The organism is Paenibacillus sp. FSL P2-0121 (genome assembly GCF_037975345.1).
GTDB lineage: Bacteria > Bacillota > Bacilli > Paenibacillales > Paenibacillaceae > Paenibacillus_AQ > Paenibacillus_AQ odorifer.
On sequence record NZ_CP150245.1, the window covers coordinates 3457837 to 3688522 of the forward strand.

At 43.5% G+C, this 230686-nt stretch carries 187 protein-coding genes and 1 other annotated feature (1 of these 188 cut by a window edge); of the genes, 147 read left to right on the forward strand and 40 right to left on the reverse strand.

All coding sequences use genetic code 11. The features are described 5' to 3' along the window. The 8 genes from MKY54_RS15365 to MKY54_RS15400 all read left to right on the forward strand — a co-directional run. A protein-coding gene (locus MKY54_RS15365; RefSeq protein WP_339191072.1) for a BglG family transcription antiterminator crosses the window boundary here: on the forward strand, positions 1-53 show its final stretch. The gene continues 1870 nt to the left of window position 1, outside the view; 53 of the gene's 1923 nt are visible here — the last part of the coding sequence; its start codon lies off the left edge, out of view; it ends in the stop codon at positions 51-53. A gap of 143 nt (positions 54-196) precedes the next feature. Further along, complete coding sequence (locus MKY54_RS15370) at positions 197-514, forward strand: PTS sugar transporter subunit IIB (RefSeq protein ID WP_036677859.1); 318 nt, start codon at positions 197-199, stop codon at positions 512-514. Positions 515-537: 23 nt separating this feature from the next. Next, the gene (locus MKY54_RS15375; RefSeq protein ID WP_051490993.1) at positions 538-861 is read left to right on the forward strand and encodes a PTS lactose/cellobiose transporter subunit IIA; all 324 of its coding nucleotides are present in this window, start codon (positions 538-540) and stop codon (positions 859-861) included. Positions 862-920: 59 nt separating this feature from the next. Continuing rightward, entirely contained in the window at positions 921-2219 is a 1299-nt protein-coding gene (celB, locus tag MKY54_RS15380) for a PTS cellobiose transporter subunit IIC (protein ID WP_038571015.1), read from the forward strand. A 42-nt stretch (positions 2220-2261) separates the two neighbouring features. After that, positions 2262-3734, forward strand: a complete 1473-nt coding sequence (gene ascB, locus MKY54_RS15385) for a 6-phospho-beta-glucosidase (RefSeq protein ID WP_076278465.1) — start codon at positions 2262-2264, stop codon at positions 3732-3734. A 216-nt stretch (positions 3735-3950) separates the two neighbouring features. Next, positions 3951-4271: a metalloregulator ArsR/SmtB family transcription factor gene (locus tag MKY54_RS15390; protein WP_339191074.1), complete on the forward strand. Its 321-nt coding sequence runs from the start codon at positions 3951-3953 to the stop codon at positions 4269-4271. A gap of 2 nt (positions 4272-4273) precedes the next feature. Then, positions 4274-4690, forward strand: a complete 417-nt coding sequence (locus MKY54_RS15395) for an SRPBCC domain-containing protein (protein ID WP_076125634.1) — start codon at positions 4274-4276, stop codon at positions 4688-4690. Between the two features lie 103 nt (positions 4691-4793). Then, on the forward strand, positions 4794-7958 hold the full coding sequence (locus MKY54_RS15400) for an ATP-binding cassette domain-containing protein (RefSeq protein ID WP_076280640.1): 3165 nt from the start codon (positions 4794-4796) through the stop codon (positions 7956-7958). A gap of 68 nt (positions 7959-8026) precedes the next feature. Here MKY54_RS15400 and MKY54_RS15405 read toward each other — a convergent pair whose 3' ends face one another. After that, a complete protein-coding gene (locus MKY54_RS15405) occupies positions 8027-8422 on the reverse strand; it encodes a cupin domain-containing protein (protein WP_076217591.1) in 396 nt (131 codons plus the stop codon). An 18-nt stretch (positions 8423-8440) separates the two neighbouring features. Continuing rightward, positions 8441-8761 (reverse strand): carboxymuconolactone decarboxylase family protein, encoded by a 321-nt coding sequence (locus MKY54_RS15410; protein WP_076276521.1) that lies wholly within the window; start codon positions 8759-8761, stop codon positions 8441-8443. A 169-nt stretch (positions 8762-8930) separates the two neighbouring features. Here MKY54_RS15410 and MKY54_RS15415 point away from each other — a divergent pair, with 169 nt between their 5' ends. The 3 genes from MKY54_RS15415 (at position 8931) to MKY54_RS15425 (ending at position 12608) form a co-directional block, all read left to right on the forward strand. Further along, positions 8931-9356 carry a MerR family transcriptional regulator gene (locus tag MKY54_RS15415; RefSeq protein ID WP_076276522.1) on the forward strand — a complete coding sequence of 142 codons (426 nt, stop codon included), beginning with the start codon at positions 8931-8933 and terminating at the stop codon, positions 9354-9356. A gap of 208 nt (positions 9357-9564) precedes the next feature. Then, a complete protein-coding gene (locus tag MKY54_RS15420; protein ID WP_076280639.1) occupies positions 9565-11523 on the forward strand; it encodes an RICIN domain-containing protein in 1959 nt (652 codons plus the stop codon). Positions 11524-11681: 158 nt separating this feature from the next. Next, positions 11682-12608, forward strand: a complete 927-nt coding sequence (locus MKY54_RS15425) for a VanZ family protein (protein ID WP_076280638.1) — start codon at positions 11682-11684, stop codon at positions 12606-12608. 24 nt (positions 12609-12632) lie between these two features. Here the strand turns inward: MKY54_RS15425 and MKY54_RS15430 are convergent, their stop codons facing one another. Beyond that, positions 12633-13691 carry a PocR ligand-binding domain-containing protein gene (locus MKY54_RS15430; protein ID WP_076217596.1) on the reverse strand — a complete coding sequence of 353 codons (1059 nt, stop codon included), beginning with the start codon at positions 13689-13691 and terminating at the stop codon, positions 12633-12635. A 203-nt stretch (positions 13692-13894) separates the two neighbouring features. Here MKY54_RS15430 and MKY54_RS15435 point away from each other — a divergent pair, with 203 nt between their 5' ends. Continuing rightward, positions 13895-15031, forward strand: a complete 1137-nt coding sequence (locus tag MKY54_RS15435; RefSeq protein WP_076280637.1) for a glycerol dehydrogenase — start codon at positions 13895-13897, stop codon at positions 15029-15031. Position 15032: 1 nt separating this feature from the next. Continuing rightward, a complete protein-coding gene (dhaK, locus tag MKY54_RS15440; protein WP_339191078.1) occupies positions 15033-16793 on the forward strand; it encodes a dihydroxyacetone kinase subunit DhaK in 1761 nt (586 codons plus the stop codon). A gap of 70 nt (positions 16794-16863) precedes the next feature. On the opposite strand, the gene MKY54_RS15445 is transcribed toward dhaK, so the two are convergent. Beyond that, positions 16864-17643, reverse strand: a complete 780-nt coding sequence (locus MKY54_RS15445) for a GNAT family N-acetyltransferase (RefSeq protein ID WP_076303799.1) — start codon at positions 17641-17643, stop codon at positions 16864-16866. A gap of 149 nt (positions 17644-17792) precedes the next feature. On the opposite strand from MKY54_RS15445, the gene MKY54_RS15450 reads away from it, so the two are divergent. From MKY54_RS15450 to MKY54_RS15480, 7 genes are all read left to right on the forward strand, one after another. Then, positions 17793-18494: a hypothetical protein gene (locus MKY54_RS15450; RefSeq protein WP_076280635.1), complete on the forward strand. Its 702-nt coding sequence runs from the start codon at positions 17793-17795 to the stop codon at positions 18492-18494. 173 nt (positions 18495-18667) lie between these two features. Beyond that, positions 18668-19225, forward strand: coding sequence for a sigma-70 family RNA polymerase sigma factor (locus tag MKY54_RS15455; protein WP_076125863.1), 558 nt, complete (start codon positions 18668-18670; stop codon positions 19223-19225). Beyond that, complete coding sequence (locus MKY54_RS15460; protein ID WP_248548270.1) at positions 19222-20127, forward strand: hypothetical protein; 906 nt, start codon at positions 19222-19224, stop codon at positions 20125-20127. The genes MKY54_RS15455 and MKY54_RS15460 overlap by 4 nt, the downstream gene beginning before the upstream one ends. A 176-nt stretch (positions 20128-20303) precedes the next feature. After that, positions 20304-21278 carry an AraC family transcriptional regulator gene (locus MKY54_RS15465; protein ID WP_339191082.1) on the forward strand — a complete coding sequence of 325 codons (975 nt, stop codon included), beginning with the start codon at positions 20304-20306 and terminating at the stop codon, positions 21276-21278. 130 nt (positions 21279-21408) lie between these two features. Beyond that, positions 21409-22398 carry an ABC transporter substrate-binding protein gene (locus tag MKY54_RS15470; protein WP_339191085.1) on the forward strand — a complete coding sequence of 330 codons (990 nt, stop codon included), beginning with the start codon at positions 21409-21411 and terminating at the stop codon, positions 22396-22398. A 68-nt stretch (positions 22399-22466) separates the two neighbouring features. After that, positions 22467-23060: an AAA family ATPase gene (locus MKY54_RS15475; protein ID WP_339191200.1), complete on the forward strand. Its 594-nt coding sequence runs from the start codon at positions 22467-22469 to the stop codon at positions 23058-23060. Between the two features lie 109 nt (positions 23061-23169). Beyond that, the gene (locus MKY54_RS15480; protein WP_076280633.1) at positions 23170-24180 is read left to right on the forward strand and encodes an AraC family transcriptional regulator; all 1011 of its coding nucleotides are present in this window, start codon (positions 23170-23172) and stop codon (positions 24178-24180) included. Positions 24181-24279: 99 nt separating this feature from the next. Here the strand turns inward: MKY54_RS15480 and MKY54_RS15485 are convergent, their stop codons facing one another. Beyond that, positions 24280-25362, reverse strand: coding sequence for a GntR family transcriptional regulator (locus MKY54_RS15485; RefSeq protein WP_312148512.1), 1083 nt, complete (start codon positions 25360-25362; stop codon positions 24280-24282). Positions 25363-25670: 308 nt separating this feature from the next. Here MKY54_RS15485 and MKY54_RS15490 point away from each other — a divergent pair, with 308 nt between their 5' ends. The 3 genes from MKY54_RS15490 to araA are packed head-to-tail and all read left to right on the forward strand — an operon-like array spanning position 25671 to position 29447. After that, a complete protein-coding gene (locus MKY54_RS15490; protein ID WP_339191091.1) occupies positions 25671-27278 on the forward strand; it encodes an FGGY-family carbohydrate kinase in 1608 nt (535 codons plus the stop codon). Positions 27279-27294: 16 nt separating this feature from the next. Next, positions 27295-27990, forward strand: coding sequence for an L-ribulose-5-phosphate 4-epimerase (locus tag MKY54_RS15495; RefSeq protein ID WP_036677359.1), 696 nt, complete (start codon positions 27295-27297; stop codon positions 27988-27990). A gap of 32 nt (positions 27991-28022) precedes the next feature. Beyond that, positions 28023-29447, forward strand: a complete 1425-nt coding sequence (araA, locus tag MKY54_RS15500) for an L-arabinose isomerase (protein WP_038571054.1) — start codon at positions 28023-28025, stop codon at positions 29445-29447. A gap of 82 nt (positions 29448-29529) precedes the next feature. On the opposite strand, the gene MKY54_RS15505 is transcribed toward araA, so the two are convergent. Then, positions 29530-30672 (reverse strand): glycosyl hydrolase family 8, encoded by a 1143-nt coding sequence (locus MKY54_RS15505; RefSeq protein ID WP_076190363.1) that lies wholly within the window; start codon positions 30670-30672, stop codon positions 29530-29532. 48 nt (positions 30673-30720) lie between these two features. Further along, positions 30721-31695, reverse strand: a complete 975-nt coding sequence (locus tag MKY54_RS15510; RefSeq protein ID WP_076306458.1) for a glycoside hydrolase family 43 protein — start codon at positions 31693-31695, stop codon at positions 30721-30723. Positions 31696-32022: 327 nt separating this feature from the next. Here MKY54_RS15510 and MKY54_RS15515 point away from each other — a divergent pair, with 327 nt between their 5' ends. Next, positions 32023-32922, forward strand: coding sequence for a glycerophosphodiester phosphodiesterase (locus MKY54_RS15515; RefSeq protein ID WP_052097044.1), 900 nt, complete (start codon positions 32023-32025; stop codon positions 32920-32922). A gap of 123 nt (positions 32923-33045) precedes the next feature. Here the strand turns inward: MKY54_RS15515 and MKY54_RS15520 are convergent, their stop codons facing one another. Beyond that, complete coding sequence (locus tag MKY54_RS15520; protein ID WP_076125601.1) at positions 33046-33531, reverse strand: nucleoside deaminase; 486 nt, start codon at positions 33529-33531, stop codon at positions 33046-33048. A gap of 151 nt (positions 33532-33682) precedes the next feature. Between MKY54_RS15520 and MKY54_RS15525 the strand changes: the two genes are divergently transcribed. The 5 genes from MKY54_RS15525 (at position 33683) to MKY54_RS15545 (ending at position 37465) form a co-directional block, all read left to right on the forward strand. After that, positions 33683-34132 carry an OsmC family protein gene (locus MKY54_RS15525; protein ID WP_339186983.1) on the forward strand — a complete coding sequence of 150 codons (450 nt, stop codon included), beginning with the start codon at positions 33683-33685 and terminating at the stop codon, positions 34130-34132. A 37-nt stretch (positions 34133-34169) separates the two neighbouring features. Then, the gene (locus MKY54_RS15530; protein ID WP_076303749.1) at positions 34170-34532 is read left to right on the forward strand and encodes a hypothetical protein; all 363 of its coding nucleotides are present in this window, start codon (positions 34170-34172) and stop codon (positions 34530-34532) included. After that, a complete protein-coding gene (locus tag MKY54_RS15535; protein WP_076303748.1) occupies positions 34513-35460 on the forward strand; it encodes an LLM class flavin-dependent oxidoreductase in 948 nt (315 codons plus the stop codon). Before MKY54_RS15530 ends, MKY54_RS15535 begins: the two co-directional genes overlap by 20 nt. An 18-nt stretch (positions 35461-35478) precedes the next feature. Beyond that, positions 35479-36504 (forward strand): helix-turn-helix domain-containing protein, encoded by a 1026-nt coding sequence (locus tag MKY54_RS15540; protein ID WP_339186985.1) that lies wholly within the window; start codon positions 35479-35481, stop codon positions 36502-36504. Positions 36505-36670: 166 nt separating this feature from the next. Next, positions 36671-37465 carry an SDR family NAD(P)-dependent oxidoreductase gene (locus MKY54_RS15545; RefSeq protein WP_076125594.1) on the forward strand — a complete coding sequence of 265 codons (795 nt, stop codon included), beginning with the start codon at positions 36671-36673 and terminating at the stop codon, positions 37463-37465. A 45-nt stretch (positions 37466-37510) separates the two neighbouring features. On the opposite strand, the gene MKY54_RS15550 is transcribed toward MKY54_RS15545, so the two are convergent. Then, complete coding sequence (locus MKY54_RS15550) at positions 37511-40573, reverse strand: ATP-binding protein (RefSeq protein ID WP_339186987.1); 3063 nt, start codon at positions 40571-40573, stop codon at positions 37511-37513. A gap of 764 nt (positions 40574-41337) precedes the next feature. On the opposite strand from MKY54_RS15550, the gene MKY54_RS15555 reads away from it, so the two are divergent. The 5 genes from MKY54_RS15555 to MKY54_RS15575 all read left to right on the forward strand — a co-directional run bounded on the left by MKY54_RS15555 (position 41338) and on the right by MKY54_RS15575 (position 45477). Then, a complete protein-coding gene (locus MKY54_RS15555; RefSeq protein WP_076125591.1) occupies positions 41338-41685 on the forward strand; it encodes a VOC family protein in 348 nt (115 codons plus the stop codon). 299 nt (positions 41686-41984) lie between these two features. After that, complete coding sequence (locus MKY54_RS15560; RefSeq protein ID WP_179089403.1) at positions 41985-42596, forward strand: hypothetical protein; 612 nt, start codon at positions 41985-41987, stop codon at positions 42594-42596. Between the two features lie 98 nt (positions 42597-42694). After that, on the forward strand, positions 42695-43576 hold the full coding sequence (locus tag MKY54_RS15565; RefSeq protein WP_339186990.1) for a phosphotransferase: 882 nt from the start codon (positions 42695-42697) through the stop codon (positions 43574-43576). Between the two features lie 250 nt (positions 43577-43826). Further along, on the forward strand, positions 43827-44276 hold the full coding sequence (locus tag MKY54_RS15570; RefSeq protein ID WP_076125859.1) for a DUF1569 domain-containing protein: 450 nt from the start codon (positions 43827-43829) through the stop codon (positions 44274-44276). Positions 44277-44379: 103 nt separating this feature from the next. Further along, positions 44380-44620, forward strand: a binding site (T-box leader). Between the two features lie 47 nt (positions 44621-44667). After that, on the forward strand, positions 44668-45477 hold the full coding sequence (locus tag MKY54_RS15575; RefSeq protein WP_339186991.1) for a GNAT family N-acetyltransferase: 810 nt from the start codon (positions 44668-44670) through the stop codon (positions 45475-45477). Positions 45478-45524: 47 nt separating this feature from the next. Here MKY54_RS15575 and MKY54_RS15580 read toward each other — a convergent pair whose 3' ends face one another. Beyond that, complete coding sequence (locus MKY54_RS15580; RefSeq protein WP_076125585.1) at positions 45525-46238, reverse strand: MerR family DNA-binding transcriptional regulator; 714 nt, start codon at positions 46236-46238, stop codon at positions 45525-45527. A 157-nt stretch (positions 46239-46395) separates the two neighbouring features. On the opposite strand from MKY54_RS15580, the gene MKY54_RS15585 reads away from it, so the two are divergent. From MKY54_RS15585 to MKY54_RS15595, 3 genes are all read left to right on the forward strand, one after another. Further along, complete coding sequence (locus tag MKY54_RS15585; RefSeq protein ID WP_339186993.1) at positions 46396-47277, forward strand: alpha/beta hydrolase; 882 nt, start codon at positions 46396-46398, stop codon at positions 47275-47277. Between the two features lie 251 nt (positions 47278-47528). Then, positions 47529-48164: a glycoside hydrolase family 11 protein gene (locus MKY54_RS15590; protein ID WP_076190353.1), complete on the forward strand. Its 636-nt coding sequence runs from the start codon at positions 47529-47531 to the stop codon at positions 48162-48164. Positions 48165-48327: 163 nt separating this feature from the next. Continuing rightward, positions 48328-49155: an SUMF1/EgtB/PvdO family nonheme iron enzyme gene (locus MKY54_RS15595; protein WP_076280618.1), complete on the forward strand. Its 828-nt coding sequence runs from the start codon at positions 48328-48330 to the stop codon at positions 49153-49155. Between the two features lie 104 nt (positions 49156-49259). Here MKY54_RS15595 and MKY54_RS15600 read toward each other — a convergent pair whose 3' ends face one another. After that, positions 49260-50114 carry a LysR family transcriptional regulator gene (locus MKY54_RS15600; RefSeq protein WP_339191202.1) on the reverse strand — a complete coding sequence of 285 codons (855 nt, stop codon included), beginning with the start codon at positions 50112-50114 and terminating at the stop codon, positions 49260-49262. Between the two features lie 131 nt (positions 50115-50245). Between MKY54_RS15600 and MKY54_RS15605 the strand changes: the two genes are divergently transcribed. Next, positions 50246-51235, forward strand: coding sequence for a zinc-binding dehydrogenase (locus MKY54_RS15605; RefSeq protein ID WP_339191205.1), 990 nt, complete (start codon positions 50246-50248; stop codon positions 51233-51235). A 23-nt stretch (positions 51236-51258) separates the two neighbouring features. On the opposite strand, the gene MKY54_RS15610 is transcribed toward MKY54_RS15605, so the two are convergent. From MKY54_RS15610 to MKY54_RS15625, 4 genes are all read right to left on the reverse strand, one after another. After that, complete coding sequence (locus tag MKY54_RS15610; protein WP_076280617.1) at positions 51259-51828, reverse strand: hypothetical protein; 570 nt, start codon at positions 51826-51828, stop codon at positions 51259-51261. Between the two features lie 142 nt (positions 51829-51970). Further along, positions 51971-53218 (reverse strand): ATP-binding protein, encoded by a 1248-nt coding sequence (locus MKY54_RS15615; RefSeq protein ID WP_076280616.1) that lies wholly within the window; start codon positions 53216-53218, stop codon positions 51971-51973. Continuing rightward, positions 53215-53907 carry a response regulator transcription factor gene (locus MKY54_RS15620; RefSeq protein ID WP_076184620.1) on the reverse strand — a complete coding sequence of 231 codons (693 nt, stop codon included), beginning with the start codon at positions 53905-53907 and terminating at the stop codon, positions 53215-53217. Before MKY54_RS15620 ends, MKY54_RS15615 begins: the two co-directional genes overlap by 4 nt. Positions 53908-54072: 165 nt before the next feature. Beyond that, positions 54073-56157: a subtype B tannase gene (locus tag MKY54_RS15625; RefSeq protein ID WP_339186997.1), complete on the reverse strand. Its 2085-nt coding sequence runs from the start codon at positions 56155-56157 to the stop codon at positions 54073-54075. Between the two features lie 252 nt (positions 56158-56409). On the opposite strand from MKY54_RS15625, the gene MKY54_RS15630 reads away from it, so the two are divergent. Beyond that, the gene (locus tag MKY54_RS15630) at positions 56410-56913 is read left to right on the forward strand and encodes a DUF1572 family protein (protein WP_036677310.1); all 504 of its coding nucleotides are present in this window, start codon (positions 56410-56412) and stop codon (positions 56911-56913) included. Between the two features lie 70 nt (positions 56914-56983). Here the strand turns inward: MKY54_RS15630 and MKY54_RS15635 are convergent, their stop codons facing one another. Next, entirely contained in the window at positions 56984-57853 is an 870-nt protein-coding gene (locus tag MKY54_RS15635; protein WP_076125575.1) for an AraC family transcriptional regulator, read from the reverse strand. Between the two features lie 123 nt (positions 57854-57976). On the opposite strand from MKY54_RS15635, the gene MKY54_RS15640 reads away from it, so the two are divergent. From MKY54_RS15640 to MKY54_RS15675, 8 genes are all read left to right on the forward strand, one after another. Then, entirely contained in the window at positions 57977-59035 is a 1059-nt protein-coding gene (locus MKY54_RS15640; RefSeq protein WP_076125574.1) for a Gfo/Idh/MocA family oxidoreductase, read from the forward strand. Beyond that, a complete protein-coding gene (locus tag MKY54_RS15645) occupies positions 59032-59889 on the forward strand; it encodes a sugar phosphate isomerase/epimerase family protein (RefSeq protein ID WP_076125572.1) in 858 nt (285 codons plus the stop codon). Before MKY54_RS15640 ends, MKY54_RS15645 begins: the two co-directional genes overlap by 4 nt. A 24-nt stretch (positions 59890-59913) precedes the next feature. Further along, entirely contained in the window at positions 59914-60807 is an 894-nt protein-coding gene (locus MKY54_RS15650) for a sugar phosphate isomerase/epimerase family protein (RefSeq protein ID WP_076317047.1), read from the forward strand. A gap of 144 nt (positions 60808-60951) precedes the next feature. Next, positions 60952-62085: an amidohydrolase/deacetylase family metallohydrolase gene (locus MKY54_RS15655; RefSeq protein WP_076317046.1), complete on the forward strand. Its 1134-nt coding sequence runs from the start codon at positions 60952-60954 to the stop codon at positions 62083-62085. Continuing rightward, positions 62039-63151, forward strand: coding sequence for a DgaE family pyridoxal phosphate-dependent ammonia lyase (locus MKY54_RS15660; protein WP_076125569.1), 1113 nt, complete (start codon positions 62039-62041; stop codon positions 63149-63151). The genes MKY54_RS15655 and MKY54_RS15660 overlap by 47 nt, the downstream gene beginning before the upstream one ends. Continuing rightward, positions 63144-63899, forward strand: a complete 756-nt coding sequence (locus tag MKY54_RS15665) for a KDGP aldolase family protein (protein ID WP_076184626.1) — start codon at positions 63144-63146, stop codon at positions 63897-63899. The genes MKY54_RS15660 and MKY54_RS15665 overlap by 8 nt, the downstream gene beginning before the upstream one ends. Next, a complete protein-coding gene (locus MKY54_RS15670; RefSeq protein WP_076125565.1) occupies positions 63892-64908 on the forward strand; it encodes a sugar kinase in 1017 nt (338 codons plus the stop codon). Before MKY54_RS15665 ends, MKY54_RS15670 begins: the two co-directional genes overlap by 8 nt. A 213-nt stretch (positions 64909-65121) precedes the next feature. Continuing rightward, on the forward strand, positions 65122-67059 hold the full coding sequence (locus tag MKY54_RS15675; protein WP_076125564.1) for a hypothetical protein: 1938 nt from the start codon (positions 65122-65124) through the stop codon (positions 67057-67059). 104 nt (positions 67060-67163) lie between these two features. On the opposite strand, the gene MKY54_RS15680 is transcribed toward MKY54_RS15675, so the two are convergent. Further along, the gene (locus MKY54_RS15680) at positions 67164-67703 is read right to left on the reverse strand and encodes a GNAT family N-acetyltransferase (protein WP_076306470.1); all 540 of its coding nucleotides are present in this window, start codon (positions 67701-67703) and stop codon (positions 67164-67166) included. A 294-nt stretch (positions 67704-67997) separates the two neighbouring features. Between MKY54_RS15680 and MKY54_RS15685 the strand changes: the two genes are divergently transcribed. From MKY54_RS15685 to MKY54_RS15800, 24 genes are all read left to right on the forward strand, one after another. Next, a complete protein-coding gene (locus tag MKY54_RS15685; protein WP_076278492.1) occupies positions 67998-68891 on the forward strand; it encodes a LysR family transcriptional regulator in 894 nt (297 codons plus the stop codon). A gap of 119 nt (positions 68892-69010) precedes the next feature. Then, positions 69011-69517, forward strand: coding sequence for a GNAT family N-acetyltransferase (locus tag MKY54_RS15690; protein WP_076133225.1), 507 nt, complete (start codon positions 69011-69013; stop codon positions 69515-69517). Positions 69518-69530: 13 nt separating this feature from the next. Continuing rightward, positions 69531-70388 carry a transporter substrate-binding domain-containing protein gene (locus MKY54_RS15695; RefSeq protein WP_339186998.1) on the forward strand — a complete coding sequence of 286 codons (858 nt, stop codon included), beginning with the start codon at positions 69531-69533 and terminating at the stop codon, positions 70386-70388. A 34-nt stretch (positions 70389-70422) separates the two neighbouring features. Then, positions 70423-71208: an amino acid ABC transporter permease gene (locus MKY54_RS15700; protein ID WP_076280611.1), complete on the forward strand. Its 786-nt coding sequence runs from the start codon at positions 70423-70425 to the stop codon at positions 71206-71208. Beyond that, on the forward strand, positions 71205-71915 hold the full coding sequence (locus MKY54_RS15705) for an amino acid ABC transporter permease (protein WP_076125553.1): 711 nt from the start codon (positions 71205-71207) through the stop codon (positions 71913-71915). Before MKY54_RS15700 ends, MKY54_RS15705 begins: the two co-directional genes overlap by 4 nt. Then, on the forward strand, positions 71912-72664 hold the full coding sequence (locus MKY54_RS15710) for an amino acid ABC transporter ATP-binding protein (RefSeq protein WP_076125552.1): 753 nt from the start codon (positions 71912-71914) through the stop codon (positions 72662-72664). Before MKY54_RS15705 ends, MKY54_RS15710 begins: the two co-directional genes overlap by 4 nt. An 11-nt stretch (positions 72665-72675) precedes the next feature. Further along, positions 72676-73692, forward strand: coding sequence for an LLM class flavin-dependent oxidoreductase (locus MKY54_RS15715; protein ID WP_076125550.1), 1017 nt, complete (start codon positions 72676-72678; stop codon positions 73690-73692). 53 nt (positions 73693-73745) lie between these two features. Beyond that, on the forward strand, positions 73746-74927 hold the full coding sequence (locus MKY54_RS15720; protein ID WP_076190342.1) for an amidohydrolase: 1182 nt from the start codon (positions 73746-73748) through the stop codon (positions 74925-74927). Next, positions 74924-76096: an N-methyl-L-tryptophan oxidase gene (gene solA / locus MKY54_RS15725; protein WP_076190341.1), complete on the forward strand. Its 1173-nt coding sequence runs from the start codon at positions 74924-74926 to the stop codon at positions 76094-76096. Before MKY54_RS15720 ends, solA begins: the two co-directional genes overlap by 4 nt. Then, positions 76096-76575, forward strand: a complete 480-nt coding sequence (locus tag MKY54_RS15730) for a DinB family protein (RefSeq protein WP_076190340.1) — start codon at positions 76096-76098, stop codon at positions 76573-76575. The genes solA and MKY54_RS15730 overlap by 1 nt, the downstream gene beginning before the upstream one ends. 75 nt (positions 76576-76650) lie before the next feature. Next, positions 76651-77997, forward strand: a complete 1347-nt coding sequence (locus MKY54_RS15735; protein WP_339187000.1) for an LLM class flavin-dependent oxidoreductase — start codon at positions 76651-76653, stop codon at positions 77995-77997. A gap of 207 nt (positions 77998-78204) precedes the next feature. Continuing rightward, positions 78205-79098, forward strand: coding sequence for an ABC transporter permease subunit (locus MKY54_RS15740; protein WP_081383282.1), 894 nt, complete (start codon positions 78205-78207; stop codon positions 79096-79098). A 6-nt stretch (positions 79099-79104) separates the two neighbouring features. Then, positions 79105-80001 carry a carbohydrate ABC transporter permease gene (locus MKY54_RS15745; RefSeq protein ID WP_036677267.1) on the forward strand — a complete coding sequence of 299 codons (897 nt, stop codon included), beginning with the start codon at positions 79105-79107 and terminating at the stop codon, positions 79999-80001. A gap of 30 nt (positions 80002-80031) precedes the next feature. Beyond that, the gene (locus MKY54_RS15750) at positions 80032-81717 is read left to right on the forward strand and encodes a hypothetical protein (RefSeq protein ID WP_076276554.1); all 1686 of its coding nucleotides are present in this window, start codon (positions 80032-80034) and stop codon (positions 81715-81717) included. Positions 81718-81819: 102 nt separating this feature from the next. After that, positions 81820-83610, forward strand: coding sequence for a sensor histidine kinase (locus MKY54_RS15755; RefSeq protein ID WP_076184638.1), 1791 nt, complete (start codon positions 81820-81822; stop codon positions 83608-83610). After that, positions 83610-85214 carry a helix-turn-helix domain-containing protein gene (locus MKY54_RS15760; RefSeq protein ID WP_076280605.1) on the forward strand — a complete coding sequence of 535 codons (1605 nt, stop codon included), beginning with the start codon at positions 83610-83612 and terminating at the stop codon, positions 85212-85214. Before MKY54_RS15755 ends, MKY54_RS15760 begins: the two co-directional genes overlap by 1 nt. A gap of 10 nt (positions 85215-85224) precedes the next feature. After that, positions 85225-88032: a glycoside hydrolase family 2 TIM barrel-domain containing protein gene (locus MKY54_RS15765; protein WP_339187001.1), complete on the forward strand. Its 2808-nt coding sequence runs from the start codon at positions 85225-85227 to the stop codon at positions 88030-88032. A gap of 839 nt (positions 88033-88871) precedes the next feature. After that, positions 88872-91520 carry a glycoside hydrolase family 2 TIM barrel-domain containing protein gene (locus tag MKY54_RS15770; RefSeq protein ID WP_076280603.1) on the forward strand — a complete coding sequence of 883 codons (2649 nt, stop codon included), beginning with the start codon at positions 88872-88874 and terminating at the stop codon, positions 91518-91520. Continuing rightward, on the forward strand, positions 91513-93618 hold the full coding sequence (locus MKY54_RS15775) for a hypothetical protein (protein ID WP_339187003.1): 2106 nt from the start codon (positions 91513-91515) through the stop codon (positions 93616-93618). Before MKY54_RS15770 ends, MKY54_RS15775 begins: the two co-directional genes overlap by 8 nt. A gap of 211 nt (positions 93619-93829) precedes the next feature. Beyond that, positions 93830-94762 (forward strand): sugar ABC transporter permease, encoded by a 933-nt coding sequence (locus MKY54_RS15780; protein WP_197740348.1) that lies wholly within the window; start codon positions 93830-93832, stop codon positions 94760-94762. A 5-nt stretch (positions 94763-94767) separates the two neighbouring features. Next, positions 94768-95652, forward strand: coding sequence for a carbohydrate ABC transporter permease (locus MKY54_RS15785; RefSeq protein ID WP_051490964.1), 885 nt, complete (start codon positions 94768-94770; stop codon positions 95650-95652). A 142-nt stretch (positions 95653-95794) separates the two neighbouring features. Then, positions 95795-97225 (forward strand): extracellular solute-binding protein, encoded by a 1431-nt coding sequence (locus MKY54_RS15790; protein WP_081383668.1) that lies wholly within the window; start codon positions 95795-95797, stop codon positions 97223-97225. A gap of 101 nt (positions 97226-97326) precedes the next feature. Beyond that, a complete protein-coding gene (locus MKY54_RS15795; protein WP_076280601.1) occupies positions 97327-99789 on the forward strand; it encodes a family 78 glycoside hydrolase catalytic domain in 2463 nt (820 codons plus the stop codon). Between the two features lie 60 nt (positions 99790-99849). Then, entirely contained in the window at positions 99850-100890 is a 1041-nt protein-coding gene (locus tag MKY54_RS15800) for a hypothetical protein (RefSeq protein ID WP_076144076.1), read from the forward strand. 355 nt (positions 100891-101245) lie between these two features. Here MKY54_RS15800 and MKY54_RS15805 read toward each other — a convergent pair whose 3' ends face one another. The 3 genes from MKY54_RS15805 to MKY54_RS15815 are packed head-to-tail and all read right to left on the reverse strand — an operon-like array spanning position 101246 to position 104449. Continuing rightward, complete coding sequence (locus tag MKY54_RS15805) at positions 101246-103024, reverse strand: sensor histidine kinase (protein ID WP_081392434.1); 1779 nt, start codon at positions 103022-103024, stop codon at positions 101246-101248. Then, positions 103005-104288 (reverse strand): response regulator, encoded by a 1284-nt coding sequence (locus MKY54_RS15810; RefSeq protein ID WP_076218693.1) that lies wholly within the window; start codon positions 104286-104288, stop codon positions 103005-103007. Before MKY54_RS15810 ends, MKY54_RS15805 begins: the two co-directional genes overlap by 20 nt. Positions 104289-104305: 17 nt before the next feature. Then, positions 104306-104449 (reverse strand): hypothetical protein, encoded by a 144-nt coding sequence (locus MKY54_RS15815; RefSeq protein WP_179088436.1) that lies wholly within the window; start codon positions 104447-104449, stop codon positions 104306-104308. Positions 104450-104558: 109 nt separating this feature from the next. Between MKY54_RS15815 and MKY54_RS15820 the strand changes: the two genes are divergently transcribed. The 5 genes from MKY54_RS15820 (at position 104559) to MKY54_RS15840 (ending at position 115594) form a co-directional block, all read left to right on the forward strand. Next, complete coding sequence (locus MKY54_RS15820; RefSeq protein ID WP_076280599.1) at positions 104559-106733, forward strand: alpha-amylase family protein; 2175 nt, start codon at positions 104559-104561, stop codon at positions 106731-106733. Between the two features lie 63 nt (positions 106734-106796). Then, entirely contained in the window at positions 106797-108962 is a 2166-nt protein-coding gene (locus MKY54_RS15825; protein WP_076306481.1) for a GH92 family glycosyl hydrolase, read from the forward strand. Positions 108963-109374: 412 nt separating this feature from the next. Continuing rightward, positions 109375-110472: a hypothetical protein gene (locus MKY54_RS15830; RefSeq protein ID WP_339187008.1), complete on the forward strand. Its 1098-nt coding sequence runs from the start codon at positions 109375-109377 to the stop codon at positions 110470-110472. Positions 110473-110497: 25 nt separating this feature from the next. Then, complete coding sequence (locus MKY54_RS15835; protein ID WP_339187010.1) at positions 110498-115423, forward strand: S-layer homology domain-containing protein; 4926 nt, start codon at positions 110498-110500, stop codon at positions 115421-115423. Between the two features lie 30 nt (positions 115424-115453). Then, positions 115454-115594: a hypothetical protein gene (locus MKY54_RS15840; RefSeq protein WP_339187011.1), complete on the forward strand. Its 141-nt coding sequence runs from the start codon at positions 115454-115456 to the stop codon at positions 115592-115594. A 117-nt stretch (positions 115595-115711) separates the two neighbouring features. Here MKY54_RS15840 and MKY54_RS15845 read toward each other — a convergent pair whose 3' ends face one another. Beyond that, positions 115712-118453 carry a hypothetical protein gene (locus MKY54_RS15845; RefSeq protein ID WP_339187012.1) on the reverse strand — a complete coding sequence of 914 codons (2742 nt, stop codon included), beginning with the start codon at positions 118451-118453 and terminating at the stop codon, positions 115712-115714. A 68-nt stretch (positions 118454-118521) separates the two neighbouring features. After that, positions 118522-119418: a 2-dehydropantoate 2-reductase N-terminal domain-containing protein gene (locus MKY54_RS15850; RefSeq protein ID WP_339187013.1), complete on the reverse strand. Its 897-nt coding sequence runs from the start codon at positions 119416-119418 to the stop codon at positions 118522-118524. Between the two features lie 161 nt (positions 119419-119579). On the opposite strand from MKY54_RS15850, the gene MKY54_RS15855 reads away from it, so the two are divergent. The 11 genes from MKY54_RS15855 (at position 119580) to MKY54_RS15905 (ending at position 136147) form a co-directional block, all read left to right on the forward strand. Continuing rightward, entirely contained in the window at positions 119580-120158 is a 579-nt protein-coding gene (locus tag MKY54_RS15855; protein WP_076278503.1) for a TetR/AcrR family transcriptional regulator, read from the forward strand. A 476-nt stretch (positions 120159-120634) separates the two neighbouring features. Further along, positions 120635-121198, forward strand: a complete 564-nt coding sequence (locus MKY54_RS15860) for a TetR/AcrR family transcriptional regulator (RefSeq protein WP_076130598.1) — start codon at positions 120635-120637, stop codon at positions 121196-121198. A 73-nt stretch (positions 121199-121271) separates the two neighbouring features. After that, positions 121272-122459: an MFS transporter gene (locus MKY54_RS15865; protein WP_254848961.1), complete on the forward strand. Its 1188-nt coding sequence runs from the start codon at positions 121272-121274 to the stop codon at positions 122457-122459. A gap of 5 nt (positions 122460-122464) precedes the next feature. Further along, the gene (locus tag MKY54_RS15870) at positions 122465-123670 is read left to right on the forward strand and encodes an FAD-dependent monooxygenase (protein WP_076307833.1); all 1206 of its coding nucleotides are present in this window, start codon (positions 122465-122467) and stop codon (positions 123668-123670) included. A 142-nt stretch (positions 123671-123812) separates the two neighbouring features. Further along, positions 123813-125555, forward strand: a complete 1743-nt coding sequence (locus MKY54_RS15875) for a histidine kinase (protein WP_076278505.1) — start codon at positions 123813-123815, stop codon at positions 125553-125555. Continuing rightward, the gene (locus MKY54_RS15880) at positions 125552-127147 is read left to right on the forward strand and encodes a response regulator (RefSeq protein WP_076278506.1); all 1596 of its coding nucleotides are present in this window, start codon (positions 125552-125554) and stop codon (positions 127145-127147) included. Before MKY54_RS15875 ends, MKY54_RS15880 begins: the two co-directional genes overlap by 4 nt. Further along, a complete protein-coding gene (locus tag MKY54_RS15885; RefSeq protein ID WP_339187017.1) occupies positions 127144-128886 on the forward strand; it encodes a hypothetical protein in 1743 nt (580 codons plus the stop codon). The genes MKY54_RS15880 and MKY54_RS15885 overlap by 4 nt, the downstream gene beginning before the upstream one ends. Before the next feature lie 227 nt (positions 128887-129113). Then, the gene (locus MKY54_RS15890) at positions 129114-132464 is read left to right on the forward strand and encodes a glycoside hydrolase family 9 protein (RefSeq protein ID WP_339187018.1); all 3351 of its coding nucleotides are present in this window, start codon (positions 129114-129116) and stop codon (positions 132462-132464) included. Between the two features lie 175 nt (positions 132465-132639). Beyond that, a complete protein-coding gene (locus MKY54_RS15895) occupies positions 132640-133545 on the forward strand; it encodes an ABC transporter permease subunit (protein WP_305953568.1) in 906 nt (301 codons plus the stop codon). A 13-nt stretch (positions 133546-133558) separates the two neighbouring features. Further along, complete coding sequence (locus MKY54_RS15900) at positions 133559-134494, forward strand: carbohydrate ABC transporter permease (RefSeq protein WP_081383287.1); 936 nt, start codon at positions 133559-133561, stop codon at positions 134492-134494. 90 nt (positions 134495-134584) lie between these two features. Next, positions 134585-136147, forward strand: a complete 1563-nt coding sequence (locus tag MKY54_RS15905) for an ABC transporter substrate-binding protein (protein ID WP_076130604.1) — start codon at positions 134585-134587, stop codon at positions 136145-136147. 102 nt (positions 136148-136249) lie between these two features. Here the strand turns inward: MKY54_RS15905 and MKY54_RS15910 are convergent, their stop codons facing one another. From MKY54_RS15910 to MKY54_RS15925, 4 genes are all read right to left on the reverse strand, one after another. Next, positions 136250-138010, reverse strand: a complete 1761-nt coding sequence (locus MKY54_RS15910) for an ABC transporter ATP-binding protein (RefSeq protein ID WP_036677200.1) — start codon at positions 138008-138010, stop codon at positions 136250-136252. After that, positions 138010-139761 carry an ABC transporter ATP-binding protein gene (locus MKY54_RS15915; RefSeq protein ID WP_339187020.1) on the reverse strand — a complete coding sequence of 584 codons (1752 nt, stop codon included), beginning with the start codon at positions 139759-139761 and terminating at the stop codon, positions 138010-138012. The genes MKY54_RS15910 and MKY54_RS15915 overlap by 1 nt, the downstream gene beginning before the upstream one ends. 119 nt (positions 139762-139880) lie before the next feature. Then, positions 139881-140936, reverse strand: coding sequence for a HAMP domain-containing sensor histidine kinase (locus MKY54_RS15920; protein ID WP_081383288.1), 1056 nt, complete (start codon positions 140934-140936; stop codon positions 139881-139883). Then, on the reverse strand, positions 140933-141607 hold the full coding sequence (locus tag MKY54_RS15925) for a response regulator transcription factor (RefSeq protein ID WP_076278084.1): 675 nt from the start codon (positions 141605-141607) through the stop codon (positions 140933-140935). Before MKY54_RS15925 ends, MKY54_RS15920 begins: the two co-directional genes overlap by 4 nt. A 325-nt stretch (positions 141608-141932) precedes the next feature. On the opposite strand from MKY54_RS15925, the gene MKY54_RS15930 reads away from it, so the two are divergent. Further along, the gene (locus tag MKY54_RS15930) at positions 141933-142898 is read left to right on the forward strand and encodes an aldo/keto reductase (protein WP_076307838.1); all 966 of its coding nucleotides are present in this window, start codon (positions 141933-141935) and stop codon (positions 142896-142898) included. Between the two features lie 36 nt (positions 142899-142934). Continuing rightward, a complete protein-coding gene (locus MKY54_RS15935; RefSeq protein WP_312149071.1) occupies positions 142935-143786 on the forward strand; it encodes an aldo/keto reductase in 852 nt (283 codons plus the stop codon). Between the two features lie 118 nt (positions 143787-143904). Here MKY54_RS15935 and MKY54_RS15940 read toward each other — a convergent pair whose 3' ends face one another. Continuing rightward, complete coding sequence (locus MKY54_RS15940) at positions 143905-145401, reverse strand: glycoside hydrolase family 43 protein (protein WP_339187024.1); 1497 nt, start codon at positions 145399-145401, stop codon at positions 143905-143907. 174 nt (positions 145402-145575) lie between these two features. Here MKY54_RS15940 and MKY54_RS15945 point away from each other — a divergent pair, with 174 nt between their 5' ends. The 7 genes from MKY54_RS15945 (at position 145576) to MKY54_RS15975 (ending at position 156639) form a co-directional block, all read left to right on the forward strand. Next, positions 145576-146490 carry an ArsR family transcriptional regulator gene (locus tag MKY54_RS15945; RefSeq protein ID WP_339187026.1) on the forward strand — a complete coding sequence of 305 codons (915 nt, stop codon included), beginning with the start codon at positions 145576-145578 and terminating at the stop codon, positions 146488-146490. A 154-nt stretch (positions 146491-146644) separates the two neighbouring features. Further along, on the forward strand, positions 146645-147664 hold the full coding sequence (locus tag MKY54_RS15950; protein ID WP_339187027.1) for a phosphotransferase: 1020 nt from the start codon (positions 146645-146647) through the stop codon (positions 147662-147664). A gap of 70 nt (positions 147665-147734) precedes the next feature. After that, on the forward strand, positions 147735-148658 hold the full coding sequence (locus MKY54_RS15955; RefSeq protein WP_076184961.1) for an aminoglycoside phosphotransferase family protein: 924 nt from the start codon (positions 147735-147737) through the stop codon (positions 148656-148658). Between the two features lie 226 nt (positions 148659-148884). Continuing rightward, a complete protein-coding gene (locus MKY54_RS15960; RefSeq protein WP_339187029.1) occupies positions 148885-151536 on the forward strand; it encodes a discoidin domain-containing protein in 2652 nt (883 codons plus the stop codon). A gap of 285 nt (positions 151537-151821) precedes the next feature. Beyond that, on the forward strand, positions 151822-154437 hold the full coding sequence (gene ppsA / locus MKY54_RS15965) for a phosphoenolpyruvate synthase (RefSeq protein ID WP_339187030.1): 2616 nt from the start codon (positions 151822-151824) through the stop codon (positions 154435-154437). Between the two features lie 92 nt (positions 154438-154529). After that, on the forward strand, positions 154530-155138 hold the full coding sequence (locus MKY54_RS15970) for a TetR/AcrR family transcriptional regulator (protein WP_339187032.1): 609 nt from the start codon (positions 154530-154532) through the stop codon (positions 155136-155138). A gap of 172 nt (positions 155139-155310) precedes the next feature. Beyond that, positions 155311-156639 (forward strand): amidohydrolase family protein, encoded by a 1329-nt coding sequence (locus MKY54_RS15975; protein ID WP_339187034.1) that lies wholly within the window; start codon positions 155311-155313, stop codon positions 156637-156639. On the opposite strand, the gene MKY54_RS15980 is transcribed toward MKY54_RS15975, so the two are convergent. The 3 genes from MKY54_RS15980 to MKY54_RS15990 all read right to left on the reverse strand — a co-directional run bounded on the left by MKY54_RS15980 (position 156557) and on the right by MKY54_RS15990 (position 159391). Beyond that, entirely contained in the window at positions 156557-157222 is a 666-nt protein-coding gene (locus MKY54_RS15980; RefSeq protein ID WP_339191207.1) for a LysE family transporter, read from the reverse strand. The genes MKY54_RS15975 and MKY54_RS15980 overlap by 83 nt on opposite strands. A gap of 119 nt (positions 157223-157341) precedes the next feature. Continuing rightward, positions 157342-157863, reverse strand: a complete 522-nt coding sequence (locus MKY54_RS15985) for a DUF3231 family protein (RefSeq protein WP_036677170.1) — start codon at positions 157861-157863, stop codon at positions 157342-157344. Between the two features lie 979 nt (positions 157864-158842). After that, the gene (locus MKY54_RS15990; RefSeq protein WP_076316426.1) at positions 158843-159391 is read right to left on the reverse strand and encodes a TetR/AcrR family transcriptional regulator; all 549 of its coding nucleotides are present in this window, start codon (positions 159389-159391) and stop codon (positions 158843-158845) included. Between the two features lie 182 nt (positions 159392-159573). Here MKY54_RS15990 and MKY54_RS15995 point away from each other — a divergent pair, with 182 nt between their 5' ends. From MKY54_RS15995 to MKY54_RS16005, 3 genes are all read left to right on the forward strand, one after another. After that, positions 159574-160575 (forward strand): NADP-dependent oxidoreductase, encoded by a 1002-nt coding sequence (locus MKY54_RS15995; RefSeq protein ID WP_339187037.1) that lies wholly within the window; start codon positions 159574-159576, stop codon positions 160573-160575. 232 nt (positions 160576-160807) lie between these two features. Next, positions 160808-161560, forward strand: coding sequence for an SDR family NAD(P)-dependent oxidoreductase (locus MKY54_RS16000; RefSeq protein ID WP_339187038.1), 753 nt, complete (start codon positions 160808-160810; stop codon positions 161558-161560). Positions 161561-161844: 284 nt separating this feature from the next. After that, a complete protein-coding gene (locus MKY54_RS16005) occupies positions 161845-162417 on the forward strand; it encodes a TetR/AcrR family transcriptional regulator (protein ID WP_076277331.1) in 573 nt (190 codons plus the stop codon). 201 nt (positions 162418-162618) lie between these two features. On the opposite strand, the gene MKY54_RS16010 is transcribed toward MKY54_RS16005, so the two are convergent. After that, the gene (locus tag MKY54_RS16010; RefSeq protein WP_076190308.1) at positions 162619-164328 is read right to left on the reverse strand and encodes a glycoside hydrolase family 2 TIM barrel-domain containing protein; all 1710 of its coding nucleotides are present in this window, start codon (positions 164326-164328) and stop codon (positions 162619-162621) included. A gap of 149 nt (positions 164329-164477) precedes the next feature. On the opposite strand from MKY54_RS16010, the gene MKY54_RS16015 reads away from it, so the two are divergent. From MKY54_RS16015 to MKY54_RS16030, 4 genes are all read left to right on the forward strand, one after another. Further along, positions 164478-165320 carry an AraC family transcriptional regulator gene (locus tag MKY54_RS16015; protein ID WP_076278521.1) on the forward strand — a complete coding sequence of 281 codons (843 nt, stop codon included), beginning with the start codon at positions 164478-164480 and terminating at the stop codon, positions 165318-165320. Positions 165321-165433: 113 nt separating this feature from the next. Beyond that, entirely contained in the window at positions 165434-166216 is a 783-nt protein-coding gene (locus MKY54_RS16020; RefSeq protein ID WP_339187041.1) for an ABC transporter ATP-binding protein, read from the forward strand. 296 nt (positions 166217-166512) lie between these two features. Beyond that, positions 166513-167196 carry a MarR family transcriptional regulator gene (locus tag MKY54_RS16025; RefSeq protein WP_339167864.1) on the forward strand — a complete coding sequence of 228 codons (684 nt, stop codon included), beginning with the start codon at positions 166513-166515 and terminating at the stop codon, positions 167194-167196. 234 nt (positions 167197-167430) lie between these two features. Continuing rightward, positions 167431-168783 carry an MATE family efflux transporter gene (locus tag MKY54_RS16030; RefSeq protein ID WP_076130493.1) on the forward strand — a complete coding sequence of 451 codons (1353 nt, stop codon included), beginning with the start codon at positions 167431-167433 and terminating at the stop codon, positions 168781-168783. A gap of 129 nt (positions 168784-168912) precedes the next feature. Here the strand turns inward: MKY54_RS16030 and MKY54_RS16035 are convergent, their stop codons facing one another. Next, on the reverse strand, positions 168913-169890 hold the full coding sequence (locus MKY54_RS16035; RefSeq protein WP_076130494.1) for a biotin--[acetyl-CoA-carboxylase] ligase: 978 nt from the start codon (positions 169888-169890) through the stop codon (positions 168913-168915). Positions 169891-170136: 246 nt separating this feature from the next. Between MKY54_RS16035 and MKY54_RS16040 the strand changes: the two genes are divergently transcribed. From MKY54_RS16040 to MKY54_RS16105, 14 genes are all read left to right on the forward strand, one after another. Continuing rightward, positions 170137-170688 (forward strand): biotin transporter BioY, encoded by a 552-nt coding sequence (locus MKY54_RS16040; protein WP_036677150.1) that lies wholly within the window; start codon positions 170137-170139, stop codon positions 170686-170688. Between the two features lie 119 nt (positions 170689-170807). Continuing rightward, positions 170808-172241, forward strand: coding sequence for a helix-turn-helix domain-containing protein (locus MKY54_RS16045; RefSeq protein ID WP_076130496.1), 1434 nt, complete (start codon positions 170808-170810; stop codon positions 172239-172241). 161 nt (positions 172242-172402) lie between these two features. Further along, complete coding sequence (deoD, locus tag MKY54_RS16050) at positions 172403-173110, forward strand: purine-nucleoside phosphorylase (RefSeq protein ID WP_076130497.1); 708 nt, start codon at positions 172403-172405, stop codon at positions 173108-173110. Between the two features lie 47 nt (positions 173111-173157). Then, positions 173158-174462: a purine/pyrimidine permease gene (locus MKY54_RS16055; RefSeq protein WP_076302118.1), complete on the forward strand. Its 1305-nt coding sequence runs from the start codon at positions 173158-173160 to the stop codon at positions 174460-174462. Between the two features lie 15 nt (positions 174463-174477). After that, positions 174478-175659, forward strand: a complete 1182-nt coding sequence (locus MKY54_RS16060) for a NupC/NupG family nucleoside CNT transporter (RefSeq protein ID WP_036677141.1) — start codon at positions 174478-174480, stop codon at positions 175657-175659. A 20-nt stretch (positions 175660-175679) separates the two neighbouring features. Beyond that, positions 175680-176867, forward strand: coding sequence for a phosphopentomutase (gene deoB / locus MKY54_RS16065; protein ID WP_339187045.1), 1188 nt, complete (start codon positions 175680-175682; stop codon positions 176865-176867). A 347-nt stretch (positions 176868-177214) separates the two neighbouring features. Next, entirely contained in the window at positions 177215-178957 is a 1743-nt protein-coding gene (treC, locus tag MKY54_RS16070; protein ID WP_339191210.1) for an alpha,alpha-phosphotrehalase, read from the forward strand. Positions 178958-179007: 50 nt separating this feature from the next. Beyond that, positions 179008-180978 (forward strand): PTS system trehalose-specific EIIBC component, encoded by a 1971-nt coding sequence (treP, locus tag MKY54_RS16075; RefSeq protein WP_076130501.1) that lies wholly within the window; start codon positions 179008-179010, stop codon positions 180976-180978. 164 nt (positions 180979-181142) lie between these two features. Beyond that, on the forward strand, positions 181143-181862 hold the full coding sequence (gene treR, locus MKY54_RS16080; RefSeq protein WP_036677129.1) for a trehalose operon repressor: 720 nt from the start codon (positions 181143-181145) through the stop codon (positions 181860-181862). A gap of 23 nt (positions 181863-181885) precedes the next feature. After that, positions 181886-182191 carry a hypothetical protein gene (locus MKY54_RS16085; RefSeq protein WP_303047866.1) on the forward strand — a complete coding sequence of 102 codons (306 nt, stop codon included), beginning with the start codon at positions 181886-181888 and terminating at the stop codon, positions 182189-182191. Positions 182192-182352: 161 nt separating this feature from the next. Further along, positions 182353-183363 (forward strand): phosphotransferase, encoded by a 1011-nt coding sequence (locus tag MKY54_RS16090; RefSeq protein WP_339187047.1) that lies wholly within the window; start codon positions 182353-182355, stop codon positions 183361-183363. A gap of 137 nt (positions 183364-183500) precedes the next feature. Continuing rightward, entirely contained in the window at positions 183501-184088 is a 588-nt protein-coding gene (locus MKY54_RS16095; protein WP_076184931.1) for a DUF1349 domain-containing protein, read from the forward strand. A gap of 155 nt (positions 184089-184243) precedes the next feature. Next, positions 184244-184507 (forward strand): hypothetical protein, encoded by a 264-nt coding sequence (locus MKY54_RS16100; RefSeq protein WP_081388227.1) that lies wholly within the window; start codon positions 184244-184246, stop codon positions 184505-184507. A gap of 128 nt (positions 184508-184635) precedes the next feature. Next, a complete protein-coding gene (locus tag MKY54_RS16105; RefSeq protein ID WP_076130505.1) occupies positions 184636-184827 on the forward strand; it encodes a hypothetical protein in 192 nt (63 codons plus the stop codon). Between the two features lie 92 nt (positions 184828-184919). Here the strand turns inward: MKY54_RS16105 and MKY54_RS16110 are convergent, their stop codons facing one another. After that, positions 184920-185732: a class I SAM-dependent methyltransferase gene (locus MKY54_RS16110; protein ID WP_076130506.1), complete on the reverse strand. Its 813-nt coding sequence runs from the start codon at positions 185730-185732 to the stop codon at positions 184920-184922. Between the two features lie 444 nt (positions 185733-186176). Here MKY54_RS16110 and MKY54_RS16115 point away from each other — a divergent pair, with 444 nt between their 5' ends. Together MKY54_RS16115 and MKY54_RS16120 are read left to right on the forward strand one after the other, a co-directional pair. After that, entirely contained in the window at positions 186177-187442 is a 1266-nt protein-coding gene (locus tag MKY54_RS16115; protein ID WP_076302944.1) for a YncE family protein, read from the forward strand. Between the two features lie 71 nt (positions 187443-187513). Continuing rightward, entirely contained in the window at positions 187514-187708 is a 195-nt protein-coding gene (locus MKY54_RS16120; protein WP_339187050.1) for a hypothetical protein, read from the forward strand. Positions 187709-188040: 332 nt separating this feature from the next. Here the strand turns inward: MKY54_RS16120 and MKY54_RS16125 are convergent, their stop codons facing one another. Next, positions 188041-188202: a hypothetical protein gene (locus tag MKY54_RS16125; protein ID WP_239498742.1), complete on the reverse strand. Its 162-nt coding sequence runs from the start codon at positions 188200-188202 to the stop codon at positions 188041-188043. A gap of 729 nt (positions 188203-188931) precedes the next feature. Between MKY54_RS16125 and MKY54_RS16130 the strand changes: the two genes are divergently transcribed. From MKY54_RS16130 to MKY54_RS16145, 4 genes are all read left to right on the forward strand, one after another. Beyond that, a complete protein-coding gene (locus tag MKY54_RS16130; protein ID WP_076184924.1) occupies positions 188932-189567 on the forward strand; it encodes a TetR/AcrR family transcriptional regulator in 636 nt (211 codons plus the stop codon). Between the two features lie 207 nt (positions 189568-189774). After that, on the forward strand, positions 189775-189951 hold the full coding sequence (locus MKY54_RS16135; protein ID WP_339187052.1) for a hypothetical protein: 177 nt from the start codon (positions 189775-189777) through the stop codon (positions 189949-189951). 205 nt (positions 189952-190156) lie between these two features. Then, a complete protein-coding gene (locus tag MKY54_RS16140) occupies positions 190157-191167 on the forward strand; it encodes an LLM class flavin-dependent oxidoreductase (protein ID WP_076130511.1) in 1011 nt (336 codons plus the stop codon). Between the two features lie 65 nt (positions 191168-191232). Continuing rightward, the gene (locus tag MKY54_RS16145; protein ID WP_339187054.1) at positions 191233-191748 is read left to right on the forward strand and encodes a nuclear transport factor 2 family protein; all 516 of its coding nucleotides are present in this window, start codon (positions 191233-191235) and stop codon (positions 191746-191748) included. A gap of 194 nt (positions 191749-191942) precedes the next feature. On the opposite strand, the gene MKY54_RS16150 is transcribed toward MKY54_RS16145, so the two are convergent. Beyond that, complete coding sequence (locus tag MKY54_RS16150; RefSeq protein ID WP_339187056.1) at positions 191943-192593, reverse strand: metalloregulator ArsR/SmtB family transcription factor; 651 nt, start codon at positions 192591-192593, stop codon at positions 191943-191945. Positions 192594-192759: 166 nt separating this feature from the next. Here MKY54_RS16150 and MKY54_RS16155 point away from each other — a divergent pair, with 166 nt between their 5' ends. From MKY54_RS16155 to MKY54_RS16190, 8 genes are all read left to right on the forward strand, one after another. Then, a complete protein-coding gene (locus tag MKY54_RS16155; protein WP_339187058.1) occupies positions 192760-194163 on the forward strand; it encodes an MFS transporter in 1404 nt (467 codons plus the stop codon). Between the two features lie 21 nt (positions 194164-194184). Beyond that, on the forward strand, positions 194185-194541 hold the full coding sequence (locus tag MKY54_RS16160) for an iron-sulfur cluster assembly accessory protein (RefSeq protein ID WP_076130520.1): 357 nt from the start codon (positions 194185-194187) through the stop codon (positions 194539-194541). Between the two features lie 23 nt (positions 194542-194564). Next, positions 194565-194849, forward strand: coding sequence for a hypothetical protein (locus tag MKY54_RS16165; RefSeq protein WP_076217679.1), 285 nt, complete (start codon positions 194565-194567; stop codon positions 194847-194849). Between the two features lie 155 nt (positions 194850-195004). After that, the gene (locus MKY54_RS16170) at positions 195005-195802 is read left to right on the forward strand and encodes an AraC family transcriptional regulator (protein ID WP_254848963.1); all 798 of its coding nucleotides are present in this window, start codon (positions 195005-195007) and stop codon (positions 195800-195802) included. A gap of 208 nt (positions 195803-196010) precedes the next feature. After that, positions 196011-197321 (forward strand): NtaA/DmoA family FMN-dependent monooxygenase, encoded by a 1311-nt coding sequence (locus MKY54_RS16175; protein ID WP_339187060.1) that lies wholly within the window; start codon positions 196011-196013, stop codon positions 197319-197321. 25 nt (positions 197322-197346) lie between these two features. After that, positions 197347-198396 (forward strand): NAD(P)/FAD-dependent oxidoreductase, encoded by a 1050-nt coding sequence (locus MKY54_RS16180; protein ID WP_076277347.1) that lies wholly within the window; start codon positions 197347-197349, stop codon positions 198394-198396. A gap of 25 nt (positions 198397-198421) precedes the next feature. Continuing rightward, positions 198422-199369, forward strand: a complete 948-nt coding sequence (locus MKY54_RS16185; RefSeq protein WP_339187062.1) for an ABC transporter substrate-binding protein — start codon at positions 198422-198424, stop codon at positions 199367-199369. A 133-nt stretch (positions 199370-199502) separates the two neighbouring features. Further along, entirely contained in the window at positions 199503-201425 is a 1923-nt protein-coding gene (locus MKY54_RS16190; RefSeq protein ID WP_339187064.1) for an AraC family transcriptional regulator, read from the forward strand. Positions 201426-201439: 14 nt separating this feature from the next. Here MKY54_RS16190 and MKY54_RS16195 read toward each other — a convergent pair whose 3' ends face one another. Continuing rightward, positions 201440-201610, reverse strand: coding sequence for a hypothetical protein (locus tag MKY54_RS16195; protein WP_339187066.1), 171 nt, complete (start codon positions 201608-201610; stop codon positions 201440-201442). A 167-nt stretch (positions 201611-201777) separates the two neighbouring features. Between MKY54_RS16195 and MKY54_RS16200 the strand changes: the two genes are divergently transcribed. Beyond that, a complete protein-coding gene (locus MKY54_RS16200) occupies positions 201778-205074 on the forward strand; it encodes a chitinase N-terminal domain-containing protein (protein ID WP_339187068.1) in 3297 nt (1098 codons plus the stop codon). 136 nt (positions 205075-205210) lie between these two features. On the opposite strand, the gene MKY54_RS16205 is transcribed toward MKY54_RS16200, so the two are convergent. After that, complete coding sequence (locus tag MKY54_RS16205) at positions 205211-205906, reverse strand: hypothetical protein (RefSeq protein WP_076307858.1); 696 nt, start codon at positions 205904-205906, stop codon at positions 205211-205213. 260 nt (positions 205907-206166) lie between these two features. On the opposite strand from MKY54_RS16205, the gene nikB reads away from it, so the two are divergent. The 8 genes from nikB (at position 206167) to MKY54_RS16245 (ending at position 214066) form a co-directional block, all read left to right on the forward strand. Continuing rightward, complete coding sequence (nikB, locus tag MKY54_RS16210) at positions 206167-207084, forward strand: nickel ABC transporter permease (protein ID WP_248548636.1); 918 nt, start codon at positions 206167-206169, stop codon at positions 207082-207084. A gap of 32 nt (positions 207085-207116) precedes the next feature. Continuing rightward, positions 207117-207953 (forward strand): nickel transporter permease, encoded by an 837-nt coding sequence (gene nikC / locus MKY54_RS16215; RefSeq protein ID WP_339191213.1) that lies wholly within the window; start codon positions 207117-207119, stop codon positions 207951-207953. Further along, positions 207950-208735 carry an ABC transporter ATP-binding protein gene (locus MKY54_RS16220; protein ID WP_339187072.1) on the forward strand — a complete coding sequence of 262 codons (786 nt, stop codon included), beginning with the start codon at positions 207950-207952 and terminating at the stop codon, positions 208733-208735. The genes nikC and MKY54_RS16220 overlap by 4 nt, the downstream gene beginning before the upstream one ends. Positions 208736-208772: 37 nt before the next feature. After that, positions 208773-209621, forward strand: coding sequence for an ATP-binding cassette domain-containing protein (locus tag MKY54_RS16225; RefSeq protein WP_339187075.1), 849 nt, complete (start codon positions 208773-208775; stop codon positions 209619-209621). Between the two features lie 69 nt (positions 209622-209690). After that, complete coding sequence (locus MKY54_RS16230; protein WP_339187078.1) at positions 209691-211313, forward strand: nickel ABC transporter substrate-binding protein; 1623 nt, start codon at positions 209691-209693, stop codon at positions 211311-211313. After that, positions 211313-212065, forward strand: a complete 753-nt coding sequence (locus MKY54_RS16235; protein WP_076184908.1) for a class I SAM-dependent methyltransferase — start codon at positions 211313-211315, stop codon at positions 212063-212065. Before MKY54_RS16230 ends, MKY54_RS16235 begins: the two co-directional genes overlap by 1 nt. Before the next feature lie 7 nt (positions 212066-212072). Continuing rightward, positions 212073-212822 carry a class I SAM-dependent methyltransferase gene (locus tag MKY54_RS16240; RefSeq protein WP_339187082.1) on the forward strand — a complete coding sequence of 250 codons (750 nt, stop codon included), beginning with the start codon at positions 212073-212075 and terminating at the stop codon, positions 212820-212822. Between the two features lie 254 nt (positions 212823-213076). After that, complete coding sequence (locus MKY54_RS16245) at positions 213077-214066, forward strand: alpha/beta hydrolase (protein WP_076184906.1); 990 nt, start codon at positions 213077-213079, stop codon at positions 214064-214066. Between the two features lie 82 nt (positions 214067-214148). Here the strand turns inward: MKY54_RS16245 and MKY54_RS16250 are convergent, their stop codons facing one another. After that, positions 214149-214784, reverse strand: a complete 636-nt coding sequence (locus MKY54_RS16250) for a TetR/AcrR family transcriptional regulator (protein WP_217696907.1) — start codon at positions 214782-214784, stop codon at positions 214149-214151. An 80-nt stretch (positions 214785-214864) separates the two neighbouring features. Here MKY54_RS16250 and MKY54_RS16255 point away from each other — a divergent pair, with 80 nt between their 5' ends. The 5 genes from MKY54_RS16255 (at position 214865) to cydC (ending at position 223276) form a co-directional block, all read left to right on the forward strand. Beyond that, the gene (locus MKY54_RS16255) at positions 214865-216712 is read left to right on the forward strand and encodes a hypothetical protein (protein ID WP_339187084.1); all 1848 of its coding nucleotides are present in this window, start codon (positions 214865-214867) and stop codon (positions 216710-216712) included. Between the two features lie 549 nt (positions 216713-217261). Continuing rightward, positions 217262-218626 (forward strand): cytochrome ubiquinol oxidase subunit I, encoded by a 1365-nt coding sequence (locus MKY54_RS16260; RefSeq protein WP_076126520.1) that lies wholly within the window; start codon positions 217262-217264, stop codon positions 218624-218626. Further along, positions 218623-219639, forward strand: a complete 1017-nt coding sequence (locus MKY54_RS16265; RefSeq protein WP_076126522.1) for a cytochrome d ubiquinol oxidase subunit II — start codon at positions 218623-218625, stop codon at positions 219637-219639. Before MKY54_RS16260 ends, MKY54_RS16265 begins: the two co-directional genes overlap by 4 nt. Positions 219640-219707: 68 nt before the next feature. After that, entirely contained in the window at positions 219708-221552 is a 1845-nt protein-coding gene (cydD, locus tag MKY54_RS16270) for a thiol reductant ABC exporter subunit CydD (protein ID WP_339187086.1), read from the forward strand. Then, complete coding sequence (gene cydC / locus MKY54_RS16275; RefSeq protein WP_076184901.1) at positions 221549-223276, forward strand: thiol reductant ABC exporter subunit CydC; 1728 nt, start codon at positions 221549-221551, stop codon at positions 223274-223276. The genes cydD and cydC overlap by 4 nt, the downstream gene beginning before the upstream one ends. A gap of 445 nt (positions 223277-223721) precedes the next feature. On the opposite strand, the gene MKY54_RS16280 is transcribed toward cydC, so the two are convergent. Continuing rightward, a complete protein-coding gene (locus tag MKY54_RS16280; RefSeq protein WP_339187089.1) occupies positions 223722-226169 on the reverse strand; it encodes a glycoside hydrolase in 2448 nt (815 codons plus the stop codon). A gap of 57 nt (positions 226170-226226) precedes the next feature. Then, positions 226227-228344 (reverse strand): DUF5054 domain-containing protein, encoded by a 2118-nt coding sequence (locus MKY54_RS16285; protein WP_339187092.1) that lies wholly within the window; start codon positions 228342-228344, stop codon positions 226227-226229. Between the two features lie 117 nt (positions 228345-228461). On the opposite strand from MKY54_RS16285, the gene MKY54_RS16290 reads away from it, so the two are divergent. Beyond that, the gene (locus tag MKY54_RS16290) at positions 228462-229343 is read left to right on the forward strand and encodes an AraC family transcriptional regulator (RefSeq protein WP_339187094.1); all 882 of its coding nucleotides are present in this window, start codon (positions 228462-228464) and stop codon (positions 229341-229343) included. Positions 229344-229740: 397 nt separating this feature from the next. Continuing rightward, positions 229741-230616 (forward strand): stalk domain-containing protein, encoded by an 876-nt coding sequence (locus tag MKY54_RS16295; protein WP_076190280.1) that lies wholly within the window; start codon positions 229741-229743, stop codon positions 230614-230616. Positions 230617-230686 lie beyond the last annotated feature (70 nt).

The following is a 230686-nucleotide window of genomic DNA, read 5'->3' on the forward strand; positions in this document are numbered from 1 at the left end:
TGCAGATCCTTGCTAAGGACTCTGTGGAAGAAATTATACAATTACTAAACTAGAGTGAGTGAGAAATTAGGTACTGCCTTACTATTTGCAATGTAACCGTTTCCTGTTGATTTGGAAAAAGGTTAGCTTAAAAAGAAAGCGATTTAAGTTTACACTAAAGGTGTTCAATAAATGATAATTTTAGGGGGAAGTCAATATGAATACAATTATGTTAGTGTGTTCAGCAGGAATGAGTACAAGCCTTTTAGTAACAAAAATGCAGAAGGTTGTTGAAGAAAAAGGGTTGGATGTCGATGTTTTTGCTAAATCAGCATCTGAAATTGATATTACTTTGCAAGAGAAAAAGGTTGATGTCTTATTGTTAGGACCTCAGGTGAAATATATGAAAAAGCAATTAGAAACAAGATTAGCAGATAAAAACATTCCTATAGAAGCTATTGATATGTTGAATTACGGAATGATGAACGGTGAAAAAGTACTTGAACAAGCCTTGCAATTAATTGAAAGTAAATAGAGATAAGAGAGGAGTAGAGAGAAATGGTAGATGAAGTGAAAGAGGAATACTATACTGTGGCTTTTAACATTATCAGTAATGTAGGCGCAGCTAAAAGCTTAGTAATGGAGGCGCTTTACGCAGCCAAAGAGGGAGAATTTAAAGAGGCACAAGAAAAATTAGAAGAATCAAAGCAATTTTTTAGAGAAGGTCATAAAATGCATAAATCATTAATCAAAAGAGAAGCAAATGGCGAACAGCTTCAATTCTCACTGATCCTTATGCATGCGGAAGACCAACTAATGAGTGTAGAGACCATTTCTTTACTTGTTACGGAAATCATTGAACTTTATAAGCTTTCAAAATAGGATCAAAAAGAAGTGGCATCGCAATAAGAAAATACTTCTTCGGGAGCGTGCAAGAAACTATGGATAAAATAACGAAATTTTTAGAAGATAAGGTAATGCCAGTTGCAGGTAAAATCTCTGGTCAGCGGCATTTACAAGCGCTTCGCGATGCAATGGTTTTAACTATCCCGTTTATTATTATCGGTTCCATTTTTTTAATCTTAGCAAACCTGCCAATTCCAGCCTATTTAGATTTCTTGGTCGCCCATCCAAATATCAAAACAGCCTTACTATATCCGTACAATGGTACATTTAACCTTGTCGCATTAGTTGCAACATTTGCCGTGGGATACAGACTAGCAGAGAGCTATAAAGTGGATCCGCTTTCTTCAGGGGCTGTGGCATTATGTTCATATTTTGTAGTCACTCCATCAACTTCTTTCACAGTAGATGATGTTGTCACAAAAGCAATGAACGTGAATTATTTTTCGAGTCAAGGTTTATTTGTAGGATTGTTAACCGCAATCTTCGCAACAGAAATATATCGCAGAATCGTACAAAAAAATATAGTTATTAAAATGCCGGATGGTGTGCCGCCAACAGTTGCTAAATCCTTTACAGCGATTATTCCTGGTTTCTTTGTTATCGTGAGTGTCTGGGGAGTTCGCCTACTTGTTGAGAACTTTACTGGTTTTGATAACGTGCATACCATTGTTGCCAAGCTTCTTCAACAACCATTAACCACTGTTGGAACAAGCTTAGCGGGAACAATTGTTGTGTTCTTGTTAATCAACCTATTATGGGCAATCGGATTACATGGTTCCACCATTGTAGGTTCTGTCATGTTGCCTATCTGGTTGCAATTGACCTCAGAAAATGCTGCAGCCTACGCAGCGGGTTCACCCGTCCATAATATTGTTACAGCAGAATTCAGATATCTTATCTTTATCGGTGGATCTGGTGCAACTCTAGGACTAACGATTGCTATGTTATTCTTTGCGAAGAGCAAACAGCTGAAACAAATGGGTCGATTGACGATTGGACCAGGACTATTTAATATCAATGAGCCGTTAATCTTTGGGATGCCTATCGTATTAAACCCAATGATGTTAATCCCATTTCTTATAACACCGATTGTTACTGTTTTGATAACCTATCTCTCCATGGATTTTGGATTAGTAGCGTTGCCAATAGGTGTACTGCCTCCGGGAACAATGCCATTAATTATCGGCGGATATTTGATGACAGGTAGTATCTCGGGAATGATCTTACAAATTGTACTGTTTGCAGTAGCGTTTATTATTTACTATCCGTTCTTTAGAATAATGGATAATCAAAAATATAAAGAAGAACAAGATGCCCTTATCCAACAGGTTTAATCCATAGCATATGTTTTATTTAACAACAAGGAGGGTTTACACATGTTTGAATTGAAAACGACATTTCCAGAAAACTTTTTATGGGGAGGAGCAGCAGCTGCCAATCAACTAGAAGGAGCAAGTAATGTTGGCGGTAAAGGGCTTTCTCTAGCAGATGTATATATTTTTGACGAAAACACCCCTAAAAAAAACTGGTCTGACCAGTGGCACCTCATGACTCATAAACAAATAGAAGAAGCACAAGATCCCGCAAGTGAAAAGTATTATCCCAAAAGACATGGGGTGGATTTTTATCACCACTATAAAGAAGATATTGCTTTATTGGCCGAAATGGGTTTTAAAGCCTTCCGTATGTCCATTGCTTGGACTCGTATTTTTCCAAATGGGGATGAATTAATCCCTAATGAAGAAGGTCTTGCATTTTATGATCGTGTGTTTGATGAATTGAACAAATATGGAATTGAGCCTATTGTTACTTTATCCCATTATGAAATGCCACTTCATCTAACAACTAAGTATGGAGGTTGGGTGAACCGGAAAGTTATAGATTTCTTTGTTCGCTATGCAACCACTGTAGCTGAAAGATACAAGCATAAAGTGAAATATTGGATGACTTTTAATGAAATTAACTGTGTAGTACACCACCAATATGTAAGTCTAGGGGTTATCGAAGAAAATCATCCGAATATTGAACAAGCAATGTTTCAAGGAGCGCATCATCAATTTGTCGCAAGTGCACTTGCAACCAAAGCCTGTAAAGAAAGTAATCCTCAAGCAATGGTTGGATGTATGGTTAGTTATCAACTTCTTGTTCCTTATAGCTGTGATCCTGACGACGTTCAAGCCACAGTTGATAAACAACGTACCTCTTTATTCTTTACTGATGTACAAGCGAGAGGTTACTATCCGGCTTATACCGCTCGAATGTTTGCAGAAAAAAATATAGTTCTGAAAACAGAGCCCGAGGATGAACAAATCATGAAAGACTATCCAGTGGATTATGTATCGTTTAGCTACTATATGTCTGGTGCAGTCAGTGCACATCCAGAAAAGATAGAAGGCGCAGAAGGGAATTTGCTTACAGGCGGAGTGAAAAATCCTTATTTACCATCGAGTGATTGGGGTTGGCAGATTGATCCTAAGGGTTTACGAACTGCAATAAACCAATTGTATGACCTCTATCAAAAGCCGGTACTTGTTGCAGAGAATGGCCTAGGTGCCTTAGACGTATTACAAGAAGGCGATGTTATAGAGGATGATTACCGAATTGATTATTTAAAAGAACATATTAAGCAAATAAAAGAAGCCATTGCAGATGGTGTAGATGTAATGGGCTACACAAGCTGGGGTTGCATAGATATGGTGAGTGCAGGAACAAATCAAATGTCCAAACGTTATGGTTACATTTATGTGGACCAAGATGATATGGGCAGAGGTACAAAACGTCGTATAAAGAAAAAATCATTTTATTGGTACAAAAATGTTATCGCTACTAATGGAGAACAATTAGATTAATTATTAAAGCGTACAACGAAATGATTTATCTGGAGGCATTATCAAAAGCAGTCCTATGCTGGACTCGCTTTTGGTAATGCTTTTTTTACTGAATTGTTGACATGTGACCATTTGGTGTCTTATAATCAATCAGACACCAAATGGTGTCCTATTAATTAATAATGATGGATACTAGGTGACATTACAGGAAATATTACGGAAAAGGTGGGGGTGGTTGTGAGCGAAAATAGTCAAGTGAGAGATGTTTATGACGCTGTTGCGGATCCAACAAGACGAAAACTTCTTCAAATTCTGGCTGATGTTGATGAATTACCTCTGTATGAGATAACGATTCATTTTGAAATGGGTCGTACAGCCGTTTCGAAGCATTTAAATATACTTAAAGATGCTGGTCTCGTAATTGCTCGAAAGGTTGGCAGAGAGACGAGGTATCGGTTGAATGCCAATCCTTTGAAAGAAATTCAAGATTGGGTATCTTTTTATGAAGGATTCTGGAAACAAAGAATTGATAAATTAAAACTTATATTGGAGGAATAACTATGAAACCAGATGTATCATTAGATTTTCAATTTACAAGTTCGATCGAGAAGGTATGGAATGCTTTAACGGATTCGGATACGCTTGCGAAATGGATCTGGAGTAATGATTTTAAACCCGTCGTTGGTCATAAATTTCAATTCCGTGCTGAGCCAAATGAATGGTGGGATGGAATTGTAGATAGCGAAGTACTCGTCGTGGATGAGCCGCATACGTTATCTTATACTTGGAATAGTGCGGGAGAAAGTACAACTGTTACTTGGACTTTGAGTCAAGATTCAGAGGGGAAGGTTAATCTCCATTTAGATCAATCAGGATTTAGTGAAGAGACGAAAGCCCGCCAAGGAGCCATCGAAGGTGCTAAATATGCTTGGACAAATATGGGTGGTCAGCTCGAAAAGGTATTAGCAGAATTATAATTTCAAGAATAGGGCGCTTTTCTGGAACAAGGAAAGTGCCCTTTTTAATGGAATAAATCATGGCAATACTAGATGAAGAGAATGGAGATGAGATGAGCTTACTATGAAAATAAATCAATTAATTGCGAACAATATTAACAGATTAGAAACGGTACTGCCAGTTGATGAGTCGTTAGGAATTGCTGGTTTGTCTGGATCTGGTAAAACAACTTTTTGTCAAACGATTGGGGAAGAATCAAAAAAACGTCTCGTTTCCTTACTGCCAAAAGCTGAATACCAGTATTTATTCCCCAATATTATGGAGACTAATTTCAGTGCGATCAAAATGGAAGCAATGCCACTTGTTCTTTTTCTTGGTAGATCATCCATATCTTCAAATCCTCGGTCAACCATTGGCACACATACAGGTGTGTTTACTGAAATCCGTGTCACTCTTGCTGAGCAATATAATCTCTCTCCAGAGGTTTTTTCATTTAATAATGAATTGGGTTGGTGTCCTGATTGTAAGGGTCGTGGAACTACAAAAAATGTCGAGTGTAAAAAGTGTCAGGGGAAACGCTATAATCAAGCAGCTGAACAATATAAAATTGAATTATTGGATCAAGCAAAGAGTATTTCTGATCTAAACGACTTAAGTATAGAGACCATTTTATCACAGGCAGATATTCTAAAAATAAGTGAAGGTAAACAACAAATTCTGAAAAATATAATCAATATGAATATTGGTTATTTAACATTAAATCGTATTATGGGTACATTATCAGGCGGAGAATTAACACGACTTTACTTGGCAGAATTCATGGCAACAAGTGAAAATACCGTGATTATCATTGATGAAATCTCCGTGGGTCTCGATCACCAAACCCTATTGAAGATTTTAGCGGAGATTAAACAGTTGGGATATAAAAATCAAATTTGGCTCATTGACCATTCTGACACCGTGCTGGACACAGCGGATAAACACTTGTTCTTTGGACCTGGCAGTGGCAAATATGGCGGGAAAATTGTTGAAGAATCACCACGTCCTGAGCCCATCAATAGAGAACTAAATCAGGCAGCACCTGCAGAATATTATCAATTTCATGATCTTTATTGTCGTAATATTCAAATGGCCCAAATTCAGATTCCTCAAAATAGACTGGTAACTTTTACAGGTGAGTCCGGATGTGGTAAATCTACACTGGTTAATGAATGTATGGTCAAAGATTTTCTAAAGCGTTATTCCAAAGATAAGCTGGTGATCGTAGGGCAAGATCGAAATCAGTCGATTACCAGTCGCTCGACCGTTGCCACTTTTCTTGATATTAAAAGGAAACTCACAAAGTACAGTGAGGATATTGATGATATTTTTGAGCGCTCGATTGAAGATATTATTGTTGAACTGCCAAATGAGGACATTGCTCATAAAAGACTAAGCTTATTGATCAAGCTTGGACTTGGTTATTTGACGTTGGAGCGAAAAACACAGTCCTTATCCACGGGTGAATTTCAATGTGTCCATTTAGTTTCTGAGCTGTTTGCGGGCTCAAGAAATCCACATACACTTTTTATTTTTGACGAGCCTTCCAAAGGTTTATCACAAAATATTTTAAATCAATTCATTGACAGCATTAGGGACATTCTGCAGGATGAATCTGTCTCCATAATCATGATTGAACATAATTCTTATATGTTAGAGAACTCTGATTTTATCGTTGATTTTGGCAAAAGACAGCTTGCACCTGTGGAGCATCTTGATGTTCTCAGTCATGATGATTATTATCGTCAACAAAATCCTGCTGATAGTTTGGCACCTGCGCACATTTCTTCAACACTCCAGCTACAAAATGGAATTGACTATTTAAAAGAAAGTCAGATCCCCTATTTTAAAAATGCAGAGAACATCTATAAAGGTGGCATCTTAAAAAGCTTATCCTCCATGGCTCGCCTGATTTATGGTGAATATGAATCGGATACGATTGCGCCTGTCATCGCCATTGATCTGGAACGACACTTGTATAGTCAGTTTACTTTCCTTTATGAAATGGGTGGCTTGATCAACCATATTGTGGCAGCGCATCCCACTAATAAAGATACAAAAAGCTTTGATTTCTATCAATCAGACAATCATTGTCCAAGCTGTAAGGGCCGCCGTGTGATTGAAGAATTTGACTTTGATATTGTTCTTCAGGACAAGAACGTACCCTTTTGGGACGGTTCATTACATCCAGATGCGATGGAGATTCTGAAATTCTATCAATTACCAAAAATAAAATTCATCTTTGATGAGTTAAAGAATGAGCTCGGACAGGATATTAGCAAAAGTTATAATGAGATGACAGAAGCTGAAAAACACACCTTTTTATACGGGTATTGGGAAAAGTCCTTCTATGATAAAGCAGCTAAAGCCTCGAGAACTTGGGATGGCTTTAATACCATTATCGGGAACTATATGGTTATCTCGAAATCGATTATTAAAGAGCATATTAAAGCATCCAAAAAAATGATTACCTGTCCAATTTGTCAAGGAACGGTATTAAATCATCATAAAAAGCTTAAATACGGCGACACTGATATTCGTGAGATTATTGGGATGCCCCTTGATCAAGTTATTAGTACTGTTGGCGAATTACAGGTACTAGAAAAAATGAAAGCCATCGTGGGCGGCGATATGGTTTTGACAGAAGAGGTCTCTCTATTACCTAGGGAAACACAAGTCGCTCTAAAAATGCTTGAACTAGAGTTAGGAAGTTTTGCGCAATATGAAATGGTGTTACAAAATGCCCTGCCATTCTGGGACAGCATTAGCGGCAGTATCGAAACCATCAGCATGAAAAACCGGATTACGATCTGTGATTTTGCCAATATCCACGAAACAAGAGAAAATATCATAGATAAGTATTTCACTAATGGAAAATATAAAAAGCTGACTTATGTCTATGAAGCGTTTGGTTACAAAAAAATCGTCACCTTAATTAATAAGGTTAAAGCAAGCCATCCCTGTCCATTCTGTAAAGGAAAAAAAGTTATCTCGGAAGATGGACTTCATGATGGTGTATATAAATTAACTATTCCCTGTGTGAGTTGTTATGCGAGTGGAATCAATGATGAAGGACGTAAGGAAGTCGTTGAAGGTATAGATGTTCAAACTTGGCTAACGGGTAAAGTAAGTGACGTTATTTCTGAAAGCTTAAATATTGAAGCTGTTGCTGATATTCCAATTTTCAATCGTATTCGTGAGTTGAATAAACAAGAGATGATGGCAGTTTACCAATTTCTTGAGCAATAAAGTTTAGTTTTCTTAAAAAGACGATATAGAAAAGAAACGCATCGAGTCTATAGACTCGATGCGTTTTTTTATAATTGATTATAAAGCTCACCATCAACAGGTTCTAACCATTCTGTTTCTCCGGGTGAAATGGCTAAGTGGACAAACCAACTGTCTTTTGTAGCACCATGCCAATGTTTTACGTTCGCTGGAATATTCACAACATCCCCGCTTTGGAGGAATTGAGCGGGTTTGCCTTCTTCTTGATACCAACCCTCACCACCGGTAACTAATAATACTTGTCCGATTTTATGGAAGTGCCAGTTATTGCGAGCTCCCGGGGCAAAGGTTACGTTCCCAATAGGCGCATTCAAAGGTGTCGCATCAGTATAAATCATCTGCAAGTATGCATCACCTATAAAATTAGCTTCAACCTTTTGTCCGAGTGGAAAGATAGTACTGTTGCTTAGTTGCTCATTAGCCATAATAAAAACCTCTTTCGTTTAATTTTTATAAATTTCTTTAGCAATATTAAATGCCGACCATGCTTTAGGCCACCCTACATAAAACGAAAGGTGCGTGATGATTTCCGCTACTTCATCTTTTGTGACTCCGTTTGCCTTTGCTTTATGCAGATGTGGAGTTAATTGTTCAAAGTTTCCTCCTGATATTAATGCTGAAACTGTAATCATGCTGCGGTCACGTGCAGATAATTCTTTCTCTCTTGACCACACTTCACCGAATAAGATATCATCGTTCAGTTCAGCAAATTTCGGAGCGAATTCTCCTAACAAGTCTCGTCCTGCTGTTTGTTTTTCAGCCATATAAGAACATCCCTTTCATCGATGATTAACTGCTTCAAAATGAAGTATAGACCTTAAAGTACACTTTAAGGCAAGCCATAAAAATGGATTCATACTCCGACATTTGGTTTTTTATTAATTTAAGTATATCCTTTGAATAGAAACAAAATTAGAAATGGAGGTGGGGATCATGCCTTATTCCATTGGAGAATTTGCAGAAATCGTCGGTGTTAACAAGAGCACACTCAGATATTATGAATTGGAAGGCTTACTTACTCCACATCGAAGTGACAATAATTTACGTGAATATACAGATCAGGATATAGGTTGGGTTCAATTTTTGCTTCATTTAAAAGATTCAGGAATGACGATGGCAGAATTGAAGCAATATACCGAGTGGCGGGCTATGGGGGACGAGACAATTCCTGAACGGAAAAATTTACTTGAACAGCGTAAGCAACAAGTGGAACAAGAAATTAAGGCATTGCAACAAAACTTGGATATACTGAACCGTAAAATTGTATTTTATAATGATCAACTAACGGGGAATAAATACGAATTCGTCCTTTATCACAATGAAAAGATACCACATCAAGAAGAAAAAGTAGATTCCTAACAAGTTAAGAGGCAGATGAACAACTTTTGATTATCAAAGGTTGTTCATCTGCCTCTTCTAATTTCAAAACTTGAAATCGAAGATGAGAGTCTATTTGTGTAATCATATTGCATGATCCGGTCGAGATATTACATTCTCATTTATCCGTTTATTAATTATATTGAAGCTGTATTCGTTTAAAAAAACCAGAGTAAAGGAGAAATTACTTTTGAGAAGAGAACTGAGGAAGGTTTTGTCTTTTTTGTTGGTTTTAGTGACAGTGGTTGGCACAGGGATTAGCTTTGACGGCAATATTGTAAACGCTTTCGGTCCTAATGTCTTATATGTACCACCAGCAGATTCACCATCCTATGGGGCTTTATCACCTAGGGCAATCCAGCTTAAATATAGTGGCATCAACAATAATAAAATGTATGCTACATTTGAACAAACCTCTAATACCACCCCTGTTTTCCCTATTTATGAAAGCGTTGACAATGGTGTCACTTGGAATCAGGTTGGAGAAGTGGAGGATACTCAAAACGGTTGGGGAATGTTAAATTGCCCTGAATTGTTTGAACTCCCCCAATCTATAGGTAACATGCCTGCAGGTACTATGCTTCTTGCAGGAAATTCTGTGCCAAGCAACAAAGCAGCTACCAAGTTGGAATTATATAAAAGCAATGATTTAGGTAGAATATGGACATATGTAAGCACCATTGCTGAAGGTGGACGAAACGATATTGGTTACGATCCCATTTGGGAGCCTTTCTTTTTGGTTCACAACAACAAACTCATTGTTTATTATTCAGATGAACGTGATCCTGCCCATGCCCAGAAGTTAGTTCATCAGACTACGTTGGAGGGTACGAACTGGGGACCTGTGGTAGTTGATGTGGCATTTGCAGACAGTAAATTACGTCCAGGAATGCCTACAATCGCTAAGCTGGGCAATGGTAATTACGCAATGACCTATGAGATGGTCGGATACCCGGGCGTGCCCAATTATTTGAAAATTTCAGCAGATCCTGAGAGCTGGAATCTAACTGAAGTAGGATCTCTTGTAGGGTACGGAGGAAGTCCCTATATTTCTGCTTTGGGAGATGGGAGACTCGTATTAAACGTTGCAGGAAAAAAAGAAGTGCTGATCAACTCTTCTAGAGTGGATGCATCCGGAAGCTGGGTTCCATATAATCCGCCCGTAGATGCAGGGTATAACCGCCAACTACTGCCGCTTAGCAATGGCCGCTTATTTATCCCTCAAGCCGGATTTTTTAGTGGGAAAAACACGGTGAAATATGGCGATATGTCCGTAGGTTACTACAAATTAATTAATGTGAAGAGTGGGAAGGCTTTAGGTGTATTGGAAGGTGGAACTGCGAATGGCAATCCGCTCGTCCAATGGAGCAGCGGGACTAATTCTTTGGATCAATATTGGCTCATTTCCACAGCGGAAAGTGGTTATGCTCCTAACGGTTACAAATCCATTGTGAATGCAAAGAGTGGAAAGGTCGCCGGAATATTAGAAGGATCAACAACAGAAGGAGCTAAAGCCGTATTATGGACTGAAAACCATTCCGATGACCAGCAGTGGACTTTACAAGCCTCTGGTAACTACTACAAGATTGTTAACCGTAACAGTGGTCAGACGTTAGGTATAGCGCAGGGTTCTACTGAAGAGGGTACCCAAGTTATACAGCAGACTGATGCAGGCAGCACTGATCAGCTGTGGGAGTTAGTTCCAGATGAAGGACATATTATGGTGGACAGTTATCGATTAGTTAATGAGAACAGTGGTAAAGTGTTGGGTATCTATCAAGGTTCGATGGCGGATGGAGGGAAGGCGGTTCAGTGGACCAGCGGAATTTCTTCCCATGACCAAAATTGGTTTGTAGTCAGCACAGCTGATGGCTATACGAAGCTGGTCAATACTAATAGTCGTAAAAACCTGGGCATTTTAGGAGGTTCATTAGCTAACGGTGCTCAAAGTGTACAATGGAATGATAACGGATCGAATGACCAGCAGTGGACTTTGGAGTCCTCAGGTGATTTTTACAATATTATTAATCGTAATAGTGGAAAAGCTCTGGCAGTAGATCAGGGTTCGACGACAGAGGGAGCAAATATTATTCAAACAAATAATACAGGTTCTGCTGGCCAGCACTGGAAACTAGTCTCGAATAGATAATTTATGTAACCAAAAGTCATCGACCTTAAATTAAGGGGGATGACTTTTTGTCGATATAAGCTTTGAATGACTAAATCGTCACCTTCAGTGTCACGGGAATGTCACTTTGGAGAGATATACTATTTCCATCGACATATGGAGGGAATTGTGAAGTTATTATGGGAGTGAAATTACGAAAGATTCTTATTATAGGAACTATTTTGTATACACTGTTGATCTTATATTTTTTGTTTTTTGCTTTCAATAGAGTAGAGCATGCAACAAGCCAGTATGAATATACGTTTATGTTGATTCCAGAAAGTGTTCCGCTTCTTTTTCCTGATCTCTTTGACCTATCCTTTTCTTGGGTTTATGACTTTGGGAACATCGCTGCTTTTATTCCTTTTGGCGTATTATTCCCTTTGCTGTATCGTACACATTTTAAGAAGTTTATTTGTTTGTTTATCTTAACAATTTTTATGCTGGAAAGTCTTCAAGCTTTAACTTTTTTGGGTTCCTTTGATGTAGCCGATGTCATCTCCAATACGTTAGGGGCAATGATCGGATTTTGTGCATATAAGATTGGATTTTCCCCGGAAATCACCAGGAGATCACTTTTTACTTCGGCATTATCTGTTGTTGTGCTATTGGTTGGAATCATGGGAATCTCTGAGATCATTGATTTAACTCTGAAGAAAAGTGAAAGACCTGTGCAGGGATTACAAACGTTGGAAAAGCTTACGGGAAGCATGCCTATCACGCATAATCTTCCCAGTTTCACTATCGCAGGTGAAAATATAATACCAAAAATGAATTTGTACAGCAGTGAAGGTGAAGAAATTAAAAAATACACCTATACTTTGGGTGATAAAAAAGAGGTATGGTTATATTTCAGCTTTGGATTCCCGCAAAATGAAAATTCTAGCAGTGAACTAATGATTATAGCTGATGGTAACATGATCCTTCAATCCAGTGAACAATATAGTTCCCAAGCTGAACTCAACAATACGGCATTAGTTACCGTAAAAGAAATAACCTTTATCCTTAAAGGGAATGTGAAGTTATGGGATGTAGGATTTAGTGAAATGAAGCATTGGTGGGAATGAGAAACTAACCCTTCGTTAATTTTATTAACGGAGGGTTTCTTTTGCTGATCGCCTCATATACATATTCCGATATACAGCCGGGGTGAGGTTCTCGTATTTTTTGAAGGTTTTAATGAAATAGCCCGTGTCGCAAAAGCCCAAATCATCACTGACTTGATTGATCGGGGAATCCGTGGATTCCAGCAGTTGCTTAGCCCATTCAATCTTGAGTCTGGCAATGAAGATGGAGAAATTCTCTCCAGTTTCTTTAGTGAAAATACGGCTGAAATAACTGGGGCTGATATGACAAAGCTTAGCCATCTCTTTGAGGCTGAAATTCTCATTTTTGTGAGCATAAATGTAATTAAAAGCAGGCTGAAGCACAGAATTTACTGAGACGAACTTTTGTACACCATTCTTTAATTTGGTCTCGATCAAGGCCCCGGATAACTCCTGCTGTATGGATTGGATTTTTCGATACGTACGGTCTGACTCGTCCATTGCTTCAGCAGAAGCGGGTTCTTCTATATTGGTGGTCAGAACCTTTTTGTACAAATCCACAGTAGTATGCTTTTGAATGGCTTCCTCCACGATATAGGTACTTAACTGCAGCAGCAGCTCAACACACTTTGTTACTTCATCGTAGGATAAAACAGGCAGTGCCTGGTAATCCTCTTTGAGTGCTTTAAATTTCATGTTCGTCTCCACATTCGGAGGGCGAGAGACAATTTGCTCCAGTTGTGGCACGTCAGGTTCACGAAGCTTGAGCTGTCCGGCCATAATTGCACCTAGATATTGATTATCTATAATGATCGGAATCGCGATATCTATAATATTGAAATGACATAAATAAATAAACGGTTTGTTCTGGCGAACCGCTTCAATCCCAGCGCGGGCATCACATTTTTGACAATATTGAGAGAGATGGGAGTCCTGGCGCACACCTTGACAGAATGGCTGGCAATAGCTGTGCTTGGTCACGGGAACACCCTTGTAATCAACAGTAAGAATAGCCATTTTGGTTACAAGAGATAAGGAATCCTGGAGCTTTTCCCATTTCTTCAAATCAATAATTTCTTCTAGATTGAACCGGGATTTTGACATCACAAAATTCTCCTATGTAAGTTATAGAATCTTAATGAACATTATACAGAATAATTCAACACAATGACATGAAAGTTCGATTTTTCACGATTATGACAAAAAAATACGATAAGAAAACGCTTTAATAAGCTTTTATTGTTTCATGTTTCTTAAATTAGAGCAATCTATAATGATAACTATAAACAACTGAGGAGGAACGAAAAATGAGAAGAGCATTTATCAGTCCGACGAAATATGTACAAGGTGAGAATGAATTATTGAACTTAGGTTACTTCGTAAAAACATTTGGTGATTCTGCTTTGTTAATTGCCCATCCAGATGATGTAACACGTGTGAAAGACAAACTGGAGTCAACTAAACAGAAATTTAATATAACTCTTGTTGAAAGCGGCTTCCACGGGGAATGCTCAAGACAAGAAGTCGCCAGATTACAAGCGCTAGCCAAAGAACATCAATGTTCATGTACGATTGGCTTGGGTGGAGGTAAGGCGATTGATACGGCAAAATGTGTAGCTGAAGGAGAAGCGCTGATTATCGTTCCAACGATAGCAGCAACTGATGCTCCGACAAGCCACTCAGCGGTGCTCTATACACCGGAAGGTGAATTCGATGATTATGCTTATTTCAAGCAAAGCCCGAGTGTAGTCATGATTGATACAACAGTTATTGCCAATGCACCTACAAGATTTCTTGTGGCAGGTATGGGAGATGCACTTTCAACCTATTTTGAAGCAAGAGCTACTGCAAATTCTTACTCCAATGTGAATGCAGGTTTACCTTGCGGAGTTCGAGAAGGGGTTTGCGGTGAAGCTAAAGGAACAGTAACAGCGTTGGGACTTGCGAAGCTCTGCTATGAGACATTGCTTGAGAATGGATTCAAGGCGAAGCAAGCTTGCGATCTGAATATCGTAACCCCAGCTTTGGAGAATATAATTGAGACGAATATTCTTTTATCGGGTCTTGGGTTTGAAAGTGGTGGTTTGGCAGCGATTCATGCGATTCATAATGGGTTAACTGCTTTGGAAGGAACTCATCATTATTATCATGGTGAAAAGGTTGCCTTCAGCACGATTGCTCAATTGGTTCTTGAAAATGCAGACCGGACTGAATTAAAAGAAGTGTTGGACTTCTGTCTTTCGATTGGCCTCCCAGTATGCTTAGCGGATATTGGTGTTGAGCATGTAACCTATGAGGAACTGCTTGAGGTTGCTAAAAAAGCTTGCATTGCTGAGGAATCTATCCATTCGATGCCGTTCCCAATTACGGAGGATGCGGTTGCATCAGCAATTATGGCAGCCGATCAATTAGGCCGTCAATATAAATCAAGTAAGGAGCTTTAAGATGAAAAAAATAATAAACAAGCCGGAGACTCTGGTTAGGGAAATGTGTAACGGGCTTGTCTTGGCGCATCCCGAGCTGGATTTCGATCCTAAATTCAAAGTGATTTCTAAGAAAGAGATCAATCAAGATAAAGTTACCCTGATCAGTGGTGGCGGAAGCGGGCATGAGCCGGCTCATGCCGGGTTTGTAGGAACCGGGATGCTGGATGCAGCTGTATGCGGTGATGTGTTTGCTTCTCCATCCCAAATACAGGTTTATCAAGCGATTCGCCGCACTGCCAGCACCAAAGGTTCGCTGCTTATTATCAAGAATTATAGCGGTGACATCATGAACTTTAAAAATGCGGCCCATCTAGCAACTGAAGACGGCATCGAAGTGGATTATGTCAAAGTAGACGACGACATTGCCGTTGAAGACAGCCTTTATACAGTAGGGAGAAGAGGCGTAGCCGGAACAGTGCTTGTTCATAAGGTAGCCGGAGCAGCAGCAGAAGCTGGATTATCCTTAGCGGAGGTGAAAGAAGCGGCGCAACATGCAATTGATCATGTGCGCAGCATAGGCTTCGCCTATACCTCTTGTACCGTGCCTGCCAAAGGTACTCCGACATTTCATATTGAAGAGAACGAGATGGAATACGGGGTTGGCATCCATGGAGAACCTGGAATACGCAGGGAGAAAATTGTACCCGCAGATGAATTAGCACAGCGAATGGTTACCTCTTTGCTAGACAACTTCCAAATGAATGATCAGAAGCAGGAGGAAGTAGCCGTATTAATTAATGGTTTTGGCGGCACCCCGCTGCAAGAGTTATATTTGCTGAACAATTCTGTCATCCGCGAATTAACCGCTAAGAATAAGCAAGTGTTTAAAGTGTTTGTTGGTAACTACATGACCAGCATTGACATGGCAGGTGCATCGGTGACGATAATGAAGCTGGATGAGACACTGAAGAAATGGTTATCTGCGCCTTGTGATACACCAGCCTTGTCGATTAAAGGCCCTTTTGAGCCTGTGAACTATACTGAAGTAATCCAAGAAGAGAAAGCAGACAGCAATGTATCCTTTAAGAATAATACGGATGCTGCTGCAGCGGTGATTAAGAACAATCGGTTTACTTTGCAAAATATCGTCTATCTGCTCGATCAAATGAGCCAGGTTATTATCGAGAATGAAGTTCCGTTCTGTGAGCTTGACTCCCACGCTGGAGACGGCGATTTCGGGATGAGTGTAGCTAAGGGCTTTAAACAGCTGAAAGTCGAGTGGGAAGATATTTTAGCTCATCATTTCACTAATATCGGTGAGTTCCTTGACGCCTGCTCCATGGTCATTATGGAATATTGCGGTGGAGCATCCGGACCGATCTGGGGATCAGGCTTCCGCGCAGCGAGTAAAAATGTTCAGCAGAAGGAAGAGCTGACCATTCAGGAGTTTGCTGATATGATGCAGGCTGTTGTCAAAGGGATTCAAGATACGGGTGAAAGATCTTTTGGCAGAGGGGCTGTCGTCGGAGACAAGACATTGATTGATGCGCTTGTACCGTTCGCAGATGCCTGGACCCAAAGTGCAGAACAAGGCGACGATATCAAAGTGGCGGCAAATAAAGCAGCGGAAGCAGCTGTCCAAGGTTCTAAAAATACTATAGAAATCGTTGCCCGTATGGGAAGAGCCGGCACAGTGGGGGAACGCAGCATCGGTTATCCAGATGCGGGTGCTCATGCGCTTGGGGTTATTTTCACAGAGCTGGCAAAAGCAATGAAATAAACAAGATTAACTGGCGTATCACCTAAAATTTAGAAAAAACGTACTGCATTAGCTGCAGTACGTTTTTAATTTAAATCATAAATTCAACGATGTATTGTTGGCAAATGAGTTCATATCCCAGCGATTGATATAGAGAAATGGCTCCTACATTCTCCTCAAAAACATTCAAATATACGTTAGCTGAAATGGCATGTCCTTGGCGTGTTAGCTCTGCACAGACTTTTTTACCATAACCATTTCTTCTCCAGGCCACATCTGTTCCGATATTTCCTAGTTCAACGTAATCCTCACTATATATATGGTATCCTCCTACAGCAATCAGCTCGTCTTGTGCCATCACACCATAGAACGGATTCTGTAATTCTTCTTTTGAAAAAGCCATGGTTTGCAGCTCGTTCATCTTTGCTTCAATTCGCTGGAAATGAGCAGGTCCTAAGTGCATAACATGCTTGTCCGCTGTTGGTAGAACATCTTCATGAATATGTTTCATAAGAAGCAATTTTTTGGGAGGGCTGTAGAACTCAAGCTGAGAAGCAAAGACCTGCAGCTCTTGTTCGTTAATAATAAAGCTACCTACCGCATGGTTATGTAGATGTAATTCATCTTTCATGAACGCCAACATTGAGCTGAGACAAAAGGATTGCTGAACTGGATATACAGAAAAAGCATTAAACGGAAGGCCACTTAAAAAGGCTAATACTCCAAGCAACTCGCCCTGGTCAGAATACTGACCGTAATGCACTGTGTTTTGTCTGCGAAAAGTAAGGTATGAATAATATAAAAAATGCTGTTCCTTATTAATCGAGCTTAATATAAAATCTAACTCTGCTGCTGTTAATTTTCTATACATATACGACCTGCCTCCATTAACAATTGCTGTTGCTATTTCCTCTTGCCGAATTTGCACAACCTTTTCTAATATATCATAAATCAGAACTTTAATTGCTTTATTGCTGGGTTGAGTCAAGTATGATACTATTGTCCCCTTAGAAACATAAAATGAGATATGAAGGTTTTCTTGAAAGGATGATATATATTAAGGCAATCTTAGTTCGGTACTTCGGAAATCCGCAAGATCGAACCGCCATGTTCAACGCTGCTTCCTTAGTCATCGATGCTTTTATTGGTATAGGCAAGTTAATTCTTGGGTTATATCTATTGTCCGGATGGTTCATCACAAATGCACTTTATTATCTGATCCTTTGTATAGCCAAAGGACAGGTGCTTCATAAATATACATTAGCTAAAAAAGTCAGTTCAGCACAGCAAAGGTATTCCATGGAGCTTTATGTTTATAAGCGTGGCGGTGTTTTTCTTTGTCTTCTAGGGGTTTCATATCTGTTGGTCTGCCTGCGGATTTATCTAGTCGGAGACGCTTTGGTTTATGAAGGTTACATTGTATATCTGGTAGCACTGATCGCTTTTACAAAACTTGGTTTTGCCATTCATGGAAATATTGTTAACCGTCATCTCAAAAATCCCATTATATCAACATTAAAAATGATTAGCTTTACTGATGCCTTAGTCTCCATTGTTGTCACTCAAATGGCTGTGCTTACAATGAAAGGCTCACCTCAGGCATTAAACGCCAGCGCGTTGTTTGGCATGGGATGTAGTGTTTTATTTTGTCTGGGGGGGATCTGGATGATGCTCCGTAAGACAAAGGCTCCAATGAAGGAAGTAGAATTAATTAATAATTAGATGATATCATAACTTCCCCTTATCCCTTAGGATGAGGGGTTATTTGTATTTTTATGTCATATTATCAGCGTTGAATGCCGAAGCTTATAGAAAATTAAATTTTTATGCAACCTAAACACTTCTTTTCCTACTTTATAAGTGAATGCTTAATCAAATCGAACGGAAGTGATGGAGTGGAAGATAGTGAAATCATACAATTGTATTTTGCACGTAATGAAAGGGCAGTAGAAGAAACATCGAAAAAATATAGAAATTATTGTACTCGGATCGCTCATAACATTTTGTCTAATGCTGAAGATTCGGAAGAATGTGTTAACGATACCTTTCTTGGTGCATGGGAAGCAATACCGCCGAAGTCTCCTGCAAAGCTGTCCTCTTTTCTGGGGAGAATCACACGAAATATTGCTTTGAACAAATACGATTATTACATGGCTAAAAAACGGAATAAAAAATTCGATACGATTCTTAATGAATTAAACGATTGTTTATCCTCTTCAGACAACGTTGAAACCCAATACGAGGAAGCACAAATAGCCGAATCTATAAGCAAATTTCTACACAACATTAAGGAAGATCAGCGGAATGTTTTTTTGAGGCGTTACTGGTATTCTGATTCTTTGGCCGATATTGCCGCACGCTTCTCAATCAGTGAAAGTAAAACCAAATCAATTCTTTTCAGAACACGCAAAAAACTCCAAATATATCTTCAGAAAGAGGGTTATTTCCTTTGAATAATAAAGAGCTCTTCAAAACAATCGGTTACATAGACGAAAATCTGATAGAAAAAGCCAACTCCGCGAGACGCACTAATAAAAAAGCTTATGTAAAGTGGGGCTCACTCGCAGCTTGTGCTGCATTGGTGTTAGGTGTGGCCGTTTATAAATTTCCGCAGACTCCGTTGCCTAATTCACCACAAATATCACAGCAGACACCAGTCTCGTCTCCCACAGGGGTTCGCAAAATTCTGAATTACAATGGATACCGTTATGCATTCGTAGCAGATGGCGCTCAGTTTAAGTTCACAGGTATGGAGCCTGACAAATCGCTTGGTGCATTAGAGTTTGATCTCAACCAAGAGCCCGGAAAGAATGACGGGGATAAGAATGCGGAAAAAGATTATGCCGCTACGTTCGCTATGGGTGGAAAGCTGTATGAAATCCCAACATACCCATCCCATTTTCGTATTGCAGTTAAGGATGAGCAATATTATTATCTAGCTGAAATTGTGGCGAAGGTAGACGATTCTGCAATGAGCGCGAAGGAGTATCTAGATCTGGCTAATCTGAAGGAGCATGCAAAAGATATCTATATTCTGAATCATGTGGGGAATGACGTGCAAAAGACTATCACTGATCATCCTATTGTTGAGTCCATTATCGAAGGTTTGTACAGCGCAAAAAAAACAGAGCTAAGCATTAAGGAATATGAAGCTCTTGCAGCGGCGCAATCCCAAGGAAAATCATATCAATTACAGTTCAACCTCAAAGACGGGACTTATATCGCCATGTATATCATTCCCGAATTAAAGGTGGTGTCTATGGGTGATGCTTATTATTATTTGCCTGATACCTTTTTTGATCAAACCAGCGACCTCTTTTCAGGGCTGACACAAGAAGTGCTACCGCTTTACTGAGAAGGCGGAGATAAGAGATCCTTAAAAACTGTACATTGCAGGTTATCCAATATCTCGCATATAATGATCTAAATGATAAACGTTATCATTTAATAGAAGAGAAAAGGTGATCTGCTCATGATAAAACATAATATTGGGATTACGGAGTGCAGCTTACCTGCTGAGTGTATAACAGAATGACAAGTTCATCTATTCATAACATCTATAACGGGTATTTCGATGCTTTGTTTGAGGCTCCGTCTATGAGGGGCACTACAGAGAGGAAACATTTTGCACAATCCAGTACCCAAGGATACGTCGATAGAGTGATCACACCCTCCGGGATCGAAATTGTTGATAGTGATTACCGTTTTGCTGATGATCGCCTAGTTCGGGTTCAATCCGAAGCGGCGATGATTGAGTTAAGCTTTTGTCTGCAGGGAAGCGGGGAAGTTCATGTAACAGATACCAGCCATGAGTTAATGCCCGATAGTTGTTCATTGCAGTTCATGCAGGATTTCCAAGCGGAATTTCACTATCGCAGTGCTGAACCTATCCGTTTATTGTCCATAGGTGTACCGGTTACACTATTCGATTCATGGATGGCGGATCAAGGCTCTTCACATGCTCGCAGCTTATCCGGGCTGTTAGATTCACGTGCTTTTCGAATGTTCCGTATGCCTATTCTTCCAGAAACCACCCGATTATTGGTGCAATTGAGAGACTGTCCATATCATACCTCCATGCGCCGGTTGTACGTAGAGGGGAAGGCATTAGAACTCCTATCTGTATATTTTGACGCATTTCTTTTTGAGCAGAAACATACTAAACGGAGTTTGCATTTATCACGTAGTGACCGAGAAAACATTCGGAAATCCAGGGATATCATCCTTGACCACATGGCAAACCCACCTTCGCTAATCGAATTGTCCAAGCTGGCAGGCATTAACGAATACAAATTAAAAGTTGGATTTAAGGAAGAGTACGGAACAACTGTATTTGCATATTTACGGAACAAACGTTTAGAAAAAGCATGGGAAATCATAAGTACCGGGGAAATTAGTGTCAGCCAAACGGCGACGATGGTAGGTTACAACAACTTTAGTCATTTTGCCGAAGTTTTTCGGAAGCAGTATGGAATTAATCCTTCAGAAGTAATTAAAAAACGATAAAAATTAAATAAATATCCGCCAAACCGTTATTCAATCCCTCTGCCGGTAGTTCTATCCTATTAGCAGAGTGTATGATCGGACTTGCTAGAAGTGAGAATGATTATCAATAGATTGGAGAGGGTTGGAAAAAATGTTCAGTTTAAAACGAATCTCTTTTGTCGGAATCGCCTTAATCATGATGGTGATGCTGTACGGGTGTGGGAATTCAGGTCAGGAGGCTAAGGTAGAAAATTCTCAACCTGCGGTAAATTCAGAACCCGTCGCTACTAATTCGACCGAAACACGTACCCTCAAGGATGCTAAAGGAGATGTTGTAATACCGGTGAATCCGGTTAGAATTGCCGATGTATCCGGCTCAACGGAAGAACTTCTGGTGCTTGGATATAACCCTGTTATTACTGGGAATACGGATATGGCTAATTCATTAGAAATCACTCCTATTCTCAAAAAAGAACTGCCTGATGTAACTCCCGCTGGATGGTTTCAGACGGAAGTCAACTTAGAAGCGATCATTGCAGCAAGCCCTGATTTGATACTGGCAGGACCTACCCAAGAAAAAATCTATGATCAACTAAATATGATTGCTCCAACAGTGAGGGTGCCTTATGGCTTTAACGCTTTTAGAGAGCGATTTGCATTTGTTGCGGAGGTACTTGATAAGAAAGCGGAAATGGAAACGTGGTTGAAGGTCTATGATCAACGTGCTCTACTACTACATGATCAAATCACTGAGATAACCAAGGAAGAGACGTTTGCGGTAATCGAAGCTACAGAGAAAGAAATACGCATCTATTCCCGCACAGGTATTGCGGATATGATTTTTAATGATCTAGGATTACCCATCGCGCCAGGTACACCGGAGCCAGATCCATGGGGAGGGAAAGTGACAAGTCTAGAAGCACTGTCCACCTTTAATCCAGACCATATCATTTTATTATCCGATAATGACCAGAATGTTCTTGACCAAAGCAAGGTCTGGAGCAATCTGAAAGCTGTAAAATCGAATAATATATATCGTATAACAAGCAGACAAAATTATAATGAGGCTTTCTTTGCTTTAGGAAAAGAAGCATTGTTGGAGCAAATAGCCGAACAAATCAAGGAACATATCAAACAGTAAAGGATAATTTAATTTTTTCTCGAATATTCTCTGAGTTGCAATGATTATTATTTGAAGGGATGATTAAATTGAAGCAAGGGATATTAGTTTTTCTAAATGGAACTTCAAGTTCCGGAAAGACCTCCATATCGACTGAACTGATAAAACAGAAAGAGATTCCTTTTTATCATTTATCAATTGATGATTTTTTTAATAATTACAATGATTTTATTAATAATAAATTTCCAGATGAACCTCCAAGAGAAATAGATCATCAAGTCGTTTCCCAAATATTAGATGATTCCATATTCTCAGTGTACCGCTCGACAATTAAATTGTTAATAGAAATGGGTTTTAATGTAATAGTAGATACCGTAATCGACAATGATAAGAGGTTTAATGTGTTTCTTGATCAATTTTTCGATCAGCCTACGTTATTTATAGGTGTAATATGCTCGAAAGAAGAACTCATAAGAAGAGAGCAAACAAGAAGAGATAGAAAGATTGGACTAGCAGCTTCACAGTTTAGCAAAGTATATTGCTTTGATGAATATGACCTCGAAGTAAATACGGAAGAGATGAATTCAATAGAATGTGCCGCAAAGATATTAAGTTTTATAGAGTCCAATAAGGAATACTCGGTATTTAAGAAATTAAGTAAAAGAAATGTTAGTGTTTCCTAGATGGCGTATCCAGATAACACCATATTCAAGCGGGTCAAAAAAGAGAGGATCCTTTATAATAATGAGAATTATTCTCAATATTATAAAACTTGAACGGAGAGCGGTAGCAATGACTGGAATAGATTATCATCACAATTTCAATCTTTTTTTCGATGGGCTTGAGCTGCCGCGGCAGAATAGAGATCGTACAGAGCACATGGCACTACATTCGCAAAGGGGAGAAGGGTTCGTTCGTCGATTCGTCCCACGCTTTGATATCAATGTGGTGGTATCCGATTTTACCTTTCGCCAGGATTACAGCATGCCTTTGGTAACCAAAACAGCAATGGTTGAACTTAATTATTGTTTACAAGGGAAAAGAGAAGTCTCTGTAGATGGTGTCCAGTATGAGTTTGTTCCGGGAAGCTGTACGCTACAACTCATGAATGAAGTTGGCTCTCAATTTGAGTTTCAGGGGAATGAATCTTATCTTATGTTAGGCATAGGTATTCCTGTTTCGACTTTTCATCACTTCATGGAAGAAGGCGGGGGTGGGAGATCCGCTGATTTTGACCGCATTCTTGGCCAAGCGTCTTTTCGTGTATTCCAGGAAACGATGCAGCCGTCTACTGCTATCGTGCTTGAGCGAATGCTGGCAGCTCTTCAAAACCGCAGCACCAAAAATCTGGAGATCGAATGTAGTACATTAGAGCTTTTGTCGTTGGGCTTTCAATCGATTCTAACAGAGGGTACTTCTGGGACAACAAAGCTATCGAAAAGCGACATGACAAAAATTAGTGAAGCCCGGGACATCATGTTGCAACGGATGATAGATCCGCCAAGCCTGTTGGAGCTCTCCCGATTGATTGGAATGAATGATAACAAATTAAAATCAGGCTTTAAAGAAATGTTCGGAACAACTGTATTTGGCTATTTGCGGGATATAAGGTTGGAGAAGGCTCTACACCTATTGCAGCAAGGTAATTTGAACGTTAATGAGACATCCTGTGCTGTAGGTTATTCCAACTCAAGTCACTTCTCAGAGGTGTTTCGGGAGAAATACGGGATCAATCCCGGCAAGCTTGTGAAACAGTTTGCTTCTTCTGTACTGTTGACTTCAAAACACGAATCGAACCTTTAAAGAATACGGAGATGACAGTTGCAAATAACCCACCAGTCACGACTGGTGGGTTATTACATTTACATATGAAGAGAAACGCAAAATCCCTCAGAATTTATTCTATCTCTCGACTACTGTTTCTCCTTCAATTAACACAGGTTGATAATAAGTATTGTTGGGAAGATCCTTTTTTCCTTGTAATTTTTTAATGACCCAATCCGCTGCATCACGGCCCATAGTTTCTTGGGGATGTGTTAAAGTGGTCAGTTTGATGTTTGCATTTTGGGCAATATAGGAGTTGTCCTGGCCAATAATTGATAATTCCTCTGGTATAGAAATGCCTAGCTGTCTGCAAGCATTGACCACTTCCAGACCAACCTCGTCGTTGTAGCAGACAATCGCAGAGAGGGTATCTCTATTTTTATTTAGGAAATCCTTCAAGTTCGTAGCTAAGGTTTGTTTGGTCTCGGTGTTGAACGAAAATATTTGCTCTGGATAAAACCGCAATTTAGCTTCTTCGAGAGCTTTGATATAACCCTTCATTCGATATTTGCCTTGTAAATCATCCATTTTTGCGATAAGTCCAATTTGAGAGTGGCCTTTGGAGATCAATTCTTTCGTTGCCAGATAACTGGACTGCACATCGTCAAGACAAAGGAAGGGGAGCTCTATTTCCTCATAAAAAGCATTAATCATAATGAGTGGAATATCTTGCTCCTTAAACGACAGATAATACGCAATATTGGGATTATACAGATTACTTTTCGTAGGTTCAATAATTAAACCATCTACGCCGTAGGACAACATCATTTCGAGAGCTTTTTTTTCTTGCGCAACATCGTTATTGGTACTAGCCAATAGTAGTGAATAGTTATCCTCATTCATTCGGCTTTCAATCCCCCGGATAATAGAAGGGAAGATGTAGTCAGAGATATAGGTCGTAATTACACCGATCGTCTTCTTATGGGAACTCCCGCCGGTCTTTGTGCGATATTGGTTGCTGACATACGTGCCAGAACCTTTTTCGCTGCGGAGGAATCCTTCGTTGGATAGCTCTAAAATGGCTTTTCTAACAGTCTGTCTGCTAACCTCGTACAAGGACTGCAAGGCAGACTCCGTAGGAATTTGTTCGCCTACATTGTAATCTCCTGAAAGGATCTTGCTTTTTATATCCTCTATAATCACTTGATACTTTGGTTTCATGTAATTCCTCTTTCCATACTTGTTCGCTTTATAATTCGTAAATTTCGTTAAGTTGTATGTACAAATTATAGCATGACTACGAATTAAATATAAAGGGGCTCTTTTTTTATGAAAAAATGTAAATATTTCGTACCTTTAGATCATCATAAACAAACTAAGTCCGGAGTTAAATTATTATCTTCTCCATATTTGTATGTATATATAACTATTTTATTGACAAATGTACGTACAAAAATTTATACTAAAGCTGTCAATTAAGAAAGCGAATTCTTTTATATTAAAAAAGCGCTGTCAGAGAGGTGACCAACGTGATATCGAATCGATTAAGCATCGAAGAAGCAATCAATAAGGGAGAAACTTCGCTAGGGATTGAATTTGGATCCACGCGTATTAAAGCAGTACTTATTGATCATAGTTTTCAAACGATCGCTTCTGGAAGTTATGAATGGGAAAATCAGTTGAAAGACGGCTTTTGGACGTACAGCCTAGAAGATATTATCAAAGGTCTACAAGATGCTTATCGTGAGATGAAGCAAGAAGTTCAACAAAATTACGGAATCACCCTCCAAACCGTTGGTTCAATCGGGTTTTCTGCAATGATGCATGGATATATGGCTTTTGACGACCAGGATCAATTGCTCGTTCCGTTCCGGACTTGGCGTAATGCAACAACGGGTAAGGCAGCCAAAGAACTGACAGATGTATTTAAATTCAATATTCCTGAACGTTGGAGTATTGCTCATCTTTATCAGGCGATCTTAAACAAAGAAGAACATGTGCCGCAGATTCGGTTTGTTACAACGTTAGCAGGATACATTCATTGGTTATTGACCGGCAACAAAGCACTTGGTGTTGGAGATGCTTCAGGTATGTTCCCGATTGATGAATCCATAGGAAATTATAATGAATCTATGATACAACAGTTTGATGAGCTTATTGCTGGCAAAGGTTATTCGCTGAAGACCAGCAACCTTCTTCCTAAGGTGTGTGTTGCCGGTGAGCAAGCGGGTCTATTAACCGAAGCAGGAGCCAAAATTCTGGATCCATCATTGCAATTACAAGCTGGGATTCCGCTTAGTCCTCCAGAAGGGGATGCAGGAACCGGTATGGTTGCTACCAATAGTGTAAGAAAACGTACCGGGAATGTCTCCGTAGGAACCTCTGTTTTTGCCATGATCGTATTGGAAAAAGAGCTTTCCAAGGTTTATCCGGAAATCGATATGGTGACTACGCCAGACGGAAGTCCAGTAGGTATGGTTCATGCTAATAACTGTTCAAGTGACCTTAATGCCTGGCTCGGATTATTCCGTGAATTCTATGAAGCGATGGGGCAAAAGGTCGAAGCTGACAAATTGTACAGCGTACTGCTGAATAAAGCTTTGGAAGCAGACCCAGATGCCGGTGGATTGCTCAGTTACGGTTATTTCTCGGGTGAGAACATTACGGGGTTAGAAGAAGGTCGTCCGTTATTTGTACGTTCGCCTGAGAGCAAATTTAATCTGGCTAACTTTATGCGTACACATTTGTTCAGCGCCTTTGGTGCTTTGAAAATTGGAATGGACATTTTGACGAAAGAAGAGAATGTAGCCATAGATAGTATTTTAGGACACGGCGGTATATTTAAGACTCCGGTTGTTGGCCAAAGAATGATGGCAGCTTCACTGAATGTTCCTGTTTCCGTAATGTCGACAGCTGGAGAAGGCGGCGCATGGGGAATGGCTATTCTTGCCTCCTACATGATGAACAAAAATCAGGAAGAAAGCTTGGAAGACTTCCTCGATCAAAAAGTGTTCAAAGATGTAAAGGGAGAAGAAATTCATCCCGATGCAACCGACATTAAAGGCTTTGAAACCTTTATCGAACGTTATAAAAAAGGTCTGGCAATTGAGCAATCCGCTGTTGATAATTTAGTCTGAAAATGGAGGGACCAAGATGTTAGAACAACTTAAAGAAGAGGTTTTTCAAGCCAATCTGGAATTGCCGAAACATGGACTAATCAAGTATACATGGGGAAATGTGAGTGCAATTGATCGCGAAAGTGGATTATTCGTAATCAAACCTAGTGGTGTAGATTATGAAACAATGAAAGCCAGCGATATGGTAGTTGTTGATCTGGATGGCAATGTGGTTGAAGGGGAGATGAGACCTTCCTCCGATACCCCTACTCACGCAGTACTTTATAAACATTACTCCGAAATTGGCGGAATCGTGCATACACATTCCACTTGGGCGACTATCTGGGCACAAGCAGGACTTGACGTTCCTGTAATGGGAACTACGCACGCTGATACATTCTATGGCTCCATTCCTTGTGCGCGTTTCTTGACGCAAGAGGAAATCGATCGGGGTTACGAAGCGGAAACAGGTAATGTAATCATCGAAACCTTTGAACAACGCGGGATAGATATTATGGCGGTTCCCGGTGTTTTGCTTAAAGGCCACGGACCCTTTACTTGGGGGAAAAATGCAAAATCCGCTGTAATGAACAGCGTAGTGTTGGATGAAGTATCGAAAATGAATTTATTTGCTAGAGAGTTGAACCATTTTGCGGAAGAATTGCCACAACGTATTCTAGATAAACATTACTTGCGCAAACATGGGAAAGACGCTTATTACGGTCAAAAATAATCAAACTACAAAATGATGAAAAGAGGATGAATATGTCAACAGCAGTAGCAAAAGAATTTTGGTTTGTCGTAGGTTCGCAACATCTTTATGGGGAAGAAGCATTGGCTGAAGTTAAAGCGCACGCACAAACGATGACAGATGCTTTGAATAAAAGCGGAGTTTTGCCTTACCCACTAGTATTGCAGGATTTGGCTGTCAGCGCAGATAAAATCACCAACATTATGAAAGAAGTTAACTACCGTGACGAAGTTGCCGGTGTCATCACTTGGATGCATACTTTCTCACCTGCAAAAATGTGGATCCGCGGAACAAAAATGCTGCAAAAACCTTTGCTTCATCTAGCTACGCAATATAATGAAAGTATTCCATGGGCAACAATTGATATGGACTTCATGAACTTGAACCAAGCAGCTCATGGTGACCGTGAATATGGTTTTATTAACGCCCGTTTGAACAAACAAAACAAAGTGGTTGTAGGCTATTGGGAACGCCCTGAAGTTCAAAAGCAAATTGCAGAATGGATGGACGTAGCCGTTGCTTATAACGAAAGCTTCAATATCAAAGTTGCTCGTTTTGGTGACAACATGCGTAACGTTGGTGTAACTGAAGGAGATAAAGTTGAAGCCCAAATTCAATTTGGCTGGACGGTTGACTACTTTGGTATTGGTGACCTGGTTCAAGTCATTAATGAAGTTAAAGAAGAGGAAATCGATGGTTTGTTTGCTGAATATGCAGAGCTGTATGAATTCGACTATGGCACTAACAGCAAAGAAGCTTGGGAAGCTAGCGTAAGAGTTCAAGCAAGCTATGAAATTGCTATCAAACGTTTCCTTGATCAAGGTGGCTACAATGCCTTCACCTCAAACTTCGAAGATTTACATGGAATGAAACAACTTCCAGGACTTGCTGTTCAACGTTTGATGGCACAAGGATATGGTTTTGCTGGAGAAGGAGACTGGAAGACTGCAGCTCTAGACCGCTTGCTTAAAGTGATGAGCCATAACCAATCGACTGGCTTTATGGAAGATTACACTTATGAATTGACAGTTGGACAAGAATCTATTCTTCAATCCCATATGCTTGAAGTAGATCCAACTTTGGCAAGCAACAAACCAAAAATCATCGTGTCTCCACTAGGTATTGGTGGTAAAGACGATCCAGCCCGTTTAGTATTTGACGGCAAAGCAGGAGACGGTGTAGTGGTTTCCATGGCTGACTTCGGTACGCATTACAAACTTTTGATCAATGAAGTGACTGCTTTTGAACCAACTGTTCCAGCTCCAAACCTTCCAGTAGCTCGTGTGCTTTGGAATGTTAAACCAAACTTCCAAGACGGAGTTAAAGCTTGGATCGAAAATGGTGGCGGTCACCACACCGTTGTTTCATTAACTCTTACAACAGACCAAATTATTGCTTACGCAAAACTTGTGAACTTGGAATATGTAGTTATTAAATAATAGCAAAGCTTTATTACGATTAATAGGACTCCATTCCTCGGCTTTTTGAGGAAAGGAGTCCTATTGTTTTGTTCGATTTACTTCAATAAATGCGATAGTTTCCACTTAGGGCCAGTAAACTAAAGAAGTACAGACAGTTATCATAATAACGACGTTGTCCAGTTCGCAAAGGTGTATCCCAAAACAAACGGACAAAATGCTCTGCCTCCGGGCCATCAGAAGCAAGCGAAGCCATAGCGTTGGTCGCCAAAAGGCCTACCGGATGCAGCGCCGGTTCGTCGAATGCCTGTCCCTCAATGGTATACCTCCGGTAATTGGAAACTTCGATATTCCTAAAAAAAGCTTGAATCCGGTTACATTGATCGACCTGCCAGCTGTCCTTTTGGAACCATGCCCAGTCCAGACCGATATTAGCCGCAACCCGGTAAGCATCACTGAAAAAATGACTGAAATCACCATGAGGCTGGGGTTCTGCCGGGGTGCCGTTAAAATTAGCATATTCGGGAGCGAGACCAGTTATAGGATTACATGTAGTGTGTAGATATGAGCGGCTGGCTTCCGCCGCTTCTCTCCAAAACATGTGGTCACCTGCATCAGCCCACAAAGCGAACAAATCATAGAAATGGGGGAGATGGTAAGATGGATCACTGAAGGTGGATTCCGGTACGAATTTAATCAGTTTCGTTTCCGCGTCCCACATTGAGTCACCAGCGCCTGTTTCAGTTTTATGTACACAAGCACGCAATATTATTCGAGCCTGCTCGGAATAATTATAAGGTGCCGGACCGTTCCCCCAACGTTTTGAGGCAAAAAACAAAGCCATGGCGAAAAACTCTTCCCCGTCCGGTGCGGGTCCTTGAGAAATTCTTGTACCGTCAGGCTTGCAGTGCCAAGCAAAGTAATCGGCATAACGGCCTTCTTTGTGCTGCATAAACGTCTTAGAGAAGTTCCATAAACGATCAAACTCATCTTTTTTATTCATTTGAACAGCCATCATCATCCCGTAGGACATTCCTTCAGACCTAACATCCAGATTACCTGTATCCAGAATATAGCTTTTATCCTCGTCCAGCGGATAGTAGATTCGTACGTTCGGATCTCCGTAAAACAAATCACTCCAAGTTTCTTCGAGTTTAGCGTTGATTTCATCTTCAGAAAAGCCGAGCTCTTTAAATAAATTGCGATATTTCCCCGTATAAAAAGCACCTTGTTGTGTTATTGGCATGATATTTCCCCTCCTGTGCACTACGCATGCACTCCATTTCAATAAAAACTAAGGATGGATGGTTTGAATGGTGCCATCATCGTTGTATTTCAGCTCCGTATATTTTACAGAACGCTTGTTGTCAGCACCACCAGATAAAGAACTATCATGATAAAATAAATACCATTTCTCTTTAAACTGAACAATAGAATGGTGTGTTGTCCAGCCCAGGACGGGTGTAAGTATTTTTCCTTGATATACAAAAGGCCCAAGCGGATCTTTACTGATAGCGTATACAATATTATGGGTAGTACCCGTGGAATAAGAAAGATAATAATAACCGTTATATTTATGAACCCATGGACCTTCAAAATATCTTCTCTCTTCATCTCCAGCAAGAATCGGATTTCCGTTCGTATCGACGATGGATATTTCTCTAGGCGCACCTTCAAAGCTCAGCATGTCCTCGCTCAGCTCCGCTACGATAGGTCCTAGAGCAGGTGCCGTTTTAGCCGGTCCCTCTGCATCCGCAACAAATGAGCCGGTTTGCCATTTTTCAAGTTGACCGCCCCAAAGACCCCCAAAGTATATATATGATTTGCCATCATCATCAACGAAAACAGCGGGATCAATGCTATAACTGCCGGGAATGTAGTTCGGTTCAGGTGTAAAGGGTCCGGAAGGTGACGCTGAGGTTGCAACCCCAATTCGGAAAATATCGTCATGGTCTCGGGCTGGGAAAAACAAATAGTAGGTATTGTTTTTGTATGCTGCATCCGGAGCCCACATTTGCTGTTTAGCCCATGGGACATCCTTCACATGAAGCACTTCACCGTGGTCGATACAAGGGGAGCCATCTCCATCAATAGACAGAACATGGTAATCCTCCATATTATATTGGTCACCGTTGTCATTAGAGATCATATCGTGATCCAGGTCATGAGAGGGATAAATATAAATCTTGCCTTCAAATACATGAGCAGAAGGGTCCGCAGTATAAATATGAGTTACGAGAGGTTCATTGGGTTGCACTGGCTTTGTCAAGTCATTTCCTCCTATAAAGTTAATCGCTTACAAAGTTAATGGTATAAGAACTTTAGGACTCTGTATATATAGCAACTATAGTTTATACCCCACAAAGTTTAGATGTTGCTTTCTTGACCTTGCAGACCCTTTCCCATTTATGCTGCCTCACAATATTTTCTCTAGATAATCTGGTACAATAGAAATCTCCAAACTTTGACCTTACAAATACGATGAGGTGAGATTAACATAAGGGAATATAAATCATAATTTTACACAAGAATGAATGTTAGAGCGAAAGACACCAAGTATTCTACATTATATTTTTAAAAAGATGAGGTCAGCTTAATGCAAAAAATTCAAAATTCCAGAATCTACTTTATAGGTATACATGTCCTTTTATTAATCTTATTGTTCACCTCTTTGTATGCTTATTCCCCCTGGATTCGCATTAAAGTAAAGGAAATTATCATGCCTGCGGATAAAGTATATACCATCGCTCACCGTGGTGCTTCAGGATATGCTCCTGAGAATACAATACCTGCATTCGAGCTAGCCATTGATATGAAGACCGATTATATCGAGTTAGACATTCAGTTAACAAAAGATCATGTTCCTGTTGTTATTCACGATGGGACCGTAAATCGTACCACGAATGCTAAAGGGTATGTAAAGGATTTTACTTTAGAGCAGATCTCAAAATTAGACGCGGGTTCATGGTTTAATGAACAATATCCCATGTTCGCTAGAGATAAATATGTAGATTTACGTATTCCGACACTAAAAGAGGTATTTGAAAGGTTCGGAAAAGAAGTGGACTATATGATTGAGATTAAAGATCCCACGTCGAATTCGAACATCGAGGCATTGTTAAACGAAGAAATTTTAAATTATGATCTGTCGGCTCATGTTGCTATTCATTCATTTAGTGAAGCGAGTTTACGTAGATTCCATTCCATAAATCCAGCAGTCCCTCTTTATCAAATTGTATGGTATGATTTCCCTGTTTATAAAATATCAGAATCCTATGTGAATAGATTAAAAACTTATGCGGTAGGCATAAGTCCTAACTTTCAAAAAATAAATGCGGCATATGTCGCGCAGGCAAAAAATTCAGGGCTAAAGGTGTTTCCATATACTGTGAATTATCAAGTGAATATGGATAAAGCCGTAATTTGGGGTGTAGATGGTGTACATACAAATTTCCCTGACCGCTTTAGCGAAGTAATTAAGAATAATAAAAGGTAAAGGGATGTGAAATCACCCTTTTCTGGACATAAATAAAGCTGTCGAGACTTTCTCGACAGCCTAAGAACCTTTATCCAAAGGTTCTTTTTTTACGGAAAAATCATTTATTTTTGTTTCGTCATACTAATGAAGTCTTTTCTCGTGAAATTGTAGATGAAGCTCCCGTACTTGTTCTGCAAGATCGGGTACAGGGCCATCTACGAACGTTTCGTAAATAACCTCCTGAATACTTAAATTACGGACGGGTGATGCTGCAATTCCCATATCATTTAACCACGCCGATAATTGCTTCGAGGAACTGGCATATACAATTCGTCCTAAATGAACCCACCCGTGTGCCGCTGCACACATAGGGCAATGTTCTCCGGAGGTATACACTGTTGCCTGCTTACGTTCTTCCAGTGTCATATTCTGAGCTGCCCAGCGGGCTAAAGCGAATTCGGGATGCTGAGTATGGTCACCGCTACCTACATGGTTGCGGTCTTCCGCCAGCACTTCGCCACTTGCTGATACAAGGACGGAACCAAAGGGTTCGTCCCCAGCTTCTAGTGCAATTTGGGCAAGTTCAATACAACGCTTAAGATGTTTGATATCCGTGTCGTTTATCATGATGGTAGAACCTCCTGAATTTTAATTTATAGATAAGTTTCATGAATAGTAGGCCTGAGCCTGTTTGTTCACCACATTCTTCTATGTTAGCATGTAAAGTATTCGATGAAAAATATAGCATGCAATATCAAGCTAGGGAGGATATATAAAAATGAAGCACCCATTTATATTGAACGCCGTATGGAACGGTGGCCGTAACAGTGACGGAACTATTGAAGCTGGACAGCTTAAGACTCAAATTTCCATTCCGAAGGAAATGGGAGGACCCGGAGTAGGAACGAATCCGGATGAGATGCTTTTGGGAGCAGCAGCAACCTGTTATCTCATTACACTTGCAGCAATGCTGGAGCGGGCAGGGCTTACGACTTTAGAGCTGACGTTAACCTCAGAGGCGACGGTCGATGTAACGAATAACATTTTTACATATGAAGCCATCAAACATTCACCCCTAATCACCCTTACCAAAGTTGCGTCACAGGACGATATCGATAAAACCATCCGAATTGCCCATAAAGCAGAAGGCTCCTGCATGATCTCCAGAGCCGTTGCAGGAAATGTAGAAATCACGACAGAGCCAACGGTGCTGACTGCAAGCCTATAAAATTGAGTCCTAGGTAATCAGAGAGGAGATGTTAACTTTGAACGTTGAGTTATATAAGGATTTGATCAAGGATGAGCGCGGAAATTATTACGTGGCTGTACAAAAAGAGGGCAACGAGCTGACTTTGGTAAACGCAATGCTAGAGCGGTCTTACCAAGAGGTGTGGGAATTTAATGAAGCTTTCAAAAAGAAGTACGCGGAATACGAGCATCAGTTCATCGGCAAAATGATTATGGACAAGCTGCGGCACGATGTTGTTTTTGCCTCCAAAGAAGACGGCCATGGCCGAATGTATGATCTGGCTGCGGTGACAGTTGATTACAAGCTTATTTTTATCGATATGATCGAATTTTACCGAAACCCTCGAGTAGGACTTAATCATGACAAGAACATCCATTAAGCTTAGTGTATTAGATCTTGTACCTGTTTTTAATACGGTGGATGCTAGTATCGCATTGGGACAAGCAGTGAAGCTGGCTCAGACAGCAGAAAGACTGGGATATACTCGTTATTGGGTTGCTGAACATCATGATATGCCAGGATTAGCATGTACCTCTACGGAGGTGCTTTTATCGCATATTGGAGCGAAAACAGCACACATTCGCCTTGGCTCAGGCGCTTTATTGCTGCCACATTATAAGCCGCTAAAGGTGGTGGAAGCATTTCATTTGTTGGCCAGTTTGTACCCGGGACGCATCGACCTTGGATTAGGCAGAGCTCCCGGCGGTACTGCTGAAGTAAGTTTAGCACTAAGTGGCAATTTTCTCGAAAATGTTTGGAAAATGCCAGAACTCCTTAAAGGCGTCACTGAATTATTGCAGGGTAACTATTCCTATGAAGGACGTTCAATAACCGCCCGTCCGGTCCCTCCCGTATCTCCAGAGCTATGGCTGCTGGGTACAAACAAGAAAAGCGCGGCATATGCTGCCGAGTTTGGAGCAGGTTATGTGTTTGGCCAGTTCATGAGCGATGTAGCAGGGGAGGAGGTTTTGCAGGCTTACCGTGAAACCTTTACTCCTTCTTCACTTTCTCCTGAACCGCAGGCCATGGTTGCTGTTGGCGTCATTTGCGCCGAGACTGAGGAAGAGGCAGAGCGATTGGCCTCATCTGGTACGACATTATTCCAACAAGAAGGTTCTGCCGAAGCGAAGTCTGAGCCCTTGGAACGTAAGCTGCTGGTAGGTACTCCGGAAAGTGTTAAAGGTAAGTTGGAACGGTTATCTCTTTTGTATGGAGTTAATGAATTCATTATCGTTACCATGATTCCAGATTATGAGAAACGATTGCATTCGTTCGAACTGCTTGCCCAAGTGTGCTGGAGTTCTTAATAAAGGAGGTCCATATGTATGAAGTTTCATACCTCTGATCAAATTAAAATCCCACCAGGATTTTGGGCTGGATTAAGTCAATTAGGAATAACTGCACAAGATGTAGCCAGCAAAGCAAATCTTCCACTTAGCCAGATCACAGAGTCAGAAGTCACCACCGCCCAATATTTCGCAGTCTGGCAGGCATATTCCGATCTCATTGGGGATACAGCCGAAGGAATCATTAAGCTTGCAACCGTCTTTGAAACTACACAATATCCGCCTACGGTCTTAGCAACATACCATGCTAAGGACTATCGCGATGCTCTTAACCGAATGGTACGATACAAACAAATGTGCCCTCCTGAAAGCTTGCGTTTTACCGAAGAAGGCGAGCTATGTACAATCGAATTGGAATGGCAGCATCCCGGGCATTTTGGTCCACCGCTGCTACTAGGCCTCACTTTGGCATTTCTTCTAGAGCTTGGGCGGCGAGGCACAGGTCTACCTTTGACAGCACAGCTTGTCGAGTTTTCACAGCCTATAGGAAATGTAAAGATTCTTGAAGATTATTTCGGCTGCCGAATTCAGATAGGTGCTCAATATAATCGTTTGACGTTGCTTCGAAATGATTTGGATCGGCCTTTTATCTCGTACAACGAAGAGCTGCTGGAGATTCTGACTCCCGTTTTGGACCGGACGCTTGCTGAACAGAAGGGCACTCGCTCTATAACCGAGAGGGTCAAATGGATCATGAAACGCAGCTTCAGCGGAGGACGCCCTGACATTCATGCTGTTGCGAAGGCATTAAGTATGAGTGACCGTACGTTGCAACGCAGGCTTACTGAAGAAAACACAAGCTTCAAGCAATTGCTGACACAAGCTAGACATGAGCAAGCACGAGAGTATCTGGCAGATCCATCGTTTGATATTAAAGAAGTGGCTTTCTTGATTGGATATGAAGACCAGAACTCGTTCTACCGTGCCTTCCGTCTTTGGGAAGGTGATACTCCTTCAAATTGGCGTACTGAACATTTAGGTTTAAACTCGGTACCCTCTTCATAAAGACAGTATTTTCAGAGATTTATCATTGGCGTGTTAAACAAGAACTTTGGCGCAATCCGCTAGTTACTGAACAACCCCGGTACGATAATATAATCCTAGCCGGCACACAGGACTGTTCTTAAAATGACAACTACTCAGCACGCCGTGATAAAAGGAGAAATGTAATATGGATATGGGATTAAATAATAAAACAGCTTTAATTACAGGATCAACAAAAGGTATTGGCAAAGCAATCGCCTTTGAACTTGCTAAAGAAGGAGTTAATGTACTAATTAATGGACGGAATTATGATCAGGTAGAACAAACTGTAAATGAAATAAAGTCAAATTTCCCGGCTACCTCTCCACAAAATGCTACAGCGGATATTGTGAATATTGAACAAAGAGAAGCCTTATTCGAAAAATACCCTAATATAGATATTTTAGTTAATAATATGGGTATCTATGAAATTATGAAATATGAGGACGTTGACGACGAAATATTCGAAAAATACTTCCGTACTAATGTCCTTGCTGCGAATGGATTAACAAAATTCTATTTACCTAAAATGTTACAAAAAGATTATGGCCGCATTCTCTTTATTGCTAGTGAAGAAGCCATTATGCCTTCAGGCCAAATGCCTCAATATGCAATGACCAAATCAATGTTATTATCATTGTCAAAAAGCTTATCTAAGTTAACGATAGGAACTGAAGTTACAGTCAATACAATCATGCCAGGACCAACACTTTCTGAAAATGTGCATCAAATTATTGATGGGATATACTCCAATGAAGATATGACTTTTTCAGAAAAAGAAAGAAAATTCATGACTACAAATCTTCCTCAATCTGAAATACAACGATTTATTAAACCTTTTGAAATAGGCAGACTAGCAGCATTTGTATGCAGTCCTTATGCCTCTGCATTTAAAGGTTCTCCAATTCGCATGGATGGGGGAATGGTGCCGACTATTTTTTAAGCTTACTCTAAAAGGATATAGATAACGATACAAAAAAGCCACTCCTTATGGAGCGGCTTTTTTGCTTGAAAAGTTATCACTGTCCTCTGGTACAACAAAGGATACCAAGGTGCCTTCTCCAGGCTTACTCTGGATCGAGAGACCTTGACCATATAATTGACTTAACCTCCTATGGGTGTTGGCCAGCCCGATGCCACCTTTGCCTTCCATCAATGGCTTCAGCAGTAAAGAGAGGGTCCCGGAATCCATGCCTTGCCCATCATCCTCCACTTCAATCTTTACAGCCTTGTGCAGACGGATAATACGTATTTGAACAGTTCCACCCTGTTGGCGCTTAAGTATACCGTGCTTAACAGCATTTTCTACCAACGGTTGGATGGATAGAGGAGGAATTAGGATGTCAATATTCGGATCTACCTTCCAGACAACAGATATCCTTTCTGCAAATCGAGTCTGTTCAATATACAGATAAGATTCTACCAATTCCAGTTCATGGGAGAGGTTCACGAGCTCTCCGATATTTAAAAAGTCAAAACTGATTCTTAAGAAAGAAGTAAACGCGCCAATGAGCTCCTGCATTTTTTTAGTATCCAAATCACTGAGTGCGGCAATAGAGTTCAACGTATTGAATAAAAAATGCGGTTGTATCTGTGCTTGTAGATAGGCTGCTTCTATCCGCACCCGTTCATTGAAGGATAGCTTCATCGCAGTTAAAGCCCGAATACGGTATTTAAGCTCCACTGCATCTACAGGTTTTGTGACATAATCATTGGCACCGGACAAAAATCCAGTATAAATATCCTCAGGCTGACTACGGGCAGTAAGCAGTAGAATCGGAAGCTCATATAAGGAGTAACGAGTACGAACCTTCTGTGTTAATTCGTATCCCGACATCTGTGGCATCATAACATCGCCAATAAGTAAGTCCCAGTTCCTTTTATCCAACAATTCCAATGCTTCATGGGCTGAGTTCACGGTAGTTATGATATAAGGTTCGGTTTCAAGAATACCCTTTAGTACATTCAGATTGACAGGATCATCATCTACCACCAGAATATTTACCTTAAACTCTGTAAAAAGCGGCGGAATCCTTTCAGAGTGATTACTTGGCTGATGTTCGGAAATTCCCCACTCAGTCATCTGTCTATGAATCTCATCTGCCATATACGAAACTGTAGGTTCCGTCTGTTTTATTATCTGTTCGCTGTAAGAATCGGCAAGAGAGAGTGTGAAACTAAAAGTTGAACCTTTACCAAGCTCTGATTGAATGCTTAGGCTGCTTCCGTGCAGTTCTACCAGCTGCCGGCATATGCTTAATCCCAGCCCAATTCCACGCCCGTCATTTATTCCGTGAGGGCCTTGCTCATAGGGTAGAAATATCCGTGCCATAGTCTCTTCAGTCATGCCTACTCCGGTATCTGTCACATAGATAAGAACCTGTCCGTTCTGTTCCTCAGCCTTAACAGTTACAAGTCCTGCTTCGGTGTATTTGAGCGCGTTGTGCACCAGATTTAATAAAACCTGCACCAGTCTTTTCTCGTCCGCACGAACTGGCGGCATAGCTTCCGGGATATCCATAGATAGCTGTACTGGCTTACCTTCAATCATATATTGAAGCATACTAATCACACCGGGAACTACCGATTGAACCGAAATAGGTTCCTGTTGTAAAATAACACGATGCTCCTGAAGACGGACCACATCCAGTAGATCACCAAGCATATGAGACATACGGCGGCTGATTGTAATCAGCAGTTCCATATCTTGACGGCTACTTTCGTAAAGTCTGTCCTTTTCTTTTGTGACAATATTTTGCGCGATATTCATGATTCCGTGAAGTGGTGTACGCAGCTCATGTGAGGTATTAGCGAGAAACTGGTCCTTAAGTTTGTCTGCTTTTTTCAGCTGCTCATTTAGTTCCATGTTCTCTTTAGCATTTTGAAAATACTTTTTAAACCAATAAGCTGAGAAGCCCACGATGGCTGCGATAATATCCAAAGGATAATAGACAATTGAATAGTGTCCGTTACTATCCCACAAATTCCATAACAAATTAGAAACGATCGCCGCACCTGATAACAGCAGAAAAACAACATCTTTATCATCTTGCTTTTTGAACAATAAGCGCCCTAAGCTATAGAGCAACCAAATGAAGGGAATATACTGGAACACTTGAATGATTCCCAAATGAATGGATGTGCTGACTAAATAAGCAGGGACAATAAATATAAACAAGGTATAAAGGAAAAGACACCATGTGTAAGCACGTAACCACTTGTTGACTTTGGTACCTGAGGTGAATTTCCTGAAAACAAGCAGAATAAAAAGGTTTTGCCATAAGAAGGCGATCAAACGGATTTTTAAGGACCAAGTATAATTAATCGGCAGTAATGAAAGCACTAAGTTGTCATTTCGAGCTAAAAGGATTACAGCTACAGATAAGGTCATTAATCCTACTAGAAACAGAGCACGTTCTTTAGGATTAAATAAGTACAGAATACAGGCATAAAGCCCATGCAGTAGTAAGATAATTGCTGTAAGCATTTGAAATCCGACAGTGTAAAAGTATGTCCGGTCAATGAGTTCCTGAGAGCCAAAGAAAATAGGGCCTTTTATACCGCCCTTATAGGGGTGATCAAAGTTAGCTACGTGAATAAATACATCTATCACTGTGGTGTTTTTTGAAAAATAAGCTGCTGTATATGAGGTGGTTTTGGGTACATATGTATCGGCATCAAGAGCTATTACCCCATTATTGAGAATAGGAGTGCCGTTAATCTCCACACTGGAAGCGGAATAAATTTGTTTGATCCAGAAAGAGACAGGTTGCTGAAGCGGGTCTACCAAAATTCGCAGACGATACGTACCATAACCGTACGAAGAAGGGTCATTCGTTCCTATCGCGTGGCTCCAGTCTCCGGGAACTTGAAGCGGGAGGGAAGGTTCTGGTAAAGTTGAAATATCCTTGGACGTTACGAATTGCGAAGGATAGAAGCTCCATTCACCATCCAGCCTGAATAAGTTAGCCTGCTCCAGATCCTGGCCGCGTAAATCCAGTACACCATTGTTAATCACAGGTACAGTGTTGGAAACCTTAAATATACTCAACCAAATGCAGCGTAGGCCAAAGAGAATGCTTATAAAAAGTAGAATGATAGCTAATTTGTTTAGAATAGTTTTATTTTTCATGAGAACATTATAGCAAATAATTCTAATCTAGAATCTAAAATGAAGATTATTTACATAAGAAGGAGAAGTAATGAGCAACGGACACCGCGTTGGGCTAGGAGGAATGATCTCCACATGGAAGAAGCATGATGTAACTCCTTGAACATTTGCGTACTCGAACACATGGATACTTAAATACTTGATTAGTGCTTTGCAGTTGGGCGTCTGTATTACCGAATGTGTGACTATGCTGCTTGTTTGGCGTCTGTGATACCGGATGTGCGACTATGCTGCTTGTTGTGCGTATTGTATTCCCACACGCTCTCTTCACCATGAGCGATCGGACTCAGATGCAGCTATTCGGCTGAATTTTGACTTTTTAGAAGTGTTTCGGACCCCAGAGGCGTTATTTGTTCCAAACATGCGCGATATGAGGGCTTTTCGAGCCAATAGCGACTATAGAGTCCGATAGGTTCTCAAATGAGCCGGATTATGGTTAATAGCGACTATAGGGTCCGATAGACTTCACTCCTGCTTCTAATGCCATTTGTTATATGCTTGGCTTCTCGTTTATTGTTGAATGTGATATTGATTACCCGTTGGCACTACCATTCGATGTATTGAAAGGAGGTTAACGGTGGATTCTCCTTAATTCTAAAGGGTATATTATTAGAAAATTCAATGCAGACAGGAATGTAGATACGATGATTAAAGGTTTCGGAGGAATATTCTGGAGGACTAAGAATCTTGAAGCTACAAAAAAATGGTACAGTGAGGTGTTGAAGCTTGACATTGAGAATTGGAATGGGACTGTGATAAAACCTCAAGTGGGAAATGAGACTATTTTTTCTTTCTTTACCGAGGATGACAGTTATTTTCCAATAGAACAACAAGTGATGTTGAATTTCCAAGTGCATGATCTAAACGAGACGATTAAGCATTTTGAACAGATTGGTGTACCTCTTGCAAAGAAAATAGAGATTAGTGAATTTGGAAAGTTTATTTGGATTGAAGATCCAGAAGGTCGACTGATCGAGCTTTGGGAGAAGTAAGGAGTTGCAGATTATTGCTATTGAGCTAACAGGTGCGTTTTTTTATAAAAGCTCAGTTCAATATCTAATTGTAAATGAATTAGGGAATAAAGTTGAATCAAATCCGTGGGGAATATTTCTTCAAAGCTTTCAGCTCCCAGGAAGAACTTTAACTTCTATCATCTGAGGTACGGCGCTTGCGCTTCATCCACGGCCAACGAAATACTATTGTCAACCCAAATAGGGAGCATACCGTCGAGGTGTACTCCCTATTTCATTGAAGGAGTTGGAAAATTAGTGCAACATTTCACCTATAACTTATGTCAATAAAGAAGTTATGTAATAAAATCATAAGAGTAGGTGGTAAATTGAAACTTCGTTTAATCACGTTAATATGTTTATTCACATTCGCATTCTTTATTGCAAATGGACAAGATGCTAAAGCTTTATCCTGTGTCGAGTTAGGAAGTCCCCAAGAAGCCCTAGAGGTCTACGGTGGAGCAATTTACGGTGAAGTAAAACAAATAAAGGTCGATTTGAAACAAGAAGGATTTACGGGGCCAAAAGAGAAAATCAGATATATATTAGTGGATGTTGAACGAAGTTGGAAAACTGAAGTTGACTCTCAAATTATTGTGGGAACAGACTACACTTGGGGTTTTGATTTTAAGGAAGGTAATAAATACTTAATATACATTAGTGAAGTGGATGGCGAATCAAGCAGTAGTCCATGCAGTTCAACAATTGAGATGAATAACCTTAACCAAGCAACAGAACTATTCGGTGAAGGACTTCGACCCAAACAGCAAGTACACCTAGAATACAAGATGTGGTTAATGTTTGAGCAGGATATTGATTTGTATTTTGTAATTGCAATAGGACTAGTAGTGATTTCGGTCATTTACCTGAGAGCAAGAAGGAAAAAGGGCTAAGTGTAATTTTATTACACTAATGGTTAGGATAGTTCAATAAAATTAAGAATAAGATAGCTGAACTAATTACTATTCATTCATAACATGTGAGGTGCGAGTTGAACTTAGTAGAAACAATCATAAAAAGATTTAACCTTAATGTATTAAGTATAGATAATGTTCCTGAGTCCTTTAGTTCACAAGTATACAAGCTGAATCTTACTAATGGAGAAACGCTGTATGCGAAGATCCCTTATAACAGGGATAAACTATATCGCGAATATCGTATGCTTGAACTGTTGAGGGAGGTATTACCGGTTCCAAAGGTGTTAGACTTCTGGAGTGGGGATGACTTAATTTCTGGTGCATTACTTTTATCTGAGATTAAAGGTATACCATGTACAGGTGCTATTGACGATGAATTAGCATTTCAAATTGGAGTACTTCACGCAAAGCTGCATGAAGTTAAAATGCCGGGATATGGTGTGGAAGGATTAGACGGTTTTCAATTTTTTAATCAGAACAATTGGAGACTTTATATAAGAAATAGCTTTGAAAAATTTATAGAACCTTGCAAGGAAGTCCTTGAGAGAGGACTTTTCGAAAAATGTATTAATTACTTTGAGGGTGCTTTCTCAGTTTTACCTCCTCCTGATGGCCCGTGTGTTGTTCATATGGATTTTCGACAAGGTAATATACTAACAAATAATAATATGGTTGTTGGAATTATTGATTTTGAGAGTGCACGGGGTGGATCCTCGGAAATTGATTTCACAAAAATTAACCGATATGTTTGGGAAGTGAATCCTCAAAGTAGAATTTCGTATAAAGAGGGATATTCAACAATTCGTCCTCTAATGGGTTTGGAAACAATACTACCCTTTTATGATTTTTACGATGCTTTTGGTGCTGTTGTCTGGTGTAAAAATAGAGGGATTGAAAAGAATAGGGCGTTCCTAAAGGAAAGTATTTCTGTATTGCAGAAATCCGTAGGTTGTTGAACTGACGGGAAACGATATTTAAAGACAGTTTAAGACGAGGAGCTACCTCCATGATGGATAGCTTTATTACGTTAAAGGACATGATAGTGAATAAAGGATAGAATAATGGAAATGGCGAATATTAGATCGGCAGTATACTGTAAAATTATTATGATGCAATCATGAATACAATAGCTTATCGTGATATATGGATCACCAGAACTAATAATGAAAAAATCGAAAACCCAAAAAACGTAATGGAAGTGTGTTTATGGAAAATATATATAACAAATTACATACAGCGGAAATACTGAGCCGTATCGAGAATTTAAGTCCTAATTCAAACCCACAGTGGGGAAAAATGAATGTTTCTCAAATGTTGGCTCACTGTTCAGCATTTCAAGACATCGCAAATGGAAACTCCTTTCCTCCTAGAAGTTGGCTAGGAATATTAATAGGAGGGTTTGTGAAATCTATTTTTTACAATGACAAGCCAGTACCACATAATATGTCAACAATTCCGACCATACTTATTTTAGATGATAGAGATTTTGGAAAAGAAAAAGAAATACTGAAACAAAAAATTATAACTTTTCAAAGTAACGGTCCGGAGAATTGTTCATCCCATCCACATCCTTTTTTCGGAAAATTCACTCCGGAGCAATGGGGTAAAGGGATTTATAAACATCTAGACCATCATTTAAGACAATTTGGTGTTTAGTATTTTTCCGCAGTGAATAATAATTGTTTAACGTCGCCAACTTACATATTTTTTATTGACATAAAATCCCTATTACTTTATATTGTATCTAATTACATTGCAATCAAATGCGACGAAGAGGACAAGTAAATCCGGATATGTCGATCAGAGAACTGCCGGTTGGTGCGAGGCAGAGGACACCCGAATCGAACAATCGCCTCAGAGCTGGCTCCCGAAATCATAGTAGGCGGGCCCGGGATTCTGCCGTTACAAAGAAGCATCGTTGTTGGACGATGGCAGCAGAGAGGGTGTATTCATAAATACACCAATCAGGGTGGTAACGCGGAATCTACTCCGTCCCTAATGGGACGGAGTTTTTTGCGTTCTTATAAATAAATAAGGAGGAGTAACAATGTTTCAAAAAATCAATGTCTCCGATCGAATACTTAGCCAGGATATGTTTATTGCTGATGAGGTTCAATACAACCTGATTCACCTTATTTGCGAGTCGAAGAGTTCTACTTGCTTAAAAGATTCTGATGAAACAATGATTTATGCCCAGTCAACGGGACATAACGCATGGCTTTGGAGTTCTAAGGATATTGTCGAGGATAAGAAGGCCGTTCTCTACGAAGAACTTATAGAATTTCTTAAAGAGACTACATTACCGGGAGTATCTGGAGAACCAAAAACAACAGAACGTTTTGCACAGCTGTATTCTCAGGCAAATCATCTTCAATATGAGTCCACGATGACTATAGAATCTTATTTCTGTACAGATCCAAAGAAACCTTTGAACGTAAAAGGCATAATGCAACAAGGAACGAGAAAAAATGTGGCCATTGTAGCAGAGTTTTTGGCGGGTTTCTCAGAGGGGGCTTATGGGGTTAGGGTGAACCCAGAAGCTAAAATTCTAGATGCCAAGAGGATGATTGAGACAGGGGACTTGTATATATGGTTTGTAGACGATAAACCTGTATCGATGGCGTACATTGCACATAGGTCGGCAAGATATTCCAGATTAAATGCGGTATACACACCACCGTCTTGCCGGAAAAAAGGTTATGCAAGTGCACTAGTAGCAGAGTTATGTTCCGTTCTTTTATCGGAGGATTTAGTGCCCATGCTTTATGCTGATTTAAAGAATCCTGACTCGAATAAGGTTTATCGAAATATTGGTTTTGTGGAAAGCGGGAAGATTGTTGACATCAAGTTCAAATAGGCACAAAAGGGCTACCGCAAGGTAGTCCTTTTTCTATGATCATTATGTTACTCGGCATTACTTTTATACAATTTCACATAGTTTGTAAGTTCAGCTATCGCGAAAAATTGCTTCATTAATTGAGAATTCAATTTTTGTAAGGCAAGCTGAAAGGATATCTCCACTTTTTTGTAGTTATGTGTTTCTATTTCATTCAAAAGCTGTTTCATATTCTCGATATAATAAACAGTTTTCCTTAAACTGCTGATAAGAATAATTTTTCTTAATTCCGTTAAAGTGAAGACTCTGTAGCCATTATCTTTGTTCCTATTCGAAGAGATTAGCCCTTCTTGTTCCCAATGCCGAATAGCTGATGGATTAACTCCTGCCATTTGTGCAACTTCACCAATCGTCATTGAATCTGATACAGTTAAATCTTTGTATTTAGATAAATCAACATCCCGAAACATGCGTAAGACTTCCTCTAACCTTTCTTTTTCCACTTGGGTATTATGTTGCTCTTGATTGATTGCCCAAAGAGCAGACTCCATCTGCTGGCCTTTAATCTTCCTCATCACATCGTACACAACCGGAATTTCATATCCCTGCAATAATGCCCGAATGGTAATAAAAGCTTGCACATGGATGGAAGTGTAACATCTGCGGTTGCTGGCGGTCCTTGGTACATCCGGAATTAAACCTTGATCTTCGTATCTCCTTAAAGTAGTGGTACTCACATTTAATTGCTTAGCTATCAGTGTAGGTGTATATATCTCTTCCATAAACATCATCACCCCAAAACATTAAAGTTGAACATTCAAGTGCTACAACAATATTAAATCGAATTTAGGTAGATATATCAAGGGAGGTAGAGGGATAAACCGAAAGATTGCATGAATGTTATATGATATTTTTATATAACACAAAGGAGTGAGTTCATTGAAAAAGATAATACAATTAGCAAATCAATCAGAAATAGAAGTAGGTATGGCAGGACTTCCAGATTGTCCAACCCTCATGTTACCCATCGCTAAAAAATCTGTGTACAATCAGGAAGCAGAAAACTTAAAGCTGTGGGGAGTAGATCCCGAATTAGGCAAACATTTTGTTGAAGGACTTGCGGATACGTTTCAAGTGCTTTATTTCGATTATGAAGGTCATCTATTTCAATATCCAGAGGAAAATCTAACAGCAGATCATATTGTGAAGGATCTTCTCCACATTGCGGATGAAATGAATGTTACAAGCTTTAGTTACTTCGGTTATTCCTGGCTTGCGTTGATTGGATTGCAAATGGCTATAAGAACAGATCGCTTGGAGAGTTTGGTAATGGGAGGTTTTCCACCCTATAATGGCCCCTATCAAGAAATGAGGGTTGTGACCCATAAAACACATACACAAGCTTTGAGTAACCAAAATGAATCTGTAGAAAGCCCAACAGGATCGGAGAATCCAAACGAAATGGATTGGGACAATATAAAGGTTACCATAGATACCCGTGTTACAGCACAATTTGTCTCTCTATACCAGAGCCTCACAGCCTTTGATGATCGCAGTATTCAACATTTGCTTAGTCTCCCTAAACTAGCTTTTGCAGGTGGAAATGATACGATTGTTTACGGTGAAAATTTCGGGAGCGTTACCGTTGACATCGTCGGGTTGTTAAAAAGAAATAAGGAGACGCTGGCTGATTTAGGTTGGGATGTTGAAATCCTTACGGGAGCCCAGATGGACCATACAAAAGCTATGCAACCAGCAGTAGTCTTACCACTGATTAAGCCTTGGTTTATGAACGTGTTACTAAAAAATACTGGATTGTAATTGTGGCAGATACAAAAATCCAGTGAATAAGGTATCCCAAAAGAACAATACTTTTTAGGGTAAAATCTTTAATTTGAAGAGATTAAATAGTAAACGATCTATGATAAGATTCCATATGTAATCGCTTACATTAATATATATGGAAGGAAGTGGTGTTGCGAATCTGCCCCACAAGGAATTGCTTCGACTACTAGAAATACAGACAAGCAGTATGTAGGTATGTAGTGACAAAAAATTTCAGGAGGTAGATTATGTTTAAATTTAACAAGAAAATCGTGACTGTAATTATGGCAGCTACAATGAGTTTCAGCTTGTTTGCAGCAACCTCAAGTGCAGCGACAGACTATTGGCAAAATTGGACCGATGGTGGCGGAACAGTAAATGCTACTAATGGATCTGGTGGGAATTACAGCGTTACATGGTCAAATACTGGTAACTTTGTTGTTGGTAAAGGTTGGAATACTGGATCCCCATCTAGAACAATAAACTACAATGCAGGCGTCTGGGCACCATCCGGCAATGGGTATTTAACTCTGTATGGGTGGACGAGAAACTCCCTCATAGAATATTACGTCGTTGATAGCTGGGGCACTTATAGACCTACTGGAACTTATAAAGGTACCGTGACCAGTGATGGAGGCACATATGATATATATACGACTACGAGAACGAACGCCCCTTCTATTGATGGTACGGCAACCTTCACACAGTTTTGGAGTGTAAGACAATCCAAGCGAGCAACGGGAAGCAATGTTGCGATCACTTTTGCCAACCACGTTAATGCTTGGAAAAGTTACGGAATGAATCTGGGCAGCAGTTGGTCTTATCAGGTGTTAGCGACAGAAGGATATCAAAGTAGCGGGAGCTCAAACGTAACAGTATGGTAACTTGAGCATCGGACCAGCTCAGGCATCTCCAGATGATTAAAATAACTATTAATCACTGTCATTGCTAAGGTTGTCGGTCCACAGCCGGCAGCCTTAGATCATTCTAGATCATTCAACAAATGATACTTAACTACATACCAGTGGTTGGAAAGGAGATATATCCATGAGAAAACTATTAATTTCTCTTTTAATAGTAGTTGTTATCAGCGCTTGTTCGCAAGAAAAGCCTGAACAGAAGGATACTTATGTATTAGTCAAAGGCGGGGCTTTCATTAACACAAATTCCAACTACAAAAGTACAACTATATCAAATTTTTATATCGGGCAATATGAAGTTACTCAGAAAGAGTGGGTTGAAATAATGGGAAGCAACCCTTCAGCATTCAAAGGCGACAACTTGCCAGTAGAAATGGTTAACTGGTATGACGTAATAGATTACTGTAATAAAAGAAGTATAAAAGAGGGGTTCAAACCCTATTACAATATAGATAAAAATAAAAAAGATCCGAATAATAAGAGTGATAATGATAATTTAAAATGGACAGTAACGCTCAATGCAGGAGCTAATGGTTACCGATTGCCTACTGAAGCAGAGTGGGAATATGCTGCAAGTGGAGGACAGTTAAGCAAAAGTTACACCTACAGTGGAAGCAATAAAGCAGATGAAGTAGCATGGTATTGGCAAAACGCTGGAGACAAATACTTATCAGGAGATTGGAACTGGCCGATCATAGAAAACAACCATAACAAAACAAAATCTATTGGTGGCAAAAAACCTAATGAGCTAGGTCTTTACGATATGTCAGGGAATGTTAGGGAATGGTGTTGGAACTGGTACGGAGATATAGATAGTAAGAGCGGTTCTTTTCGGGTTGTAAAGGGTGGCGGGTGGATCGGCGGCATTAGCAACAACGAGATTTCATTTCGGGGAAAGTTCGAAGCGAATGGTATGGGTCCTGATCAAGGTTTTCGAGTGATTCGTGGTGAGTAAATGGGAACAAGACATACCAAGTATAATCGTAAAAAGCTGAAAAGGGTTTGATTAATAAACAAGCTTTGCGCTCGAATATAATCAATCCCCAATATGTATGTTTGCTATATTTCTTCGATCATTTGGATTAATTTTGACAACGCACTAGAAAAAACCGCGTTCCGGCGATACACAAACAATACCTGCAAATCTCGATATCCTTCAGGCAGACGGTGGGAAGTAATTACTCGCGCCTCTTCGGCCTTGGAAATCGAAGATTGGGGCAGCATTGACACGCCGAGTCCAGCTGAAACCCCACTTAGAATTACATCTAACGTTCCGTATTCCATAATCTTATAAGAGCTCATCCCGCTTTCATTTAGGAAACTCTCAGCTTTGGCACGATGTGTACATCCGACGTCGAAAAACAACATTGGCTTTGTAAGCAATTCGCGCATTTCGCTCTTACCTGGTTGTGAGATAAGCACCAGCTCCTCTTCGAAAGCAACAACATGTTCTATATCAGGCTGGTCAATGGGTCCATAAACAAAGGCTCCATCTAGTTGGTAATCAAGCACCTTTTGTAAGAGGTTATGCGTTTCTCCCGTTATAAGCGATAGATTAACCTCGGGATATCGTAAGTGATATTCGGTTAGCAGAGGTGTCAGATGAGTAGCCGCTGTTGTTTCGATGGAACCTAAACGGAGCGGACCAGCAGGGTGCTCAGAGTATTGTGTGGTTATCACAGCCTCGTCCATTAGTAATAATATTTTGTCTGTATATACCAGTAAGTTCTCACCTGCCGGCGTTAACGTCATCCCTCGATTGGATCGACGAAATAGGGGGATTTTCAGCTGAGCTTCTAGATACTGAATCCGGTTCGTCACATTTGACTGGACATAATTCAAGACTTGAGCAGCCTTCGTTATGCTACCCTCGCGAGCAACCGCTTGAAATATTCTCAAATCTCCACTTTCCATTTCCTTTGCACCTTCTTGGTATGATGATTTATGATAGTCACCTTCAGTTTTGATCATTTTACTGGATTACACCCACTATGTAAAATTTATTATAGATTCATTAATAACAACTTGAGGAAGGGGCTTGGATGATGAAAGCCATTGTACATGCTGGAGAAGGTGGCCTGAAGGGCTTGAACTATAAAGAGATTATGGATAAAAAACCGGGGATTGGAGAAGTGAAGGTTAGGTTAATGGCTGCAGGGCTGAACCACAGGGACTTGTTTATCATGGATGACCGAACAAAACAGGATGTTCCTTTGATTATCGGCTCTGATGGCGCGGGGAGAATTGAAGCAATAGGTGAAGGTATGCTGGATCATAATGTAGGTGAAGATGTCATCATTAATCCGTGCATCGGATGGGAATATAGCGACAATATTCCAAACGTTCCAGCCATTGTAGGGGGACCTTCAGAAGGCACATTCGCTGAGTCAATCATCATTCCTGCGCAAAATGCCATCAGCAAGCCAGCTTACCTGTCATGGGAAGAAGCCGGCGTGCTGCCCTTATCTGCCTTAACAGCCTATCGGGCGCTATTCACTAGAGGCCGCTTAAAGAAAGGTGAACATGTTCTTATACCTGGCATTGGTGGTGGGGTTGCGACTTATGCCATGATGATGGCTTCAGCGGTGGGTGCACGTATCAGTGTCACTTCACGCAGTGAAACGAAAAGACAAGCTGCACTCGCTCATGGAGCTGATCATGCGTTTGACAGTCATAGCAACTGGAAGGAAAGAATGAAAGGAGACACCGTTCATCTCATCCTCGACAGCATTGGGCCTGCGACGTTCCCACATTACTTTGATATTATTAAACCCAATGGACGTATTGTTACGTTTGGTGCAAGCTCAGGAGATCGAATCGAAATCCCGACGCGAGCCATATTTTTCCCGCAAATTAGTATCATAGGTAGCTCAATGGGAAGTAGTGAAGAGTTTGCGGATATGCTTCAGTTTATGGAACACCATTCGATTCGACCTATCATTGATCGAGTGTATCCTTTACAAGACACAGTTCAAGCCTTTCACCGAATGCAGCAGGGAGAACAATTTGGTAATATCGCGATAAGAATAGAATGAGCGGAGTCCCTTATAACTGGAATTCAAATGCCAAATATATCAATTTCGGAGACAGGAAACCACTTTTTCGAAGCCACATCTTTAAAAAATACTTGAATAGTGTAGGTGCCCTTTGTAGTAAAGGAATATGTATACTCATTGGTTTTGAACCAAAAGTTTTCTTCGCTGTTCTTAATTTGTTGAGCATCAATGGTTTCTGTTTTATCCGCAGGATCGGTGATCACAACCTTAATATCTGAAATTTCTGTTTTTAAATGATCCACCTGTAATAGAGTCGAAAATGCAAAACGTGACGGGCTTTTTACTTTACCAAAAATCTCTCCGTTATTATCGAGCATAACCATGTTTATATTAGGCTTGTAGATTCGAACGGTTTTACCTGATTCATCCAAGGCGAATAGTGCAAATAAATCTTTAGACAACTGTTCAGTCGTCAAGGAAATCGAACCTTCGGAAAATATTGCGGGCTGTTTTTGAAGCACATTATTCAAATATAATGAAACTTCAGATGAGCCAGCTGCAGCATAAATCACGGTTCCCGGTAAAATCATGATGCAAAATCCTAAAAGAATCAGCTTCCTAATTTTTCTCAATGATTTTCCCTCCTATAGAGCTTTATGTTAATTATACCCATAAGATGGAAGATAGTTTCTTTTACACAATTAATAAAATATAAGAAGGTCAGTAGAGGGAAATACCCTTACCTGACCTTCTTGGTGTTAAATGAGAGAGTTATTATTTGAACCGTCTAATGGTAAATTGAAAAGCCGTTCCTTTTCCCGGTTTGCTTGTAACCAATATTTTTTCTCCCAGACCATTTACAATTTCCTCGGCGATAGCAAGCCCAAGACCACTTCCTTTTTCATTATGGGACTGTTCACTTTTGTAAAATCTTTCAAAGATATAAGGGAGGTGCTCTTTTGCAATGCCGGGTCCATTGTCTGATATCTGCACAGTTACAACCCTCGAATGCACAATAGCATCAAAAGTTATTTTCCCATCCTCCTGAACGTATTTCATGGCGTTATCCATCAAAATATTGACTAATTGCAACACTTTATCTTTATTAGAAAAAACATCTGGAAGGTTTCTGGCGTTATCTGTAATCTCAAATACAATGCCCATTTCATCGGACAAGAAAGAGTATTTAGACTCAATAAGCATGACTAATTCCTGAGTATCTATTTTTTCTTTATTCCAAGTTTCTTTTTTATTTTGCATTCTTGATAATTCCAGTACATCATAAATCAATCGTTGCAAGCGCGCACATTCGGATAAAATAATTCCATAGTATTTATTTGTTTTTTCTTCATCTTGAATCATTCCATCTGCCAGCGTCTCCGTTAAAGCTCTGATAGAGGCAATGGGAGATTTCAGCTCATGGCTAATATTCGCTATATAATCCCGACGAGTCTTTTCAAGCTGCTTCATCTCCTTTAGATAGGAGGATATAAAGAAGCTGATTATTAGTGTGCCTAACAGAAGGGTACCTGTAAAAACGTAATAGAAGCCATTCAATACCGCCTGAAATTCACTACCAGGTTCTAATAAAAAGACGACTCCGACCGCTTGTTTATCCTGAATAATAGGTGCACCTACGACAATGGATTTACTCGGAAACCCATTAATATTTTTAATCGCAGCGAATTTATTGTACTTAATTACTTCGGGAATATAATCTATAAGGGCATCCTTGAATTCTTCCGATGTAACATTGAAAAAAAGATGCTTATTTTCGTCACCAGGTGAAAGGTCATTCCCCTCTAAATCATACACCTTCATAAGATACGGTTTAAAACCTCGAATGCTCATCTCATTTTGTGCCATTTCAGCAGCTATAGCAGAGGCCTGAGGCAGCATATCTTTTAATTTATAATTCAAAAAAAGCTGTTTAATAATCAAGGTTCCTCCAAGTTGTCCTAAAATGAAACAAAAGAGGATGGCCAGATAAATCACTTTTTTGTTGGAAGTTACTTTTTTCATGTGGAAGTCTCCATTTTGTAGCCCATCCCATAAACAGACTTGATTTCAAATCCCAAATTCTTTTCAGGCAGTTTTTTCCTCATTCTTTTTATGAGATTATCAACGGCTCTAGTATCACCGAAATAATCATAACCCCAGACCTTATTTAAGATTTGTTCTCTTGAAAGCACCTTGTTTTTATTAATTGTAAAATAGATAAGCAATTCGATCTCTTTAGGTGTAAATTCCATTCGTGATCCATTAATTTTGATATTAAAAGCATTTCGGTCAATCTTCATTTCTCCCAGCGTCAGGATGGCGTCTTCACTTGGAAAGGTGTAATGAGTGCGTTTTAAAATGGTTTTTACTCTTGTGACGACCTCCCGGGGGGAGAACGGTTTTGTAATATAATCATCTGCACCAATTTCCAAGCCTAATATGCGGTCAGTTTCCTCACCTTTTGCGCTCAGCATTATAATCGGGACGTTACTAGTCAAGCGAATCTTACGACAAACCTCTGTCCCAAAAAGTCCTGGCAGCATAATATCTAGAATTATGAGATCAAAATGCTGATCTTCCAATTTGTAAAGAACTTCCTCACCATTGTATACGGATTCATATTCCATATTTTCCGCCTGTAAATAAGCAGATATGCTCTCATGTACAGCTATATTGTCATCACAAATTAGTATGTTCACTTTACCCTGCATAGCTACCACCTTTATTCCGATATCTTGGACCTTATTGTATGTAAATTGTCTAAAAGGAGCAAGGAAGACTGCATGTTCGTGAGGGAAATAATCGCATTCTAAATGGAATGGAAAGAGACCGATTGAAGGATCGGCCTCTTGTAACCAGAATAAGTTACTGTTCTATTATTTATTACTGTCCTTATAGATGTTAGAAGTATCTATACTTATGGTGTGCGTTCCAGCATCCCATTCCAAATTAAAATCAAGTGATTTTGCAATATCCCTCAGCTTAAAATACTCACTACCGCCGATATTATAGCCCGTTACTGAAATCTCTTGTCCGTTCAAAGTTATCTTAGTGGCTGTCATAACACCGGTCTTTGAACTAGTATTTACAGATGCTGAAAGTTCAATGCCCGTCGGAGTGTACGTTTTGTCAGATGTAATGTTTAAAGTATTCGTATTTTCATCCGATGTCACTTCAAACTGTTGTGTAGTGTTGTTTACAGCCATAGCAATGTCCCGTAATTTAAAATAGTTGCTGCCGTCGATATTGTACGCGTTAACAGATATCTTGTTACCATTCACCAACAATGATGATTTGGAAGGAATGGCAGCTGCGGATGCTTTTGGTGAAGTAGCACTAACCTTGTCCGCCCAAGCAAAAAGCTCATCCAGATCGTAATCTCCGCTGTGTGGAATATCCCAAGCCATTGCAAAGTCAACGTTTGAACCTTTGTTCTCAAGCTCTGTTGCCAATATAGTAGAAACAGCGAGGGAAGTATCACTATCCTTGGTTCCCATCCGAATCCGCCAATTATTTGTAGTGGTTGTTCCCTCAGTGCTGATATAGTTCATTGGATTCATCATTTTCACTAGATTCTGGTCAGCAAGTGTTCCCCCCGCTGTATCATGCTCCAAACCGAACTGAGTAAAATGCTGTGCAGCGACATTCGCTGTGCCGAATAGATCGTTTTCACCATTGCTCAGGTCTAAACCGTCAAAGGCTCCAGGCAGTTTCATTCTGCCCAAGTATGCAAGATATTGATCATAGTCGATATCCGTAACAGTGCCATTTTCAATGGTGATCCAGGTTTTGTCGGACAGATCTGTACCCGATTTTAACGCTTTTTGCGCTGAAGCGATCACAAAAGCTTTGATGTAATCTTTAAAGGTGCCATTGCCGTCCGCATCCATCTTCAAAGCTGTTCCGTCAGTATTCGTAAGTCCTAGACTATTGACGTATTCAGGGAACATAGCTTCCAGTTCGTTAGATACCTGAATCTGATCCTCCGTCAATGTTCCTTCTACCAACTTTCTTTCCATGTTAAAATCCGTATTTCCGGAGAAATCAAGTTTTTCATAAGTGTTAATTCCGTTGAATTGCCACTCATAAGCTGCATCTGCGTTATCTAGATTCGTAATCGGCGTGTAGGCCGAAACGGCAAAAACGTCATCACGCTCATCAGCTGCTCCGATCGCTTCCAAATAAGGCTCATATTCCGCATTGTTGCCGGTAGCACCCAGTAATGCGGAGAGCGCGCCGCCAGCACTTGTGCCGTTAGAGATGATCTTCTCGGCGTCACCAGGCATAATGTCGTCGTTAAAGCGAAGGTAGCGGACAGCCGCCTTCAGATCTACGATAGCTGCGGGTGCCTTACCAGTGTAAACACCTTTTTCGTCCTTTGTAGTTCTACCGCGAGCGCCTGGAGATGCGACCACATAACCTTTGGACAGGGCAACTGCGATAGCACTGGGAGATTCAGATGAAGGTGTTCCTGCGTTTTCGTCTTTACCCGCAGCGGGTTTATTCAATTCCGTTCCTGTATCGGCGCCTGGGGCTGCTGCGGATTCCTTGTCTGTTTTCGGAGCGCCGTTCTGTGGACCTGCCCCCATACCCATTCCTTTACCTGTTTCAGTACTACCTGGCTGAGCAGGCATATACCCGCCAACCTGGTTTGGGAAGAAGATAGGTGCGGTATCGGCGGTGTAACTACCGATCGACTTACCCTGGAAGTATTCCTCAGGGACATAGACGTTCATAGTTTCATAATTAATATCTACAGGGTTCTTTACATAAACGATATTCTCATATGCCCGATAAGTGACGGATTGACCATCCACCGTTATGGTCTTTGTAGTATAGTTAGTCGCATTGAATTTCAAGCTATACTCGCTGTTAGTTGCTGCACTTGCAGATCCTGTAGCGAAAGAGAGGCTCATCAGAGAACATGTGAGGATAGGGGCAATCCATTTTTTAAGTTTCATTTCGTATCTCCTTTTTCTAAAAATAGTAGATAATCTCATCAGTCTCTTTTGTACTAATCTGAATGATCCAGTGTCATATACCAACTCCTTCTTTTAAGGCCAACAAACGTTATCAATTAACTCTACTCAGGAGCTCGGATAAGAATGTAACAAAACATTGTGGCATAAAAATAGCATTGGTACTGGATTTCATTTGACAGTAGAGATGAGTTTGGTAAAATTTACATAGGTTATATCAATAGGAGGTTAGCAATGGATATCGCCATTGAGTTAATTGAAAGTATGTTGGTTAAATTTAGATCGGAAAAGAAATGGACGCTCCAAGCAATCGAGCAATGTACCCAAGAGGATATTACATGGTCCCCAACCGTGGAAAGTAACAGTATTGCAAATTTAGTTGCTCATATTAGCGGGGCAGTACACTCACGAATTGAAACCATTCTTTTAGATATTCCTGATACAAGAGATAGAGAGAGGGAGTTTGAAAGAGGTCTAGAAATGACAAAAGAACAAGCTATAACCATGACCAGGGATGCTTTTGATATTATTATCCAATACCTTGAACGGCTCCAATCTAACCCGGAGTTATTGATGTCACAACCCTTTCTTAATTTGCCACCACTTACATATAGCCAAGTAAATAACGAGACCACTGCTCTTAATCTCATGATAGCGATGGTGAGAGAAGTCCATTATCATACAGGCCAAATCATCTATGCAGCAAAAATAAGAAAGGGACAGCTTGTATGGCAATAATAGTTTAACTAGAGGAACGCTGTATACACTAACAAAGGACTGCCAAGAGGCAGTCCTTTGTTCACTCTAACTAGAATCCCCTCACACTGCTAGGGGTTACTTTTTTATGCTTTTTGAAGGTGCGGCTGAAATAGTAGATATCGCTGAAGCCAGTAGTGGTAGCGATTTCAGAAATCGTTAGCTGGGTATGGCGGAGCAAATAATCTGCACGGTCTAAACGGACAGCATTTACATATTCAGATATCGTATGCCCAGTTAGTTCCTTAAAGAGACGGCTGAAATGGAAGCGGCTTAGCCCCGTTAGCGCCGCAAGTTCGTCAACTTGAATCGGTTCTTGGTAATGGGTATCGATATATCGCAAAACAGGTGCGAAGCGTTCAACGGTCTGAATACGCCTCTCTTGCTCAGCTTGTGAGAGTACGGTGACGATATGTCTGCGCAACAACAGCGTTAACAGGCGGTATAGCTCGGACTTGACGGCCAGCTCGTAACCAAATTCGCGACGTTCCAGTTCCCGAATAATCGCCAAAGCACAGTCAGTAATATGCTGATCCCCCCGGATATGGTTACGTAACAGCAGCTGGTTCCGCTGAATCGGGGCGATGAACTTGGTTTCGGCAGCGTCGCTTACCGCACTATGCAGCAAAGAAGTATCTGCAATAATCGCATAATACAATAAATCAGAAGAAGCGCTTACCCCATAATGCAGCTCGTTGCTGTTCACAGCAACTAAATCGCCAGCCCGAACGTTGATCGGTGTTCGTCCGCACTCAAAAACAGCCTCACCACTTTCAATAAATATAAACTCAAGATGCTCATGCCAATGATGTGGGAACAACATAACTCCTTCTTGGTGGAAACGCTGGGTATGTACTTTAATCGGAAACTCGGGATCCGGCATGTCCATGGGTTCCTGTAGATGTTTATCATAGTCCAACATTTATAGACTGCACCTCCTATAGCACAATTGTACAAATGAAACCGCAAGGCTCTGCATGGTGTTTAGGGTTGAAATCATTATAATACGAATCATAACCTATGCAAAATAAAGGAGAGAGTGTTAATGGATAAGATCAAAATTGGCGTAATAGGTACGGGCTCTATCTCCGGCATGCACTTAAGTGCTTATCGGAATAATCCGCAGACAACCATATATGCGGTATGTGATCTGAATGAAGAGCGTGCACGCGAAGTTGCTACAGAATATAACGTCGAGAAGGTATACACGGATTATCGTGAATTACTGGCCAATTCTGAAATAGATGCAGTCAGCATCTGCACATGGAACAACTCTCATGCCGAGATCAGTATCGCGGCGCTTGAGGCAGGCAAGCATGTGCTTGTGGAAAAGCCGCTTTGCCGTACGGTTGAAGAAGCGCTTCAGGTACAGCAAGCAGTGGAAAAGAGCGGCAAGATTTTGCAAGTAGGCTTTGTACGACGTTATGACTCCAATGCCCAGCTCCTTCAGACGTTGGTGGAACAAGGAGAATTCGGCGAAATCTATTATGCAAAAGCAACGACGTTCCGGAGACTAGGCAATCCCGGCGGCTGGTTCAGTGATATTGAACGCTCCGGCGGCGGACCGCTGATCGATATTGGTGTCCATGTGATTGATCTATGCTGGTATTTGATGGGCCGTCCGAATCCAGTATCGGTAAGTGCTAATACCTACCGGAAGCTCGGCAATCGTTCTAATATTAAGAATCTCTCATTCTATAAAGCCGCCGATTACGACGCAGCGAACAATACGGTGGAAGATTTAGCGAATGCACTGATTCGCTTTGAGAATGGAGCTTCGCTAATGGTCGATGTCAGCTTTACACTGCATGCCAAAGAAGACGAGCGTTCGGTACGCCTGTATGGTGACAAGGGTGGTTTTGAAATTGATCCTGAGATAGTCATTGTTAAAGAACAGGCGGATACGATCGTCAATACCTATCCGCAGACCGATAATAAGGGGTTTGAGTTCAACAGTGCATTCCAGAATGAAATTAATCATTTTGCTAGCAACATCAGTACCGGCTCTACACCAATTAGTCCTGTGCAAGACGGCGTTACAATCATGAAGATACTCGGCGCGATCTATGAATCCGCAGCCAAAGGTGAAGAGGTGAAACTATGAAGTTAGGAATTAGCACTTACAGTCTGCATTCGGCTTTTTCAACGGGTGAGCTCACGCTTGAAGGAGTCATTGAGACGATCGCCGATCTGGGCGCAGAACATGCGGAGATTGTACCTTTGGGTATCAATTTGGTTGAAAATCCTGAGCTAATTGATCAGATTGTACGAACAGCAGCGGGTCGTGGACTAGAGTTATCCAATTATGCTATCGGGGCGAACTTTGCCGGGCTGGAGACAGCGGAAATGCAGCGGGAAGTCGAGCGGGTAAAGCGGGAAGTAGACGTGTGCGCGGCATTAGGCATTCAGCGGATGCGGCATGATGTAGCCTCCTCAAACGATCTATCCATCACGCATTTTTTGGAAGAGCTTCCACGTTTGGCTGAAGCCTGCCGAGAAATTGCTGATTATGCCGCAGGTTTAGGCATTACGACCAGTGTGGAGAATCATGGATACTTTATTCAGCACAGCGATCGTGTACAGGCGCTGGTTCATGCGGTGGGTAGAGACAACTTCCGTACAACACTCGACATTGGGAACTTCCTGTGCGCAGATGAGAACCCGCTAATAGCTGTACCTAACAACATCAAGCTTGCTTCAATGGTGCATTTCAAAGATTTCTATATTCGTCCGCAAGACCGCCAGCCTGGCGAAGGTTGGTTCCAATCCTCCGGTGGGAACTGGTTGAGAGGTGCCATCGTTGGTCAAGGAGACATCGATATGCCGAGTGTAATTCGAATCGTTAAGGAAAGCGGTTACGATGGATATATCTCTGTAGAATTTGAGGGAATGGAAGAGTGCCGTAAGGGAACAAGACTGGGGCTGGAATACATCAAGCGGGTTTGGAACCAAATCTAATTCATTATACTGGAGGATTATGCCATGGTTAAACCAATTATCACTAATAAAATCGGTGTTATCGTAGACAGCTTTCAGGTGGGAGTGAAAGAGGGATTGCGCAAGGCAAAAGAAGCTGGGGCAGATGGAGTTCAGATTTATGCGGTACAAGGCGAATTTGATCCCGCTACTCTCTCTCAGTCAGCACGCCGTGAATGGAAGGATTACATTGCTTCGCTAGGTTTAGAAATCTCTGCCATCGTTGGAGATTTAGGCGGACATGGCTTTCAGGACCCTGCCCAGAACCGTGCCAAAATTGAAAAGTCCAAGCGCATTATGGAGCTGGCCAAGGAGCTAGGTACAGATATCGTAACTACACATATCGGTATTGTTCCTTCTAACCCTGCCAGTAAAATCTATGAAACCATGCACATTGCCTGTGAGGAACTTAGCAGATATGCACATGAGATGAATTCTTATTTTGCGATTGAGACTGGGCCAGAACCCGCTGCACGTCTGAAGACGTTCCTCGACGGTCTGGGTTCCAGAGGGGTTTCCGTTAATTTTGATCCGGCCAATATGGTCATGGTGACTGGTGATGATCCGGTGCAAGGTGTTCATACTCTAAAAGACTACATTGTACACACCCATGCTAAAGATGGTCTCAAGCTTGCCGATATCGATCCACGCGATGTTTACGGTCAATATGGTTATGAAGCACCAGCATTAGACCATGAGAAAATCGCTGAAATGGCCGAGACCGGCTCGGCATTCCGTGAAGTTCCGCTCGGAGCGGGTTCTGTTGATTGGAACAACTATCTGCAAGCACTGAACGACATCGGTTATACAGGATTCCTGACCATAGAACGGGAAGTTGGCACTAATCCGGAGGAAGATATCCGCCAGGCTGTGAATTTTTTAAAGGGTTTTCGGGTCTGAACACGGTAGTGATAAAGAATAAATAGTTCATCCAAACAGTCCCTGTGAAAAAAGATCCTACATCCATTGGGACTGTTTGTGTTATAGATTGTGCGGGAAAGACCTAGGACGGTAATGTTCTGAATTTGGAAAGAAGGTGTGACGATGACAGCAGAACGTTTGCTCCTCCGCCGGGCGAAAGTCCTGAATGGAGCGGAAGTGGACATTGTCATAGCTGATGGCAACGTAGTCCAGATTGTTCCCCGAGGCACCGCCGAAGACCATGGTTTCAAGGTCGTGGAAGCCAATGGGGCGTATGTCTCTAGCGGCTGGATCGACTTGCATGTACATGCGTTTGCAGAATTGAATCCGTATGGAGACGAGATCGATGAAATCGGAATCAAATGTGGCGTGACTACGCTCGTGGACGCAGGTAGCTGCGGAGCGGAGCGTATTGGTGAGCTGGCAGAGGCGGGGAAAAAGTCGGCAACGCAACTGCTTGCTTTTCTTAACATTTCAAAGATTGGCCTGATGCGAATTGACGAGTTGTCCCAACTAGAGTGGATTGATCATGAAAAGGTGCTTCAGGCGGTAGTTGCTTATCCTGAATTTATCGTAGGCTTGAAGGCCAGAATCAGCAAAAGCGTAGTGGGTGACAATGGCATTCAACCGCTTCAACATGCACTGGAGCTTTCGGAAAAGACCGGGCTGCCGCTGATGGTACATATAGGCTCCGCACCGCCGGATATCCGTGAGGTTTTACCGCTACTTCAACGCAACGACGTGATAACCCATTATCTAAATGGTAAAAGCAACAATTTGTTCGATAAGGAGAATCGACCGCTCCAAGTGCTGAGAGATGCTATTGAGCGTGGAGTTCACTTGGATGTGGGACATGGTACGGCTAGCTTCTCGTTCGCTGTGGCCGAGGCGGCCAAACAAAACGGTATTGATCCGGATACGATCAGCACAGACATATACAGAGGCAACCGTATCAATGGTCCCGTCTACTCCATGGCGAATCTGTTGAACAAATTCCTTGCACTGGGATATTCCCTTGAAGATACAATTGCACGGGTGACAAGCAGAGCAGCCCAGTGGCTGGGACGCCCGGAACTTGGGGAGATTCGGATCAATAACAAGGCGAATCTGACCCTTTTTCGTGTGACGGATAAGAAGATTGAACTGGTAGATTCTGAGGGGGAACGCCGGGTAGCACAGCAAACCATTCAAGCAATAGGAGTGATCATAGGTGACAAATACATGGAATGCGAAATACGGCCTGAAAAGAGTTATTAATGCAAGCGGCCGGATGAGCATCCTCGGGGTATCGGCACCGACCGATACGGTGATGGAAGCTATGCGTCAAGGCGGACAGAGTTATGTGGAAATCGCCGATTTGGTGGATAAAGCGGGGGATTATGTTGCACGTCATACAGGTTCTGAAGCAGCGGTGATCGTGAACTCGGCTTCCAGTGGAATTGCTTTATCCGTGGCGGCGCTGGTAACCCGCGGTAATATTCGTACAAGTCTACGGCTCCATCAGGATAGCATTTTTAGAAATGAAATTGTGATGTTAAAAGGTCATAACGTACAATACGGTGCACCAGTGGAAACCATGGTTTATCTCGGCGGCGGTAAAGTGGTGGAAGCAGGTTATGCCAATGAAGGACGGGCGGAGCATTTGGCTGCTGCGATCTCGGATCAGACTGCGGCTATCTTGTATGTCAAATCTCATCATGCCGTTCAGAAGAATATGATCTCTGTAGAGGAAGCTTGGGCTGTGGCTCAAACTCATAACGTCCCGCTTATTGTAGATGCTGCAGCGGAAGAGGATCTGCAGAAATACGTGCAAATATCCGATCTGGTCATTTATAGTGGCTCCAAAGCCATAGAAGGTCCAACATCCGGACTTGTGGCGGGAAAACGTCTTTATATTGAATGGCTAAAAGTGCAGCTTCACGGCATTGGACGCAGCATGAAGGTTGGTAAGGAAACATCCTTCGGCCTGATGCAAGCGTTGGATGAATATGCTCACAAACAGGATACAAGCGAAAAGGAAAAAGCTACGCTCCAATTGCTGATGCCGCTCGATGGGCTTCCCGGAATTCGGGTAACTATCGTGCAGGATGAAGCAGGCCGGGCGATTTACCGTGGACGCATCCATGTGGACCCGAATCAGTGCGCAATAACAGCACTTGAGCTGTCCCAGCAGCTTCAACAAGGTGAAGTGGCTATTTACACTAGAGACTATGGGGTAAGGCAAGGTTATTTTGATATTGACCCGCGTCCGCTAATGGGTGATGACATAGAAATGATTACAGCGAGGATAAGGGAATTGACAGGAGGGGCAAGCAATGTCTGAAATTAACAAGCGGTTCTATAAAGGTCGGGTGGCCTTAAACGTATTGGCTAAGGATATAGAAAATGCCAAAGAGGTGTTTGCTGCTGCCGAAGGTTATGTACTGGTCGGTGTATTGTCCAAAGACTATGCAACGGTAGAAGAAGCCGTGCAGGCGATGGAGGCATATGGGCGGGAAATTGACGGTGCGGTATCAATAGGACTAGGTGCGGGTGATAATCGGCAAGCTGCTGTTGTTGCAGAGATTGTCAAATCCTATGCTGGCAGCCACATTAATCAGGTATTCCCAGCAGTTGGTGCGACCCGTGCTAACCTTGGAGCGAAAGATAGTTGGATTAACAGCATGATCGCACCAACGGGACAACCTGGTTTTGTGAATATCTCCACCGGCCCGGCCAGTGCGGCACAATCTGTACCCGCTGTAATTCCCGTAAATGCGGCGATTGCATTGGTTCGGGATATGGGCGGAAATGCTTTAAAGTATTTTCCGATGCAGGGGCTGAGCCGTAAAGCGGAGCTAATCGCTGTGGCCAAAGCCTGTGCGGAAGAGGGTTTTGCGCTGGAGCCGACCGGCGGTATCGATCTGGACAACTTTGAAGAGATCTTGTCTATTATATTGGAAGCGGGAGTGCCGCAGGTGATTCCCCATGTCTATACATCGATCATCGATCCGCAGAGCGGAAGAACGAGAGTGGCGGACATACAACAGCTGTATCGGACGATGAAAAAGCTGGCAGATCAATATGCCTAAACATATCGCCGCTTTTGGTGAAATAATGATGCGGCTACAGGTACCGGGCTTTGAACTGTTATCTCAGGGTAACCTGCTGAAGTATTCGTTCTCCGGCACCGGAGTCAATGTACTGTCCGCATTGTCCCGATACGGACATCGGGGGACTTTGGTGTCCAGACTGCCTGCGAATCCTATTGGTGACGCAGCAACAGCCTATCTTCGGCGACTGGGCATCCAGCCGGAGCATATCCAACGCGGGGGCTCAAGTATAGGGATGTACTTTCTTGAAAACGGATTCGGGGCTCGCCCCTCCCGAGTGACTTATTCCGGTCGCCCGGAGAGCAGCTTCAATACTGCTCCTCCGGGTACTTATCCATTCGCAGAGCTGGCAGACCTCGCGGATGCTGTTCATTTCTGCGGGATAACACTGGCAATGAACGATGATGTGCGAAAAGCGATGAAAACTTATGCAAAAACGGTTAAGCAACACGGTGGTCTAGTCGTTTTTGACTGCAATTACCGCCCATCGCTCTGGGGGGAGAGAGGCTATGAGCTGGCGCGCTCCCATTACGAAGACATGCTGCATTTGGCCGACATCGTGCTGATGAATGAAAAAGACGCAATGCTAATCCTTGGTATGAAGCCCGAAGGAACTTCAAGAGAAGAACAACTTCAGGAGCTGATTCCCACAGTAGCTTCACGCTACAGTCTAAGTACGGTAGCAGGAACGCATCGGTCCATCCATGATGATAACCGCCATTCATTGCGCGGTTATATCTTCAAATCCGGTCGCTTCGCATATTCCGAGACCTTAAGCTTTCCGGTGCTTGATAGAGTCGGGGCTGGAGATGCTTATGCCAGTGGTATAATTCATGGTGAGCTGGAAGGTTTTGATCCTCAGCATACTGTAGCCTTTGCGGCCGCGGCCGGAATGCTAGCCCACACAGTAGAAGGAGACTCTCCGCTGGCCTCCGAGCAAGAAGTTATTGGTGTACTGACGGGTGCTGTAAAAGATATATTGAGATAAAGAAGAAGCTGCCTTACAGGAGAACAGGCCTGTGCGGTGGCTTTTTTTATCGCTACAAACACTGTACTTTTGTTCAGGCCAAGAATCAGATCCAATGGCTACAGGCTAGATTTGGCTTAATTAGATCTTTTTAAATAGGTGTAAAATCTCATTTTTTGCAACTTTATCCTCTATCCGGCGTCAAAGAAGAGAGAATAAGAAGGGGGAGCCTATATGAAAAATTTAAATCTACTAGCCCTTTTAGCAGTTATTTCAATAATCTTTGTTGGATGTGCCAATACAGGGAGTAAAGATAAAGCGAATAAAAAGCTAATCGATCTGAGTTCTGTGGACTCCATTACAATCCATAATGATAGCGGTGGATTAATAACCATAACGGACCAAAAGCTAATAGAACGTTTCAATAAAGCTATACATACTGCTGAGTATGACAACGCGAAGCTTGATATTGCAGCACCTGATTATGAGGTTACTGTTGAATTGAAGAGTAAAGAAAACGAAAAATTCTCATTCTGGATTATGGGTAATAATAATGGTCTTTTCACCAAATCAGGAGTAAATGGGCATTACAAGTTATCTGAAACGGATAAGGCTGCTTTGCTTACCTTATTTCAATCAACTGAACAACAAGTAGAATCAGATAATCTAAAATTAGATGAGACCATCAAGCGAATCACATTAGCAAACGCTCTAGCACATGGTTCAGTGAATGCTAACATAAAGGATGAATACACAGATCATGAAACCATAGATACTTTCGTCCGAGCCATCCGTACTGCTGAACAAATACCAGGGAATTTAAATACCGCAACGCCTAACTACGATATCGTTCTAATTTCAGATAATAATAAATATGCCTTTCATTTATGGATTAACGAGACAAGCGAGCAAGGCATGTTAATGAATGTGAACAAAACGGATACAGGCTACACACTTACTAAGGAATCAACTGCCGAGTTAAAGAAGATTCTGTTCTCGGAAGCAAAATTTAATGGTTTGGAGTTTAATACAGAACGGAACTCTATTGGAGATCTGGTGGCCAAACCGGTTGGCCTATCCGAAAATAACTATCTGTTAAACGGTGGAGCAGTAGTTGAACTGCAAGGGATCTCTTATCATACCATTCATCTTTTCTATGGCGACCATAATGCTGTCAACGCTTTATTAGCCCATGATCCTGCTACGGATGAGGTAAAGGTGAAATGGAGTGACGAGCTCAACGATTCCAATAATCTATGGAATAATGCTTTTATGAGCAACTATAATATGCTAATCCCGCTGGATGAGGATCATCTATTATTTCTGGAATCGGATGTGACGAAAAAAGCAGGGCAATATCATTTGTCCTCATATAATGTTCTTACAGGAAAGATTGAACGACTTCGGGAAAACTTCTGGCCGCTTTCTGATGATTATGATTACATTTATAAATTTCAATGGAAAGCTGATGAGCAAAAATTGTTTATGCAGAGTTATCTCGGCAATGTATGGATCTTTGATCTGAAAACGGGAAAGGACGATGTGCATCTTCTGAAATATCGCGTAATCCCACATTCGACGACCGGGGCGCCATCCCTGTTCCTCTCACCAACTTTTAAAAGATTTGTACATGATGATGAGAGCGGCGAATTAACCTTTTACGATAATAAAGGAGTTTCTCTTCGTACTGTTCCGTTACCACAAGAGCAATATGTACCTTCTGAGAAAATAAAGTGGAACCCCGCGGGCACGATTGCCTGGATGGATTCAGCAGAGATCAACGAAAACCGAATTCTTGACATCGATATCGATTATCTGAAAATAGCTGCACAAAAAATTAATTTTTATAATCAGGATGGTCATTCCATCGGCTCCATTAAGACTGAAGGCAACCATGAAGATACAGCTATTGAAGTTGTGGGGTGGATGGACGCTAATGTAGCCGTGATAAAATCCTATACTGTAGAACTTATACACAAGGATAATGTAGGGCTTAATGTTAAGGATGTTTCTTATTATCTCTATGATGTAAATAAGAAGCAGAAGGGGGCAAGCTTTTCGTCCATCCCTTCCCGTGCTATCGTTACTACAGATCTTCGAATGGGCGATGCCGATAATACGGGGGAAATCACTGTGAGTTTTAAAGAAATCACTTATAAAAAAGAAAAATAAAGAAGCCTCGGGAGTTTACCGTAACGATCACACAAGATCATTGGGGAAGCTTTCCGAGGCTTCTTTTTATATTTAAAAGACAAATATTTAAGAATTCTCGAATTCTATATTTGTCCCGCTGTAGAACGGACGGAGGACAGCAGGTCTAGCCGGAAGCCTTGTACTAGAGTGTCACCGTTCATAAGATCGGTCTCATACGCACGATTAAAGCCTAAGCGCTGGTACAGTTTGATGGCTGAAGACATCATTTCCGAGGTGTGCAGGTTCAAGGTGGTGGCACCCAACTGTAGTGATCTCCGTGCAGCATCGCGAATCAGAAGGGTTGCAACGCCAAGACCACGAGCGGATGGAGATACGGCTAGCAGACGTAGGATCGGGGAGTGAATCCCGAGCTCCGGTTTCCCGTAAGCCGTTTCCGAGGAGCTGAACAAGAGTGCGCTACCAACGATTTTCTTGTCGATTTCAGCGATGATCCGTACGAGCGGAGTATCACCATGAACGGAATCAAGAAGCGATTTTCGATACTCCAGCCACAACGGCTCAGGCATGATCTCCGAATATTGATGGTATGCATCTAACAGCACTTCGGCGATAGCATTACAATCTTTATTCTCAGCTTCACGGATAATGATCTTTTGTGACATGTTTTCGCTATCCCCTTTCAGACAAATGTAATGTTCATTCGAATGAAATTATTATATATGATAATTCCCAGTGGAATAAGAGGGGTTTTATAATTCTGATATAGGAATAGAAAAGTTCTATATGAAATAAACATAACGTTTGATTCAAAATCCGATTGATTTACACGGAATTAATTGTTGACAAAAAATAGGGCGATGACTAAGATATAAACAAAATCTATAGGAAAGCATCACTATAATTCATTGTTTTTTCATCGGAATAGTAAAATTAATAAAAGCATAGGGGGATTAGGGATGAACATTGAAAATATTGAGGCCTTTGTCTACATCAATCATTATGGAAGCTTCAATAAGGCGGCCGAAGTCCTATATATCTCACAGCCGACAGTAACGGCCCGGATCCAATCGCTAGAAAGGGAACTGGATTGCAAAGTGTTTGATCGGTTGGGGAAGCAGATTAACCTGACGGATAAAGGTAAACAGTTTCTACCCTATGCCCAGCAGATTCTCCAGATTTATCAGAACGGAAAATATCAGGTTCAGGCTAAGGGGCACATTCCAAATGAACTGAGAATCGGCAGTACGGTCTCGGTTTCCAATTATTTAATGCCCCATCTGATGCTTCATTTAAAGCGCAGATATCCTCATATCACAATCAAGCTGATGACAGCTTCTACGGAAGTATTGACTGAAAAGTTAAAATCGAAGGAGCTTGATTTGGCTTTTATCCGTAAGGTCGTTAATCCGGCAATTCAAACCTTTCCTTTCTGCGAGGACCCCATCTCACTGTATGTACATGAGGGACACCGCTTTGCTAAAGCACAGCGGGCTTCACTGGAGGATATCCGCCAGGAAACGTTGGTTTTTTTTGAATGCGGATCTTTGGATTGGATGCGGCTGCATCGTGTATTTGAGAGTATGGAACAACCACCGAAGATTGAATATCAGGTAGATAACCTGGAGACAGCCAAAAAGCTGGTATTGAAAAAAGCAGGCATCTGTTTCCTTCCCGCCCTCAGTGTGCAGGAGGAAGTGGCGGTTGGGTCACTGATCCGGGTGGATATTGCGGAGACGGAAGGTATCTCCTTGCGAACCAGCCTGATTTCGCTAAATGGAGAGAACGCAGAATTCATCGAAACCCTGCTTGAACTCGGGATTGGAAAAGTGGGAGATCGACTAATTGTATAGATGTATTAAAAAACTCTATTAGCGCATGGACACATGCAGTGATAAAGTTAATTGCATATAATCACGACTATTTCGATAGGGATTATAAAGTTACTTTTCGAAAGGCTGGAGGGCATGTGATGAGTGAGGTATACAGGCTGGCAGAACTGAAGGATGCGGAGCAATTGCTAGATGTTACATATCGTGCCTATCAGCTGATTCGTGAACTCGGGCTGCATTGGCCGGCGGCCACAGCCGACTTGGCGCTTATTGAAGACAATATAGCTACGAATGAGTGTTATGTGCTTGAAGTTGACGGAACGATAGTTGCGACCATAACCCTTTCAAAGGAAGAAGAGATTAAGAAGATTAGCCCATTGCCTTTTATCAAATGGTTTGCTGCCCATCCAGATTATAGTAACAGAGGTTATGGTGGAAAACTTTTGGATTGGGTGGAAGAGAACATTATTGCTGGTCAGTTAGGTTCGGCTGCAGTCACGCTGGCAACGGCGAAGAAACATCCGTGGTTGGTTCAAATGTATGAACGCCGGGGGTACGAACGTTTTTTAGAACTGGATCAGCAGAACGGTGACGGCATTATGTATCTGATGAAAAAAACACTTACAGACAAACCACAGTTCATTTAAAGGGGATAAAACAATGAAAAAGTCCATTTCACTAGTATTTGCATCGGTATTGACACTGGCGATTGCTGGCTGCGGAAACAACAGTAACAGCGCTAGCAGCAATCAGAATGGAAATGCAGCAGAAGCTGCGGCACCGGCAAAGGATTCGGCAAAGGTAACTAAGATCATTGTGGGCACGGGTACTGCTTTTCCGAAAGTCTGCTTCATAGATGAGAATGGTAAACTCACCGGATTTGATGTGGAACTGCTCAAAGAAATCGATAAGCAGCTGCCAGAATATGAATTCGAATTTCAAACCATGGATTTCAGCAATCTGCTGCTGAGCCTGGAAACCAAAAAAATCGATTTGGTCGCCCATGTCATGGAGAAAAATCCGGAACGGGAGCTGAAATACTCTTTTAACAAAGAAGCCTATGCCCACTGGAGAAACCGCATTGTAGTGGCAAAGGATAATAATTCAATCCAATCGCTTGATGATCTCAAAGGGAAAAAGGTGCTTGTAGGTGCAACGAGTGCACAAGCACAAATACTCGAGAACTACAATAAAGAGAATGACAATACGATTGATATCGTGTATCAGAATGGTGCAGCGAATGATACCGTCGCACAGATTAGTACTGGGCGTGTGGACGCTACGCTGGCTGCAGATTTTGTCCTGCCGATCATTGATCCGCAGAGTCAGCTAAAAGCTACGGGCGACGAGCTATCCTCCGCGGACATTCTCTATGTTTTCCGTAAGGATGATGCCGATTCACAAAAGCTGTCAGATGCGATTGACAGTGCGATTAAAGAGCTGAAGACAGACGGCACACTAGGCAAGCTTAGTACGGAATGGTTGGGTGCGGATGTTACAGCGGATTCGGTGAAATGATTGAGCCGGTGAGCACGGGAAGGGGGGGGGATATATGGGCGCACAGTTTGATATCAGCTTTGTATTTTCGTTTTTGCCTAAGTTACTAGGGACTTTAAGCACCACGCTTCTGATTGTCGCCTGTTCTCTACTGACAGGAATTCTTGTCGGCTTTCTCGTAGCTCTGCCAAGACTTTATAAAGTGCCTGTGTTAAAAACCATCTCCGAAATCTATATTTCTTTTTTTCGGGGAACTCCGATTCTTATCCAGCTCTTCTTGTTTTATTATGGTCTGCCCGAAATTATGAAGCTGGTTCATGTCGATATGACCCGGACTCCGGTGCTTGTTTTTGTGATTCTAACTTACGGGCTGCATACGGGGGCATACATGTCCGAAATGATCCGGGCTTCTGTAATGGCGGTGGATAAGGGGCAGGTAGAGGCTGCTTATGCTACAGGGATGACGGGGTTTCAAGCCTTTACGCGAATCGTGCTGCCGCAGGCGCTCGGAATCGCAGTTCCGGTATTCTCCAATCTGGTGATTGCTCTACTGAAAGATACGTCATTGGCCTTTACTCTTGGGGTGATGGAAATGTCAGGTAAAGCACAGACGCTAGGCAGCTTAACTCAGCACTTTATTGAAACGTATATCGCGCTTGCGCTAATCTATCTGGTCATTAGCTTTACAATCGAGAAACTGCTGCTTATAGCAGAACGCCGGCTGCTGCGGCATGAGAAACGGAATACACCGGAGAAACAAACGTTCAAAATCAACAAAAGCTGGTCCTACCGCCGCATCATTGCTGAACTTGGACCGGGTAAAGGAGGTAGCGGATTATGAAGCTGGACCCATCTTTTATCTGGACTGCTCTGGTGCAAATTTTAAGTGCAATTCCTGTGACCTTATCTATTACTGCTGTCTCAGTACTCATTGGATTTGTGATTGGTGTGGCTGTAGCGTTGATCCGGATATACAGAATTCCGCTGCTGTATCCGCTGGCTGTCGGTTATGTTACGTTCATCCGCGGGACACCCATGCTGACGCATCTTTTGCTTATCTATTTTGGACTTCCCGTGTTAATCGATGGTCTGGCAGTGCAGTTCGGCTGGAGCTTCAGGTCGGTAGCCATTCCGATGATCGGTTTTGCCTATATTTCGTTCTCGATTACAGCGGGAGCCTATATGTCCGAGGTTGTCCGTTCCGGTCTGCTTGCTGTGGATCGCGGTCAGCTGGAAGCGGCCCATTCTATCGGAATGACCACGCCCCAGGCACTGCGGCGGATTGTTTTTCCTCAGGCGCTGGCGGCGAGTCTGCCTAATCTGTCAAATTCGGTAATTGGTATGCTGCATGGATCTACCCTTGCTTTTACCGTTTCGGTGGTGGATATCAATGCTAAGGCGCAAATTGTAGCTTCAACGAACTGGAAGTTTTTTGAGGCTTATCTGGCGGCAGCACTGATTTTCTGGGGACTTACGTTCCTAATCGAACGCGTGACGTCGCTGATTGAAAAAAGAATTAATCTGTACAATCGAGGTGGAGTAGCATGATCAAGCTTGCGCAAATTTCGAAGTCATTTGGTCGGAATCAGGTGCTCAATAATATAGATTTAACGGTGACGAAGGGTGAAGTTGTCGTCATTCTCGGTCCCAGCGGCTCAGGAAAAACGACACTTTTACGCTGTGTAAATTATCTGGAGAAGCCAAGCAGCGGAGAGATCGCCATCGGCGATTTCAAAGTGAACTGCAAACATCCCCGCAAAAAGGAGATTCATCTGCTCCGGCAAAAAACGGCAATGGTGTTCCAGCAGTACAATTTATTCCGCCATAAAACCGCGCTGGAAAACGTGATGGAGGGACTGCTGATTGTCAAAAAGCTTCCGAAGGACGAAGCGAAAAATCGGAGTATTGCCCTGCTTGAAAAGGTTGGTCTTGGCAGCAAGCTGGACGCCTATCCAAGTCAGCTGTCCGGAGGCCAGCAGCAGCGGGTTGGCATTGCCCGTGCCTTGGCGCTCGAGCCGGAGGTTATATTGTTCGACGAACCCACATCGGCGTTGGACCCAGAGTTAGTGGGTGAGGTGCTGGCCGTCATCCGTAAAATTGCCAAGGAAGGCATCACAATGATTGTGGTGACTCATGAAATGGGCTTTGCTCGCGATGTGGCGAATCATGTGGTTTTTATGGACGGAGGCGTCATTGTTGAAGAAGGAACTCCGGCAGAGCTGTTTAACCATCCGCGCGAAGAAAGAACGAAGCAGTTCCTGAAGCGGATCACACCTGAATTTAACTATTCCATATAGGAGGAAAAATAATGGCTATTACAATCAGCGTACTTGATCAAAGTCCGATCTATCCGGGAGAAACGCCGGAGGAAGCATTCCAGCATACGATCAAGCTGGCACAATTGTCCGAAGAGCTTGGATTCCACCGGTTCTGGGTTTCGGAGCATCATGACTCCGAGCAGGTAGCCGGCTCTTCCCCGGAAGTACTTATCTCACATCTTCTGGCTAAAACAGAGCGAATCCGCATTGGCTCCGGTGGCATCATGCTCCAGCATTACAGCCCATATAAGGTAGCGGAGAACTTCAATGTGCTGTCCACACTGGCTCCTGGACGAGTGGATCTCGGTGTGGGACGTGCTCCCGGTGGACTCCCACGTAGCACACAGGCACTACAGCAGGGAAAAGCTGAAACCCCAGACCTGACGGATAAAATCATCGAGCTGGAAAAATATGTACATAACCGCCTCGAAGAAAACCATCCGCTGGCAGGGTTGAAGGCAGGTCCCCTTCCTGGTATTCCTCCTGAGTTGTATGTCCTTGGCGCGAGTGTAAGCAGCGCGGAAATTGCCGCTGAACTGGGGTTACCGTACGTATTCTCCCTGTTTATTAACAGCGATAAGGCGGTAGCGCTGGATGCCATTCGTGCTTACCGCAGCGGTTTCGCTTCTTCACAGGGCAGACAACCGCAAGCGATTATCGCTTTAGCGTTAGTGGTGGCTGAGACTGAGGAGGGAGCGAAAGAACTGGCAGGTGCGCATAAGCTGATCCGGATTCAACTGGCGAGCGGGAAGAAGCTGACAGTAGGGACCTTGGAACAGGCGGAGGAATTTGCCCGCCAGAGCAATGAAGCCTACACGATTGAAGAGCTGGAACCGGAGATTACCAAGGGAACAAAATCATCTGTCCGTGAACAGTTGTTGGAACTTTCAGAGGCGTCCGGTGTCGAGGAGTTCATCATAACGACGAATGTACAGCCCTTTGACAAACGGCTCCGATCCTTTGAGCTACTGAGCGAAGCAATCGCTGAAGTGGCTGCAGAGGCATAAAGCGGGCGGGCTCGGTATCACACAGGAAATCGTGTAAAGGAGGGTGACTGTATATGACAAGTAAAGCTAAAGAGTTGAGTGCGGAAGCGCTTGAAGAAGAATTAATCGGGATACGCCGTCATCTGCACCGGCACCCGGAACTGTCCAATGAAGAATATGGCACAACAGAATATATTATTTCCTTGCTGGAGCGGGCAGGAGTCAGGATCGTAGAATACGGTCTGTCTACCGGCGTGATCGCAGAGATTGGCGGCAAAAAGCCCGGTTCGGTCATCGGACTGCGCGCAGATATTGATGCCTTGCCAATCCAGGAGGAAAGCGGAGTATCCTTCGCTTCATTATATCCCGGCAAAATGCATGCCTGCGGGCATGATTTCCATACGGCTGCCTTGATTGGTGCCGCCTATCAATTGAAACAGCGAGAGCAGCAATTACAGGGAACGGTGCGCCTGTTATTCCAACCAGCGGAGGAGAAGGCGCAGGGTGCACAGCGAATCATTGCTAGCGGGGCACTAGAAGACGTCCGGGCAGTGATCGGGCTGCATAACAAGCCAGACCTGCCAGTCGGAACCATCGGTATTAAGGGTGGTCCTTTAATGGCAGCAGCTGACGGGTTTGTGATTGAAGTGCAGGGTGGTAGTTCTCATGCTGCCGTTCCGGAAGCTGGCATAGACCCGATTGTAGCGGCTTCGCATATTGTGACGGCATTCCAGTCCATTGTAAGTCGCAATGTCAGTCCGCTGCAGAGTGCGGTGGTCAGTGTGACGCAGATTCACAGCGGCAATTCATGGAACATTATCCCCGAAAAAGCGGTGCTTGAAGGGACGATCCGCACCTTTGATGAAACGGTGCGCAGCAAAGTGCTGGAGCGGTTTCAAGAAGTGGCGGTCGGTGTAGCAGCGGCTCTTGGAGCAGAAGCTACCGTTCGCTGGATAGAAGGGCCACCTCCGGTTATCAACGATCCCTCCCTAGCAGCGCTTGGAGTTGAATCGGTCGAAGCTCTTGGCTACCGAGCGATTCAGCCAGAGCTTTCTCTGGCTGGAGAGGATTTCGCCTTCTATCAGCGCGTGGTACCCGGACTGTTCGTTTTTGTAGGTACTGAAGGAAGCCAGGAATGGCATCATCCGGCCTTCAATCTGGATGAACGTGCACTCCCTGTGGCAGCACGTTTCCTTGCGGATGTAGCTGTACGATCCCTAGTGCAGTACAGTCCCGAAGGAGGTGCAGAATTATAGCTGAACATAACAGTTACGATGTAATTATCGTCGGCGCAGGCTCGATGGGCATGAGTGCCGGTTACTATCTTGCGAAGCGCGGAGTGAAGACGCTGCTAATTGATGCCTTTGATCCTCCACATACACAGGGAAGCCATCACGGGGAAACGCGGCTGATCCGGCATGCTTACAGTGGTGATCCCGCCTACATTAATTTGGCTCTGCGGGCAGATCATTTATGGCAAGAAGCCGAGCAGTTGAGCGGAATAGAACTGCTTGTCCGCTCGGGCGTTTTGAATCTCGCAGATAGTGCAGTGTATTCCTTCAGCGGTCGTCTCGCGGAAGCAAAGAAACGGAAGGTGCAGGTCCAGCATCTGGATGCCGGAGAGATCCGGCGGCGCTGGCCGGGATTGAACATTCCGGAAACATTCGCAGCAATGTATGAACCAGATGCCGGGTATTTGTACAGCGAGCGCTGTATCTCCGCCTACCGCCAGCTTGCCCTTGGACAGGGTGCGGAACTGTTGACGAACACTTCGGTAGTAAACATCACCGCCCGCGAAAGCAGTGTAACAGTTCATACAACAAACGGCGATTATCACGGAGCGTCAGCTATCCTTAGTGCCGGAGCCTGGTTTGGTGCGTTAGCGCCTTTTGTGCATTTGCCAATCAAGGCGATCCGCAAAGTTGTGGGCTGGTTTGAGAGCTCACCTGCTTTTGCAGCCGGTAACTTCCCTGGCTTCACGCTAGGAGCTGAGGAAGGTGGCTATTATGGCTTTCCCAGCATTGCTGGAGCCGGTCTGAAGATCGGCCGGCACGATACGGGGCTGGAATGGAAACCAGGCACACTACTTGCTCCCTTTGGCAGTGAAACCAGCGATGAGCAAGACCTCCGAAGAGTACTGGAGACTTACATGCCGGGTGCAGCTGGCCGATTACTTAAAGGATCTGTATGCAAATATGAGCATACACCTGATGAAGATTTCATTATTGACCGCCATCCGCTCCACTCCAATGTGCTGGTAGCCGGAGGGTTCTCAGGGCATGGTTTTAAATTTTCTAGTGTTGTAGGTGAAATACTTGCTGATTTGGCGACAAGTGGAGCTACCAACCACAACATTCAACCTTTTGCGTTATCACGTTTTACACCTGATCATTCGCAAGCAGGCCTAATTTTGGAGGGGATTTAATGAGCAAAGTTCAAATTAGCAATTTTTTAAGTACGCACAACCAACTGGTGCATGCAACCGCAGGGTTATCAGAGGAACAGCTGAAATGGAAGGCAGCACCAACGAGTTGGAGTATTACTGAGGTGTTAGCCCATCTAGCTGATCACAGCATTGTGGTTTCGTTCCGTATCCGTGATATTCTCGCTGCTACAACTGCGCAGCTGCCAGTCTTCAATCAGGACACTTGGGTCAGCGGCCAGTACGCCAATAGTGGTAGTGCTTCCGATAGTCTGGAGTTGTTCCGCAGCCTGCTTTATTATAACAGTCTATTGTTTGAACGACTCAGCGCAGAGGATTGGGAGAAAAGCGGGGTTAACTTCAAGGGGGAAAACGTTAAAATTTCCGATATCGTCCATAGCTTCACCGCACATGTAGAGAGACATCTTGGCCAGATTGAGCGAATCAAGCAGGGCGCAGCCAATGCATCGTTCGTGCAATGAATACTTTCATAGTTAGTTTTGCATGAAGTAAAACCTGGGAATCGTATGCTCACAAAACTTTTAGGAGGAATGAACATGACCAAACCAAAACAACTGAAGCTAGGCGCACTGCTGCATGGAGTAGGAGGCAGTACGTCGATGTGGCGCCATCCTGATGCTAAGCCGGATGCAAGTGTAAACTTTGAATTATACAAAGCGTGGGTACAGAAGGCAGAAGAAGGCAAGCTGGATCTGATCTTCATCGCAGACGGTTTGTACATTAATGAAAAGTCCATTCCGCATTTCCTTAACCGGTTTGAACCGCTGACCATTCTTAGCGCACTCGCCGCCGTCAGCACCAACATCGGTCTGGTTGGTACCCTTTCCACCTCCTACAGTGAACCGTTTACCGTCGCGCGTCAATTCGGCTCACTGGATGTAATCAGCGGTGGCCGGGCCGGCTGGAATGTGGTGACTTCACCGCTGGAAGGCTCTGCCTCGAATTACAGCAAAACAGAGCATCCTGACCATGGCAAGCGTTACCGTATTGCTACCGAATATTTGCAGGTGACACGCGGATTATGGGATTCCTGGGAGGATGATGCGTTTGTTCGAGATAAAGAAACAGGTGTATTCTTTGATCCGCAAAAAATGCATACCCTGGACCATCAAGGAGAGTTCTTCTCCGTGAAAGGACCGCTCAATATTGCTCGTTCGAAGCAGGGGCAGCCAGTCGTGTTTCAGGCAGGTTCCTCAGAAGTTGGTAAAAATTACGCCTCAAAGGAAGCGGATGCTATCTTCACTGGCCACGAAACGCTAGAAGATGCCCAGGCATTCTATAGCGATGTTAAGACACGGGTAGCTTCATTTGGCCGGGATCCGAATGAGGTGCTGATCTTTCCTGGTATTGCACCAATCATTGGCGACACATCAGAGGAAGCAGAGCGTAAATATCAGGAGGTTGCTGGTCTCGTGACGATTGAGAATGCACTGAACTATTTGGGCAGATTCTTCGAGCATCATGATTTCTCGCAATATCCGCTGGATGAACCGTTCCCTGAGCTTGGCGAGTTGGGGCGTAATAGTTTTCAGAGCGGCACGGATAAAATCAAAAAGGACGCGAAGGAGAGAGGCTTAACACTAAGACAGGTCGCCTTACAATCCGCTACCCCGCGCAGCAGCTTTATTGGCACACCTGAGCAAGTGGCTGATCAGATTCAAACCTGGTTTGAGGGTGGAGGAGCAGACGGATTTATGATCGCAGCTGCTGTTCCTAATGGACTGGAGGAATTCGTCGATCGGGTAGTGCCGATTCTGCAAGAGCGGGGCCTGTTCCGCACTGAATACAAAAGTAGCACCCTGCGTGGAAATCTCGGTATTCCATTGCCAGAGAACCGCTATTCCAAGGCTTCACAACCGGTAGGGCAAAAAGCCGTACATTAACAATAATAATTTGAATCGAATAATTAGCTTTCGTCATAAAAAATGTAACGCAGCCGTTTAAGGCTGCGTTTATTTGCGTGCGAGCGGAGCTTGTCTAACAACGTAAGCGCTTTAAAGAACCAATCAGAGCAATAGATAACCAATCACTGTTATATAGGCAGGGTTCCCGCTGCACCTTATGATAGAAATATCAAGGAGGGATGTAAATTGTACGCTAAGTTCTACAAGTACCGATGGCAATATTTAATGATTCTTCCGGGAGTGCTGTTGCTATTTTTGTTCAGCTATATTCCGATGGCAGGGATTCAGGTCGCCTTCCGCGACTTTCAGATTGGCACCTCGATCTGGAACAGCACATGGGTGGGATTAGACAACTTTTCTTTCCTGCAAGATCCCCAGTTTTTAACTGTCGTCAAAAATACGTTATATATATCTGTGCTTAAGTTCATCTTCGGATTCCCGGCACCGATTCTACTGGCACTGGTGATTAACGAGGTAACCCGGCCTGTATTTAAGCGATTCGTGCAATCGGTCAGCTATTTGCCTCATTTTTTCTCATGGATTGTAGTCGCTTACATCCTGCAGTCTTTTCTGACTTTGGATGGTGGGCTGGTCAATCAGTTCATCGAGAAAGCAGGCGGTGATCCTGTATTTTTTCTAGGTTCCACGGAGTGGTTCCGGCCCATGGTTATATTAAGCGGCTTGTGGAAAGAGACCGGATGGAACACGATTCTCTATTTGGCTGCGATCACAACGATTGATCCGCAATTGTATGAATCCGCCAAAGTAGAGGGTGCAGGAAAGCTAGCCCAGATTCGGCATATCACCTTCCCGGGTATTCTACCGACAATATCGATTGTGCTAATTCTGAGTATCCCAAGCCTGATTTCAGTAGGGATGGATCAGATTTATCCGCTGATGAATTCTGCTAATCAAGGGGTCGCGGATGTACTGGATACGTATATCATCCGCAACGGATTGCAGCAGGGATATTTTGGAATGGCGACCGCAGTGGGGTTGTTATCCTCAGTGATCAGCTTGATATTGGTTGTTTCGACTAATCAGTTATCTAGAAAAATAAATGGTGAAGGATTATGGTGATGGCATATGAAGCTCAGCAGAGGTGAAAAAATAGCTCAATACGTCATCGTCATAGTACTGGCAGGTCTGTGCTTGTCTGTACTATATCCATTCCTATACATGCTGGCCATCTCACTGAATGACGGTGCAAGTGCGGCCAAAGGTGGCGTGTATCTATGGCCCAAAAATTTCACATTAATTAATTATGAGATTGTATTAGGAAATGAGATTATCCGCCAGTCTTATCTAATTACAATCGCTAGGACAGTCATTGGCACATTCGCAGGACTTATCGTCACACTTCTGGTGGCCTTTGGCTTGTCCTACCGCGGCCTTCCATTAAGAAGCACGATTCTAGGCTATATTCTTTTAACCATGCTATTCAGTGGAGGACTGGTTCCTTTCTATATTCAGCTTAATAATCTTGGGCTTATCAACACGTTCTGGGTGTATATTTTTCCCGGGCTGTTCTCGGTCTGGAACATGTTTGTCATGCTGAAGTTTATACAGGGAATCCCTGAAGCTCTGGTAGAATCCGCTGAACTAGATGGAGCCGGTCCTGTTCGTACTCTGATTCAGATTATTATTCCACTCTCTCAACCTATGCTTGCCGCACTTGGATTGTTTACCGCAGTGGGACACTGGAATGACTGGTTCGCCGGTGCTTTCTTCGTCACGAAGCAGAACCTGATTCCGGTGCAGACCTTCCTGCAGCAATTGCTCGCTGCTCAGGATTTATCCGCTGTCCTTGGCTCGAATACCAACCAGGAAGCTTTGGCGAGAAGCTCACAAATGCAGAATATTACACTGATGTCGATTAAGATGGCAGTCGTTATGGTGAGTGCAATCCCCATCCTGTGCGTGTATCCGTTCCTGCAGAAATATTTTGTGAAAGGAGTTCTTGTAGGGTCAGTAAAAGGCTGATTTTCAATAATAGAACAGGGGGAAAAATCAATGATATTCAAAAAAACGGGTCTAGCCGCTTTGGCTGCAGCAACCTTACTGATGTCTATTGCCGGATGCTCCGGATCAGGTGAGAATACTGCGAACAAGCCTGGAAGCGACAATGAAACGTCAAGTAACCTGCCCGCCAGTGGCTCGACTTCCTTTAATCTCTGGCTTGGATGGACGGCAACCATCAATAATGATAGTTTGGTCCAGAAATATTGGCGTGAACAGGAGCCTGGAGTAAATGTGAAGCTGGAAACCACTCAAGGCGACGCAATGACTGCACTTAATTTGAAGATAAACACAGGCGGCTTTGAAGATGCAGCTATCTTCAGCCGAAACGAAACGGTCAAAAGCGCGATGAACCGGTCGAAACAGCTTATGCCGCTAGAGCAGTATTTCGACATGCCTGACAAATATCCAGGACTGGCGTCTATTCCAAAGCAGTATCTGGAACTTATGAAGGATAATGAGGGTCATATCTGGTCCATTCCTACCTGGTTTGACCAAAACCCGGAAGATCCGTGGCCAGGCTGGGCATCTCAAGCCTGGATTGTCAGAAGTGATGTGCTGGAGAAAACAGGTATGACCAAAGAGGACTTAGCAACGTTAGAAGGAGTTGAGACCTTCCTTCGGAAAGCTGCAGAAGAGAAGGATGCTTCCGGCAAATCGCTTATTCCTCTATCATTCCTAATGGACACTAGTGATAATCTGGGCTGGAGCGATGAAAACGCGATTTTGACCGCATTCGGGGTGACTACAGCAGGTAATGGCGTTGACAAACGCGGCGATGATTTTGTATTCGCTTACGACGATCCCAATTATAAAGCAGCGTATCAATGGATGAACAAGATGTACCAGGAGAAGTTGATCGATCCAGAGGTCGTCACCAGCAAAAAAGAACAGTATACAGAAAAGAACAAATCAGGTCGTATTGCCTTCAATGTCGGCAGCTTCTGGAACATTCCTGCCTCAGCCTGGGAGACATTGGACGGTCCAACAGAGCCAGGGTGGTTTTACGAAGCGATCCCTTTTCCTAAAGTGGATGGTGTAGAGAAAGTCGGAATTAATCAGGTTACCAATCCGAATCCAGGCTATGATGTCTATGTTAGTGAAAAAACTAAAAATCTGGAAGCTATTCTGAAATTCTTCGATTATACCTTGCAACCAAAACCCGAGCAGCAGCAGGTCATTAATGAAGGACCGGCGGGATTATACTGGGATTGGATTGATCAACCGTTGGGCAAATGGAAATTCACAGACGAAACCTACAAGACGAGCCGCAATTCCGGAGACACCGCACAAAAAGCTAAAGTCACCCCTGAGCTTTACATGACTGCCTCTTACAGCAATGAATGGTACCCATGGTGGAACACAGAGGATGCAGGAAAAGCCGGAGCTGCTAAGACCATTAAGTTCACTGAGGCTATCGGCAAAATGGGAACGATCCGCGTGGCAGAGCCTTATGATCTATTCCAGATGAAACAGGGCGGCGCATGGGAGAAATATTCACCGGAGATCGAAAATATCCGCAAGGAATATCGAGCCAAGCTTTTAATGGCCAAAGACGAGGGGCAATTCGAAAAGAATTGGAGCGATTTCCAAGCAGCACTAGAGAAGCGTGGGCACTGGAGTGAAGTCAAGCAGGAGTGGCTGGATACGTACAAGGAGGAAGTAACAGCCTTGCAATAGACAACCGTGATGCTCTTTCAGTCGCGGATCGTAAACGATAAAAAATTAATGGAGCACCTCTCACTTGGAGGGGGCTCCCTTTGCACTTCATGGGGGGAATCTATGATTAAACAACAAATAGAGAAATGGATCATCCGTATGACCCGTTCCATGAACCTGAGGAGTAAAATTGTATTATTCTACGGACTCATTGTATTTCTCCCCACCGTACTGCTGGCTGCAGGTGCAGGGTACATGATGCTTCATACGGTGCGGGCCAATTATATGCTTACGATCAGGGAAGCCGTTCGGCAAAGTGCGCAGAGTATTGAATTCAGGAAGCAAAGCTATGATCTGCTGGCTACCCGGACGGCTACGGATGGTGAGCTGATCTCTAGATTAGCCAGGGACTATGCGGATATCGATGAACAATTGGGTACGGTCAATTATGTGGACCGATCCTTTCTGCTCACCAGCAAATACTTGCCAGGGATTGAGAATTTCCGAATCTATCATACCAACGATACACTAGTGCAAGATGGAGGGCTTCTGTGGAAGCCGGAAGAACGGAGCCTTTCGGGAATTCGAGAGCGGGATTGGTATACGAAAATGCTTCGCACAACAGACAATCTGGTATGGACTAATGCAGCTGACGACAGGACTAAGCTAGTGGTATCCCATAAAATTCTGAACGCGTATGGAGATGTTTACGGGATTGTGTACCTGTTACTGAACTATAACGGTGTCTTCATGGAATCGTTCGAACATCCTTTTGAAGGGGCCGGAGAATTGTATATCGTTGACGACAACGAACGCATTATTGCATCCTCGGAGCCCTCTGAAATTGGCAGCCGGTTATCCTCATCCTCCTTAGGTCAGTACTGGAACAACTCGTTGGAAACCTCAGCAACAAAAAGCGGGATGATGCTGATCACTCAGGAGATTAAGTCTGGCTGGACGGTTGCCGCACTTGTGCATCTTGACCGACTGGAGGAGCAGTCTACGCGGATTATGTACTATATCGGAGCAGGTATTGCATTTTTCCTGCTGCTGTCCATCTTTCTAATCATGATTGTACTTAAAAATGTGATTTGGCGGATCCGCAAGCTGGGCACCAGGATGACAGATATCTCACAGGGCTATTTCGAAGTTACAGTGAGAAACCGTGACAACGATGAGCTGGGGGAGCTTGAGGTATTGTTCAATTCCATGTCTGGCCGTTTGAGAAAACTGGTCGAAGAACATACAGAGGCCATGCTCAAAGAGCGGGAGCAATCATTCAGGGCGTTGCAGGCACAGATTAACCCTCATTTTATTTATAATTCGTTAAGCCTGATCCGTTGGCGGGCATTAGATCAGCAGGACGAATTGCAAATCCGAACCATAGATGCGCTGACGACATTCTATCGGCTGGCACTCAATAACCGGGTTAATGTGACGCTGATCCGTGACGAAATTGAGCATCTGAAAGCGTATATCGAAATTCAGCAGCTGCGTTATCCCGGTCAGGTATCCGTAGAGTGGCTGGTAGAGCCGGACGTTCTTGACCTGTACAGCATTAAGCTGATCCTACAGCCAACGGTCGAGAACTGTTATCTGCACGGGGGCATCACAACTAGAACTCATGCTTTTATACAAATTACGATCAAACGAGTGGAGAATACGGTGCAGTTTCAGATTTTTGATAATGGAAAAGGGATTGGCAGTGAGAAGCTGGAACAGATCCGTGCCGGCAGCTACACGGGTACGCAAAACGGATTCGGGATGAACAATATCCGTGAACGTCTTGCATTGTATTTTGGCACAGAGGGCCGCTTTGAGATTGAAAGTGTAGAAGACGAATGGACTTGTGTAACCATTGATATCCCTGTTTGCAAGGAAAGTCCTGAGATAAAAAAGGGGGATGGAGCTTAATGCGGGCATTAATTGTCGACGACGAGCCTATGCAGATTCAAGGGCTTCTTCGTCATATTGGCTGGAAAGCTCTGGGGTATGAGGAACCGTTAACTGCATTATCTGGTGAAGAAGCACTAACGATTCTAGGAGAAACTCCTGTGGATGTGCTGATCGCTGACGTCTCGATGCCCGGTATGACAGGGATCGAACTGCTCGCCAGATGCAGAGCGGATTATCCGACACTCCAGTCTTTACAGACTGTGATGATCAGTGGATATGACGAGTTTGAATTTGTGCAGGAGGCTATACATCTGGGAGCTAAGGCTTACGTTCTGAAGCCCATCAAGACGGAAGAACTCGAAATGAAACTGGCTGCGTTCAGAGAAGTAGTTGAGAAGAAAAAACAGATTGAACAGGAAACCACTGTACTTAGGGAGAAAGTTACAGAGAGCTATGAGGTGCTGCAGGAACGTTTCGTCAAAGATATGGTTGAAGGCTGGATCCACAGTGAAGAGCTGCTCGAATCCTGGCGGCGCCTGCTGGATCTGCCTAATGGGGAATGGCAGGCAACATTATTCCTGTTCGGATATGACCGCAGGTTCCTAGATAATCCGCATGATGCCAAGGATCGGATCCTGCTTAGCGAAGGGCTATTGAACTGCGTTAAGACTGGTCTATCTGGTTTCTCCGGTACCTATATAGGGAAGACAGGAGCGGATGAACTGGCCGTCATTGTGCTGAACGCAACGCCATTGGTGCGGGCAAGACTTGAGAAGCAGCTTGCGTTTATCCAAGATATCCTAAGAGAGCAGTATAAAGCCTCCGTCTCGGTCGGAATCAGCAGAGAGTGTTTGTTCTGGACGGAAATACCGTTGCTGTATAAGGAAGTAAGGCATATGATGAGCGGTGCCAGGCTGGCCGGCTACGGACAAATCCTCTATTTCGACCGGAACTTGATGAATGAATATCATGATTTCAGGTTGCGTGAAGAATACATTCCGGAAATCGTTAAGCTACTGGACAGAGGAGAGAGCGATAAAGCTTCCGCTTATTTCAATCATGCTTTCGAAGTGTTACTTGCACGAGAGCCTGTATCCTTTTCCTATGTGCAGGCTTTCGGAATGGGTTTGCTTAGCGAGCTAGCCAGAAAACTGAAGCGTGTACATGAGAAGGAAACAGAGATGAACATCCTCATGTGGCAGCGGCTGATCGACTGTACAGGCGTAGATGAAGTCAGGAAGGTCGTACTGGAATATTTGGCGCAATATGCTAAGCTTAATCAAAGAGAGCAGGTCGCTCAGCAGCATAACCTTATCCAGCGGGTCGCCCGCCAACTGGAGGAGCATCTGCATGAGAACATGACTGTTAAGCAGCTTGCTGAGCAGTTCCACTTGAATCACAGCTATTTAAGTGTTCTCTTCAAGAAAGAAATGGGCCGGACGATTTCCGACTTCGTGCAGGAAGCGCGTATGAACAAAGCCAAGGAACTGCTTCGTGACCCCAATATTAAGGTTTACGAGGTTGCCGAGCAGGTGGGCTTTCAGACCGCGGCTTATTTTGCCTTCCTTTTTAAGAAAACAACCGGCACTACACCTCAGGAGTTCAGAGATTATCATTATTAGGAGTGATATTTTGCAGACAAAGATCAGCCTGGAAGGCGAATGGAAGTTGCAATTGGATGAGGGAAAACAAGGACTGCTGGCATTGCCTTTTACAGATGTTATCACACTGCCCGGAACAACGTCCTACGCACGCAAAGGTCCGAAGAACGAGGATGTTTTAGTAAGCGCATTAACGGATGAGTATTTGTTTGAAGGGCAAGTCTGGTATTCAAAAGAGGTCGTCATTCCGGAAGAACTAGCCGGCAAAGTCTGCTTCCTATTTTTGGAACGCACGAGACTGACGACTCTATGGCTGGACAATCAGGAAATAGGCAGCCGTAACAGTCTAAATACCCCACATATATATGAGTTGCCGCAGCTTCAACCTGGGAATCATACGCTCACCATCCGCGTGGACAATACTGGTTACCCAACCAAAGGTGGACATTTAACGTCGCAGGATACCCAGACCAACTGGAACGGGATTACCGGACGTATGGAGCTTCAGTTCTATGGTGAGTCACGGCTCAGCGGTATCCGGCTCGATCCGGATCTCTCAGCCCGCTCAGTCCGAATCACGGCAACCTTGGACAGCAGGAATGAATCTATACTTACAGTGTCTGCTCAGAGCTTCAACAGCGACAATACACATGCTGTGGACGAGCGGGAGTACCCAGTCTCACCGGGTAGTTTTTCCTTCAACTATGAGCTAGGTCAAGACGCGCTGCTCTGGAGTGAAGGCGCTCCCAATCTTTATAACATAAACCTTGTTTTGAAAGACAGCGATGGATATATAACGGACCGACAGGAGCTCGTTTTTGGATTGAAGGAATTCCGGGCAGAGGGCGATAAGTTTACAATCAACGGAGAAAAAACCTTCCTCCGCGGCAAACATGACGGCCTGATCTTCCCGCTTACCGGTTATGCCCCGACTGACGTCGAGGAATGGGTAAGAATCCTGGGCATCTCCAAGTCTTACGGCATCAATCATTATCGCTTTCATACCTGCTGTCCGCCGGAAGCTGCTTTCACCGCAGCGGATATGCTCGGTATCTACATGCAACCAGAGCTTCCCTTCTGGGGAACAATCACAGAAGAAACCGATGAGGGCCATAATCAGGCGGAGCAGGACTATCTGATTAGCGAAGGCTATGCCATTCTCCAGGCTTTTGGCAATCACCCCTCCTTCGTGATGATGTCGCTTGGCAACGAGCTATGGGGCAGCAAAGCTAAGATTGATTCCTTCCTAAAGGACTATAAAGCATTTGATAACCGGATTCTCTATACACAGGGGTCCAATAACCACCAATGGGTGCCAGAAATTCTGGGACATGACGATTTCTTCAGCGGCGTGCGCTTCTCCAGAGATCGGCTGTTCAGAGGCTCCTATGCGATGTGTGATGCTCCATTAGGTCATGTCCAGATCGATCTGCCAGGCACGATGAAAGACTATGACGATCAGATCGTCCCTCAGGATCTCTTCAACGGAGAGGGGATGGAAGCTGCCGCTGGCGGAGAGATCCAGATCCAGTATGGTACGGAAGCCAAGACGGTGAAGGCTGGAGACGCTTCCGCAGAATGGATACCGCACATTCCGGTAATCTCGCATGAGATCGGACAGTATGCTACCTATCCTAATTATGAGGAAATCGATAAATACAACGGTCCGCTCAAAGCTGAGAATTTCATAATTTTCCGTGAACGACTGGAAAGTAAAGGGCTGGGTCATTTAGCTGCCAAATATTTCGAATGCTCAGGGCAACTGGCAGTAGCTTGCTACAAAGAGGAACTCGAGGCGGCATTCCGCTCCCGGCGGCTTGCGGGCTTCCAATTGCTTGATTTGCAGGATTTCAGTGGCCAGGGAACAGCGCTGGTGGGTGTCCTCGACGCCTTTATGGATTCCAAAGGAATGATAAGTGCTGAGGACTGGCGAACTTTTTGTAATGACGCCGTTCTGCTGGCAAGATTCCCCAAGTATAACTATGTCTCTGGTGAAACGTTCGATGCCCATGTCGAACTGAGCTGTTTCCGCAGTGGTATGCCGAGTATATTTGAACTGCATTGGGAGCTTACCGCGGATAACGGTATACTCGCCTCAGGTTCAACCGAGGTGGACGTACCTGCAGGAACGAATTATATCGATATCTTCGATCTGGCAATAAAACTACCTGTAGTTGACCGGATGAGTACTATCGTATTGTCCCTCTCCATACAGGGAACAGATATCCGTAAGAGCTATGACCTGTGGATTTATCCAGTGAAGAGTGGCAACATGCTGGAGGGTGTCCATGTCTTCGACAAGCTATCTGATGATGCACTTGCATTGCTGGAGCAAGGTGAGAATGTGCTGCTTATGCCGAAACCGGAATCTCTCAAAAATGCTGTTGAAGGTTATTACTGCACAGATTTCTGGTGTTATCCAATGTTCCGCTCGATCTCAGAGAGCATGAACCGGCCAGTACCCATTGGTACTATGGGGCTGTTGATTGATAACAACCACCCGGCGCTGCGTGAGTTCCCGAGCGAGGAATATTCTACTTATCCTTGGTGGAGTATTGTTGAGAATTCGAAATCGCTCATCATGGATGCAGCTGACCGCAACTGGAATCCCGTAGTGCAGACTATCGATAATTTTGAACGCAATCATAAGCTGAGTTTCCTAGTGGAATGCAGTGTAAGAGCAGGCAACCTGCTGATATGCGCATTGGATGCTGTTAAGGTTAGCGATACGCCGGAAGGCAGACAGTTCTTATCCAGCCTTGCGGGTTATATGAAATCAGACGATTTCAAACCACAGTACAAGGCCAATGTTGCGGAGCTACTAGAGCTGATCCAATAGGCAGAGGCAGGCGATTACTGAGCTGCTTTTCAAGTTTCATAGAGATGCACAGTTCAATGGCGCTATACTAAAAACTACTTTTTTATTGAATAAGACAGAAGGTTTCATCGTAAAAAACTCTAGAGCAGCGTTTCTCATAATAAAGAGAGATTCGCTGCTCTTAGTTTTTTGCTGCTTTTAGTTTATTGGTAGCCGCCAGCTTCAACAGTGTATCGTTATCTGAGTCTCTGAGGGTTTCGGACCCAGATGACACTATTTGCTAATTTTCAGCCTTTTGAACAACATTTCGGACTCCAGTGACGCTATTGCTTAAAAAGAGGTCCATATGAGTTGTATTTCATACAGATAGTGGCTATGGGGACCGTTAGCCCACCAAAAGTACAATAATACTGCTTTTAGCGTCATCTATGTCCGATAGGTGGTGCTACATTGTTGCAATAGTTCTTAAAACTTCTATCGAACAAAAAGTAAAGGAGTTCACCAAGCAGCCTTTCGCGGCTGAAGGGAACTCCTTTTTTCGCGTTCGACGTATTACACGTATTGGTAAAGCACGGGAGTCAGAGGCTCCGAAACAAAACAAGCCTTAAAAAGTCACCTCTATAGATGATTGCTGATAACCCTCACTCCAGCCTAGAGGGGTTGTTTGTGTTTATCAGCAACTGAGCAGTTTTACAAACGATTTCACAGGGTTGGAGACCTTTGAAAACATTAACCCGATGCTATCATTGGTAATGAAGCTACACACCTAAAGTTGTAAGCGCATTAACGAATGGCGCCAGAGCCGCTCATCGTCAGGAACAGCGCCAAATTTAGCAGGGTTTGGGGGAACGGGAGAAGACATGAATGAAATTCTATTGAACGATTTGAAGTGGGAAGTCAAAGGGTATTGGCCCTGGGTTCCGCTAAAGGGCACCAGTATGGAGCTGGGACAGGAATTGATGGGGGTTACGGACTGGATGCCTGCCACTGTGCCGGGTGGAGTTCACTATGATCTCTTCAGACAGGGCTGGATTACCAACCCTTATCAAGAGTTAAATAGCCTGAGTTGTGAATGGGTGGAGAACCGCTGGTGGGTTTACCGTACGACCTTGAAACAGCCTGAGCTGAGAGCAGCCAGAGTTGAACTGGTCTTTCAGGGACTGGACTATGAAGCCTCGGTATACGCTGATCATTTACTGCTGGGTGAACATAAAGGTATGTTCGAGCCGGCTGTATTTGATGTTACAGACCTGCTCTCCGGGCGGGAAAGCCTTGAAATTTCAGTGCTGTTGAAGCAGGCGCCAGATGAAATGGGGCAAATCGGCAAAACCTCGGCTACCTTCACGCAGAAGAGCCGTTTTAATTATAAATGGGATTTCTCTACCCGGTTGGTCAATGTCGGAATCTGGGATGATGTGGTATTGAGGGTACATCAACAGTGCTCTTGGGATGATGTGTCGATCACTACAGATGCGGAGTTTGGCGAGAACGATAGAAATCAGATCTCGTCTGGTCGAATCACCATTCAAGCAGGAATCAAGCGAATGGCTGGCTCTGAAGATGATGGGACACTGACAGCGAGCATCACCTGTACTGATCCGGAGGGGAATCTGCTGCTGGTTCAATCGCGACCAGTTCGAGCTGGAGAGCTTCTGAACGCGGAGCTGGAAATACCCGAACCTGAGCTATGGTACCCAAACGGTTATGGAAAGCAGCCACTGTACAATCTTGAACTAAAGCTACTGGATGAAGCTGGAACGGAATTGGATACCCAGAGCTTTCAAACGGGCATTCGCAAGCTCGATTATATCCACAATGTAGATAGTCCAGACAACGCCCTACCATATACAGTGGTGATTAACGGAAGCAAGATCTATATGAAAGGGGTAAATATGACCCCTCTGGACCATCTCTACGGGAATGTAACGGTTGAACAATATCAACTGATGATTCGTCTGATGAAAGCAGCTCATATTAATCTCGTTCGGGTATGGGGCGGTGGAATCATTGAGAAAAAGGCTTTTTACGACTTATGTGATGTAAACGGCATTATGGTCTGGCAGGAGTTCATTCAGTCCAGTTCAGGTATTGACAATATCCCTTCGAAGCAGCCGGAGTTTTTGGAGCTGCTTCACAAGACTGCCTGCACAGCGCTCTGTGACAAACGCAATCATGTATCGCTAACGGTATGGAGCGGCGGCAATGAATTAATGAGTGAGCCAAATAAGCCTTCCGACAGCAGCGATTCCAATCTGGCGATGTTGAAAGAACTGGTAGAACAGTATGATCCGCAGCGACTCTTCCTACCGACCTCAGCTTCCGGCCCGGTAGAATATATTACGGATGCAAAAGGTCAGGGGCATGATGTGCACGGTTACTGGAAGTATATGGGAAACCCTTATCACTACGAGTTATATGGCAGCAACGATAATCTGCTGCACAGCGAATTTGGGGTGGACGGTCTGAGTTCTCTCAAAAGTCTGGAGAAATTTCTGAGTGAGACCAACCGGCGACCGGTTTCTATGGAGAACAACGCGATATGGAGACATCACGGGGAGTGGTGGGATACGCTGAGCCGTGAAGAAGAAATGTTCGGCAGCATGACAGATTTGGAGCAGTTCTCTGCCTGCAGCCAGTGGATACAGGCGGAAGGAATCCGGTTCGTGCTGGAGGCTAACCGCCGCCGTAAGTTCCGAAACAGCGGCAGCATTGTCTGGCAATTCAACGAGCCGTGGCCGAATGTGTCCTGCACTAACCTTGTCGATTATTACGGTGAAACGAAGATGGCCTACCATTGGGTGAAATCTGCCTTCCGTCCGCTACATGTTTCGCTGGACTACCGCAGTCTACTGCTTACACCAAGCACCGGATTTCAGGGAGATGTATACGTGCATGGAGGAAATGGACACAGGGTAGAAGTCGACGCGGAAGTCTTCGATGCAGTCGGACGGTGCATCTATCAGCAATCATTTGAGGCAGAGGGAAACAAAGATCAGGCTGTCGGCGCTGGGGTGCTGAATTTCAACGTGCCAGAGCATGACGATGCTTTATATTTCGTCAGATTGTCCTACCAGGACGGCGATGAAGCACCACAGCAGAATTTATATGTATTCTCTACCAATAAAAAGCATCCATATGCTCCCGCGCTTGCACTTATAGGAGGCAATCTTGAGGTGCGTCAGGAGAGTTTATGGCAGCCGACGGGTCCTCAGGAGAAGAGCCAGCAGGCCCGTTTTACAGTCCGAAATACCGGTGGTGAAGTTTTGCTGCATGTACATGCAGAGGAAAGGGGAGACCGCTACTGGATGGAAGCGGATGAGCAGTTCCATACCCTCTTTCCGGGTGAGACCAAAACAGTAACGGTTACTTGCACTCCTAAACTCTCAGGAGGATTCCTGTCTGGGGAAAATTATAGGATCACAGATGGCTTGCCAGAAATTAGATTCATGTCGTTCCTAACAGCACAGAGCAGAATGATACAGGTTGGAGGAGAAAAAAATCGTGAGTAAAACATTGTGTTTTGTACCGGAGGCATATGTTCCGCTAAGTCGGTTTATTCAAGCCGAGGGATCTACACCTGTAGCTATACCTGTTAGCAGAGCAGTGGCTGATTACTTAAGGCTGCACAACGCTCCACTGCTGCTTGCTTGCTTGCGAGGCGGCGAAGTAGCTTATCAGAAAGCGAATTGGTCAACCCTCCATGAAGACATTGTTGAAGCTGAAGCAGCAGAAGAGATCTCCGAGAAAGAGGAGGGGGTATTTGTATTAGTCAGTCCTTTGCTGACCAATATGCTTCCTGTAGTGTCTCACTGGGATAATAGCGTTGCTGAGGGAAAAGGAGGCTTCCGTTATGGCGGAACAGATGGCATAGGGACATTGCGGATGGACGAAGCTGGGGAAAAGGTTGTTTCCGAGCATGCGCGGCTCTACAATAGCGACCCAGATAGCCCTTATGTATACAATACGGAAGATCATCAGCTTTTCGGAGGCAACGAGGGGAATAAGAATCTTAAAACTCCGCAATTCGAGCATTATATCGGTGACCGCTACAGTCTCTATGCTGTAGATGATCTAGTTGCAGTTTCCCTGAGCGACCGCATCCTTAAGACCTTCGGATTTCCGGTGGTTTTCCGCAATGCATCCACAGACAATGCTGCACTTTTAAGCAATGCGCCTGTATTTCAGCTCATCAGCGGCAGTCTGCTAGTTATAGAGAATGACCAGCATAGCCTTGCTTCCTATATTCTGCCGCCCTTCTGGAGTGCGGCAAATGTTAAGGGATATCCACTGTTGTTCAATGGTTATTATGATGCCAATGAGAATACCTTCAGCACGGTAGGTCCCTCATTTCTGGAAATCATCGGCAAGACTCTGGCCAGCACCGGCAAAGGCGTTGTCGGCATTCTGTGGAACGGAGGAGGATATATCGGCAGCCGTTCCTTGCAAGGCTCCATCTATGCTGGCATTGGGGCGGCAATTACCAGAGGTCAAGAAAGTTATGGCGGTGATGCAGAGCAGGTAGTGGCTGTAGGTGGTTCGCGCGGCGGCTTAACTGCGCTGCTGGCTGGAGGCAATCCGCTTTGCTTACCCTATCGGGTGCGCTACACACTGTGTTATGCACCGCCGTTGATTCTGAACGGGCTCACCCGTGAGTTTGCCGAAGGAGCGTGCCCACTGATCTGGCATGTGGCGGAAGTAGACACCGGTTACCGGGAAATCTGGAAGAAAGATTGGCAGCATCCACAGAACGGCAGCACGGGAATCGAGACTCTGCTACAGACTCTGACGGGAACTATTGACTCTGCAAGTCTAAAGGAAACGACCGGACTGGAATCCGAATTTTTTCTGGAGGGTCTTAAAGCGAGTGGCACAAAGCTGCTGATTAACCATGGCACGCATGATGCCTTTACCCTTAGCCGCTTCAGCTTTTCCTTCGCGGCTTTGGTTCGGAGTCGCGGGATACCGCTTCGCCATGAGATCGGATACCGCTTCGGCCATAACAACTGCACGGATCTTTACGAGCAAGCTACTCTATGTCTAATAGCTCTGCTACAGGAACAGGAGCTCGAATTCACGGGCACGGTGCATTATCGCAGACGCAGTCCGGCTGCGGGAGAGTGGGAGCAGACCGAACGTTTTGTCCCAACTCATCAACCCGTTTTTCTGGAAGCACCTAAGTTCGTAGCGGTGGGTAGCCCTGTGGCTTGGACTCTTTATGGAGAGCCGGGAATGGAATACCGCCTGGATCTGGGAATCCTAGATCAGCAGGCTTGGGAACAGAAGCAGCAGGTAGTTCGAAATGAGCGCATCACACTGGCGTCCGGTGTATTGCCGGACAAACAGCATCCGCTTGAACTCTGCTCGTGGCAGTATGGCGTAAGCCAGTTCACTGACGGACAACATGCGGGCTTTTATCTTTATGAGCTGTCATACAGGCTCAAGGGTGAGCAGAAGTGGAGCGTAGTTTCTCCCTCCCGTGTGCCACAGCCCGGCGTAGAGCCTCAGTCGGTGCTTCGTATTTTGGAGGAGCAGCCCAATCCGGCGAGCGAAGCGTTTCGGGCGGAAGCGGCCGTCCTCTGCATCAGCGCAGGGTTAAGTGAGGCCTAAACGATTCACCATAACATGAACATAAGCGGTGTGCGGCCATTCCGGTGCGTGCACTGCTTTTTTTTTGCCAACAAATAAGTAGCTTTACAAACGCTTTCGCAGGGTTACCGGATTTCGGCGCTCAGTAGGAAGCGCTATCATTTAGGTATAACAACTATACAACGCCTGACCGGATTAAAGCTTGATTCCGGGAGGAAGGAAGGACAGGAGCATGATTGGAAAAACCAGTGAACTAAATCCTTTAATGACAGAGAAAAAGAAAGGTTATCCTGTACGGCGTTTATTCAAAGATTGGTCATCCTGGATATTAATTGTACCCACACTGTTTGCCTTTTTCTTTTTTTCCTGGCAGCCGCTCGTGAAGGGCATTGTGCTCTCTTTTTTCAATACTGAGGGTTATAATGCCGTAAGCTTCGCCGGACTGCAGAATTACAAGGACGTTATACAGAACTCGGCGTTTCAACAGACATTGACCAACTCTTTTGTGTATGTGTTCTGGTCACTACTGATCGGTTTTGCCGTACCCATTATTGTCGCTGTCGTGATTAATGAATTGAGACATGGGAAGTCATTTTTTCGCTTTTCGGTCTTTTTTCCGAGTATGGTTCCCGGCATTGCCGCTTCGATGTTATGGATGTTTTTGTTTGAGCCCGGAAAGGGTGGCGTGCTGAATATTATGCTGAGTGCCATGGGATTTCCGGTGCAGCAATGGCTTCAGGATCCGCAAATGACGATAATGCTGATTATCTTCACGATTACCTGGCGAAATTTCGGGGGAACAGTGCTGCTTTATCTGGCAAGTCTACAGAGTATTAATCATGATCTGTACGAAGCAGCCTCGATTGACGGTGCGAATGTATGGCGGAGATTCAAAAGTATCACCATTCCGCAAATCTCTAGCATGATCGGACTGATGATGATTTTGCAGATCAGCGGTGTATTCCAGATCTTCAATGAACCCCTAGTAATGACTGAGGGTGGACCGAACAATGCCTCAATGACCTTGATGCTGCAAAGCTATTATTATGCGTTCCGGAGTTTTGAAGCAGGCCATTCAATGGCGCTCGGGGTTATTACTTTTCTAGTCCTGATGGTGCTTACCATTATTTATTTCCGGCTGGATAAGAAATTGAACAGGGAGTAGAAGCTATGAAAACTAAAGAAGCATATGGCATTATCGGCAATATAGAATACAGATCACCTTGGGTGCGCCTGCTGTATTGGTGCATGTTCATTCTGATGATTGTGCTGGCCGCTGTCTGTATTTTGCCTCCGGTCTGGATTATGGTCTCAAGTCTGAAGGACATCAAAGAGTTTTATGCAATCCCGCCCACCCTGATCCCCCGCTCGTTCAATGTTGGCAAGCTATGGGAGACCTGGCAGGAGTTTAACTTCCTCAGTTATTATCTGAATACGGCTTATCTGGCCGCAGGTTCTGTACTGTTCTGCCTTACTTTTAACGGACTGGCCGGATATTTCTTCTCCAAGCTAAAGCCGCGGGGCAGTGCCCTGCTGTTTGCACTGATCGTGTGGACCATGATGGTGCCGAATACAGTGGGCATGGTGCCGCTGTTTAAGAATCTGATTGATTTTCCGCTGTTGCACTTGAACCTGACCAATACTTACTGGCCGATGTGGTTTATGGCTGCTGTGAATCCGGTGGTAATTCTGATCTTCAAAAACTTTTTCGATACCATCCCACAAGCGCTGCTGGAAGCCGCCAAAATTGACGGAGCGAGCACAATCGGTATTTTTATTCGAGTCATTCTCCCGCTCAGCGGACCAGTTATGGCTACAATTACAATCCTTACGATGAACAGTGTCTGGCAGGACTTCTTCTGGCCCTTTATGGTGCTGAAGGATAAATCGACCTGGTCGGTCATTGTGGCTATTTACAATCTGAAGGCGACATTGCCGCAGGACATACAGTTTATTGCGTTGACTTTTGCGATTCTGCCGCCGATTATCCTGTTTATTTTTTTCCAAAAGTACATTATGAACGGGCAATCCTTCGGCGGCAGTATTAAAGGGTAACATCACCCGATCACAAACCATTTCACAGTTTTGCCCCGTAGGGTGCTGCAGAAGGTGCATGTTAAGATGATTTCAGATTCAAAAAGAAAGCGCTTTACATGTTGCGAAGAATGCTTTAACAATAAGACTAGGGGGAATTACATTGAAAAAAGGACACACCAAGAACCTGACAGCTACACTGGCACTTACGCTGCTTTTTTCTGCCGGACTGGCTGGCTGTGGAGGCGGCTCCAATGAGAAGAATGCCGGAGGAAAGACGGAGACAGCGGGCAATCAACAGGTGACGATCAAGGTCAGTAACTGGCCAAAGCCGAATGAGGAAGCCAAAATCGCCCAGTATGAGCAGGTCATGGCGAAGATGAAAGCCAATTATCCGGAAATTATTGTGGACAAAGATGAATGGGGTTATGATGTCAGCTCATTCCTGCCAAAAGCGGCCAGCGGCCAGCTTCCGACGGTATACGAAACCTTTTTTACAGAAACAAGCAAAATCATCAAGGCAAATTACGCGGCTGACATAACGGATACGATGAAAAAATATGGCTACGACAAGGCGATCAATCCAGATCTGCTGAAAATGGTTACCAAGGACGACAAGTATTATGGGATTCCGAAGGACGGATACGTCATCGGTATGCTCTACAATATGAATCTTTTCAAGGAGGCTGGACTGCTGGACGACAAGGGGATTCCTAAATTTCCTAAAACATATGAAGAGCTAGCAGAAACTGCGCAGATTATTAAACAAAAGACCGGTAAAGCCGGAATGTTCTTGCCTACAAAAAGTGGTCAAGGCGGTTGGATGTTCATGAACATTGCCTGGGCATACGGAGCAGAATTTGAAAAACAAGTGGACGGGAAATGGCAGGCGGTGTTCAATTCGCCGGAAGCAGCAGCGGCCCTGCAATATGTGAAGGACTTAAAATGGAAATATGATGTACTGCCCGACAACAATCTGGTCGATGTTACGAACGATATGTTCCGCTTGTTCGGAACCGATCAGGTCGCTATGAGCTTCGGCACGAATGACTGGTCACCGGTCATCCAGCAACAGACTAAGATGTCCAAGGACAATGTGGCAATGTCCGCGCTTCCAGTAGGACCAATCGGGAAACCTGTAACCCTGCTCGGTGGCGGCCTATATATGTTCTCGCCTAATGTAACACCTGAGCAGATTGATGCCGGATTCAAATGGCTAAAAACCTACGGATTTACACCAGAGTCCTCTGAAGAGGCACTGACCGGTTGGGATATTGAGAAGAAGACACTGAGCGATCAAGGGCTGATCGTAGGGCCTTACGGGCTGCGGATTTGGACTGATGAGAAACGGATTGGAGAAGAACAAAAGATTCTCGACAAATACAACAACGTCAATCTGGATTTGTTCCGTGATTATATGGACAATGGCAGCAAAGGCATGCGGGCGGAAGAACCAGTCAACGCACAGGAATTGTACCAAAAGCTGGATATCGTACTGCAAACCGTACTGACGGACAAGAACGCAGATCCGCAACAGATCTTGGATAGGGCTGCCGAAGAATTCCAACGTGATTATCTCGATAAGGTTAAATAAAACGCAGACCAACGGCGACGTCGTCCTTCTGAAGGGCGGCGATGCCGTTTCTGCGTAGATTGCCTTAACTACTTAAATGAGATAAAGGAGATATGCATAACATGGCAGCAAAAGAATGGGGAGACTGGGGAGCACGCTGGATCTGGCCGCAGGAGGAGCAAGGATCAGCGGATAGGGAACAGCAGCACGAGCGTGCGTACTTTCGCAGAGTGTTCGAACTGCCAGCTGGTATCGGAAAGACCTGCACCCTGGATTTGGCCATTACCGCAGACAGCCGCTACAGGCTGTTCGTCAATGGGCAGCGTTTATGGGCCGGTCCTTGTAAAGGACATGGTCATATACAGTATTATGAAGAATTCAGTCTGGACAATGTTCTACAACCAGGTTTAAATGTGCTTGCTGTTATGGTCGTTCATTATGCAGGGACTACGCCCTTTGAACTGGGCGAAGACGGACCTTTGTCCGTCTGGCGCTCGCAAAAAGGCGGGCTGCTTGTGGAAGCGGCAGTTACACAAGGAGGGCAGCTAGTACAGGAGCTAAATACGGATAGCTCATGGAAAAGTATTAAGGATCGCAGCTATAAGTTCCAGCAGTTTCCGATCATACGCTGGATGGGTGGACTGGAAGAAGTGGAGGGTGACGCAGCGCTGCTGGATTGGACACTGCCCGAATATGATGACAGTGCCTGGCTTGCTAGCGGAATTGTGCAACCGGTGCGGGATGAATATGGCCAATTAACCCCTTGGCAGCTGGCCCGGCGTCCGATTCCGCTGTTGTATGAGCGGGAGCAATTTTTTCTGAAGCTGATGCGTAGCAGTAGCGGGGAAGGGCATGCCTTTTTTGAGGAAGGGCATAGTCTGGAGCTGCGAAATGGAGATGGCGGCGCTTCACCCAACGCAGTACTGCCTTCCGCTGGAATAACAATAGAAGCAGGGCAACATTTTTGGTTGGAGTTGGATGCTGGCGAGCTAACCACAGGGTATTTGCAGCTTAGACTTCTTGGAGGCAAAGGTAGCCGGATTACCCTACTATGCGCTGAGTGTTATGAAGAAGAAACGGGGGATGATGAGATTCGCCGCAAAGCTGTCCGCGATAATACGAAGGAACATGTATTAAGAGGCGGTTACGACAGCTATCACCCGGCAGGTTACGGCATCTCTGCGCGGATGGAAATCTACGAACCGTTCTGGTTCCGTACCTTCCGCTATGTACGGCTGGAAGTGCAGGCTGGTGTCGAGCCTCTAACGATTTCCAGCTTTAGCTATAGGGAGACCGGATATCCACTGCAGCCGGAAGGAAACTTTCACTGCTCCGATGAACAATATAACCAACTATGGGAGCTCAGTGTACGAACACTTCAGCGCTGCATGCATGAGACCTACGAGGATACTCCGTATTATGAACAGCTGCAGTATACCATGGATACCAAACTGATGATGGAGTTTACGTACCTATTATCAGGGGACGACCGGTTAGCGCGGAGAGCTATGGAAGATTATAAGGCCTCTCAGCTACCAAACGGGATGCTGCAAAGTCGCTATCCCTCAGTGCTGCCGCAGGTCATTCCTTCCTTCTCCCTATATTGGATCGGAATGATTCATGACCACTACAGATCCTTCGGGGATATGGCCTTGGTGAATCAGTACCGGTTAGCGCTGTTATCTGTGCTGGACTGGTTCGATCAACATCTGACTCCGGAGGGTCTGGTGGACAGAACGCCCCGCCAATATTGGAATTACTTCGATTGGGTGGAGGAATGGCCGCTCGGCGCACCGGATTGTACGGATGATGCACCCGCAACCGTACTGAGCCTGATGTATGCGGCCGCGCTGGAGCAAGCGGCTGAATTGCTTGCAGCCAGCGGTTGGACACAGATTGCTGGTGAACTGCGTCAACGCAAAGCGGCGGTCAACGCTGCGGTAATGGATTGCTGCCGGCTAACGAACAGTCTGCTGTTCCGCGACAGTCCGGAGGCAACTGCGGGAACGCAGCATAGCCAGCACACGCAGGTCTGGGCGGTTTTAGCGGGCACAGTGGATGTTGTAGAAGGGGCGGCACTGCTGGAGTCAACGTTAACAGACACATCACTGGCTAAGCTTTCGTTGCCGATGAGCTACTATCTATTCCGCGCGCTAGAGAAATGCGGAATGTATGACCGCTCGTTCGGACTATGGACACGGTGGTTGAAGCAGTTGGAGCTTAATCTCACTACACTTCCAGAAATAGATTCAACCGGCACCAGAAGTGACTGCCACGCATGGAGCGCACTGCCGATCACTGAGTTCACCAGAGGGATATTGGGTGTCCAACAAGGAATAGAGGGAATAACTATAAAGCCCCACTATGGAGAACTGCGGCAGGCCAGCGGAACCGTAAATACAAGTATCGGCCCAATAAACATCAAATGGGAGATCCGTTCAGTAACAGGACAGGAGATCTTCCACATGAAAGCTTCCTGGCAAACTGGATCGGCAATTACAATAATTCTGCCTAATCATGAAGTGCATGAGACAGATGAGGGTTCCTTTTACAAGGAGATCGACATTAGTCACCTTAGCTGTTAGTCTGATTTCAGTTGATTTTGTTTTCATGATTCATACACCGGAGGGGGATGGGGAAGTCATATGTTCAGATCGTTCGGCCGCAATATCCGCCTAGTCCTGGTGTTGTTCATTACTGTCTATATTGTCGCTTCGAGCTTCATTCTGTACCGTACTATGGAGCATAGAAGCCTTGACATGCTGCGGCAGCTATCCGTTCAGTACACTGGCCAGCAGCATAAGAACACACTTCTGTTCATGAACTGGCTGGAGGAGACCTCGAAGCTTATATCCAACAACCAGGTGGTGCAGAATGCGCTGAAAAAACCAACATATGACGGGGCAATCTCTCCGATACTTGAGGGCATACGTTCTTCCAGTAGTGACATTCTCGGCATTTACATTTGGGGAGAAGCAGGGGGAACTTACTCCTCGAGCAATGTTTCCGGGTTGCTGCCCTTTGCAGAGATCAAAAAAGAACCAGGGATGGAACAATTTCTAAATAACCGAGAGCAGGCTTTGCGCTGGACGGTGCTGAACCGGGAGCATCTAATGAATGCACCTTCGGATCTGCGCGACCGTCTGTTGCTTGAAGTAAAAATTAAGGGTTCGATGGGAGACGTCCTCGGTCTGCTCTCGCTCGAAGTGGAGATTGACAAGCTTTACAGCTTCTACCTATCTGGCGAGAATACAATCTACGGGGAAAATGAAGTTTACCTACTGACCGGAAACGGGAAGCTATTGAGTGCTGCCGATGTCCCGAAGGAGCGACTGCAGGAGATCAAAGCAGCACTAGTTACTTCGGAAAAAGCTACCTTGGCTGAGCCAGTGACACAGGGTATCGATCAAAATAGTACAGGCAGAGGTGATGCAGATCTGCTGGAGCGGGAAACGGCTGACGGCCTGATTTTGCTCTATCCACTACCGGAATCGGCAGAGCGGATTGTCACCTATATCTCAGCAGATGGCATGAATGCAGAGCTGCGAACGTTTAAGTATTTAATGCTCGCCCTGAACATCGTAGTGTTCATAGTGTTCTGGCTGCTGATCTCAGTGCTTAGCGGCAGTATAGTTAATCCACTGAAGCAGTTGTACCTGAAGATTAATTCAACAATGAAAGACTAAGATAAGATGGAGTCTGAATCATGAAAATCGCTAACCGAAGTGTATTTCATACATCTAGCGTGGGCAATAAACGGATGAAGTAAGATATAGTTGTATTCAGTACACTTATAATTCGGAAAGTTAGTTGCTGCCAACAGAATTGGAACGTATAGATGTACCAAATACACTTAAACTTCTGCTCGCTGCAAAAAAGGGTGCTTTAGCTGTATTAAATACAACTAAAGCACCTATAATTCTCGAAAGTATCTTTAATTTTCCACTACTCAATCGTCTTTTTAAGCAAAGTAGAAGTCCCGCCTACCCACTCAAAAAGGATCGATTTCTTTGTTATGTCCGCATTTATAAACTAAATTCGCTAATTGGGCAGTTCCTTCTTCAAGTTGATCGTAACTGTGGTGCCTTGCCCCGGTGTGCTGGAGATACTTAAACCATATTGAGGACCATATTCCAGTTTAATTCGTTCGTCCACATTTCTTAGTCCATACCCGCTCTGAAACAACACATCTTCCTTGGCTTGGCTAAGCGTCGCACCGTTGGAAAATCCCACCCCGTCATCAGTCACTGTGAAGCGAATCTCATCTGCCACTAATTCGCCTTTAATCCAGATTCGGCCCATCCCGCGTTTCTCGCTGATGCCGTGTTTGATCGCATTCTCTGCAATAGGCTGAAGAATCAGCTTCAGAATGCGAACCTTGCGCAGCGATTCCTCAATCTCGTATTCAATCTCGAACTTATCCGGAAACCTCATTTGCTCAACTGTCACAAAACTCTGCACCAAGCGGATTTCTTCGTCCACGGTCACGAACTTGTCGCCTTTATGCAGGCTGATTCGAAAAAAGGTAGCTAATGAAGAAATCAGTCGTTCTATATCGGGCTGCTTCTTCAGTCGGGCAATCCAGGCAATTGCATCCAGTGTGTTGTAGAGAAAATGGGGATTGATCTGTGATTGAAGTGCGGTCAGCTCAGCTTTCCGTTGCTTTTCTTTCTCCTCATCTTTCTCCAGCATTAATTGGCTGATCCGCTCCACCATCTGATAGTAGCTGTTCTCAAGCTGAAAAATCTCATCAACCTGACCGCGCTGTTCATAAACAGCGGCCAGATCTTTTTTGCCAAACAGGCTCAGCTTCTTCTTCAAGTTCAGCAGTGGACGGGTGATTTTGGCTGCCAGAAAGAAGGAAAAAATCAGTAGCACAATAAAGGTAACGCTGGCGAACAGAAGCGCATTTTGATTGCCTTTGGCGATTCCCGAGAGCAGTTTGTGATTGGAAATCACACTGGTGAATTCCCAGCTGACCCCAAGTGTCTCCAACCGGGGATTCAAAGGATAAGTAGCAATGATGTAGGAATTTTCGTTATCTGACCAGGTACGATAGCCTTCTTTTTTACCTGGGCGAAGAGGGGCGTTTTCCTCCAAAAAATTGCCCAAGAGCCGTTTGTCGGGGTGAGAAATAATCCGATTGTCGGAAGTCAGGAAGGAGTAGCCGATGCCAGTGAAGCTGGAGGAATACAGGTCCGCCAAAGCAGCCTCCCTGACATAAATGATCACGACCCCGATATTTTGTCCAGTATTGAAATTGCGGAACTGCTGGCCGAATGGAATATACGCATTGCCTTCTCCATCCCGTTTGATCTCACCGACAACAGGCATGCTGCTCTCCTGAATTCGTTTGATGAACAGGGCTTCAGGCACCTCCAACATCTGCTCCTTAGACTGGTAAGAATAAAGCATATTATCGTTGGTGCTGATAATCACGTTACCCACCAGGTCGTTTTGGGCCAGCATACCGTCGATAATAGCTCCGATTCGCGATTCCTTATCAGCTGACGGCAGGGAATCATTATTGATGATTTGGTAGATATCACTGTTCACCAGAAACCGCAGAAACAACATTTGAATGTCATCGACCATGAGCTCCACGCTAAGCCCAATTTGGCGCTGAGTCTGAACGACATGGCGGTACAGATCCTTTTGCAGGTAGGTATAGGAATAAAAATTGAAAATAACGAGCATCAGCACCAGATGCAGAGACAGTCCTGCTAACAGAACAACAACAATCCGGCTTTTGATCTTGAACCGCCTCATCCAGGAATCCATCCGGTTGGCTAGTCTCCGCTTACCCATAGGTTTTTGCATATTCGCTCGGCGGGATGCCCGTCATTTTTTTGAAGATCTGGCTAAAGTATTTGGAGTCAGTGAAGCCGACCTGATTGCCAACCTCGTACACCCGATACTTCGGATTGCGCAGCATACGTTTGGCCTCCTCGATACGGTATTCCGTCAGACATTCGTAAAAGGTTTTGTTCAGATCTTTACGGAATAGATGCATCAAATGGGTTGGACTGACGAAGACCGCCGCAGCAACCATCTCAACGGTAATGTTTCCGGCATAGTGCTCCCGGATAAAAGCGAGTGCGTCCCTGATTTCACGCCGGCACCGAGCCCCAGCCTCTTCTTCAGCATACAGCACACGTTCAATGCCAGAAAGGGCACGCTGCGCAGCAAGTACAGCCTGCCGGTATGAATCTACGATCCCGTTCCATTCTCCCGCAGGTTTACCTATGCCGACGCTTAAGGCCTGGCCGAAGTGCTGTTGGCTCCATTCAGATAGTTGTTTGCCCAATTTTCGTGCAGAATCTCCGGCCAGCTCTGGTTCCCCGGTCCGAAGGATCATAACCCACTCCAGATGGCTGTCCCGGAATAGACACAGTTGCTCAAAAGAATGCGCTTCCAGAATAGTCGCCGCTGCATCCTCCAGCGCTTTGCCTACAGTATTTCCTTGAAGGCCGTTATCAGGAGGAAAGGTAATGGACAGCGGTAGGATAGCTTTTCCAGGTTCCAATTGCAGTTCCAGTAATTTTATCTTATTTGAAATAAACTCTTCGTCATGCAGTTGGTCATGCAGCAAATCCTGCCAGAACTGCTTGGAGATCGAGGCCAATTCCTCATTAAGCTGTGAATACCGCTTGGAGAGTTGCTTTTTGCCAAGGATTTCATCCCCGACGCTTCGAACTGTATTTGCAAGTTCTTCTATATTAATGGGCTTTAGCAAATAGGTGGAGGCGCCATAACGCAAAGCAGCCTGCGCATATTGAAATTCGTCATAACCGCTGAGCACGACAATCCCTACGAGCATGTCCTGTTCCCGTATTTTTTCGATGAGCTCAAGACCGTTCATATACGGCATACGAATATCGGTAATGATCACATCTGGACGGTGCACTAGGGCAAGCTCCAATCCTTCCTCGCCATTGCTGGCTTCTCCTATGATCTCGACGTTGTATTCTGCCCAGTCTATGGTCTGGGTGATGCCCATGCGGACCAGATATTCGTCATCCACTACAAGCGCTTTCAACATTGGCTTCACCTCGAAGTAGTTTCTAATATGTCTTACAGCCATTATAAACATGAAACCTCTTAAAGAGGAGGTATAATTTCTGAGGTTGTCAGGATCGCAAACGATTTCGCAGTATATTCCCCGGTGACTCTGCGCAGTGACTGCCACGTAGCGTAAGGATCAAACATTTCAACAGCTTCGCAAACCGTTTCATAGGATTCCATCCTAACTTTTGCAAAATCCACTGTGATAGACTTTAAGCGTAAAAGAGCAGTAAGCGCTTTTATAAACATAGAGAGATCGAAATTGAACGTTGTAGGAGGAGTACACTAGATGCAAGATTCATTTATTCCATTTGGGTTTCAATATTACCGTTCCCCGACCCCCTTCCGTGATCAATGGGAACAAGACCTAAGCAATATTGCCGGACAGGGCTTCAATTGTGTGAAATATTGGGTACAATGGCGCGCGAGTGTGTCCAAAGAAGGGACCTATCATTTCGATGATATTCAGGAGCTAATGGATATTGCGCAGAGGAATGGTTTGAAGGTCATTTTGAATGTAATTTTCGACGTGGCGCCGGCCTGGTTCTATAAAAAATATCCTGATTCCAAAATGGTTACAGCGGACGGTTCCATTCTGGAACCAAGGGCGATTAACTGCCGCCAGATCGGCGGAGCGCCGGGGCCCTGTTATCATCATCCAGCTGCCGCCGAAGAAAAGGCAAAGTTTCTGGCGGAGACGGTGAAGACTTTTAAGGATCATCCGGCGCTCTGGGTCTGGGATTTATGGAATGAGCCTGAACTAACCACAGGAATCAAGCGCAAGTTGTCTTTTGACAACCAGGTGTGTTATTGCGAGCAATCGCTGTGGGTGTTCCAAGAATGGCTGAAAAATAAATATGTTACTTTGGAAGCCCTCAATGAATCATGGCAGCGGACTTACGGGAGCTGGGAGGAAGTAGAGGCACCGCGTGGACAAGGCGTATTTAATGATCTGGTGGACTGGCGCCTATTCATGTCCGGTACTTTAACGGATGAGCTGCGGAGCCGGGTAGATATAGTGAAGTCACTGGATCTTTTGCATCCTGTTATGGCCCACACTGTGCCCGCCCCTATCTTTAATATGATTACAGCGGGTTCGGACGACTTCAAGCTGGCTGAGCCCTGTGACTTGACAGGCAATAGCCTTGGGTCCTCGGCCTGGTCTGCTGATCTACTGATCTCTGCCGCCAAAGGTAAACCCATTATCAATTCGGAGATTCATGCTTTGCCAGGCAATACTGCAATGAAGCCGCGTCAGCCGGAACTACGGGAAATGAAACGGCATATTCTGACCCCGCTCGCTCGTGGCATCACGGGATATTTGTTCTGGCAGTACAGACCAGAGATATTGGGACAGGAGGCCCCTGCATGGGGCAGTGTATATTTGGACGGAAGTCCAACCCCATGGTACAAGGATATGGCTCATCTAAATAAGCTGGTGCAAAACAATAAGCAAGAACTGATGCATGCAAAACGGCGCGGAGACGGGATTGCCATTCTGTTCAGTCCGCAGAACCAGGTTGCTAACTTTGCGGCACATGATCATCTGGACACCTACAACGATTCCTTACAAGGCGCCCATAAACTACTGCATGAGCTCAATTATAAAGTTGAATTTCTGCATGAGACGGATGTTAACGAGAAGACACTGGAGCAATACCACTGCTTGTGGATGCCTTATCCTCTATATTTGAACCGCAAACTGTGTGACATCCTACGCCAGTGGGTGGAAAAGGGCGGGATCTTGATTTCGGAATGCTCGTTCGGTGCACTTCAGGCAGAGAATGGCTGCCACAGCTATACGGTGCCCGGTTATGGATTTGACCAGGTGTTCGGGGTCCGTGAGACTTGGATTCATTCCGCTGAGAACCTGGATCACAGCTATCATCAGGTTGCGTTCGAATCACGGACAGCGATTCCGTTGCGGAATGTTATGGAGCACAGCAAGGCGGAGGAATCGGCAGCAGACGATACGGCGCACGGATCCTATTACAAATCGGATATCGAGCTGGAAAGCCATGTGAAGGTACTGGCTGAATTTGCCGAGGACCGCATGCCTGTGTTGACTACCGCCGCTTATGGCAACGGGCGTGCCGTATGGTTTGGTACCTTGCTTGCGGCTGCCTACTGGCAGGATGGACATCCCGGAACGCTTCAGCTGGTGCGGGATCTATTACAGAAGGAACTAAAGCTGCAGCCGTATGTACAAGCAAGCGGCGGTGTCCGCGCGGATCTCTCCGAGTGGGAAGGTGAGCAGGACCGAGGGGCATTTCTTTTTGTTCATAATGAAGGGGATATGGCGGTTAAGGCTGACGTTACGCTGGGTATTGTTTATACTTCTGTCGAACCGTGGTTTGATGATGGCAGCGCTGAAATTCAACCAATGAATCTATTGAAACCCACAACTACAAAACTGACTGTGCGGGTAGAAGCTGGAGATGTTCAAGTATTCCGATTATCTTAACCGGTATCAGTAAAGAACGGAGAATATAGAGCTGGTGAAAACTGGCTAAAGGAGTGTATCTATATGCGTTGGTTAGATTATGTTAATCCATTGCAGGGGACGGAGTCAGATTTCCGGTATTCACATGGCAATACGCTGCCACTTACAGCGCTGCCATTTGGTATGGCGGCTTGGTGCCCGCAAACCTATGAAGCAGGTGGAACCTGGTTCTTCCACCCGCGCCATCGCCACCTAGAGGGTATCCGGCTGACCCATCAGCCCAGCCCGTGGATCGGAGATTATGGGCATCTGACCCTGTTGCCACAGACAGGTCCACTGCTGCTCAGTCCCGGTTCACGTTCTTCTTCCTTCAAAACGGAAGAGATGCAAGTGTCCCCTCACTATTTCGATGTGTTTCTTCAACGTTACCGCACCCGGCTGGAGCTGACTCCAACCGAACGTTGTGCAGCGATAAGAATAACTTTCGCTGAGAGGCAGCAGAACAGGCTTATTATAGCACCTCTGAAAGGTGAGTCACATCTCACCTTCCAGCCGGATAAACGTAGAATCACCGGCTACACAAGAGGCCATACCGCCGGGGTGCCCGATAATTTCGCGATGTATTTCGTGTTCCAGTTCGATAGGGATTTTCACATGGAGGAGTCGGGAATCTTTAACGGAGATTATCAGCCACTGGAGACCCATGAAGGGACTGGCGAACGACTGGGCGCTTACGTAGGAATAGCTGCACCGGAATCTGGCATAGTGGGAGTGAAGTGCGGGACTTCCTTTATTAGCGGAGAGCAGGCGCTGCTTAATCTGAACCGAGAGATTGGGGAAGACAGCTTCGGAGAGATCTTGAATAGAGCAGAGGCAAGCTGGGAAGAACGGTTGGGGCGCATTGTTGCTGAAAGCGCAGATGAAGAGAACCTCCGCACCTTTTACAGCTGCATGTACCGAATCTGCCTGTTCCCGAGAACGTGGCATGAATATAACGAGCAGAACGAGAAAATCCATTACAGCCCTTTTAATGGCAGCATCTGCCAGGGTCCAATGTATTCGGATATCGGGCTGTGGGATGTATACCGAACCAGCCTTCCTTTATACAGTATCCTATTCCCATCTTTATTGGGTGAGATTATGCAGGCGTGGACATTGGCATACAAGGAGAGCGGCTGGCTGCCAAAGTGGCTGTCACCAGGGGAGCGCAGTGCCATGCCCGGCACACTGATTGATGCCGCAGCTGCGGATGCCGTGGTTAAAGGCATCGGCGGATTTGATACAGAGGTACTGTATGAAGGTCTTCTGAAGCATGCAGATCGTCCATCAGTGGACGAGAAGCTGGGCAGAAGGGGCCTTGAATTGTACTTGCAGCATGGTTATCTGCCGCATGACCGTTTCCATGAAAGTGTAAGCAACACGTTGGATTATGTATACGGAGATTTCTGTATTGCGCAGATGGCCAAAACACTTGGCAAAATGGATGATTATGAGCGTTTTATGGCTCGGGCACAGAATTATAAGCTGCTGTTTGATCCGACAGTTGGGTTTATGAGAGGTCGCAATGAGGACGGTACTTGGCAGGAAGCATTTGATCCTCTGGAGTGGGGTAATCCGTTTTGTGAAGGCGGGGCTTGGCAGGGGAGCTGGGCAGTGCCCCACGACTTCCCGGGACTAGCCGGGTTGATGGGTGGTGAAGAGGCTTTTGTCCAGCGTCTGGATCAGTTGATGACCGAGGAACCGGTATTTAAAGTGGGATCCTATGGTTTGGAAATACACGAAATGTCGGAAATGGCCTCCGCCGATCTGGGGCAGTTTGCCATCAGCAATCAGCCGAGCTTCCACATTCCTTATATATTTGCCAGACTGGGTGTGCTGTCCAAAACGCAATATTGGGTCCGCAAAACCATGGCCGAACTGTTCAGCAGCCAGATGGATGGTTTACCCGGCGACGAAGATAACGGCAGCATGGGTGCTTGGTTTATTTGGAGCGCCATCGGCCTGTACCCTTTAAGTCCCGGAATTCCTGAATATGTGCTCGGCAGCCCGCTTTTTGATAAGGTAACTATTCAGCTTGAAAATGGGCAGCAATGGATCATTGAAGCAGAGAACAACAGCCCCGCCAATGTGTACAGCAAATCGGTCCACTGGAACGGATCGCTATGGGAGCACCACTCTCTGTCACATGACGAGATTGTCAAAGGTGGAGTCTTGAATTTCTGTATGTTTTCGGGCGCATATCCGTCTTAAGAACAATGCAAGGCAGTCTGGAAAATTCCGGACTGCCTTTGTTTTTATTAGATGATTTTACAATCAAAAAAATTGAGGAACACACTGAATCAGTGATGATTGCAAATCGACTTTTCTATAAATCACTCCGATCCCGTAATTGCATGGATATCATGCTTGATATACAACAATTTGCTGCTCAATCCCGACAAACGCGCTGAATTCCTGCACATTGTACAACATTCCACGTTCGAATACGTAACTTCTCTATTCTCCGCAGCATTTTTTATGGGGCGAAAACTGGCCTTTACGGTCAAATCGTGAAATGGCAAACCATTTCGCAGCTTTCTCGCCTGTTATTTCAACGTAAACATGTCTAATATCGAAGAGAATGAAAGCGCTTAACACCAAGGAAGAGAGGAGGAATCAATATATGACACTAAAACTTCATTCCAAAAGAAATCAGCTAATCGTTATTCTGACCGCTCTGTTAGCAGGAAGCCTGCTGCTGATTGGTGCGAAGAAGTTGCAAGATCCACAAGCAGAAGAAATGCTTCTGACCCTTAACGGGCAGGAGGCCACAGCAGCGGAGTTCAACTGGCATCTTCAAATGAATCGGGCACTGATTGTTGATTATTTTAAACAAACTTACAACGCCGACTATTCAAAAGACTTCTGGTCTGCCTACTATTCCGGCGAAAATCCAATGCAGAAATGGATCAATACAGCTCAAACTCAGCTTTTGACGAAGCGGATGGAGCTACAGCTTGCTCAAGAAGCAGGAGTCGTAACGGATATCAGTTTTGAAGGTTTTCTCAAGGAAATGGAGCGCGAGAATAATCGGCGGAGTCAGGCAGCAGCGAATAAGGAGGTGGTGTATGGTCCTCTTCATCTGGAGGCGCAGGCCTATTTCAGTTATTACATGAGCAACCTTGAGGAAGCCACGATTGAGGCTATGCGCAGTAACGGAAGTATCGTGATTTCAGACGAACAGGTGAAATTGGAATATGCAGCAAATCTAATTGCGAAATATTCTCTGCCGGGAACGATTCGTCTGGAATGGGCAACGCTTCCCTTTGGCCCAGAAACAGAGTACAAAGATCAGCAAAAAGCCTTAGAAAGAATGGAAAAGCTCCATGCAATAGCAACAGCGACAGCAGCAACAGATTCTTCAGGCACAGGCTTCCAAGACCAGACAAAAGAGTTTGGCGTAAACGTTGGCGAGGTGAAAATAACAAGTGCTTCACGGCGAACAGCAGCTCTGGAAAATCCAAAGGTATTGCTTACCGCAGAGCAACTGGCGCCGGGAGAGATTAGCAGTTTGTTTGCTGAAAATGGGGCTATCCATCTACTTTACTGCCTGTCGGCAGATGATGCAGTTGTTCAACCGCTCGATCATGCGAAGGATGCCATCGCACTGAATTTGGCGCAGCAGAAGTATAGATCCATTGTGGACGAAAAGCTGTCCGAAGCTGTCGTGGAATGGAATTACCCGATGGCTGAAGGTCTCGCAAACCAAACCATCCAATAAATGTTCAAGGGGGAATAATACAATAATGTTCAAAAAACTCGCAAAATCACTGCTTATAATGGTGCTGATCTTCACAGCGGTGCTTCCCGTAATGGGCGTTTCTGCCCATTCTGAAGAGGCGAATGCCGATGATTTCTCAACCCTACCGGCAGCGGAACACAGGTCCGAGAACTGGCTGATTGACAGTAGTAATCCTCAATTTTTCGGAGGAGATGCAGCCCGGCTGGTCAGAACCTCCACGGAGACTGGCTATGCCATTTACTCTTTGACTGGAGTTCAGTCGTTTACGCTTCAAGCGTATTATTTCTCTGGTTCCACGGCTGTTATCAAGTTCTACGGATCGCCAGATGCAGATATCTGGACGGAGCTTCCAGCCATCAACGACAGTCCAACCGCAACCGGTTCTGGCTGGTACGGAACAGTATATACACCCTTGGGGGCGCTGCCGGATGGTGTCAATTATCTCAAAATTGAAGTCAGTGGTGACCTCGATACCTGGCTGATGCAGCTTGGGCACCTTACGCTCTCCAATGTGTCGCTTGCACCACAAACGATTGTTGATGAGCTTGACGACATTGCACAGCTTTATACACACAGTACAAATTGGTCTTTAGATACAAGCAATCCCGCTTTTTTTGGTGGAGATCATTCTCGTGCGGTGAGAACAGCAGACTCAGCAGAATCACTCGTGTACCATTTGCATAATCTGCAACATTTCACAGCCCGCATGCATTCCTTTGCCGGGTCTAGCGGGACTATCAAGTTCTATGGTTCGGCGGATGCATCCACTTGGACAGAACTTTCTGCTGTTCATGAACCTCCACAGGCCACTGGTGATGCGGCTTGGACCGGGACGAATTATACTCCGGCACAGGGGATTCCTTCCGGACTTCATTACTTAAAAATAGAACTTAGCGGTGATTCCGCACCCTGGCTGATGCAACTAGGATCGGTCACCTTATCCAACCGCTTGCCTGGAGATGGAGGGAGCAGCGGTGGAGACGGAGAATATTATGTGGATTCATTTGCAGGCAGCGACAACAACGATGGAAAAACACCGGAGACTGCCTGGAAGACCTTTTCTATAGTGAATCAGACTACCTTTGAGGCTGGGGATCGGATTTTATTAAAGAAGGGTGGAATCTGGAACGAACAATTATATCCTAAGGGCAGCGGCACAGATGAAGAACCGATTACAATATCTGCCTATGGGAGTGGAAGCAAACCGATTATCAACGGTGGAGGCATGGCCGGAGCAGCTGTATACCTACGTAACGCCTCGAACTGGGTGATTCGGGATCTTGAAGTCACTAATTATGCTTCCGAGAGGGGAACTGTTTACCGGGAAGGTATTATGGTGGAGAATGCTAATGGAGGAACATTAAGTAATATCCGCATTCAGGATAACTATGTCCATGATGTATCAAGCAGTTTCCGTTATCCGACGGTTTCCGGAGCCGAAGGTGGCCCGCATGCGTTTGGAGGTATCTCCGTATATGTGGGCGGAACGACGGGCACGGACAAGTTCGAATGGGTATGGATCGAGGGCAATACAGTGGAACGGATAGGCCGGACCGGTATTGTGGTATGGGATCAGCGTTTTAACGGAGCAGACTATGCTACGGTCAATGTTACGATCCGTGGAAATTATGTCAAACAAGCCGACAGCGACGGTATTCTCACCTTCGGTGCGGATGGAGCGGTGATTGAGCATAACATAGCGGAGGAAGGCGGAAATTATTCCGAAGAAGGCGAGTTTAACGGCTCTGCCGCAATTTGGCCGACTCGCGGCAAGAATAATATCGTCCAGTTCAATGAGTCTTTTAACACGAACAAACCAGAGGGAGATGGTCAGGGCTTCAATCTGGATATCGATACGATGGACAGTGTGGTTCAATATAATTACAGCCATGGCAACAAAGGCGGATTCATGCTTTTTGTCGATGCCCGTTTGACTCCGGGAGTGCTGACAGGCTCCTCTAACAATGTAGTCAGATACAACATCAGCCAGAATGATCTAACGCATACGTTTAATTTTGCAGGCGGGGTTACGCCAGATACACAAATCTATAACAATACTATCTATATCGGAGCTGGGCAAAACACCAAAATTATCGATCATGAATGGGATGACGCAGGAAATATTAACGCTCCATATTCTTTTAGGAACAATCTGGTCTACAACCTTGGTCAAGGAGGTTATAATCTGCCAGGGGTGAACGGTAGCTTCGACCATAATCTATTATATGGCAACCATCCAGTAAGCGAGCCGGAAAATACCAATCCTATCACAGCAAATCCACTCTTAGTTGCTCAGGGCACCGCCGGAATGGGCTGGAATACAGTGGACGGTTACAAGCTGAGAGAGGGGTCTCCTGCACTTGGGGCCGGTGCTGTCATTGCAGACAACGGTGGGCGGGACTACTGGGGCAATCCCGTTTCAGCAGCAACTCCACCGAATATTGGAGCTTATAATGGACCCGGACTTGATCCTGCTACTCTTCCAGAAGCCCCTGTAGATGATCTGCGACTATATTTTCAAGGTTTAAAAATTGCTCCTCATATTACAGATGGTAATAACGGCGGCATGTCGCTACAACTTCAATTTACGAACAATTCCAGTGTGGATCCTCTGAGAATTAAAAAGATTTCCTGGACCCTAGGGGAAGAGACTGGTCAGATCAGCGGTAGTGAATCGCAATTGTCTGAAATTGCCCCAAATAGTGGATTTACTTATTCAATTCCACTGCCGGGATTCTCTGAAGGGGTTAAATATCCTCTTGAGTTGACAGTTGACCTTGAAGGTTATGAGACAGTTCACCTCAAGCAAAACATAGATATTAACCGGATGCAGCATCAGTCCGATACACGAAGTCCAGCTCTGATTGATCTTGCGGACGGAACCCCTTTGCTCAACGGATATAAGGGTGCGGATGATCTTAGTGGAACAGCGCAACTACGCTGGGATGAAGAACACATTTATTTGACCGCTGATATCCGCGATGATGTATTCAGCCATAATGCCGCCGGGATTAATATTTGGCAAAATGACAGTATTCAGTTCAGTCTTGCTCCCGGTGTACCGGGCGATAGTCAATCCTGGTATGAATACGGAATCTCGCAAACACCAGAGGGGCCGCAAATATATCGTTGGCTGTCCATGAAAGGTGCAGCTACCGGAGTGTTGACTAAGGGAACTTTAAGTGTGACCAGAGATGAGGCGACCAAGGTTACCTCATATGCACTGGCACTACCTTGGAGCGAAATAAGCCCGATCCGTCCAGCGGCGAGCGATATCTTAAGCTTCTCCATGCTGGTTAACGATAATGATGGCGCGGGTCGAAAAGGATATATTGAATGGGGATCAGGCATTGGCGCTGCGAAGGACGCCTCACTTTTCCGCACCTTCCAGTTTATGAACGTAGAAGGTGAAGAAGAGACACCACTGAGTGATAATGCCGATTTGAGCGTTTTGAGTATGGACGGTACAGACATCCCTGGGTTTGACCGTAAGAAACTGACCTATACAATAAATGTGCCCTTTTCCAAGACAGCGGTGGCTGTAACTGGGACACCTTCTGATGCAGAAGCCAAATTGACGGTAACAGGCGGAAGTGAGCTTAAGGTAGGAGATAACAGAATCGATGTTAAAGTTACCGCTGCGAACGGCATAACAACTAAGACATACACTTTGAATGTAGTGCGGAGTGAAGAAGGTGGGGGAACAGATACGCCCGGCAATTCGTCCGGCAGCAATAATAGTGGCAACACAAATGAGAGTAGTGGAGGAAAAATAGTTAATCCAGTGAATATAATTTCAGCGGGCCGTATTCGCATTCAGGGTTCACCCGGTGCTGAAGGAATGAAAATTGCACAGCTTCCCACAGGAGAACTCCAAAAAGCGATGAAGGGAGTGCAAGATGGAGCTTTAGTACTTGAGCTTGCTGAAGAGGATGCGACTGCCAGTGGTGTGGCTTTTCAAGTGCCCATTCCCGAACTAAAAGATAATGTTACTTCCCTAACTGTAAAAGCAGGTGCTGCCACAATAACACTTCCAATTAACACTTTAGGTGAGAATATTCCAGAGGGTGCCCGGCAGTTGGAGCTATCTATCCATTTTGTTGATGCGTCAACCCTTCCAGTTGCCTTAAAAGAGAAATGGAAAACGCATGCTTTGTTCCGGATCTCAATGACGGTAGACGGTAAGTCCAAAGAAACATTAAGCCCTTCTGCGGCAATGAAGGTATCATTTGGATATGAATTAAACCTTGGTGAAGTCCCACATCAAGCCATCGTCTACTCTGTTACCGGCGAGGGAGTGGCCGAAGTGGTCAAAAACTCCAAATACGTATCAGGAACAGGCAAAACAACGTTTACAACAAGGGATTTTGGACTCTATGCTGCAGCTAATGCAAATATCCACTTCTCCGATGTTGATTCAGGCTCCACAGTCATCTTGGAAACTTTGGCTTCCCGTGATCTTATTCATGGCACAGGCGGGGGCAAATTCGAGCCTGCCCGGCAAATTACAAGAGCGGAATTTGTTCAACTGTTAGTATCAGCGCTAGAACTTCAAGCCGAGAGTAGCAGTACTTTCAAAGATGTGAGTTCAAATGCTTGGTATTACCAAGCTGTCTCAACAGCTCAGGCGCTAAAGCTTGTTAACGGACGTAGCGAAGGCGTATTTGCCGCAAAAGAACCTATTTCCCGCCAAGAAATGGCTGTTATTCTGTTTCGCGCTCTGAGCTTAACTGCTCTCCAGTCGGATATCTCCGGCAAGGCAGCAACTTTTGCCGATGAGAATCAAATCGGTTCTTACGCGATGGATGCGGTTGAGTACCTGCGGGAGACAGGAATTGTCAACGGTTATACCGACGGTACCTTCAGACCACTGAGCCTGACCACACGTGCGGAAGCCGCTGCTTTAATTTACAGAGTAATGGAATTGTAAGCACCAAAGAAGAGCTAGAGCCAAGTTCACTTGGCTCCAGCTCTTTTTGCTTTCGGAAATGATCATTGGGATGGTGACGGCAGCTTCAAAATCACGATGAATCTGGCTGAGCTGGCGAACAGCAGCGGGATCACACGTAGCAAAGAAATGACCGTAGTCGTTAAGGAATAGAACAGGGACAAAAAATAACAAATTTAGGAAACCAGTCGCCGAAAAAACAGGGATGACTGGTTGCCTTTTTTGTATTATAAAATGCAATATAAGGGGAATGGAATCTTGAATATTCCTTTAATTACTATACTTTTTCAAAGCATCTGCCATATCCAATTTATATTGATCTACTTTTTTTAAATTATCGATCGTTGCTACAACCATTTGGAAAAGATACTCAGATGTTCCTCCTAATTTTAGATTGTTACGTATTAAATTCATTACAATGTCCAAAACGATTGATGACGGAATGAGGACATCTGTAAGTCTAAACGTATGAGAAAAGGATTGTGACCCTAAAGGCCATGGTAAGTCAATCGAAAAAGAAACCGGCACTTTAATATCCAATTTGAAATTTTTCATATTTAAACCTTTTTCAAGTTGATTCTGGATCTCCCCAAAAATATAATCGTTAAAAATCTCAGAAAATTTTGTAAAAGTAAAGTTGGAAACGTCTCGGCAAAGATCCACGAGCTTACGAGGATTGAACTTGATTTCTTTCACTGTCATAACAACAGGAGGGATGATTGCTTCTTGAATTATAGCTTCGACTGCTCCTCTTAACCCTTTGAAAAATTCATCTTTTACTTTACCGGCACCGATTAGAGAAAAAATGTTAAACGTTAATACGTCAGCGGCTTTTTCAGCGATTTCCATTACTGGTTCAATCAGTTCTTTCATTAGTTTTTCTTGCATCAGCTTAGTTATGAAGTCGGTAATAGTATTTAATATCTTGGCTATTTCATTTAGCCAGCGTTCGATTATGGCGAGTAGTTCATCGATCAAGGCTTGAAACAACGCTGGAATCAGTTTTAGAGCGAATTGAATCATATGATCAGTTAAATGATTTATCAATATTTTGGCTATTGCTTCTATTTCAGCCATTTGAGGCATCCACATCGGATCGCTTTGCAAATGGTTGGCAAAGTCCACGGCGTTACCTTTTATTGGAGTAAATATGTTTAAAGCATTCTCAAAAAGCTGTTCTTGTTCTTCAGGTGTCAAAGGCGCTACCATTTCCGCAATAATTTTAACAGCTGCCTCCAACGGTTTCTTTAAAATATCTTGAGCTCCAAGTGGTCCAAGAACATTTGCAGCCTGACCTGCAGCTTCGCGAAGAAGACCCTCTATTTGTTTATTAACTGAAGTCTGAATTCCGTCCATAACATGAATTACGCTTCTTCCAAGCATTGTGAGTAATACGCTGGATAATGCTTCTTGCATAGTTTTCATATCAAAATTTTGAAATCCATTAACGATCTCTGGAATCAGAACATCAGAAGTCAGTTGTATGCAGGGAATCAGGGCTTGCTCAAACAGTATCTTAATCTCTTCCTCGCCAGCCAAAGTGTTCGAGATTGCAGTTTTTCTAGCACTTATTTCCGTATCCACATAATGATCGAAAGCTTGGTTTATGGCTCCAAGCGTTGATCTATAAGAGTTTTCCCCTGTAGTCGAAGGAAATGAGGGACTAAATAAGAACTTCATTGCATCTTGGGCAGTTCCTGAAACGGCAGGTTTCAGAATTGCTGCTATCTCCCGAACGCTATCTACATGTTGAATGGCAATCGTCAAAGGTTTATCAAGTTGAAATGAAAGAAGATCACCCTGGTTCAAATTTGTGTCAGACGGACGGTTCAAATCTGTATTAATTGCACTTTTGACAGCGGGAGGAGGTTGGTAAGACAATTGTGCCGTAAAAGTAGGGATGGTTGCTTTATCTGCCGCTTCCACTGCAAGGGGGAGCAACAAAGCTGATACCCACAAAGCAGAAATACTTCGGACAAACTCCCTCTTAAGCTGCTCGTTTTGAATTAATGCTGATAATGAGTCTAAACGAACAAAGATTTCATGGTTATCCGGCACTAACTGAAAAGAATTAAAACCTTTCAGGGTTTGAATGACTTCTGTGGTTTGTTCAGCTGGTAAAGAAGCAAGGCCAAGTAAACGAAGGATCTCTTCCTTAAAGAACACATTCATAGTCAAGAAGAACAACGATTGGAATTGCCCCCCAATAAATGTAAGAACGGTTTGCGCTAGTTTTTCGGTATTGCTCCCGGTACCTTCATTTAATTGTCTACTGACCTCATAGGCTGATTTCACTCCTATCCTAAGCATAGTACCGAGCATTAATGCTTGTTCCTGCTGTGTGTCAATAGCTTTATTAACAATGCCCTCAATTAAGCCGTTCCCATAACGATTGACCAGTTTTGCAGGATCGGGGAATTTAAAATTGATGCCACCTCTATAGCCACCCCCCGCAATAAATCCCATTCCCGCCTCATAGACAAATTGGAATCCAGATTCCCCTAGAGTAGCTGTCTTATGTAAATTACCAAGCATAACAAAATTGGCATACGCCATAAAACCAACCGCAAATTGGGCATACAAATAACCTTCGAGCTCTGATTCTTCTAACAATAGCTCAATCAATTCACCGGATAAACCATTTCCTGACGGTTTATTCTTCAGGATTTTCAATAACTCTTTAACGGTCATATTCATGCTTAATCCTGCCGCTACCGCCGCTTTAAGAACGGCTTGAAGTCGTCCAGCTAGCCCGGCTTCGTCGAATAGATCCAGGGGCGTTTGTATCTGTACTTGGAGAAGAAGTGAAACTTCGGCACTCCCCAATATTTTTAATTCAGCCCATTTATTTAATAAATTATTGATTTGTGCCATAGCCTGTGCGCCTAACTTATAGTTCATTCCTCTTCTCAAGCTACCCTGGCCCGCAACTAAGGTCTGTCCCTGAATATTTCCCCAGTTTTGAGTTGTTGTACTTTGTTGAAAGATCTGCTGATCTTGATTCAGTGGCAATCTAACACCTCCATATTTACGTTGTTTTAGTATTTAGTAATATGGGCTATGAACTCATTTGATAACTTTTATGGAAAAATTTGCTTGGACAAAAACGAAAACTTCTCATGAAACTTTTCATCCAATAACATTATTTCTGCTTTTCTGCTGATAGCTTGGTTTCCAAACTTAACATCAATGATAAATTCATCACTCAGCATCTGCCGATACCGGGATATAATCTCTTCTTCCATCAATTCTCCCATTGACTTCGTTTCGGTCGGGATTACAGGGATTCCAGCTTGCTCTACCAAGTGAAGATTTTGTTTGATATCTGTAGCTACTTTGCTAAGAATGCTTTCACTTATTGCTGTCTCAATATCTACCATTCCTTCATTCGTATAAAAATGCTTGTTGACTGCAGCGAGTGCAGCATGTGAAACATGAAAGGCTTGAATATCTTTTTGTATTTCATAATGCATTTCAGCTGTTTCGAATATCAAAGCAAGCTCCTTAACTCTTTCGGTCGTTTGTCCATTTATTTCACCAAAATAAGTTTTGGAACCAAATTGAGCGTATAAAATATCCTCTTTAATGTCTCCACCTGCACCAGGGAAACCTGGAAGTAACCGATCACCTACGATCTCTAGCCAGGAATTATAACCAATAGTGTTGGTCAGTGTAATTATTGTTTTGCTCTGATTATTTTTGATCGCAGACAGGGCAGATTCTGCCTGATCATATCGTACAGGAACAAAGATAAAATCATAGATGTCATCATCTGCAAGCTTTTCGACCGTCTTAATGGATAGTTGCTTTATCATTCCGTTGTCGTTGTATCTCAAACCCTTCCGCTTAAGTTCATCCAGCCTTTTTCCCCGAGCCAGTAAAGTGACGTCAAACCCCGATTGTGCAAATCTAAGAGCGTATAAACTGCCAATCACACCCGCCCCAAAAATTAGAAGTCTATTTTGTTTTATGTTCACTATTATCATTCCTTCCGACTAACTAGACACTGATTGTTTAAGCAACATCTGTTTGATAAGATAATAGTATGGCAAGTTTATGCTTACAACCGTCAGTGTAAGAAAAGAGTTGCATAGACAACAAATTCCGATAATTGATGTTTTAGAAAGGGGATATTCAGATGGTACATCAAGAAGATCCGAGAGTAATACGGACTCGCCTGTTAATAAGAGAAGCTTTCAGAAATCTTTTACAGACTAAAGGATTTGATTCAATGACAATAAAAGATATCTCACAGAAAGCTACGATAAACCGGGCTACTTTTTATGCTCATTATGAAGATAAATATGCATTACTCGATGAATTTACAGAACAGTCTTTTCATCAAATGATTCCTGAACAAGTAATAAATGCACGGGAGTTTTCAGATGAAATATGTAACCAGCTGATCTTGTTGACTCATCAGTACATCGTTGATTTTTATCAGAAATGCAGAATGGATTCCAAATCCATTGCTAAGCTGGTGGATGAGAAAGTAAAAAATATGCTGCAGCAAATCATTGAAAACATATTTCTGAGAGGGGATAAATACGATATTGCAGACCGCCAACATACAAAGATCATTTCAGCAATGACAGGTTCAGCGATCTATGGCGCTGCATTTTCTTGGTTAATTGAGGGGGAGGCTGATCAGACCGATTTACTTGTGGACATTGTTCGTCCTTATGTAATGAGTGGCCTGGGACTCTTGATAAGATAGAATAGGAGCGCTTACAAGTATTACTCTCGGGACAAATCCCACGAAAATTAAAATTTAATCACTTCGCCAAGATTATTTATTTTTTATTATGTTTATAGTTGATAAAATCAAGAGAAAAAGAACAAAGAAAAAACAATGATTAACTTAGCTTTGATATCCATGATTTATATGTGAAAATTTAAATAAAAAGGATCATATTGTACATATCGCACATAATTAATCAGTCATCGAATCCTTAATTGCAAATATCCACGAAAACTAACGCTTCGGACCATTCCGAAGCGTTAATTTTTGTATGCGCAAGTTATGTTTCGTCATCTACCGCATGCCTAAATCCAGAAAATAATAATTTTCAAATTAACTATTTTAAATTTTATGAAAATGATATAAGATAGTGTAACAAATGAAACGATACGTATCGTTCTATAATTACATCCTTTTAATAACTTAAATAACATCTAGGAGGTGAAATGAATATGAACGTGAAAAACAAAGAACCTCGAAGTAAAAAAGAGATTCTTACTGCAACACTTGAAATGTTAGAATCCAACAGTTATTCATCTTTAACGATTGAGGCGATTGCAGCACAAGCTGGAGTAGGCAAAACAACAATCTATAGATGGTGGGAAAATAAAGCGCGTCTTGTACTGGACGCTTTTCTAATGACCGTAGAATCAGAGTTTGAATTTGATAGTAATAAATCCATTCAGGATAACTTCAAACAACAGCTTGAAGCTTTAGCTCGTATCCTCAATAGCAAAATCGGGAAATCCACTTTGACTATAGTTACAGAGAGCGAAGAAATCGCGAAAGATTTTTACGTATTGTTTTTAATGACAAAAAGAAATGAAGCCAAACAATTACTCCAAGCAGCCATAGATATGGGAGAATTGAAACCAACAATCAACCTGGATATAACTTTAGATCTGCTTTATGGTCCCATATACTTTCAAATTCTCATCTATAAACAAATTCCGGATGCGGATTACATAAACGATTTGTTGATCCATGTCTTGGAAGGCATCACTATTGCAAATTAATAGTAAACCGGGGGATATTTACTTTATGAATCAGACGATAGACGTTCAGAATTACAATAAGAACTATTCATTAATGACGATTATTTTATTTTGGTGTGGATTAGTTATTTTAACTAGCATGTATATTACAATTCCATTATCCGAAGTATTTTCACATGCCTTTCAGATTAGCTCGAGTGAGGCGGCTTGGATTGGGAGTTCATTTTCTCTTTGTTATGCTCTGGGCTGTCTTTTGTATGGACCTTTTTCAGACAGATATGGACGTAAAGTATTTTTAGTAGCCAGCATTATTGGGTTAACCGTAGTTACGCTTGCATTAGGATTTGTGGATAGTTTTTACGGGCTTATTATGCTCAGAGGAGTGCAAGGCCTAGTGGCTGCTGCTTTTGCACCTATTGCGCTAGTGTATGCAGGGGAGATGTTCCCGCCTCATAAAAGACTAACAGCCGTCGGATTTATAAGCTCAGGACTGTTAATGGCAGGTATAGTAGGCCAGGTTTTTAGTGGGATTGTTAACGAAGCTCTTGGCTGGCGTGCTATTTTCTTTATTTTGGGGATTGTGTATGGTATTACTTCAGTGATAGTAATGAGGTTCCTTCCTAAAGATGAAATGCTAAGACCGAAAGAAAATGTTCTGCGGAAGTTTAAACAAATGACAATTCTGCTAAAACAATCACAATTGCTTTTGGCTTTTGCGATAACCTTTATGCTTCTATTAACTTTAGTTGGCATGTACACCGTTTTGGGAAGTTATTTAAGCTCAGCTAAGTTTGGTCTTTCCTCACAGGATATCCTTTATATTCGTGCATTTGGAATCGCGGGGATGCTTTTATCACCCTTTTCCGGAAGAATTGCTCAAAAACTTGGAATGGCCGCTGTTCTAAGGGGAGGCTTAGCTTTAGCTGCAATTGGGTTGCTTGCTCTAGGTTTTAGTACGAACCTGCCACTTCTTGTCCTAATGAGCGTTGTATTTGTGGCTGGTATCGCGCTGGTAACTCCCGTTATCATCTCAATCGTCAGTCAATTAGGGGGAAATGCAAGAGGGTCTGCGATTTCATTCAATGCATTTATTCTATTCCTAGGCGCTAGCACAGGCCCGATATTAGCTTTAAAATTACTAAAAACAGAAAATTATTCGTTATCCTTTACTATATTAGGTTCTATTCTTTTATTAGGTTTTTTAATCTCTCTTTTTCTTAGATTATCGGCTAGGGTTCCAGTAGTGAAAAATGAACGGGCTGCTACTTTACCCACAGAGTGATAGGAATGAATAAAGAAACGGAGATTTGCATTGTTGGTGGTGGACCTTCTGGTCTCTTTCTAGGGCTGCTGTTAGCCAAAAACGGAATTAGAGTTACCGTACTGGAAAGTCAAACAAGCTTTAATCGCAAGTTCAGAGGAGAAGTTCTTCAGCCTCGATTTGTAAGGCTCATGAAAGAGTTGAATCTGGAACAGCGTCTTGAAAAGTATGAGCATATAAAATTATTTAATGCTGAAATATGGAATAATAAGAAATATATCACTCAAATTGATTATGAAAAAGAAATGCCGGAGGGACCTTACGCAATTAAAATAAAACAATCCGTCCTGTTAACTTTTCTTTATGATCTGGCAAAGGATTATAGTAATTTTGAGCTCATTTTTAACGCAAAGGTCACTTCAACTATTAAAAGTGCAAATCGAACAGTCGGAGTAAACGCCTTAGTAGATGGACAAATGACTGCGATCCATGCTTCTTTAGTAGTCGGAGCGGATGGACGGATGTCCACGGTTAGGAAGACAAGCGATTTTTCTTTTAAGTATAAAAAAGAAGATTTTGATTTAATCTGGTGCAAAATATCGACTAATGAGTTCAAGCTAAATCAAAAACTCCTTTTCAGATTGTCTGATTTTAGTAACTTCATAGGGCTTCCTTATTCCTCTGATTGTGTGCAGATAGGTTTTACAATGAAGAAAGACCAATGGAATTCCATAAAAAGCAAAGGCATCGAACCATTAAAGCTTGAATTCATAAAGGCCTTTCCTGAGCTTAAAGAAGACATTGAAAAGATCATTGATTTCAAATCGTTTGTTTCTATCCAATCAGAAACTTTCATGGTGGACAATTGGCATAATAAGGGTTGTATTCTAATCGGTGATTCTGCACATTGTTCCTCACCACTCGGAGCTATCGGATTGTCCTTGGCTTTTGAAACAGCGCTGGTCGCTGCTGAACTTATTGTTGCATCAAAATTAGAGCTAAATCACAAGTGTTTAGATCGTTTGCAGCCCATTCGTAATCGGGAAATTCGTTTTGTGCATTTTGCTCAACAGTTGATAATCAGCATGGCCGTTAAATCCCCTAAAGGGGTTAAAAAATTCTCGCTAGCCTGCATGAAACTGATGGGAAATAGCAGGATCGCAAGATATTTAATGCGGAGATTCTTTTTGGGGAGTCCTAAAATAACGGTTGATAATGCCTTCAAATTTTAACGCAGCCTCATTCCTAAGTAGAGTTCATTGGGAATGAGGTTATTTTAATTTGCTGAAACGCAAAGAATTTGTATAGAAAACGCTTTCTATACATTGTAAAATACAGGTTGAGGTGTAATTACAAAACAAGGATGGAAATCCCATGCGGATCAAATTTAATATTTTTCAGAAAATGTTATTGTTGTTGCTGATTCTGCTAACTCCGGTCGTGGCGCTGTACTATTATTCTACCTCTAAGAGCATCAACGTCATACAGGAGGAGCTTATCAAAGCCAGCCTGAACCGGATGGAGCTTTTCGTGGCACAACTGGATGCCAGCATTGAGAAGTTCGACTTAGTCTCCGCACCTATGCTCGTTGACACGAACGTGCTGGAATACCTTTACAACCTCAACATGAGCGATTATTCCCTAATGAAGACAAGGCTGCTGATCCAAGAGAAGTTGTCGCTGGCCAGCGCATCGGGCAACTGGCGCAATGACGTGACCGTCTATTTCCCGCAACGAGACGATAGTATTTCTTCTTCCCCCTCCTATGAATATGACCTTAAAGAGTTTGATAGCCGATTTTCGCTAGGGTGGAGCTACAGCGAAGATTTGGAAATTGGCTCCGGTTTTACTCGAACTTATGTCACTACGGGTTACAAACCAGCCCGTCCGGACGATCTGGATGTTGCCGTTCGCATTAACCTCTACAAGTGGAGCTTTGAAAATTTGCTTGATACCTACAAATCTGGTCACTCTGACAACCCGTTTTTTTACAAAGAAGGACATGCCATCATCGCCAGCCGATCCGCAGATGGGCCCAAGATGGACCAAATTATCGCGGAATTAGGCGACAGGATCAATAGCCGGGATTCAAGTTTTTTAATTCATTCCTTCGACGACAGGCCTTATCTGATTACCTATTATTATTCCAATATTCTTGAGTGGCATCTCGTCGATTCTGTTCCACTTAACCAGATTATCGGACCTATCAAGCAACAGAGGTTATTATTTGGAGCTTCTTCGATTATTTTGCTCCTATCCTGTATTACCGCCGCGTCTGCTTTGTACTGGAACGTACATCGACCTATCTTCCAACTTGTGCGTGCGGTGCAGCGGATTAAGGAAGGCGATTACGCGTACCGGCTACCGAAGAAATCAAACAATGAATTCACGTTCCTGATGCAGAACTTTAACGAGATGGCGACGCAGATCCAAGATCTCATCGAGAATGTCCTACAATCGCGTATCCTTGCGCGCGATGCCACGCTAAAACAGCTACAAGCACAGATCCATCCTCATTTTCTGTACAATTGTTTGGGTTTCATCATTAATATGACCAAAATGGGAAAGAATCGGGCAGTTATAGACATGGCGTATCATCTGGCCGACTATTACCGGTATACGACGCGAATGGATAATCAAGGAGTCAGCCTGGGTGAAGAACTGGCGTTCGTGCGTATTCACCTCGAGATTCTACGGCTTCGCAATGAGACACTGTCCTACAGCATCGAACTGCCTGAAGAGTTGGCGGAGCTGCGAATTCCCCGGCTTCTTATTCAACCAATCGTGGAGAATGCGATCGTGCATGGACTTGAGAACGTCGAATATCCAGGCCGGGTTGAAATTAGAGTTTACGTCAATGAAGACCAATTGCACTTGGAAGTGGAGGATAACGGAAAAGGATTAAATAAAGAACGGATGGACCAACTGCAAATGGAGCTTCATATTCCGGCCAGCGAATATGCAGGCTGCGGTCTTTGGAACGTATATCAAAGACTGCAAGGCAACTTCGGTTCAGACGCTCAAATTGAGTTTTGCCCGTCCAGACTGGGTGGTCTAAACGTGAGGCTGAATTGGAGACAGGGGATGAAAGAAGAAACGAAGGAGGAAGAGCATTGAATAGCCTGCTTGTAGTTGATGACGAGAAACATTATGCGGACAGTCTGGCAGATACGATTCCATGGGAGACACTTGGTATCTCCCGCGTTTGGAAGGCTTACAGCGCGAGCGAGGCACTTGCTCTGATAGACTCCTTCCCCATTGACATCCTTATGACGGATATCCGTATGCCACGCATGAACGGCTTGGAACTGATTGAACAGGCCAGGCTTCGTATTCCAGGGCTGAAGTGCCTGCTGCTCACAGGTTATGCGGACTTCGATTACGCCCGAAAAGCGATTGAGCTGCAAGCGCTCGATTACCTGATGAAGCCCGCGAAGGACGAGCAGCTACTTACGGCAATGGGCCGGATCATTAAGCAGCTTGAGCAGGAGCGATCAATCGAACAGGGCTTCCGTATCTACCGAGACAATAGTGCAGAACTGAAAGCAGGGTTGTTGCTCAAAGTGCTCAGCGGAAATCTGAATGGCAAGGCGCTTGCGGAGAAGTTAAAGCTGTTTGACCTCCCTCTTCCAATACCAGGTCATGTCTCGATGTGCCTTGTTCGGTTGGGTTCCCCTTTCGACGGACAAGATCTCTATTCGCAGTCACTGATCCGGTTCGCGGTAACAAACATGCTGGAAGAATTGCTGATGGACCGCTATGACTGCTGGTCGGCTGCGGATGATGAAGGAAACCTGCTCGCTCTGGTATACGACCTATCAGGAGCACCACCCGAACCGGAATGGGTGCTTGAGCGGATAGAGCGATTAAAGAAAGAAGTACAGCGTTTGCTTAAAGGTGAAATTTCTGTAGGAGAAACCGACTGTCTATTCCCGGAAGAACTGCAAGCTAGTTATATGACAGCTAAATCACGATTGGATAGTGACAGTTTTTCGGATGGGCAGGTGCCAGAGCGGAATGAAGAGGAAGCGCGTCTTATGCGCAAGCTCTATGAAACGCCTCTGCTGACACATCTTTTGGAAACGGAGCAATGGGAAGCGGCGGAAGCTAAGATCCGAGCGTTCGTGTCACCGCTTATGCATACGGGTTCACCTTACCTCATGCGCGACGTCTTTTTCTTTCTCTCCAATGCCTTCCAGTATATCGCGAATCGCAGTGGCAGGACGCTGGCCCAAATGCTCACTCCTGAGCAATCGGCTTTCGTAAAAGGAAAAGCAATGCTGCACGCGTCGCAGCTGGAAAGCTGGGCGCTCGACTTACTACGCACACTTCGCGATAAGCTAGGGGAGGAGACCGAGGACCACAGCCAGGTGATCGTCCGGAAGACGCAACTCTACATCCAGAAGGAGCTGGACAAGGACTTGTCACTTACTTTGCTGGCCAAACGCGTCTTCGTACATCCTAACCATCTGTCAAAAATCTTTAAGCAGTGTACAGGCACTACCGTATCCCAATATATTTACGAGCAGCGTATGCTCAAAGCCTGCGAGATGCTCAAGCATACAAATAATAAAATCTACCATATTGGTGAAAGCATTGGCTATCCCAATACTAACTGGTTTATTCGGAAATTCCGTGACTATTATCAGGTGACGCCGCAGGAATTCAGGGATAGATACCGATCGGGAATGGAGGGATTGGGCCGGTGAAAAAACAAAAAAGAAAGGCCATCTTTCTATGGGCAGTTCTGAGCGGAGTGCTGCTAGTTTCCGGCTGTTTAAGTAGCACAGGGAAAACGGCACAAAACAGTACATCCAATGGGGAAAAGATTCCGGTATGGGACTTTAAATACGATCCGCCTATAACGATCACAACAGGAATCGTAGACGAGAATCGGCCTAACGCATTCAAGCCAGATGAGAGCCTTACTGACAACGTGCATACCCGCTGGATGGAAGATAATCTGGGAATCGTCACGAAGTTTGATTGGATTGTCAGCAAGTTCGAAGATGCAGATACCAAAATTCGGCTCGCGCTGGCTGTGAATGGCAAGCTGCCGGACACCCTTAGCGCTGAAGGAGACATCCTGAAGTATCTGCTCAAAGCCGACAAGTTGCTTCCGCTGGATGATGCCATCGAGAAGTATGCTCATCCCAAACTTAAAGAGGCGCTGGAGAAGTACGCTTATACCATGGCAGAAGTGACCAAAGACGGCAAGATATATGGACTTCCCCGTTTTAGTGCAGGAGATGAGGGAACGGTCATGTGGATCCGTAAGGATTGGCTTGAGAAACTGTCGCTGAACCCGCCTACGACGATAAGTGAGTTGGAGAACGTGCTGAAGGCATTTTCTGAACAAGATCCTAATGGGAATGGCGAAGATGACGAAGTTGGTCTAGCGGTTCCGCTGAAGGAAGGTCCCTGGAGCTGGATGGGGCAGACAGATGCGATTGCCGGAGCTTTTTCTAGGCAGATGATTAGCACGTCTGACATCAAACTGTTCTGGAATGAAGACGAGAAGGGCAGCTTGATCTTTGGCGCCGTACACCCGGATGCTAAGAAATACCTGGAAACGATGGCGTCCTGGATGGCGAAGGGCTATATGGACAGGGATGCAGGCATGCAGGACCCGAGCCAAGCGTCCGAACTGGCGGTTAACGGAATGGCCGGTGTCATGTTCGGCCCGTTTTGGATGGGAGCCTGGCCGCTCGGCGATACAGTGAAGGTCGATCCCGAAGCGGCTTGGCAGGCTTACTCCCTTCCTGCCGGACCGGATGGGTTAAAGGGCAAGGCACAAAAGCCGTTGTACGGTATCTACACGGTGTTCAGCAAGGATTTCACGAATATGGAAGCCTGGTTCGCTTATTATAACAAGTTGCTTGCCAAAAATTTCGGCCCGGATGACCCGTACTTCGATCCCCGATTCGCACAAGGGTTTCACGAAGGTTACGATTATGTGATCATGAACGACAAGGTCATTACTGTCAATTTCGCGACTGAAGGCGTGCCAAATGATAAGTGGCCGCTTGCGGACGGGTCTTCAATGGATATGCGCTGGATGCTCTATCCGCTGACAGGTGGCGCTCCAGCCTTGCCTTATATGAATGCGGATGCAATCAGAAAATTATCTGAAAATTCGGAAGCCATAGTGACGACGCCGATCGAACAAGCCATTAAAGGTTTAAATTCGGCTCAACTTACGGCGGCTGGGGTGGCGATTGCCGAGCAGGGACTCGAAATCCCAAACCGATACCACGGACCTTTAACGGACGGGATGGAGAAACACGGAGTGTTCCTGCAGAAACTCGCAACGGAGAGTTATCTGAGCATCATTTATGGCGAGAAGCCGATCTCCTACTTTGATGAGTTCGTAGCCCAATTTTACAAGAATGGCGGCGACGTAATCACGAGAGAAGTAAATAATTGGTACATGGAAAACAAGCCATAATATTGTGGCTTGTTTTCTTCTATGTTCCGTTATTTCTTCTATATAACAGGATTAACTTCGTGAATTAAAATGATTTTATTAGAAAGCGTTTTCAAAAAAAGAGGTGATGGTATACGAAGTTAATCATAGAGTAACTCTCACTAACTAAGTGTAAACTTTCGAACTGATTTTTGTATGAAGCGGAGCGAAGCAGTTTATGCTCACAAAACTTTTTAGGAGGAGAGGTAATGAGGAAAAAAGTAAGCGTGTTTCTGGCATTAACTATGTTTGTGACTATCTTTTTTTCAAATCCGATCAAGACTAATGCGGCAACCCCAGAAGCGCCTGCAGGGTGGAGAGACTTACTAGATTACCAAATATTCAGTAATATATCCGACGGCTGGGCAGGAGATAGCGGGTTTGGATTGGAGACGGAGAACAGCAAGCTTCCCATTGATTCTACAGCAATGTACAATGGATTGCCTTCATTATTGTTGAATGCGAAGACGCCTACCAGTCCTTCCTGGTACAACGCTTTAATTACGGTTGCCGGCTGGAAAGCATATGACTTTACCTCTTATCATCCAAATGGATTCCTTGAGTTTAATATCAAAGGAAATGCGGGCGGAGAGTCCTTTTTACTGGGCTTCAAAGACCGGGTATTCGAAAGAGCTGCCGGCAATGAAATTACCACTACTGTAAACATTAACAACTACGTCAACATTTCTACAAGTTGGACCCATGTGAAGATCCCGTTAAAGGATCTAATTCAGGTCTCCCAAGGAATTGATGTATCTTCCATAGATGCATTATCCATCAAGAATAATGGTTTTCAACCTTTAAAAGTGTGGCTTAATGACATTAGGGTTACGTCTCCCGATAAGGAGAAAGAGTACGCCCCCATCAAGGTTAATCAATTAGGATATCCCGTAGATGGAGTAAAGCAAGCGCTTGTAACCGGTTTTGAGGATGTGCTCGCGGTCGATGCAGGTACTCCGTTTAACATTATTAACGCCACAAATAATTCGACAGCTTACTCCGGAACGCTTGTACTCACCAAAAATTATGATGCTATCGATAGCGGGGAGCGTATTTTTACCGCCGATTTCACAAATTTAACGATTCCGGGAAAATATTATGTTTCAGTGCAGGGTCTCCAGAATTCGCCCAAGTTCACGATCGGCGAAGCTAACGAAATCTATGAACCCTTTTTAAATGACGTAACAAGATACTTCTATTACCAGAGAACCGGGATTAATATTACCAGCCCATACACTCAAAATTATCAAAGAACAGATTTTACCCCTGACACCGCAGTGCCTTTAATGTCTAACCCTTCCATCAAAAAAGATGTTTCCAAGGGATGGTACGATGCGGGTGATAAAGGCAAGTACGTTAACGCAGGAGCCAAAGCCTTGTCGGATCTCTTCTGGGCCTATGAAATGATGCCGGAGAAATTTACAGACAATCAATTTAATATTCCTGAGAGCGGTAACGGCATTCCCGACATCCTGGATGAGGCAAGGTGGGAACTGGAATGGATGCTCAAAATGCAGGATGCTGCAACTGGCGGTTTCTATGCTCGAGTGACCTTTCAGGATGATGACAATATGGTAGACAGAGAAATTATCGATAAGGATACGGTAAGCTCGCGGACTGATATCAAAACGACCGCCGATACAGCTACCGCAGCCGGTGTATTGGCACATGCCTACTTAATTTATCAGAATATTGATCCGGCTTTTGCCCAAAGTTGCTTGGATGCGGCAATAGACGCATGGGGGTACCTGGAAGCACATCCGGAAAATATTCGGACGCCTAACACGGGCAGATGGCCTTACGATGTGACGGATGACGCTTCGAATCGTCTGTGGGCTGCAGGCTCCCTGTACCGATCGACCGGCGATGCCGAATACAATGATTATTTCCTGGCGAATTACACCGATATGGGAATATTTTTTGAGGATACCCTTGATTTCGCCAGTGGTTGGGCAAACACCTGGAATACAGGCTTCTTCAGTTATCTGAAAGCCGCTAATCCGGACTCCGGAGTCTTAAGCTGGTATTCGGATAAATTCCAGCAATGGTTCAATGACAAAGTGAGCAGATATAACGATAGCCCTTGGAAAAGCATCATAAAAGATGGTAACTACTATTGGGGAATCACCATGCAGGTTGCGGACACACCGATGGAAATGATCATCGGTACGAAGTTACTGGGAACTTTTGAGAGCAACCGCGCTATCATTAATGAGATTAACAATAGTCAGTTAGACTGGATTCTTGGCCAGAACCCGGTAGGCGTATCTTTTGTATCAGGTTACGGCGATAACAGCGTGAAATATCCGTTCAGCATCATGTATAGAACAGATGGATTACCTGGTGTACCTAAGGGATATCTTGTCGGAGGACCGAATAAATACTCCAACGACATAACCGTAGGAAACCAGATATCAAGATTTGCAGCCAAAAACTATACCGATAACTTCCAAGAATGGACTACAAATGAACATACCGTTTATTGGAATTCAGGGTTGGTATTCATTGCCGCATTCGCAACCGGAAATAGCAGCAACTCGACCATTAGTCCAACGACTGCTGCCTTTGATAAAAAAACAGCAAATCAAGCTGATATTCCGGTGACTCTAACGTTGAACGGCAACACGCTCACCGACATTAAGAACGGTACGACATCTCTCGTTGTGGACACGGACTATACCGTTTCGGGCAACACGGTCACTCTACACAAGAGCTATCTCGCGCGGCAGCCAATCGGCAAGGCGAACCTCACTTTCCTGTTTAACGCCGGTTCATCTGCTACGCTATCCGTTGCTGTGAACGATTCGTCGGTTATTAACTCAACGATCAGTCCGACGACCGCTGCCTTTGACAAGCAAATCGCGAATCAGACCGACATTCCGGTGACCTTGACGCTGAACGATAACACACTCATCGGCATTAATAATGGCACGGCTGCCCTAGTTGCTGGTACGGACTACACCGTATCAGGCACGACAGTGACGATTCAGAAGGCATATCTGGCTGCCCAACCGGTGGGAACAACGACGCTGACGTTCAACTTTAGCGCAGGAGTAAGTGCGAATCTTGAGGTCTCCGTGGTCGATACCCCCACTGCCGAAAGTGGTTCTATCAAAGTGCAGCAGTACAATTCTCCTGTTACGGCAACGAGCAATTCGTTGAGCCCTCGGATAAAGCTGAAGAACACCGGTACCACTGCCATCAATCTGTCCGACGTGAAGCTTCATTATTATTACACGATCGATGGGGAGAAGGACCAGAATTTCTGGTGCGATTGGTCCACTGTCGGCAGTAGCAACGTAACTGGCGACTTCGTCAAGTTGCCGGCTCCTTTGACAGGAGCTGATCATTATCTGGAAATCGGCTTTACGAGCGGAGCCGGAAGTTTGGCAGCTGGAGCCAGCATTGAGCTTCAGATCCGCGTGAACAAGACCGATTGGACGAACTACACGCAGACGGGAGATTACTCCTTCGATCCGACCGATTCGACTTACACCGATTGGAGCCATACAACTGGCTATATCGCAGGCGCTCTTCAGTGGGGAACAGAACCTCAATAAGTAACGTCACAATTGACGTTACGGCTCAATAGTGAAAACCTGAACTCCCCATTACCGCCTAAACAACGGTGTGGGGAGTGTGTAAGACAGTGAAAGGAGTGCAACAACTCTATTGAAAGCTATGCCGCTTCCTACAAATAGGAAACCAATACGTACTGTACGTAATTTTTCCATCGTGAAGAATCTTCGTACTTACTGGATGTTCTACGCAATGATGCTGCCGGGAATCGTTCTGCTTGTAATAAATAACTACATCCCTTTGTTCGGGATCGTTATTGCCTTTAAAACAATCAATTACCAGGACGGAATCCTGGGAAGCCCATGGACAGGGATGAAGAATTTCGAATATCTGTTTGCCTCGAAGGATTCGTACATCATCATTCGCAACACATTGCTTTATAATTCGCTGTTTATTGTATTGAACATGGCGCTTCCTCTAGGGTTCGCCTTGATGCTTAACGAGATGAAGAACCGCTTCCTCTCGAAGCTACACCAAACGATCATGTTCCTGCCATACTTCCTGTCGATGATCGTCATCTCGTACTTAGTGTATGGGTTCATGAGCGACGAGCGAGGATACTTCAACGGCACGTTGCTGCCGGCGCTTGGTCTTGATTCCGTACGCTGGTACTTCACGAAAGAAGTGTGGCCGATCGTTTTGCCGATCATTAACACGTGGAAAAACATGGGGTACTACACGGTTGTGTACATGGCAGCAATCATTGGTATCGACGAGGAGTACTACGAAGCCGCGACAATTGATGGGGCAAACAAGTGGCAGCAGATCAAGAAAATCACGATTCCCTTGATCATGCCTGTCCTCACGATTATGACTTTGCTGCAGGTTGGCCGGATCTTCAATGCCGACTTTGGTCTATTCTTCCAAGTGCCACGTGAATCGGGGGCATTGTTCCCTGTGACAAACGTTATCGATACCTATGTCTACCGCACCTTCTTGACCGTTGGGGATATCGGACTTTCCTCAGCAGCAGGCCTGTTCCAATCAGTCGTTGGTTTCATCTTGGTTTTTGTATCTAATTGGGTCGTTCGCCGCTTTAACCGCGAGAACGCGCTGTTCTAAGAGAGGAGCCCTTATGACCAATACAATGAGTAAATCCTTATCTGGGTCCAATCCAAAGAATCAGCTGTCGGGATGGGCGTCAACCCTCATCAACATCTTCTTTGTCATCTATTCGGCGCTCTGTATCCTACCGCTTTTGCTGATTCTTTCGGTATCGTTCTCCGATGAGCAGTCCGTTATGACACACGGATATCGATTTATGCCCGAAAATTTCAATCTGGCAGCCTATCGATTCCTAATGAAAGATATCAGTCAAATCGTTCATTCCTATGGAATCTCACTAACCGTCACGGTGATAGGTACGATACTAAGTGTCATCATAATAGCTCTGTATGCGTACCCCATTTCACGGAATAATTTTCCGCAGGCAAAGTATTTTACATTTTTTGTTTTTCTAACGATGCTGATTTCCGGCGGCTTAGTCCCTTGGTACTTGGTATACGTACAGATGCTGGAATTAAAAGATACACTTTGGGCACTGATCATGCCGCTGATCATGTCCGCATTCTGGGTACTGATCATGCGCACTTTCTTTAAGGAGACCGTACCTGAAGCTGTGCTGGAGTCAGCAAAAATAGATGGGGCAGGGGAGCTACGGATATTTATCCGAATTGTATTGCCATTATCTCTGCCGGTTCTGGCAACCGTTGCACTGTTCCAAACACTGACATACTGGAACGACTGGTTCCTAAGCCTAATGTTTATTACAGACAACCACAATATATCCGTGCAGTACTTTCTTTACAAGATGATGGTCAACATCCAGTACTTATCCAGTAACCCGAACGCGATGGCTGAAATTACCCGAGCTGGCGGAATGATCAACTTCCCAAGTGAAACCGTGCGTATGGCGATGGTGGTTGTAGGTGTTGGACCTATCGTATTTGCTTACCCGTTCTTCCAGAAATACTTTATCAGAGGCCTGACAGTAGGCTCCGTCAAAGGCTAAGATTGCCGATCACTTACGTGGGCACGGAAACGGCTAAAACCAGTATATGGTTTAGCATATCATTCTATTTTATGGGGGGATTACTTGAAAATGAAGGATACGAAAAGCAAGGCTTCACTGCTTCTCACACTGATGCTTATTTCAGCATTAGCCACTACGGCTTGCGGCAATTCAAACAACTCGAACAACGCTACACCAGATAATGCCGGAAAAGAAAGCGCCGCACCGAGCTCATCAGCGAACTCAACCACTGATAACACATCCAATGAGCCCTCGAAGCTGGAGCCTTATAAAATAAAGCTGGTCTACGAAGGAGCTCCACAGGCGGACGAGGCTATCGTCGAGGAAGCGCTGAACAAGATCTTGACCGAAAAAATCAACGCGACGGTAGATATCGCACCAATCGATTGGGGAGCATGGGATGATAAGACTAACCTCATCATCGCTTCTCGAGAGCCCGTAGACATTCTATTTACAGCCTCATGGAACGGGTATGCAAAGAACGTTGCCAAAGGTGCTTACTTAGATCTCGGTCCCTTGCTCGATCAGTATGGCCAGGGCATTAAGGATAGCTTGGATCCAGCTTTTCTCGATGGCTCCAAAATCGGCGGCAAAAATTATGCAGTCCCTACGAATAAAGAATTGGCATCGTCAGGGGGCATTGTGTACCGGAAGGACATTGCCGATGAACTCGGCATCGACATGAGTAAAGTGCAAAAAATCGAAGATTTAGATGCCGTTTATAAGATCGTTAAAGAGAAGAAGCCAACCATGTATCCGCTGTATACAACGGGTGGCACGTTCGCCTCTCACTCCTTTGTGGAATTGGATTTTTTAGGTGATACGACGATACCTGGCGCTATCGATAAGAATGGCACGGAAGCGACAGTCAAACCGGCCGAAGAGTATCCACAATACTTAAATGCATTAAAAGTAACCCGTGATTTCTTCCAGAAGGGGTATCTTAACAAAGATGCGGCCACTTCCCAAACGTCATCCCTTGATGCTTATAAGACGGGCAATGTATTTTCCACTGTAGAGCCTCTTAAGCCAGGCAAAGCAGAAGAAATCGCATCCGCGACAGGACTTGATGGCAAGCTTGCACAAATTACTTTAACAGGTAAAACGGTCGCCACATCGGAGACTACCGGCGCCATGTTAGCCATCTCATCAACGTCTAAGAACCCGGAACGCGCCATGATGCTGATTAACCTGCTTCATACAGATCAAGAAATTATTAATCTGCTTAACTTCGGTATTGAAGGTACACACTTTACACTTAATGGTAATGTTATGACGCAGACGGAGAAGTCAGGACAGTACGCACCGGGCGTCGCTTGGGAGCTGGGAAATCAATTCCTGAACTATGTCTGGAGTTCGGAAGCTCCAGACAAGTGGGAGCAGTTCAAAAAGTTCAACGAAGGCGCTAAATCATCGCCGGCACTGGGCTTCACCTTTGACAGCGAGCCAGTCAAATCCGAAGTCGGAGCACTAGCAAACGTTCTAAGAGAATATCAAAAGATGCTTGAGACCGGCTCGGTTGATCTGGACAAAGAATTGCCGAAATTTATCGCCGCCCAAAAATCGGCTGGCCTAGATAAAGTCATTGCTGAAAAGCAAAAACAGCTTGATGAATTCCTTGCCAGTAGATGATATGTGTTCATAGCAAATAAAGGACCTACTCATTGTTCTGGATAAAAACAATGAGTAGGTCCTTTTGACTTTCGTTATTTAATTCACAGTGTCAACTAGGCTTTAAGAGGCTTGGTCGAATTGGCTATTATAAAGCTCCGCATAAAAACCATTTTTGGCAAGTAGTTCTTCGTGGCTGCCGCTTTCCAGGATATCGCCTTCCTTCAGAACCAGAATCACATCGGCGTTCTTAATGGTTGAGAGTCTATGCGCAATAACAAAAGAGGTTCTTCCCTCCATGAGCTTATCCATTGCCTGCTGAATCAAGAGCTCTGTTCTTGTATCGACTGAGCTTGTAGCTTCATCGAGGATGAGCATTGGTGCATTTTTGAGCATCGCGCGGGCGATCGTAAGCTGTTGCTTTTGGCCCGTGGATAAATTAACTTTGTCATTTAGTATGGTATTATAACCGGCACTTAAGGTCTGAATGAAATGATGCAAGCCTACCGACTTACAAGCATCTTCAACTTCTTTATCGGTTACACCTGTTTTGTTGTACACTAGATTTTCCCTGATAGTGCCCTCAAAAAGCCAGGTGTCCTGCAAGACCATACAGAATAGATCATGGATGTTTTCTCTTGTTAAGCTGCTGATGGGGGTATCATCAATATATATTTCTCCGCCCTTTAATTCATTAAACCGTATTAGAAGATTTATCAGTGTAGTTTTACCTGCGCCGGTAGGGCCGACTATAGCAATTTTTTGCCCAGGCTTAATCTCTGCAGAAAAATCTTTAATCACAAGTTTATCTGAATTTTCATAAGCAAATTGCACATGTTCAAAATCAACTTTGCCCACAGCAGTTTTAAGATGTCTTTCTTTATGACTTTCATTGTCCATTTCGTCAGCATCGAGGAACTCAAAGACACGTTTGCTTGCCGCGGAAGCCGATTGCAGACTTTGTGCGGCTTGAGCAATCTGAGAGAGCGGTTGTGTAAAGTAACGGACATACAGTATAAAGGCTACAATGACCCCAAAGGATATCGTTCCGTTCATAGCAAGTACAGCACCAACTACACAAACGGCCACAAAACCTAGATTGCCTATAAACATCATAATCGGCATCATAAGACCGGAGAGGAACTGCGCTTTAAATGCACTATCTTTAAGATTCATATTCAGGGATTCAAATGTATTGCGCATTTGCGATTCACCATTGTAGGCTTTCACTACAGTATGTCCTGTATATACTTCCTCCACATGGCCATTGATTTTCCCTAAGTATTCTTGCTGACTTTGAAAATACTTTTGGGATTTTTTCATAATTGCCGCTATGAGGCCAAAGCCAATGATAGTTGCAACAACCGCCGTAATAGTCATGATCACATTTGTTTTGAACATCATGATGATGGATCCCGTAAAGAGGGCAAGGGCAGTTACCAGTGTGCCGACGCTTTGGTTTAAAGCTTGCCCGATCGTATCCACATCGTTGGTAACCCGGGACAGGATGTCACCGGTTGTAGAATTATTATAATAAGAGATCGGAAGTTTGTTCATTTTGCGTGAGAGATCGGCTCTTAAGTTTTTGGAGACCTTTTGCGTAACTGCGGACATAATTAATCCTTGTACCAAAGATAACACAGCGCTAAGGATATAGATAAATACAAGGAAAAGGCCGATAGAAGTTACTGCTTCCATATCAATTCCGGTGACGAGGCCGGCTGTGATCAAGTCTGTCATCTCCGAAAGCTTATCCGGTCCAAGCAGAGTCAGAACCGTACCGATTGCTGCACTAATAATAGCTATAAGAACTACAGGGATATATTTTCTGCAATAGTGGAGAAGTTTGCTCCACGTGTTGAGTTGCTCTTTGCTTTTGTTCATTAAGCTAGCTCCTCCTTTGAAAGTTGTGAGTAAGCAATCTCTTGGTAGACGTCACAGGTCTGCATCAATTCATCATGTGTTCCCATGCCTGCCATTCGTCCGGCTTCCAGTACAATGATTTTGTCTGCATCTTTGATTGTACCGATCCGTTGAGCAACGATTAGTATCGTTGTACCGCTGGATTTTTTCTTCAATTCACTTCGCAATTTGCGATCCGTCTTATAATCAAGCGCTGAGAAGGAATCGTCGAAGATTAATATTTCAGGACGACGGGCAATGGCTCGGGCAATGGAAAGACGTTGTTTTTGACCGCCAGACAAGTTCGTACCGCCTTGAGAGACATGAGCCTCGTAGCTTCCTTCCATCTTTTCAACAAAATCTGAAGCTTGAGAGGTGTAAATGGCATCAACAACATCAGAGGACAGATCACTGCCATTATCGCCAAAAGCAACATTTGAGCTCACCGTGCCGCCAAACAAAATCGCTCTCTGAGATACATATCCCATTTTATTGCGCAGTGCAGTTTGCTCATATTGGTTAACATTAATACCATCCACCAACACTTCACCTGCTGTAGCATCATAAAAGCGAGGAATCAGGTTCACGACGGTACTTTTTCCGCATCCGGTTGAACCGATGAAGGCTACAGTTTCTCCTTTTTTCACCGTAAAGCTGATATCTTCAATAACGTATTCTTCTGCATCCGGATATTTAAAGCTGACATTTTTGAATTCGACCTCACCCAACCGATTTGCCTTGGAGGAAGTAAGTGATCCGTTCTCTAAGCTTGGCTTAGTATCCAGCACTTCATTGATTCTTTTAGCGGATACATGGGCACGAGGCATCAGGATAAAAATCATGATCAGCATCATGAATGCCATAACCACCTGCATCGCATAGGATGAGAAGACAATCATATCTGAAAATAAGCCCATCTTCGCCGTACCATTGGCATTTTGAATCAAAATAGCACCAATCCAATATATTGCGAGACTTAAACCGCTCATAATCAGAGAAATACTTGGCATCATCATGGACAGTACATTATTGGCGAATAAATTCGTTCGGGTAAGCTCGCTGTTGGCTACGCTAAATTTATCTTCCTGGTAGCTTTCCGCATTATACGCACGAATGACACGAAGGCCGGTAAGATTCTCTCTTGCAACACGATTAAGATTATCAGTCAATTGCTGCAATTTTTGGAATTTCGGAAGCACTAGCACGATCACTATGCCGACAATAAGAATCAATACCCCAATGGCGACACCGGTAGCAAGCGACCACTGCCAACTCTTGCCTGTAATTTTGAGCATTGCCCAAACGGCAAGGATGGGAGCCTTCACCAGCAGTTGCAGACCGATGACAATCAGCATTTGCACTTGTGTAATGTCATTTGTTGAACGGGTAATTAAACTAGCTGTTGAGAAGTTGTTGATTTCTTCCATAGAGAAAGACTGTACCTTATCAAACAATTTGGAGCGTAATCTTGAAGAGAAGTTGGCGGCAATTTTTGCGGCGATCCCTGCCACTATAATTGATGTGGCTAAGCTGCCGAGGGCACAGAGCAACATCCAGCCTCCGGCTGCAATGATTTCGCTCATTTCACTCCCTGGTATCTGTACAAGACGAGTAATCTCGCTCATATAACCGGGCAATTCCAGATCCAGCCATACCTGTGTGACAATGAATAGGATGCTGATACCGATTAGGGCCCATTCCTTCGGTTTTAAGTACTTAAGTATAGTTACCATACATCTGACTCCTTTATGTGGCGTTGCTTAAATGATAACGAAAGAAGATAAACTGAAAGTTAACTTTTCTGAAAAATAAAAAAACCCTGAAAGAACGATGAGGTTCTCCAGGGCTCGCACTACATTCCAATCGGAATCGTAACTGTAAATGTGGTTCCTTGTAATGGAATGCTTTCGCAAGAAATGGTTCCATGGTGTAGATGAATGATTTTTTTAACAATTGCTAATCCAAGTCCATTGCCTGCAGTCGAGTGGGAAGTATCCTGCTGATAAAATTTATCGAATATCTTGGGAAGAGCCTCAGGATGAATACCGCTTCCGCAGTCATGAACTAGAATCACCAGGTTATCTTCGTTTTTCTTCATCTTAACTTCAATTTCACCATGCTCAGGAGTGAATTTGATCGCGTTATCCAATAAATTTAACCAAACTTGATTTAAAAGCTCTTTATTGCCGGAGAGTTCATAATCCTGAATATTAACATTCAGCTTCAGGTGCTTCTTCTCAAATTTGGCAGCCAGTAAAAGCACAGACTGGCGAATTTGTTCCCCAACATTAAACCGCATTTTGTTTGTCAGAATCTTTTGCGTCTCAACCTGCGTCAGCTCCAGTACATTCGAAGCAAGGGAGGCAAGTCTGGTCGATTCCTCAATGACAATATCTAGATATTCATCACGTTCCTCTTTAGTAAGATCATCATTCTTTAAGACTTCAGCAAACCCTTTAATAGATACAATCGGTGTTTTGAATTCATGGGAAAAATTGTTTACAAAATCAGTTCGCAGAATTTCGATACCCCCAAGCTCTTCAGCCATACGGTTAAAGTTCTCTGATAGAATTTCAAACTCTGGCGGGCTTTTGAGCTGGAGCCGCATGGAGAAGTCACCACTGGCAAGACGCTCTGTGGCCTCTATAAATATCCGGATGGATTTTACCATTTTCCGGCTTGTGATGGCTGATATCGTGGTACCGATAATTGTACAAGCGATTAATACCATTATGGGTAGTACGAATCCATCCTGGGCAAGCTCTTCGTTCAACAAACCAAAAACCTGTGCGAGAAAGAAGAGTAGTCCTGTAATCACAACGGTAATAAGAAAGATGAAAAATATGATAAGAGAAAAATAGATGGGAAGGCTGATTCTGTTGCTGAGCTTGTTACTTATTTTGCTCACTGGCTTCGCACCGCCTTGTATCCAAGACCTCTGACGGAAACCAGTTCAAACTCTGGATAAGCGTCAACCCGTTTCCGCAGGCGATTGATATGCACATTAACGGTTGTATCCGTACTTTCACTTTCCATGCCCCATATCTCGTCCATAAGCTGGATGCGCGTGAAAATCCGTTCAGGATAGGACAACAACTTATACAACAAATAGAATTCTTTTTGCGGAAGCGTTTGTTTCTCGTCCTCCCGGGTTACTGTCAATGCGTCATAATCAAGGATCACTTTACCCACTACTAATTTACGGGCACTTGCGATTTGTGAACGGCGAAGCAGCGCTTGGATTCTGAGCAGCATTTCTTCGGTATCAATGGGTTTGGTCATATAATCATCAGTTCCAATCCGGAACCCCTTTTTCTTATCTTCAGGCAGCTGTTTTGCTGTAGCCATAAGAATGGGGACCAAGCTATCGGCATCTCTTACTTCCTTGGCGAATTCATAACCATCCATATTAGGCATCATGATATCCAGAATGATTAGATCAATATGCTGTGAATCAAGGACCTCCAAAGCTTTAACTCCGTCTTCAGCAGTTACAACATCATATCCTTCGCGTTTCAGAACAGCTTCAAGAAGTCTTCTTACATGCTTATCATCTTCAACAACGAGTATGTTAATCATTACTGTTCACTCCAATAGTAGGTTTGTATCCATTATTACCTGTGGGGAATTTGTTTTAAAGGGAGCAGAATCAATATTTATCTAATCTTAAGATTTGGTTTGAAATCCTTGTAGTCGATATAAAGTGACTCATACATAGGGAGGATTCAATGAAATGAGAGGAATAGGCAATGATTTAATACTATTATGATATCTGTTTTGTGAAAAATTGTTGCATACTAAAATAGTACCCAAACTAATTTAGCTGGATTAACGTGCTGAAAATAATGCAGACTACGTCGAGCGTTGAACTTTGACTGAACTTCATGCGAAAGGAAGATCACAGATGCAAATGCGTAAATTAGGAAATAGTGGCTTGGAAGTTTCGGCAATAGGGTTTGGCTGTATGGGAATGGATCATGCCTATGGAAAGCCAGCAGATCGTAATGAAATGGTTAAATTAATTCGCAGAGCAGTTGAACTAGGATGTAATTTCTTTGATACTGCTGCTTTTTATGGAGATTCCAATGAGGAATTAGTAGGCGAAGCCCTTGCACCACAAAGAGATCAAGTTGTGATTGCAACTAAATTCGGAATTTTAGGACAAGAAGCTGTAGACGGTCAACCTCAACTTATTTTGAATAGCACACCAGATTCTATTCGTGAACAAATAGAAGGTTCATTAAAAAGGTTGAAGGTCAATTGCATTGATTTATATTATCAGCACCGAGTGGATCCAAATGTCGAACCTGAAGCTGTCGCTGAAACAATGAAAGATTTAATAGCTGAAGGGAAGATTAATACATGGGGTGTCTCAAATGCACCGATTGATTATATGAAACGAGCAAATGCTGTATGTTCGATTACTGCAACCCAAAATCAGTACTCCATGATGTGGCGTGAACCGGAAAAAGAGTTGTTTGAACTTTGTGAAGAATTAGGAATTGCTTTTATCGCTTACAGTCCATTAGGAAATGGTTTCTTAAGTGGTAAATATACCAAGGAAACCAAATATGATGAAGGTGACTATCGAAGTTTCATGGGAAGATTCAAACCTGATGTGATTGATCATAATCAAGTGTTATTAGATTTAATTACTCAAGTTGCAAAAAGTAAAAATGCAACACCAGCTCAAGTCGTACTCGCGTGGGAATTAGCTCAAAAACCATATATCATTCCAATTCCAGGCACTACAAAATTAAACAGATTAGAAGAAAACCTATATGGAGCTGATCTCAAATTAACAAAGGAAGATGTAGATAGTCTAAATGAAGCTTTGTCTAAAATGGATATTGATAGTTCACACTTTTAAATAGAGCTATATCATCAACTAATAGGAGGATTTTTTATGCAAAAAGTTATTTTGAACAATGGTGTTGAAATGCCGATACTTGGTTTTGGGGTTTTTCAAATTCAAAATGAAGCTGAATGTGAACAAGCTGTTTACGATGCGATCATGTCAGGTTATCGACTGATAGATACCGCAGCCTCATACCTAAACGAAGAAGCGGTGGGAAGAGCCCTCAAACGGAGTGGAGTACCAAGAGAGGATCTATTTATTACTACGAAATTATGGGTTCAAGATACAGGATACGAACGTACAAAGGAAGCATTTGAAAAATCCCTTACAAGATTGCATCTTGATTATTTGGATTTGTATTTAATTCATCAGCCATTTGGCGATGTGCATGGTTCTTGGCGGGCGCTGGAGGAATTGTACCGTGAAGGAAAAATCAGAGCGATTGGCGTAAGTAACTTCCAGAACGATCGTCTGATTGATTTGATTATTCATAATGAAGTAACACCTGCCGTTAATCAAGTTGAGACACATCCCTTCTGCCAACAAATTGAAAGTGCTGCATTCATGAAAGAAAACAATGTTCAGATTGAATCATGGGGTCCATTTGCTGAAGGTAAAAACAACATGTTCCAGAACGAAGTTTTAGTATCAATAGCTCAAAAATATAATAAATCTGTTGCCCAAGTGGTTTTACGCTGGTTGACGCAAAGAGGAGTTGTTGTGATTCCAAAGTCTGTCCGGAAAGAAAGAATAATTGAAAACTTTAATATCTTTGATTTTGAATTAAACTCAGAGGATATAGAACAAATTGCGCTGTTAGACACAAAAGAGAGTTTGTTCTTTTCACATAGAGATCCTGTAATGGTAAAAGCGTTAAGTACCAGGAAGCTGGATATCTAATTTTCTTAGGATCTTGTTGGTTTTTATAAAAGATGGGTTAACCATAATTAAGGGGTTAAGCCATCTTTTATTTATATGAACACCCTTAGCCTTGAACAGTTCATTCTAATTTGAAGGTTTAAGAATAAAGGCAGCTAAAGTTTGTGAATATCGCATTATAATCTTGATCTTCTCCAGTGGCGTACAAACCAATAAGCACACCTGTGAATCCTCCGGCTATTTCAGAGGATAGATATTTGGTTTGCGCAGCTCCGAGTAAGATCTCAGTACCGTCTACCTGGATATAAAAGTGATAATGCGTTGGACTGCTTTTGACAACTAATGAAGCATGGTTGCACTGACCTATATTTTTTGTTTTTTCAATGGATTTGATATCTCCGATATTCAGCCGTTCGATAATCTCATAACCCTCTGGATGTTTACGCAAGGCCAAGTCATAATGGTGATTTTCGTCCATGTAAAGTGTAATTCCGGCTTCACCATTCGTAAGGCTGACTTGGCAGGAAATAATTGCGTTAAAATCTTTTTGACGTATACCAATAAATGTCGGAGTAGCCGGGATATCTAACGTAACTGCTGTTCCTTTAAGCTTTATTTTATCAGCTTCTAACCGATAATTTTCTGTAACCGGGTGACGCAGGTAACACCAGTCCAAATTCCAATCTGTATTCTCGAACGTAAAGACTCTTTTCTCCTGCTGAATGACTGTGTCCGCAATACGATCAGTCTCGAAACTTATAAGTGTGGTACCTTCCTGACCTGCTGTAAACCATCCATCCTCGCCAAAGGTAATCGGAGTTAGAAAAACCTCGCGCCCCAAATGGTGATAGGTAAGATACTGGCCAGTCTGCCGGAATCCGAGATGTAACAGCCACCACTCCCCCTCATGGTCTTGTACCAAATCTCCATGTCCAACTCCCTGAAGCTCGTAACCGCCTAAATTTCGATTAGTCAATACGGGGTTATGCGGGTAGGCTTTGAATGGACCAGTAGGAGAATTGCCTCTTGCATAAGTAACCATATGCCCATATTCGGTTCCACCCTCAGCAGCTAGTAGATAGTATTGTCCATTAATTTTGTATAAATGAGGACTCTCCAAATAACGCCCACCGGATCCTTGCCAGATTGAACGGCTTGGCGACAGCTTCTGCCCAGTTTCAATTTCAATTTCACATTGGACTATACCATTAACTCCGTAATCGTCTGTCCCATTACTCATGAAATACGTTTTGCCGTCTTCAAAATACAAATCCGGATCAATACCGCCTTGATCTACATTAATCGGATCAGACCATTCGCCGTAAATATTGTCAGTCCAGACATAGAAGTTCTGGCGCAGAGTGTCATTAGTGGTCGTCATGTAGAATCGTCCATTATTGTACCGCAGGGTGGGGGCGAATACACCACCGGAGCTATCCACAGTATCCAGTTGAATCTGGTTCTTTCGGGTTAAGCAATGACCGATTTGGGTCCAATTAATTAAATCTTTGCTTTCAAAAATCGGAACACCGGGAAAATACTGAAAGGAACTGCAGACCAAATAATAAGTGTCTTCAACTTTACATGCGCTGGGATCAGGATAAAACCCTTTGATGACCGGGTTATTGTATTTCATTTCTCCACCTCATTAATTAATTCATATAAATAAGAATTCAATATATTTAACTACTAAGAAAATTAAACACTATTGCTTATAGGTTTTCAATGAATCGGGGTTGAAGATATACGTTATATTTATTAAATTAATATATATGTAATTTCAATAAGCACAGGTCAGGTGATTATGATGATGATCAAAGCAAACGGCGAAGCAAAATTCATGTCGTTGTATGAAGCGCTGGCAAGCGAAGTCAGATGGAGGATTATGAGCCTCATTGCAGATAATGAAATGAATGTGAAGGAGATCGCGGCTAAGTTAGAGCTTAGCCCTTCCATAGTTACTATGCATATCCGAAAGCTCGAACAAGCTGGACTTACAGGAAGCCACAGGGTACGCCTAAACGGAGGAACGCACAAAATGTGTTTCCTTAAACAAAAAAGAGTTGAAATCGAACTCCCCACTGCCACTCAAACTCCGAGGATCAGAGAGCAGACCATTTCAGTCGGTCATTATACCTCGTTTGATGTCCATCCTACATGTGGTCTTGGGACACAAGAGAAAGAGATTGGGGTTTGGGACGATCCCCGCTATTTTCTCGATCCCGAGCGGGTCAACGCCGGCATTTTGTGGTTTGGGAGAGGTTACGTAGAGTACAAAACGCCTAACTACTTACTTCCCGGTCAAATGCCCGAGGCCATCGAGATTTCAATGGAAATTGCTTCTGAAGCGCCAGGCTTGAAAGATCATTGGCCTTCGGATATTGAGTTCTTTTTTAACGGTGTGAAGCTTGGAACTTGGACCAGTCCGGCAGACTTTGGAAGAGCGGCACGAGGCATATATACTCCGGATTGGTGGCATCGGAATGTAAATCAATACGGGTTATTGAAGACGCTCCGCATTGACACTTCGGGCACATTTATTGATGAAGAAAGGATGTCGGACATTACTGTCGCAGATATTTTGCTACGGGAACAATTCTGGACGCTTCGGTTCGCAGTTGACGAGAAGGCTGTTAATGTTGGTGGTTTGACACTTTATGGGGCTGGATTCGGTAACCATGACCAAGATATTTTAATTCGTGTGTACCTAGGAACGATGACCTAATGAAGCAGGATAGTTCAGTTATAGTTGTTTTCTCCATCCAGTTTATCAGCTGGAACTGGTAAACTATCCATATATTGAAGAAGTTGAGAGGAGAGATATTCTGAATTATAACGAGGTTATTAAAATCGCTGATACACACTTACTTCCATTAGTGATGGAATTGTACGGATTGGAAGGTTATGAAATCAGGCTTATCAATGCACATGAAGGAGGACGGAATGTCGCATATAACTGTTCTAAAGCTGATTCTGAAGCAAAAATAATCAGAATTGCCTTCTTAAGTGACAGAAGCCGAGAAGATATTTTGGGTGAAGTGGAATATATCAGGTATTTGTACGAGCATGGCGGCAGTGTTTCGAATGTGGTCAACTCCCAGAAGGGGAATCTGCTGGAAACGATAACTCTTAATAATCATACCTTTTTTGTCTGCTTGTTTGAAAAGGCCAAGGGGGGGATGCTCGCGGAAAATAATTATCAGTATCGGGAAGGCGTTCCTATTACGGAATACTATTATAACTGTGGCAAAGTTCTTGGGAAAATGCATCAATTGTCGAAGGGTTATACACCTGTCCATTCCCGGTATGATTTTTTTGATAAATACAATGCCGATTATATAGATAAGCTAATACCTAACTCGTTATCTCTTTTGAAGGAGAAACTGGTAGATCTCTTAACAACCTTAGAAGGGATGGACAGGAATCACGAGTCTTTTGGGATGGTTCATTTTGATTACTGCGATGGGAATTATATGATCGATTTTGATACAGGGCAAATAACTGTTTTTGATTTCGATAACTCCTGCTTTTGTTGGTATATGTATGACCTGGCAAATCTCTGGACACTTGGAGTGGGCTGGATACAATTTGAACAAGACACTGATAAACGCAAAAAGTTTATGGATGATTATTTTAAAACAGTCCTTGATGGCTACAGATCCGAGACCAGGATCGAAGATTCGATGTTAGACACATTGCCATTATTTATCCAAGTAACCCTCATGGAAAACATCGTTGATGCATTCGAGGTAATGCGGAACAATGGTGAAGACCCGGAATGCGATGAAGAGCTGTCATATCGTATAAAATGTCTAGAAGACGATATCCCATATGTAGGATTTTTCCATGAAATTTACTCATGTGATGAACCCTTTGAGTATGAGGAACGAGATATTTAGGATGAGGGTGTTTTTGATATGCTGCGGATAAATTCATAGTAGACTCAAATAAGCAGGAGTTGGAGTAAAAATGGCTTACGAAAAACCGGAATTGACCATGAGTGAAATTGAAAAAGTACTGTGGAATCATCTTGGACAGGGAGCGGCTGAGATTACACCGTTGTCTGGCGGCAATATAAGCAACGTGTTTTCTTTTATTTTAGAAGGAAAAGACTATGTTGTGAAATTCAGCGATTTGGAACGAGCATATGAGACCGAACAATTTGTATCTAATTTGCTACTCGACCAAGGTATCCCTTTCCCAAAATGTTTGGGGTTAGGGAGGACTAATCAGTTAACCTATTTGATCATGGAGCGAATGGAAGGTCGCAATCTATCCGATTGTACAGCAGAGGAACAAACCCGTCTGATGCCAGAAATTATCGGCATTTTAACAAGAATGGCCGAAGCGGATATTGGGGGAACTAACGGTTATGGTTGGATCGGACCTGACGGCAATGGTTCCTATTCATCTTGGAAAGACTTCGTCATTGCCGTAAATGCGGAAGATCAGACGGGGACATTCTGGGAGAATTGGCATGAACTCTTCCGCACGTCTTGCTTGGAAAGAGACGTATACGAAGAAATCTATAGTCGTTTGATGACCTATGTACCCTATAATGAATCTAATAGAAGCTTTATACACGGAGATTTTCAACAGTGGAATATGTTGTCCAACGGAACACGGATAACCGGCATTATTGATGGAAATTGCATGTATGGCGATTCTCTCATAGACCTTGCGGTTCTCGACAAGCATATGCCTTGGTGTGATGTCATTAACACATATCAAAATTATCAAAAGAAAGCTAGAATAGTGACCCCGAATTTTGAGGAGCGGCTAATCGGTGCCTATTATTTTAAGGGACTCGATGGACTTCGATTCTATGCTAAGATGGGCTGGACAGAGGCTTATCAGGACACACGGCATTTTCTTTTAAACCTAAAAGCGTAATAACTGACGCTATACCTTATCATAAACATTTAATAGCCGCATAATTGCGGCTTTTTGTATATAAATATCAAATTTCTAGGAGCAAATTCCCCACTGGGATTATAGCCTAGGCTGACAACCTGTAATAAATGCACCTGAACTTGCCATTAATCCACTATCTATAGCTTTGTCCAACTTGATAAAATGTAAGCGCAATCATTTAATCAATCGATTGGAGGAGTATGGCATGAAAAAGATTGGGGCAGGTTTTATATTCTTACTTGTGATGTGCGCAGCCTTATCCACAACTGCGTTCGCGAAACAGCCTTATTCATCCTATTGGTTTCCGGAGCAATTGCTTCAGTGGAGTCCGGCATCCGACCCGGATGCCGCATTTAACCGGAGCACAGTCCCGCTGCAGGACCGTTTTGTAGCAGATGGAGTCAACGCTCATGCAACCAAAGCGCCAAAAGTCATGGCTTTATCAGCACTGAACCCGGGAACAAGCGGAGTTCCATCGCAGGGTTCAAGCAAATTCGAAGCTAACACATTTACCTATTGGCAATATGTTGACAAGCTGGTCTATTGGGGTGGTTCCGCGGGCGAAGGGATCATCGTACCTCCAAGCGCTGATACGATCGACGCGGCTCATAAAAATGGCGTGCCGATCATCGGAACGGTGTTCTTTCCACCAACCGTATATGGCGGGAAGTATGAATGGGTCAAGCAGATGCTTCAGCAGAATAGTGACGGCTCCTTTCCTGCTGCTGACAAGTTGATCCAGGTTGCGAGCCATTACGGATTTGACGGCTGGTTTATTAACCAGGAGACTGAGGGCGGAACGCCGGCCGACGCACAGCAAATGAAAGCTTTCCTAAGTTATCTGGAATCACACAAGTCAAATTCTATGCACATCGTATGGTATGATTCCATGACCAATGAGGGCAGTATCAGTTGGCAAAATGCACTTAACGACAAGAATGCGATGTTCCTGCAAGACAATAAAAAGCAAATTACAGACAATATGTTCCTGAACTTTTGGTGGAAGGATCTTAAAAGCTCGGCAGAGAAGGCTAGAAGCTTGGGCAGAAGTCCATATGACTTGTATGCAGGCATCGATGTCGAAGCCAAGGGTTACGATACAAAGGTGAACTGGAATCTGTTGTTTCCGGATAAAGATCCTGCCGTTACTTCCCTTGGTATTTACCGCCCCGATTGGGCTTTTAACAGCGCAGAGAGTATGGAAGATTTCTTCGTACGCGAGAATAAATTCTGGGTGGGTCCAAACGGGAATCCGAGTAACACCTCGAGTGATCAAGCCTGGAAAGGTATCGCTAACGATGTGATCGAATCATCACCAATCAATGAGCTGCCTTTCACCACCAACTTCAACACGGGAAGCGGACAGAAATATTTTGTAAGAGGGAAGCAGGTGCGGGATAAAGGCTGGAACAACCGGAGTCTGCAGGATATTCTTCCCTCCTGGCGCTGGATTGCAGACAGCAAAGGTACCCCGCTTTCACCAGTGCTCGATTGGTCCGATGCCTATTACGGCGGCAGTTCGTTGAAGGTATCAGGCGTGCTGAACCCTAACAATGCGACACATTTGAAGCTCTACAAGACCGACCTTAAGATCGAAGCAAGCACAAAGCTGTCTATTACGTACAAAACACAAAATAAGCCAAGCCTGAAGGTTGGTCTTGCATTCGCAGATCAGCCCGATCAAAATATCTTCCTTAATGTGAAGGATAAGACATCGCCAGACTGGACAACTGAAACATTGAATTTGACCCCATACAAAGGGAAACGGATCGTAGCGTTGTCACTGTATTTTGATTCTAAGAATGAGGTTAATAATTACAACATTCAAATTGGCCAGCTCTCCATTCAAAATGCTAATGACCCGATCAAACCACTACCCGCGGTTCGCGATCTTAAGGTCACTCAAACTGATTTTCGCAATGGTATTTATGGAGATGCCAGATTACAGTGGAAACAGCTTGACCAACAGGTCAAGCAATACGAAATCTATCGAGTGCTTCCAGATGGCAGTGAGATGTTCATAGGTGCAACACCAAATCATGTGTTTTACGTTCCTGAGATGCGAAGAATAGACAAAGAAACTATCACAGTATTGAAGGTTGTTGCCGTCAATGGAAGATACGAGCAAGGTCAATCCTCTAGCGTGAAGATCAGCTGGCCGGATTATCCAAAGCCGACTGCGGAGTTCAAAACTGATCAAACCCTAGTCGCTCCAGGCGAGAGCGTAAACTTCACCGACCTGTCGACTGAAGTGACAGAAGGATGGTCATGGACCTTCGAAAGCGGAAGCCCCGCGGTCAGCACATCAAAGAACCCAGTTGTGACGTTCGCTCAGGAAGGCGTTTATAGTGTGACGCTGACTGCAACTAACAGCTCGGGCCAAGACACAATTACGAAAAAAGAGCTCATCACAGTGAGTAAGGAAGCTGGAGCAGTGAAAAATCTGGCACTTGGTAAAACTGCAACAGCCGATCATGCCTGCGGGGAAAAGGAAGGTGCACCTAACGCCGTAGATGGTAAAGTGACGGATAACAGTAAATGGTGCGCAATTGGTAATCTGCCCCATTGGCTTCAGGTCGACCTCGGCGCCGAACATCAACTCAGCGCTTTTGTTATCAAGCATGCCGAGAGCGGAGGAGAGTGGTCCGGTTTTAATACCTGTGATTATACGATTCAGGTCAGCAGTGACGGAACGAACTGGACGGATGTCGTCAACGTCCAAGGAAACTCGGCTGCCGAGTCGACTGATTCAATTGCGTTAGTAAAAGCCCGCTATGTAAAATTATTGATTCTCAAACCTACGCAGGGAGCCGATACGGCAGCGCGGATCTATGAGTTTGAAGTGAAGGGATTATAATATACCCTATTACGTCATTCTAATATTAAAGCAAATAAACCGTAGGCCACTTGAGGGGCTACGGTTTATTTGCTTTAACACTAATGATAGCTGAAATCAAAAAAAGAACCTGATTTATCTCATCAGATTCTTATATATTGCATATGAAAAGACACGATGATATAATCAACTCACGACTGAAATTCTATAGTTAGGCATAATAATTGCATCTTATATATTTATATTATCATACCGTTAAATTCTTGTCAATTTTTTTCTCAATTTAATAGTTAGGAGCGATAATAAATGCGTTCTTTAGTTCTCGGTTTTCAGGAAGTGGACAATACACAGCTTTTGCTCGTTGGCGGAAAAGGGTTAAATTTAGGGAAACTATCACAAATAGAAGGAATACAAGTACCAGAAGGATTCTGTATTACAACAGTAGGATATCACCAAGCCCTCGAACAGAACCAAACGTATCATGCTTTGTTGGATCAACTAACTATGCTAAAAGTAGAAGATCGGGATCAAATCGGTGAAATCAGTAAGAAGATTCGGCAAATCATTGTGGAAGCAGAAATTCCTTTCGATGTTGTGAAGGCAGTTTCTCACTATCTCACCCAGCTGGGTGATGAACATGCTTATGCAGTGCGTTCTAGTGCCACCGCTGAAGATTTACCACATGCCTCTTTTGCAGGTCAACAAGATACCTATTTAAATATCATCGGCATAGAAGCAATCCTTCAGCATATCAGCAAATGTTGGGCTTCTCTATTTACGGATCGTGCCGTAATCTACCGTATGCAAAATGGATTTGACCACAGTCAAGTTTATTCATCCGTTATCGTTCAAAGGATGGTTTTTCCACAGGCTTCAGGGATTTTATTTACCGCTGATCCGATTACTTCTAACCGAAAACTGCTATCCATCGATGCCAGTTTTGGACTTGGCGAAGCTCTGGTCTCTGGCTTGGTATCTGCCGATGGTTATAAAGTACAGCAAGAGAAAATTGTCGATAAGAGAATAGCAACCAAAAAATTGGCTATTTACGGACTAAAAGAAGGCGGAACAGAGACCCGGCAGATCGAACTCGATCAGCAAGAGACTCAAACACTTACTGAACAACAAATTTTACAATTAGCAAGGATAGGCAGACAGATTGAAGCTTATTTTGGTTGCCCACAAGATATCGAATGGTGTTTGGCCGAGGATACATTTTATATCGTCCAGAGTCGGCCGATCACGACTTTATTCCCCATCCCTGAAGCGAATGATCAAGAAAACCACGTTTATGTATCTGTTGGTCATCAACAAATGATGACAGATCCCATGAAACCGCTGGGATTGGCTTTTTACCTGTTAACGACTCCTGCACCTATGCGTACAGCTGGCGGAAGATTGTTTGTTGATGTCACATCAAGTCTTGCTTCACCTGGCAGCAGAGAAATGATCATAGAAGCCTTAGGTAAATCTGATCCCCTCATAAAAGACGCACTCATAACCATCGTAGAGCGAGAAGATTTTATAAAATTTTCGGCAGATAATGAAAAGGCTTCTACTCCGAGTAAGAGCAATACAAGCCTGCCACCTAGTGATTCTCAAGTAGAACTCGAAAATGATCCGACAATCGTTTCTGACCTCATTAAGAGCAACCAAGCCTCGATAGAAGAGTTGCAACAAATCATTCAAACCAAATCAGGGGCGGAGTTGTTTGATTTTATTCTGGAAGATATGCAGCAATTAAAGAAGATTCTATTCAACCCACAAAGTATGCGTGTGATTATGGCGGCTATGGATGCCTCAGCATGGATCAATGAAAAAATAAATGAGTGGTTAGGTGAAAAAAACGCAGCGGATACGCTTTCTCAATCTGTACAGGGCAATATTACTTCAGAAATGGGTCTGGCGCTACTCAATCTCGCTGATGTGATTCGGCCATATCCGGAAGTCATTGATTATTTACAGCAGGTTAAAGATGATAATTTCTTAAATGAACTGGTTAGTTTTGAGGGTGGGCAGGAAACCCAAGACGCTTTCTATGACTATCTCAGTAAATACGGAATGCGATGTACCGGAGAAATCGATCTTACAAGAACTCGTTGGAGCGAAAAACCAACTACACTTGTCCCCATGATTCTCAGTAATATCAAAAACTTTAAACCTAATGCTGGCCATCGGAAATTTGAGCAAGGTCGACAGGAAGCTTTGAAAAAAGAACAAGAGCTATTAGATCGATTGAAGCAATTACCCGATGGTGAACAAAAAGCGAATGAAACAAAACGAATGATTGATCTCATCCGGAATTTCAGCGGGTATAGGGAATACCCCAAATACGGTATGGTTAATCGCTACTTCGTTTATAAACAAGCTTTACTGAAAGAAGCTGAACAACTAATACAAGCGGGAGTTATTCCTGAAAAAGAAGATATATACTATCTCACTTTTGGAGAACTATGCGAAGTTGTAAGCACAAATAAATTGGATTACCAGATCATCAGCAAACGCAAAGAAGAGTACAAATTATTTGAAAAACTAACTCCACCACGTGTTATTACGTCTGAAGGTGAAATCATTGCGGGTAAGTATAAACGAGAAAACCTCCCAACTGAAGCTATTGTAGGTTTAGCGGTTTCTGCCGGTGTTATAGAGGGACGTGCGCGTGTCATCTTAAACATGGAGGATGCTGATCTGGAAAACGGAGATATATTAGTTACCTTATTTACTGACCCTAGCTGGACTCCATTGTTTGTATCTGTAAAAGGCCTAGTTACTGAAGTTGGTGGACTCATGACCCATGGGGCAGTTATTGCGCGTGAATATGGCTTGCCAGCAGTTGTCGGCGTGGAGAATGCTACCAAATTGATAAAAGACGGGCAACGAATTCGTGTGCATGGAACAGAAGGCTATATCGAGATATTGTAATGGCTGAATCACGAATGTGGTTTGACAAATTCAATCTTTTGAATTATTTTTAATAGTGAATTATCAGTTCATTATTAAAGGTGAGGGGCAATATGCAGTCAAAAAAAGATGAAGTAAAACAGGAAATTGAATCCGCCGCTTTAAAGGTATTTTTCCAAAAAGGCTTCTCTGATGCCAAAATGAATGATATTGCCGATGAAATTCAAATTTCTGTTGGAAATATTTATACTTATTTTAAAAATAAAAAAGAGTTGTTCTATTCGGTTGTTCCGCCGTCTTTAGTGGACTATTTGAAGAATGTGTTAGTGGAAAATATTCGCATCGATAACCAGACTTTTTTTGATGATGTTAATAATGAGAAAAAATCAGCTATCGTTCAAGAGCAAATAACTATATTAACCCAATACAGCAGGCAGATTGTCATTATTTTTGAAAAGAATAAAGGGACCGTATATAGCAATGCCAAAAACGAGCTGATCGATCTGATGATCGAAACTAAAAGACCCTATGTTAAGGATCATTATAAAAGATACGAAATCGGAACCGAAGAAAATATGATTCTGCTGAAGATCATCGCGAACAATGTCATCAATATGATCCTGGATTTATTAAAGCACGAGATGAGCACCGATAGCCGGAAACGGATTTTTGAGGCATTAAGCTTATACTGGCTGCATGGACTAAAAAGCTTAAACGAATAACGTCAATGCGCCGAATTAAGGTTTGGGGTGGAACTGGCGCACAACACTGCAATGAGGGACAACCAAGTGGATATGCACATTTAGCATCTACGAGGGTCCCTATTTTTTTAATCCAATAATGAATATTTAATTCATTATTGGACGGTGTAATCATGAAACGGGGGAAGCTACGATGAAGATAGGTTATGCATTTAAGGACTGCAATGTTATTTATGGAGATGCAATAAAAGGCACGGATACCCATATGACTATTTTGATTCAGGAAAACGGATTGATTCAAGAGATCGGGAAAGCAAGCGCTGTAACTGTTCCGACCCATTACCAAACGATCGATTGTTCGGGGAAATATGTGATGCCCGGTCTCATCAACGCGCATGTTCATCTTTTTGCCGATGGGAAGCCATTTACGCTATCTGCCAGTGAAGGGCTGCTGAATTTTGCGTTTCATCATATTTTGGATACGAGACTGGGCAGAAACGTATTGAAGAAACGGATGAAAAAAAATGCCCTAACCGCATTACATTCCGGAGTAACAACGATGCGTAGCGTAGGTGAATTTTTTTATACTGATGTTCTTTTGAGGGATGAGATTAAGGCAAATCAATTTATTGGACCTAATCTTTTGGTATCCGGGTATTTCCTGAGCGTAACGGATGGCCACGGTGCACCATATTTGGCTTTGGTCGGTGATTCACCATGGGAAGGGAGAAGAAATGTAAGAATCAATGTAAAAAACGGAGTGGACCTAATCAAAATATGTGTAACTGGCGGGGTTACCGATGCCAAAAGGGTCGGAGAAGCAGGCCGCTTGCAAATGACGGAAGAAGAGGTGGCTGCGATTTGCGAGGAAGCTCATAAAATTGGGATGCGTGTGGCGGCACATGCAGAAAGTACCGAAGGTGTAAGAGTTGCGTTAAAGGGTGGGGTAGATACTATTGAACACGGCGCGGAGATGGATGAGGAAATGATCAGGCTGTACAAAAATAATCCCAGAGCCTTAAAGGGCTACACCGCTGTGATCCCTACTTTACAAGCAGCTTATCCCAGTGCGAAATTAGATCCGAGCCTGACAAAGTTGAATACAACCGTTAAGGAAAATGCCCGGCTTGTGTATGACTCAATGTTAAAAGGGCTACAGCAGGCTATAGAACATGATATCAAAATTGGTGTGGGCACGGATGCCGCTATGTCCTATGTAACCCACTATGATCTTTGGCGTGAGCTTGATCATTTCATGCGACAAACAAAGCTGAACGCAAGTCAGGTTATTGAACTAGTAACCAAATCAAATGCAGAGATTTTGGGAATCGATCACCTGACAGGTTCTATAGATGTTGGCAAATATGCGGATTTAATCATGATGGAGCAAAACCCATTGGAGAACATAAAAGCTTTGTCGAATGTAGCTATGGTTATGGTCAGAGGGAATTTAATACAAACACCCTCTGTGAACAGAATTCAAGCAGTGGACGAGCTGCTGGATACGGTTTGGAGTATTTAGGAGTGAGATGAATGATTGTAGAAGCACGTTTGGGTATCCTAGCTATTCTTAAAAGAACAGCGCCCCGAAAGAGGCTGGAGGCGGCAGCCATGGCTACATCCCAGAGTGAAATCCCGAGGACGATCGCTCCACTGTAGATCAATAACTGCTGAATTGGATACTCGCTAACCACCTTAGCTAATATTGAGCCGTATATACCCAGCCAAAAAAGGATGGAGAGGGGATTAAACAAGGACATCAGAAATCCCGAAAGATAAGATTTGGACAGTGAGACATCGTTTCCCCTCATCTCGATCCCTGAAATTTCTCTTGTATTTTTAATGCTGTCTACACCTGAATAGACGAGGACAAAGAATCCGAACAACCATAAAAACACTTTAACAAACGGAGCATCCAGCAGATGAATGAGGCCAAAATAAACAAGCAGCATATAGATGATATCGGCACTAACCGCCCCTAAACCAACTATCCAGGCAGGCATAAATCCTCCGCGGAGTCCCTTGTCCAGCTGTGCTGCATTAATGGGTCCGAGAGGTGCCGAGAGGGATAATCCTAGAATCATATAACCTATAAATACGTTAATGTTGTCCTCCTCCTTAATATAGATAACATATTCTAATAAAGGTAGTAGTAGGACAAGCAAAAGAAGGCCCGCGGATGATTGCAGGCCTTCTTTTATAAGAAGCTGAAGAGTGAGTAGGATTACGCCTTAACGGATTCAGGTCGTTTGACAAGAAGAGGTGGAGGAATCAACCAGCCTTTTTTCTTAGTCAAATGTAGAATTTTAAGGCCGATGGCTGCTTTGGTAAGGTGATATTTAGCAAACAAAGCCCCTATATCTTCTCTGATCGATTGTCCCATTGCCTGACTACATGCCACAAGTCCAACAGCATTATCAGCTGCAAGTTTGGCAGCAATTTCAGGATCTGTGAAACGTGCCCCTACAGGAATATCTTCAAGCTTGGCATCGGGCCGATTTGGCATTACTGGTGCAGATGCAATACCTTGCTCTGAGAGCAGTGTATCACACTCACTGATTTCAAGCTCCGCTTGATCAATTAAAGCTCCTAATATTTTTTTCAGGTCATTGTCACCAGCGTGATACATATAAGCTCTGTAACAAGAGAGTGCTCCCTTTGCTACCATAGAGGCTTGCCAAACCGTAAAAATCTCTCCATAATGCATCGGTTCTTCTTTGGGGTTACCGCCTAGAATCCCTGTCATAAACAGTCTCCTTTATTGTTGAATTTGAACAAACATTAGCATGCCCACAAAAACACGGAAATTGCAGCTTTTCACATAAAATTGGTATGTCAATTTGAGGCGTCGTCATTCGTGCAAGTTTAAGGATAAATGTGAAAATAAGGAACGATAAAATTGAACACGAGTTGTGGAGGAATCAAATGTTTTTCAACGTGATGATTGGAAGTATAAATGCCTTTTGCATTCAATGAAGTTGCTTATCACTGGAGATGGTGGAGTGTATCTCCAACCGAGGCAGGGATTGATGGGGAGTCATTGAGACTTCCAACACCTTTGGTAAGTACTCAGCTAATCAAACAAAAGATAACCTGTATGCAAGGAATATTAATGCAACGGGTAATCATAATTCAACAGCGGTAGAACCGAGCGCAGGCAGTCGGGGATGAGTATCGAGAATAGGAGGTGGTTGGTCTCTTAGAGTTGCTTGGACTTACAAGCTTGCGGAATAGAAGCCGAGAAAAAAAGCTAAACTTTTTAGAGCTAAAGGGAACTGTAGGGGGAATGGACACTCTATGGTTCGAGATTCGGCAATTACGATCAGGATATTGTAATCCGCTTGCACTTTAACGATATTTATTAATTCGATAATCCGCTGAATGAAAATAAGGAATAAAAAAGAGATCTGTCTTATTACAACAGACCTCTTTTTATAAGTTGTAATCTTAGAAGAACCAATAAAGGATTACGCCGTGCGGCGCATATCTAGCACCAGCCACAGGTTCCAGAGTCGTCCGTAACCCGCACATGTTGGCATGCTCAGTGAGGAGTTCCGCGTATTCCACCGAAGCAGGACTTCGCAATGATAATTTTACTCCGAGTTTACGAAAATTGGCGGAACCGGACAAAAGTGGGAGAACAACTACAGTACTTCAGAAGACAGAAGCTTCTGGACCATGTTTATGATTGAAGAATAATTTTTTTAAAACTAAGGGATTTGAATTCAAAGACCCTTATTAATTAAACTCCAGATGCGTTCAAACCTGTCTTGGTAGTCAGGTAAATTCCAGGATTCTTTGAAGGATGGGAGGCTAAATACTGCAAACGCAGAGAGAATCGCCTCAGCCCGTTCCAAGTGGGGATCGTGATAGTCCATGAGGCCGTCAATGATTTGGTAGGAATCCCAGAGAACATTGCGTAATACCAGTGGATTGCTATCCACGTATTGAGTATTCAAGGCAAACATCTTGGGATTCTCGTTATAAGCGCGTTTTTTTGCGTTAACAAATGCCCATAGCCAATCGTGAAGCAATTCTTGCGGTTTAGTTAAATTAGTCATATCTAATTTAATTTGTTCTGAAATCATCCGGTTGAACCAGCTCTTAGATACGGCTGCCCAGAGCTCTTGCTTATTTTTAAAGTGCTTATAGAGCGCTGCATGGGTGATACTTAATTCATCCGCAATTTGTGAGAGTGTCACTTCGGATTTTTCCGTGCGTTTAATTAATGCCTCAGCTGTTTCAATAACAAGCTCTTGAGTGATTTTAGCCACCGACTGTCAACCCTTCTTTCTTCAATAAATTCCTTTTTGTCGTTTATACACTTGCGAGTATTTTAACATATGAAATATCCAGTAACAATTGTTGACTTTTGTAACTTATAGTTTTATGCTTGTTGTGTGAGTTACAAAAATAAATAAATGTTACTTTTTTAACGCATAGGAGGTCATTTATCATGAAAGCAGCACAGATCACCAAATATTCAAAAAAGTTCATAGTAAAAGTGAACGATATTCCAATCCCAGAAATAAGTGATAACGAAGTCTTGGTCCAGGTGAAAGCAGCAGCAGTTAATCATTTGGAATTGCTCATTAGTACCGGAAGTGTAAAGCTGATTCAGGATTATGAATTCCCATTAGTACTTGGTAACGAGCTGACGGGTGTTATTGAAAAAGTGGGTAAGAAGGTGCAAGGTTTCAAAGTTGGCGATGCAATTTATTCACGTCTGCCACTACAAAAAATCGGTGCCTTTGCGGAATACGCGGCAATTAATGCAGATGCCATCGGGTACCTACCTGCCAACCTGAATTTTGTGACTGGTGCTGCTGCGCCATTAACAGGATTAACAGCTTATCAAGGATTAAATGAAGAATTAGATGCTAAAGCAGGCGAAATCGTGTTTATCCCTGGAGGGTCTGGTTCATTTGGCCAAATGGCCATTCCTATCGCCAAAAGCATGGGGCTCAAGGTCATCATCAGTGGAAATCCAGGAGCACGTGAACGGACAATGGCCGCTGGTGCAGACCAATATATTGATTATACGACTACGAACTATTGGGAACAGCTTAGTGATGTTGATTATGTGATGGATACCTTAGGACCCAGCGAATTTGATCATGAGCTTTCAATTATTAAAGCAGGAGGCCGCCTTCTTTCTCTGCGGACCGGTCCTAACAAACGTTTTGCAGAAGATCTGGGCTTCTCTGGCTGGAAACAAAAGCTCTTCACCATCGCCGGGGCTAAGTATGATCATAAAGCGAAGAAAAAGAAGATTCAATATCATTTCATTTTTGTTCGCAGTGATGGCGAACAATTAAAGAAAATTACGAAGATTATTGAAGATAATGGGATTGTACCAGCAGTGGACCCTACAGAATTCCATATAGAAGATATTAACGAAGCACTGAATTTTGTTGCTGAAGGTCATCCTAAAGGGAAAGTTATTATCAGATTTTAAGGAGGGGGCTCAATTGTTGTCAAAAAATTCTTTACTGATCATTCTAGAATTGATATACTGATGCAAATTAGAGTTAATAGTGTAGTTTTTTTACCTTAACTAGAATGATCGTTCTTGAATATTTTGAAGAAATTTATTAAGGGAGGGATGAATGAGATACAAGTTTAATCGTGAACAAAACTCTATTGAAATGTTGTTAAATGATCAAAAAACTTAAAAGGGAGAGAATAATATGAAATATACAGTGATTACAGGAGCAAGCTCAGGAATTGGGTATGAAACAGCATTAGCGTTTGCTGCACGCGGTAAAAATTTAATTTTGGTAGCTAGAAGATTAGATAAATTAGAAGAACTTAAATCAACAATTCAGAATATTGATCCTAATGTAGATGTTATTGTTCGTTCAAGTGATCTGTCTGTTACAGAGCAGGCTTACACACTGTATAACACTTTGAAGGAATACCAAATAGAAACCTGGATTAATAATGCAGGACTTGGTGAAGCTTCTTTTGTGGTAGAACAGAATTTAGATAAAGTTGAAATTATGTTACGTGTTAACATCGAATCCTTGACGATCCTTTCTACACTATTTGTGCGAGATTATGCTGATGTAGAAGGAACTCAGTTAATTAACGTATCATCCGCACTCGGATATGCCATTGCTGTTGGGAGCGTTGCTTATTCTGCATCTAAATATTATGTTAGTGCCTTCACCGAAGGGCTTGCAAAGGAACTAGAGCTTAAAGGCGCGAAATTAAAAGCAAAGGTTTTAGCACCAGCAATAACTGAAACGGAATTTGTGAAGAAATCTATAGATGCTGAAGAATTTGATTACAAAGCAAACATGCCTAAATACCACACTGCCAAACAAATGGCGAGTTTCATGGTAGAGCTTTATGATAGCAATGATATGATAGGAATTGTTGACCAGAACTATGACTTCAATCTGAGAGATCAAATCTATCCAATTATATCTGAGTTATAAATCGAATTAGATATTAGTCACTAAAACGATCGTTGAAGAAACTGGAGCAAAAAGAACTGGCTTCCCTATTCTTAAACGTGGGGTACAACTTTTTTGCATACGCTGGAAAAAGATTGGACTCTGGATTGTTTATAAGCAGACAAAGTAAGAATTCTTCGGTAAGCATCAGTTAAGTTATCATGTTATGAATAAAATCAAGCATCTTGCTTGATTTTATTTACGTTTTATATATTAGTTTGCGGATCGTTTACTTAAATGTATAATGATTGCTTGAGGTGATTACAATGGCAAGAAGCAAAGAATTTGAAATTAATGAAGTACTAGATAAAGCGATAAAACTATTTTGGATGCAAGGTTACGAGAAAACTTCAATGCAAGATTTGGTAGACTGTATGGGAATTCACAGAAGAAGTATCTATGATACATTTGGTGATAAGCACGCCTTATATTTGACGGCACTCCAACGGTACGAATCTACTCAAAACAAAAAAATGAGCTTCTTGGTTGAGAAACAAGAACCCGTAAAGGAGATCATTCGACAATTTCTAGAATCCTCGATGAGGAGCGAAGGAGAACCTCAAGGATGTTTCATAGTTAATTCGGGTGTGGAGTTGGGAGTACTGGATCCGGAGGTTGCATCCTTTGTTGAGAATAGCTATTCAAAAACGGAGAAGTTGTTATATGACCTCGTTCAGACTGGCCAGCAAAGAGGTGAACTTAGAATTTCACTGGAGCCCGAGGCTATTTCCCATTATTTAATGAATGCCTGGTTAGGACTACGTACAATGGTAAAAACGGCAACGGACCATGAGAAATTAACAAGTATTATTCATACCATACTGATCACTCTAGATTAAAACTCCTTTATCTAGCACTTGTATCGAATGCCGAAAATAGACAATCAACTTACTGCTACCCGAGTACGCAAAGAATAGAACCGACTTAATACGCCCAGTTTAACTATATAAATACCGCGTCCGACACCAGCTGTAAGGAACTAAGAATGCAGACACTAAAAAAACCCATGTTGACGATGGGCTTCTTAGTCAATGTGGATATTAATCTGTCCAAGATCGATAGATACGGCGCACTTCACGGAAGGATTGTTTAGGTTTGCGGTATTCATTAACCAGACCCTTGTTGTTGAAGCCGCGGGCACGGTCGCGAAAGTTCTTGCTGCTGCTCTTCAGATCGCCGCGGATGTCTGCAAACTGCCAGATGTAGGTCCCGCCAATTTTCGAATCATTTTTGAAGATCGCCAGTGCTTCAGTTACAATATCTGCCTGATAATCCTCGCTGAACAATCTCTGCTCCCAGCCCACATCCCCAAATAGTCCAGCACCACCGAATTCGGTCATGAGCACTACCTTGTCACCGGCTCCCATCTGCTCCGCACGCACATGGAACTGTTCCAGCATGTCTTTAAAGCTGGCTGTATCGCCTTCGTACCAACCAAAATATTTATTAATACCGATAACATCGAATAAAGGAAGTAGAATATCTTCGAGTGGATGCATCGTAGCGTAGGTGACAAGCCTAGTACTGTCGAGTTTCTTCACCAATCCGACTAGAGCTTGTGTGAAAGCATATGCTTCTTGCGTCCGGGTATCAATCTCATTATGAACGGACCAAAAGATCACACTTGGGTGATGCATATGCAAGCTGATCATTTCTTCAATCATAGTCAGTGCACGCTCCTGGAAGAGCGGCTCACTTACTGTTTCGTTCGGCAGAAAGGCTCCCCATATCGGAATTTCGCTCCAGTATACAATCCCTTGCTCATCGAGTAGATCAAGCCAATATGGGCTTTGGGGATAATGAGAACCCCGGACGGAATTGCAACCTAACTCCAAAATGATACTGAGCTCCTTGTGCATCAGCTTCGGAGGGAAGGCGAAACCCCACTCAGGATGCTCTTCATGTCTATTCACCCCCTTAAGATAAACGGGTGAACCGTTAATTAGAATCCGATGATCCTTTGTTTCAATATAGCGAAAACCGATCCGTTCAATCTTGTCGTCTTCCTCTGTCCGCAGTTGAAAGGTATACAGTTCTGGAAGACCTACGTTCCACAAACGTACTTCAGGCATAAGCAACTTGAACGTATGACTGAGGGTCTGGCCAGTTTCAATCTGTACTTCTTCCGAGTGCAATTCATGTCCGCTTTCGGAGAATGTGATCTTTGTAGTGTGCTGCTCCTTAAAGAAGGAATGGAGCCTCACCTGAACAGTGACATCGGCATCTGGTCCATGCAGTTCATAATCAATCTTCAGTTGTTCGATGTAAAGTTCAGGCAAATATTGCAGCTCCACCGACCGTATGATTCCCCCATAATGAAACCAATCCACCTGCTCCGTAGGAATCGTAAGTCGGTCCAAGGTGCTGTCCGTCCGGACGATAATCTCATGTTCTCCTGCTCCTAAGGAAGGAACAATAAATTCAAAAGGTGTAAATCCTCCATAGTGATACCCAAGGTGCTGCCCGTCCAAATAGACATCGGCGTGGCCCAGCACGGCATGAAAGATGAGTCTGACATGCTGCGAATTCACAATCTGTATTTTTTTACGATACCAACCGACACCTTCATAATCGTACATTCCCAGTTCATTATTCCAGCACGAGGGCACATAAAGAGACTGCCAAGAATGTGGAAATCGCTCAAACCATTTTTCTTGAACACCCGTATTTAACGGATCCTTCATGAAATCCCAAGGCCCATCCAACAGCGCAGTTCTCCGAATTTGATACTCGCTAAAAGTCCTTAACAAGTGTGTTCCTCCTTTTTTTCCTGTAATGTATTGTGAATTTCAGACATCTTGATAATATGGATAGTAACATTTGGAGTTTAAGCAATGAATAGAAAAAAACGTTACCGTCTTGTTTAAATCGCTCTTTTAGCAGCAGGAGGGGATATTAATTGGAAGAAAATGATTACAAGCTGAATGACCTCACAGTGCATATCCATTTTGTACTCGACAAAGCTACTTATCCCGGCTGGGAGGACATCCGTAACATGGTAAATGTGCACAGCTTGTACTGGATTCATGAAGGTAAAGGGGTTTTCCTGACCAATGTTGAGCACAAAGTAGAGGCTGGAATGCTAATCTATTTAAAACCAGGCCTTAAACTGTCCATGCGCTCGCAGATGGATGCTCCACTTCGCATAACGATGCTGCTCTTCGATTGTGCAGAGCTTAGTTATGATGCGGTATGGAAGGAAGTCAAGCCAATCGGAAAACTGAGACTTCCCTTCTTAAGCCAATATAACCAACAGCAGGCTGAGGAAATTAGCCAGCTGGTCTGGGGGATTCACCAGGACTGGCTACCCGGACTAACCGATGGTATAGCTGTATCCCGGGCTAAAATGCAGATCCTGCTGCATAAGCTGCACCAGACCGTACAACCGGACTGGAATCTGATGGAGTCTGGAGCTTTCGCCGCCTTCGAACAGATCAAGAAAACTCTCGAGAACGACTATAAGGATCATCACCGGATTGAGAAATTGGCGGAGAAATACGGCATTTCGCCATCTTACTTGCGGAAGATGTTCCTGAAATTTACGGGGATGGGGCCAAAGGAATACCATATGCACTTACAGAACCAGCAAGCTTGTCGTTATCTGGTTTTTACCGATTATCCAGTTAAGGAAATCGCCAAATTATGCGGGTACTACGAAGAATATCATTTCAGTAAGATTTTTAAACAGCTTAACGGGATCCCTCCGACAGTATACCGAAACAAACAGAGAATCAAAGATTAATTGTCCGTAGAACCGCTGGCGAGAAAATCTTGCGTTTATGTTTTTTTACGGGAAGGACTTTACCATGATAATATTGAACTCATTGAAGCATGTTTAAGGAGGGAAAATTGGGCATGATTATATCACTCAAAAATGTATCATGGCAACGTGATACGACAATGATCTTACGCGATATGAATTGGGAAGTGAAGCAGGGACAACACTGGTGTATCGTCGGTCTGAATGGATCAGGAAAAACGACGATGCTAAACGTCGTGAACGGCTATATCTGGCCGACAACAGGACAAGTCGAAGTGCTGGACCATCGCTTTGGCGATGTGGATTTGAGAGAGCTACGCAAACGAATCGGTTGGGTAAGCACCTCCTTGCAGCAGAAGCTGTACGGCCATCAGACTGCCCTGAACATCGTCCTAAGCGGAAAATTCGCGACGATTGGTCTGTATGATAAGACGAATGAAGAGGATCAAAAGCAAGCCGAGGAGTTAATGGAGTTTCTAGACTGCTCTTCTTTGGCTGGTCGTACATATGATACCTTGTCGCAAGGACAGCGTCAGAAAGTCCTCATTGCACGCGCACTAATGGCCAATCCAGATCTACTAATCCTTGATGAGCCGTGCACGGGACTAGATATTTTTGCACGTGAACAGCTGCTGCAGATGATCGAGAAGATAACAAAGCAACCTGGTGGACCAACCTTGCTGTATGTAACCCATCATATCGAGGAGATAACACCATGCTTCACGCACACGCTGCTGGTAAAGAACGGTGAAATCTACAAAGGTGACGAGACAGTAAACTGCTTGCAGTCAGATGTTTTGAGTGATTTCTTCGATACCCCCGTTGAAGTACAGGAACATCATAACCGCAAGTGGCTTATACTTGCCGGTGATAAGTAGAATATCAAGGCACATCGAATAGGCGAGCAAACCGCTCTGAAGTGGTTTGAAGGATTGCTTGCAGATATAAAAAATGAAAACTAATCACAATATAATTTTAAAATAACCCGCGCAATGCGCGGGTTTTGTATTTGTTTGCAAGCTTATAAGCCACGTCCATAAACAGTCAAACAATATATTAACGGTACCTGTAAAAAAACATTTTGACATATCTAACAGGTACCGTTATAATACAAATCAACAGGTACCGTTATAAAGTTAAACAGGTACCGTAAAAACTTAATGGAGGATTCATTATGGACATGAATACTGAATTGTACGAAAAACTCGCGAAACTGCAATGGCTGTTGCAAAGGCAACACTTGAAGTCTCATGCCGCGGTTGGTCCTATGGCCGACGCATCACGTGGGCAAGGGAGGATATTAGCGTTTCTTCGGATGAAAGACGGTATCAGCACCAAAGACTTATCCTATATGTTGGACATCCGTGTATCATCCCTCAATGAATTGCTTGGTAAACTGGAGAAAGCAGAATACATCACCCGTAAACCCTCAGAAACAGACAAACGTATCATGTTGATTTACCTAACGCAAAAAGGACAAGAGGAAGAGAAACAAGAGATAGACAGCGGCAACATATTTTCTCGCTTATCGCCAGAAGAGCAGATAGCTTTCGGGGATTACCTAACTCGCGTCATTACAGCTTTGGAGGAAGAACTTGGATCGGACGGAGAACGTGATTTGATGGCTATGTGGATGGAAGCTGCCAAGGCGCGTATGGGAACAGAGGAATTTGAAAAAATGATGGCTATGCGCGGACAAATGCACAGAATGTGGGGAAATTCTAGGGACGAACGCTTTAGCGGAAGGTTCCCTGGATTTGGCGGAGAAGGGCGTGGTGACATGCGCGGATTCGGCTGGCCTTCCAGCGATGACAGTAATTCGTCACCTGACAAGTCACATGACCCAGACGATAAGTAATTAAAGTCTTTTAGCAAACAGTAGCTGAGGCGCTGCCTTTCCACCAGAGAAAGATGAACGGCAAAGGCAGCGTAATGTGAAACTGAAGAATAGTCAAATTTCGTACGCCAAATCTGAAAACTCGTCGTTAGGGTACAGGTTTGCTTGTTGCTGCGTCACGGATCATATTGGACCGATAGTTAGAATTCTAAGTAATTTCAAAAAACAAAATAAAGAAAGATAGTGGTGAACCTTATGGATGCAGAAAACCTCCATTACTTTGAAAAAGCACCTGTCGCAAAAGCCGTAGCTCACTTCGCAGTACCGATGATGCTAGGCATGTCGATGAGTGTCATATACTCCATTTTGAATGCCTATTTCCTTGGTACACTGGGCAATACTGCGATGTTAACCGCACTCGCACTAACTTTACCGTTATTCGCCGCCATTATGGCGCTAGGTAACTTGATTGGTATCGGTAGCAGTGCATTCATCTCCCGTTTGCTGGGAGAGAAAAAATATGATGATGTAAAGCATGTGTCTTCATTCGCCTTTTACAGCAGTTTAGCTCTCGGTCTTATTTTGATGGCTGCCGGCATCCCGTTGATCGATTCAATCGTTCATGGCTTGGGAGCGACGCCTGACTCCTTCGGGTTCACGAAGGACTATGTCACGATTATGCTTATTGGTTCACCTTTCGTCGTTCTATTCTTCACGCTGGAGAATATCGTGCGCTCGGAGGGGGCAGCGATCACTTCGATGATCGGCATGCTTCTCAGTGTTGTTGTGAATATTATTCTCGATGCGCTAGTCATTTTCGTCTTCCATTGGGACGTGATCGGGGTTGCATCTGCTACAGTCATTTCTAACTTGGTTGCAAGTGCATTCTACGCCTTCCACATGGGATATAAGAGCCAATTCTTAACCATCTCTGTAAAATGGTTCAAAGCTTCCAAAGACATTCTCAGCAATGTATTTAAAATTGGAGTACCCGTTTTTGTTATGAGTCTCTTCATGGGTGCAATGTCACTTATCTTTAACCGTTTTCTGGTCGAATATGGGGAGCAGGCCATTGCGGCCTTCGGAATTTCATCACGATTATTACAATTTCCAGAGGTTATTCTGATGGGCTTATGTGAGGGAGTCGTGCCGCTGATTGCCTTCTCTTTTACAGCCAATAAATTACGCATGAAGCATACCATTACATTCACAATCAAAGTGACTGTGGCATTAGCAGCCGTGTTCGGCATTATTGTATATCTGATTTCCGACCACTTAATCGGTTTATTTACGAATGACCCGCAATTAATTGAACTGGGCAGCTATATTCTTCATGTAACGTTCTTATCCCTGTTCATTTCAGGAACGACCGCGTTGTTTACGGGGATCTTCCAAGCGACAGCACAAGGAACCGCCGCCTTTATTATGTCAATTATTCAAGGTGTTACTCTGATTCCAGTATTGTATATCGCTAATCGAATGAACGGTTTCCACGGAGTAGTCTGGTCGCTCGTCATTTCAGATGCTGTTGCGTTCCTTGTGGGTGCCATCATGCTGTATGTTCTGCGGAACAAATTGCAGCCTGATTTAGATACTTTAGTACAGTAAAATTCTAAGCTTTAAGTTGAAATTTTTAGTTCATCTAAAAAAACCTTGGATCAGCAAGGTTTTTTTGGCTCGTATGATGAAGCAGCCTGCCATGAGGCAGCACTAGCTGCTTTGGAGGCGAAGCTCCAGTTAAATTTTAATGCTGACTTCTCCACTTGAAAGATATTCCTCGTCACCATTCTCATATCTGACTTTCAGATGGCAATCGTCATCGATATCAATGGCTGTTGCTTTACGTTGTTCATTATCCTTTATCACGGTCACAGGTTCGCCAAGTGAAATTAACCTTTTTTTGTATTCGGAAAGAAACAATCTGTCCGTTAAATGTTCATAATATCTCATGAAATGGTTTAGTACTTCTGCAACGAGACGGTTGCGGAGATCACCATAAGGATTGTTTTCGGAAATTACAGTTGTCGCAATCTCGGTAAGATCATTGGGAAAGCCTTCGGAAGGGAGGACTACATTGATACCGATGCCGAGGACAGCATAATCAAGCCAGCCGTTTTCCAGTGACACGGATGCTTCGGTAAGGATCCCGCATACTTTTTTACCTTCCATAAAAACGTCATTTACCCATTTAATCTGCGTTTCTTTACCGGATACGCTCTCGATAGAAAGGGCTACAGCTACTGCGGCGCAAGTGGTCAATAAAGCTGAGTCTGTTGCGGACAGCTTGGGACGCAGCAGGATGCTCATATAGATACCCGTTCCAGGTGGAGAAAAAAATTTCCGGCCCATTCGCCCGCGACCAGCTGTTTGTTCTTCCGAAAGAATCACTTTACCTTCAGCTTCTCCATTTGAGGCAAGGTTTTTTACGGCTTCATTCGTGGAAGATATGGTCTTAAAGACTTCAACACGTAACTTTTGCCCCTGAGTATCCAGGTACTTTGAAATTGCACTGGTTGATAAGATATCCGTTTGTGGTGACATGGAATATCCTTTATTGGTTACAGCTTGTATGGAATAACCGTCTGTCTGTAAAGATTTTATGGCTTTCCAGACCGCGCTGCGCGTCACGGATAACTGAACGGCTATTTCCTCGCCGGAAAAATATTCACCCTTATTACTGTCGAGCAAGGCAAGAATATGTTCTTTTACTGTCATGAACTTAAACCTCCAAAAGTATAACTCTCCGACCAAAACCCATTGAATAGATTAACATCCAACGATTGCGACTGATACTCTAATTCTATATAACAATATGAAAAACTCAAGCATGGTATTTCATTCTATTGTAAACCATATATTAATTTATGGTTTACAATAAAGAATATCTCCATTATAATTCAGCTTACTGGACGTATTTGCTAACCAGAATACAATCATTGATATCCAATGGAGGTCATTTTTTTGAAGACAAAAGAACTTATTTATGCTGCATTATTCGCAGCACTTATCGCGGTGTTGGGGATGATACCGCCCATCCCCCTCGGCTTCATCCCCGTTCCGATCACTGCCCAGACGCTTGGCGTCATGTTGGCTGGATGTTTTCTGGGGAAACGGATGGGCGCCCTCAGTCTCATTATTTTCATCATACTAGTAGCCATTGGGCTGCCTGTACTGACTGGCGGTCGCGGCGGAATCTCGGTGTTAGTTGGACCTTCTGCAGGATACATATTTAGTTTTCCAATCGCGGCCGGCCTTATTGGCTGGTATTCCGAAAAAATCTGGCCGAAGGTTCGAACTTGGAAGCTGGTAGCTATCAACATAATCTTCGGTGTATTACTAGTGAGTCTGATTGGTGCCCCTGTCATGGCATTGATAACCAATACTTCGATCTGGGCTGGTCTTGTCGGAGCGTTGGCCTTTCTTCCGGGAGACATCATCAAAGCCGTTATTGCAGCCGTCATAACGATGCAGTTGAAAGCAATAAGCCCTATAGAAGAAAAAACACAAATATAATATGATGTGAAACTCGGGTAAATAAAACCCGGGTTTTTTTATTGAAAAATAATAGGGTTATGGTTGCGAATTTGTTTATACTATAAAAATTAAAACGAAATTGAAGTGGGTGTGGAAAAATGGATAAGGGATTTAATTTAGCTAGTCAACTATTAACGCTGCTTGATACAGAATATAGATGGTTTACCTTAGCGGAAATCGAAAAAAGTTTAGGGATCTCTGATAAGACCATCCGGAAGATGGTGGAGGAAATCAGCAAGCAATTACCATCTACTGTAACCATTGAGGTTTCTAGAGGAAAGGGAATAGTTCTTCAACGTGATGGGCGAAGTACGATTAGTGAAGTGATTTCTTCTATGTTCAGACAAACCATCTTTTATCGGCTGATGGATTTTTTGTTTACGAATGTGGGTCGACTGTCAGTGGAAGAGCTCTCCGAAGCCATGTTTATGAGTACCTCGTCTTTGAAGAAATTGATTGTGCAATTAAATAATGATGATCTAAAAGCTTATAAGCTACGCATTAGTTTTTCTACCCCCATGATCAAAGGGAATGAAATGAATATTCGATATTTTTATTGGAAGTTATATTGTGATGCGTATGAGTTTACAGGCTGGCCCTTTGCGAATGTTGATTTTGCTTATATTAATCAGTTAATCACAAATATAGAAAATGAGAATAAAATTGTATATTTTATCAATTCCAAAAGGAGATTATCGTTTTTGTTGGCCATTGTTATAGAAAGAGTGGCTAAAGGAAAATGTGTGAAAATCGACGAAAATGCTTACCCTTGGGAAAAGGGGATGTTTTATTTCCCAGTGAAAACTATTGCAAAACGTCTTGAGGACAAGCTGTCCCTTGAATTTCCAAACAGTGAAATATTCTTTATGCAATCCATGGTTAGTCTCAGCCAATATCATTATTATGAAGGGTCAGAGATCACTCCGATGAAAGAAGTCGAATTACACAAGGATAAAGAAGAATATCAAATGGGGAATCTACTTCTAATGTTATTAGCAAAGGTATACCCGAACTTAGATATGCAAGAACGGTTTATTTTGGAGATTTACGGTTTCTTTGACAAGCTATTAATCGAAAATGCCATTCCTGAATGGATGATGATTTCAACAAGTCATTTAACAACATATGTTCAAAAGGAATGCCAACAGATTTATCAAGAATTGCAAACCTGTATGCAAACGTGGAATAAAACTTACCCTTCCGTTTTGTTTAATCATTTTCATTTAACAAAGCTAACCTTAATTGTCCGCTCGAGTTTACGTTATAAAAGTAAGAGGGCCTTTTTAGTGATCGGGGAAGAATTTTCAATTCGTCATTACATAGCAGATTTGATAAAGAAGGAGATTGGGGATCAGTTGATCCTTAATACTTCCATAATGAAAGGCTTGACCGACGAGATCATGCAGCAAAATAATATCGATCTTGTCATTAGTAATATCCCGGTTGCATTAACGACAGTGCCTGTTGTTATTATTTCCACGATCCCCTCTAAAAGAGATTTAGACAACATTCGTAAAGAACTGCTTTTATAATTTGACCAATTATTTTCCGTAAGCTCCGTAAGTTTTTGGTCTAGTTTGTAATGTTAAAAAACCTTATGCTCAATCTAGTTTCGAAACTGATTTTACTTGAAGGCAAGTGGAAAGCGATTTCGGTAAACCTCAGTTTACTATTAAAAGTTGGAGGAAGAACTATGAGTAGGCATTTAGGTGCAAATAAGGGAGAAATAGCAGAGCTCGTTTTGCTCCCAGGAGATCCTTTACGTGCAAAGTTTGTGGCAGAACACTTTTTAGAGGAGGCTTATTGTTATAACGAAGTAAGAGGGATGTATGGATACACTGGATTATACAAGGGTGTGCCTGTGTCGGTTCAGGGGACAGGGATGGGAAATCCATCGATGAGTATCTATGCAACAGAATTGATCGTCGATTATGAAGTTAAGAAATTGATTCGCATTGGTACATGTGGCGCGATGCAGGAAGATATCAATATCCGCGATATTATATTAGCCCAAGCAGTATCTTCAGACAGTAATATGACGGAAAAGATCTTTCATGGCTGTAATTTTGCACCAACGGCAGATTTCTCATTGCTAATGAAAGCATATCAACAAGCACAAGCTAAAAATGCAAAGGTGTTTGTTGGTAACATCTATAATTCTGATGAATTCTATCGTGAAAATTTAGATCGGCTTCATAAGTTCATGGATTTCGGTGTATTAGCTGTAGAAATGGAAAGTACCGCCCTATACACTTTAGCCGCTAAATATGGTGTAAAAGCGTTATCGATTTTGACCGTCGGCAGTCAATTGTTAAGACAGGAGCACCTAACTCATAAAGAAAGTGAACAATCCTTTTATGAAATGGTCGAAGTAGCTCTTAACACAGTCGTTGAAGGCTGATTTATTGATAAGAGTGCAGTGTTGTTAGAAAAGAGAGTGAGAAAGAAATGAAGGTAATACTGTCAGGATTGCAGTGGATGATTTTTATGATCGCTGGTGCAATTGCAGCACCCATTGCTATCGCAGATTTATATAACTTAACACCCATAGAGACTTCTGGACTCATTCAGAGCACCATGATTACTTTAGCAATAGCTGGATTTTTACAAGGCCTGATGGGTCATAAATTCCCTATTCATGAAGGTCCAGCAGGGTTATGGTGGAGCATTTTTACCATTTACGCGAGTTTAGTGGGGGGACTCTATTCCTCTAACAACGGCGCTTTACAGGCTTTAAGTGGAGCGATGATCATTAGCGGAGTGTTGTTTATCCTAATTTCAGCATTTAAGCTAATGGATAAAATCGCTCGTCTTTTTACTCCAACCATCACCTTTATTTATTTACTTTTATTGATCTTTCAATTAAGCGGATCTTTTATGAAAGGGATGATGGGGATTACCATAGCCCACACCATGTTAGATGTTAAAGTATTCATCCTTAGTGTGATCGTGGTCTGCATTACCTTTTGGTTAGGCAACAGCCGCTTTGTATTACTAAGCCAGTTTTCAATAATTCTCAGTATAGTGATAGGCTGCCTATTATTTATAATCTGCGGTAGTATGCCGGCGGTTTCTCGTGCGGATACTCTATTTAAGCTGCCGGAAATATTCCCATTTGGAACACCCCGATTCGATGCCGGGACAATTACTACTGCATTTTTACTAACCCTATTATTAATAACCAATGCAGTGGCATCCATCCGTTTGATGGAGACCGTTATGAAACCAAAGCAAGGGGATCATCGTCGTTATTTGCGCGCCGGGTTTACTTCTGGAATTACGCATCTTATTAGTGGTGGTTTAGGAGCGGTCGGCTCAGTCCCTATTTCGGGAGCGGCGGGATATGTTGAGCAAACAGGGATGAGGGAGCGCAAATCATTTTTAATAGGCTGCAGCTTAGTGATCTCAATATCCTTGTTTCCGCCTATGATGAATTTCATATCTGCGATTCCAGCTCCCATAGGCTATTCTGTTACCTTCGTCATTTTTGTGAAGATGGTCGGACTAGCGCTAAAGGAATTGAAAAAGGTTATTCATGAAGAGCGAACATTTATTGTCAGTGGGCTTTCCCTTTTAGTGGGTGTAGGTTTAATGTTTATTCCCGCATCAGCTACGGCCCATTTATCTCCGATTGTGATAGCCATTTTAAATAATGGATTAATATGCGGAAGCCTGTTAGCGATTATTTTGGAACAAGGGTTAATGTGGAAAGATGCATTTCGATATGAGGATTCCAAGAAAATTAACCGATAATTTGGAGGGCTAAAAATGCATTATCTAATTTCTATTGCTGGTCTGGTTATTGTTCTATTACTGGCATGGCTAGGAAGTAACAATAAGAAAAAGATTAAATATCGTCCAATCATTGTAATGATTGCTATTCAGATAGGTTTGGGATTAATTATCCTAAAAACGAGCATTGGAGAATTTTTGATTAAAGGGTTTGCTGATAGTTTTGCAAAATTACTTGGATACGCCAATGAAGGTACTGACTTTGTGTTTGGCGGCATTGCAAATGAAGGGGCTCATACATTTTTCCTTTATGTTTTGATGCCCATTGTTTTTATGTCAGCATTGATAGGGATTTTGCAACATTACAAAATACTGCCATTCATTATAAAGTATATTGGTTTGGTGCTAAGTAAAATAAATGGCATGGGTAAATTGGAATCTTATAATGCAGTTGCAGCCGCAATTGTCGGACAAAATGAAGTATTTATTTCGGTGAAAAACCAGCTTGGACTATTGCCAAAACATCGCTTGTATACATTATGTGCGTCTGCAATGTCTACGGTATCCATGTCAATCGTTGGTTCCTATATGACGATGCTAGAACCTCGGTATGTAGTAGCTGCATTGATATTAAACCTATTTGGCGGATTTATCATTTCATCCATCATTAATCCGTATGAAGTTACACCTGAAGAAGATATTGTTGAAGTTCAGGTAGAAGAAAAACAAACGTTTTTTGAAATGCTGGGCGAATATATTATGGATGGCTTTAAAGTAGCCATAGTAGTTGGGGTAATGTTAGTTGGTTTTGTGGGAATCATAGCTTTAATTAACGGAGTCTTCAGTGGCATATTCGGAATCTCGTTCCAAGGAGTGTTAGGCTACGTCTTTGCACCCATCGCCTTTCTTATCGGTGTGCCATGGCATGAAGCTGTTGAGGCCGGTAGTATTATGGCGACAAAGCTTGTTGCGAATGAATTCGTTGCTATGCTTGACTTTGTTAAGATTCAAGAAGGTTTAAGTGGCCGTACTACAGCCATTGTCTCTGTTTTTCTAATCTCATTTGCTAACTTTGGGTCGATTGGTACCATTGTGGGTGCAGTGAAGGGATTGAATGAAAAGCAAGGGAATATCGTCGCACGATTTGGATTAAAGCTGTTATTTGGCGCCACACTTGTAAGCGTTTTATCAGCTTTGATTATCGGTATCATATTCTAGTTGTAGCAAGGAGTATTAACATGAAACAAACACCCCGGTTTAAGCGGATTTTCGTCATCGTTATGGATTCTGTAGGCATTGGTGAAGCTCCAGATGCTGAAAAGTTTGGGGATGCAGGATCACATACATTACGGCATATTGCAGAAAAAATGAATGGGCTACATGTTCCTGCGTTATCCAAGCTAGGGTTAAGTCATATTGACTCAATACCCGGAGTTCCCAAAGTGGAGCGCCCTTTAGCTTATTGGACCAAAATGCAGGAAGCTTCTAATGGAAAGGATACGATGACAGGTCACTGGGAAATCATGGGCCTACGAATTGATGTTCCTTTCAAAGTGTTTTCTGAAGGGTTTCCTTATGAATTAATTAATGAATTAGAAGAAAGAACAGGACGAAAGGTGATTGGGAATAAACCCGCTAGTGGTACAGCTATTCTCGATGAGCTTGGACAAGAGCATATGAACACAGGCGCACTCATTGTCTATACTTCTGCAGATTCCGTGATTCAGATTGCGGCTCATGAAGAGGTTATTCCTTTGGAAGAACTGTATCAAATCTGTGAGATTGCCAGAGAGATTACTTTACGTGAGGAGTACATGCTAGGCAGAGTGATTGCTAGACCATTCCTCGGGCAGCCCGGAAATTTCAAAAGAACATCGAACCGTCATGATTATGCCTTGAAGCCTTATGGAAGAACCGTGATGAATGAGCTCAAGGATGCCGGGTTCGATGTACTAGCGATTGGCAAGATCTCAGATATATACGATGGGGAAGGTGTCACCAAGTCTTTCAGAACAGTGTCTAACATGGATGGCATGGATAAACTCATGGAGACCCTTCATACTGATTTTACAGGACTTAGTTTCTTGAATCTTGTTGATTTTGATGCACTTTATGGCCATCGTAGAGATCCGATCGGGTATGGGAAAGCGCTGGAAGAATTTGATGATCGTTTACATGAAGTTCTAGCGGAGTTATGCGAAGATGATCTTCTTATACTTACGGCAGACCATGGGAATGATCCCATTCATGCGGGTACGGATCACACCCGTGAATATGTTCCTTTACTCCTCTACAGTAAGAGTTTCAATCGACAAGGGGAGCTGCCTATATCGAAGACTTTTTCGGATATTGGAGCAACAGTTGCTGATAACTTTGTTGTGACCATGCCCCAATTCGGTAAGAGCCTCCTACAAGAGCTTAAATAAACTATAATTTGAATAGACATTTTGAATAGAAACAGGATACCTAACTTGTATTAGTAAAAGGTATCCTGTTTGATTTTTTGTCTACATATCTTTGTATCTAAAAAGCTGCCGAGAAAGCGGCTTTTTTTGTTATTACGGATCAAATATTAGGGTAATAATCAATTATTAAAGGGGGTAATTTTAGAGCCACCTGTCGTTAACCCTTTTTTCGATGAATCGCATTCTAATACAACGTTATAAATAATCTAGTTTCTACTCATACCACTCCTTCTATAGTTATAGTATTGACAACCTGTATATACAGGTTTAAACTGTGTGAAGTGTTTGAACTTGTATATACAGGTTTAATGGTTGAAATAAAGGAATTCTTTTTGGAGGTGTTCAACTTGAGTCAGTCCCAGTATTCGGAATGGTGGCGCCGCTCCACGGTGTATCAGGTGTACCCGAAGAGCTTTAAGGACACTACAGGCAACGGAACAGGAGATATTAAAGGACTTATTGAGAAATTAGATTATTTGCAGAAGCTTGGAATCGATATTGTCTGGTTACAGCCGGTTTATGTTTCGCCGCAACATGATAACGGTTACGATGTAGCAGATTATGAAAATATTAACCCGGATTTCGGTACGATGGAGGATTTTGACGAGCTAATACAGGAACTGCATAGACGCGAAATGAAGCTAATGATCGATATCGTGGTTAACCATACCTCGACTGAACATGAGTGGTTCAAACAGTCCATTTCAAGCAGGAACAACCCTTTCCGTGATTACTATATCTGGAAGGACCCGGCTCCGGACGGCGGCTTACCCAACAACTGGCAGTCGAAGTTCGGTGGGCCTGCCTGGCAGTTCGACGAAGCGTCGGGACAATATTATCTTACTCTCTTCGATAAAACCCAAGCGGATCTGAACTGGGAGAATGAGAAGGTACGTAGAGCAGTGAATGATATGATGTTATTCTGGGCTAAAAAGGGTGTCGACGGCTTCCGCATGGATGTAATTAATTTAATCTCCAAAGATCAGCGCTTCCCTAACGATGACGGGAGTGTTCCACCGGGGGATGGACGTAAATTCTATACTGACGGTCCACAGGTCCATGCATACATCAAAACAATGTATGAAGAGGTGTTTGGTCCGTTTGAGATGGTGACTGTAGGAGAGATGTCCTCAACTACACTGGAGCATTGTATCCGGTACTCAAGTCCCGAAGAGCGGGAATTTTCTATGACCTTCAATTTTCATCATTTAAAAGTCGACTATCCGAATGGACAGAAGTGGGAACTGATGCCTTATGATTTCGAGGCAATGAAACGGTTGTTCGCGCAGTGGCAGACCGGAATGCAGAAAGGCGGAGGCTGGAACGCACTATTTTTTAACAATCATGATCAACCGCGTGCCCTTTCCAGATTCACTGATGATAAGGTCTACCGTGTGGAAAGCGCCAAGCTGCTCGCGACAACTCTGCATGGCCTTCAGGGAACACCTTATGTATATCAAGGGGAAGAAATCGGTATGCCGAATCCGGTATGGAAAAGCATCGATGAGTTCCGCGACATTGAGTCACTAAATATGTACCGCATTCTGTGTGAACAGGGGAAAAGCCCGGAGGTTGCTCTCAGCATTCTCCAAGAACGTTCGCGGGACAATTCACGTACGCCGATGCAGTGGGATGACAGCCGGAATGCCGGATTTACCACTGGTACTCCATGGTTGAAGGTAGATGAGCGGTATCCAGACATCAATGTGCAGAAGGAACTGGAAAACCCTGATTCCATCTTCCACCATTACCGCAAACTAATTGCACTTCGCAAGGAGTATGGAGTATTCATAGAAGGTATTTTCAAGAGACTCGATGAAGGTCATCCTGAAGTCTTCGCTTACGCCAGAACAGGAGATGGGGAGACACTTGTTGTGGTCTCGAACTTCAGCAATAAAGAAATCTCTTTCCGCTTTAAAGACAATCACTGGACTGAATTGTCGCCAAGTGGTAAGGACGAGCTTCTGATTGGGAATACAGCAGATGCACCATCATTAACACAAGAGCTTCAGCTTAGTCCTTATGCTTCCTACATGTGGTTAGTCCGCTAACGAGGTGTACTTGAGAAGGAGCACACATCAATTTTGTAAGGAGTGAAGATATGGCTATAGACCGCAAAAATGTTGAAGATATTGTACGGGCGGTTGGGGGCAAGGAGAATATTGAGGTTGCGACGCATTGTGTAACCCGGCTGAGATTCTCGCTGTATGACGAGAGCAAGGTGGATTCGGAAGCCCTGGACCGTAACGAACTCGTAAAAGGACAATTCTCTACGCAAGGGCAGTTCCAGATCGTTATCGGACCAGGAACTGTAGATAAAGTATACGATGAAATGATTCAAATCACTGGTGGTGCCCGCTCTTCCAAGGATGACGTGAAATCAGCGGCAGCACGGAAACAGAATCCATTGCAGCGGGCGATCAAAACACTGGCTGATATTTTTATTCCGATTCTTCCGGCCATCGTAACCGCAGGTTTGCTGCTTGGGATTAATAATATTTTGACCGGACCTGGTATCTTTTTTGATAGTAAGTCATTGGTAGATGTCTATCCTGCATGGAAAGACATTGCTGCGATTATTAACACGATTGCCAGCACAGCCTTCACCTTTTTACCAGCCCTTATCGGTTGGGCAGCTGTTACACGTTTCGGGGGCAGTCCTCTGCTCGGAATCGTGCTGGGTCTCATTCTCGTACATCCGGATCTATTAAGTGCCTACAGTTATGCAAGTGCTTCAACTGAGGGAACCGTTCCGACCTGGAATTTGTTCGGCTGGCATTTGGAGAAGATTGGTTATCAGGGGCAAGTATTGCCTGTACTGGTTTCGGCCTATATTCTGGCTAGACTGGAGAAGTTCCTCAACCGCCGGGTGCTTGATTCCATTAAACTACTGGTCGTTGCTCCAGTGACCCTGCTGGTTACAGGTTTTCTGGCCTTCACCATTATCGGACCCGTTACGTTCGCCATTGCCAATGCTATCACCTCGGGTTTGATTTATGTATTTGATCATTTTGCGCTCCTTGGTGGTTTGATCTATGGTGGATTCTATGCACTTCTGGTCATCACTGGGATGCATCATACTTTCTTGGCAGTCGATGTTCAGCTCATCGGCAGTGAGGGAGGCACCTTCCTCTGGCCGATGCTGGCGCTCTCCAATATTGCGCAAGGCGCTGCGGCACTGGCGATGATGTTCGTTGTTAGAGAACAAAAGGCAAAAGGTTTGGCGGCTACGTCTTCCGTCTCTGCGTTCCTCGGTGTGACTGAACCGGCAATCTTTGGGGTGAATATCCGCTATCGCTATCCTTTCATCTTCGGGATGATCGGCTCAGCAATTGCCGGTATGCTCCTTACCGTTAACCAGGTTCGAGCTTCATCCATTGGCGTAGGGGGAATTCCCGGTTTCCTTTCGATTTTCCCGAATCAGTGGGGCGTTTTCTTTATTGGCATGGTTATTGTTCTCGTTGTGCCATTTGCCGCCACAGTATTGTACGGACGTTCTGTAGTGGGTCGTTCCGAAAAGAACACAGCTACAGAGGCTTCTAGTACTACGAGCGAACCAGAGGAATTGAGCAGCCGTCATTCCGTTCAAGGGTCACAGGAATCAGTTAATATTCTGGAGCTTGTCTCACCGCTTAGTGGAACTGCAGTATCGCTGGAACAGGTGCCCGATCCTGCCTTTGCTGAAAAGCAAATGGGTGAGGGAATTGCAATCGAACCTTCTGAGGGGAAAGTATATGCTCCCTTTGATGCTACAGTAGCCCATGTGATTAAGAGCAAACATGCGCTTATACTGGAGCATGCCAGCGGTGTTCAGGTATTAATCCACGTTGGAATTAACACGGTGGCGCTTAAAGGTAGCGGTTTTACCAGCCTGAAGAATATTGGTGATAAGGTGCAAGCAGGAGAGCTTCTACTAGAATTTGATATGGAAGCTATCCGCGCAGCAGGTTACCCGGTGATTACTCCAATCATCATTCCTGCAGGTCAGGAGATGGTCGAGAAGATCGAGGAGAAGACCGGACCAGCTACGGCCAAACAAACAAGTATCTTGACTATTCATCTCAAGGGTTGATAAAGGCTATATTGGCAAAGACTTTATACTTTAGAAAGACAGCCCCTTGGGGGCTGTTTTTCTATAAATATAAGAATTTATATGTTCAACGCTATAAATTCCCCTCCAATTGAATCGATGCTTCCAAAGGCATGACGTGATACAATAAAGGGCGGTGATCAAAATTGAGAGAAAATAAATATTTGCAAATTTATAATGAATACAGCAACCAAATCCATTCTGGACAACTGCTGCCGGGAACCAAGCTGCCTTCCGAAAGTGAACTCGCCGAAGCTTACGCCACTTCACGAGAGACCGTGCGCAAAGCGCTGAATCTACTTTTCCGTGAAGGATATATTCACAAAATTAAGGGCAGAGGCTCCTTTGTGCTTGACATGACCAGAATGGATTTCCCTGTTACCGGGTTGATTTCATTTAAAGAGATGGCCGATACCCTGGGTACTGCCTCACGGACACTGGTAGAGCGGACGATACAAGAGCCGGCAGGCTCCGCAATCGCCAGACATCTGCAGATTCCACCTGAAACTCTGATTTGGAAGGTTGTTCGCGCCAGAGAAATTGAAGGTGAACGGATCATTTTGGATAAGGATTATTTTCGTGCGGATATTGTTTCCTTTCTGAGTGAGGAAATCGCGGAAGGCTCAATCTATGAATATCTGGAGCTGGAATTGGGGCTTAAGATCAGTTATGCGAAGAAGCTGATATCCGTTGAGCCTTCTACTGAGGAGGATCATAGACTGCTCGATTTGAAGAATTTTACGCATATTGTAGTAGTACGAAACTATGTGTATTTGGAGAACACGGTGCTTTACCAATATACCGAGTCTAGACACCGGCTGGATAAATTCCAGTTCGTGGATTTTGCTCGAAGGGTGAGGCGATAAGCTGATCCGAGGGTGTCCCAGTTATCAGTGTATCCGCTGGTGCCTTGCATAGCATGGCTCTGAAAAGCGATGGAAACGTATGGATATGGGGAGCGAACAATGAGAGCCAGCTCGGCGGTAGCGCTGAATCGGAGCGTTCCCTTGCTTCTAAGCTCACCATTGGAAATCGTATCGTCGCTATTAGTGCAGGTTATATGAGCGGCGGTGCGGTTAGTGAGGAGGGGACCTTGTTGACCTGGGGGTATAATGGGTTAGCCCAGCTTGGTGATGGCACTTATACTAATGTCATAGAACCTGTTGCAATTTCGCTTGTAGAAGAATCTTATTAGATTTGAAGAGTAGGGAATTTCATGCCTAAGTGGCAATGAATTCCCTATTTTTATAGGTGAGTCAAAAAGAGAAAACTCTTTTCATATTCATTCTTTATCATTACAGCTATCCGTCTAGACTGTTAAAATGATGGAAGTATGGTAGACAAAGGAGATAAGCAATGAATAATGGCTTTCGGATCAATACTGAGGAGAACCGACACCGAACTCTGAGGCAAGTAAAACAAGCGGCGTTTCATGCTTTACAGGAATATGAAATAGACTGGAACTCCATTCACTTCATTCAAGTATCCGAACATGTCACCTTCCGCATTGTAAGCGATGTGGGGGAAAAGTTCTTGCTCCGCATTCACCCGGATAACAAACAACGCGAAGGAACCATTTCAGAAATTGAGTGGTTGTTCGCTTTGAAGAGCAAGGGCCTCCTCTTGCCCGAAGCTGTAATCAATCGTGAAGGGGCCTTTATTACGGAAACATCGGTGTGTGACGGACAACGGTTTTATTCGAGCTTAATGCGATGGGTCGAGGGAAAGCATGTAGACAAAAGCGAACTAACGGAGGAGGGCATCCGTAAAACAGGATCATTGATGGCAAAGCTTCATGAGGCCAGCTCTGATTTTAGTCCTTCCAGCGGTTTTACTCGTCCTTCTTGGGGTGTACTGAGCTTTAAACGGGACTGGGATCACCTAAGTCTACATCGCAAACATTTCATATCGGATGAGGGTTTTAAGTTATATTCCGCAGCCGCCACTAAAGTGGCAACATGTCTCGAAACGTTCACAAGACATGAACAAAATTATGGGATGATCCACGCGGACTTACATAATGGAAATGTCATTTTTCGGGATAATGAACCGTATCCTATCGATTTTGGCAGATGTGGCTTCGGCTATCATCTTTACGATATAGCTCAGGCTATTATGGGATTATACCCAACACAGAGAGCTTATTTCGTCGAAGGATATCAGAGAATCAGGAAGCTGGAAAATGAATATATAATGAAGCTAGAGTGCTTCTTAGTCATGGCAATAATCGAAGCCTATAGCTTTCATGCAGAGAATCCGCTTGAGACCGAGGGGTTGATTGAAGAGCAGCCATATGCTCAAGCGATTTTGAGAGCTTATGTGAACGGGACAACCTTTTTATTTAATTCTCTGGATATTTCAATATAAAAGATTAGAAAATGATGTGCGTTATATTTTTCAAATGGTATTATTAGGATGAACTGCTGAAAACTATTTAAATTGTATTTGGAATCTTAGCAATGAAAATGGTTGACAAAACTTTATAAAAAGTGAGGAGTAGAGCAATGAACTTTGATAAAGAACAGCTTTTTTGGATAAATCCAATCAATGATTATTCTATTACAGAAAACAGGATTGAATTTGTAACGATGCCGAATACAGATTTTTGGCAACGAACCTATTATGGTTTTAGAAATGATAATTCACCTGCACTGTTAATGAAAACTGCTGAGAAGTATTTTTCATTTATAGTAAGAACAGATTATGATAGTACACATAGATACGAGCAGTGTGGGATAGTCATCTATCAGGACAGTGATAATTGGTTCAAGGCATCGGTAGAATATGAAAATGAGGAATTCCAAAGACTTGGAAGTGTGGTTACAAATCACGGATATTCAGATTGGGCAACAACTGATATCGATGCAAACATTAAAACTATGTATTATAGACTAAGTCGACGCGAAAGTGATTTCTGTATTGAAAGCTCTTTGGACGGGACTATATTTGAACAGATGCGTATTTTTCATTTGTTTGAAGGGAATGAGGAAATAAATTTTGGCTTATATGCTTGTAGCCCAGAGAATTCTTCATTTAAAGGTGTTTTCACCGAAATGGAAATTACAGAGTGTAAGTGGTTGGAGCATAAATAGTCGTTTACGCAGCTGAAAGTGAATATTACTCAAAAGGGCCTTCCTAAAAGGAAGGTCTTTTTTTATGAGCGGCTATAAAGTTGTCATCAGTTTGAGATTTCTATAGTTATCCATGTGGTGAAATTAGGATAATTGGATCTTGGGAGGCGAGGACATTGAGTCTTGTGATGATCATTTTATTACTGTTCTTAAATATTCCAGTATATAAATTTTTATTTCGCGTGTTCTTCGTGAATAAAGATGATTATAGCGAATCGATTAGGCATACTTTTACACCTAACATCATTTCATTATTCCGGGGAGAGTATTGGAAGGATAGAATGAATACGGCAAGGCTTCAGTTTTTTATACTCATTTGCGGTGGGATTGTTGTTTTGGAATACCTTGTTTTGCATAAAATAATTGATATTTTTCGTTAACTAGAACTTCATTTAGAAACTTCTGCTTATGGTGAGCAGGAGTTTTTTTATCTTGCATAAGCACCGCCCTATTATGGAAAACTTATGTAGTGCGAATAAACAGCATGAATCTATTTTGCGAGGTGATAATGATGACAAATCAAGATCCGCAGGAGCTTCTTAAAAGTAAACACAAGCTGGATGAGCAGAAGAGGCAGTTCACAAATTTTGCCCGAAGTGCTTCCGGTCATGGTGAAGCAGAAGCAGGCCAGGAATTCAGTAATGACCGAGTGCCAGATGATCAAAACCGCATGAAATCTGTTGAGAACAGACAAGATTGATCTTAAAAAGCTATCAAATAAGCCGATCCTTTTCTGGATCGGCTTAGAAAAATAATTTTTACGTTGTAAGGTTGTTCAATAGGTATCGGATGCTAGAGTTTTCTTGCTTTAATTACAAAAGTTACAGGAAGCATCTTTGCTTTTTTTGCAAAATCGCTTTTATCGTCCCGCGACTGCATAAGTTCATCATCAGATTGCTCAATCATTTGCTCAATAACAAATCCAGCTTTAGATAGCGCATTCACATAAGTTGATAATTTACGATCCGATAAAGTTAGCGTACTTTCATCAAGAGATACTGAATACCAAGATTCATCGAAATAACATTTTTTAAAAACAAGCATATCATTTTCTGCAACAACACATTTGTGTATAGGGTGAGACCAGCTGAAAATAAATGATCCATCTTTTTTAAGGTAAGAAGCAATCCGGCTAAAAGTACCCTCAAGGTCAGTTGTCCAGCCTATGGCATAAACCGAATATACAAAGTCAAAATAATCCTCTGGCAGGCCACATTCTTCTTCCATAGGTGAGCAGATCAATTTTGCTGAAAGACCGTGCTCCGTCAAAAGTTGCCTAGTCTTTTCGATTTGGTTCTCTGCTATATCCGTACCCCATAGTTCAGATGCATTGCGTTCCCCCAGATATTGCAAAGATTGACCGCTTCCACAGCCTATCTCCAGCAACTTTTTCCCTGAGACATCACCAAAAAGTTGGCATTGTTCTTCCGATACAAATGCTCCATAAAGAGGAAGTGCAGTAGCTCCTAAAACTTCATTTCCTTTTGTATCCCAAAATAAGCTGTTTGTTTCATGAATAGTATTCGTATCCATATCGACCGAGATGGCGACGCCAACCTCACCAGCGCCTATAACGTTTGTTCTATAACCAGAATTTTTGTCCATGCAGACACCCGCCCCAAATATAGATTATATAAGCCTAAACATATCTCCCGACTTGCGCGTAATCCCAATAACATATATCGAACACGAACAAGCTGAGGGATTAACCATAGAATAATCTACCATTTTCCCATGAACATATCCATCCAAAATTTCCCACTAAAATTTCCAATTGTGAAATAAAGCATGAATTTCTGTTTATCTCTCGCAGGGGGAGCCAGAATAAGTATGAATGTTACGATATTTTAATTTACGAGAAGGATCAGTTTTTCATGCTGCTCTAGGCATGCAACTGGACTCGCACACACCTTTCCTAGATAAATAGGCAGTCAAGCTATAATTTAATTCTAGCTATTGTATAGTCCAATCCCGACTACAGTTCTTACATACATTAAAGAGAGACTGGTAGTTTATATTAAATCTTTAATTAAGGGAGGATTCACTAGAATGGCCATTCTATCATCAGGACCTATTGATAATAGCGCTGTGAGCGGTTTCAGACCTACTGAACAGGTGACGGTCAAGATTGATAACCGGGATGCGTTAAATCAGTCCGCAATTCTGATCCAAGGGTACAATTTAACCCTCACAAGGACCTTGTATGTAAGCGAGCTTGTTACTATTTCTCCAGACGAGGTGATTACAAGAAATTACTTTGCCAATCTGGATGCCTATGAGTTTGTCTTTACAACGGAAGGTCTTGCAGAATTACAGACGGAAATTTCCATGTGGGGCAAAAATACAGACGGGGAGCTGGTTACCGCCCACCGGCTTGTATCATCTGAGCTGCTGGGAACTGAAAATGGGGGAGCCACAGGCTCCGTTAACCGCATTTATGTTTCCAATTTCAATAGCAATGATGTTTCTGTGATCAACGGGGCAACAGGTGCGGTGATAGTAGTCATCCCTGTAGGTGTGAATCCTGCGGGAGTAGCCATAAACCCGTTAACTAATCGTATTTATGTTGCTAATTTGAACAGCGACAACGTATCCGTTATCGACGGAGCGACCAATACGGTGCTGGCTACCATTCCTGCCGGGGATGGAGCAGGTGCTGTCGCGGTCAATACTGCTACCAATGCTATCTATGTTGCTAACTTTAATGATAATAGTGTTACTGTCATTGACGGATTAACCAACACAGTGGTGACTACCATTATTCCCGCCGGCGGTTCTCCTTTTCCAACGGGGATCGGCGTGAATTCCTTAACCAATACTATTTATGTAGCTGAATTCAACTCGGATATTGTTACCGTCATTGACGGGTCTACGAATATGGTTATTACGCAGATTCCCGTTCAGGTTAATCCATTTCGGGTGGGCGTTGATCCCTTAACGAACCGGATTTATGTCTCGAACTTTACCAGTAACACCGTTTCAGTCATTGATGGAGCCAGCAATACTGTGATAACTAACTTGCCTGTAGGAACGACTCCGGCTGAATTGGGAGTGAACATATCAACCAATGCCATCTATGTGCCAGACCGGGATGACGACAATGTGTCGGTGATTGGCGGTTTAACGAATACGGTGATTACTACCATTCCGGTCGGGAATAACCCTAATGGTGCAGGAGTTAATCCATTGACCAATCGCATCTATATCACCAATCAGGATGATAACACGGTATCGGTCATTGATGGGGTTACCCAGACTGTGATTAGTGTTATTCCTGTAGGTGCACGTCCGTTCTCAGTCGGTGTCAATCCGTAGGAAGCAAGGACAAAGAATTTAGTACACTCTAAATTCTGTTCTTCATCTTACCGCAGGGGGTGAATCATACGATGAAAATAACATCGGCAGAAGAAATTATGATCCTATTGTCGAGTATGGACAAAGAGCATTCTGCAGCACGTATCTACGTTCCGGGCATAGGTGAATTCATGATTGTACTACAAAAGAAAGAGGGTAGCAGCGGGACAGCAGCAGAAGAACGCATAATACCGGCAGCAGGGTTAACAAGGAACCCTTATCTTTAGTGATAATCAGCAACTCAACCTTCTTCCGGTAAGGAAGAGGCTGGGGGTTTGTATCTTGGAGTTTTGTATATGAGAGAAGTAGAAACAGTCTTGGACTGAATACGAAAGTCCAAGACTGTTTCTACTTTTTTCCACCTAATGTTTCGAGATAGATTTCCTGCCTGCAGCAGGTTGTACAACTCGAAGACCTTTAATAGGAGAGGTACTCCGGCCAACATTTTTCCTTTTACCAGGAACTGCCGTGTTGACATTTAAAAACTTAGATTGACTTTGAATACTAGTGGATACAATATTAACCGTGTAATTTCTGTAGTTACCAATACTGATTTTTCTCAATCCAAGCCTTCTACAAAGCGGAGCAGCACAGTAACCTGCGCCACCACAAAGTTTGAAAGCATTTTGCGGTAGAGTAAGATAGTTAACACCTGACCATACAAGACGCCTATCTGCAGATTCGGCATAGTAATATATCTCACGATTGTTGACTGCCCCATTCAATACCTCTACCGTTTGACCTGGATTAATTGTGTACCAACCTACCGCTTCGTACCAGCTGGGCCAAGGTATTAAGGGGATAGAGCCCTTATTACAGCTTGCAGAGGAGTAATATGCAAAGGCAACATATATGGTTACACTGGTACTATTACGAAAACTAAGTCCCATTGCATTCAGCTCCTTTCTTTTTGATAGAATAAAGTATGCAGTTTAATAGAAGAAAGGAATGGACATTAAGAAAATAATTTCGAATCGATTGGGTTGCTCATGTGAAGAGCCAGGGTAGATAAATTAAGAAGAGACCTCTCGCGTGCCGTCCTTTATCTATGTCATCCTATTTATCGATCGAACTTATTAATTCGTCAGAGGACGTAGATCTGTTCTGTTTGGTCCGAGTCAAAAAAACATATGTGGATGTATATATTAGAAACATAACACCTGCAGGGTTGTAATGAGTATTTGCTCTGACTAATAGTTAAATTAATCCCAGCATTTGTCATACAGACGCTCCCTATGTGTCGATGAAATATCAACAGTGACTTTAGTGAAGAAATGCGTGAACTGGTATACACACTAGGCAAAACTTTACTTAGATTTCTGGTCGAACTCCGCAGACCTGTTCCAAGGCTGACTTATTTCCAATGACATGTACAACATTAAGAGTATCAAGTAAAATGGCTGATATAAGAATTCTGAATGTATTGGTTTGATCAGGGGGGAGTTTTACAATGAAGAAAAAGGTACTAACTGAACGTCAGTTAAAATCGCAACAAGTCAAAGAAAATATACATAATGCAGCCATCAGGATGCTGAAAGAATATGAATACGACTATTTAACGGTTCGTAATGTATGCAAAGAAGCCAACGTATCTACAGGTACGTTTTATCATCATTTTAAAAACAAAGATGATCTTTTGACCTATTATTTAGCATACGGGTACGAAAAGTACATGGATGAAAACGAGATTCTGTTTGATGATGATGTGAAAAAGAACATCGCTCAAATTTATCATATTTACATTTCTTATTGTATGGAGATGGGTATTGAATTTTTATCAAATTACTATTCCACTAAAAATAAAAGCTTAAATACACGTGATAAACATTCCCCAGAAGAAATCCACAAGGTTCCATTTTTTGAAAAGTCGATCATTGCCATAAAACATGGGCAAGAACAGGAATTTATATCGCCAGATGTAGATATACATGAAGCTGCTAATGATATTTGCACTTTAGTTAAAGGACTCATCTTCGAGTGGTGCCTGACAGATGGGAGCTATGACCTACAAAAGAATGTTCAAAAAATCTTAAGGATTTATTTGAATAGTATAGTTACAGAGGCGTATAGAGCTTTGTACGAATAAATTTTTGGAAATAGTTATTTGACAACTATGGATTTTTGTTTTAAATTTAGAACACGTTCTAGAAATGGTTATTTGTTCTCTAAGCAACGCCAACCGGGGGTCTTTATGGAGACCTTAGGATGAAAAACTATTTACTGAGCGTTTGAGTACTTTACACGGTGATCGTCTTCCCCTAGTGGCAGTAGGTTTTATTCATAGTCCAGAAGAATGCTAGACATCCTAAACAGTGGGATTACTCTTGTTGCCATGGGTCGGGAATTTATTGTGGAACCGCATCGGGTGAAGAAGGTGATGGATGGGAATGAAGGAGATATTGCTTGGGAGAAACTATTTTTTATCGAAGGTTGGGTACCCGTGGCGAAAAAAATGAATAGGGTGGTGTAAGGGCGGAACTATGGATTAAAATCTCAAAGTAAAGCAAAACATTCTAATTTAGAAAACTAGTAAACATAAATAACAGGATAATCATATTAACCTTTTATATGCATGCGCATGCAAATATATGGGTGTTTTCAAAATAAATACGCCAACTAATTGTTCAATACGAGGATAATAAATATTCCCTTATAAAAGGAGCCCTTTGAGAAACATGATTTCAATAAACATATTGGACTATTCGCCAGTGGACGAAAATTACGATGCACAAGAAGCATTGATTCAGACAACGGAGTTGGCAAAAAGAGCGGATCAACTTGGATATAAGAGATTTTGGGTATCAGAGCATCACCAAATGCAGTCCTTAGCAGGAAGTACTCCTGAACTGCTCATGATGCATCTTGCGGCTTCAACAAATCACATAAGAATCGGTTCTGGAGGAGTGATGCTTCCTCATTATAGCTCGTATAAAGTGGCTGAAAACTTCCGGATGCTAGAGGCTCTGTACCCTAATCGTATTGACTTAGGTATAGGAAGAGCTCCCGGAGCAAATAGATTAGTCACTCACGCACTTAATGAAGAGAAAACTAGACCACTTTCCTATGAGCAACAAGTTATGGATCTAAAAAGTTTCTTAACGAATGATTTTCCAGAAGAACATCGTTTCAAAGATTTGTTCACTACGCCTGATATTTCTACAACTCCTGAAATGTGGGTCTTGGGTGGGGGAGGAGGAAGTGCCAAAATAGCTGCTGACAATGGCGCTGCATATACGTTTGCTCATTTTATTAATCCTTATGGAGAAGGGATAAGAGCAATAAATCACTATCGAGAAAACTTTAAACCATCCAAATTGTTTAAAGAACCTCATGTAATGATTGCTGTATTTGCTGTAATCGCAGAAACAAATGAAGAGGCAGAAGAGCTCGCAAAAGCATTTGATTTATGGCTTTTGAAAGCTGAGTCTGCACAAACTCCAAATTCTTACCCTTCAATTGAAACTGCAAAGATCTATTCATACAGTTCATTTGAGAAAGAAACTATTCATCGTAATCGCAGTCGCGTTGTAGTTGGTGATGTAAATCATGTTAAGGAACAAATTGAGAATCTTGCAAAAAAATATGGAGTGAACGAAGTAACTATTCTGCCAAATATCTCAGGAGCTAATAATAGAGTTAAATCTATTGAACTGCTGGCGCGAGCTTTTAATTTGAAAGAATTATAATTTTTATTAAGGATTAGAAAAACGGAGCACAACTATCAAATTTATCATTGAAGGGGAAGTCAAAAATGTTGAATTTAAATGAATCATTAAACGATAATCTAAGCTTAGAACAAAGAATAGCTCGGTTAGAAGATATTGAAGCAATCAAACAGTTAAAGTATCAGTACGCACGTTATTGTGATAACCATTATGACCCGGATGGAATCGCCTCATTATTCATACCAGATGGACATTGGTTAGTTACTGGTATTGGTGGCGAGGCAACAGGCCATGATGAGATAAAGAAGCATTTCGTTGCAGCTTCTAAGGATATTGTATGGGTCGTACATTATATAACGTCACCAGAAATCGTAATAGCTTCTGATGGGAATAGTGCTATTGGAAAGTTTTATTTGAACTGTCTTGCTACCATTATTAATAAAAATGACAGATCCCAAGAAAACGCAGTAGTAATGACCGGGAACTATGTTGATCATTTCGTTAAGGTAAATGGAAAGTGGTACTTCAAAAAATTAAGCGGTGCTATAACTCAAGCGTCTGAATGGACAGATGGTTGGGTTCGTAAGCCTTGGATTGATTGAAGTATTCCTGCGTTATAAACCATTAGAGGGTAAAAGCTAAAATATAACAACCCACAGCCAAGATCATATTTATTATAAATCTTGGCTGTGGGTTGTTATTTATTTGTAATGAATATTATGATAATGGTTCATATCGCTAGTCATTGGATGCTCATGTGTGACATGGAAAGGGTTTGGAAAGTGCCACAGCAATGTCAGAGTCTAACCGTATAAACACAGTTTCTTCCTCCCGCTAATATGTACTCCCCCCGTTCAATATGAACATTATTACCTAGAACAGTTTTAAATAGATGTAACTCATTTTTGCATAACCCGGTACATACAGCAGCAGCTTCACAGATCGGGCAATGTTTCTCAATGAATAAAAGACTGCCATCATCCTGCTCCTTAACCTCGGCCATATACCCTTCATTTGTTCGAATCTCGGCCAGTTTCTCCAGCTTCTCTCTAACGTCTGCTGTATCACCAAGATGCTGAAGATATTGTTCTTGCATATTCTTATTTCGAACAGCCAGCAGCTTGTCCAGCCCCTCATTTCCGAAAGCTTCTTTCATGGAATGGATCAGACTGACGGATAAATCCGAATATCCGCTTGGGAAAAACCGATCGGCCGCGGGGGTTAAGATCCATAGCTTGGTTGGCCGCCCCATGGGACGGGACTCTTCTATATTAGTAACTAGCCCTTCTTCTTTCAGCGCATTCAAATGTTGACGAATAGCCATTCCAGATAGCGAAAACTGGGAGGAGAGTGCCATAACATCCATTCCCCCTTGTTGCTTTAACAGATCAATGATCGCTCTTCGGGTCTTGGTTGAGACATCCCTTTTGGTTTGATTTCGGCTCATGTTGCACCTCCTACTGAAACAACTAAATCTACATCACAGACTACATTTTAAACAAAAATGTTGACAAAGTCAAAGCTGAACTGTAGCTTAGACATTATAAACAAAAATGTTTACTAAGTGTCCGGATACGATGTATACATACCAATTTTCTTGGAGGTCACATTTCATGTCGTCTAATCATCAAAGTATTTTCAGCCCACGTTATTTTGCACTATCCATAGGTATTATTCTGTCAGTGATGGCCGTTGGATTCGAAGGCCTGTCCGTAACTACCATTGCCCCTTCAATTGCTGGAGATTTGAACGGCCTTAGCCTGTTTGGCTGGATATTCAGCACGTATCTGCTTGCGCAGATTATCGGAACTCTGGTCGTCGGTCGAATCATAGATAGAAGAGGACCTGCAGTACCGTTCACTATCGCACTTCTTTTGTTTATCGTTGGGTTGATTGCTGCCGCAACATCAGGCGATATGTATACCATGATAGGATCACGGGCCATGCAGGGTCTGGGTGCCGGAGCTATGATGACTTGTGTGTACACAGCAATATCCTTAAGCTACCCGGATAAATTACGCGCCAAAATACTCGGAGCATTTGGTACGGCCTATGTTCTTCCGTCCATGCTCGGTCCATACGTTGCAGGTCTTATCGCAGATCAGTGGTCCTGGCGGTTTGTTTTCTGGGGAATATTACCGATCCTGATGATTTCAGCACTGCTTAGTTTACCTGCGTTCACGAAATTAAAAACACCGAAGACGCAAGGGGATATCGGAGCTTCATCAACTTGGAATGCGTTACTGTTAACGATGGGTACAGGGATTTTCTTAGTTGGTCTAAGCATGCTTCCGAGCATTATGGGATTTGTTTTAGTCATTATCGGCTTAGTACTTATGATATTTCCGCTCCGCAAACTGCTACCGAAGGGAACTCTTACGCTTCGAAGAGGCATGCCAGCTATTCTGGCAACACGTGGGCTGTTCTTCGCTGCCTATACCAGCACACAGAATTTCTTGGTATTGGCTCTAATCGATGTGAAAGGAATAACGCCTTCTCAGGCCGGATTGATTGTAGCGAGTGCTGCGTTGAGTTGGTGCGTCATAGCGTATCTGCAAGGACGGTGGGATTCGGCAGATCAGGGCCGTGGACGGCATACGCGAATTATTCTGGGTGTATTGCTGCTTGCCATAGGGATTACTATCGTATTTTGGATACCCGTTGTGACCGTTACCGTAGCAGTTATTGGACAGATCATCGCTGGAATCGGCATTGGATTGGCGCATCCGATTAGCGGTGTTGTGGCGTTTTCTCAGACAGGAGAAGGAGGTGTCGGCAACACCTCGGCTAATCTGCAATTTGCGGATTCTTTTACACCCGGTGTAGTTATCGGGATCGGCGGTTCCATCCTTGTGGTTTGTCAGGCTGGCGGAATGTCACTCCAATCCGGATTAATTGTAGCAATGGGTTTCCATCTCTTGTTGATTGTAATGAGTTTATTTGCGAGCACTCGGATCTCACCAGTAGCTGAACAGATAGGAACGGGTATTCAATCTTTAGGTTTGAAAAATAAATAAACGAAGGAGGAGTTCACAATGATCATCGAGGTCAGTGACAAAGCATCAGAAAAAATCGCCGAAATCTTATCAAGTGCGAATATCCGAAATCCATTTCTAAGAGTGGGTGTTGATGAAGGGGGATGCAGTGGACTATCCTATACCCTAGTCGTGGATGAGCAGCAAGCAGAAGAGGATATTATATTAAATAAACAAGATTTTAGTATATTGGTTCACCCGAATAGTATTCCATATATTGACGGTCTTGAAATTGACTATGAAGAGAGTGGAATGGTAGGCGGATTCACTATGAATAACCCTAATGCAAAAGCTTCATGTGGATGCGGAGCCAGTTTCAGAATGGCCAATTATCGTGGCGAAATAAAAAAATGTGATTAAACAGCAGGAAGGAGAGAAGAGGAATGATATCATTTGCAGTATCCGAAAAAGCATTGGATTCATTTAAGAATGAATGGGGTTTGGAAGAGGGGCAATATGTAAGAATTTACGCAAAATATGCCGGTGGAGGCTCTGATGCTTTCACTGTTGGAATTAATGCAAGTGCTACACCGATCGATCCCGCATGGGTTCAATCCATTGGCGGATTTCATTTCTTTGTTGAAAAAACTGATGTTTGGATTTTACAGGATGAACTTCTTCAAATTGATTGTAATGAAAACGGCATATTTTCAAGCAAAATCTCCTGAGCATCTTCTTGGGTTGCAGTGTACAGTAGAATATCTACTACACTTCTAGCAATTTCGCATACTATTGTCTATACTGTTTTAAATAAATATCGGAATTGGATCTGATTTTTATAAGAAGCATGGTGCTAGGAAGCAGGTGCAGAGCATTGATAAATTTGGACAAATTAGCAAAGGCATTTACTAAAGGTGTCTATGAAATAGAAGATAGAAGCCGCTTAGTCATCCAGCCCAAAAGCTTATTAAGTGAATTCACCACCGTTAAGCATGGATTTCTATTTATCATTCGCGGGGGAGCCAGAATATGTGTGAATGGAACGGTATATGAATTACGACCAGGATCAGTTTTTCATGCTGCTCCGGGCATGCAGATGGATTCGCAGGTTATAGGACAATCTGAGCTCGAGTATTACTCCCTTTTTTATAAATTGGATATGCCGGAAGAATTGAATAGTACTCACGAATTTGACTCTCATTTCAAACTGGAGCCGGGAGCGAATCTAAAAATTATTGAATTACTAATTATGCTCCATCAGAATGCCCATCCATCCGGAGAAATTGGGAAGCTGCGTATCAAGGAGTTGTTCTTAAGCCTGATGCACCAGGTTCTGATTGCGTGCAGTTACAGAGAGAACGATCGTTCTCCGAATCAAAGAATGGTAGACGAAGCCCTTGCGTATATTAAACTTCATTATATGAATTCACTTACACTTGGTGAGTTAGCGGAACAGCATGCAATGAGTGCCAACCGCTTCTCTTACCTCTTTCATAAATATACGGGACTACGACCCATCGACTATGTTGTTAATTATCGTTTGGAACGGGCCTGTGAATTACTCAAAGCAGGTAATTTTCCTATCCGCGAGATTGCTGACCGTGTCGGTTATGACAATCCACTATATTTCAGCCGATTATTCAAAAAGAAATTCGGTGTTTCTCCCTCTGCCTATAAATAATGTACATAATGAGCTTCTTGTACTTGAACTACGTCTGCAGCTACTGGTGATAAGCCAGAAGTGCAGACTTTTTTTATTTAGATTAAATAATGATGCATGCTGGATTTGAGATTTGTACATTTGAATTTATTTAAATTTTTGATAAACTCACCTTTGTAACTGAGAATCATTATCAGTAAATTGATTTATAAATGAAAGGCTGGTAGATATGACAGAAAAAAGACCCAAACAATTATGTATTGGCCTGTCCTTAAATGCAACCTGGATGAAAGGAGACGGCTGGCGGCACCCGGATAGCGGAGTAGAAAAGATGGATTCTATTGATTACTATATTGATTTGGCAAAAATGGCGGAGAATTCAAAGCTCGATTTTCTTTTCAGAGCTGATTATCTGTATGTTAGCCCGCAGATGTTAGGAGATTCCTCAAATTTCGGCAGCCCAGACCCTGCATTGTTTTTTGCAGCGATAGCTCGTGAAACCGAGCGGATCGGACTGGTAACGACGATTTCCACTACTTTTAATCCGCCGTATGTTGTTGCAAGGCAGCTGCAGTCCTTACACTGGCTGAGCAATGGACGCGCCGGCTGGAATATTGTCACTTCTATTGAAGGCGCCGATAATTTCAGCGACTCACCTATGCCGTCACCGGAAGAGAGATATGCCAAGGCTATGGAGTTCACGGATGTTGTATGCAAGCTTTGGGAGAGTTTTCCGAATGAAGCGATTGTTATCGACCGTCAGTCAGGTATGTTTTCGGATAAGGATAAAGTGACTGCCATTAATCATTCCGGGGAATTTTTCAGTGTAAAAGGGCCGCTTACTTTGCCTGCTCACAAGTCAGGAACGCCGCCGCTATTCCAAGCTGGGGCTTCGGATATTGGACGGAATTTCGCCTCATCTGTAGCTGATGCTATTTTTGCCGCAATGCCGGATATCGAATCGGGAGTGGAACTAAGGAATGATCTGAGAAGAAAAGCGGCTGAGCAGGGCCGTGATCCGGATGCTATCAAAGTTTTGCCGGGCTTATATTTTTTCCTGGCCGATACGCGCGAAGAAGCACTTGAATTACATAAAGCTGCACATGCGAATTTAAGCCTTGAACGCAGACATGCTTCGCTTAAATCGGTGCTGGGTCTTGATTTAAGCGGTTATCCCTTAGATAAGCGAGTAACTGCCGATATGTTACCCGATTCCAGCCAGGCCGTCCGCAGCCGGACTCATGCTGAGTTGTTACGGCGGTATATTATTAAAAATCAGCCTACAGTGAAAGAAATCTTGGACAGGCCGGAGGTTGTCGGATCTGCACATTGGGTATCTGTCGGGACAGTCGAGGATGTGCTGAACGATATTATTGAACGGTTTGAAGCGGGGGCTATAGATGGCTTCATCGCCCTGCCAGGCGGTTCGGAACAATCTATGGAGCTGTTTTTTGAGAAGTTGGTACCGGAGCTGGTTGAAAGAGACTTATTCCGGAGCGAATATACGGGTAGCACTTTCCGTGAGCATTTAGGGATTTAAAAAAGAGAAATGAGGCGATTGAACGATGCATGAAGAGGAATTGTTTGATGTTACGATTATTGGCGGCGGTCCGGCTGGATTATTTGCTGCATTTTATAGCGGACTCCGTGAAATGAAAACCAAAATTATAGAATTCCAACCTGTGCTTGGCGGCAAGGTGCATGTCTATCCGGAAAAGATGATCTGGGACGTGGGAGGCTTACAGCCTATTCTTGGCTCACAGCTTATTGAACAAATGGTTGGTCAAGGGATGACTTTCCAACCGGAGGTTGCCTTTAATGAAAAGGTCACATCCATCTCGAAAGATGAAGCAGGTTACTTTATTTTACACACGGCCGCAAACCGGAAGCATTTCACTAAAACTGTCATATTGGCCATTGGAGGAGGCATTCTGAAGCCGATCAAGCTCGAAATCGAGGGTGCCGAAAGATTCGAAATCACAAATTTGCATTATACGGTGAAGTCACTTGCCCGCTTTAAAGAGAAGACTATCCTAATATCGGGAGGCGGCCATTCTGCTGTTGACTGGGCGAATGAACTGGCTCCGATTGCCAAAAAGGTGTTTCTGACGTACCGGAAAGAGAACTTAAAGGGGCATGAAGCCGATATTTCACGCTTGGCAAACAATGGCGTAGAGTGCTTGTTAAATACTTCAATCGAAAAGTTGATTGCCACACCGGATCACGAAAGAATAGGGACTGTACTGCTAAAAAGTAATGACAACGGAGAGGGATTTGAGCTGTCTGTCGATGAGGTCATCATTAATCACGGTTATGAGCGCGACAAAGAACTGCTGGTGAACAGTGAAATTAAAATGGATCTGTGGGAACACCGGATTTCAGGATCAGTAATGAGCGGGACATCCGTGCCGGGTATTTATGCGGCAGGGGATGTTCTACATCATGATGGGAAACTGCACCTGATCGCGGGGGCATTCCAGGATGCTGCCAATGCGGTAAACCAAGCCAAACAATACATCACACCGGAGGCAAATTCGTCCGGGATGGTGTCTTCACATAATGACCTGTTCACGCAGAAAAACCGTGATTTAATGAAGCATTTATACAGACAGTAATGATAACAACTCAAGGGGGAGCCAAATGAAAAGACTATATGGATGGATTGCATCCTTAATTATACTAGTAGGATTACTGGCTGGGTGTTCCGAAACTTCAGTCACGCCTACACCAGAAGTTGGCAAGATCGAAGAAGCAGGATGGCCAAGAACAATTGCGGATGCCAGCGACAATGGAGTGGTGCTCGAGACACGACCTGAGCGTATAGCGGTTCTGCATCCCTTGTATTTAGATTACTTTTTTGCTCTTGATACGCCTCCAATCGCATCAACTAACGCAGCGGAAGCGATGAAGGATTTTGCTACTTTACAGCCTTACGCTGGAACTGCTGAAATCATTGATTTGGGCAGCAGCAATGCGAATCTGGAAATGATCATGGATGCAAAGCCTGATGTGATTGTAACCTTCAAGGGTTCTGTTGATAGCAATTATGAAGAGTTGAATAAGATTGCACCAGTCATCTTAATTGACTACACCGATACCTGGGAAAAAACGACGATGCTGTGTGCTCAGATTGTTGGTAAAGAGACATTAGCGGAACAAGCCATTAAGGAAACCCAAGAAATGATTGCAAAAACAAAAGAACAGCTAAGTAGTCTTGAGAATAAAACCTTTGCTTTACTACGGGTCGACGGAAAAGCTAATTTTAATGCTCAAGGCTCTAAAAACACGATGTACTACAATCAAACAGTAGGCTTTGGGTTGTTGCCACCGAAGGGATATCCTGAAGAGGGAGGGGCCCTTTCTCTGGAAGGGATATACAGCATGAATCCTGATTATATTATTATCCAGCATGATATGGATATCGCAAAGGCAGCCATCAAGGACAAGGAAACTTCGAACGTGTGGAACTCACTGGAAGCAGTGAAAAACAATCATGTTCTTATCTTTGATAACTCACTTAATAGCGCAAGTATCCTGGCTGTCCGTTTGGCTGCAGATCATTTTCTGCAATTGGCGTCTGAACAATAAATTTATATTAAAAAATCCGATTGCACCTTTTAGGGCAATCGGATTTTTGTTATTAAGTTAAATATCTTGACTGTTATTGATAATGGTTATCATTTATGATGAGTATTAGACAGATAACGGAGGGGTAGTCATTATGCACAAAAGCAATCAAATATTGCTTTGGGACCAAGCGACGGTCAAGTTATTGGATGTGCGCCATATTGAAAGGGTTCAAGGCGAAATTCTTCATAAGTACAAGATTCCTGCCAGTATATTTTTACTTTCGGTACAAGGGAGCGCTCAAGTTCAGTTAGATCACTCTGAATTTTCTTTTACAGGATTTCAAGTCCTGCATAGCGGGAAAGGGGCGATACTTAATATTGTTCCGACAAGTAAGAATTTTGTTTACTATATCATTTATTACCGTGCATGGATTCAAGAGGAGGATCTGTTCCAATCACAATATTGTTTTTCCCCTGATGCACCCATTTTACTTTATAACAAAATGCAATTGATGTATCTAAAATGGAACGAGCAAGAAGAGAGACTCAACGTAAAATCACTTTTTTATCAATTCATTCATCAGGTTTTAAAAGAATTACATAGAAAAGAGAGTGAGGTGAAACAGACCAGTGTTGCAGTCCAAGTAATCACCTACATTCAGGAGTACTATGCGGAGCCAATTACATTAGATTCTCTTGCGGAAGTATTTAATTTCAGTGCTTATCATTTGTCATCCTTGTTTAAAGAGTACACAGGTATGAGTCCGATTGATTACTTAATTCGGTTTCGGCTTGAACTTGCAACAGAGCTTCTAATAACAACAGATGCTTCGGTCGGTGAAATATCAGCAAGCGTTGGTTATAAAGACGTATATTATTTCAGCCGAATTTTCAAGAAAAGAAAAGGTGTATCCCCTGCACATTTTAGAACAAAAGAGTCACAGCGGCCAAAAGTTGCTGAAAGTCCATTAAACTTCCCCACATCCTCTATTTTTGAACCCATCGTTCAACAGTATATTAATAATGATAATCATTATCATAATACGGAAAAAGGGGAATTACATATGTTTAAAATGACAAAATCTCAGACGACGGCTGCTTTACTGCTTTGCGGTTCTCTATTATTAGGTGCTTGCTCAAGTGGGACGGGTACTGCTACGAAGGAACAAAGTAATGGGAATGGAACCGTAAATCAAGCAACATCAGAAGAAAGTACGAACACTCGAATAGTATCAACGCCTAAGGGAGATGTGGAAGTACCAGCAGAGCCGAAAAGAGTGGCGGCTGACCAATATATGGGGCATTTATTGAAATTAGGAATTGTACCCATCGGAGCAAGAACGTTTATGCTGGATGAAGGCTGGATGGAAAAAGCGGACATACCCAAAGAAACCATCGAGAAAATTGAGGATTTAGGGGATTTCCCTTTAAATCTGGAAAAATTAACGATGCTAGATCCGGACTTAATTATCGGTTCGATCGATGAGAACATAGAACAATATGAGAAAATTGGGACCACTGTTTTTCTGCCTTATTGGGAGGGGTTAAAAACAGCAGGGCCGCTTGATAAATTTAGGAGTGTAAGCAAAATATTCGGAAAAGAAAAAGAAGCAAAAGAATGGATTACGGAATATGAACAGAAAGTAGCTGAAGCAAAGTCTAAACTTGCCGGGGTTATCAAGGAAGGGGAAACCGTTTCGATTGTTCAGTTTTCACAAAAGGCGGTATACGTCTTAGCGGCAAAGGGAGGAAACTATGGTTCTTCCACTATATACAATATGCTTCAGCTGCCTCCAACAGAAAGTGCAAAAAATATGGCGGAGGGATTTGAATCGATTTCATTAGAAGTGCTTCCAGAATATTTAGGTGATTATGTTTTTGTTTATAATGGCGATGCGGATGCTACCAATAAAGCAATGGAAAGTAACATATGGAAAGGCATCCCTGCAGTGAAAAATGGCAAAGTTTATTTGTATGGTGATAATTATCATGATGAATTCGTAATGGAAGATCCTTTTTCATTAGAGCTTCAGCTTGATACGATTGTGAATTTGTTACTTGGCACTAGTAAATAGTTTAATAGATATACTTAAGCCACTGATGTTTCTGGAATATTGATACCAGGACAACAAGCAGAAACTGCCAGCGGCGACATAGGAAGAGAGCGAAACGGAGCATTTATCCGTTTCGTTTTTTTTTTGCTAATATGCCGATAGTCCAATCCTTCATCATAAGCCTCAGCAACTGTGACTTTTTTCATAATACCCTTTCTATATTCGACCCGTTTTATAGGCCAAAAGTATAATTTTTACAGCAGTTTACATAAATCTATCTTTTTTTTAATTGTTTTGAGATAGGATAGTAGATGTCTAGCAGGTGGGTATTTATGGTAATTACTCACCGGACTATATCTTGAGGAGGAAGGGTATGAAGGAGAAGAATTCAGTTTGGAAAAAGAGGCTGATGAACAGCACTCTAGCTGTGGCGGTGGCCGTACCACTTCAGCTGTTCACGTTCGGAGCCGGTTCGGCGGTATTCGCAGAAGGACCAAACGATCCTGCGCCGTACATTGAGGCCAAAGTCGTCAATGAGCATGCAGGCCAGAAGATCCTGTTCGACAACACCCATGAGCAGACTGCGGGAGCAGCCGATTGGGTGATTGACGGCGCTTTTTCAGACTTTGGGAATGCCCTTGCCCAGGAAGGCTATTATGTCAAAGAACTCCGCAAGACGACTCCAATTACTTTGAGTGATCTTTCCGATTATGATGTCTACATCGTCGCCGAATCCAACGTGCCCTACAAAGCAAGCGAGCAGCTTGCGATGGCGGAATATGTGGAGGATGGCGGCAGTATTTTCTTCATCGGTGACCATTATAACGCCGACCGCAACAAAAACCGCTGGGATGGTTCAGAAGCTTTCAACGGCTACCGCCGTGGAGCATGGGACAATCCAGCCAAAGGCATGAATGCCGATGAGGTCGCTTCTGCAGCCATGCAGGGTGTGGTTAGCTCTGACTGGTTGGCGGACGAGTTCGGTGTCCGTTTCCGCTACAATGCGCTTGGCGACATTAACGCAACCAACGTCGTAGCTCCCGATCAAGCCTTCGGCATTACAACGGGCGTATCAGCGGTAGCTATGCATGCCGGTTCCACGCTGGCCATTCTAGACCCAACCCGTGCGAAAGGTATCGTCTACCTGCCGCAAACCAATGCTGCCTGGGCCAATGCCGTAGACCAGGGGGTCTATAACGGCGGCGGTGTGGCAGAAGGTCCCTATGTGGCAGTTGCTAAAAAAGGCGCCGGCAAGGCAGCCTTCATCGGTGACTCATCTCCTGTAGAGGATGCAACACCGAAATACCTGCGCGAAGATACCGGCGCCAAGAAAACAACTTACGATGGCTTCAAGGAAGTGGACGATGCCACACTGCTGGTTAACACCGTGAACTGGCTCGCCGAGCAGGAGAGCTATACGGATTTCACCCAGGTGAATGGCCTGACGCTAGATCAGCCGACAACACTGCTGCCATTCGAGGAGCCGGCGCTGTCCACTGAGCCGCAGCCGGAGCCTTGGGCTCAACCTAATGCTGGCTACAAATGGTATGATCGCAGCACCTTCAAAGCAGGCTCCTACGGCGGACCGGCAGCCACTGCAAGTGCGGTTTATAACTTCACGCACCAGGCTGTGCTGCCAAATGCACAGAATTTTCAGATTCGGGTGAGTGCAGATAATCTTCCTGCAGGCACAAGCGTATCCGGCTTCCAGGTAGGTGTCTACCAGGTAAGCAGCGGCGCCCAAATCGCCAAGATTCAGAACAGCGACGGTACCTGGCCAAGCAGCTACGGCTATAGCTCCTCATTCAATCTGACAGCTGATCTGAACGGTCATGCCTATAAGGATCTGACGATCCAGATCAAGCCGGGCACCACAGCTGCATCCAATCTGCGCCTCCGCCAGAACAGTACAAACCTCAAGACTGAATCGGTGACGCTGGGCAATGTTCCTGCTGAACCGCTTCCGGCTGAGGAAGATCCCATTCCGGCTACAATCTCTATCAGCGACTCCCGGGCTAAGGCAGCCGGATCACTGGTAACGGTGGAGGGGACCGTGACGACTGAGCCGGGTATCTTCGGCGGACAGTCCTTCTATCTCCAAGATGGAACCGGTGGGGTTTATGTCTTTCAGAGTCAGAGCGGCTTCCACGTTGGCGATAAGGTCAAGGTAACAGCGTCCACCGCATTGTACAACACAGAGCTGGAGCTGACAGAAGCAGTGCAAATTGCGAAGACGGGCACGGCGACACTGCCGCAGCCGATTGCGGCGAGTATGGTGAATGATGCCAACCAAGGCCAATTGGTTCAACTGAACGGTGTGACCGTGGCGAACATTATCAACGCTACGCCAAGCGGCTCCTTTGAATTCGACGCCGTCAATGCCGACGGGACAAGCAATCATGTGCGCGTGGATGCCCGGACAGGCATTACTAAGGATAACTTCCCTTATACAGAAGGACAGAAACTTAATATTACAGGTGTTTCCACAATTTTTAAAGGCATCTACCAGCTCAAGCCGAGAAGCCTCGATGACTTCGCCGCAGCAGCAGAAGAGGGGGCTCCGGTAACAACGGCGACGCTTTCTGCCGAGCCTAATGCTTCCGGCTGGTTTAACCAGCCGGTCACCGTTACCCTGAAGGCGAATACAAATACAGCTAATGTTTATTACTCGCTGAACGGCAACAAGGAAGCTGAGTACAGTACACCTGTGGACCTGAAGGAAGATGGGCGGCATACATTGACATACCATGCTGTGCCGGCAAAAGGCAAAGTGGAAGATCTAAAGACGCTGAACCTCAATATTGATACGGCTCCACCGGTTGCCGAACTGAAAGAATCCGGTCATGAGGTGAGAGATGTAGAAGAAGGAGCACAGCTTTCCTTTGAATTGACTGCTGACGATGTATTGTCAGGTGTCACCTCGAAACAGCTTCTATTAGATGGAAGACCGATTGCCGAAGGCCAGACCCTGAGCGCCGCCGATTTAGGCGCCGGCCCCCACACCGTGAAATACATCGTGCATGACGCGGCCGGCAATACGACTGAAAAGAGCAATACGTTCCAGGTTATTGGCGGCCAGGTGATTGCGACTGGTAAGCCAGGACAAGCTGTGCTATCCTCCAACAGCAGCTATGCTAATGGACTTAGTGATGGTAACTATACAGTCACCATGAACCTATGGTGGGGTAATAACGGCACGAGTTACAAACTCTATGAGAACGGTACACTGATTGATTCCAAGACACTGAAAGATGTATCGCCGGCTGCCCAGACGGCAAGTACAGAGCTTCATGGTAAGGTGAACGGCACTTATGTTTACACTGCGGAGTTAATCAACAAATATGGCACGACCAAGAGCGATCCGCTTACGGTCACCATAAGTGACTCCGCGCCGGGCAAGCCGATACTATCCGAAGATAACTGGGACGGAGATGGCACCTATAAGGTGTCGATGAATCTGTGGTGGGGGACTAACGCTACAGAATACCGCCTGTATGAGAACGGGGAGCTCATCGACTCGCAGCCGTTGAATGCCCATACGCCTTCGGCACAAAGTGCAGCAACCACTATCAGCGGACGCACTGCCGGTGTGTACGAATATCGGGCGGAGCTGGTCAACGCGGCGGGAGTGACTGCCAGTGATACGATCAAGGTAACGGTCATCCGCTAAACAGACTGACAGTAACAATAAAAGTAAAAAACGAAGAGCGCCGGATTCCAGGCCGCTCTTCGTTTTTTACATTACCATTAGTTCAATTGTGCCTGCTAAAAGCCCTGGTTCGCACCAGGGCTGCAAATCATGTGGATTATAGGCCGCTATCATCGGTAGTTTCGTAACCATAGTCGAAGGTCTCGATAGTACCATCATCATATTGAAGTGTGAGCTGGTCAATAATAATCGTATGTATTGTATTCTGATATGTAAAATCACTGAAAATAAATAAAGTATCATTGGGCTCAACCGGCCCCACATATTTAAGTGAAAAGCTGCTCTTGCCGTTCAGCTGATCATTAGAAGGATCGCCTACTGGATTAAACGTGCTGATGTGGGCAGTGTAATAATTGATCCTTTTTCCAGTTAAGTTGTCAGCTTCCCAAGTAAGCTTAACAGCATCGGCAGAGTTCGTACTATACTTGAATTCTAATGGCGCACCAATCCCTTGACCGGATGGGGTATCTGCTACTGACAGATCTTCAGAGTCATCACCAACGGGTCCAGTATCATCGTCCGAAGGCATATCTTCCAAGACAACGGCTTCCGGAGAAGGTGAAGGTGAAGATTCAGTAGGATCTGATTCAATAGGATTGGATCCAGTAGTGTTGGATTCAGCAGCAATAGCAGCTTTATCTGCGGTACTAGGCGGTATTTCTTCGATAACGGGATTACTTGCCACAGTCTGCCCATTCAAGCGTGTTTCAACGCTAGGGGCCACGTAAATTCCTAAAAGAAAAGCTATCATGATGGATAAAACATAGATGAGGACTAGATTGAACCGACTCAAATACACACTTCCTTTATTGATATTTTTAATATGAACCTACTTATAATGACATGATTCCTAAGGATTTGACAATATTATTGTGAAAAATAGTTGCGACTGTGCAGAGACCAAATGTTTAAAGATCAACTCATTTAATAGGGGTTGATTTTTTTATGTCCTACATAAAATAAATCAATTTAAGACTATTAATTTAAAAAGATTATGCTATAATCGTAATTATTACGATTAAGAATTTGGAGTTGAATGCCATCAATCGATACTTGTTGCAACGCTTATTGCAGCTCATCCCCGTGCTGCTCGGCATCTCTTGCATTACCTTTGCGCTGATGCATTTAACACCAGGTGATCCAGCGGAGATCATGCTGCGTGCTGACGGCATCAAACCTACGCAGGAAGCTATTGAGGCGACCAGACATACACTTGGTCTGGATGGTCCTGTACATAAGCAATATTTTCACTGGTTGAACCGGGTATCCCATCTCGATTTTGGCTTATCTTACAGCAGCGGTCGTCCAGTGTTCACAGAGCTGATGAGTCGTTTTCCGGCAACTATACTGCTCAGTGCCTGTTCCGTATTGTCCGCTATTCTTATTGCCCTGCCGATAGGAGTGGGGTCTGCATTATATCCGGGTAGAATGCTTGATCGACTGGGAAGAGTATGTGCAATGCTCAGTGTTTCAATGCCAGGATACTGGCTAAGTCTGCTTCTGATTTATTATGGTGCGGTGAAGTTTAAGCTATTTCCTGTGATGGGAATGGATGGGGTATCCAGTGTCATTCTACCTGCCTTCACACTAGGATTTGGTATGGCAGGAGTCTACATCCGCTTGATTCGTTCCAGTCTCCTAGACGTTTTGGGCAAGCGTTACATCACAGCAGCTAGAGCTAAGGGGCTGCAGGAATGGAGAATAATCATTCGGCATGCACTTCGTAATGCGCTTCTTCCGAGTCTTACCCTCCTTGGGGTTAACATAGCGGGGCTATTAGGCGGTTCCGTTATTGTTGAAACTATATTTTCTTGGCCGGGAATTGGTAAGTATGCCGTTGAGGCGATTTTTGCGAAAGACTATATTGTCATTCAGGGTTACGTATTATGGATGGCTGTTGTCGTTGTCCTGATTAACTTGACAGTGGATTTATTACATCTGCTGCTGGATCCGCGAATCAGGCTGCGGTGACGATTTAGAAGGAGCGGATTGTCATATTTCGTATTAGCTTATTTAAGAATAAGGGAGCAAGGTTAGGAGCGGGCATAGTACTTTTGTTCATATCCGTTGGACTCTTTGCCCCATGGCTTTCACCTTCCGATCCGCTGCAGATTCACATGGAACACAAACTGGCTATACCTTCCTGGCAATACCCGCTCGGTACGGATCATCTGGGACGCTGTGTCTTATCCCGATTAATCTATGGGACCCGAACCTCCCTAAATTATTCGTTTATGGTGTTGATCGTTGTTTTTGCGATTAGCATCCCTGTTGGTTTACTGGCTGGTTACGCTGGCGGCAAGATCGATCATTTGATTATGCGGATCATAGATATATTGCTTGCCTTTCCCAGCTTAATCCTATCACTTGCTATTACAGCCATGCTAGGTCCCAGTATGAAGAATCTGCTAATCGCATTTGCTGCTGTCTGGTGGACGGGGTATGCCAGAGTGATACGCAGTATGGTCCTTCAAATCAAGGAAAGTGAATATATTACAGCGGCCAAAGCGTCAGGCACTTCTCATTTACAAATTATTTTCAGGCATATTCTGCTGAACGCAGCCCGGCCTATTCTGGTTCTTGCTTCTATGGAAGTGGGTACGATTATGCTCTCCATTGCGGGTTTGTCCTTTCTGGGTTTGGGAGCTCAGCCGCCTACACCGGAATGGGGAGTAATGCTGAACGACAGCCGTGCCTATATTCAAACGGAGCCGCGGTTGATGCTATTTCCGGGAATGATGATCATGCTGGCGGTTCTGGGCTTTAATCTGTTGGGAGAAGGCTTGCGACAACCAGAGCGTGCTTTCAATTCTGTAGTAAAGTGGGGGGTCAGAATATGATGGCAGAGTCTCCACTGCTGAAGGTCAGTCATTTACGCACCTGCTTTCACACAGGCAGTTATAAAGTTACAGCGGTTGATGATGTCAGTATCGAGGTGAAATCCCGGCAGATTGTCGCACTTGTAGGTGAGAGCGGCAGCGGTAAAAGTGTTACGGCAATGTCCATATTAGGATTAGTAGATTCTCCAGGCATAGTTGAGAGTGGAGAAATCTGGCTTAAGGGTAACAATCTACGTGAGTGCTCCAGCCGTCAGATACAGAAACTTCGGGGAACAGAAATGGCTGTTATCTTTCAAGATCCTATGAACGCGCTGAATCCGGTACTTACTATTGGCAGGCAGATCATGGAGACGATTAAACTGCACAAGCGTATATCGGGAAAAGAAGCAAAGCTGCTTGCCATGAGGCAGATGGAGCAAGCAGGGCTCAGCGAGCCTAAATTGCTTTTCAATAAATATCCTTTTCAAATTAGCGGTGGTATGTGTCAAAGAGTAATGATCGCCATCGCCCTGGTATCCGGAGCACAATTGCTAATTGCAGATGAGCCTACAACGGCATTGGATGTAACCATTCAAGCCCAGATTCTTAAAGAGCTAGACCGAATCAGATGGACGAACAATGTCGGCATCCTATTAATTACCCATGATCTTGGCGTTGTTGCGGAGCTTGCAGATTATGTATATGTGATGAAGTCCGGGAAGATTGTGGAATCAGGCAATGTGTTTGAACTCTTTTCTAATCCCGTGCATCCCTATACTAAATACTTAATGGAGTGCAGATAACAACGGTAATATTACATTTTTCAGGGACGTGGTGATCTTGAAGTTATTGAAAGCGGTAAGCCTGAACAAGAAATATGGGATGGAAAGGGGGTGGTTCACACGTAATGCCAGAAGTGTTCATGCCGTCAACAACCTGTCTCTCAGTCTGGAGAGCGGTGAGACCCTTGGTTTAGTGGGGGAAAGTGGCTGTGGTAAGAGCACTTTGGCCAGACTTCTGCTGGGACTGGAGAAACCATCCTCCGGAAGAGTTATGTACCGGAACGAGGATTATACGGATTGGACCTTTAGCGAAATGCGCATGATCCGCAGGAAGATGCAGATGGTGTTTCAGAACAGTCTGGCTTCATTTAATCCGTTGTTTACGGTAGAGCAAATTATCGGGGAGCCTCTTCGAAACTATGGAGAGAGGAAGGCTGGAGCCCGCAGGGCCACGGTAGCAGACACACTTGAGCTTGTGGGACTTGAAAGGCGGCATATTCACCGCTATCCGCATGAACTCAGCGGCGGACAGCAGCAAAGGGTCGGAATTGCGCGCGCAATCGCCTTGCGGCCGGAGCTGATTATCTGCGATGAACCTTTCTCAAGTCTCGATGTCACCCTGCGAAAGCAAATGATGGATCTGCTGCAGGAGTTGAAGCATGAGCTGGGATTATCCTATGTATTCATTACACATGACTTGTCAGTTGTAAATCGTTTTTGCGACAGTGTGGCTGTGATGTGTCAAGGGGAAATTGTAGAGAAGCAATCGGGTGCAACCATATTGCAGCAAGCAGACCACCCTTATACAAGAACATTGCTCTCCTCGGTACCTGTGCAGGACCCCCGCTTAAGAAAGAAGAGACTGGGAGAGGAGTGGCAACCCAGCCATTCCTATGATGTTAAGTAGAGAAAGGATGTACCAAGAATGAGAACGAACCCTAAGACAAAAAACCTATTATCAAAATCGTTATTCTTTATGCTTCTTGTAATAGTTGTGTTGATATCAGGTTGCAGCAACAGTAATAACAGCAATTCTACGGCTAGAGCCAATAATACCGCCAATAATGAAGTTGCACAAGGATCTGAAGCTCAGGACAAGACAGTCACTGTTGCTATATCGTCTGATGCCGGTATAGACCGATTGGATGCCGGTGCCTATGATGGTTCGATGAATGTGCACGCGATGATATATGAGGGGTTAGTGGAGTATGGTGAAAAAGGCGAAATACTGCCGTCGCTTGCGGAGTCTTGGGATATTTCAGAAGATGGGAAAGTATATACGTTCCATCTTCGCCATGACGTCAAATTCTCTGACGGTACGGAGTTTAATGCCGACGCAGTTAAATTCTCCTTCGAACGCTGGATTAAGGATCCAGCCAATTCGTTAAATGTAGCAACTGCGATGCAATCCCTTGTTGTTGTGGACGAACATACGATTACAATGACATTCAACAAAGCGTATTATCCCTTCTTAACCGAGTTATCCTTTGCAAGACCGGTCCGAATTATCAGCCCTTCCGCTGTGGAACCCGCAGGAGATATTACGGGTAAATTCATCAAAGCGATTGGAACTGGCGCATGGATGGCAGAGAGCTACAAAACAGATCAGGAAGCCATACTCGTCAGAAATCCGAATTATTGGGGAGAAATGCCGAAGCTGTCGAAAATTATTTTGAAGGTAATCCCAGATCCACAGTCCAGAGTACTAGCGCTGCAAGCTGGAGACATTGACATTGCCGGGGGACAAATGGGAAAGATTCCAGTCGAAAGCGTGCCAGTGATTGAAGCGGATTCTTCACTGACCTTGCAAAAAGCACAAGGAACAAGCTCTCATTTCATGATCTTTAACTACAAAACGCCCGCACTTCAAGATCTGAATGTGCGCAAAGCTATCAATTTGGCAATTAATAAAAAAAGCATTGTCGAAGATCTTATGGACGGTATCGGCAGTGAAGCTCAAAGCCTGTTCCCGCTGACAGTTCCTTATGTGACGGAGTCCAATAATACTTGGTACGGCTTCAATCCGCTGGAAGCGAAGCAACTGCTAGCAGCTGCCGGTTACACGGATTCGGACGGAGATGGAATTGTACAGAAGGACGGAGCGCCGCTTGAGCTTAATTTCGTGCTGCAGCAGGCTGAATATCCCGAATGGAAGTCGATTAGTGAACTGGTTCAGTCTGAGTTAAAGGAGATTGGCATTAGAGTGAATCTTCAGGTTCTTGAGCCGAATGCCTATTACGATGCCTTATGGACAAGCAAAGCCTATGATCTAATCATGTACCGGACTTATGATGATGCCTATAATCCGCATGCATTCTTGCTGTCCCTATTTCATAAAACAGCTGACGCATCTGCTGTCGTATGGTCTGATCCTGGACTAGAATCACTGATTGACACAGCAGTAGGAACAACCGATATTCAGGAACGTCAGACCGCATATGACTCCATTTTCTCCAAATTGTATCAGGAGGCTATGTTTGCAGCTATTTATTTTCCTGACGATATCTTGGCAGTAAATAATAGAGTGACTGGATTTAAACCGGGGTACTCCACCTTTATGCCGGTCTTCTGGAATCTACTCGACATAGGAGAAAAATGATGTTAAAAGAGATTTCGAAATACTGGACATCAAGCTCGGAGAGTTATGACAAAGTCATACAGACTCAATTCCGCAGCAAAAAAACCATAAACCTCTGGAAACAACTGCTTATTAAAGGGTTGGGAACAACTCCCCAGCAAAAGGTGCTGGATGTGGGAACAGGGCCTGGCTTTTTCTCCATACTCTTATCACAGATGGGTCATCTGCCTACAGCGGTGGATACCTCTCAGGGAATGATCGATAGAGCTTCACGAAATTTTGAGAGTTATGGATATAAAGTTCCAGCTTATGTCGCTGATGCTGCCGATTTGCATATGGAGCTAGAGAATAGCTTTGAGGCAGTGGTCTGCAGGGATGTAGTATGGACGCTTCCTGATCCACAGAGGGCTTATGCTGAATGGTATCGGATTCTAAAACCGGGCGGGACCCTGATTATTTTTGACGGTAACTATTTGTATAAAGAGAGCAAGACTGTATTCCATAGACTTTGGTATGCCTTGTCCTGGACACTGATTCTACTCACAGAACAAAGAATCCGCCAGCGAAGCAGTCAAGATAAAAGCCTGCTAAGCGAGTTGCCATATGTTAATGTATTACGGCCTGAAGCTGACGAGACAGCGCTGAAACAGGCCGGGTTCCGAACCATAGATGTTCACCGGAACTTTATCCCTGCCCGTGCGATGCCGCTAGATTATTTGAAATACGGTTACCAGAATGTAAACCGGTTCATGATACTTGCCAAGAAGGAGTGAATGATAAATGGGTATACAACAAGAGGTGGGAATGTATTGGGAAGGCGAAGCCGAGCTGTACAGCGAAGGCATTCAGAAGGAACTCAACGGATTCCAGCGGGAAGCCTGGCTGAAGCTTATCCTCACTAATGCACCGCAGAAGGAAAGACTGCATGTCCTAGATATTGGCTGCGGTCCTGGCTTCTTCTCTGTGATTCTTTCGAGTGCCGGGCATCTGGTTACTGCGATCGATTGCACCGACAATATGCTGGAAGAAGCACTTGCCCACTCCATTCGTGAAGGTGTAACCGTTACTTTCCGCAAGATGGATTCGCACAAGCTTGACTTTGCTGCGGAGAGCTTCGATCTGATCGTGTGCCGCAATGTCACCTGGAGCCTTACCGATCCGCAGTCAGCCTACAAAGAGTGGAGAAGAGTACTTAAGCCTGGGGGACGGCTGCTGGTTTTTGATGCCAACTGGAATCGCCATCTCTGGGACGAAGAGATGCAGCAAAAGCGAGTAGAGGATCAGCAAACCTATGTAGATAAGGGCTTTGGTGAACTCCCGCATCATAAGGACATAGAGGAGACAGACCGTCTGAGTCTTGTATTGCCGCTGACCAGAGAATGGCGTCCCGAGTGGGATATACGGACTCTCAAAAAAGAAGGCTTCGCTAATATTTTTGCTGAAGAGAATTTGAACGCAAAAATTCTGGATGAGAAACAGCAAGTCTTAAACCGGTCAACACCGATATTCATGATTTGTGCTGAGAAATAATAGAATAGTGAGAACCTACACATATTAAATGAAGTATACAATAAAAAGTAGCGATCTCTAATGAGAAACGCTGCTTTTTGAGTAAAGGACAAGAACATTATTTCATTTCCGATTTGATGTTAATCTAAAACTTCTTTTTTTGTCTTGTTCATATTCCGTTCATATTGTCGTCACGAAGAGTACATCTTGATTGATTACACTTTGAATATGTCGTCAAGGCGGCACTTCAGATACAGGGACAAGGAAGGGAAGAGATGAACGTGGCAAATAAGGTAGAAATAAAAACAACAGGGACTAAGAGCCACAAGAAACGGAACCTATGGTTAAAAATAATCGGAGGTATTGTAGGGGCGCTCGTGCTGTTCATGGGCATCGTTTTTATCGTTGATGCAATCAGCGACGGGGTAGAGAAAAAGAAAATCGAATCGTATGGCCAGTATGTCAATGTGGATGGGAAAAAGATGAATGTGCTTATTCAAGGCAGTGGAGAACAAACTGTTGTACTCCTACCGGGACAAGGAACCCCGACGCCTGCACTTGATTTCAAATTGCTGATCGATGAAATTACCCCTAATTATAAAGTCGTGGTGGTCGAGCCTTTCGGTTATGGTTTGAGCGATGAAACCGAGAAGGAGAGAACGACTGAGAATATAGTAAGTGAGGTTCACGAAGCATTGCAGCAACTGGGTTTAGACCGTTACATTCTAATGGGACATTCCATCGCGGGACTTTACGGAGCGACCTATGTGAACACATATCCGGATGAAGTTCTTGCTTTTGTCGGCATCGATAGCAGCGTTCCCAATCAACCCGGAATGGATGTCAAATTACCTTTGAACGCCATGAAATTTCTTCAAAAATCAGGTCTAATGAGATTGGTCCAAAAAGTGAGCGGAGATCCCTATGAATCGCTTGCGTTCGATGAGCATACCAAAGAACAGATGCGTTTGATTTCGAATCAAGTCGCGACCAATCCAACGTTGATGAATGAACTGGGCCACCTCGGTTCCAATTTCAAAAATGGAGAAAAAATCACAATGCCAAATGACTTGCCGCTGCTTCTCTTCGTTCAATCAAATAACGAGCACAATAAACAGTGGATTCCGCTGCATGAGGAGCAAGTCAAACAATCCGCACAGGGCAAAATGATCCCAATGGAAGGTTCACATTATCTGCATCATACAAAATACAAAGAAATCGCCGAGGCATTCAAAGAGTACATGAAACAAATTCAAATTCAATAGTAGGGTTGATAATTAAACTGCGGAGCCGAACTTGGTTCCGTGGTTTCTTTGTTTTTTCATTTATAAACACGATTTTTAAACCTTATTCCTGGGACATTGGAGTATGGTATACCTCAAGACAAATTTTGGTCATTTCGTCTATGGATTTTGCAAAGTCTGATTGTATCCATTTAAGGAGAACATTATAGAGGGCCCCCGCTTTAAAGTATATTCGGTACACATTCTCGTCGCTTTTGTCATGAGCAGTAGAAAGCATCATTTCATTCAAGCAATCCAGAATTACATGATCAAACTTTGCACTCTGAAGTGCTTTGTAGATGTTCCGCTGCTGAAAAATAACTTCAAAAAGCACTTTGATAAATTTTTGAGGTTCTTTAGCTTTGCCTGTTAATTCATTGGTGTAAGGTAAGAGTTTTTGATTAATTTCAAAAATAAGCGAATCGACCAAATCCACCAGGATCTCTTGCTTGGAGGAATAGTTGTTGTAATAGGCTGTTCGAGAAACCCCTGCGCGCTTCACAATATCGGTGATGGTGATTTTGTCAAAAGGCTGTTCCTGGATCAAGAAGACTAATGCCGTACAGATGGCTTCTCTTGTCAAACGGTTGGTTTCTTTATTGGAACGATGCTGAGAGGTATTTGGACTGTATAATTCATGATTTGAGATGACATTTCCCCTCCGTTTGTACATTCTGATGTTCGTTTCATTGTTTTTCATGAGTCTTTTCAATATGCTAAAACCATAAGGCATTACAAATGTAATGTCAAAATAATCGTTAGTTAAAATGGGAGGGCGTCATGTTAGAAATCTTATATAGACGATTGTCAGCAGTGCTGCTTTTGATCCTAGCACTAAGTGCTACGGTATTCATTGGCGAAGAAACGGTAATCTCAATCGTGACCATCATCTTTTTATTAGCAGAATTAGGCATCTCTTTTTTACTATTAAAGAAGCGTGAGAAGTTACATGTAGTATTTATTAGTGCGATGGTGGCAGAAGGGTTATTCTTACTAACAAGAAATTTTTGGCTGCTTGCGCTTTCTATCCTCTTGCTGATCATAGCGGGCATATGGAGAGGACTCTTGGGGCAAAAGGTAAGCAGAAGAGTTACTCCGTTTCTAGTGGTTCGTAAAGTGTTATTCAGCATTGCTGCACTTATCGTTACTGCACTTTGGGGTATTGGAGTCTACGCAAAACCTATTACAACACCTGTAGCATTAGCTGCTGATACGACAGTGACGATCGATGAACGCAATTTGGATTCTGCAGCAGTGATGCTCAAAGATATTGAAGTAATGAATTCTTTTGGAAGCCGTACAACCGGCTCTGAGGGTCACAATCAGTTTATTGCTTGGCTGGAGCAACAGGTAACGGATATGGGGCTGCAAGTATTTCGTGATCGCTATACTTTTGACCGATGGGAAGAAAAGAACAGTGCTTTAATGATTGATCAGCAGGCAATTCATGTCTCTTCAGCTTTTCCCTATTCCGGGGAAACTGACGAAAAAGGTGTAACTGGGGAGCTGGTGTATACGAAGCGTGGTGAATATGGCCAGGCCAGCGGAAAAATTGCTGTCATTGAAATTGAGAATTTCAGAAATTTTCCAAGTGGGATCGTTATGAATATGCGGGCTTCATCTCCAATGGACAACCAAATTGCCCCAAATGAAGGCGATCTGGTCCTCACTACAGCATTAAAAGAAGCTAAATTGGAGCAAGCGAAGGAAATGGGCGTAAAAGCTGTTGTTTTAGTCTGGAAAGGGGTATCTGACGATAAGGTTGAAGAGCAATATGTGCCTTTTACCACCGATTATGCTGGAATCCCTGCGATCTGGGTGAATGAAACGGAAGGGCAAAAGGTTATCAGGGCAGCTCAGGAGCATAAAGAAGGTACGGTTATTTTAGAAGCGGTAATACAAAAAGATGCCCCAACAGAATCCTTTTATGTGAAAATTGACGGTAAGAATAAAGACGAAGCAATTATCGTAAATACTCATACGGATGGGATAAATGTGGTGGAGGAGAATGGCGCTGTGGGCATGCTGTCTATGATTCGTTACTTACAGCAGGAGCAGCCGGAACGTACGATGATATTTGCTTTTGTGACAGGGCATTTTAGATTGCCGGAGTTCAAAGGGTCCTCTCAGGCGACTTCTACCTGGATGGAGGGGCATCGAGAGCTGTGGGATGGCAAGAATGGCCATTTAAAAGCTGTAGCTGGAATTACGGTTGAGCATTTAGGCAGCATGGAGTGGAAGGACGATGATACGGGTCACTATGGTCCAACTGGACAAATAAGTACAGAATATACCTATGCGGGCAATGAAATGATGGCAGCCATTTGGCTGAAGGCTATTGAAAAGACAGATAGCACACGTACTGTATTATTGCGTGGACATAACAAGTTTGAGTTTGGAGAGAGTCAGCCCTTATTTGAAGCAGGGATACCGGTGATTGGTTTCATTCCAATGCCCGACTATCTGCTCGTGGAAAGTGACAACAGAGAGATGGACAAATTTGATGCAAAGCTAATGCATACGCAAATTGTATCGTTGCTGAAAGCGGTCAAGCTAGTGGACGGAACGGAGACGACTAAGCTTGGGAAGTCAGATGGGTATTCTTTTTTCTACGGTCGTACTAAATGATATTGGCAGATCAAGATTTGTCATGACGAAGATGACATTAGCTTTAATTCAAAAAACACTGATGATTTGAGTCAGTGTTTTTTGTTGCAAAAGGGGGATATATTATGGCTCAAAATGAGAAAATATCGTTTTTTTGCCAGCATCGAAGTAGGAGGGAACTTGTGACATCACATATGCACTAATCAATCAATAGCTCCTTCGGGTACTTTTTGTGTTATTCACTGAGTTGTCAGAAAGATTTGACCCTTTCTTGAACGTTTAGGGATTAAGAGATATCTGTGATTGAATTACTTGCAATTTAAGATAAGATGATTTTAATTATTGGGTCACATTATAATTTTGACTGCTCAGTATCAGATAAATCGGGCTCGCCAACTCTTGCTTTGTGAATTTTTTCTCTTTTTACATAGCAAAGAACGATGAACGTCATACTAAAACGAACAGGCAACGATGTCGCTGAACCTTGCTAAACCTGATATTGAATGCAGCCAACAGTTAGCAGGCCTAATCATAGAAAAATGAACAGTGTTTTGAAGGGAGCAGTAAAGAATGGCAATTGATACGGTGCTATGGAGCAGGCTGGTGACAGGCTTGACTCTCGGGTTCCACGTTATTTTTGCGACGATTGGCGTCGGTATACCGCTAATGATCGCTATAGCAGAGTTTATCGGGATTCGGAAGAAGGACCCCCATTATACACTTATGGCAAAGCGGTGGTCTCGAGGATTTGTCATTTCTGTGGCGGTTGGTGTCGTGACCGGTACAGCGATTTCACTACAGCTGGCCCTGGTATGGCCGAATTTTATGAAACTGGCTGGGAATGTCATTGCACTTCCGTTATTCATGGAGGTGTTCGCGTTCTTCTTTGAAGCTATCTTCTTGGGCATTTATTTGTATACGTGGGGTCGGTTCAAAAATCCGTATATCCATTGGCTGCTGACGATACCGATTGTCGCCGGGGCAGGCATGTCTGCCGTTTTTATTACGACGGTGAACGGATTCATGAACCAGCCTGAAGGCTTTGTCATGGAAGCAGGCCAATTCACAGCGATTAACCCGGTGCAAGCGATGCTGAATACGGCGACGTTCTCCAAAGTGTTCCATGTATTAAGCTCGGCCTATTTGACTGGAGCTGCCTTGTTAGCCGGGATTGCAGCCTTCGCGATGCTGAGAAAAGGTGTGTCCGCATACCACAAAAAATCTTTAAATCTAATGATGGCGGTCGTTTTACTATTCGGTTTGCTGAACACGTTAGCCGGTGATGTGTCTGCCAAGTTTTTGGCCGAGCATCAGCCAGAGAAGCTTGCAGCGGCAGAGTGGCATTTTGAGACGAGCAGCAGTGTGGATTTGGTACTATTGGGATGGCTGAATGCAGAGCATGAAGTTCTAGGGGCTCTTCATCTGCCGAAGCTGCTCAGCTTCCTGGCCTTTGGAGACTTTAATGCAGAGGTGACGGGGCTCGAGGAATTCCCCAAGGAAGAATGGCCACCGCTTCTCGTTCATTATCTGTTTGATTTAATGGTCGGAATTGGATTTACTCTGCTCGCGATTTCGTTTCTATATTTTCTGTTTGTGTTCTGGAAAAAGCGTAATGAGCTTAACAAGTGGATGCTTCGCATCATCGCACTGAGCGCCCCTCTCGCTTTTCTGGCTGTTGAGCTGGGATGGTTTTATGCAGAGATTGGCCGACAGCCGTGGATTATCCGTGGATATATGCGTGTTGAGGAGGCTGCCACGTCTTCACCGAATGTAAGAATTATATTCTTCGCCTTATTGCTCTTGTACATCGTACTCGGCAGTATGTGTGTAATCGTGCTGAGACGCTTGTTCAACAATAATCCGGCAGAAGCTGAGATGGAGAAATGGATGAAGGATCATCCTAATCAATTTACGGAAAAGGGGGGCACTGAATGATGAGTTACGAATTGATTGGCATCTCGGTGCTCTGGCTGTTTTTGTACGGCTATTTAATTATAGCTTCCATTGATTTCGGAGCGGGCTTCTTCGCCTTTTATGCACGTTTAACAAAGCAGGATCATCTCATTAATCGTCTGATTTCCCGATATTTATCACCCGTATGGGAGATTACAAATGTATTTTTTATCTTTTTCTATATTGGCATCGTCGGATTTTTTCCGGACACAGCCTATTATTATGGCTCCGCGTTACTTGTTCCGGGAAGCATTGCAGTGATTCTTCTTGCGATTCGCGGTTCATTCTATGCTTTTGAAAATTACGGTTCCAAGAAAAACATAGTATATCTTTTTTTGTACGGAGCTACAGGTTTGCTTATTCCAGCATCGTTGTCAGTGGCGCTAACTTTGTCTGAAGGCGGCTTTATCGTGAAGCAGGGGGAGACGGTTTCTCTAGATTACTGGGCGCTGTTTACCAATCCGTTATCGTGGAGTATCGTTGGACTGGCAATCGTGTCCGTTTTGTTCATTAGCGGCTCATTTCTGACATTTTACGCTTCTCGGGCGGAGGATCATTCCGCGTTGAAGCTGATGCGCAACTACGCCCTGTTTTGGAGCACACCCACGATAATCCTCGCACTGACAGCATTTATCTATTTGGGTCAACACAATGAGCGCCATTTTCAAAATATGATGGATTTATGGTGGTTACTGGCACTTTCCGTTGCTTTCTTCATGATCGCGATGTGGCTATTATATAACGGACGCCGTTACGGATTAGCTTTTATATGCGTCATGTTGCAGTTTTTCTGTGCCTTTTTCGCTTATGGGATTGGGCAATACCCTTATATTCTTGATCCGTATATCACGATTCAGAGCAGTGCAACTTCACCGGCAATGGGTTTAGCGTTAGTAATTGTGTTTATCGGCGGTCTATGCCTGTTGATCCCATCCCTTATTCTGGTCTTCAAACTCTTCCTGTTTGATGCGGATTATGTTAAAGGGAAAAAATAAAGCTGATTAATCCATTACGGCATGTTTGAGGTTTTCCTACAAGCCTATAGATAAAGGAGGTGTGATCTATGAAGAGGAAATCCAGTCTGATTTCTCAACAAATGTCTTCACAAAGGAAAAACATGGCTCTCCTCGCAATCATTTCACTAGCGCTTGGTATAGCTATTGTGAGTCAGGCTGGACTGCTTGCTGAAGCAGTCCAACGGATTTTTGTCGAGAAAGCTTCATTTTCATCGGTTATCCTGTTGCTCGGCATACTTCTAGCTGTTATGGCTGTGCGCACACTGTTGTCTTATGGAAACGGTATAGTTGGCTTACATATGGCTGCCACTGCTAAGACAAATATGCGCGCTGCCGTGCTGCAAAACTTGACTCATGCCTCCATGCCTTCAACCCTTCGTGGACAGACGGGAGGAAAGGTCAGTGTTGCTCTGGATGCTGTGGATGAGGCCGATAGTTATTTCAGTCAATACATGCCGCGTATGATGGAAGCTGCTATCATCCCGGTTCTGATTTTGGTCGTTACATTTATCCAACATGCCAACACAGGTTTCATTCTATTGTTTACTGCTCCGTTCATCCCGCTGTTCATGATTTTGGTAGGGCTGAAAACGAAGAACAAATCCGAAGAAAAATATGCGCAACTGGCTGAGTTCTCAGGGACGTTTCTGGATTCTCTTCAAGGACTGGTGACATTGAAAATATTTGGACGGGCTTACCGTCAGCAACAGGAGATCGAGCGCAGTAGCTTGGGTTATCGTGATGCCACAATGGGCATTTTGAAGATTGCGTTTACGAATACCTTCATGCTGGAATCGATCGTAATGCTTAGCATTGGCATTGTCGCTCTTGAACTGGCCATCCAGTTGCTCGTTTTCAAAGCTATGACGTTCCACACCGCCTTTCTCGTTTTGCTGCTCGTTCCCGAGTTTTACAACCTGTTAAAGAATACGGGAACGGCCTTTCACAGTGGCCGGACAAGTATGGGTGCGGTTCGTAAGGTGGAACAGATGCTTGAGGAAACGGCAGGGGGGAGCAGGGACGCTAATGGCATTGAAGGAGCATTAACAACCGATGGAATCGACGAGATCGACAGCATGGATAAGGTCGGTGATAGGACCGACAGAATAAGCAAATTGGAACTCACCCATTCTGGAGACCTTTTAATACCGCCGTCCATCGTAATTGACCAACTCCGGTTTCAGTATGCTCCAGATTCTTTCGAGCTTAAGACGGGGCGGATCCAGCTTAGTCCAGGAGAACACATTGCCATTGTTGGCAAAAGCGGTTCCGGCAAAACGACTTTGCTACATCTCATTGCCGGTCTGCTGAAACCAGAATCGGGAACGCTTCTGGTGAATGGAAGTCCACTCTCGCAATACGATGAAACCGAATGGTTCGAACATGTTAGCTACATTACACAGCATCCGTATATTTTTGCAGGCACATTTTCTGAAAATATTGCGATTGGTGCTCGTGGGAGCATCTCCAGAGCAGAAATTGAGCGGGCGGGGGAAGAAGCAGGACTCGCTGCGCTTACAGCCCAATTAGAGCATGGATTTGATACCTTTGTTGGTGAAGGAGGCCGGGGACTGTCTGGTGGGGAAAAGCAACGGCTTGCCTTAGCACGCGCTTTTTTGAAGCGTCCTGCTATCATTTTGTTTGATGAACCCACAGTTGGACTTGATTTGCACACCGAGCGGGTACTGCAACGCTCCATAGCCAAACTGGCAAAAACGGCTACAATGATTACGGTAGCTCACCGATTATATACGATTCAACAAGCCGACAAGATTTTGTTTATGGACAATGGAGTGTTGGTGGACTCGGGACGACATGACGAGCTTCTGGAGCGCCTGCCTCAGTATGCCGAGATGATTGATGTAGAGCGGAAAGGGGGGATATCCTCATGAATGAACTGGCTGTTCTGTCAAAGGCGATGATTCAGGAGCGCAAGGATATCATTCTTTCGATTTTGGGTGGATTTATCGCCGGCATAGCCGGTGTGGCACTCTTTTCTGCGAGCGGATATCTGATTTCGCAAACGGTATTTGCGCCACCGCTTTATACTTTAATTGTACTCACCTCCATGGTCAAACTGCTGGGTCTGCTTCGGGCGGCGAGTCGTTATGGAGAACGCTTGTATTCTCACCGGGCGACATTCTCCATGCTTAGCCGTTTACGTACATCCTTTTTTGCCAAGCTTATTCCTTTAACGCCTGGTATATTGAACAAAAATCGAAGCGGGGATCTGCTTGCGCGGATCGTTGGGGATGTGGAAAGTTTGCAAAATTATTTTTTGCGAGTCGCTTATCCTCCGATCATGGTCGTCATGGTGTTTTTGGCTACGGTGCTGTTTACTTCTACCTTTTCGATCTGGATTGCCGTTTTGTTTGTAATAGGTATGCTGGTAACGGCATTCGTTGTACCGGGAATTGTGTTACTCGGGCAGCGGAGAATACATGGACGCGTTCGTGAGCAGAGGGCGCAGCTGTCCACGGAAGTTACCGAAGTGTTGTACGGTTTCCGGGATTTAAAAGTATATGGTCAATTGGCACAGCGGGAGGAACATCTCCAGCATGCTTCCACTGTATTGGCAGCTGAGCAGCAACGAGCAGCCGGGCAACTGCTGCGCGGGCAATCGATGCACACTTTTGTTACGTTTTTCGTTTCCTGGGGAGTGCTTACGCTTGGCGCCTATTTAATTATGGAAGGAGCGCTTGCAGGCGTATTTCTTGCCATGCTGGTTATGGCATCACAAACCGTATTTGAAGAAGCGGCGGCTATGGCCACATTACCCGCGTATAAAGAGGATAGCGAACACGCAGCCAAACGACTGACGGAAACAGTTCAGACCTTTGATGAGCAGTCTTCGCAGCCAAGTGGCACATTGTCTGTTGATCATGCCGTTACGATGGAGCTATCCGATGTTACGTTTCAATATGAAGGGGAGTGGAGACCGGCGCTCAGGGATGTATCCCTGCACATTTTACCTGGTTCCAAAACGGCGATTGTCGGGCCGAGTGGATCAGGAAAATCAACGATTATCGAATTGCTGCTCAAGCTGCGAACACCAACGGCCGGTGATATACGGTTAAACGGCATTTCGGTGAAGGAACTGGATGAAACGAGCATTTGGCAAACGGCTACTGTAGTGTTTCAGCAAAGTCATTTCTTCCGGGGAACGATCCGGGACAACCTGCTGCTGAATGGAGAAGAACATGCAGACGAACAATTGTTGGATGTGCTAGCAAAAATGCAGCTGCCCGATACATCGTTGACCGATATGGTGTATGAAAAAGGGGAGAATCTGTCAGACGGCGAGAAGCAGAGGTTGGCTCTGGCGCGAGCGATGCTCCGCAAAGGACGGGTATGGCTTCTGGACGAACCCACTTCATCGCTGGATTATGTGACAGAGCATCATGTTTTGAAGCATCTCTACGCACAGGCGGCTAATGATACGCTTCTCCTGATTTGTCATCGGCTAACCGGATTGGAAGAGATGGACCAGATTGTGGTCATGGACCAAGGCAGGGTAGTCGAAACGGGGTCCTATTCGGAGTTGATGGGGCAAAAAGGCTATTTTTATGAGATGAAACAAATCGAACAGCAAATGATCGGAGAAGTTGGAGTGTAAAAAAAGCAAGAGCTCCTCTGAGCATTCGATCAATCTTACCAAGCAACAGGCTAAAGAATAACTTCCGGTGTAATATCGGGAGCAGTTCTTTAGCCTGTTTTGCGATTCTCGCCTAGACTATAATCCACGTTTGTCTTAAACGATGAGCAGTTCTTCAAAAACTGGTAATAAAAATCGCTTCAGAGAAAAACGCTAAACCGGCTCAAATTGTATTAGCACACGTAAATTGGAACGTCTGGAAGAAGAAATATATAAAATTAAACAGTAAAATATCCATTATATCCATTAATGATGGCATGTTGAACGATGGGGAGGTTTAATCTCGGAGAAGCCCTCAATTTACGTGACACTAAAAAGTTGATCTATTTTGCAGATCAACTTTTTAGTTTACTATGTTAAGGGAGAAGAGACATCTTGTAGGGAGATTATTTTCAATGATTATTGCTTATAAATTTGTTCTCCAAGACAGGATACCCGCGTTCATGCTCCTGCACGCCTTCATTGCAGATTCTGGGGTATGAAGTTCCTCACCCCAAGTAACATAATATCGGAATTCATAGAATCCTCCCAGTGTCGCCTTAAAGTTTGTCTCCCAATAATTATTCATGGGCCATGAGTACAGGTAGGCTGGATCATGGGCAAGCTCCGGATGGCCGCTCAGAAGACGATCCTCATAGTCTAATGAACCGATTTGAATCAGCGGCGTGTCCGGCATGGCAATCGCAATCCCTCGTCCTTCACTGATATACGCCACACCCTCATCAACACAGTAGAAATCGGCAAGGGAACCCGGGAGTTGGTCGATACGCGGTCGTACTGACGCACCGGTTTTTTCAATCCATAGTTCTTGCTGCGGTGAAGAGGGAGCACTTCCGAACGGAAGAGAAATGTATAGATTTTCTGGGTCCCATACACTTTCCTTATGCATGCGTACGGCAACATCAATTCGCGCACGATCACTGTATAAGGTGACAAGTAAGGAATAATGACTGCAGCCATTGACGCTGTATGTCAGACGAACTTTAGCGTATAGTGCGCCTTTTTCAACAATATCAACATTAACCAGTGTTCCCACAGAAGTAATTGCATCAGGGCCTCTACGATTGCGTCCCATCTTGCGCCGAACATCATACATACCAAATTCGTTAGCTGCCCGAGTCACATTATAAACAGGAGAAAATGCATGGTGATTCCGATCTGCACGAAGCAGGTTCTGATTCACGGTCTTGTCGATCCATTTCGTGATGCCAGCACCGATCTCCCATTCAAGTCTTACGTATTGCGATTCCATATATTTCGGCGTAACCTGAAGCTTCGGTGCGACTGGCGGGATGATATCCAACATACGATCCGAGCCTACATAATCTGTTCGATACGCAGTTACAGGTTTGTGATTGATAAGAGACTTGATCGTCAATTCTACCTGCTGCTTTGGCTGAAGCGTTACCGGAATGGTAAGGATGACACCGCGGTGCCCTGTAACCATTTGCACCTCATATTCAGTGCCCGTCGATTCATCCATGACTTCAAAACCGTTCTTCAATTCCGATATATTCCAGCCTTCCATAATGAGTTCAGCATAATCAGTTTGCGCAAAATCATTAGGATTATATAACTCAAATTTCATTGGACAATTAGGACGAAGCAAAGCGTCACCGCGAGCCTCAAGGATGTCGTATAAAGCGGTATGAGCGAGTGAGCTGGCATTGGCCGCATAGGCTTCTTTCCTGCAGCCAAGCTCTTGAACGAACGGATTCCAAGGTTCGGTGACCGAGGAATGATAACCCCATGTATGCTCAGCGAATAGCGCTAGCTCATATTCCATTGCTTCAAGACGTTCTTTGGAGACGATCTCGCATGCGGGATCTAATAGCTTCACCTTTGTATAGACACGCTGTGCTTCACGGAAAATCTGTACATGCATCGGCGTCGTCGCCGAGCCATCTGTCCACCAATCTGGCCAGTCCCCACGGAAGGTCTCGATTTCCTCGGGATGCTCCTCTGCATAAGCTCTCAAATCTGCAAAGAAATCGTCCAAGGTCGCCGGTTGAATCCGGATGCGTTCGCCATGCTTCTCATTCCATGGATTCACAAAATCCATCAACGCTGCGTTCGGCGAGCCGTTGTCGGTAGGAAGTCCGGACACCATCACCGGTACGAACGGGAACGTGTAACCATCAGCAACCAATTGCTGTAAATAACGATCAAAACGTGCTTCGGCCACTTCAAAGGATACACCGTTTCGGACATCATGATCATCGCGAATCGTATAAGATCCGCCAATGCCTGGGGTCAATCCAAGATCATTGCCGAACATGTAATGCTCACCGCTCCAGGTGAGAATACGATCTCCTTTCGGCGTTTCCCACCAGAACGGAATCTGCTTCTTCCACAGTGGAAACATGGAATGATGCGTATGAATACATGTAATCAAATTCTCGATACCTACATCCGCCAGCACTTGACTGTATCCCCAACCAAAGCCTGTAATGTCTGCCGTCATCGCAGAACGTACCGGGAATTGAATCGATTGTCCATAATCTGTTATCCGCTTAATCATGATAGAGAGTATCTCTTGATTTAATTGCTCACCGAAATTGAGATAGGTGCCGGAGAGACCGATATAACCTTTCTTCACCGCATGAGCGAGTTCTTCTTTTTCTATGTCTGTGGCTTTCAATAGGAAGGATTCAACAGGCCAATAGGTTTCACATACCCACTTATAGCCTTTTAAGTCAGGTCTGGCGCCGCTCTCAATATCACGTACAATTTGCAGAGCCTGCCGAATATAATTGACATGATATTGACGAATTTTTTCTTGACGCTCGGTATAGCCGACATCGGTATGGGAATGTTGAATGACGTAAATTGTCCAAGGTTTGTGCTGATTCATCGTAGAGCTCCTTTCGGAATTACAGGATTATCGAATCGAGATATAAACGAAGGGAAATTATATATGTGATTGAAAATACAGCTTGAAGCGGAACAAAGCATCTTCTTCATACCATGCTTGGAAGTTCGTTCCCCATACATTGTTATGCAAATTCACATGCATACCTCCGGTAAGCGGAGCAAAAGTATGATCAAACTGAAGCAAGCGTGGCTTCCCAGGACAGATAAGTGCAGCATCCAACGTATCGATTTGCACTTTTCCATCTGCTGCTGCATAGTACATCCCTTGCTGAACCGCATGCATGTTGCGATTTCCACCTTGAACGACATCCAAAGGTGAGATGAGTTGTCCGATTTTGTCCAGCTTCCATTGATTTGGATTGTTCACGATCGGATTAAAGCTCATCCAAGAAGCTTCAGGAAGGCGATAGGCATCTTTGTCAAACCACTGCAGCTTGCATTCCACTGTATGCGTATGTTTTTTAAAGACATACTCAAGCGTTAATTCCCGTGGAGCGCCCATACGCTCACATGCCGCTCTCGGCATACGTAGGTTTGCAAGCACGACATCTTGCTCTTCACAAAAGACAGCCTGCAAAGACTGAAGCCTTGGTGTCATAACTTCATGTGCTATCCACTCGTGGGTTAAGTCCATCCCTGGTTTCCCAAAATCTCCGGTTGCCCACACATGCGTATGTCTCCATCTGAGATGATATTCACGATACCATCGGTCATAATCGGCCTGCGAATAAGTTTCGTAGGAGAATAAACCAATTTGATTTTTTGGACCGGCCCATGCCCGACCGCGAGCATCTTTCAGTCCGACAATTGCGCCACTATCCTCAAACACAACCTCAAAATCTCCTAATACATAAGGCTGGTCACTTGATAAGATAGTTGCATCCGTTAGAGTGCTACGAGATGGTTTCAACGCGAGCAGGGCAACTTCGGCTTTCTCTTGTCGTTCAGGTTGAAGTGCTTGGATTGCTTGTTTCAAGTATTCACGCTGTTCCTGCCAAGACTTCTCTATAAGACTAAAGGAACGTGCATTCAGCTTGGCATCGGCTTCCTCACCAAACATTTCAATCATTTCAGCGCGGGAGTTCATTTCGTAGAACCGATATTCCAGCGGGTTTAAGTTGATATCGACCTTATCGCGTTTGCGTGCTTCTTGGAAGTCATCTTTACCATAGTGGATATAATCTGCAAGATATCTTTTGATATCTACACCCCACGTATGCTCAGGAATCATAATTAACTCATCACAGAAATTGCGATATTCTTCATCGCTGTCTGTTAACGCCCCTTCTTGCAGCCACTTACTCTTCAAGCGTAGCAATTCTCGGTAACATGCTAATTTGTAAGGGTCGGTGGAAGAACCGTGAATCCAGCTATCGCCGATTTCTTCTTCTACGACAGTTAAGGTATTACGAATAGCCCATACCTTTTCGGCATACTGGTCTAATGTGGAAGCTTGTATCACTGCCTGCGGATAAGCTTCTCGCAGCTTGGCGAACTCAGCTTCAATCTGCTGCACCGTAGAAGGGCCATGATTATCATGGGTATGCGCGAAGTAAAGGATATCGTTCAAACTTTCGATGTCAAAGGTTGTGCCGTAATCTTTGCTGTAGTGGACAACAATTTCAGATCCGTCCGTATTTCGCCATAAGAACATTTCAGGAACGTGAGGAACATAGCTGGAAGGGTTAACGCCTAAGTGCAAATACTTTAGACCAGCCTTTGCCATATGCGTGATTAACGAGCGTGTATGACCGGGAACGTCCGTCATTTTGGCTGCGATCGTACGCTTGCCAAATCGCTCATCAAGTCGCGTCGCCATTTGAATGCCATAGTCAAGCAATTCGCGATCATATAACTCGGTATATGTGGTGAAAGGGAGACCATGCCATCTTAAATAATCCTTTGCAATCGCTTCTTCGACTTGTTGTCTTACTTCGTTGGAACCGTGCTTTAATAGATGATGGATTAACCATGAGCCCGTTGTCCAGATAAAGGAACCTTTCTCCGGGTTCTCGGCAAAATATTTCGCTGTTTGAATCGCACTTGGAAAAAATCGCCTCATATATCGGTCCGTCACATTTTTCGCGAAATCCGTGTAGCCAATATCCAAGTGTGTTTTGAATATAACGTGAATGTGTGTTGCGCTCTGATTCAAGTTCATCGCTCCTTCCTCATAATCACGATTTCAGTGTATAGCAATTTATCTCATTTGACTTTTCGATTTATATTGAATAGGATCAGAAACAAATCATGCAGAGGTGGAGTATAGATTGTGGCGAATTATATCAAAAATGAACGGTGGGTATATGTCATAGAGGGAGAGAATGGCAACTCGGCTCGAGTAAAGGATTTATTGTTAATGGGGTATGACCATTTTAGCAAAGCGATGCCTTTAACGAATCATGTGCATGAGGATGCATACGAATTCGTCTATGTTGATCAGGGGGCTGTCGACTGGGAGATCGGAGACGAAACATACCATACGAATGCCCAGCAAGTTATACATACAAGTCCGGGGGAGCGGCACCGTGCCAAATTTGATTATATTGGTCCATCCACCATTTGGTGGATGATTATTCGCGACCCAGCCCGAAACAAGGAATGGTTCGGGCTTCAAGAGGAGGAGCGTCAGATCTTCGTTAATTGGATGCAGAACTGTCCACGCATTCAATTGGTCAGCAAGGACGTTGTCGTCTATTTCAAACAATTGAAGCAGCTTCTACAGAACCAGAGTACGGTACTGCTGGAATTTCAACTTCGGCATTATGTCATGGAAATTTTGCTGCATCTATTTCATCATTCGCAGCTTGTTGTGCATTCCCCAAACATGCATACCTACACGCAGCAGCTGAAGGACAGACTTCAGCAGAATCCATCTGCTCGTTATTCAATTGAACAGCTTGCAAAGGAGTTCGGGTTGAGTGAGTCGCATTTCTATCGTGTGTTCCGAGAGACGAATGGACAATCGCCTATAGTGTATATGGAACGAGTTCGTATAGATTGTGCAAGCCAGATGCTGAAGGAATCGAAGATGTCCATCACGGATATTGCCATGGAACTTGGATTTAAGACAAGTCAGCATTTTGCTACAGTATTTAAAAAAATGATAGGGGTGACACCGAAGGCCTGGAGAAAGCAGAATATGCAGCGATGAATTTGGTATTGAAATTTTGAAAACACTCGTCATATAACGGAGTGGTCATTTGAACTTAAAGATTGATCGGCAGGACTTGATGAACAGGTTTATTCTCGAACGCCGGCCCGGACAGTGCTTCTCAACTAGCGCATTGGATGTACTTAAATCTTTCAAGTCAAATAAAGCGCTTAAAGCTTTCGGCAATTTGTTGATGTTTCTACGGACGCGATTCTGAGATACAGCATCGCTTACGCTACAGCTCATTAATAGTATGGAAGTTTCTCTAGATTCGTTGCATGTAATAGTGTATAAATATTGGATAAACTTATAACAATTTGGGTATTCAAACAACTCAAACAAAATAAGAAAGGAAAACTTCTATTATTAAGATAAATCTATTATGGGAGGTTTTATTATGAAGAAAAAATTGATGATTTCCTTATTTGCCTCAGCTTTACTTGTGCTTCCAGTAATACCGGTGCATAGCTTTGCAGCGGATACATCCAAACCTACGATCATAAATAACGGCCAAATTAACAACGGTCGAGTTCTCATTCCGTTACGAGCTGTTTCAGAAAATTTAGGCGCAAGTGTGGAATGGTTTCAAACGGAGAAAGAAGTAAAGATTAAAAATGGAGACTCGACCCTCTGGCTTGCTGCAAATTTCAAACGCGCAATTATTGAATCACCACCGACTACAGATAACCCGGATATTCCGCACCGGGAATATATTGATATAGATACTGCCACGCAGGTCATTAAAGGAACAACCTATGTTCCGCTACGCTTTGTCGGTCAATCGCTAGGTGCAAATGTCTTATGGAACCAACAGTCTAAGCAGGCGACCATAACATTGGGGGGTAAGGAACTCGTAGTCAACATGGAGCAACAACCTATTCAAATCTCTGATAAGCAGAAAATTATGGATCCACGGTTAAAACAACTCTCCGATAAATTAAATCAAGCAGCTGATATCTCTTCAAATAAAAATATTAGTTCCTACTTCAAACCGTACTTTACCGATAAATTAATTAAGTCTATCGTTCAAAATAAAGGCTTGAATACAGCTAGTACCTATGAATCGCCTGCCTCGTCGCCAGTATACATTAACAAGACTTTAGCCACGCTTGCGCAATCGGTTATATTGGCAAATGGTCTAACAGGAGAAGATCAATATGCCGAGGATCGTACGATCACTCTCGTATTTACGAATGGTGTATGGAAGGTCGATAGCGTCAGCAAGGGGTTGAGGGTACTAATCTCAGGGTTCTCAGATTTTCAACCTCAATAATTATTCATAGGCTCCTGATATTTGAGTAAGAAAAACAAAGAAAGCCCTCACAAGAAGGGCTTCTTTGTTA

Excerpts from the sequence above, each read along its gene's own strand:
- MKY54_RS15370 (WP_036677859.1), top strand. The coding sequence starts at position 197 with ATGAATACAATTATGTTAGTGTGTTCAGCAGGAATGAGTACAAGCCTT.
- MKY54_RS15375 (WP_051490993.1), top strand. The coding sequence starts at position 538 with ATGGTAGATGAAGTGAAAGAGGAATACTATACTGTGGCTTTTAACATT.
- celB (WP_038571015.1), top strand. The coding sequence starts at position 921 with ATGGATAAAATAACGAAATTTTTAGAAGATAAGGTAATGCCAGTTGCA.
- ascB (WP_076278465.1), top strand. The coding sequence starts at position 2,262 with ATGTTTGAATTGAAAACGACATTTCCAGAAAACTTTTTATGGGGAGGA.
- MKY54_RS15395 (WP_076125634.1), top strand. The coding sequence starts at position 4,274 with ATGAAACCAGATGTATCATTAGATTTTCAATTTACAAGTTCGATCGAG.
- MKY54_RS15400 (WP_076280640.1), top strand. The coding sequence starts at position 4,794 with ATGAAAATAAATCAATTAATTGCGAACAATATTAACAGATTAGAAACG.
- MKY54_RS15405 (WP_076217591.1), bottom strand. The coding sequence starts at position 8,422 with ATGGCTAATGAGCAACTAAGCAACAGTACTATCTTTCCACTCGGACAA.
- MKY54_RS15410 (WP_076276521.1), bottom strand. The coding sequence starts at position 8,761 with ATGGCTGAAAAACAAACAGCAGGACGAGACTTGTTAGGAGAATTCGCT.
- MKY54_RS15415 (WP_076276522.1), top strand. The coding sequence starts at position 8,931 with ATGCCTTATTCCATTGGAGAATTTGCAGAAATCGTCGGTGTTAACAAG.
- MKY54_RS15425 (WP_076280638.1), top strand. The coding sequence starts at position 11,682 with ATGGGAGTGAAATTACGAAAGATTCTTATTATAGGAACTATTTTGTAT.
- MKY54_RS15430 (WP_076217596.1), bottom strand. The coding sequence starts at position 13,691 with ATGTCAAAATCCCGGTTCAATCTAGAAGAAATTATTGATTTGAAGAAA.
- MKY54_RS15435 (WP_076280637.1), top strand. The coding sequence starts at position 13,895 with ATGAGAAGAGCATTTATCAGTCCGACGAAATATGTACAAGGTGAGAAT.
- dhaK (WP_339191078.1), top strand. The coding sequence starts at position 15,033 with ATGAAAAAAATAATAAACAAGCCGGAGACTCTGGTTAGGGAAATGTGT.
- MKY54_RS15445 (WP_076303799.1), bottom strand. The coding sequence starts at position 17,643 with ATGTATAGAAAATTAACAGCAGCAGAGTTAGATTTTATATTAAGCTCG.
- MKY54_RS15450 (WP_076280635.1), top strand. The coding sequence starts at position 17,793 with ATGAGATATGAAGGTTTTCTTGAAAGGATGATATATATTAAGGCAATC.
- MKY54_RS15465 (WP_339191082.1), top strand. The coding sequence starts at position 20,304 with ATGACAAGTTCATCTATTCATAACATCTATAACGGGTATTTCGATGCT.
- MKY54_RS15470 (WP_339191085.1), top strand. The coding sequence starts at position 21,409 with ATGTTCAGTTTAAAACGAATCTCTTTTGTCGGAATCGCCTTAATCATG.
- MKY54_RS15480 (WP_076280633.1), top strand. The coding sequence starts at position 23,170 with ATGACTGGAATAGATTATCATCACAATTTCAATCTTTTTTTCGATGGG.
- MKY54_RS15485 (WP_312148512.1), bottom strand. The coding sequence starts at position 25,362 with ATGAAACCAAAGTATCAAGTGATTATAGAGGATATAAAAAGCAAGATC.
- MKY54_RS15495 (WP_036677359.1), top strand. The coding sequence starts at position 27,295 with ATGTTAGAACAACTTAAAGAAGAGGTTTTTCAAGCCAATCTGGAATTG.
- araA (WP_038571054.1), top strand. The coding sequence starts at position 28,023 with ATGTCAACAGCAGTAGCAAAAGAATTTTGGTTTGTCGTAGGTTCGCAA.
- MKY54_RS15505 (WP_076190363.1), bottom strand. The coding sequence starts at position 30,672 with ATGCCAATAACACAACAAGGTGCTTTTTATACGGGGAAATATCGCAAT.
- MKY54_RS15515 (WP_052097044.1), top strand. The coding sequence starts at position 32,023 with ATGCAAAAAATTCAAAATTCCAGAATCTACTTTATAGGTATACATGTC.
- MKY54_RS15520 (WP_076125601.1), bottom strand. The coding sequence starts at position 33,531 with ATGATAAACGACACGGATATCAAACATCTTAAGCGTTGTATTGAACTT.
- MKY54_RS15525 (WP_339186983.1), top strand. The coding sequence starts at position 33,683 with ATGAAGCACCCATTTATATTGAACGCCGTATGGAACGGTGGCCGTAAC.
- MKY54_RS15535 (WP_076303748.1), top strand. The coding sequence starts at position 34,513 with ATGACAAGAACATCCATTAAGCTTAGTGTATTAGATCTTGTACCTGTT.
- MKY54_RS15540 (WP_339186985.1), top strand. The coding sequence starts at position 35,479 with ATGAAGTTTCATACCTCTGATCAAATTAAAATCCCACCAGGATTTTGG.
- MKY54_RS15545 (WP_076125594.1), top strand. The coding sequence starts at position 36,671 with ATGGATATGGGATTAAATAATAAAACAGCTTTAATTACAGGATCAACA.
- MKY54_RS15555 (WP_076125591.1), top strand. The coding sequence starts at position 41,338 with ATGATTAAAGGTTTCGGAGGAATATTCTGGAGGACTAAGAATCTTGAA.
- MKY54_RS15560 (WP_179089403.1), top strand. The coding sequence starts at position 41,985 with ATGTCAATAAAGAAGTTATGTAATAAAATCATAAGAGTAGGTGGTAAA.
- MKY54_RS15570 (WP_076125859.1), top strand. The coding sequence starts at position 43,827 with ATGGAAAATATATATAACAAATTACATACAGCGGAAATACTGAGCCGT.
- MKY54_RS15575 (WP_339186991.1), top strand. The coding sequence starts at position 44,668 with ATGTTTCAAAAAATCAATGTCTCCGATCGAATACTTAGCCAGGATATG.
- MKY54_RS15580 (WP_076125585.1), bottom strand. The coding sequence starts at position 46,238 with ATGGAAGAGATATATACACCTACACTGATAGCTAAGCAATTAAATGTG.
- MKY54_RS15590 (WP_076190353.1), top strand. The coding sequence starts at position 47,529 with ATGTTTAAATTTAACAAGAAAATCGTGACTGTAATTATGGCAGCTACA.
- MKY54_RS15595 (WP_076280618.1), top strand. The coding sequence starts at position 48,328 with ATGAGAAAACTATTAATTTCTCTTTTAATAGTAGTTGTTATCAGCGCT.
- MKY54_RS15600 (WP_339191202.1), bottom strand. The coding sequence starts at position 50,114 with ATGGAAAGTGGAGATTTGAGAATATTTCAAGCGGTTGCTCGCGAGGGT.
- MKY54_RS15605 (WP_339191205.1), top strand. The coding sequence starts at position 50,246 with ATGAAAGCCATTGTACATGCTGGAGAAGGTGGCCTGAAGGGCTTGAAC.
- MKY54_RS15615 (WP_076280616.1), bottom strand. The coding sequence starts at position 53,218 with ATGAAAAAAGTAACTTCCAACAAAAAAGTGATTTATCTGGCCATCCTC.
- MKY54_RS15620 (WP_076184620.1), bottom strand. The coding sequence starts at position 53,907 with ATGCAGGGTAAAGTGAACATACTAATTTGTGATGACAATATAGCTGTA.
- MKY54_RS15625 (WP_339186997.1), bottom strand. The coding sequence starts at position 56,157 with ATGAAACTTAAAAAATGGATTGCCCCTATCCTCACATGTTCTCTGATG.
- MKY54_RS15630 (WP_036677310.1), top strand. The coding sequence starts at position 56,410 with ATGGATATCGCCATTGAGTTAATTGAAAGTATGTTGGTTAAATTTAGA.
- MKY54_RS15635 (WP_076125575.1), bottom strand. The coding sequence starts at position 57,853 with ATGTTGGACTATGATAAACATCTACAGGAACCCATGGACATGCCGGAT.
- MKY54_RS15640 (WP_076125574.1), top strand. The coding sequence starts at position 57,977 with ATGGATAAGATCAAAATTGGCGTAATAGGTACGGGCTCTATCTCCGGC.
- MKY54_RS15645 (WP_076125572.1), top strand. The coding sequence starts at position 59,032 with ATGAAGTTAGGAATTAGCACTTACAGTCTGCATTCGGCTTTTTCAACG.
- MKY54_RS15650 (WP_076317047.1), top strand. The coding sequence starts at position 59,914 with ATGGTTAAACCAATTATCACTAATAAAATCGGTGTTATCGTAGACAGC.
- MKY54_RS15655 (WP_076317046.1), top strand. The coding sequence starts at position 60,952 with ATGACAGCAGAACGTTTGCTCCTCCGCCGGGCGAAAGTCCTGAATGGA.
- MKY54_RS15665 (WP_076184626.1), top strand. The coding sequence starts at position 63,144 with ATGTCTGAAATTAACAAGCGGTTCTATAAAGGTCGGGTGGCCTTAAAC.
- MKY54_RS15670 (WP_076125565.1), top strand. The coding sequence starts at position 63,892 with ATGCCTAAACATATCGCCGCTTTTGGTGAAATAATGATGCGGCTACAG.
- MKY54_RS15675 (WP_076125564.1), top strand. The coding sequence starts at position 65,122 with ATGAAAAATTTAAATCTACTAGCCCTTTTAGCAGTTATTTCAATAATC.
- MKY54_RS15680 (WP_076306470.1), bottom strand. The coding sequence starts at position 67,703 with ATGTCACAAAAGATCATTATCCGTGAAGCTGAGAATAAAGATTGTAAT.
- MKY54_RS15685 (WP_076278492.1), top strand. The coding sequence starts at position 67,998 with ATGAACATTGAAAATATTGAGGCCTTTGTCTACATCAATCATTATGGA.
- MKY54_RS15690 (WP_076133225.1), top strand. The coding sequence starts at position 69,011 with ATGAGTGAGGTATACAGGCTGGCAGAACTGAAGGATGCGGAGCAATTG.
- MKY54_RS15695 (WP_339186998.1), top strand. The coding sequence starts at position 69,531 with ATGAAAAAGTCCATTTCACTAGTATTTGCATCGGTATTGACACTGGCG.
- MKY54_RS15700 (WP_076280611.1), top strand. The coding sequence starts at position 70,423 with ATGGGCGCACAGTTTGATATCAGCTTTGTATTTTCGTTTTTGCCTAAG.
- MKY54_RS15705 (WP_076125553.1), top strand. The coding sequence starts at position 71,205 with ATGAAGCTGGACCCATCTTTTATCTGGACTGCTCTGGTGCAAATTTTA.
- MKY54_RS15710 (WP_076125552.1), top strand. The coding sequence starts at position 71,912 with ATGATCAAGCTTGCGCAAATTTCGAAGTCATTTGGTCGGAATCAGGTG.
- MKY54_RS15715 (WP_076125550.1), top strand. The coding sequence starts at position 72,676 with ATGGCTATTACAATCAGCGTACTTGATCAAAGTCCGATCTATCCGGGA.
- MKY54_RS15720 (WP_076190342.1), top strand. The coding sequence starts at position 73,746 with ATGACAAGTAAAGCTAAAGAGTTGAGTGCGGAAGCGCTTGAAGAAGAA.
- MKY54_RS15730 (WP_076190340.1), top strand. The coding sequence starts at position 76,096 with ATGAGCAAAGTTCAAATTAGCAATTTTTTAAGTACGCACAACCAACTG.
- MKY54_RS15735 (WP_339187000.1), top strand. The coding sequence starts at position 76,651 with ATGACCAAACCAAAACAACTGAAGCTAGGCGCACTGCTGCATGGAGTA.
- MKY54_RS15745 (WP_036677267.1), top strand. The coding sequence starts at position 79,105 with ATGAAGCTCAGCAGAGGTGAAAAAATAGCTCAATACGTCATCGTCATA.
- MKY54_RS15750 (WP_076276554.1), top strand. The coding sequence starts at position 80,032 with ATGATATTCAAAAAAACGGGTCTAGCCGCTTTGGCTGCAGCAACCTTA.
- MKY54_RS15755 (WP_076184638.1), top strand. The coding sequence starts at position 81,820 with ATGATTAAACAACAAATAGAGAAATGGATCATCCGTATGACCCGTTCC.
- MKY54_RS15760 (WP_076280605.1), top strand. The coding sequence starts at position 83,610 with ATGCGGGCATTAATTGTCGACGACGAGCCTATGCAGATTCAAGGGCTT.
- MKY54_RS15770 (WP_076280603.1), top strand. The coding sequence starts at position 88,872 with ATGAATGAAATTCTATTGAACGATTTGAAGTGGGAAGTCAAAGGGTAT.
- MKY54_RS15780 (WP_197740348.1), top strand. The coding sequence starts at position 93,830 with ATGATTGGAAAAACCAGTGAACTAAATCCTTTAATGACAGAGAAAAAG.
- MKY54_RS15785 (WP_051490964.1), top strand. The coding sequence starts at position 94,768 with ATGAAAACTAAAGAAGCATATGGCATTATCGGCAATATAGAATACAGA.
- MKY54_RS15795 (WP_076280601.1), top strand. The coding sequence starts at position 97,327 with ATGGCAGCAAAAGAATGGGGAGACTGGGGAGCACGCTGGATCTGGCCG.
- MKY54_RS15800 (WP_076144076.1), top strand. The coding sequence starts at position 99,850 with ATGTTCAGATCGTTCGGCCGCAATATCCGCCTAGTCCTGGTGTTGTTC.
- MKY54_RS15805 (WP_081392434.1), bottom strand. The coding sequence starts at position 103,024 with ATGCAAAAACCTATGGGTAAGCGGAGACTAGCCAACCGGATGGATTCC.
- MKY54_RS15810 (WP_076218693.1), bottom strand. The coding sequence starts at position 104,288 with ATGGCTGTAAGACATATTAGAAACTACTTCGAGGTGAAGCCAATGTTG.
- MKY54_RS15815 (WP_179088436.1), bottom strand. The coding sequence starts at position 104,449 with ATGGAATCCTATGAAACGGTTTGCGAAGCTGTTGAAATGTTTGATCCT.
- MKY54_RS15820 (WP_076280599.1), top strand. The coding sequence starts at position 104,559 with ATGCAAGATTCATTTATTCCATTTGGGTTTCAATATTACCGTTCCCCG.
- MKY54_RS15825 (WP_076306481.1), top strand. The coding sequence starts at position 106,797 with ATGCGTTGGTTAGATTATGTTAATCCATTGCAGGGGACGGAGTCAGAT.
- MKY54_RS15830 (WP_339187008.1), top strand. The coding sequence starts at position 109,375 with ATGACACTAAAACTTCATTCCAAAAGAAATCAGCTAATCGTTATTCTG.
- MKY54_RS15835 (WP_339187010.1), top strand. The coding sequence starts at position 110,498 with ATGTTCAAAAAACTCGCAAAATCACTGCTTATAATGGTGCTGATCTTC.
- MKY54_RS15855 (WP_076278503.1), top strand. The coding sequence starts at position 119,580 with ATGGTACATCAAGAAGATCCGAGAGTAATACGGACTCGCCTGTTAATA.
- MKY54_RS15860 (WP_076130598.1), top strand. The coding sequence starts at position 120,635 with ATGAACGTGAAAAACAAAGAACCTCGAAGTAAAAAAGAGATTCTTACT.
- MKY54_RS15865 (WP_254848961.1), top strand. The coding sequence starts at position 121,272 with ATGACGATTATTTTATTTTGGTGTGGATTAGTTATTTTAACTAGCATG.
- MKY54_RS15870 (WP_076307833.1), top strand. The coding sequence starts at position 122,465 with ATGAATAAAGAAACGGAGATTTGCATTGTTGGTGGTGGACCTTCTGGT.
- MKY54_RS15875 (WP_076278505.1), top strand. The coding sequence starts at position 123,813 with ATGCGGATCAAATTTAATATTTTTCAGAAAATGTTATTGTTGTTGCTG.
- MKY54_RS15890 (WP_339187018.1), top strand. The coding sequence starts at position 129,114 with ATGAGGAAAAAAGTAAGCGTGTTTCTGGCATTAACTATGTTTGTGACT.
- MKY54_RS15900 (WP_081383287.1), top strand. The coding sequence starts at position 133,559 with ATGACCAATACAATGAGTAAATCCTTATCTGGGTCCAATCCAAAGAAT.
- MKY54_RS15905 (WP_076130604.1), top strand. The coding sequence starts at position 134,585 with ATGAAGGATACGAAAAGCAAGGCTTCACTGCTTCTCACACTGATGCTT.
- MKY54_RS15910 (WP_036677200.1), bottom strand. The coding sequence starts at position 138,010 with ATGAACAAAAGCAAAGAGCAACTCAACACGTGGAGCAAACTTCTCCAC.
- MKY54_RS15915 (WP_339187020.1), bottom strand. The coding sequence starts at position 139,761 with ATGGTAACTATACTTAAGTACTTAAAACCGAAGGAATGGGCCCTAATC.
- MKY54_RS15925 (WP_076278084.1), bottom strand. The coding sequence starts at position 141,607 with ATGATTAACATACTCGTTGTTGAAGATGATAAGCATGTAAGAAGACTT.
- MKY54_RS15930 (WP_076307838.1), top strand. The coding sequence starts at position 141,933 with ATGCAAATGCGTAAATTAGGAAATAGTGGCTTGGAAGTTTCGGCAATA.
- MKY54_RS15935 (WP_312149071.1), top strand. The coding sequence starts at position 142,935 with ATGCAAAAAGTTATTTTGAACAATGGTGTTGAAATGCCGATACTTGGT.
- MKY54_RS15940 (WP_339187024.1), bottom strand. The coding sequence starts at position 145,401 with ATGAAATACAATAACCCGGTCATCAAAGGGTTTTATCCTGATCCCAGC.
- MKY54_RS15945 (WP_339187026.1), top strand. The coding sequence starts at position 145,576 with ATGATCAAAGCAAACGGCGAAGCAAAATTCATGTCGTTGTATGAAGCG.
- MKY54_RS15950 (WP_339187027.1), top strand. The coding sequence starts at position 146,645 with ATGGAATTGTACGGATTGGAAGGTTATGAAATCAGGCTTATCAATGCA.
- MKY54_RS15955 (WP_076184961.1), top strand. The coding sequence starts at position 147,735 with ATGGCTTACGAAAAACCGGAATTGACCATGAGTGAAATTGAAAAAGTA.
- MKY54_RS15960 (WP_339187029.1), top strand. The coding sequence starts at position 148,885 with ATGAAAAAGATTGGGGCAGGTTTTATATTCTTACTTGTGATGTGCGCA.
- ppsA (WP_339187030.1), top strand. The coding sequence starts at position 151,822 with ATGCGTTCTTTAGTTCTCGGTTTTCAGGAAGTGGACAATACACAGCTT.
- MKY54_RS15970 (WP_339187032.1), top strand. The coding sequence starts at position 154,530 with ATGCAGTCAAAAAAAGATGAAGTAAAACAGGAAATTGAATCCGCCGCT.
- MKY54_RS15975 (WP_339187034.1), top strand. The coding sequence starts at position 155,311 with ATGAAGATAGGTTATGCATTTAAGGACTGCAATGTTATTTATGGAGAT.
- MKY54_RS15985 (WP_036677170.1), bottom strand. The coding sequence starts at position 157,863 with ATGACAGGGATTCTAGGCGGTAACCCCAAAGAAGAACCGATGCATTAT.
- MKY54_RS15995 (WP_339187037.1), top strand. The coding sequence starts at position 159,574 with ATGAAAGCAGCACAGATCACCAAATATTCAAAAAAGTTCATAGTAAAA.
- MKY54_RS16000 (WP_339187038.1), top strand. The coding sequence starts at position 160,808 with ATGAAATATACAGTGATTACAGGAGCAAGCTCAGGAATTGGGTATGAA.
- MKY54_RS16005 (WP_076277331.1), top strand. The coding sequence starts at position 161,845 with ATGGCAAGAAGCAAAGAATTTGAAATTAATGAAGTACTAGATAAAGCG.
- MKY54_RS16020 (WP_339187041.1), top strand. The coding sequence starts at position 165,434 with ATGATTATATCACTCAAAAATGTATCATGGCAACGTGATACGACAATG.
- MKY54_RS16025 (WP_339167864.1), top strand. The coding sequence starts at position 166,513 with ATGGACATGAATACTGAATTGTACGAAAAACTCGCGAAACTGCAATGG.
- MKY54_RS16030 (WP_076130493.1), top strand. The coding sequence starts at position 167,431 with ATGGATGCAGAAAACCTCCATTACTTTGAAAAAGCACCTGTCGCAAAA.
- MKY54_RS16035 (WP_076130494.1), bottom strand. The coding sequence starts at position 169,890 with ATGACAGTAAAAGAACATATTCTTGCCTTGCTCGACAGTAATAAGGGT.
- MKY54_RS16045 (WP_076130496.1), top strand. The coding sequence starts at position 170,808 with ATGGATAAGGGATTTAATTTAGCTAGTCAACTATTAACGCTGCTTGAT.
- deoD (WP_076130497.1), top strand. The coding sequence starts at position 172,403 with ATGAGTAGGCATTTAGGTGCAAATAAGGGAGAAATAGCAGAGCTCGTT.
- MKY54_RS16055 (WP_076302118.1), top strand. The coding sequence starts at position 173,158 with ATGAAGGTAATACTGTCAGGATTGCAGTGGATGATTTTTATGATCGCT.
- MKY54_RS16060 (WP_036677141.1), top strand. The coding sequence starts at position 174,478 with ATGCATTATCTAATTTCTATTGCTGGTCTGGTTATTGTTCTATTACTG.
- deoB (WP_339187045.1), top strand. The coding sequence starts at position 175,680 with ATGAAACAAACACCCCGGTTTAAGCGGATTTTCGTCATCGTTATGGAT.
- treC (WP_339191210.1), top strand. The coding sequence starts at position 177,215 with ATGGTTGAAATAAAGGAATTCTTTTTGGAGGTGTTCAACTTGAGTCAG.
- treP (WP_076130501.1), top strand. The coding sequence starts at position 179,008 with ATGGCTATAGACCGCAAAAATGTTGAAGATATTGTACGGGCGGTTGGG.
- MKY54_RS16090 (WP_339187047.1), top strand. The coding sequence starts at position 182,353 with ATGAATAATGGCTTTCGGATCAATACTGAGGAGAACCGACACCGAACT.
- MKY54_RS16095 (WP_076184931.1), top strand. The coding sequence starts at position 183,501 with ATGAACTTTGATAAAGAACAGCTTTTTTGGATAAATCCAATCAATGAT.
- MKY54_RS16105 (WP_076130505.1), top strand. The coding sequence starts at position 184,636 with ATGATGACAAATCAAGATCCGCAGGAGCTTCTTAAAAGTAAACACAAG.
- MKY54_RS16110 (WP_076130506.1), bottom strand. The coding sequence starts at position 185,732 with ATGGACAAAAATTCTGGTTATAGAACAAACGTTATAGGCGCTGGTGAG.
- MKY54_RS16115 (WP_076302944.1), top strand. The coding sequence starts at position 186,177 with ATGGCCATTCTATCATCAGGACCTATTGATAATAGCGCTGTGAGCGGT.
- MKY54_RS16120 (WP_339187050.1), top strand. The coding sequence starts at position 187,514 with ATGAAAATAACATCGGCAGAAGAAATTATGATCCTATTGTCGAGTATG.
- MKY54_RS16125 (WP_239498742.1), bottom strand. The coding sequence starts at position 188,202 with ATGGGGCAGTCAACAATCGTGAGATATATTACTATGCCGAATCTGCAG.
- MKY54_RS16130 (WP_076184924.1), top strand. The coding sequence starts at position 188,932 with ATGAAGAAAAAGGTACTAACTGAACGTCAGTTAAAATCGCAACAAGTC.
- MKY54_RS16135 (WP_339187052.1), top strand. The coding sequence starts at position 189,775 with ATGCTAGACATCCTAAACAGTGGGATTACTCTTGTTGCCATGGGTCGG.
- MKY54_RS16140 (WP_076130511.1), top strand. The coding sequence starts at position 190,157 with ATGATTTCAATAAACATATTGGACTATTCGCCAGTGGACGAAAATTAC.
- MKY54_RS16145 (WP_339187054.1), top strand. The coding sequence starts at position 191,233 with ATGTTGAATTTAAATGAATCATTAAACGATAATCTAAGCTTAGAACAA.
- MKY54_RS16150 (WP_339187056.1), bottom strand. The coding sequence starts at position 192,593 with ATGAGCCGAAATCAAACCAAAAGGGATGTCTCAACCAAGACCCGAAGA.
- MKY54_RS16155 (WP_339187058.1), top strand. The coding sequence starts at position 192,760 with ATGTCGTCTAATCATCAAAGTATTTTCAGCCCACGTTATTTTGCACTA.
- MKY54_RS16165 (WP_076217679.1), top strand. The coding sequence starts at position 194,565 with ATGATATCATTTGCAGTATCCGAAAAAGCATTGGATTCATTTAAGAAT.
- MKY54_RS16175 (WP_339187060.1), top strand. The coding sequence starts at position 196,011 with ATGACAGAAAAAAGACCCAAACAATTATGTATTGGCCTGTCCTTAAAT.
- MKY54_RS16180 (WP_076277347.1), top strand. The coding sequence starts at position 197,347 with ATGCATGAAGAGGAATTGTTTGATGTTACGATTATTGGCGGCGGTCCG.
- MKY54_RS16185 (WP_339187062.1), top strand. The coding sequence starts at position 198,422 with ATGAAAAGACTATATGGATGGATTGCATCCTTAATTATACTAGTAGGA.
- MKY54_RS16190 (WP_339187064.1), top strand. The coding sequence starts at position 199,503 with ATGCACAAAAGCAATCAAATATTGCTTTGGGACCAAGCGACGGTCAAG.
- MKY54_RS16195 (WP_339187066.1), bottom strand. The coding sequence starts at position 201,610 with ATGAAAAAAGTCACAGTTGCTGAGGCTTATGATGAAGGATTGGACTAT.
- MKY54_RS16200 (WP_339187068.1), top strand. The coding sequence starts at position 201,778 with ATGAAGGAGAAGAATTCAGTTTGGAAAAAGAGGCTGATGAACAGCACT.
- MKY54_RS16220 (WP_339187072.1), top strand. The coding sequence starts at position 207,950 with ATGATGGCAGAGTCTCCACTGCTGAAGGTCAGTCATTTACGCACCTGC.
- MKY54_RS16230 (WP_339187078.1), top strand. The coding sequence starts at position 209,691 with ATGCTTCTTGTAATAGTTGTGTTGATATCAGGTTGCAGCAACAGTAAT.
- MKY54_RS16235 (WP_076184908.1), top strand. The coding sequence starts at position 211,313 with ATGTTAAAAGAGATTTCGAAATACTGGACATCAAGCTCGGAGAGTTAT.
- MKY54_RS16240 (WP_339187082.1), top strand. The coding sequence starts at position 212,073 with ATGGGTATACAACAAGAGGTGGGAATGTATTGGGAAGGCGAAGCCGAG.
- MKY54_RS16245 (WP_076184906.1), top strand. The coding sequence starts at position 213,077 with ATGAACGTGGCAAATAAGGTAGAAATAAAAACAACAGGGACTAAGAGC.
- MKY54_RS16250 (WP_217696907.1), bottom strand. The coding sequence starts at position 214,784 with ATGAAAAACAATGAAACGAACATCAGAATGTACAAACGGAGGGGAAAT.
- MKY54_RS16255 (WP_339187084.1), top strand. The coding sequence starts at position 214,865 with ATGTTAGAAATCTTATATAGACGATTGTCAGCAGTGCTGCTTTTGATC.
- MKY54_RS16260 (WP_076126520.1), top strand. The coding sequence starts at position 217,262 with ATGGCAATTGATACGGTGCTATGGAGCAGGCTGGTGACAGGCTTGACT.
- MKY54_RS16265 (WP_076126522.1), top strand. The coding sequence starts at position 218,623 with ATGATGAGTTACGAATTGATTGGCATCTCGGTGCTCTGGCTGTTTTTG.
- cydD (WP_339187086.1), top strand. The coding sequence starts at position 219,708 with ATGAAGAGGAAATCCAGTCTGATTTCTCAACAAATGTCTTCACAAAGG.
- cydC (WP_076184901.1), top strand. The coding sequence starts at position 221,549 with ATGAATGAACTGGCTGTTCTGTCAAAGGCGATGATTCAGGAGCGCAAG.
- MKY54_RS16280 (WP_339187089.1), bottom strand. The coding sequence starts at position 226,169 with ATGAATCAGCACAAACCTTGGACAATTTACGTCATTCAACATTCCCAT.
- MKY54_RS16295 (WP_076190280.1), top strand. The coding sequence starts at position 229,741 with ATGAAGAAAAAATTGATGATTTCCTTATTTGCCTCAGCTTTACTTGTG.